Annotated in this window: 191 protein-coding genes, 2 pseudogenes and 1 riboswitch (1 of these 194 running past the window's edge); of the genes and pseudogenes, 118 read left to right on the forward strand and 75 right to left on the reverse strand. The window is 67.3% G+C overall.

The window, feature by feature from the left end; genetic code table 11:
- Positions 1-605, forward strand: the final stretch of a protein-coding gene (locus tag IPI67_08835) for a DUF1565 domain-containing protein (protein MBK7580294.1). The gene continues 901 nt to the left of window position 1, outside the view; 605 of the gene's 1,506 nt are visible here — the last part of the coding sequence; its start codon lies beyond the left edge, outside the window; it ends in the stop codon at positions 603-605.
- A gap of 249 nt (positions 606-854) precedes the next feature.
- A complete protein-coding gene (locus IPI67_08840; protein ID MBK7580295.1) occupies positions 855-2,696 on the forward strand; it encodes a hypothetical protein in 1,842 nt (613 codons plus the stop codon).
- 15 nt (positions 2,697-2,711) lie between these two features.
- Here the strand turns inward: IPI67_08840 and IPI67_08845 are convergent, their stop codons facing one another.
- A complete protein-coding gene (locus IPI67_08845) occupies positions 2,712-4,322 on the reverse strand; it encodes an acyl-CoA carboxylase subunit beta (protein MBK7580296.1) in 1,611 nt (536 codons plus the stop codon).
- Between the two features lie 86 nt (positions 4,323-4,408).
- Positions 4,409-4,840: a response regulator gene (locus IPI67_08850; protein MBK7580297.1), complete on the reverse strand. Its 432-nt coding sequence runs from the start codon at positions 4,838-4,840 to the stop codon at positions 4,409-4,411.
- A 369-nt stretch (positions 4,841-5,209) separates the two neighbouring features.
- Here IPI67_08850 and IPI67_08855 point away from each other — a divergent pair, with 369 nt between their 5' ends.
- A complete protein-coding gene (locus tag IPI67_08855) occupies positions 5,210-5,635 on the forward strand; it encodes a helix-turn-helix transcriptional regulator (protein ID MBK7580298.1) in 426 nt (141 codons plus the stop codon).
- 3 nt (positions 5,636-5,638) lie between these two features.
- Here the strand turns inward: IPI67_08855 and IPI67_08860 are convergent, their stop codons facing one another.
- Genes IPI67_08860 through IPI67_08875 form a run of 4 tightly spaced genes read right to left on the reverse strand, consistent with a single transcriptional unit; the run spans position 5,639 to position 8,598 of the window.
- On the reverse strand, positions 5,639-5,998 hold the full coding sequence (locus tag IPI67_08860) for a GFA family protein (protein ID MBK7580299.1): 360 nt from the start codon (positions 5,996-5,998) through the stop codon (positions 5,639-5,641).
- Positions 5,999-6,009: 11 nt separating this feature from the next.
- Positions 6,010-6,282 (reverse strand): hypothetical protein, encoded by a 273-nt coding sequence (locus tag IPI67_08865; GenBank protein MBK7580300.1) that lies wholly within the window; start codon positions 6,280-6,282, stop codon positions 6,010-6,012.
- A complete protein-coding gene (locus IPI67_08870; GenBank protein ID MBK7580301.1) occupies positions 6,239-7,747 on the reverse strand; it encodes a hypothetical protein in 1,509 nt (502 codons plus the stop codon). The genes IPI67_08865 and IPI67_08870 overlap by 44 nt, the downstream gene beginning before the upstream one ends.
- 47 nt (positions 7,748-7,794) lie before the next feature.
- Positions 7,795-8,598: a hypothetical protein gene (locus IPI67_08875; protein ID MBK7580302.1), complete on the reverse strand. Its 804-nt coding sequence runs from the start codon at positions 8,596-8,598 to the stop codon at positions 7,795-7,797.
- Between the two features lie 161 nt (positions 8,599-8,759).
- On the opposite strand from IPI67_08875, the gene IPI67_08880 reads away from it, so the two are divergent.
- The 3 genes from IPI67_08880 to IPI67_08890 all read left to right on the forward strand — a co-directional run bounded on the left by IPI67_08880 (position 8,760) and on the right by IPI67_08890 (position 12,999).
- A complete protein-coding gene (locus tag IPI67_08880; protein MBK7580303.1) occupies positions 8,760-8,978 on the forward strand; it encodes a hypothetical protein in 219 nt (72 codons plus the stop codon).
- Between the two features lie 113 nt (positions 8,979-9,091).
- The gene (locus tag IPI67_08885; protein ID MBK7580304.1) at positions 9,092-12,127 is read left to right on the forward strand and encodes a phosphoribosylformylglycinamidine synthase subunit PurS; all 3,036 of its coding nucleotides are present in this window, start codon (positions 9,092-9,094) and stop codon (positions 12,125-12,127) included.
- Positions 12,128-12,186: 59 nt separating this feature from the next.
- The gene (locus tag IPI67_08890) at positions 12,187-12,999 is read left to right on the forward strand and encodes a phosphoribosylformylglycinamidine synthase subunit PurQ (GenBank protein ID MBK7580305.1); all 813 of its coding nucleotides are present in this window, start codon (positions 12,187-12,189) and stop codon (positions 12,997-12,999) included.
- Positions 13,000-13,213: 214 nt separating this feature from the next.
- Here IPI67_08890 and IPI67_08895 read toward each other — a convergent pair whose 3' ends face one another.
- From IPI67_08895 to IPI67_08905, 3 genes are all read right to left on the reverse strand, one after another.
- Complete coding sequence (locus tag IPI67_08895) at positions 13,214-17,050, reverse strand: protein kinase (protein MBK7580306.1); 3,837 nt, start codon at positions 17,048-17,050, stop codon at positions 13,214-13,216.
- A 22-nt stretch (positions 17,051-17,072) separates the two neighbouring features.
- Positions 17,073-20,894, reverse strand: coding sequence for a protein kinase (locus tag IPI67_08900; GenBank protein MBK7580307.1), 3,822 nt, complete (start codon positions 20,892-20,894; stop codon positions 17,073-17,075).
- A 106-nt stretch (positions 20,895-21,000) separates the two neighbouring features.
- The gene (locus tag IPI67_08905) at positions 21,001-21,723 is read right to left on the reverse strand and encodes a GAF domain-containing protein (protein ID MBK7580308.1); all 723 of its coding nucleotides are present in this window, start codon (positions 21,721-21,723) and stop codon (positions 21,001-21,003) included.
- Between the two features lie 134 nt (positions 21,724-21,857).
- On the opposite strand from IPI67_08905, the gene IPI67_08910 reads away from it, so the two are divergent.
- Complete coding sequence (locus IPI67_08910) at positions 21,858-22,217, forward strand: RNA-binding S4 domain-containing protein (protein ID MBK7580309.1); 360 nt, start codon at positions 21,858-21,860, stop codon at positions 22,215-22,217.
- Positions 22,218-22,397: 180 nt separating this feature from the next.
- On the opposite strand, the pseudogene IPI67_08915 reads toward IPI67_08910, so the two are convergent.
- From IPI67_08915 to IPI67_08930, 4 genes and pseudogenes are all read right to left on the reverse strand, one after another.
- Positions 22,398-22,475, reverse strand: a pseudogene (locus IPI67_08915) (J domain-containing protein).
- 417 nt (positions 22,476-22,892) lie between these two features.
- Positions 22,893-23,954 carry a tRNA dihydrouridine synthase DusB gene (dusB, locus tag IPI67_08920; GenBank protein MBK7580310.1) on the reverse strand — a complete coding sequence of 354 codons (1,062 nt, stop codon included), beginning with the start codon at positions 23,952-23,954 and terminating at the stop codon, positions 22,893-22,895.
- A gap of 130 nt (positions 23,955-24,084) precedes the next feature.
- Positions 24,085-24,654, reverse strand: a complete 570-nt coding sequence (locus tag IPI67_08925) for an ATP-binding protein (protein ID MBK7580311.1) — start codon at positions 24,652-24,654, stop codon at positions 24,085-24,087.
- A gap of 2 nt (positions 24,655-24,656) precedes the next feature.
- Complete coding sequence (locus IPI67_08930; GenBank protein MBK7580312.1) at positions 24,657-25,478, reverse strand: hypothetical protein; 822 nt, start codon at positions 25,476-25,478, stop codon at positions 24,657-24,659.
- A gap of 143 nt (positions 25,479-25,621) precedes the next feature.
- Here IPI67_08930 and IPI67_08935 point away from each other — a divergent pair, with 143 nt between their 5' ends.
- The gene (locus tag IPI67_08935) at positions 25,622-26,671 is read left to right on the forward strand and encodes a class I SAM-dependent methyltransferase (protein MBK7580313.1); all 1,050 of its coding nucleotides are present in this window, start codon (positions 25,622-25,624) and stop codon (positions 26,669-26,671) included.
- A gap of 12 nt (positions 26,672-26,683) precedes the next feature.
- On the opposite strand, the gene IPI67_08940 is transcribed toward IPI67_08935, so the two are convergent.
- Both IPI67_08940 and IPI67_08945 read right to left on the reverse strand, forming a co-directional pair.
- On the reverse strand, positions 26,684-27,016 hold the full coding sequence (locus IPI67_08940) for a hypothetical protein (GenBank protein ID MBK7580314.1): 333 nt from the start codon (positions 27,014-27,016) through the stop codon (positions 26,684-26,686).
- Positions 27,017-27,233: 217 nt separating this feature from the next.
- A complete protein-coding gene (locus tag IPI67_08945; GenBank protein ID MBK7580315.1) occupies positions 27,234-28,328 on the reverse strand; it encodes a hypothetical protein in 1,095 nt (364 codons plus the stop codon).
- Positions 28,329-28,510: 182 nt separating this feature from the next.
- Between IPI67_08945 and IPI67_08950 the strand changes: the two genes are divergently transcribed.
- The 24 genes from IPI67_08950 to IPI67_09065 all read left to right on the forward strand — a co-directional run bounded on the left by IPI67_08950 (position 28,511) and on the right by IPI67_09065 (position 49,513).
- Positions 28,511-29,410, forward strand: a complete 900-nt coding sequence (locus tag IPI67_08950) for an alpha/beta fold hydrolase (protein ID MBK7580316.1) — start codon at positions 28,511-28,513, stop codon at positions 29,408-29,410.
- Positions 29,410-29,814, forward strand: coding sequence for a response regulator (locus IPI67_08955; protein MBK7580317.1), 405 nt, complete (start codon positions 29,410-29,412; stop codon positions 29,812-29,814). Before IPI67_08950 ends, IPI67_08955 begins: the two co-directional genes overlap by 1 nt.
- A complete protein-coding gene (locus IPI67_08960) occupies positions 29,807-31,918 on the forward strand; it encodes a chemotaxis protein CheA (protein MBK7580318.1) in 2,112 nt (703 codons plus the stop codon). The genes IPI67_08955 and IPI67_08960 overlap by 8 nt, the downstream gene beginning before the upstream one ends.
- 49 nt (positions 31,919-31,967) lie before the next feature.
- Positions 31,968-32,417, forward strand: a complete 450-nt coding sequence (locus tag IPI67_08965) for a purine-binding chemotaxis protein CheW (protein ID MBK7580319.1) — start codon at positions 31,968-31,970, stop codon at positions 32,415-32,417.
- On the forward strand, positions 32,417-32,914 hold the full coding sequence (locus IPI67_08970) for a purine-binding chemotaxis protein CheW (GenBank protein MBK7580320.1): 498 nt from the start codon (positions 32,417-32,419) through the stop codon (positions 32,912-32,914). Before IPI67_08965 ends, IPI67_08970 begins: the two co-directional genes overlap by 1 nt.
- The gene (locus tag IPI67_08975; protein MBK7580321.1) at positions 32,911-35,013 is read left to right on the forward strand and encodes a HEAT repeat domain-containing protein; all 2,103 of its coding nucleotides are present in this window, start codon (positions 32,911-32,913) and stop codon (positions 35,011-35,013) included. The genes IPI67_08970 and IPI67_08975 overlap by 4 nt, the downstream gene beginning before the upstream one ends.
- On the forward strand, positions 35,010-35,885 hold the full coding sequence (locus IPI67_08980) for a protein-glutamate O-methyltransferase CheR (GenBank protein ID MBK7580322.1): 876 nt from the start codon (positions 35,010-35,012) through the stop codon (positions 35,883-35,885). Before IPI67_08975 ends, IPI67_08980 begins: the two co-directional genes overlap by 4 nt.
- Positions 35,886-35,893: 8 nt before the next feature.
- Positions 35,894-36,961 (forward strand): chemotaxis-specific protein-glutamate methyltransferase CheB, encoded by a 1,068-nt coding sequence (gene cheB / locus IPI67_08985; GenBank protein ID MBK7580323.1) that lies wholly within the window; start codon positions 35,894-35,896, stop codon positions 36,959-36,961.
- A 162-nt stretch (positions 36,962-37,123) separates the two neighbouring features.
- Entirely contained in the window at positions 37,124-37,567 is a 444-nt protein-coding gene (locus tag IPI67_08990; GenBank protein ID MBK7580324.1) for an Hsp20/alpha crystallin family protein, read from the forward strand.
- An 11-nt stretch (positions 37,568-37,578) separates the two neighbouring features.
- Positions 37,579-37,941, forward strand: coding sequence for an Hsp20/alpha crystallin family protein (locus tag IPI67_08995; GenBank protein MBK7580325.1), 363 nt, complete (start codon positions 37,579-37,581; stop codon positions 37,939-37,941).
- Between the two features lie 112 nt (positions 37,942-38,053).
- Positions 38,054-38,416, forward strand: coding sequence for a PDZ domain-containing protein (locus tag IPI67_09000; GenBank protein MBK7580326.1), 363 nt, complete (start codon positions 38,054-38,056; stop codon positions 38,414-38,416).
- Between the two features lie 11 nt (positions 38,417-38,427).
- Positions 38,428-40,086, forward strand: a complete 1,659-nt coding sequence (locus tag IPI67_09005; GenBank protein ID MBK7580327.1) for a serine/threonine protein kinase — start codon at positions 38,428-38,430, stop codon at positions 40,084-40,086.
- Position 40,087: 1 nt separating this feature from the next.
- A complete protein-coding gene (locus IPI67_09010) occupies positions 40,088-40,873 on the forward strand; it encodes a DoxX-like family protein (protein ID MBK7580328.1) in 786 nt (261 codons plus the stop codon).
- Positions 40,855-41,325: a DUF2269 domain-containing protein gene (locus IPI67_09015; protein ID MBK7580329.1), complete on the forward strand. Its 471-nt coding sequence runs from the start codon at positions 40,855-40,857 to the stop codon at positions 41,323-41,325. The genes IPI67_09010 and IPI67_09015 overlap by 19 nt, the downstream gene beginning before the upstream one ends.
- 126 nt (positions 41,326-41,451) lie before the next feature.
- Positions 41,452-42,432 (forward strand): hypothetical protein, encoded by a 981-nt coding sequence (locus IPI67_09020; GenBank protein ID MBK7580330.1) that lies wholly within the window; start codon positions 41,452-41,454, stop codon positions 42,430-42,432.
- Between the two features lie 574 nt (positions 42,433-43,006).
- Positions 43,007-43,477: a hypothetical protein gene (locus IPI67_09025; protein MBK7580331.1), complete on the forward strand. Its 471-nt coding sequence runs from the start codon at positions 43,007-43,009 to the stop codon at positions 43,475-43,477.
- On the forward strand, positions 43,474-44,322 hold the full coding sequence (locus tag IPI67_09030; GenBank protein MBK7580332.1) for a TatD family hydrolase: 849 nt from the start codon (positions 43,474-43,476) through the stop codon (positions 44,320-44,322). Before IPI67_09025 ends, IPI67_09030 begins: the two co-directional genes overlap by 4 nt.
- A complete protein-coding gene (locus IPI67_09035; protein ID MBK7580333.1) occupies positions 44,322-44,615 on the forward strand; it encodes a S24/S26 family peptidase in 294 nt (97 codons plus the stop codon). The genes IPI67_09030 and IPI67_09035 overlap by 1 nt, the downstream gene beginning before the upstream one ends.
- A gap of 58 nt (positions 44,616-44,673) precedes the next feature.
- A complete protein-coding gene (locus IPI67_09040; GenBank protein MBK7580334.1) occupies positions 44,674-44,934 on the forward strand; it encodes a hypothetical protein in 261 nt (86 codons plus the stop codon).
- On the forward strand, positions 44,935-45,282 hold the full coding sequence (locus IPI67_09045; protein ID MBK7580335.1) for a hypothetical protein: 348 nt from the start codon (positions 44,935-44,937) through the stop codon (positions 45,280-45,282).
- A 121-nt stretch (positions 45,283-45,403) separates the two neighbouring features.
- A complete protein-coding gene (locus IPI67_09050; protein ID MBK7580336.1) occupies positions 45,404-47,743 on the forward strand; it encodes a transglycosylase SLT domain-containing protein in 2,340 nt (779 codons plus the stop codon).
- Positions 47,744-47,827: 84 nt separating this feature from the next.
- Positions 47,828-48,397, forward strand: a complete 570-nt coding sequence (locus IPI67_09055) for a hypothetical protein (protein MBK7580337.1) — start codon at positions 47,828-47,830, stop codon at positions 48,395-48,397.
- Between the two features lie 151 nt (positions 48,398-48,548).
- Positions 48,549-48,953: a hypothetical protein gene (locus IPI67_09060; protein ID MBK7580338.1), complete on the forward strand. Its 405-nt coding sequence runs from the start codon at positions 48,549-48,551 to the stop codon at positions 48,951-48,953.
- A 71-nt stretch (positions 48,954-49,024) separates the two neighbouring features.
- Positions 49,025-49,513 (forward strand): hypothetical protein, encoded by a 489-nt coding sequence (locus IPI67_09065; protein ID MBK7580339.1) that lies wholly within the window; start codon positions 49,025-49,027, stop codon positions 49,511-49,513.
- A gap of 23 nt (positions 49,514-49,536) precedes the next feature.
- On the opposite strand, the gene IPI67_09070 is transcribed toward IPI67_09065, so the two are convergent.
- Together IPI67_09070 and IPI67_09075 are read right to left on the reverse strand one after the other, a co-directional pair.
- The gene (locus IPI67_09070; protein MBK7580340.1) at positions 49,537-51,222 is read right to left on the reverse strand and encodes an outer membrane protein transport protein; all 1,686 of its coding nucleotides are present in this window, start codon (positions 51,220-51,222) and stop codon (positions 49,537-49,539) included.
- Between the two features lie 67 nt (positions 51,223-51,289).
- The gene (locus IPI67_09075; protein MBK7580341.1) at positions 51,290-55,189 is read right to left on the reverse strand and encodes a hypothetical protein; all 3,900 of its coding nucleotides are present in this window, start codon (positions 55,187-55,189) and stop codon (positions 51,290-51,292) included.
- 115 nt (positions 55,190-55,304) lie between these two features.
- Here IPI67_09075 and glmU point away from each other — a divergent pair, with 115 nt between their 5' ends.
- On the forward strand, positions 55,305-56,705 hold the full coding sequence (glmU, locus tag IPI67_09080; protein MBK7580342.1) for a bifunctional UDP-N-acetylglucosamine diphosphorylase/glucosamine-1-phosphate N-acetyltransferase GlmU: 1,401 nt from the start codon (positions 55,305-55,307) through the stop codon (positions 56,703-56,705).
- A 24-nt stretch (positions 56,706-56,729) separates the two neighbouring features.
- On the opposite strand, the gene ribA is transcribed toward glmU, so the two are convergent.
- Positions 56,730-57,443 carry a GTP cyclohydrolase II gene (gene ribA / locus IPI67_09085; GenBank protein MBK7580343.1) on the reverse strand — a complete coding sequence of 238 codons (714 nt, stop codon included), beginning with the start codon at positions 57,441-57,443 and terminating at the stop codon, positions 56,730-56,732.
- Between the two features lie 85 nt (positions 57,444-57,528).
- A complete protein-coding gene (holA, locus tag IPI67_09090) occupies positions 57,529-58,584 on the reverse strand; it encodes a DNA polymerase III subunit delta (protein ID MBK7580344.1) in 1,056 nt (351 codons plus the stop codon).
- A gap of 197 nt (positions 58,585-58,781) precedes the next feature.
- Here holA and IPI67_09095 point away from each other — a divergent pair, with 197 nt between their 5' ends.
- From IPI67_09095 to IPI67_09120, 6 genes are all read left to right on the forward strand, one after another.
- Positions 58,782-59,705: a bifunctional riboflavin kinase/FAD synthetase gene (locus IPI67_09095; protein MBK7580345.1), complete on the forward strand. Its 924-nt coding sequence runs from the start codon at positions 58,782-58,784 to the stop codon at positions 59,703-59,705.
- A gap of 99 nt (positions 59,706-59,804) precedes the next feature.
- Positions 59,805-61,001: a hypothetical protein gene (locus IPI67_09100; GenBank protein ID MBK7580346.1), complete on the forward strand. Its 1,197-nt coding sequence runs from the start codon at positions 59,805-59,807 to the stop codon at positions 60,999-61,001.
- A 79-nt stretch (positions 61,002-61,080) separates the two neighbouring features.
- Positions 61,081-61,938, forward strand: coding sequence for a hypothetical protein (locus IPI67_09105; protein ID MBK7580347.1), 858 nt, complete (start codon positions 61,081-61,083; stop codon positions 61,936-61,938).
- A gap of 21 nt (positions 61,939-61,959) precedes the next feature.
- Positions 61,960-63,100 (forward strand): peptide chain release factor 2 gene (gene prfB, locus IPI67_09110; protein MBK7580348.1). Its coding sequence is split into 2 segments (ribosomal slippage): positions 61,960-62,028 and positions 62,030-63,100, totalling 1,140 coding nucleotides; the frame shifts between segments, so codons are not numbered across the junction.
- Between the two features lie 90 nt (positions 63,101-63,190).
- Positions 63,191-63,340, forward strand: coding sequence for an Rdx family protein (locus IPI67_09115; protein ID MBK7580349.1), 150 nt, complete (start codon positions 63,191-63,193; stop codon positions 63,338-63,340).
- Between the two features lie 65 nt (positions 63,341-63,405).
- Entirely contained in the window at positions 63,406-64,173 is a 768-nt protein-coding gene (locus IPI67_09120) for an SDR family NAD(P)-dependent oxidoreductase (GenBank protein MBK7580350.1), read from the forward strand.
- Here the strand turns inward: IPI67_09120 and IPI67_09125 are convergent.
- Positions 64,055-64,546 (reverse strand): hypothetical protein, encoded by a 492-nt coding sequence (locus IPI67_09125; GenBank protein MBK7580351.1) that lies wholly within the window; start codon positions 64,544-64,546, stop codon positions 64,055-64,057. The two genes, IPI67_09120 and IPI67_09125, sit on opposite strands and share 119 nt — an antisense overlap.
- Before the next feature lie 55 nt (positions 64,547-64,601).
- Complete coding sequence (locus tag IPI67_09130) at positions 64,602-65,240, reverse strand: hypothetical protein (protein ID MBK7580352.1); 639 nt, start codon at positions 65,238-65,240, stop codon at positions 64,602-64,604.
- 174 nt (positions 65,241-65,414) lie between these two features.
- Between IPI67_09130 and IPI67_09135 the strand changes: the two genes are divergently transcribed.
- Genes IPI67_09135 through IPI67_09145 form a run of 3 tightly spaced genes read left to right on the forward strand, consistent with a single transcriptional unit; the run spans position 65,415 to position 69,214 of the window.
- Entirely contained in the window at positions 65,415-66,206 is a 792-nt protein-coding gene (locus IPI67_09135; protein ID MBK7580353.1) for a hypothetical protein, read from the forward strand.
- A gap of 22 nt (positions 66,207-66,228) precedes the next feature.
- Complete coding sequence (locus IPI67_09140) at positions 66,229-67,860, forward strand: protein kinase (protein ID MBK7580354.1); 1,632 nt, start codon at positions 66,229-66,231, stop codon at positions 67,858-67,860.
- A gap of 34 nt (positions 67,861-67,894) precedes the next feature.
- Positions 67,895-69,214, forward strand: coding sequence for a sigma 54-dependent Fis family transcriptional regulator (locus tag IPI67_09145; GenBank protein MBK7580355.1), 1,320 nt, complete (start codon positions 67,895-67,897; stop codon positions 69,212-69,214).
- 33 nt (positions 69,215-69,247) lie between these two features.
- Here the strand turns inward: IPI67_09145 and IPI67_09150 are convergent, their stop codons facing one another.
- Entirely contained in the window at positions 69,248-70,366 is a 1,119-nt protein-coding gene (locus tag IPI67_09150; GenBank protein ID MBK7580356.1) for a hypothetical protein, read from the reverse strand.
- Between the two features lie 228 nt (positions 70,367-70,594).
- On the opposite strand from IPI67_09150, the gene IPI67_09155 reads away from it, so the two are divergent.
- The 5 genes from IPI67_09155 to IPI67_09175 all read left to right on the forward strand — a co-directional run bounded on the left by IPI67_09155 (position 70,595) and on the right by IPI67_09175 (position 75,573).
- Positions 70,595-71,092 (forward strand): hypothetical protein, encoded by a 498-nt coding sequence (locus IPI67_09155; GenBank protein ID MBK7580357.1) that lies wholly within the window; start codon positions 70,595-70,597, stop codon positions 71,090-71,092.
- 200 nt (positions 71,093-71,292) lie between these two features.
- A complete protein-coding gene (locus tag IPI67_09160) occupies positions 71,293-72,600 on the forward strand; it encodes a lysine--tRNA ligase (GenBank protein MBK7580358.1) in 1,308 nt (435 codons plus the stop codon).
- 45 nt (positions 72,601-72,645) lie between these two features.
- Positions 72,646-73,011, forward strand: coding sequence for a hypothetical protein (locus IPI67_09165; GenBank protein MBK7580359.1), 366 nt, complete (start codon positions 72,646-72,648; stop codon positions 73,009-73,011).
- Positions 73,012-73,027: 16 nt separating this feature from the next.
- Positions 73,028-74,773: an ABC transporter permease gene (locus tag IPI67_09170; protein ID MBK7580360.1), complete on the forward strand. Its 1,746-nt coding sequence runs from the start codon at positions 73,028-73,030 to the stop codon at positions 74,771-74,773.
- An 8-nt stretch (positions 74,774-74,781) separates the two neighbouring features.
- A complete protein-coding gene (locus tag IPI67_09175; protein MBK7580361.1) occupies positions 74,782-75,573 on the forward strand; it encodes an ABC transporter ATP-binding protein in 792 nt (263 codons plus the stop codon).
- A 1-nt stretch (position 75,574) separates the two neighbouring features.
- On the opposite strand, the gene IPI67_09180 is transcribed toward IPI67_09175, so the two are convergent.
- Positions 75,575-76,051, reverse strand: coding sequence for a hypothetical protein (locus IPI67_09180; GenBank protein ID MBK7580362.1), 477 nt, complete (start codon positions 76,049-76,051; stop codon positions 75,575-75,577).
- Between the two features lie 576 nt (positions 76,052-76,627).
- Between IPI67_09180 and IPI67_09185 the strand changes: the two genes are divergently transcribed.
- The 5 genes from IPI67_09185 (at position 76,628) to IPI67_09205 (ending at position 87,074) form a co-directional block, all read left to right on the forward strand.
- Positions 76,628-80,218, forward strand: coding sequence for a hypothetical protein (locus tag IPI67_09185; protein MBK7580363.1), 3,591 nt, complete (start codon positions 76,628-76,630; stop codon positions 80,216-80,218).
- Positions 80,115-81,827, forward strand: coding sequence for a hypothetical protein (locus IPI67_09190; protein ID MBK7580364.1), 1,713 nt, complete (start codon positions 80,115-80,117; stop codon positions 81,825-81,827). Before IPI67_09185 ends, IPI67_09190 begins: the two co-directional genes overlap by 104 nt.
- A 15-nt stretch (positions 81,828-81,842) precedes the next feature.
- Positions 81,843-83,459, forward strand: coding sequence for a protein kinase (locus IPI67_09195; GenBank protein ID MBK7580365.1), 1,617 nt, complete (start codon positions 81,843-81,845; stop codon positions 83,457-83,459).
- Between the two features lie 14 nt (positions 83,460-83,473).
- Positions 83,474-85,312 (forward strand): PEGA domain-containing protein, encoded by a 1,839-nt coding sequence (locus IPI67_09200; protein MBK7580366.1) that lies wholly within the window; start codon positions 83,474-83,476, stop codon positions 85,310-85,312.
- 64 nt (positions 85,313-85,376) lie between these two features.
- Positions 85,377-87,074 carry an IgGFc-binding protein gene (locus IPI67_09205; protein MBK7580367.1) on the forward strand — a complete coding sequence of 566 codons (1,698 nt, stop codon included), beginning with the start codon at positions 85,377-85,379 and terminating at the stop codon, positions 87,072-87,074.
- A gap of 16 nt (positions 87,075-87,090) precedes the next feature.
- Here IPI67_09205 and IPI67_09210 read toward each other — a convergent pair whose 3' ends face one another.
- Positions 87,091-89,001 (reverse strand): serine/threonine protein kinase, encoded by a 1,911-nt coding sequence (locus tag IPI67_09210; GenBank protein ID MBK7580368.1) that lies wholly within the window; start codon positions 88,999-89,001, stop codon positions 87,091-87,093.
- 60 nt (positions 89,002-89,061) lie between these two features.
- Positions 89,062-90,078, reverse strand: a complete 1,017-nt coding sequence (locus IPI67_09215) for an arginine N-succinyltransferase (protein ID MBK7580369.1) — start codon at positions 90,076-90,078, stop codon at positions 89,062-89,064.
- A gap of 83 nt (positions 90,079-90,161) precedes the next feature.
- Between IPI67_09215 and IPI67_09220 the strand changes: the two genes are divergently transcribed.
- Together IPI67_09220 and IPI67_09225 are read left to right on the forward strand one after the other, a co-directional pair.
- Entirely contained in the window at positions 90,162-91,028 is an 867-nt protein-coding gene (locus tag IPI67_09220) for a MoxR family ATPase (protein MBK7580370.1), read from the forward strand.
- Positions 91,029-91,110: 82 nt separating this feature from the next.
- Positions 91,111-92,316, forward strand: a complete 1,206-nt coding sequence (locus IPI67_09225; GenBank protein MBK7580371.1) for an aminotransferase class I/II-fold pyridoxal phosphate-dependent enzyme — start codon at positions 91,111-91,113, stop codon at positions 92,314-92,316.
- 255 nt (positions 92,317-92,571) lie between these two features.
- Here the strand turns inward: IPI67_09225 and IPI67_09230 are convergent, their stop codons facing one another.
- Complete coding sequence (locus IPI67_09230; GenBank protein MBK7580372.1) at positions 92,572-96,453, reverse strand: protein kinase; 3,882 nt, start codon at positions 96,451-96,453, stop codon at positions 92,572-92,574.
- Positions 96,454-96,555: 102 nt separating this feature from the next.
- Here IPI67_09230 and IPI67_09235 point away from each other — a divergent pair, with 102 nt between their 5' ends.
- From IPI67_09235 to IPI67_09245, 3 genes are read left to right on the forward strand one after another with little or no spacing between them, the layout of a single operon-like run.
- The gene (locus tag IPI67_09235; protein ID MBK7580373.1) at positions 96,556-96,897 is read left to right on the forward strand and encodes a hypothetical protein; all 342 of its coding nucleotides are present in this window, start codon (positions 96,556-96,558) and stop codon (positions 96,895-96,897) included.
- Positions 96,897-98,363 carry a hypothetical protein gene (locus IPI67_09240; protein MBK7580374.1) on the forward strand — a complete coding sequence of 489 codons (1,467 nt, stop codon included), beginning with the start codon at positions 96,897-96,899 and terminating at the stop codon, positions 98,361-98,363. Before IPI67_09235 ends, IPI67_09240 begins: the two co-directional genes overlap by 1 nt.
- Positions 98,360-99,265 (forward strand): hypothetical protein, encoded by a 906-nt coding sequence (locus IPI67_09245; protein ID MBK7580375.1) that lies wholly within the window; start codon positions 98,360-98,362, stop codon positions 99,263-99,265. The genes IPI67_09240 and IPI67_09245 overlap by 4 nt, the downstream gene beginning before the upstream one ends.
- A 12-nt stretch (positions 99,266-99,277) precedes the next feature.
- Here the strand turns inward: IPI67_09245 and IPI67_09250 are convergent, their stop codons facing one another.
- Both IPI67_09250 and IPI67_09255 read right to left on the reverse strand, forming a co-directional pair.
- A complete protein-coding gene (locus IPI67_09250) occupies positions 99,278-101,629 on the reverse strand; it encodes a hypothetical protein (GenBank protein ID MBK7580376.1) in 2,352 nt (783 codons plus the stop codon).
- A 120-nt stretch (positions 101,630-101,749) separates the two neighbouring features.
- Positions 101,750-102,775 carry an AraC family ligand binding domain-containing protein gene (locus IPI67_09255; protein ID MBK7580377.1) on the reverse strand — a complete coding sequence of 342 codons (1,026 nt, stop codon included), beginning with the start codon at positions 102,773-102,775 and terminating at the stop codon, positions 101,750-101,752.
- A gap of 187 nt (positions 102,776-102,962) precedes the next feature.
- On the opposite strand from IPI67_09255, the gene IPI67_09260 reads away from it, so the two are divergent.
- Together IPI67_09260 and IPI67_09265 are read left to right on the forward strand one after the other, a co-directional pair.
- Positions 102,963-104,282 (forward strand): PhoH family protein, encoded by a 1,320-nt coding sequence (locus tag IPI67_09260; GenBank protein ID MBK7580378.1) that lies wholly within the window; start codon positions 102,963-102,965, stop codon positions 104,280-104,282.
- Positions 104,279-105,370 carry a DUF1704 domain-containing protein gene (locus IPI67_09265; GenBank protein MBK7580379.1) on the forward strand — a complete coding sequence of 364 codons (1,092 nt, stop codon included), beginning with the start codon at positions 104,279-104,281 and terminating at the stop codon, positions 105,368-105,370. The genes IPI67_09260 and IPI67_09265 overlap by 4 nt, the downstream gene beginning before the upstream one ends.
- Before the next feature lie 40 nt (positions 105,371-105,410).
- Here IPI67_09265 and IPI67_09270 read toward each other — a convergent pair whose 3' ends face one another.
- The 3 genes from IPI67_09270 to IPI67_09280 all read right to left on the reverse strand — a co-directional run bounded on the left by IPI67_09270 (position 105,411) and on the right by IPI67_09280 (position 108,193).
- Entirely contained in the window at positions 105,411-106,013 is a 603-nt protein-coding gene (locus tag IPI67_09270) for a superoxide dismutase family protein (protein ID MBK7580380.1), read from the reverse strand.
- Between the two features lie 77 nt (positions 106,014-106,090).
- Complete coding sequence (gene xth, locus IPI67_09275) at positions 106,091-106,858, reverse strand: exodeoxyribonuclease III (protein MBK7580381.1); 768 nt, start codon at positions 106,856-106,858, stop codon at positions 106,091-106,093.
- 6 nt (positions 106,859-106,864) lie between these two features.
- The gene (locus IPI67_09280; protein MBK7580382.1) at positions 106,865-108,193 is read right to left on the reverse strand and encodes a Glu/Leu/Phe/Val dehydrogenase; all 1,329 of its coding nucleotides are present in this window, start codon (positions 108,191-108,193) and stop codon (positions 106,865-106,867) included.
- 132 nt (positions 108,194-108,325) lie between these two features.
- Between IPI67_09280 and IPI67_09285 the strand changes: the two genes are divergently transcribed.
- The 5 genes from IPI67_09285 to IPI67_09305 all read left to right on the forward strand — a co-directional run bounded on the left by IPI67_09285 (position 108,326) and on the right by IPI67_09305 (position 113,911).
- Complete coding sequence (locus IPI67_09285) at positions 108,326-109,027, forward strand: hypothetical protein (GenBank protein MBK7580383.1); 702 nt, start codon at positions 108,326-108,328, stop codon at positions 109,025-109,027.
- A gap of 225 nt (positions 109,028-109,252) precedes the next feature.
- Entirely contained in the window at positions 109,253-112,021 is a 2,769-nt protein-coding gene (locus IPI67_09290; GenBank protein ID MBK7580384.1) for a TonB-dependent receptor, read from the forward strand.
- Positions 112,018-113,046 (forward strand): hypothetical protein, encoded by a 1,029-nt coding sequence (locus IPI67_09295; GenBank protein MBK7580385.1) that lies wholly within the window; start codon positions 112,018-112,020, stop codon positions 113,044-113,046. The genes IPI67_09290 and IPI67_09295 overlap by 4 nt, the downstream gene beginning before the upstream one ends.
- The gene (locus IPI67_09300; GenBank protein ID MBK7580386.1) at positions 113,043-113,435 is read left to right on the forward strand and encodes a hypothetical protein; all 393 of its coding nucleotides are present in this window, start codon (positions 113,043-113,045) and stop codon (positions 113,433-113,435) included. The genes IPI67_09295 and IPI67_09300 overlap by 4 nt, the downstream gene beginning before the upstream one ends.
- On the forward strand, positions 113,432-113,911 hold the full coding sequence (locus IPI67_09305; GenBank protein ID MBK7580387.1) for a DUF4863 family protein: 480 nt from the start codon (positions 113,432-113,434) through the stop codon (positions 113,909-113,911). Before IPI67_09300 ends, IPI67_09305 begins: the two co-directional genes overlap by 4 nt.
- 36 nt (positions 113,912-113,947) lie before the next feature.
- On the opposite strand, the gene IPI67_09310 is transcribed toward IPI67_09305, so the two are convergent.
- Genes IPI67_09310 through IPI67_09320 form a run of 3 tightly spaced genes read right to left on the reverse strand, consistent with a single transcriptional unit; the run spans position 113,948 to position 118,264 of the window.
- Entirely contained in the window at positions 113,948-115,423 is a 1,476-nt protein-coding gene (locus IPI67_09310) for a hypothetical protein (GenBank protein MBK7580388.1), read from the reverse strand.
- Positions 115,423-116,376, reverse strand: coding sequence for a hypothetical protein (locus IPI67_09315; GenBank protein MBK7580389.1), 954 nt, complete (start codon positions 116,374-116,376; stop codon positions 115,423-115,425). Before IPI67_09315 ends, IPI67_09310 begins: the two co-directional genes overlap by 1 nt.
- A gap of 49 nt (positions 116,377-116,425) precedes the next feature.
- The gene (locus IPI67_09320; protein ID MBK7580390.1) at positions 116,426-118,264 is read right to left on the reverse strand and encodes a serine/threonine protein kinase; all 1,839 of its coding nucleotides are present in this window, start codon (positions 118,262-118,264) and stop codon (positions 116,426-116,428) included.
- A gap of 342 nt (positions 118,265-118,606) precedes the next feature.
- Here IPI67_09320 and sppA point away from each other — a divergent pair, with 342 nt between their 5' ends.
- Complete coding sequence (gene sppA, locus IPI67_09325; GenBank protein ID MBK7580391.1) at positions 118,607-120,304, forward strand: signal peptide peptidase SppA; 1,698 nt, start codon at positions 118,607-118,609, stop codon at positions 120,302-120,304.
- A gap of 37 nt (positions 120,305-120,341) precedes the next feature.
- On the opposite strand, the gene IPI67_09330 is transcribed toward sppA, so the two are convergent.
- Positions 120,342-121,706 carry a hypothetical protein gene (locus IPI67_09330; protein MBK7580392.1) on the reverse strand — a complete coding sequence of 455 codons (1,365 nt, stop codon included), beginning with the start codon at positions 121,704-121,706 and terminating at the stop codon, positions 120,342-120,344.
- A 55-nt stretch (positions 121,707-121,761) separates the two neighbouring features.
- A riboswitch (cobalamin riboswitch) is annotated at positions 121,762-121,943 on the reverse strand.
- Positions 121,944-122,117: 174 nt separating this feature from the next.
- On the opposite strand from IPI67_09330, the gene IPI67_09335 reads away from it, so the two are divergent.
- The 5 genes from IPI67_09335 to IPI67_09355 all read left to right on the forward strand — a co-directional run bounded on the left by IPI67_09335 (position 122,118) and on the right by IPI67_09355 (position 128,196).
- Positions 122,118-123,812 (forward strand): protein kinase, encoded by a 1,695-nt coding sequence (locus IPI67_09335; GenBank protein MBK7580393.1) that lies wholly within the window; start codon positions 122,118-122,120, stop codon positions 123,810-123,812.
- Positions 123,813-123,824: 12 nt separating this feature from the next.
- Positions 123,825-124,541: a hypothetical protein gene (locus IPI67_09340; protein ID MBK7580394.1), complete on the forward strand. Its 717-nt coding sequence runs from the start codon at positions 123,825-123,827 to the stop codon at positions 124,539-124,541.
- A gap of 13 nt (positions 124,542-124,554) precedes the next feature.
- On the forward strand, positions 124,555-125,673 hold the full coding sequence (locus tag IPI67_09345; GenBank protein ID MBK7580395.1) for an alpha/beta fold hydrolase: 1,119 nt from the start codon (positions 124,555-124,557) through the stop codon (positions 125,671-125,673).
- A gap of 164 nt (positions 125,674-125,837) precedes the next feature.
- Positions 125,838-126,827: an acyltransferase gene (locus IPI67_09350; protein ID MBK7580396.1), complete on the forward strand. Its 990-nt coding sequence runs from the start codon at positions 125,838-125,840 to the stop codon at positions 126,825-126,827.
- A gap of 241 nt (positions 126,828-127,068) precedes the next feature.
- On the forward strand, positions 127,069-128,196 hold the full coding sequence (locus tag IPI67_09355) for a hypothetical protein (GenBank protein ID MBK7580397.1): 1,128 nt from the start codon (positions 127,069-127,071) through the stop codon (positions 128,194-128,196).
- A gap of 15 nt (positions 128,197-128,211) precedes the next feature.
- Here IPI67_09355 and IPI67_09360 read toward each other — a convergent pair whose 3' ends face one another.
- The 4 genes from IPI67_09360 to IPI67_09375 form a co-directional block, all read right to left on the reverse strand.
- The gene (locus IPI67_09360) at positions 128,212-130,248 is read right to left on the reverse strand and encodes a fused MFS/spermidine synthase (GenBank protein ID MBK7580398.1); all 2,037 of its coding nucleotides are present in this window, start codon (positions 130,246-130,248) and stop codon (positions 128,212-128,214) included.
- On the reverse strand, positions 130,245-132,905 hold the full coding sequence (locus IPI67_09365) for an aldehyde dehydrogenase family protein (protein ID MBK7580399.1): 2,661 nt from the start codon (positions 132,903-132,905) through the stop codon (positions 130,245-130,247). Before IPI67_09365 ends, IPI67_09360 begins: the two co-directional genes overlap by 4 nt.
- Before the next feature lie 44 nt (positions 132,906-132,949).
- The gene (locus IPI67_09370; protein ID MBK7580400.1) at positions 132,950-135,445 is read right to left on the reverse strand and encodes a glycogen/starch/alpha-glucan phosphorylase; all 2,496 of its coding nucleotides are present in this window, start codon (positions 135,443-135,445) and stop codon (positions 132,950-132,952) included.
- 85 nt (positions 135,446-135,530) lie between these two features.
- The gene (locus IPI67_09375; protein ID MBK7580401.1) at positions 135,531-136,886 is read right to left on the reverse strand and encodes an OmpA family protein; all 1,356 of its coding nucleotides are present in this window, start codon (positions 136,884-136,886) and stop codon (positions 135,531-135,533) included.
- Positions 136,887-137,133: 247 nt separating this feature from the next.
- On the opposite strand from IPI67_09375, the gene IPI67_09380 reads away from it, so the two are divergent.
- Positions 137,134-138,009 carry a DUF481 domain-containing protein gene (locus IPI67_09380; GenBank protein MBK7580402.1) on the forward strand — a complete coding sequence of 292 codons (876 nt, stop codon included), beginning with the start codon at positions 137,134-137,136 and terminating at the stop codon, positions 138,007-138,009.
- Positions 138,010-138,045: 36 nt separating this feature from the next.
- Here the strand turns inward: IPI67_09380 and IPI67_09385 are convergent, their stop codons facing one another.
- The 3 genes from IPI67_09385 to IPI67_09395 are packed head-to-tail and all read right to left on the reverse strand — an operon-like array spanning position 138,046 to position 141,010.
- On the reverse strand, positions 138,046-138,654 hold the full coding sequence (locus tag IPI67_09385) for a hypothetical protein (GenBank protein MBK7580403.1): 609 nt from the start codon (positions 138,652-138,654) through the stop codon (positions 138,046-138,048).
- Positions 138,651-139,358, reverse strand: coding sequence for a hypothetical protein (locus tag IPI67_09390; protein ID MBK7580404.1), 708 nt, complete (start codon positions 139,356-139,358; stop codon positions 138,651-138,653). Before IPI67_09390 ends, IPI67_09385 begins: the two co-directional genes overlap by 4 nt.
- The gene (locus IPI67_09395; GenBank protein ID MBK7580405.1) at positions 139,355-141,010 is read right to left on the reverse strand and encodes a BamA/TamA family outer membrane protein; all 1,656 of its coding nucleotides are present in this window, start codon (positions 141,008-141,010) and stop codon (positions 139,355-139,357) included. Before IPI67_09395 ends, IPI67_09390 begins: the two co-directional genes overlap by 4 nt.
- A gap of 260 nt (positions 141,011-141,270) precedes the next feature.
- On the opposite strand from IPI67_09395, the gene IPI67_09400 reads away from it, so the two are divergent.
- Positions 141,271-142,326 (forward strand): serine/threonine protein kinase, encoded by a 1,056-nt coding sequence (locus IPI67_09400; GenBank protein ID MBK7580406.1) that lies wholly within the window; start codon positions 141,271-141,273, stop codon positions 142,324-142,326.
- A gap of 35 nt (positions 142,327-142,361) precedes the next feature.
- On the opposite strand, the gene IPI67_09405 is transcribed toward IPI67_09400, so the two are convergent.
- The gene (locus IPI67_09405) at positions 142,362-142,748 is read right to left on the reverse strand and encodes a hypothetical protein (GenBank protein ID MBK7580407.1); all 387 of its coding nucleotides are present in this window, start codon (positions 142,746-142,748) and stop codon (positions 142,362-142,364) included.
- A 131-nt stretch (positions 142,749-142,879) separates the two neighbouring features.
- On the opposite strand from IPI67_09405, the gene IPI67_09410 reads away from it, so the two are divergent.
- Positions 142,880-143,299, forward strand: a complete 420-nt coding sequence (locus IPI67_09410; GenBank protein ID MBK7580408.1) for a hemerythrin family protein — start codon at positions 142,880-142,882, stop codon at positions 143,297-143,299.
- Positions 143,300-143,307: 8 nt separating this feature from the next.
- On the opposite strand, the gene malQ is transcribed toward IPI67_09410, so the two are convergent.
- The 5 genes from malQ to pgsB all read right to left on the reverse strand — a co-directional run bounded on the left by malQ (position 143,308) and on the right by pgsB (position 148,799).
- Positions 143,308-144,822, reverse strand: coding sequence for a 4-alpha-glucanotransferase (malQ, locus tag IPI67_09415; GenBank protein ID MBK7580409.1), 1,515 nt, complete (start codon positions 144,820-144,822; stop codon positions 143,308-143,310).
- Between the two features lie 17 nt (positions 144,823-144,839).
- Positions 144,840-145,811 carry a TerC family protein gene (locus tag IPI67_09420; GenBank protein MBK7580410.1) on the reverse strand — a complete coding sequence of 324 codons (972 nt, stop codon included), beginning with the start codon at positions 145,809-145,811 and terminating at the stop codon, positions 144,840-144,842.
- A gap of 77 nt (positions 145,812-145,888) precedes the next feature.
- Positions 145,889-147,037: a poly-gamma-glutamate system protein gene (pgsW, locus tag IPI67_09425; GenBank protein MBK7580411.1), complete on the reverse strand. Its 1,149-nt coding sequence runs from the start codon at positions 147,035-147,037 to the stop codon at positions 145,889-145,891.
- On the reverse strand, positions 147,034-147,486 hold the full coding sequence (gene pgsC / locus IPI67_09430; GenBank protein ID MBK7580412.1) for a poly-gamma-glutamate biosynthesis protein PgsC: 453 nt from the start codon (positions 147,484-147,486) through the stop codon (positions 147,034-147,036). The genes pgsW and pgsC overlap by 4 nt, the downstream gene beginning before the upstream one ends.
- Entirely contained in the window at positions 147,486-148,799 is a 1,314-nt protein-coding gene (gene pgsB, locus IPI67_09435) for a poly-gamma-glutamate synthase PgsB (GenBank protein ID MBK7580413.1), read from the reverse strand. The genes pgsC and pgsB overlap by 1 nt, the downstream gene beginning before the upstream one ends.
- On the opposite strand from pgsB, the gene IPI67_09440 reads away from it, so the two are divergent.
- Entirely contained in the window at positions 148,773-149,591 is an 819-nt protein-coding gene (locus IPI67_09440; GenBank protein ID MBK7580414.1) for a sel1 repeat family protein, read from the forward strand. The two genes, pgsB and IPI67_09440, sit on opposite strands and share 27 nt — an antisense overlap.
- A 54-nt stretch (positions 149,592-149,645) precedes the next feature.
- On the opposite strand, the gene IPI67_09445 is transcribed toward IPI67_09440, so the two are convergent.
- The 3 genes from IPI67_09445 to IPI67_09455 are packed head-to-tail and all read right to left on the reverse strand — an operon-like array spanning position 149,646 to position 156,110.
- On the reverse strand, positions 149,646-151,031 hold the full coding sequence (locus IPI67_09445; GenBank protein MBK7580415.1) for a hypothetical protein: 1,386 nt from the start codon (positions 151,029-151,031) through the stop codon (positions 149,646-149,648).
- Between the two features lie 17 nt (positions 151,032-151,048).
- Complete coding sequence (locus tag IPI67_09450; GenBank protein MBK7580416.1) at positions 151,049-155,524, reverse strand: FecR domain-containing protein; 4,476 nt, start codon at positions 155,522-155,524, stop codon at positions 151,049-151,051.
- 4 nt (positions 155,525-155,528) lie between these two features.
- Positions 155,529-156,110, reverse strand: coding sequence for an RNA polymerase sigma factor (locus tag IPI67_09455; protein MBK7580417.1), 582 nt, complete (start codon positions 156,108-156,110; stop codon positions 155,529-155,531).
- 214 nt (positions 156,111-156,324) lie between these two features.
- Between IPI67_09455 and IPI67_09460 the strand changes: the two genes are divergently transcribed.
- From IPI67_09460 to IPI67_09490, 7 genes are all read left to right on the forward strand, one after another.
- The gene (locus IPI67_09460; GenBank protein MBK7580418.1) at positions 156,325-157,437 is read left to right on the forward strand and encodes an aminoglycoside phosphotransferase family protein; all 1,113 of its coding nucleotides are present in this window, start codon (positions 156,325-156,327) and stop codon (positions 157,435-157,437) included.
- Positions 157,434-157,955, forward strand: a complete 522-nt coding sequence (locus IPI67_09465; protein MBK7580419.1) for an adenylyl-sulfate kinase — start codon at positions 157,434-157,436, stop codon at positions 157,953-157,955. The genes IPI67_09460 and IPI67_09465 overlap by 4 nt, the downstream gene beginning before the upstream one ends.
- Complete coding sequence (locus IPI67_09470) at positions 157,948-158,913, forward strand: DMT family transporter (protein MBK7580420.1); 966 nt, start codon at positions 157,948-157,950, stop codon at positions 158,911-158,913. Before IPI67_09465 ends, IPI67_09470 begins: the two co-directional genes overlap by 8 nt.
- Positions 158,914-158,941: 28 nt before the next feature.
- Complete coding sequence (locus IPI67_09475) at positions 158,942-160,897, forward strand: hypothetical protein (protein ID MBK7580421.1); 1,956 nt, start codon at positions 158,942-158,944, stop codon at positions 160,895-160,897.
- 50 nt (positions 160,898-160,947) lie between these two features.
- Positions 160,948-161,853: an Fpg/Nei family DNA glycosylase gene (locus IPI67_09480; protein MBK7580422.1), complete on the forward strand. Its 906-nt coding sequence runs from the start codon at positions 160,948-160,950 to the stop codon at positions 161,851-161,853.
- 84 nt (positions 161,854-161,937) lie between these two features.
- Positions 161,938-162,408, forward strand: a complete 471-nt coding sequence (locus IPI67_09485; GenBank protein MBK7580423.1) for a universal stress protein — start codon at positions 161,938-161,940, stop codon at positions 162,406-162,408.
- Positions 162,409-162,413: 5 nt separating this feature from the next.
- Positions 162,414-164,180 carry a histone deacetylase gene (locus IPI67_09490; GenBank protein ID MBK7580424.1) on the forward strand — a complete coding sequence of 589 codons (1,767 nt, stop codon included), beginning with the start codon at positions 162,414-162,416 and terminating at the stop codon, positions 164,178-164,180.
- A 13-nt stretch (positions 164,181-164,193) separates the two neighbouring features.
- On the opposite strand, the gene IPI67_09495 is transcribed toward IPI67_09490, so the two are convergent.
- Complete coding sequence (locus IPI67_09495) at positions 164,194-164,676, reverse strand: universal stress protein (protein MBK7580425.1); 483 nt, start codon at positions 164,674-164,676, stop codon at positions 164,194-164,196.
- Between the two features lie 110 nt (positions 164,677-164,786).
- On the opposite strand from IPI67_09495, the gene IPI67_09500 reads away from it, so the two are divergent.
- Positions 164,787-165,245, forward strand: a complete 459-nt coding sequence (locus tag IPI67_09500; protein MBK7580426.1) for an acyl-CoA thioesterase — start codon at positions 164,787-164,789, stop codon at positions 165,243-165,245.
- A gap of 86 nt (positions 165,246-165,331) precedes the next feature.
- Here the strand turns inward: IPI67_09500 and IPI67_09505 are convergent, their stop codons facing one another.
- The 3 genes from IPI67_09505 to IPI67_09515 form a co-directional block, all read right to left on the reverse strand.
- Positions 165,332-165,931 (reverse strand): bifunctional nuclease family protein, encoded by a 600-nt coding sequence (locus tag IPI67_09505; protein ID MBK7580427.1) that lies wholly within the window; start codon positions 165,929-165,931, stop codon positions 165,332-165,334.
- Between the two features lie 110 nt (positions 165,932-166,041).
- A complete protein-coding gene (locus tag IPI67_09510; GenBank protein ID MBK7580428.1) occupies positions 166,042-167,052 on the reverse strand; it encodes a retinol dehydrogenase in 1,011 nt (336 codons plus the stop codon).
- 884 nt (positions 167,053-167,936) lie between these two features.
- Complete coding sequence (locus IPI67_09515; protein ID MBK7580429.1) at positions 167,937-168,227, reverse strand: hypothetical protein; 291 nt, start codon at positions 168,225-168,227, stop codon at positions 167,937-167,939.
- Between the two features lie 101 nt (positions 168,228-168,328).
- Between IPI67_09515 and IPI67_09520 the strand changes: the two genes are divergently transcribed.
- Positions 168,329-168,802, forward strand: a complete 474-nt coding sequence (locus IPI67_09520; GenBank protein MBK7580430.1) for a hypothetical protein — start codon at positions 168,329-168,331, stop codon at positions 168,800-168,802.
- Between the two features lie 60 nt (positions 168,803-168,862).
- Here the strand turns inward: IPI67_09520 and IPI67_09525 are convergent, their stop codons facing one another.
- Positions 168,863-169,309 carry an SRPBCC domain-containing protein gene (locus IPI67_09525; protein MBK7580431.1) on the reverse strand — a complete coding sequence of 149 codons (447 nt, stop codon included), beginning with the start codon at positions 169,307-169,309 and terminating at the stop codon, positions 168,863-168,865.
- A 122-nt stretch (positions 169,310-169,431) separates the two neighbouring features.
- Between IPI67_09525 and IPI67_09530 the strand changes: the two genes are divergently transcribed.
- The gene (locus IPI67_09530; GenBank protein ID MBK7580432.1) at positions 169,432-170,508 is read left to right on the forward strand and encodes a hypothetical protein; all 1,077 of its coding nucleotides are present in this window, start codon (positions 169,432-169,434) and stop codon (positions 170,506-170,508) included.
- Positions 170,509-170,514: 6 nt separating this feature from the next.
- Here the strand turns inward: IPI67_09530 and IPI67_09535 are convergent, their stop codons facing one another.
- Positions 170,515-171,576: a lamin tail domain-containing protein gene (locus tag IPI67_09535; protein ID MBK7580433.1), complete on the reverse strand. Its 1,062-nt coding sequence runs from the start codon at positions 171,574-171,576 to the stop codon at positions 170,515-170,517.
- A gap of 142 nt (positions 171,577-171,718) precedes the next feature.
- Here IPI67_09535 and IPI67_09540 point away from each other — a divergent pair, with 142 nt between their 5' ends.
- Complete coding sequence (locus IPI67_09540; protein ID MBK7580434.1) at positions 171,719-172,660, forward strand: M28 family peptidase; 942 nt, start codon at positions 171,719-171,721, stop codon at positions 172,658-172,660.
- A gap of 9 nt (positions 172,661-172,669) precedes the next feature.
- Here the strand turns inward: IPI67_09540 and IPI67_09545 are convergent, their stop codons facing one another.
- Positions 172,670-173,791, reverse strand: coding sequence for a hypothetical protein (locus IPI67_09545; GenBank protein MBK7580435.1), 1,122 nt, complete (start codon positions 173,789-173,791; stop codon positions 172,670-172,672).
- A gap of 45 nt (positions 173,792-173,836) precedes the next feature.
- On the opposite strand from IPI67_09545, the gene IPI67_09550 reads away from it, so the two are divergent.
- The 4 genes from IPI67_09550 to IPI67_09565 all read left to right on the forward strand — a co-directional run bounded on the left by IPI67_09550 (position 173,837) and on the right by IPI67_09565 (position 178,514).
- Positions 173,837-174,586 carry a hypothetical protein gene (locus IPI67_09550; GenBank protein MBK7580436.1) on the forward strand — a complete coding sequence of 250 codons (750 nt, stop codon included), beginning with the start codon at positions 173,837-173,839 and terminating at the stop codon, positions 174,584-174,586.
- A gap of 198 nt (positions 174,587-174,784) precedes the next feature.
- Positions 174,785-176,503: a hypothetical protein gene (locus IPI67_09555; GenBank protein ID MBK7580437.1), complete on the forward strand. Its 1,719-nt coding sequence runs from the start codon at positions 174,785-174,787 to the stop codon at positions 176,501-176,503.
- Between the two features lie 46 nt (positions 176,504-176,549).
- Positions 176,550-177,314, forward strand: coding sequence for a hypothetical protein (locus IPI67_09560; GenBank protein ID MBK7580438.1), 765 nt, complete (start codon positions 176,550-176,552; stop codon positions 177,312-177,314).
- A gap of 66 nt (positions 177,315-177,380) precedes the next feature.
- Positions 177,381-178,514 (forward strand): hypothetical protein, encoded by a 1,134-nt coding sequence (locus tag IPI67_09565; GenBank protein MBK7580439.1) that lies wholly within the window; start codon positions 177,381-177,383, stop codon positions 178,512-178,514.
- A 117-nt stretch (positions 178,515-178,631) separates the two neighbouring features.
- Here IPI67_09565 and IPI67_09570 read toward each other — a convergent pair whose 3' ends face one another.
- Positions 178,632-180,491 carry a hypothetical protein gene (locus IPI67_09570; GenBank protein MBK7580440.1) on the reverse strand — a complete coding sequence of 620 codons (1,860 nt, stop codon included), beginning with the start codon at positions 180,489-180,491 and terminating at the stop codon, positions 178,632-178,634.
- A 260-nt stretch (positions 180,492-180,751) separates the two neighbouring features.
- Here IPI67_09570 and IPI67_09575 point away from each other — a divergent pair, with 260 nt between their 5' ends.
- Positions 180,752-182,362, forward strand: a complete 1,611-nt coding sequence (locus tag IPI67_09575; GenBank protein MBK7580441.1) for a hypothetical protein — start codon at positions 180,752-180,754, stop codon at positions 182,360-182,362.
- A 37-nt stretch (positions 182,363-182,399) separates the two neighbouring features.
- Here IPI67_09575 and IPI67_09580 read toward each other — a convergent pair whose 3' ends face one another.
- The 4 genes from IPI67_09580 to IPI67_09595 form a co-directional block, all read right to left on the reverse strand.
- Entirely contained in the window at positions 182,400-182,738 is a 339-nt protein-coding gene (locus IPI67_09580; protein MBK7580442.1) for a hypothetical protein, read from the reverse strand.
- A 20-nt stretch (positions 182,739-182,758) separates the two neighbouring features.
- Positions 182,759-183,403: a hypothetical protein gene (locus IPI67_09585; GenBank protein ID MBK7580443.1), complete on the reverse strand. Its 645-nt coding sequence runs from the start codon at positions 183,401-183,403 to the stop codon at positions 182,759-182,761.
- Positions 183,400-184,032 carry a sigma-70 family RNA polymerase sigma factor gene (locus IPI67_09590; protein MBK7580444.1) on the reverse strand — a complete coding sequence of 211 codons (633 nt, stop codon included), beginning with the start codon at positions 184,030-184,032 and terminating at the stop codon, positions 183,400-183,402. Before IPI67_09590 ends, IPI67_09585 begins: the two co-directional genes overlap by 4 nt.
- Before the next feature lie 164 nt (positions 184,033-184,196).
- Entirely contained in the window at positions 184,197-184,808 is a 612-nt protein-coding gene (locus IPI67_09595) for a hypothetical protein (GenBank protein MBK7580445.1), read from the reverse strand.
- A 198-nt stretch (positions 184,809-185,006) separates the two neighbouring features.
- Here IPI67_09595 and IPI67_09600 point away from each other — a divergent pair, with 198 nt between their 5' ends.
- Complete coding sequence (locus IPI67_09600; protein MBK7580446.1) at positions 185,007-186,131, forward strand: hypothetical protein; 1,125 nt, start codon at positions 185,007-185,009, stop codon at positions 186,129-186,131.
- A gap of 2 nt (positions 186,132-186,133) precedes the next feature.
- On the opposite strand, the gene IPI67_09605 is transcribed toward IPI67_09600, so the two are convergent.
- Both IPI67_09605 and IPI67_09610 read right to left on the reverse strand, forming a co-directional pair.
- Complete coding sequence (locus IPI67_09605) at positions 186,134-186,652, reverse strand: CYTH domain-containing protein (protein MBK7580447.1); 519 nt, start codon at positions 186,650-186,652, stop codon at positions 186,134-186,136.
- Positions 186,653-186,657: 5 nt separating this feature from the next.
- Positions 186,658-187,245, reverse strand: a complete 588-nt coding sequence (locus IPI67_09610) for a hypothetical protein (protein ID MBK7580448.1) — start codon at positions 187,243-187,245, stop codon at positions 186,658-186,660.
- A 24-nt stretch (positions 187,246-187,269) separates the two neighbouring features.
- On the opposite strand from IPI67_09610, the gene IPI67_09615 reads away from it, so the two are divergent.
- Positions 187,270-189,141 (forward strand): adenylate/guanylate cyclase domain-containing protein, encoded by a 1,872-nt coding sequence (locus IPI67_09615; protein ID MBK7580449.1) that lies wholly within the window; start codon positions 187,270-187,272, stop codon positions 189,139-189,141.
- A 28-nt stretch (positions 189,142-189,169) separates the two neighbouring features.
- Here IPI67_09615 and IPI67_09620 read toward each other — a convergent pair whose 3' ends face one another.
- Positions 189,170-190,489 (reverse strand): hypothetical protein, encoded by a 1,320-nt coding sequence (locus tag IPI67_09620; GenBank protein MBK7580450.1) that lies wholly within the window; start codon positions 190,487-190,489, stop codon positions 189,170-189,172.
- Positions 190,490-190,678: 189 nt separating this feature from the next.
- On the reverse strand, positions 190,679-191,845 hold the full coding sequence (locus IPI67_09625) for a hypothetical protein (protein MBK7580451.1): 1,167 nt from the start codon (positions 191,843-191,845) through the stop codon (positions 190,679-190,681).
- 150 nt (positions 191,846-191,995) lie between these two features.
- On the opposite strand from IPI67_09625, the gene IPI67_09630 reads away from it, so the two are divergent.
- The 4 genes from IPI67_09630 to IPI67_09645 all read left to right on the forward strand — a co-directional run bounded on the left by IPI67_09630 (position 191,996) and on the right by IPI67_09645 (position 196,154).
- Positions 191,996-193,366, forward strand: a complete 1,371-nt coding sequence (locus IPI67_09630) for an insulinase family protein (GenBank protein ID MBK7580452.1) — start codon at positions 191,996-191,998, stop codon at positions 193,364-193,366.
- Positions 193,363-194,856, forward strand: coding sequence for an insulinase family protein (locus tag IPI67_09635; protein MBK7580453.1), 1,494 nt, complete (start codon positions 193,363-193,365; stop codon positions 194,854-194,856). Before IPI67_09630 ends, IPI67_09635 begins: the two co-directional genes overlap by 4 nt.
- 150 nt (positions 194,857-195,006) lie before the next feature.
- Entirely contained in the window at positions 195,007-195,387 is a 381-nt protein-coding gene (locus IPI67_09640) for a hypothetical protein (protein ID MBK7580454.1), read from the forward strand.
- Positions 195,366-196,154, forward strand: coding sequence for a ferritin-like domain-containing protein (locus IPI67_09645; GenBank protein MBK7580455.1), 789 nt, complete (start codon positions 195,366-195,368; stop codon positions 196,152-196,154). The genes IPI67_09640 and IPI67_09645 overlap by 22 nt, the downstream gene beginning before the upstream one ends.
- Before the next feature lie 11 nt (positions 196,155-196,165).
- Here the strand turns inward: IPI67_09645 and IPI67_09650 are convergent, their stop codons facing one another.
- Complete coding sequence (locus tag IPI67_09650) at positions 196,166-197,983, reverse strand: OPT/YSL family transporter (protein ID MBK7580456.1); 1,818 nt, start codon at positions 197,981-197,983, stop codon at positions 196,166-196,168.
- Between the two features lie 140 nt (positions 197,984-198,123).
- On the opposite strand from IPI67_09650, the gene IPI67_09655 reads away from it, so the two are divergent.
- From IPI67_09655 to IPI67_09670, 4 genes are all read left to right on the forward strand, one after another.
- Positions 198,124-199,041, forward strand: coding sequence for a mechanosensitive ion channel (locus IPI67_09655; protein ID MBK7580457.1), 918 nt, complete (start codon positions 198,124-198,126; stop codon positions 199,039-199,041).
- Between the two features lie 93 nt (positions 199,042-199,134).
- On the forward strand, positions 199,135-200,520 hold the full coding sequence (locus tag IPI67_09660) for a cyclic nucleotide-binding domain-containing protein (protein MBK7580458.1): 1,386 nt from the start codon (positions 199,135-199,137) through the stop codon (positions 200,518-200,520).
- 88 nt (positions 200,521-200,608) lie between these two features.
- Complete coding sequence (locus IPI67_09665; protein MBK7580459.1) at positions 200,609-201,064, forward strand: hypothetical protein; 456 nt, start codon at positions 200,609-200,611, stop codon at positions 201,062-201,064.
- Between the two features lie 66 nt (positions 201,065-201,130).
- Positions 201,131-201,895, forward strand: a complete 765-nt coding sequence (locus IPI67_09670; protein MBK7580460.1) for a hypothetical protein — start codon at positions 201,131-201,133, stop codon at positions 201,893-201,895.
- A gap of 251 nt (positions 201,896-202,146) precedes the next feature.
- Here IPI67_09670 and IPI67_09675 read toward each other — a convergent pair whose 3' ends face one another.
- Positions 202,147-202,800, reverse strand: a complete 654-nt coding sequence (locus IPI67_09675) for an MBL fold metallo-hydrolase (protein MBK7580461.1) — start codon at positions 202,798-202,800, stop codon at positions 202,147-202,149.
- A gap of 11 nt (positions 202,801-202,811) precedes the next feature.
- Here IPI67_09675 and IPI67_09680 point away from each other — a divergent pair, with 11 nt between their 5' ends.
- Together IPI67_09680 and IPI67_09685 are read left to right on the forward strand one after the other, a co-directional pair.
- Complete coding sequence (locus tag IPI67_09680) at positions 202,812-203,315, forward strand: gamma-glutamylcyclotransferase (GenBank protein ID MBK7580462.1); 504 nt, start codon at positions 202,812-202,814, stop codon at positions 203,313-203,315.
- Positions 203,316-203,393: 78 nt separating this feature from the next.
- Positions 203,394-204,680 carry a protein kinase gene (locus tag IPI67_09685; GenBank protein ID MBK7580463.1) on the forward strand — a complete coding sequence of 429 codons (1,287 nt, stop codon included), beginning with the start codon at positions 203,394-203,396 and terminating at the stop codon, positions 204,678-204,680.
- Here the strand turns inward: IPI67_09685 and IPI67_09690 are convergent.
- A pseudogene (locus IPI67_09690) lies at positions 204,635-205,302 on the reverse strand (class I SAM-dependent methyltransferase). The gene IPI67_09685 and the pseudogene IPI67_09690 overlap by 46 nt on opposite strands.
- 137 nt (positions 205,303-205,439) lie before the next feature.
- On the opposite strand from IPI67_09690, the gene IPI67_09695 reads away from it, so the two are divergent.
- From IPI67_09695 to IPI67_09725, 7 genes are all read left to right on the forward strand, one after another.
- Positions 205,440-206,285 carry a fibro-slime domain-containing protein gene (locus IPI67_09695; protein MBK7580464.1) on the forward strand — a complete coding sequence of 282 codons (846 nt, stop codon included), beginning with the start codon at positions 205,440-205,442 and terminating at the stop codon, positions 206,283-206,285.
- Between the two features lie 58 nt (positions 206,286-206,343).
- On the forward strand, positions 206,344-207,429 hold the full coding sequence (locus IPI67_09700; protein ID MBK7580465.1) for a ferritin-like domain-containing protein: 1,086 nt from the start codon (positions 206,344-206,346) through the stop codon (positions 207,427-207,429).
- 23 nt (positions 207,430-207,452) lie between these two features.
- The gene (locus IPI67_09705; GenBank protein ID MBK7580466.1) at positions 207,453-209,303 is read left to right on the forward strand and encodes a VCBS repeat-containing protein; all 1,851 of its coding nucleotides are present in this window, start codon (positions 207,453-207,455) and stop codon (positions 209,301-209,303) included.
- An 18-nt stretch (positions 209,304-209,321) separates the two neighbouring features.
- A complete protein-coding gene (locus tag IPI67_09710; protein MBK7580467.1) occupies positions 209,322-211,676 on the forward strand; it encodes a hypothetical protein in 2,355 nt (784 codons plus the stop codon).
- Positions 211,677-211,749: 73 nt separating this feature from the next.
- Entirely contained in the window at positions 211,750-214,104 is a 2,355-nt protein-coding gene (locus tag IPI67_09715) for a hypothetical protein (GenBank protein MBK7580468.1), read from the forward strand.
- Between the two features lie 40 nt (positions 214,105-214,144).
- A complete protein-coding gene (locus IPI67_09720) occupies positions 214,145-215,935 on the forward strand; it encodes a protein kinase (protein ID MBK7580469.1) in 1,791 nt (596 codons plus the stop codon).
- Between the two features lies 1 nt (position 215,936).
- Positions 215,937-216,821, forward strand: coding sequence for a hypothetical protein (locus IPI67_09725; protein MBK7580470.1), 885 nt, complete (start codon positions 215,937-215,939; stop codon positions 216,819-216,821).
- Positions 216,822-216,827: 6 nt separating this feature from the next.
- On the opposite strand, the gene IPI67_09730 is transcribed toward IPI67_09725, so the two are convergent.
- From IPI67_09730 to IPI67_09740, 3 genes are all read right to left on the reverse strand, one after another.
- Positions 216,828-217,445 carry a hypothetical protein gene (locus IPI67_09730; protein MBK7580471.1) on the reverse strand — a complete coding sequence of 206 codons (618 nt, stop codon included), beginning with the start codon at positions 217,443-217,445 and terminating at the stop codon, positions 216,828-216,830.
- Between the two features lie 92 nt (positions 217,446-217,537).
- Positions 217,538-217,822: an arsenate reductase (glutaredoxin) gene (locus IPI67_09735; protein MBK7580472.1), complete on the reverse strand. Its 285-nt coding sequence runs from the start codon at positions 217,820-217,822 to the stop codon at positions 217,538-217,540.
- A gap of 148 nt (positions 217,823-217,970) precedes the next feature.
- Positions 217,971-218,582, reverse strand: coding sequence for a 1-acyl-sn-glycerol-3-phosphate acyltransferase (locus IPI67_09740; protein MBK7580473.1), 612 nt, complete (start codon positions 218,580-218,582; stop codon positions 217,971-217,973).
- Positions 218,583-218,786: 204 nt separating this feature from the next.
- Between IPI67_09740 and IPI67_09745 the strand changes: the two genes are divergently transcribed.
- Genes IPI67_09745 through IPI67_09760 form a run of 4 tightly spaced genes read left to right on the forward strand, consistent with a single transcriptional unit; the run spans position 218,787 to position 224,338 of the window.
- Entirely contained in the window at positions 218,787-221,483 is a 2,697-nt protein-coding gene (locus IPI67_09745; protein MBK7580474.1) for an Ig-like domain-containing protein, read from the forward strand.
- Positions 221,480-221,812, forward strand: a complete 333-nt coding sequence (locus IPI67_09750) for a Rieske 2Fe-2S domain-containing protein (protein ID MBK7580475.1) — start codon at positions 221,480-221,482, stop codon at positions 221,810-221,812. The genes IPI67_09745 and IPI67_09750 overlap by 4 nt, the downstream gene beginning before the upstream one ends.
- Before the next feature lie 49 nt (positions 221,813-221,861).
- The gene (locus IPI67_09755; protein MBK7580476.1) at positions 221,862-223,799 is read left to right on the forward strand and encodes a hypothetical protein; all 1,938 of its coding nucleotides are present in this window, start codon (positions 221,862-221,864) and stop codon (positions 223,797-223,799) included.
- Positions 223,799-224,338, forward strand: a complete 540-nt coding sequence (locus IPI67_09760; GenBank protein MBK7580477.1) for a hypothetical protein — start codon at positions 223,799-223,801, stop codon at positions 224,336-224,338. The genes IPI67_09755 and IPI67_09760 overlap by 1 nt, the downstream gene beginning before the upstream one ends.
- A 25-nt stretch (positions 224,339-224,363) precedes the next feature.
- Here IPI67_09760 and IPI67_09765 read toward each other — a convergent pair whose 3' ends face one another.
- Positions 224,364-225,953: a hypothetical protein gene (locus IPI67_09765; protein MBK7580478.1), complete on the reverse strand. Its 1,590-nt coding sequence runs from the start codon at positions 225,951-225,953 to the stop codon at positions 224,364-224,366.
- A gap of 245 nt (positions 225,954-226,198) precedes the next feature.
- Between IPI67_09765 and IPI67_09770 the strand changes: the two genes are divergently transcribed.
- A complete protein-coding gene (locus IPI67_09770) occupies positions 226,199-226,900 on the forward strand; it encodes a hypothetical protein (protein ID MBK7580479.1) in 702 nt (233 codons plus the stop codon).
- 12 nt (positions 226,901-226,912) lie between these two features.
- Positions 226,913-227,698 carry a methyltransferase gene (locus IPI67_09775; protein ID MBK7580480.1) on the forward strand — a complete coding sequence of 262 codons (786 nt, stop codon included), beginning with the start codon at positions 226,913-226,915 and terminating at the stop codon, positions 227,696-227,698.
- A gap of 16 nt (positions 227,699-227,714) precedes the next feature.
- Here the strand turns inward: IPI67_09775 and IPI67_09780 are convergent, their stop codons facing one another.
- Positions 227,715-228,302, reverse strand: coding sequence for a TetR/AcrR family transcriptional regulator (locus IPI67_09780; GenBank protein ID MBK7580481.1), 588 nt, complete (start codon positions 228,300-228,302; stop codon positions 227,715-227,717).
- Positions 228,303-228,605: 303 nt separating this feature from the next.
- Between IPI67_09780 and IPI67_09785 the strand changes: the two genes are divergently transcribed.
- The 3 genes from IPI67_09785 to IPI67_09795 are packed head-to-tail and all read left to right on the forward strand — an operon-like array spanning position 228,606 to position 230,467.
- The gene (locus IPI67_09785) at positions 228,606-229,325 is read left to right on the forward strand and encodes an MBL fold metallo-hydrolase (GenBank protein MBK7580482.1); all 720 of its coding nucleotides are present in this window, start codon (positions 228,606-228,608) and stop codon (positions 229,323-229,325) included.
- Between the two features lie 11 nt (positions 229,326-229,336).
- Positions 229,337-229,804, forward strand: a complete 468-nt coding sequence (locus IPI67_09790) for an MAPEG family protein (GenBank protein MBK7580483.1) — start codon at positions 229,337-229,339, stop codon at positions 229,802-229,804.
- A 48-nt stretch (positions 229,805-229,852) separates the two neighbouring features.
- Positions 229,853-230,467 (forward strand): glutathione S-transferase N-terminal domain-containing protein, encoded by a 615-nt coding sequence (locus IPI67_09795; GenBank protein ID MBK7580484.1) that lies wholly within the window; start codon positions 229,853-229,855, stop codon positions 230,465-230,467.
- Positions 230,468-230,686 lie beyond the last annotated feature (219 nt).

Here is a 230,686-nt window from a genome sequence, read left to right on the forward strand (position 1 = left end):
AGCGTGCGGTGAACATGGGCGGCTCGACCGGATTTCAGTTCTTCCGCCCACCGCTCTCCGCGAGCTCTCCGAACTTCGAAGCCAAGAACATTCGAGTCGTCGCCAGTGTCATTTCCGGCTCGACGGCGGCGCTGGCATTCGTGGGTTGCGTCGACTGCCTGGCCGCAAACAACACCATCGTCGATCCGAACAACTGGATCTTGCGCATCTTGCAGGAGACCACGACCAGCGGGGGGTACGGGTTCTTGCCCGCGGCAGACGGGCGCTTCGTGAACAACTTGGTCTACTTTGATCGCAGCGCGCTCTCGACCTACGTGAACGTGGGAGCAAACACCCAGGCGGCGAGCTTCCAGTTCTCGAACAACCTCTGGTTCGCGCACGACAACCCGAGCCAGTCGGCTCCCACGAACTTGCCGGCGGCCGAGGTTGCTGCGGTGACGGGGCAAGACCCCGGGCTCGCGAACCCGGCCAGCGGAGATTTTTCGATCTCGGCCACGAGCCCCGCAGCAGGCAAGGGAAAACCCCTGACTGAGGTCACCGGCGACTTCACCGGCAAGTGTTATGCGTCCACGCCGTCCATCGGCGCGTTCGAGCCTCTGCCCTGAGCCCGAGCGCGCGAGCGGGTTACGGTGTTGCGTTCGCGGTCATGGCGATTGCGTCGCTGTCCGCGCTGCCGCTGCTCCGGCCTCGGCGCCGAGACTCGGACAGCGCTCCTGGGTCGACCTGATAGCGAACGCTGCACGGCGGTCAGGCGCATGTGCGTCAGCACGTGGCGTTCGCGTCTGCGAAGGCTCTTGCCCGCTGTGCGACGAGCTACCGCGCTTGTGCTACACCCCGACGTTCTGGGAGGTCACATGGACGCGGGACGTGTCGTAGCTTTTGCACTGTTGTCGGGATTGGGTCTGGTCGGCTGCGGGGGCGACGACAGCGTTGGCTTCGGCTCCGGCGGAGCGGCGACCGGTGGCGGAAGCGGCGGCGGTGTGACGGGGGGCAGCGGCGGAAGTGTGAGCGGCGGAAGCGGCGGCGCGATCGGAGGAACCGGCGGAGCCAGCGGCGGAGCGTCCGGCAGCGGCGGCGTCAGCGGGTCGGGTGGCGCGACGGGTGGCGCGGCTGGTGCCGGTGGGAGCGGCGGAGCCAGCGGAAGCGGCGGCGCCAGCGGAGCCGGCGGAGCAACGGGCGGTACCGGCGGAGCAACGGGTGGTACCGGCGGAGCGACGGGCGGCACCGGCGGAGCGACGGGCGGCATCGGCGGAGCGACGGGCGGCACTGGTGGAGCGACGGGTGGCAGTGGCGGCGGCTGCACGACGGACCCTCAGTGCAACGACAATGACGCCTGCACCAAGGACACCTGCAGCGCCGGTACCTGCTCGAACACCAAGCTCGATATCGACGACAACAACGCTTGCACCACGGATCTGTGCAACCCCACCACGGGTGTGAGCCATGTCGGCGAGACGACGCTTTTCTCGGAGGATTTCAAGAACAACTCGGCGGGTTGGAAGCTCGGCACCGAGTGGGAGATTGGCGTATCCAAGGCCTCCACGAACGCGGCGTTCGGCGGCAACGACCCCGCAAACGACCACTCCCCGAACGCCGACAATGGTGTTGCCGGTGTCGTGATCGGCGGTTTCCCTGCCAAGACCGTGCACGGGTTCTACTACCTGGAGAGCCCGAACATCGACACGACCCAGGCAACCCCCGGGGCGTTCGTCGAGCTTCGGCTCTGGCGCTACTTGAACGCCGACTACACCCCCTACATGCGCAGCCGCGTCGAGGTCTGGGACGGCACTGGCTGGGTGGTGCTCTGGAACACGTTGGACCAGACACAGCCCAACGTCCTGATCGACGCGCCGCCCCGCGGTGTCGGTTGGTATCCCATGTCGTTCGACGTCACGGCCTACAAAAACCAGCAGTTCCGCGTGCGGTTTGGCTTCGATATCGGCAGCGTCCAGGTCTACAGCCTGGGCGGCTGGACGCTCGACGACGTCAGCGTGGTGTCGAGCCCGGTCAAGACGGACGCCGACCAGTGCACGACTTCGACCTGCAGTCCGGCGAGCGGGGCAGTGTTCACGAAGCAGCCTCTCGACGACGCGGATCCTTGCACCATCGACAATTGCACGACGCCCGGAGGGCTGTCGCACGTCCCGAAGACACGGGTCTTCTCCGAAGACTTCTCGGACAACAATGCCGGCTGGACACTCGGTACCCAATGGGAGATCGCACCCGCGAAGAGCAGCAGCTGTGCGAGCGGCAGTTGTGGTGGTGAAGATCCGAGCTCGGATCACAGCGGGACGAACGACAACGGTGTGGCGGGTGTCGTCGTGGGTGGCTGCACCGGAACCACGGTCCACGGCGACTACTGCCTGACGAGCCCATCAATCAACACGTCGCTCGAGCCGGGCGCGGTGACGTTGGGTTATTTCCGTCACCTCCACTCGGACGAGGTCGGCTACATGGTCAGCCATGTCGACGCCAGCAAGAACGGCGGAAGCAACTGGACTCAGCTCTGGTCGAACGGCAATGCGTGCATCGACGACGCGCAGTGGACCGTCCAGAGCCTGGACGTCACCGCCTACAAGAGCACCAACTTCAGGGTCCGCTTCTGTTACTCGGTCCTGCAGTCGGGTGTGTTCAACAGCGGCGGTTTCAGCGTCGACGACGTAGCGCTCTACGATCCGGCCTGCATCAAGCCCTGAGCACCAATCAACGTGCTAATGGCGGAACACGCCCCAGCTGGTGGTGCCCGCCACCGGCGCGGTGTGCGCCGCGGACAGCGCGATGCCGACGATGCTGCGGGTGTCGCGCGGGTCGATGATGCCGTCGTCCCACAGCCGCGCAGTGGCAAAAAACGGCTCGCTCTCCTGGTCGATCTTCAGCTCGATCATCTGTTTGGCCATCTCGAGTTGCTGCTCGTCCACGGCGACCCCCTGTTTTGCCGCCGCCTCGCGTCGGATGATCTCCAGGACGCCCGCCAGCTGTTTGCCGCCCATCACGGCGATGCGGTGGTTGGGCCAGGTGAACAGCAACCGCGGATCGTAGGAGCGCCCGCACATGGCGTAGTTGCCCGCGCCGTAGCTGGCGCCGATCATGATGGTGATGGCGGGCACGGTGCTGTTCGAGACGGCGTTGATCAGCTTCGCGCCGTTCTTGATGATGCCCTCTTGCTCGTACTTCTTCCCGACCATGAAGCCAGTGATGTTCTGCAAGAACAACAGCGGGACGTTGCTCTGATTGCAAAGCTGGATGAACTGCGCGCCCTTGTTGGCGCTCTCGGAAAACAAGATGCCGTTGTTGGCCAGGATCCCCACCGGGTACCCGTGGATGAAGGCCCAGCCACAGACCAGCGTCGAGCCGTAAAGCGCCTTGAATTCGGAGAACCGAGAACCGTCGACCAGCCGCGCGATGACCTCCCGCGCGTCGAAGGGCACACGCGTGTCGGCGCTGGTGATGCCGAGCAGATCTTCGGCATCGAAGCGGGGCGGCTCGACGTCGCGCCCAGGCTCGGGTCCCTGTTTCTTCCAGTTCAGGTGAGCCATGATCTCCCGCGCGATGCGGATGGCGTCGCGCTCGTCGTCCGCCAGGTAGTCACTCACACCGGAGATCTTGCTGTGCATCTCGGCGCCGCCGAGGGACTCGTGATCGGTCTCCTCTCCCGTGGCCATGCGCACGAGCGGCGGCCCGGCGAGGTAGACCTGCGCCTGCTGCCGAACCATCACGACGTAGTCGCTCATGCCCGGCACGTAGGCGCCGCCGGCGGTTGAGCTGCCGAACACCACACATACGGTCGGGATCCGCTCCTCCGAGCGACGGGTCAGGTCGCGGAAGCTGCGGCCGCCGGGCACGAATATCTTGTGCTGATTGGGCAGATCCGCCCCGGCGCTCTCGATCAGGCTGATCCCCGGCAGACGATTCTGCTCGGCGACCTCCGCCAGCCGCCGGGTCTTGCGCACACCAAGCTCGTTGATGGCGCCGCCTCTGACGGTGGACTCGCTGGCGGTGATCACACACTCGACTCCGCTCACGACCCCGATGCCGCCGACCATGCTCGCGCCCGTGGAGTGGTCGTCGACCTCGTGGCCGGCCAAGGCGCAGAGCTCGAGGAAATGCGCGTCGCGATCGATGAGCAGCTCGATGCGCTCACGCGGCAGCAGCTTGCCCGTGCGTTTGTGCCGCTCGACGTACTTTGCGCCGCCGCCGGCGCGGGATTTCTCGAGCGCCTCGGCGAGCTTGGCCAGGCTCTCCAGGTTTTTCTCGCGGTTTGCGCAGAACTCCGCGCTCTTCTTGTCGACCTTCGTGCGGAGGACGGGATAGGCCTGCTGCATCTTGCGCTGACGCTAGCATCGGCCAGCGGCTCAGGTCATGGGCTTCGACACCGCGCGCAAGTCCCGAGAGTCGGAGTGTTGCCCTCTCAGCGTGTGTCCCGACGATGGCTGCGGCGGCAGGACGGGTGGGTACAGTCTTGTCCCGACACCAGCTGGGCGACCAAGCGCTCGACGGCGCCCAGCTGAAACGGTTTGAACAAGACGGGGCAGGTCACGCGCGTCAGGCGCTGGGCGAGCGCGGGGTCGAGCACTCCCCCCGTCATGAAGGCCCAGTGCGCCTGTGTGTCCGCCGGCATCGTCGTGTAGAGGTCCAGGCCCGACTCTTCGGGCATACACACGTCACACACCACGGCGTCGCAGTTGAGTGAGGCCAGGGTCCGCCGGCCCGCGGCCGCCCCGTCCGCAACCTGGACCTCGTAGGTCAGGGACAGACAGGCCCCGAGCTGGCGTCCGAGCAGGACGTTGTCGTCGATGACCAGCACACGCGGTCGTGGGGACAAAGCCGGGTCCGCTGCCATGGGTTGCTCGAACGACCGTTCGCCTTTTTGGGTTGGTGGCGCCCCCTGCTGCCCCCAGGCCAGCGAAAATGCGCGCCTGCGCTGCGGCTGTCACCTGGCGTTTGGGCCAGGGTGGGGGCCAGGGCCACCTGGCCGGAACGCCAGTTGCGGGGGCGCCGGCGCCGGGCGAACTCCGTAGTAGTGCCGGGCACCCCCACCAGCTCGAAGCCGCCTCGCAAACGCGCTGAGCGCCGCCGACCGACGCGTGGCTCCCGGGACCCCGGCTCCGGTGAGCTGCGCTTGCACGGCGGCCGCTTTCACACCGCGGTCTACGAGATCAAGTTGCACGGGGGTGATCTGGTCGAGTTCGACCCGCTCGTGCTCGGCCCGATGCACCGGTTGTCCACGCGTTGTCACGAGACGCTGTTCAACTCCCCGGCACCGTGTCCAGGTTGTCCGGTCCTCGGGCAGACGCGAGCGACGAAGCAACCCGCGGTGCTCGCCTCTGCTGCCGGCGGTCATCGTGTGGCCATCGCCGAGCCGCTGGGCGACAGCCGCTACCGGATGCTGGTTGTCCAGCTCTCCGACGGGCTCATCAGCGCGCTTCAGCGCGCGCGCCTGGATCAGCGCGCACGGCGGGCAAAGCTGTCGGTTCGAGAGCTCGCCGTGCTCGATCTGTTGTTGCTCGGTCGAAGCGCTGCGGACATGTCCCGTGCGCTCGGCATCACCGAGCGCACGGCGCGCTTCCACGTCGCGAACGTGCTCGGCAAGCTGGGCGCCGAGACGCGCTCGGATCTGTTGCGCCTGCTGCTCTAAACGTCAGAGCTGTTTGCCGTCCACCTCGGTGATGGCGAGCTTCGCGACGTCGACGTCGTCGAGGCAGCGCACGTTCAGGGCGATCATGCTCGAACCATCGCGCCCCTTGCCGCGGCCGAAGGACTGGATGCCGCAGGTCTTGCAGAACAGGTGGGCGACCGCGTGCCGGTTGAACCGGTACTCGGAGAGCGCGTCTTGCCCGGAGCCGAGCGTGAAATCCGACTCGGGCACGAAGCTCAGCAAGAAGCCCTTTTTCGAGCAGATCGAGCAGTTGCACTGCATCACCTGGGCGAGCTCCGTCGTGACTTCGAAGCGGACCTGTCCGCAGTGACAGCCGCCGGAGTACCTGCGTCGTTCGCTCATTCTTGCTCGCCTCAGCTCTCTGGCTCGATGAAGCCGTAATAACGGCCCATCCAGTAGGTAACCAAATAGTCCGCCGGTGACCAGACCTTGCGCGGATCGGCGTCGCAAGCGCCAGTCCCGTAGGGTGACCCCCACCACACGAAGCGCGCGAGGCAGCGCTCCGCGACCGGGCGCGGGTAGTCGGTCATCGGCTCACCGGAGCGGTCCTTGCACACCTCGACGCAACTGGTTGCGGGGCAACTACTCGCGACGGGCAGCTTGTGTGCGGGGAACTGGCGGAGCATGCAGTTGCCGTTCTTCACGGCGCTGCTCTCGCCGCCGTCGCCGCCGGGGCCGAGCTTCTTGGCGGCTGCGTAGATGAAGTCGAAGAACGCGTTGTTCTGCTCCGACAGCGGTCGCTGGTAGTCGGGTGGATCCCACATCTCGCCTTCGAGTACGGCTTGCACCTTGGTGCGCACGATCGGATCGTGTTCGCCCCAGAGCAGCGAGTGGAGCGACAGCATGTGCATGCTGTAGTTGTTCCAGTTGGCCTTGCAGCCGAGGTTCAGGCCAGTCGGCGACAGCACGTCGTCGTAGGGCTTGTTCGTGGCACCCAGGTGCCCAATGCAGCGTCTCCCCGCTGCGCTGCAGCAGGCAATCCTGGTAAAAGGCCTCGTACTTCTGGATGCCGGTGGCGAGCGCGATGGTCTTGATGAAAGACAGGCTCATCGTGGCGTTGTAACCGCCGAAGAACGAGCCAGCCCAGAGCCTGCCGTGCTCCGTCACCCGCCCGTCCCAGTCGACGAGGGTGAGCTGATGTTCGATCAGGTGATCGCCGACCTGCACGAGCAACTGCTTGACGATGGCTTGAATGTCCGCGTCGTCGACCAGCTTCGCAACCGCGCCGAGGCCAAACATGTGACCGGCATATTCGTCCTCGCTGACGTTATCGAGGAAGCAGTAGCCGGCGAGATCTGCGAGCCCGCACACGTTGGACTTCTTCCACGCGAGTGTCGTGGCATCGACGCTCTCGAGACAGCCGTCGTCGCCGACCTTCACCCAGCGGTTGTCGTCCTTCTCGACGTCCGGCACGTAGGCCTGTGGGTCGCTCGGGCAGGCGATGCCCTGGATGCCGGGTGGAATCAGCTGCCGGGTGAAGATGCCCGGAACACCGGTGACACGCATGCGTGTGACTTCCCCTGCGAGCAGCAGCTTCAGCATGTCGAGGGCTGCGGGGTCTTTCGTTGCTGCCCAGCGATAGGCCTCGGCACCGAGGTAGAGCGCGCTCCAGAGCCCGTCGTTCTCGCCGCTCTCCCAGCTCGCGACGTCCTGCCAGGTCGCTGACGTCTCGGCCACTCCCGCCTTCGTGCAGTCGCTGCCAGCACAGGGCAGCTTCACGTCGCTCATCCAGCCGAGCTTCGGGTGTACGTGCAGGCGGCGCGAGACCTCCTCGAAGTATTCGGCTTTCTGGCGGAGCGACTCGGCTGTGGCCTTGGGCTCACCGGTGCACTGATCGAACTTCGGATCCCCAAAGCGCCAGGGGTCCACGCAGCTTCCGGCCTCGCACAGCTTGCCTTGGTCCCGCATGCACTCGGTCGCCTTCCATGCGCCGTCCTCGCAGCGCTGCAGGGTGAAGGCGTCGGGCGAACACTGCACCGCGCCGGCGCTGCATTCGGGTTCGGACGAGGATGGAGTCGTGTCCTCGCCCGAACAGGCGACGGCCGTGACGGCCGCGAGCAGGTACGAGTGCCAGAGCCGCCCCCGAAGCATGCGCGAAGCGTAGCGCGCCACCCATCCGGCGTCGCGTCCGATCACCCTCAGCGTCGGGTGGCGAGCATGCGGCGCGCCGTTTGCGCCAACGGGCCCGGGGGCACCAGGATGAAACCTGCGCCCTCGGCGTCGAACAGCGCGAGCCCATCGCCCTCCGGAAGCGCAGCGAGTTGCTCTCGGCTGGAGACGCCAATCGCGGCGCTGCCGAGCCGCCGTTGGTGCTCCCAGAGTGCCTCTTGCTGGTCCAGCGACCGGACCTTGGGCCAGGCCACGCCGCAGCGGTGCAAGCTGGCTCGGGTCTGCTCCCGCGGCTCACCACAGGCCGCGAAGCTCGCGGCGAGGCTCTCGACGTCGGCCTGGGTCGATGCGCGGATCTGAGCGAGTGTTGGTCGCAGCGTCGCGAGTAGATGAAGCTCCCGCAGGCCGAGCAGGAGCGCCAGGGCCAAGAGAGCCTGATTCACGCGCTCGGGTAGACGCTGGGGGGCACGAGTCATGCGCACGTAGACCAGCCCGACCGTGACGAGCAGGACGACGGGAGAGAGCAAGCGAATGCGCATTGCTTCGTACTGGAAAGTCATGCTGCTCTGGAGCGCGAGCTCGACCGCGAAGGCCGCGCCCACGCCCGCGCTGCGGCGGACCAGTGCGTAGAGCGCGAACAAGGTCGCGCCGTTCAGCATGACGAACGGCACACGCAGCGAGCGCTCCGGATCCGTCGCCTCTTCGAGCTGAACGACCTCACCCGCATCGAAGGGTACGACCGTCGACAGCCAGTAGCGCAGCACGGCGCCGCCAACGAGGGTCGCGACCAGCAGCCCTGCCTCGAGCCAGAACGGATCCCGGGTCTTTGCCAAGCGCTTCAGTACCCGAACATTTTGCGCCGCTCGGCGTGGGGATCTGCGAGCAGAATCTGGTCAATCGGCTCGATCAGCTCGGGATGGGATTGCTTCCAGGACATCGGCGCTCTCGCGTCATCCTACTCCGGCTGTGCTCACCGCTCGCAAGGAGACCTGTCATGCATCAGCCCATCCGGGTCGCGCTCGTCGGGCGCCGGCTCGAGCACAATGAAAACCTGGGGCTTTCTTACCTGGTGGCGGCGCTTCGCCGCGCCCGGATCGATGTCGAGCGCCACTATGTGAACGACGCGGCTGAGCTCAAGCAAGTGCTCATGGGTCTCAGCTTCCCGTGTCTCGCCAGCTTCGAGGTCTGCGCCGAGCACGTCATCATCGAGTGACAAAAGCCGGAGCAGCGGGCTTTTTCCGGGCTTTCTCCCGGGGACTCGCTAGCAGTCGCCGAGCCCGGCTCCCTCGGCTAGGCTGCGCGCCGCGCCGAGCGCCGAGCCATCCGATGTCGCCCGACACCGTCCATCGCATCGAAGTTGCAGTCCGCCACGAGTTGCCGGATCCCCGAGGCTCCGGCGTCGCGGAGACGGTGCGGAGTTTCCTCCAGATCCCCGTGAAGCGCGTGCGGACGCGCGACGTGTACCACGTTGCGGCAGAGCTGACGCTCGCCGAGGCCGAGCGGGTCCGCGCCGAGTTCACCGATCCAGTGTTACAGGTAAGCGCACTCGGCCGTATCGAGGGTGAGCCTTTCGACTGGGCGGTTGCTGTCGCCTACAAGCCGGGAGTGACCGATCCCGTTGGCAAGAGCGCAAAGGTCGCTGTCGAGGACACACTCGGCCGCCGTTTGCCGGAGGGTGCGGCGGTCTTCACCTCGACACTCTTCCTGGTCGATGGTGTGGACCGGTCGCAGGCCGAGCGCATCGCGCTGGAGTTGTTGGCCAACCCCGTGATCCAGACGACTCGCATCGAAGCGCACGCCGAGTTTGAACAGAGTGCGCCCGACGTCTCGGTCCCGCGGGTGCTGGGTGCAGGGCGCACGGACGCCGAGGTGGTGGACCTGTCCGGTAGCGATCGGGAGCTGGAGCAGCTCAGCCGGGAAAAACTTCTGGCGCTGTCGCTGGGCGAAATGCGGGCGATTCGCGAGCATTTCGCGGCCGAGGGCAAGACCTCGCGGCGGCTCGAGCTCGGGCTCACCAGTTCACCCACGGACGTCGAGCTCGAGTGTTTGGCTCAGACCTGGAGTGAGCACTGCAAACACAAGATCTTCAACGCCAGCGTGCGCTATCGCGAGGGTGACGGTGAACCCGAGCCGATCAATTCCATCTTCAAGACGTTCATCCGCGGCACGACCGAAGCGGTGGACCGAGCGGCCATCGAAGCCGAGGGAAAAAGCTGGCTGGTGTCGGTGTTCCACGACAACGCCGGAGTGGTCGAGTTCGATGAGGAGGTCCACCTCGTCTACAAAGTCGAGACCCACAACTCGCCGTCGGCGCTGGACCCGTATGGTGGTGCCATCACCGGCATCGTCGGCGTGAATCGTGATCCCTTCGGCACTGGCTTGGGCGCAGAGCTGCTGTCGAACGTCTGGGGTTACTGCTTTGCGTCGCCCTTCTTCTCGGGCACGTTGCCCAAGGGGCTGCTCCACCCGCGCCGCATTCGCGATGGGGTGCACAAGGGGGTCATCGACGGTGGCAACCAGAGTGGCATTCCCTACGGCCGCGGCTGGGAGATTTTCGACGCGCGCTTCGTGGGCAAGCCGCTGGTCTTTTGCGGCACGGTCGGTGCGCTTCCGGTCACGATCGCCGGACGTCCGGGCCACGAGAAAGCGGCAGAGCCCGGTGACGCCATCGTGATGGTCGGCGGGCGCATCGGAGCCGACGGCATTCACGGCGCGACGTTCTCGTCGGCGGCGCTCGACGAGAGCGCGCCGATTCAGGCCGTACAGATCGGCGACCCCATTACGCAGAAGCGCATGTTCGACTTCCTCGTCGAGGCGCGAGACCGTGGGTTGTACCGTGCGATCACCGACAACGGCGCCGGCGGGCTCTCCTCCAGCGTCGGCGAAATGGCTGAAAAACCTGGTGGTGCCGAGCTCTGGCTCGAGCGCGCGCCGCTCAAGTACGCCGGCCTCGCGCCCTGGGAAATCCTGCTCAGTGAAGCCCAAGAGCGCATGACGCTGGCAGTGGCGGAAGAGCAGCTGCCAGAGTTGCTGGAGCTGGCGCGGCGGCGTGAGGTCGAGGCCAGCGTGATCGGCCGGTTTTCGGGCAGCGGGTACCTGCACGTGAAGTACGGCGCGGCGACCCTGGGGCTGCTCGACATGCGCTTCTTGCATGAGGGGGATCCCGATCTCGATCTCGAGGCCGTGTGGCGCGTGCCGCATTTCGAGGAGCCTGAAGGGCTCGCGACACCCGACCCCGGCAAGGCCCTGGTCGACATGGTGGGGCGCCTCAACCTGTGCTCGAACGAAGACAAGGCGCGCCACTACGATCACGAGGTCAAAGGCCTGACGGTGATCAAACCCTTCGTGGGGGTTGGCGCCGACGTGCCAGCGGAGGCCACGGTCTTCATGGCGCGTCACGGCTCGCTACGTGGGTACGTGCTGTCGGAGGGGGTGAACCCGTTTTATTCCGACATCGATTGTCACGCGATGGCGCAGGCGGTCGTGGACGAGGCCGTGCGGCGTCAGGTTGCGGCGGGCGCCCGCCTCGATCGCATCGCGCTCCTGGACAATTTCTGCTGGCCGGATCCGGTTGCCAGTCCCGACAACCCCGACGGGGCGTACAAGATGGCCCAGCTGGTCCGGGCGTGTCGCGGGTTGTACGAGGCCGCAGTCGGTTACGGCGCGCCGCTGATCTCGGGCAAGGACTCGATGAAGAACGACTCCCGCATGGGGGGCGTCAAGATCAGCGTGCCGCCGACGCTGCTGGTCTCGGCCATCGGGCGCATCGACGACGTGACGACCTCGCTCACCCTCGAGCCGAAGCTGGTTGCGGACGTCGTCTATTTGCTCGGGGCGACGCGGGACGAGGGCGGCGGAAGTGAGTATTTCCGGTACCTGGGCGAGCTGGCCGGTCGCAGTGTGCCGCTGGGGCAGCCGGCGCTGTTCGTCGGCAACAAGGTGCCTTTGCTGCGGCTCTCTGAAACGCTGCCGCTCTACCGTGCGCTCGGCGCTGCAATCGCCGACGGGCTGCTGCACTCCGTGGCAGTACCCGCCAAGGGCGGAGTGGGTGTGGCGCTGGCGAAAATGGCAATGGGGTCACGGCTCGGACTGGAGATCGATCTGGCTGCGGCCGCAGAGCTCGACCACCTTGGCGTAGCGACCGCGCTGTTCAGCGAGTCGCTGGGTCGATTCCTCGTGACGGTGGGCTCGGAGGACACCGCTGCCTTCGAGGCGCGCATGGGCGGGTTGCCCTGCCAGCGCATTGGCAGCGTCGTTGCGGCTCCGCGACTCACGATTCGGCGTGGGGCGACGGCCCTATGTGACATCGAGATTTCGGCGCTCGCTTCGTCGTTCAAGCGCACCTTGGGAGGTGCAGCGTGAGCTCTCAGGCCGAGCGTCTGCGGTTGTTCGATGCGCTGCCCGCCGCCGAGAAAGATCGGCTGCGGCGCGAGGTGCGTGTGCTCGTGTTGACCGGCCTCGGGCTCAACTGTGAAGCCGAGACGCGCGCGGCGTTCAACCTGGTCGGCGCGAAGCCCGAGCTCGTGCACCTGCTCGATCTCCTGGACGGCTCGGCTCAGAGTCGGCTCTCTGACTATCCCGTGCTGGCGTTCATCGGTGGTTTTGCCTTTGGCGACCACCTGGGCGCCGGTTTTGTCTTCGCGAACAAGATCCGTTACCGGCTCTATGACGAGCTCTTGGCGTTCATCGAGCGCGGCGGGCTCGCCCTCGGGGTGTGCAATGGCTTTCAGACCATGACCCGCCTGGGACTCTTGCCGGGGCTCGACGGGGACTACCGGACGCCGCTCGCGACCCTCGCACCCAACGATCGGCCCGGCTATCGCGACGCTTGGGTCAGCTTGGGGTTTGATCCCGCTTCCCCCTGTGTCTGGACGCGGGGCATCGAGCGCATGAGTTTGCCGGCGCGTCACGGCGAGGGAAAATTCCTGACCTCGGAGACGACGCTCATGCGGCTGCGGGCTCAGCACCAGGTCGTCGCGCGTTATCTCGGCGCGGACGGCGCACCGACCCAGGAGTTTCCGGCGAACCCCAACGGCTCCCCGGCTGCGATTGCCGGGATTTGTGATCCGTCGGGGCGCCTGTTCGGTCTGATGCCTCACCCCGACGCGTTTCTCTATCCGTTTCATCATCCGGACTGGTCACGCCGACGATTTCTGGGGCGCGGCGGTGGCGAGGGAGACGGCCTGGCGATCTTCAGAAACGGCGTCGACGCGGCGGCTGCTGCTCGTTGGTAGCCGCGAGACCGAGCGATCTCTCGGTCGCGGTCGAATTCCGCGCAAGCGCAGGTGCGCCGCGGGTACCGTTGGGGGATACACCTCGATCGCACTCGCACCCGACGGCGCAGTGCACCTCGCGTACGGCAAGACCGTCTTCCTCGGCGGAGGAACACTCAGCGATCCGCTGCGCCACGCACGCCTGTGTCCGTGATCGTCCCGCGGTCGCCGCGAGTCACAGCCCGCCGCAGCGGAGTGTTCGGGCGTTCTCGGGAATGTCTTCCAGAAAGTGCGAGCGCGCCGGTTCGTCTTCGATGCAAGCGGCGCGCGCCAGCAGACGTGTGCGCGCTTCGGTCCACGCCAGCTCGGATTCGTGACTCCGACCGCTGGCTGCCAGGGCGTCGGCGAAGGTCGCGAGGATCAGGGTCTCGCCGGTCTCGGCCCCGCCGGCAATGGCGCGATCCCGGGCCGCACTGGCGAGCGTGAGGGCCTCGCCCGCGTGACCCTGAGCCAGGCGGCTCTGCGCCAGAATCGCCTGGGCAAGCGGCACGATCGGCGGCGCAACTTCGCGTACCAGCGTCAGGGCCTGGCGAGCGATTTGCTCCGCTTCCGCCGACGCGCCGGCCAGAAGCTCGATCTCCGCGAGGTAGGTCAGGGCCGCGCCTTCGAGCCGACGATCCAGCTGGTGTCGAAAAATCTCCAGTGAGGCCCGCTCGACCCGGCGCGCTTCCTCGAAGCGGCCGAGCCGGGCGTAGACCAAACCGAGGTTGTGCTGCGCTGCCGCAGACAGATGCTCCAGGCCCAGCTGCTGGGCGCGAGCGAGGGCGTCCACGAGCGTCCGCTCTGCGTCGCGGTAGGCGCTGAGCTCTAGCTCAGCGAACCCGATGCTTCCGGACTCGTTGAGGGCGCGGCGCGCGTCGCCGGCCTCCTCGAAATGCGCTCGCGCGGCCAGCTCTTCTGCCAGATAGGTCGACAAGTCGCCGCGGTAGAGCGCCGAGAGCGCTCGGAACACGTGAGCTTGCCCCAAGGTTGCCGGCTCGAGCTCGACGCCGGTCTTCTCGAAGTGCGCCGCGGTCTCTGCCAGCTCCTCCGCCAGTGCACTGTGGCCCGACAGCCACGCAAACAGCGCAACCCGCACCAGGCCGTAGGCCAAGGCGTCACTCGGTGCATCGCGAACCGAGCGACCGAGCAGGCTGCGGCCGAGGGGTACGAGCAGATCGGCCCGCCCCGAGCGCTGACACAAGAGCGCCTGTTCCGCCACACCGTGGCACCAGCGCGGACTGCCCGGTGGTAGCAGCAGAAGCCCGGCGTCGAGCGAGCTGCGTGCTCGATCGAGCTCACCCGTCCAGCGCATCGCCTCGGCCTCGGTGAGCAAAAGCGCGCCGAGCAGAGCGCCACCGGCTCCGGCATGTTTGCCGCGAGCGACGAACGTCAGCGTTTGGTCGAAGTCATTGGCCTCGAGGGCGAGAGTGGCTGCCCGTTCCCACCACGGCACTGCCGTTTTCGGTGAACCGCCGCGCTCGTGGTGTTCCGCAAGCGAGCGCGGATCGCGTTCGTTGTGGCGCTCGAGCCAGGCGGCGGCCAGGCGATGACCGAGCTGCTTGTCGTCCTCCGTGAGCGCGGTGTAGGCCGCTTCGCGCAAGAGATCGTGGGCAAAGGAATATTCCTGCTGGCCAGCGAAGCGAGTCTCGGCGCGCGGGGTCAATAACTCGAGCGCGCTGAGCTCCGACAACCAGGCGTCGACGCGCCCGACGGGGAGGGTGCCGACCAGGGTCTCGACTCCTCCCTGCCAGAAGTGCAGCCCAAAGACACTGGCCGCCCGCAGCACGCGTCGGGCCGCCGGATCGAGGGCGGCCAGTCGAGCCTGTACGAACGAGAGCACACTCATTGGCGCTGCCGCTCGTCCAGCGGCGTGCGCCCGGATCAGCTCCTCCAGAAACAGAGCGTTTCCCTGGGCTCTCTCCACCAGCGCCGCTCGGTCCGCCTCCGGCGTGCTACCCAGCGCGAGCTCGGTCAACGCCAGGGCCGCCTTGCGTGACAAGGGTCCGACCCTGATCTCTTGAACGGCGCGCTCGGACCAGAGCTGCGGAAACGTTGCATGAAGCTCCGGACGCGCGACGCCCAAGACCATCACCGGCAGCTCAGCCGCGCGGCGCAGGGCGGCGTCGATTGCCTGCACCGAAGGCAGATCGCCGATGTGCAAATCGTCCAGGACGATCAACAGCGGATTTGCCCGGGCGGAATGCTCGAGCAAGTCGCAAAACGCGCGGCGGATCTGGTCACCCATCAGGATGGGATCGACCCGGGCGGCTCGGAGCTCTCGGCTCCTCTCCTCCGGGAAAGAGAGTCCGAGGGGCTCGGCCAGGAACTCGGTCACGCGCGGCGCATCACTCTCGGGGACGCGGCCGCAAACACTGGACGCGAGGGCGTCGCGGCACTCGTCGGCGGAGGGACGGGCGAGCTGGAACGTCCGCTGCAGCAGATCCGAGAGCAGCGCGAACGGAGTTCCGGCACGCACCCGATCCCCGCGTCCGAACCACAGCGCTGGTTGCTCGGCGAGGTGGGCGCTCCGCGCCGTCATCTCCTGGAGAATGCGGCTCTTGCCGATGCCGGCGGGTCCGGTGAGCAACACGACGCGCGCGACCGAATCGCCGAAACACTCCTCGCCGATGGCCGCGAGTGCTTCGAGCTCGCGCTGGCGGCCGACACACTCGGTGCTCTTCCCCAGCAGCCTGCGGGCGAAGCGCAGTGTGGGCTGCGGCCCTTCGAGCACGGCAGTTCCGTCGACCTCGCGCACGACGAAACTCGCCGAGACGAGCCCGGCCATGTTGGCATCGAGCAAGATCTCGGCGGTCCCACGCGCTTGGGCAAGCTGCATGGCTCCCTCCACCGCGCGCGCGATGGGCAGGTGTTCGGCCTCGCTCGAGGTCACGGCCACGAGCGCGAGGCCGATTTCCGGCGTCGCCGCCCTCAGCGCCAGCGCGGCGCGCGCGGCCCGCTCGGCCGTGGCGGTGGGGTCGCGACCGTCGAATACGACCACGTAGCTGCCCGGGCCGAGAGGCTCGAGCCGCCCGGCGAATGCCTCGGCGATCTGCGTGCGCTCCACCCGCGCACCCTCGAGCTCGGCGAGGGCGAGCGTGCGTCCCTGGTGCCCCTCGTTGCCATCGGCGACGACGAGGCACATGAGTCCGCGTTCGTCAGCGGTCAAGGCCGGGGGGCGTCGACTCGGGATCGCCGACGGCGCCCGCGGAGCTCGCTCGAGCTCACGAAGTCGGGCGGCGACCTCACTGGCGTCTTTCGGGCGAGCGCTTCGCTCTCGCGCCAGCATGGCGTTTACGAGTGCGTCCAGCGCCTTCGGTACTCTCAGCTCGAGGTCCCGCGCGCGCGGCGCGTCCTCGAGTGTGATCTTGGCCAGCACCGCCAGCGGGTGGTCCGCAAAAAACGGTGCCTGGCCGGTCAAGGCTTCGAAGAAGACGGCGCCGAGTGCAAACACGTCGGCGCGTGCATCGACGTCCGTCTCCCCCCGGACTTGCTCCGGAGACATGTAACCGATGGTCCCGAGCGGAGTGCCCGTGCGCGTCATGCGTGCGCGTGGGCCGGCGGCGAACGCGACGCCGAAGTCGAGCACCTTCACTTCGTCGCAGCCTCCGCCCACGAGCATGAGGTTTTCGGGTTTGACGTCGCGGTGCACGATACCGACGGCGTGGGCGGACGCCAGCGCAGCGGCCGCCGCGCCGACGACGGCGACACTCTCGCTCACGCTGAGTCGGGTTTCGAGCAGGCGCTCCCGCAGGGAACTACCCTCGACCCAGGCCATGGCCAGGTAGGCGGGCCCGCCCGCGTTCGCGCTGCCATGTGCCAGGTATTGGACGATGCCAGGGTGGTCCAGCCGAGCGAGCGTCTCGGCCTCGACCAGGAAGCGCGCCCGGTGCGGCGAGCCGGGCTTCAACAATTTCAGCGCGACGATCTCCCCGCTGAGCCCATCTCGCGCGCGGTACACGCTTCCCATCCCTCCCTCGCCGGCGAGTCCGAGGATCTCGAAGCGCTCGTTGATGACGCTTCCGACGAGCATGCGGCTCGTAGGCTAGCAGGACTCAGCCGACTCCCCACGCTCCGGCGAGCTCGAGCAGGATTCGGTTATCGACGACGGCCTCCAGGAAACACTGGGCCAAGCGCGGGTCAGCCAACCTTTCTGCTTCGTCGTGCAGTCGTCGCGCTGCGTCAGCAACGAGTGCGGCGGCTTCGGATTGTCGTCCGTTCGCCGCCAGCGCCTCGGCGTGGGCACGGCGGATGGAGTGCGCGCCGAACTCGACGGCGCCCGCCGACTCGAGTCGCTCGTGCGCCCGCGTCGAGAGCTCGAGTGCGGACACGCCCTCACCCTGGGCGAGCTGTAGGCGCGCGAGCGTCGCCAGGGCCATGGGCACGAGCGGCGGGGCAGACCGCTCCAGGACCTCGAGCGCCCGGCCTCCGGCCTCGAGTCCCGCCTTCGAGTTTCCGCTCTGCAGGTGGATCATGGCCAGCGCGAGCTCGGCCCCGCCCAGCATGCGCTGGTCCCGATTTCGGAATGCTTCGAGTGCGGCTTGCTCCAACCTGACGGCCTCGTCGAACTCACCCAGGTAACCGAGCACGAGACCGAGGTTGTGTCTTGCGCCGGCCGCCGCGTGGGCAAGGCCGAGGCGCTCGGCGCTCACGAGTGCCGCTCGTAGATTCGTCTCTGCGTCGGCATAGACGCCGAGCTCCATCTGCACGCTGCCGATGCTGATGGACTGCTCGAGCGCCAGGCGAACGTCGCCGATGGCCAGATATCCTGCGTGAGCGCGCTCGGCTTCGCAGAGGTACCGACTTGGGGCGCCGTCGAGCAGGGCCTCGACGGCCCGATAGGCGTGGACCCACGCGCGGGTCACCGGGCCGAGCAGCGGTGTTGCGTTCTCCGCCAGCTCGACCAGCTCGCTGGCTTCACCCCGGAATCCGAAACGGAGCAGGGCGACCGCCGAGCGGACGCGCGCGAGGGCGAGCGCGTCGCGCCCGTCAGGCTCGGCGCTCGCGCTGGCGAGCTCTACCGAAGCGGACACGAGCTCCGCGCTCTGCCCGAGCCGCTGCAAGATCAGCGAGCGCTCGCCGATCGCGTTACACCAGCCGAGGGTGCCAGGCTCGAACGCCGAGATTGCGCGCTCCACGCTGGGTAGCGACTCCTTGACTCTGCCAGAGAGACGCAGTGCCTCGGCCCGTGTCAGGCAGAGCTCACCCGCTTCGGAACCCGTGACTTCGGCCGCAAGCCCGCGCTCGGCGAGCGCCACCGCGGCCTCGAAGTCCCCCGCGTCCAGGGCCTCGGCCGCAGCCCGTCGCCGCCAGCGCGCTGCTTCGCGCGGGGCCTGGGCGCGCTCGTAGTGTTCGGCCATCGAGGTGCCGTCCGCGGCGCCAATGCGCTCCAAGTGCTCGGCGGCGAGCTGGTGGCCGAGCATGCGATCTCGGTCGGTCAACATCGCGTAAGCCGCATCACGCACCAGCGAGTGGCGAAAAGTGTATTCACTCTCGCTCGCGAGCGCCTCGCCGCTGCGCCGCGTGACGACCTCGCGGAGCTCCAGCGTCTCGAGCCACTCGCGGGTCTCGGCGGCCATGGCCTCACCTCCAACCAGGGTGGTCACTCCGAGCGCCGAGAAACTCTGACCGAAGACGCTGGCCGCCCGCAGCACTCTGCGTGCCTCGGGTTCCATGTTTTCGATGCGCTCCTTGACCATGCCGAGCACGGAGTCTGGCTGCCCATCGCTGCGCCCCTCGACATGCGCACGGATCAACTCCTCCAGGTAGAACGCATTGCCGCCAGCTCTGAGCAGCAGGTCGGCGCAGATCGCGTCGCCCACCGGGCCGGCGGTCTCGCGGATCAGGCTCTCGGCTGCGCGCCGGGTCAGGGCTCCGATCTTCAGCTCCTGAACGTTGCGCTCGAGCCAGAGTCCCGGAAAGGTCTCGTGCACGTCGGGGCGAGCGATCGCGAGCAGCGTCCACGGCAGATTCGGCAAGTTGCGCAGGGCCGCATCGAGCAGCTTGACGGTAGCGGCGTCGCCCCACTGAAAGTCCTCGAGCACGAGCAGAACCGGCTGCATGCGGCACTCGGCGCTCAGAAGATCTTCCACCGCGCGCCTGAGCTGATCACTCATCAACAGCGGGTCTTGGCGGGCGGCCGAGAGCGCCGGAGAATCTGGAAATGGGCAGCCCAAGAGCTCAGCCATGAACTCGGTCACGCGTGCCTGGTCCTCGGGCGGGACCGAGCGCGCCACCGTCACGCTCACGGCTTCGCGCCGTGACTGCGCCGCCTCACCGTCGAGCACGCCGGTCGCCCGCCTCAACGCCTGGGCCAAGACGCCGAACGGGGCCCCTGCGTGCATCGGGTCACCGCGGCCGACCCAGACGGCGAGCTCGGGGTGGCGCTCACGAAGCTGACGGATGAGCTCGTAGCGGACTCGGCTCTTGCCCGAGCCGGCGGGGCCCGTCATCAGCACCGCCTGCGCGACGGGCGCGGCAAGGCTCTCGTCCACGATGGCATGTAGCGTTCTGAGCTCGCGATCCCGTCCAACGCAGGGTGTCTCTCGACCCAGCAGCAAGCGCGCGGGTTGTTCGACGCTCGAGGCGCCGGTCAGGGTGTAGGCGCCGCGCGCACCGGACGCTTGAAAGCGTGGTGGCAACAAGCCTCGCGTGACGTCGTCGATGCCGATGCCACCCGCGACGCTGGCCAAGCTCGCGGCTCGCTCGACGACCTCGCCTTCGCACTGTCCGCGTTCGAGTGTGGCCCATCCGGTAGCGATGCCAACCGCGAGCATTGGGTCGGTGTTCATGATCTCGAGCGCCACCGCCGCCGCGCGCGCCGCCTGATCGGTGGCCACGCCGCTGCCCGCGGTGGTCAGCAAACACGAGCCATCCGCGAGAAACTCCGTGCGAAGCTGGTTGTCTCGAGCGAGCCTTCGCACCTCGTCGGGCCAGCCCGCGAGGGCTCTGTCTGCGGAATCGCTCACGCGTTTGGCCAAGAGCACGCTGACCAACTCGCGCTCGCGCTCGGTGATGGCGACCGCCGCCGACGCCAGCGGAGCACGCAGTGTCGGGCGGGAGCCGCCGATGCCGGCCAGCGCTTCGAGCAGGGCGTCCGCTGACTCGGGCCGATCATCCGGGTTCTTGGCCAAGAGCCGCGCGCACAGCTCGTCGAGCGGCTGCGGCACGTCGGCAATCACCTCCCGCAGGCGCATTGCGCCGGCGACCACGATTTTTGCGAGGACCGCCAGATAACTGTCGGCGCCGAATGCCGGCGTGCCAGTGACACACTCGAACAAGATCGCACCGAGCGCGAAGAGGTCGGCGCGCGCATCGACCTCCTCGGTGCCACGCGCTTGCTCCGGCGCCATGTACCCCAGCGTTCCGGTTGGACCTTGCCAGGCGCGAGCCTCGGTTCGGTCCCCGCGGTGACGTGCGAGCCCGAAGTCCAAGAGCTTCACGCTCTGGGCGTGGCCGTCGGGTAGGAGCAAGTTGCCAGGGGACAGATCGCAGTGGATGACGCCGGCCGAGTGGGCGTGCGCCAGCGCTCCGGCGACGCGTCGGATGAGATCGACGGCCTCTTCCACGGGCAAGCGTCCGCCCTCCAATCGACGGCTGAGGGTCTGACCCTCGAGCCACTCCATTGCGAGGTAGTGCTCGCCGCCGCCCGTGTTGCCGTGAGCGACGTAGCGAACGATAGCCGGATGGCTGAGGAGGGTGAGTGCGCGCGCTTCGCGGAAGAATCGTTGTTCGCCCTCGCGGCCGGCGTGAACGTGTTTCAGGGCCACGGGCTCGCCGGTCTGGCGGTCGATGGCGCGAAAGACCTCGCCCATTCCACCTTCGCCGGCGAAGGTCGTGACCTCGAACCGGCCTGCTATTACATCACCGAGATTCAACCGACCCGTACACGTAGCGCCGCTGGGCGGAGCTGGCTAGCGGGTGGGGCCGGTTGCGCACCCCGGGAACGGGCGCGGCGCTGGGAGAATGGGCCGTTCGGCGGGCTCAGCAGCCGTAGATCACCAGCGTGGCGGCCGAGGCGATGCGCTCGAGGGCGGTGACGTCGGACGCACGGAAGGCGTGGCCCACCCGCCCGAGCTCGATGATTGCCAGCAGATCGCCGCCGATGCACAGCGGAACCATCGCGACGCCCTCGAGATCAGCAGCGGCGCCGAGCCGGTTCGCGATGCAGCGCTCGGCCTCACCCGTTCCGGGCCGTGCCACGACCAACCCACCAAAACGGGCAATTCGAGTCGCTGCGTCGTCCGGCAAGATCGCGCCGAGCCGCCCGGTCATGCCGATGCCACGCACACAGGTGGTCGTGGCGCGCTGGTCGGGATCGAAGGCTCTGTGTACGAGCCCGAAGCTCGCGTTGGTCGTCTCGAAGCACTCGTGCAACGCAAGGGACAACACCTCTGCCGCGTCCATCGCCAGGCCAAAGCGTGAGACGAGGTCCGCGTGGCTCTGGCCCATGAACGGGCGGTTGATCAGGGTGTCGGTGCCCGGAACCCGCTGAACCGCACGGATCTCGCGGATCTGGTCCAGGCGGCGCCACGTGCGCCAGGTCAGCTCCCGCACCAGGCAGTCTTCCGGGATGCGCCCGTGGAACACCCCGCGCTGGAGCAGGTCCGTTCTCACCGGACCGACGGTCAGCTCTCCGTTGGTGACGAACCAGAGAGGTGGGGGACGAACTGGGCGTGGCGAGTGAGTGGCGGCGGAAATCTGCACGGGAAGGCTCCTTCGTCGGCGAATGCGACGTGCGCCGAAATTGTCGCGCACAACAGCCTCGACGGGCCAAGAACGAGGTTCGTCCCAGGCGTTTTTCCGTCCAGCGCTGGAGCTCCCGAGCCTAAGATTGGGCGGTGGAGAGCGTGCGAATCGATCGCTGGCTTGCGGCTGCGCGGTTCTTCAAGTCGCGCACCCAGGCCAGCGATGCGTGTCTCGGCGGTCACGTCCGAGTGAATGAAAACCCGGCGCGCCCGAGCCACCTGGTCCGCGTCGGCGATCGCGTTCGTGCGATTGCGCCGCGTGGCGAGGTGATCTTGGAAGTGCTCGCCTTGGCCGAAAAGCGCCTGGCCCCCGCGCCGGCGCGCGCCTTGTATCAAGACTTCTCCCCGCCGCCGCCACCAAGAGAGGAACGCGTCGCCGTTCGCGATCGTGGCGCCGGGCGCCCCACCAAGGCCGACCGTCGCGCGCTCCAACGCCTGCGGGAAGATCACTGACTGTCGGGCGGACGCGCTCGCTCAGTGCTCTTCATTCGGCGCGGGCGCGGCCGACGCTGCTGCCGCCGCGGAAGCCGCGTTGGCGATCTGCGGGATGAACCGAAGCGGAGTCCCCATGAAGCGCGCGTTCGGATTGCTGAGCGGCGCCGGCGGTGGTGCAGGCGCGGCCTCCTCTTCTTCCGCCGGCTCTGGCGCTGGCGGGGGTGCGGGTGGAGGCGGTGGTGGATCGTTGTGCGGCTCGGGCGGCGGAGGCGGCGCCATGGGTGTGATCTGCAGCACGGGCGGCTGGCTTGGAGCGTTGCCGAGCCGCGGCGCGGGGCCGGGGCCGCGCTGCGCGGCCGGGGTCGGGGTCGGCTGGGTCCTGGCCGGCATCAGTGCGTTCGTTGGTTCGGTGTCTTCGATCACATTGACGATCTTCGAGGTCTGGCCGAACGCCAGGGTCTTCGGCGTCACGAGCAGGACGATCAGCACGTAGAGCAGCGACGACGCGATCAGCGCGATGCAGGGCGTCCAGCGCCAAGTCACAAACCCGAGCAAGGACTTCAGGGCTCGCATGGCAGGTTCCCTCGGCGGCAGTCTACCCGAGGACGCGGCCGGCACCAGGGGGCGAGAGAGCGGCTCGCCAAAAGGCCGCCCGGATGCCAGGGTTTTGCGCGGATCTTCCGCGAGATCCCCTCAGCCCCCGCTGAAAGCGTCCTCGGCGTCCGCCCCGGGAGGCGTCGCGTCGGTGAGGTCGTCCAGGTAACCCTCCGGCAGGCTCACCTCCTGGGTCCCCGAAGCCTTGCCTCGGGGTACCCGCATGGCCGACGGAGGAAAGGGCTGAGTGCGGTCGACGGACGCCACCGTGCTGACGAGGTCGTCGTAGCTCGAGATCTGCATCAATCGCGCTCGCAGCTCCGCGCTACCGCGAAAACCTTTTGTGTACCAGGTCGTGTGTCGGCGAAACGCCCGCATCGCCGGTTGTTCTCCCAGCCACTCCGACAAAAGGCGCGCGTGTTCGAGCATGATGTCGATCACGCTGCCGAGCGCGGGCGGGTCGTCCGGCTCGCGACCCGCGAAGACCGCCGCGAGATCCCGAAACAGCCAGGGCCTGCCGAGGCAACCTCGACCGACGATGACCCCGTCGCACCCCGTCGTGCGCATCATGCGCAGCGCGTCCTCCGCCTCCCAGATGTCGCCGTTGCCGAGCACCGGGATCTTCACGCTCTGTTTCAACAGGGCGATGGCCTCCCAGCGCGCTGCGCCATCGTACAGCTGAGCGGCCGTGCGGGCGTGCAGGCCCACGGCGGCACATCCAGTCTCTTCACCGACGCGGCCGGCATCCAGGTAGGTGAGCAAGCGGTCGTTGACCCCCATGCGGAACTTGATCGTGACCGGTACGCTGCCGGCGTTGTCGACCGCAGCCTTGACGATGCGATGAAGCAGGTTCGGCTTCACCGGGATCGCTGCGCCGCCGCCCTTTCGTGTCACTTTCCGCACAGGACACCCGAAGTTCATGTCGATGTGGTCGACGCGACCCTCACCCACCAGGCGTTTGACGGCCTCGCCGACGTAGTGGGGGTCGACGCCGTAGAGCTGCAAGGACCGCGGACTCTCGTCGGCACCAAAATCGGCGAGCCGGAGCGTCTTGTCGCGGCCTTCGACCAGCGGGCGCGCCGTGATCATTTCACTCACGTAGAGGCCAGCGCCAAAACGCCGGCACAAAGCCCGGAATGGGTAGTTGGTGACCCCGGCCATGGGTGCGAGCACCACTGGCGGCCAGACCTGCAGCGGCCCGATGTGGAGAGGGCGGAACTCGCCCTCACACGCCGGCGGCACGTCGCGGTTCAGCTCACTTCGGTAGCGGGCGTCCACTAAGGTCTCGGCGTCACAAGAGTGACAGCTGTTTCGGCTGCACGCGGCTCATGACCAGCTCCTCGGCTTGATCCAGCCACTCGGCGCGGCATGCGGGGTCGAGCCGAATTGCCGTCAGGCCACGTTCGGTAATTTCGCGCGCCAGCCGCGCGTCCACCGCTCGCTGAAACTCCGGATCGGTGGTGCGAAAGCCGTCGGCGCTGGGCACCTCGACCACCGGCACCGCGACCAACAGATCGTACGACTTCATCCAATAGTTCACCAAGAGGTCGAGCCCCGCCTGCGGCCCGGCCGCCAGGAGCAGGTAGACGTAGTTGTCGAGGGCGCTGCGGTCGCACAACACCACGGGGTAGCGCTGGGCAGCCACGACCTCTTCGGCGATCTGCGTGTGGAGGATCCAGGACTCGCTGGCCACCCCTGTTTCTTCGTTGATCGGCAGTGGACAGCGGCGAGCCACCTCGTGCACGACCTCGAGCACGACGTCGCGGGCTTTGAGTCGCGCGGCCAGTCCGTAACACAGCGTGGTCTTGCCAACGCCATGGCTGCCGACGAACGCCACCTTCAACTTCCCAGGTGCCGGCATACTCATTCCCAGCCTTCGTCCGTGGGGTCGGTCTCCGCTGCCGGTTTTGGTGGGCGCACCGCCGGAATGCGGATCGTCGATTTCCGGTCGGTACGATTCGGCTTGTTGCGGTAGGCCTCGTCCGGAAGGTCGATGCGCGAGAGGCGGGGGGTGTTGCGGCGGTGCACGTCGGCTGGACCTTGGCCGGGCGAGGCCTCCGCCTCCAGATCCGGCGACGTGACGCGCGAGTAGATGTCGGCCGGGGTCGACGGCGGCACGGGTTTTGTCTCCGCGGAGGGGGGCGGCGCTTCCGGGCGGGGGGTGGAGCTGATGGGACGGTCTGGCGGTCGAGCGCTCGCCGGGCCGGAGCGCTTCGACGCGGGTCCGGCGAGTGGGACGCCCGAGCGGGGGATGTGGGTGATCCGCCCCGTGGCTCGGCGCAGCCTCAACTCGTCGTCTCGCCGGGTGTCGAAGACGACGAGTGGCATCAGCGATTCCGGGTTCTCCGCCGCCCAATCAGCGAGCTCGGAGAGCGAGACCGCCACCGAGAAGGTGCGCACACGTTCGAAGTGCCGGCCCGCATCCAGACGGATGTCTATTTCCGTCGCCAGGTCGAAGTCGCGCAAGATGATGTCGAGCGCTCCGTCGAGCCAGACACTCTGGGCAAGCCGGGCCAGGACCTCCAAGATCCGATGCGCGCCTCGCCCTGGCTTGGCCACGCGCGCCATCTTCTCGACGAGCTTGAGCACGTGGTCACGTGGCGAACCGCTCTCCGTGTTGAAGGCCTGCTCGATGAGCGCAGGATCGATCTCGTCGCAGCTCTTGAAATCGAGGGGCAGTGGCATCGGTACTATCGGCTCGGCCGGAGGCGCTACAGGATCGAAGAAAGGTTGGGCTCCGTCAACCGGGTCTCCGCCGCCCGGGAAGTATTTGGCGCATTCAGCGAACGCGCATCGTGTGCGGATCGCGCTACACTGTCGTGGCTCCGATGTCCGCGTTGTTCCCCCTGCCCGCGTACCGCGCTCGTTACCGGGCTCAGCAGACCGCGCTGCTGTTACAATCGCTCGTCACCCACCAGCTGTTGCGGGTCGTCTTGGGCATGCGCATTGTTCCGAACGACGCCGCGCTGGCCGAGGTGCGGCGCCGATACTTCGCGCTGCTCCAGCGAGATTTGGCCAACGTCGAGGTCGGCGTCTACCCGCGCGACCTGCTGTTCCAGATGCCGATCGGTGACTACGCGCGCAAGCTCCCGATGTTGATGCGGGACCTGCCCCGAGTCTTCTCCCGCTCACGCCGCGGTGACTTCAAGGATTTGCCCAGCGAGGTGAGCCTCGAGGACTACCCGCCCTACTTCCGTCGCAACTTTCACTGGCAGACCGACGGCTACCTCAGCCGGCGCTCCGCGGAGCTGTACGACCTGGGAGTCGAGCTGTTGTTCTTGGGAACCGCCGACATCATGCGCCGCCAGGTGATCCCACCCATGGTGCGGTTTGCGGCGGAGCAGGGCCTCACGCGGCCGCGGATCTTGGATGTGGCGTGTGGAACGGGTCGAACCCTGTCCCAGATCGCCCGCGCCCTGCCGAACGCAAAGCTGTACGGGCTCGATCTGTCGCCCTATTACGTGCGGCAGGCCGGGGAGTGCCTGACGTCGCTGGATGACGTGTCGTTGGTGGCCGACAACGCGGAGGCGATGCCGTTCTCCGACGGCTGGTTCGACATCGTCACTTGTACGTACTTGTTTCACGAGCTTCCGCGAAACGCGCGTCGCAACGTGCTCGCAGAGATCCGGCGAGTGCTCAAGCCTGGCGGTCTGGTGGTGCTCGAGGATTCGGCGCAGCAGGAGGACTCCGGCGCGGTGGCTTTTTTCCTCGAGCAGTTCAGCGCCGAATTCCACGAGCCTTTCTATCGGGACTACTTGGAGGACGACCTGGCATCGGTCGCGCGCGAAGTGGGCTTCGACTCCGTCGTCTCCGAGCCCTGTTACGTGGCAAAGCTGGTGACCGCGAACAAGGCCCGCGCTCCGGCGCTTGCCGTGTAGCCTTGGCAGCCCTCACTCCTCGTCGGCCGAGCGCCGCCGTTTGGAGGCGATCAACGCTCTGACCGCTTGGCGCGCCAGCATCGGCGCGGTGAACATGCTCTTGGCGAGCGACCGGGCGAGGGCGAGGGGAGTCGAACCGTGGGCCTCGATTGCCACGCGCTCCCCGGACACGACCTCTTCGATGGCGCCGCGGGCGATCGTGCGGGTTCCATCCGAGCGGATCTCCACGATCATCCGTGCGACCACCGGCGGTTCGCCCGGGCGCTCCGCCAGGCGTGCGTCCTTCGCGGGCTCCGCAAGCGCGTCGTCCGACTCGTCGCCCGAGCTGTCGTCGTGAACCGGCACGATGTCGCCCCATAACACGCGCCGACGTCGGCCGCTTCGAGGGCCTAGAACACCGATCAGCTTGCGCTGCTCGTGTTCTAGGACACTTACGTTGGGGCTGCGCCCCAAACCCCCGGCCTTCGGCCGTGCGCGCTCCGCGCGCGAGCGCCGAACACCTTGCAAGTCGCTGAAAACAAACGACGTTCAACCTGTTCGGCGCTCTAGCCGACTGCCTGCGCTAGGGCGCGTCCGGGTCCGGGTCTTCGCCACCCCGCAGCGAGTAGCTGCCGAGCGGTTCTCGGGTCGGATCCGGTTTGCGCTTGAGGGGCGCCTTCTCTTCCGGTGCCGACTGCGCAGGCGTTCCAGCCGGAGGAGAGGGGCGTGACAGGGCGATCGCCCGCTCCAGGTCGCCCCCGGGCGGCGCGGTCATGCGGTCACCGATGGGCTCACCCAGGGCATCCGAATCGTCCGCCGGAACCGGATCCGTCGTGCGACTCACGACGTGCGGCACGGCCGGCTGAGTGCGTCGTGCGTCCTGGTGCGACACCAGTGGACGAGGAACCGGCACGCGGCTTGGCGCAAAGCGCGTCAGTTCAGAGAGGTAGCGATCGCGCTCCGCCGTCACCCGCGCGAGCGCCGCCTGCGCGTCATCCCGCTGCTGGTGCAGACGCCTGAGGAGCTCGCGGGACCTCTCGCGTTCGACCAAGAGCTTTTCGACGTCGCGATCCGCATCGGTCACCACCACCGGGTTGAGGCTTCCGACCAGGGGAGGGACCTCGCCAAGCCCTGGGTTGGTTCGGCGGACCGGAGAGGGCGCTGGAGGCGCGGTTTCCTGGGTCTGCCGCATGATTCTTTCGAGGCGTTCGAAGGCCTCGTCGCGCTCGCGGACCAGCTCGTCCACCCGCAGCTCGTGCTCCTCGAGCAGGCCGGCCAGGAACTGGTCTTGTTCGTGAATCAGAAACTCGCGGTCGCCGCGCGTCTGCTCGAGCTGCTGCTCCAGGAGGGCAACTTGATTGCCGGACACCAGCCGTTGCTCGTTGCTCGACGCGAGCATCTCGCGCACCCGGTGCAGCTCCGCGCCGAGCTGCTCGTTCGCCTCGCGCGCACCGCTCACGCCCTGAGTGACCTGCTGAATGGCTCGATAGAGCGCGCCCAGCGTCGCCTCGGCGCGGCTGCTCGCGGCGAGCGCCGCCTCCACTGTCGCCTCGTGCTCGGCGCTCGGCGCGGTCGCATGCGGCGTCGGCGCTCCGTCCGGGGAGTTGTCCCACCCTTCGTCGGTGGATTCCGCCGACGGGATCCCGGACGGAGGAGACAGGCCAGGCGATGTGCCCATGCCAGCGAGAATAGCTGATGGGCGCCCGATTCACAGCCCTCGGACCGCCGATCGGCCCTCAGGCCGTTTCAGGCCCACGGCGCTAGGGAACACGCCCTCCGCGGTCAATGCGCAAAGCGCCCGGCACATCGGGCCCTTCGCCCGTGACGTACGGCGTCGCCGAGCTGCTACGATGGGCCGCCATGAAACGGCTCGACGTGGTGCTCTTTGCCGCAGCGCTCTTGGCGCTCGCGTGCGATTCGAGCGAGTCCAAGTCGAGCAGCGCCCCGCCGCCCAACACTGCGGCACCGGCCCCCGTCGGGAGCGGCGGGCCGTCCATCTTGGTCGTCGCCACGCCCGGTCAGCCGGCCACCTTCGCTTCCGCCGACGGCGCCGCACTCTCCGGGGAATTGTTCCTGTCACCCGAGCCCAACGCGCCAGCGTTGATCTTGGTTCACCGCCTCGACGGCGACCGGCAGGAGTTCGCTCCTCTGATCAAGAAGCTGGTGCTGTCACCGAAGCGGTTCAGCATCTTGAGCTTCGACCTGCGCGGCCATGGCGCGTCGAAGGCTCCCGCGAAGGAGAAGCAGGGAGATCACTCCGCGCTCTCGAAGGACGTCGAAGCCGCCATCAAGCACGTGTCCGAGGCCGCGAAACCCCGGGCCATCGTGCTCGTGGGCACTTCTATCGGCTGTGCGCTCGTGAGCGAGGTCGCCTTCGCCGAGCCCAAGGTCACGGCTCTCGGTCTGGTGTCTCCCGGCGAGGCCATCAGTGGGCACCCGTTGTATCGCCCGTACGCCGAGGTTCGGAACCTGGCAACTTTCATCGCGGGCGCGAAGGACGACACGGTCGCAAAAGCGCCTCTCGATGCGCTCGAAAAAATGGCCATGCGCGGGACAGTGAAGCGCTACGAAGGGGCGCGCCACTCCGCGCATTTCTTGGGCGAGGAACATCCCGAGCTCTGGGACGACCTCGAGACCTGGGCCATGAGTGTTTTCGCTCAAGAGCCGACCGAACGTCGCTCCTTGTATCTGGCCCCGGGCAAGGAGCCAAAAAAGATCGGGCCCGGAGCGGTCCCCAAAAAACCGGGGAAAACCCCCTGATGCCGCGGGTGCTCGTGGTGGAAGACTCCGGCGCCACGCGTGCGTACGTGCGCGGAGCGCTGACCGCTGCCGAGGCGGGCGGCAATCTGATCGAGGTGGTGGAAGCCGAGAGTGGCTTCGAAGCGCTGCGGCTCTTGCCGCGCGGGGACTGGGCGCTCGTGATTACCGACGTCAACATGCCCGACATCAACGGTCTGGAGCTCTTGTCGTTCATCCGTTCGAGCGAAAGGCATCGCGCAACGCCGGTGCTGCTGATGTCCACTCAGACCTCGGAGCGGGACCGAGAGCGCGGCATGAAGCTCGGCGCTGCGGGCTACCTCGCCAAGCCGTTCACACCCCAAGAGCTGAGGGACGAGGCGCTCCGTCACATGCGCTCAGCGGAGGTCGAAAGCCAGCATGGCTGACCCGGGGGAGCGGGCGCGCGAAGAGTTCTTCACCGAGGCGCAGGAGATCGTCGAGGCCTTCTCGCGAAACCTGCTCTCCCTCGACGCGACGCTCAAGGCGGGCGGGGACGACCCTTCCCTCGTCAACGAAGCGTTTCGCGCAGTTCACACCCTCAAGGGGCTGGCAGGGCTGTTTGGCGCTTCGAAGATGGGAATGCTGTCCCACCGGCTCGAAGACGTGCTCGACGCGCTGCGCCTGGGGCGCATGCACCTGAGCCCGCAGGTGCTCGATACACTCTTTTCCGCGGTCGACGTCTACGCTCAAATTCTGGTGGCCGAGAAGGAGGGTTCGGAGGCGCCGCTCGCCGCCGTGGACGATCTCTGCGCCGTGCTCGACGCGCTCGGGTCCGGTGGTGTTCCAGCGGGCCAGCTCGGGTCCAGCTACGAGCTGGACCCCGGGCTGCTCGCAGTGCTCACCGAGTACGAAGAGCACAGGCTGCGCGCCAACATCGAGCACGGTCTCGCGCTCTACCGGTTGCGCGTGCAGTTCGATCTAGCAACAATCGATCGTGCCCTGGAAGAGATCAAGGAGCGCGCAAAACGCCACGGTGAGATCATCACCTACCTGCCCACCGGCGAATCGGCTAGCCCCGATACCATCGAGCTCGATCTGCTCATGGCGTCGCGCGACGATCTGGCGACACTGATCGGCACACTGGGCGCCGACCACGTCGTGATCGAAGCGGTCCCACGCCGTCGCCGGCCTTCCCTGGCAGCCGGCACCTTGCACCCACCACCTCCGGGCGGAGGGACGCTCGTCTCGTTGGCGCCTCCGGCGCCTGGAGCCGAGGCCTTGGTCGAGGAAGAGCCGGCGCCGGCGGAGCACGCGGCCTCACTCAAGTCCGTGACTCAGACGGTGCGGGTGGACATCAAGAAGCTCGACCACCTGATGAACATCGTCGGTGAGCTCAGCATCGTGCGGGGGGTCCTCTCGCGGCTGTCGGAGCGGGTGCGAGCGGACGGACAGCGGCAGCTCTCCGCCGAGATCCTGCGCGTGCACCGCAATTTCGACCGGCGCCTGGGTGAGCTCCGAGATGCGATCCTCGAGGTGCGCATGGTCCCCCTCGGTCAAGTGTTCGACCGCCTCGCGCGGGTAGTGCGGCAAATCAGTCGTGACGTCGGCAAGGAAATCCGGCTGGTCATCACCGGCGCCGAAACCGAGATCGACAAACTCATCGTCGAGGAGCTGAGCGACCCGCTGATGCACATGATCCGGAACGCCATCGATCACGGCATCGAGTCGGCAGAGGTTCGTGAAAGAGCCGGCAAGCCGCCCGCCGGCACGATCGCCCTGAATGCCTATCAGAAGGGCAATCACGTCATGATCGAGATCGAAGACGACGGCGGCGGCATCGACGAGGAAGCGCTGCTGGAGAAGGCAGTGGCGTTCGGCCGCATTGCGCGGGCCGAGGCCCACGACCTGAGCCGACAGGAGCTGCTCGGGTTGATCTTCACTCCCGGGGTCAGCACCCGAGACGAGCCGGGGGATTTCAGCGGCCGGGGCGTTGGCATGGATGTGGTCAAGACCAACCTCGGCAAGATTGGCGGGGTCATCGACGTGCACAGCGAGCGCGGCATCGGCACGAAGATGACGATCACGCTGCCGATCACGCTGGCCATCGTCAACGCGCTGCTGGTGCGGGTCGCGGGCCAGGTGTTCGCGATCGCCGTGAGCAGTGTGTCGGAGGCGATCGTGTTCGACCCGCGCAAGCTGAAGCGAATCGATGGACGCGAGGTCATTTCGCTGCGTGGTAAGACGCTGCCGATTTGTCGCCTAGACGCGGTACTCGCCCTGGCCAGCGAGGGGCCCAGCGAAGGACGCCGTTATGTGGTCGTGACGTCGCTCGGCGCGCGACGCCTCGGGCTGGTGGTGGACGCGGTGCTGGGGCAAGAGGACATCGTGATCAAGGCGCTCGGTGCGTCGTTCGACGACATTCGATGTCTCTCGGGGGCGACCGAGCTGGGCGACCAGCGTGTGGGTCTGGTGCTCGACCCCGCGGCGTTGCTCGAGGAGGTACTGGCGTCGGCCGAGACGGCGGCGCTGGGGGCGGCTCTCGGTGGCTGACCTCCAGAAGTTGCCCGCTCGCGGCTCGCACCGACGCAACCTCGCTCACGTGGGCCCGGTCCGCGAGTTCCTCGTGCTCGCCCTCGGAGGCGATGACTACGGCGTGGAATTGACCAGCATCCGCGAGATCCTGAACCCGCCGCCGATCACGCCGGTGCCCCGGGCAAACAAGGCGATCCTCGGCGTGTGTAGCGTCCGCGGGTTGTTGGTCACCGTGCTCGATCTGCGGCGGCGGCTCGACCTCGAGCCGAACTCGGCGCCGAAGCGCCGGCGCTTGCTGCTCACCAACGGTGCGCGGGACGAGGTGTTCGGGATCATCGTCGACGAGGTGCGCCAGGTCGTGCGCCTGACCGAGAGTGAGCTCGAGCTCTCGAGCGCCGTGCTCGGGGACGACGTCGCGGATCACGTGCTTGGCATCGGCCGACCCCAGAGCGCACAAAACGTGATCATCTTGCTCGATCTGTCTCGCGTGGTGGCGCTCTCGCCGGAGGAGAAGTGATGGCTGGCGGAAAGATGAGGCCAGATCCTCAGAAAAGCTTGGTTGGGTTCACGGTGGGCGACGTCAGGTACGCCGTCCCCATCTCGGCAGTCCGAGAGATCGTCAATCCCCTCGACCTCACGCTGCTCCCGCACTCTCCGCTGTCCGTCGCGGGTGTCGCCAATCATCGCGGTGCGGTGATCCCTGTCGTCGATCTACGAGCGCGATTCGGCCTGCCGCGCGCGTCGGATCAGCGGCGCGCCAAATGGATCTTGGTCGACGTCGAGGCTCGAACCGTGGGGTTGATGGTGGATGGGGTCACGGAGGTGTTCGGCACCGGGGGAGCAGACCTCGAGCCGGCGCCGAATCTGGGCGCGGGTGACGACGTACGGGGCATCATTGGTGTCGCCAAACAGCCCGACGGCATGGTGTTCGTGCTCGACGTGTCGCGCTTCGACTCGATCGTCGCGCCGCTCGCCGCCCAGGGGCTGCTCGGCACCGGAGAGCCTGGGTCGTGAGTGACGGCGCGGCGCTCGAGCAGGCGCTCGCCACCGGCGACGTCGAAGAGCGCCGACGGGAGGTCGCGCGCCTGCGCACTCTCCCCACTCTCGCTCGTCCCGAGCTGCTCCTGACTGCGCTCGGTGACGTCGATTGGCGTGTGCGCAAGGAGGCTGTGCTCTCACTGGTGGCCTTTGCGGACAAGGCCGAGGTGCTCGAATTGCTCTTGGGTGCGCTTCGGCCCAACGACAACGTCGGTTTGAGAAACAGCGCAGTCGAGGCGCTGGCGAGCTGCGGGGTGAGCGCACTGCCTTCGCTCGCGCGGGCGCTCGGAGCGCTCGATCCGGACGGGCGGAAGCTGGTGGTCGATGTCCTCTGCAAAGGTGGCCGACCGGAATCGTTGCCGCTGCTTCGCTCCCTGGTGCGCGATCCCGACGTCAACGTACGCGGAGCGGCGGTGGAAGCGGTCGCCACTGTGGGCAATGGTTGCGCCGAGGAGGCCATCGCCATCTTGGACGCCTGTCTCGACGCCCCCGAGCCCTTCGTACGGCTCGCCGCGCTCGACGGCTTGAATCGACTCGGGGCGATCTTGCCCTGGGAGCGGCTGGCGCCGCTGGTCGGTGATCCGGTGCTCGGTTCGCGCGCGCTCATCGCCGCCGCACGCTGCGGCGCCGAGCCCGCTGCCGACGTGCTCTTGCTCGCGCTTGGGTCAGCGCGCGATCTGGGATTTTCCGAGGTGCTTGGCGCAATCATCGAGCTTGCGCGGACCAGCCCCGCGGGTCGTGCGCGGCTCCAGGCCGGCGCTGGAAAAGTCTCCAGGGACGACATGGACCGCGTTCTCCGTCTCGCCGGTGACGAGCTGGCGTTGCCGCAGGCCCGGCGTCATGCGCTGGGCGTCGCAGGACTACTACGCGCGGCCGCTGCGGCTGTCGTTGCGGTGTCCGCGCTCTCGGACGATGCGCTGGCAGAGGAGGCCGAGCTGGCGCTGGCCGAGCTCGGAAGTGTCGCCGTCCCGGCGCTGGTGGCCGGCGCGGACGGTTCGAGCTGGGAGCAGCGCGCCGCCTGCATCGCGCTGCTCGGACCGATGGCCGCCGTCGAGCCTGACGCGGCAGCAGCGGCCAAGCGTGCGCTTCAGGATCCGGTCCCAGAGGTGGTCGCCGCTGCGCTCGACGCACTCTCGGCTGCCGGGGATCGCTCCGCTCTCGGTGACGCTGCCAGACTGCTCTCGGCGGGACCTCGGGTGACGCAGGCGGCGCATCGCGCGCTAGTGGCGTTGGCGCGGCGGCATCCCGCGGACGCCGAGAAGCTAGTGCAGGCGGCGAGCCCAAAGGGAGCGGAGGCGGAGGCAGCTGCGATCGCAATCGAGGTGCTCGGGCCCGGGCGACCGCAGGCGCGAGCTCATTTGGACTTCCTCGCGGCCGCCCTCGACGGACCATTCCCCAGCGCTCGGGCCGCTGCACTCTCCGCGCTCTCGGCGATGGTCGATGCGTCTGCACTCGAGCCCGTGGCATTTGCCTTGAGTGACGAGGAACCCCTCGTGCGGCTTGCCGCAGTGCGTGCGCTCGGCCGCCTGCGGGGCTCGGACGGACGCGCGCTCGGCGTCGAACGCCTCACCGAGGTCGCCCGTTCCACGACCGAAGTCGTCTTGGCGGCCGCAGCGGCCCGTGCGCTGGGCGAAGTCGCCGACTCACGCGCAGCTCCTGTGCTCTCCGGCCTGATCGATCGGCAGCCAATCTTGGCCGTGGCCGCCATCGAGGCCCTGTCTCGGTACGAGCAGGGGCTTGGCCGCGAAGCCTTCACGCAAGCGCTGGGTCACGCCGACACCGAGGTCGTCAAGACGGCGATGCGGGCCCTGTCTACCGGGACCCCGGCGGGGATGGCCGAGCTGCTCGCAGGCTGTCTCGATCATCGGGAGTGGGACGTGCGCCGGCTGGCCGCCGAGTTGATGGGCTCACTCGGGGGCGACACGGCGCTCGCTGCACTCCGCGGCAGGCTGTCGCTGGAAGCTCATGATCTGGTCTGTGAGGCCATCGCGCACGCGATCGCCGAAGCCGAGGGTGCGAGCGGGCGACGGCGCACGGCTCCCCCGCCGAGCCTGCGCGGGGTGCCGCGGCGATGATCCCAGCGTCGCAGCGCCCCCGGCTCGAGCCGGACGTCTTTCATCTGCTGCGAGACTTGATCAACGCGCACGCGGGCCTCGAGTTCCACGACGACTCGCTCTACGCCTTCGAGCGGCGGTTGTCCGAGCGGGTCGCAGCGCTCTCCTTGACGGGCTTCAACGAGTACTACCAGTACCTGCGCCTCGCGAGCGGTGGCATCGCGGAGCTGGATGAGGTCATCGAGCTCTTGACCACGAAGGAGACGTACTTCTTTCGGCAGGAGTATCAGCTCAGAGCGCTGACCGAGGAGGTCTTGCCCGAGCTCGCCCGGGTCAACCAGCGCGTTCGCCGACTGGCCATCTGGAGCGCGGGCTGCGCGACCGGGGAGGAGGCCTACACCCTGGCGATGTGTGTGCTCGAGACCAAACTCTTCGAGGGCTGGGAGGTGCGCGTCATCGGCAGTGACATCTCCAAACGCAGCGTCGCCAGTGCGCGCCGCGGCGTGTATCGGCCCAACGCCTTTCGTTCCACACCCCCCGCCGTCCGGCGGACCTATTTCGAGGAGCGCCCCGACGGCAGCCACATCTCCGAGAGCGTGAAGCGCCTGTGTCACTTCGGCCAGCTGAACCTTCTGGAGGCTTCGCGCTCGTCGATCGTCGGCCGGGTCGACCTGGTCCTGTGCCGCAACGTCCTCATCTATTTCGACGCGCGTTCACGGGCCAAGGTGATCTCGAATCTGTACGATCGCCTGCTTCCCGGGGGTTTCCTGCTGCTCGGCCACTCGGAATCCCTGTGGAACGTTTCCACTGCCTTCGAGCTCGTCCATCTGAGGGACGATCTGGTGTACAGAAAACCCCTGATCACCGGCCGGCTAGACCGACCGCTCGAGTGATGGCGAACATGGACATTCCGGTCATTGCCCCCTCCACGGTCCTGGTCGTCGACGACTCGGCCTTCAATCGGCGCAACATCTCGGAGATGCTCGAGACGAGCTCCGAGGTGCGGGTCGTCGGCAAGGCGGGGGACGGTGAGGAGGCGCTGCGCCTGGCGCTCTCGCTGCGGCCGGACGTCATCACGCTCGACCTCGAGATGCCGCGGATGGATGGCTTCACGTTCCTCAGAATCCTGATGAGCAAGCTGCCGACTCCGGTCATCGTGGTCTCGAGCTACAGCGCGAAAGAGAACGTGTTCCGCGCGCTCGAGCTCGGCGCGCTCGATTTCGTCGCCAAACCCGACCAGAAGAGCGACGGCGACTTTCAAGGTATCGCCGCCGAGCTGCTGGCAAAGGTGCTGCTCGCTCGCACCCTCCGGCGCGGTGTCATCGTGGCACGACCGCAGCTCGACTCCCTGCCCGGCACCGACTCGGTCCCGCCGCGCTCCGCCGAGCGGCTGCCCCCGCGGCACGTGATCGGGATCGCCTCGAGCACGGGCGGTCCAACGGCGCTGATGCAGCTCATGTCACGCATGCCGGCGCGTTATCCCAACGCAGTGGTCGTGGCGCAGCACATGCCGGAGAAGTTCACCCGAACGTTCGCCGAGCGACTAGGCCGGCGCAGTGAGCTGGACATCCGGGAGGCCGTGGAGGCTGACGAATTGGTTGCCGGAGTCGCCCTGGTTTGTCCGGGCGGGCGCTCAGTCGTGCTCGATCCGCGTCCGCCGACGTCGATGCCGAGGGTCCGGGTCCGGCCCCCGGCGGCCGACGACCGCTACGTCCCCAGCGCGGACCGGCTGTTCACGAGCTTGGCGGAGGCCCAGGGGTCTCGCGCCGTGGGGGTGATTCTCACCGGCATGGGGGACGACGGTGTCGTCGGCGCGCAGGCCATTCTGAAGGCCGGCGGCGTGGTGGTGGCGGAGAGTGAGGCCACCGCGATCGTGTACGGCATGCCCGGCGCCGCGATGCGCGCCAAGGTCGTCACACACTCGCTCGCGCTGCCCGAGATCGCCGAATATCTCGCGTCTCTGACCTGAGTTGCCCGGGCTCCGCGCGAGGTTGACACGTCGGAGACGGGTGCACATGGTGCCCTCAGTCCACGTCCTTGGTGCCTCTACAGAGGCCCGTGGGCAATCGGAGTCGACCCGGGGACGGGTGATTCTGTCGGTCGACTCTCACGAGATCGAGGAGGAAGAACCATGTTCGGATATCACAGAGATTTCGATCGCACACTCGCGATCATGGACCAGCTTCGGCGACGCATGGATGGCGTCTTCGACGACTTCGGCAGCGGCGGTGACCCGGAGATCGCAACCGGAAACGTGCCCCGCGTGAACTTCCACGACACCGGCAATACCTATGTTTTCACCGCAGATTTGCCGGGGGTTCGCGAGTCAGACCTGAACCTGACCCTGAATCAGGAGGTGCTGACGCTCAGCGGTGAGCGCAAAGCGGACGCGCCGGAGGGTTACGCCGCGTATCGGCAAGAGCGCGGTGCCTATCGCTTCTCGCGCAGCTTCGCGCTGCCCGCCAAGGTCGACCCCGAGAAGACGGCGGCGGTGTTGAAGGACGGCGTGCTCACGCTGACGTTGGAAAAAGCGCCCGAGGTCAAGCCGCGGCAGATCGCCGTCAAGGTTGCCTGAGAGGAGAAGCCATGGCCAAAGACGAAAAACTCGAGAAACGATCCGACCGACCAACGCTCGCTCCACGCGTCGACGTATTTGAAAACGACCGCGAGATCCTGCTGCTCGCGGATCTACCCGGCGTGTCGAGAGAAGCACTGACGATCCAGGCCGATGGCGACGTGCTGTCGTTGGACGCCCGGCGCACCGGCGCGCCTGCCGGTGCCCTGGTTGCCGCGGAGTACAAACCGGTGGACTTCAAGCGGACCTTTGCCATCCCGCCCGCGGTCGATCGTGAGCGAATCGAGGCAAAGCTCGAAGCCGGTGTGCTGTGGCTGCATCTACCGAAGCGCGCCGCGCTGACGCCGCGCAAGGTCCCGGTGCGGGTGGCGTGACAGGGCGGCGGCTTGCGGGGAATGTCTCCCCCACCGCGCTTGTTCCACCGGCCAATTTCGCGACGGCAAGGCCGTCACGCTGCAGGCTGCCCTCGATGAGCAACCCTCCGACGTGCGGCGTGCCTTTGCGCCGGCCAAGGCCGACGCTCTGGACGGCCTGACCCTCGGGGAAATCACGCCGGGAGCTCGAGGCAAGTTGCGGCTGCCTGACGGCCTGCGAGCGGGCGCGCTGGTGGTCGAAGTGGAGCCTGGCGGCGCCGCGGCGCGCTCGGGGATGCGCGCGTCGGACGTCGTGCTCGAGGTGAACCGGGAAAAGCTCGCGGGAGTCGAGCGTTTCCCTCAGGCCTATCCAAAAGGCCCGAGGGCCGACTCTGCTGCTCATCTTCCGGGAAGGAGCCACGCTTTTCCTGGTGGTTCGCCGCTGAACGAAACACAAGCGAGGATAGCGGCGCCCAAGCGGGCGAGTCGGAGCTAGCATCTGCAGTCATGAGCACGCGCGACGGCCCTGGGCCGCCGGTCGCCCCGAAGTCGGGCGAGGCCGGGCCGTTCGCCGGATCCGCGGGTCCGTTGGGCCCGAGCCCGATTGCCCCCGGGCTCTCGTCGTTGGAGGTGAGTCCGACGCCCCCGGCAGCGGCCACGGGCAACGGCTCTGCGCTGCCGCGCATCTGCCCTGCTTGCTCAGGTCGTTATCCGGCGGACTTCCGCGTCTGTCCGCGTGACGCGACCCCGCTCGCCGATGCACCGGAGGACGAAGATCCGCTGGTGGGCTCGACGCTGGCCGAGTCCTACGAGATCACGAGGGTGCTGGGTGAGGGCGGCATGGGGCGTGTGTACGAAGCACGCCACACACGCCTCACCAACAAACGCTTCGCGATCAAGATGCTGCACCAAGAGCTGGCGCGGCAGCCGGAGGTCGTGGCGCGCTTCCAGCGCGAGGCCGAGGCAGTAGCAGCCATCGAACATCCCAACGTGGTTGGGGTCTACGACGTGAACCGCGCGCCGGACGGACGCCCATACCTGGTGCAAGAGCTGCTCGAGGGCGAGGAGCTCGGACAGCACCTGGACCGAACCGGGCGGCTGCCGACAGCGACGGGTGTGCACATCGTGCGGCAGGTGTGCCGCGCGCTCGCGGCGGCCCACGCCCGTGGCATCGTGCACCGCGACGTCAAACCCGAGAACGTGATCCTGCTCGGCGACCCGAGCATGCCCAGCATCAAGATGGTCGATTTCGGCATTTCGAAGATGGATGAGGGCGCGGGGCTGACCAAGACCGGAGTGGTCATGGGCACGCCGGCGTACATGGCGCCCGAGCAGGCCCGGGGCGACCGGGTGGACGCTCGTGCGGACATCTACGCGGCCGGCGCGATCCTCTACCGGGCGCTCACGGGCCGAAAACCCTTCGAGGGGCTGGACCAGATGGCGACGCTGACGGCGGTGCTGTGTGAGGAGCCGCCGCGGCCCCGCTCGCTCGCACCCGCGATGCCCGAGGCGCTCGAGCTGATGATCCAGCGCGCGATGGCGAAAGATCCGGGCGAGCGGCTGCTGCGCATCGAGGAGCTCGACGCAGGGCTGGCGTCTTTCGATCATCCGGAGGCAACCACGGGTCGCTCGCCGTGGAACGCCGCTGCGAGGGGTGACGACAAGACCCTGCTCGCAGCGGACGCGACGGCGGTGGCCGATGCCTCGAGCAGAGCGCGACGGGCCCGCCCGTTCCTGGTCCTGTCGACCTTTGTCGGCTTCGGCTTGGGTCTGCTGGTGGTGGGCGACGGAGTGCTCGGTGCCGTCCGGTTGATCGGCGACGCGAGCGTGGGCCCAAGCATGGGGCAGCTCGTGCTCAGCGTCGTGCTCGGTGGTGTCCTGCTCGCCGCGCCGGTCACCCTGTGGATCCGCTTCTTGGCGCGCGGGATCTGGACGAGCACACCCCGAGCCATCGAAGTCGGCACACGGATGAAGAGCTCGCTCTATGCCGCGGTCGTGAGCTACGCGCTGCTCGCCCTGTTTGCACGGCTCCTGGCCTTGGTGTTCTGGCGTGCGCCCGACGTCATCGGGCACCCTGGCTGGTCGCTGCTCGCGCTCGTGGTCTGTCCGCTGGCAGGTGTGACAGCTTGGCTCCTGTCGCGCCGCCCGGCGTCACGAAGGGGCTGACGTGGGCGAGCCGTCTCTTGCCGTGCAGGGTCCGACGGCTGATGACATTTCGCGCGACTCGGTCTGGCTGCGAGCCGGATTTGGTGCGGTGTGGTTTCTGACGGGAGTGCTCGTCGTACACCCGCTCTACCGCTCCGTCGGCGCGAGCTATCTTGGCCGACTGGGGCTGCCCGCCTGGCTGATGCCCGTCACGTGTGCGTTCGAAGTGGCATTGGCGGTCTGGGTCGTGCTGCGGCGTCCGTCGCCGCTCTTGACGCTGTTGCAGCTGTCGATGGTGGCCAGCTTCACGCTGATCCTTGCGTTCAGCGAGCCGCGACTCTTGATCAGTCCGTTCGGCATGCTCACCAAGAACCTGCCCATCCTGGCGGCGATCGCCGTGGCCTGGCTGATCGAAAACGAGGGTTGGTCGGCTCGCGCCCGCTGGCTGCTCCGCGCCGGCATGGCGGCGGTCTGGCTGACGGAAGGACTGGTCCCGAAGATCTTGTTCCAGCAGCGCGAAGAGCTGTGGATCGTCGAGCACACCGGGCTTGCGTTCGGTCGTCCGGCGACGGTGCTCGCTGTGATCGGCGCCATCCAGCTCGCATCGGGTGTGCTTGCGCTGGTGCTCGAGGGCAAGGCGCTGCGCTGGGTGCTGGGCGCGCAGATCGCGGGGCTCGTGCTCTTGCCGCTCGTGGTTTCGTGGTTCGTCCCCTGGCTCTGGTTCCACCCGTTCGGGCCGTTCACGAAAAACCTGGCCGTGATCTGCGGAACCGTAGTCGTATACCGCCGATGTTCGTCTTGGTCCTGAAGACGATTCACGTGCTGGGCGCGGTGCTGTTCCTGGGTACCGGAGCTGGCAGCGCGTACTACAAGCTGCGGGCGAACGCCTCGAAGGAGGTTGCGGTCATTGCGTGGTGCGACGCCGAGGTCGTGCGCGCCGACTGGTGGTTCACGGTGCCGTCCGGCGTGTTGATGCCGGTGACGGGGCTGTGGTTGGTGGAGCTGTACCGCCTGCCGCTGGCGACGCCGTGGGTGTGGCAGGCGCTCGCGGGTTACACCATCGCCGGACTCACGTGGTTACCCGCGGCCTTCATGCAGGTGCGCATGAAGCGGCTGTCCGCGGTGGCAAAGCGCGACGCGACCCCGCTGCCTCCCGCCTGGCACCGAATGCAGCGCGCCTGGGCCATGCTCGGTGTGCCGTCCTTCGGGGCTACGATGGCGGTCGTGTGGATGATGGTCTCGAAACAGGCTGTGCTCTGAGGCACGCACCGCGAGGCATGAGCCGTCGGTCCCGCGGTCCCCGGGGAGGGTGCCCGAGGTGGCTGGCTGCCCAAAATTTTCCCTGCGGCGCGCAAGCTCGGCTCGGGTGGGTGTCAGGGGATCACCATGGTCATGTGCAAAGCTGCGCCCGCAGTCCTCGTCTTCGTCGCCCTCGGGAGCGCCGCCTGCGCCAATGAAACGGGGCTCGGGGCGGGCGGCGCGGGCGACGCCGGCGGCAGCGGCGGCGCGGTCGTCACCGGCGGCAGTGGCGGTGGCTCGGGGTCCAGCGTCGGCAGCGGTGGCGAGGCGAGCTGTCCGAAAGGCCCCGGCTACGATCCGGTCGGGGCCCCACAACTGATCACCCAGCTCACCGCCAGGCTCTTTGACCAGTCAGGTGCCCCTGCTCCGAATGTTCCCGTGTTGGTGTGCGGATTCGGCGCCTGCAGCAAACCTGGCAGGACCTCGACGCAAGGCGAGGTCTGCACCTTGGACAAAGACACGGGCGTCTGCAGCCCCGGACTCTTTCCCGGGCTCGAGATCACGCGTCCGGCGTTCAAATACGGGCTTGGCATCGAGTTCGTGAAGTTCGCGCAGCCCCTGCCTTCGACCAGCACCACCTACGCCGTTGGTGACGTGACCACGGTTCGGTTGCCGGACATGTCTCAGGGCGTCGAGTTGATCCCTGGCGCATCCGCCACGAGCAGCGGAGTGACCCTCACGCTGGCGGCGGGCACAACGATGGAGTTCGATCTGCTCGCTTTCGAGACGCCGGAGCAGCTGAGATTCCGAGCCGCCGAGGTGCCGTTGGCCAAGGCACCTCCCGCCGTAGACGAGAGCATCGGGTTCGAGATCGTCGTGGGTACGACGCCCGTCGATACCCGGTTCTGCCCACACGCCGCGCTCAGCGTGCCGAACACCGCGGGCTGGCCTCCCGGCACCGAGGTGGAGTTCTGGGTGCACGGTGTCTCCCTCGACGAGGAGTGGGCGCCGTACGGTGGCTGGGGCAAGGTCAGCGACGGAACGGTGAGCGCCGACGGCGGTCGTGTGGTGACGGGCGACGCTGCGGGTGTGCCGATCCTTGGTGTGTTCGGGATCAAGAAGCACTAGCGAGCTTGCGGTGCGATGACCGCCGTCGCAGGCCGAGGGAGACACGTCGAGCTTGACGTCGTCGTCGATGCGGTTATCCTCACCCGAAGTACTGACCAGGTGGTGACAGGCTCCCAAACCTAGATTTTCGCTAGAAAACCTCGAAAAGAACTGGTGCGCCGCGAGTCGTTTCGCGATGAGCCCCGGTCAGCCATCTGCGGCGAAAGTCGCGCGTGGCGGGAGTATCCTGAAGCCGCCGGCTCGCGCGCGAGCCACAGAGCGGGGTAGTAGGAGTGGCCCCTACGCCGGGATAGCCTCCCGGAGAGGTTCGTTCGATTCGAGCCCCCGCAACCGTGTCGTGAGCCCCGTATGGGATCACGAACCCCGTCGCGCGCCCAAGCGAGTCGCGCGCCCGCGAGCCCGGCCGCCGCCGATGCACGACGGCACGCTTGCATGTGCAGTCCTTCGTCGTGCGTCGGCTTCTCCGATGCAGCGAGGAACGCTGCCGAGGCGTTGTTGCGCCTTGGTTGGAGAAACCATCTTGAAGAAACAAAAGGAAATGAAAAAAATGGAAACAGAATCTGAAACTTTGAACATGACGTTGGCGATACCCGCGGGCGTCACTGCGCGACCCCCGCAGCCCGAACCGGGGTCGAGCGCAGAGGAAGAAGCGCGGTCGAGCCTGGACACGTCGCGGTTGGCCGAGGAGCTGCGGACACTTCGCGCTCGCTCGCTGGCCCTGAAAGGCCGCCTCCGCCAGCGCTGGACGGAGCCCATGGGAGACGTGCAACGAGAGCTCCTGGCCGTGCAGCTCGAAACCACGGAGCGCTTGGTGCTCTTGACCTGGACCCGCGGCCGCCTGCACGTTCGCACGATGCCCCAGCGAGACGCCGTGCAGGGTACGGACACGTTCTACTTTCGTTGCCCCGGCACACGCGCCCTGCAGCTGATCCGTTGGGACCCCAGCGACTACCGCGACCGAATCGTGCGTGCGCTCCGGCCAGTCTATGCCGCAGCGCCCAGTCATGCGGGGCGTGGCGCCGCGAGCGCCCAGGGGTCGAGATGAGCACCACGCACGTCTCACCGTTGATCGACATCGGCGTGAACCTCGGTCACCGGAGCTTCGCTCGCGATCGGTCGGCCGTCCTGGCTCGAGCCCGCGCTGCGGGCGTCGTGCAACAGGTCGTGACGGGAACGAGCACGGAGGGCAGCCGCTCCGCCGTCGGGCTCGCACGGGAGCATCCGGGTTTGCTGTTCGCGACGGCTGGTATCCACCCCCACTCTGCGAGTGAGCTGAATGCGTCGTCCATCGCGACGCTGCGGGAGCTCCGAGAGCGCGAGGCCTCCCCGGTGGTCGCGATTGGAGAGTGCGGGCTCGACTATGACCGCGACTTCTCCCCGCGCCCCGTGCAGCGAAGGTGTTTTGCGGCGCAGCTGGCCCTGGCCGCGGAGCTCGCGCTGCCGGTGTTCCTGCACGAGCGGGAGGCCCACGAGGACTTTGCTGCGATCTTGCGCGAGCACCGCGCCTCACTGACCGGCGCGGTGCTGCATTGTTTCACCGGTGGCCGCGCTCAGCTCGGTGCGTACCTGGAGCTCGGCTGCCACATTGGCATCACCGGTTGGATTGCCGACGAACGTCGCGGAGCTGCGCTGAGAGAAACGGTCCCGGCGATCCCGGCGGGGCGTTTGATGCTGGAGACCGACGCCCCCTTCCTCTTGCCGCGGAGCGCACCGAAGAGTGTGGGACGTCGCAATGAGCCAGCCTTCTTGCCGCTGGTCCTCGCAGCGGTGGCAGCGGTCACCGGGCGCGACGCGCGCGAGCTCGCGCTGGACACCACGCGAACAGCGCAGCGGTTTTTCGGACTGCCCGCTGCCACTCTCGAGATGGCGACGGCGGCGGGGGAACTCTGATGGGGTGGGCAGCGGGTCATATTTCCCGCCTCGCCGCCGGCGAGAGCGTGAGCTTTCGTCCGCGTGGTAGCAGCATGCGGGGTCGCGTCGAGGATGGCGAGCTGGTCACGGTGTGCCCGCTCGCGGCGCACGAGCTCGGAGCGGGGGACGTCGTGTTGTGTCGCGTTCGTGGCGCGGAGTACCTGCACCTGATCAAGGCGGTGCAAGGGAAGCGCTACCTGATCGGCAACAACCGCGGTGGGGTGAACGGGTGGATTGGGCGGCAGGGAATATTTGGGCTGCTGGTCCGGTAGCCGGGCGACGACGGGGGCACGGCTGGGAGCCAGGGCGCCGTCGTCCTATATGTCGGGGATGAGTTTGGTCGAAGGCGTTTCGCGCTCGCGGGCGGGCTGGTTCTTGCGGTTCGTGTACTGGGTCGCCTCGATCAAAGTTCGGGCGCGCACCGGACAGGCCAAGGTCGTCGGTCCACTGAAGGTCTTCGCACACCACACGCCGCTCCTGCTCGGCTACGGCGCCTTCGAGTCGGGCCTCGAGCGCTCCAATCGATTGCCCGCCCGATTGAAGACCTTGGCCAGCATTCGTGCCGCGACGCTGGTCGGGTGTGCATTCTGAATGGACATCGGCTCTGCCGTGGGCAGGGCACAGGGTGTCAGCGAGACCCAGCTGCTCGAGCTGGCGAACTACCGAGACAGCGATGCCTTCGATGAAACCGAACGCATGGTGCTGGAACTCGCGACCCACATGAGCGGCGCGCCCGTCAGCGTCCCGACAGCGCTTCGAGAATCCCTGCGTAAGCGCTTCGATGACGCCGAGCTCGTGGAGCTTGCGGGCTCGATTGCCTGGGAGAACTTCCGCGCACGCTTCAATCGAGCGCTGGGCATCGCCGCGGATGGATTCTGCGAGGGTGCGTTCTGCGCACTCCCCGCCAAGGCAGCCGCGCTGAACGACGAAGCAGGTTGACCGTGTACGCATCGGGCGCGCGCGCTGCGACCCCCCGCACACCTCGGCGCTCGCGCACAAGAGTTCCGCCGAATCCCCGCGTGATTTGACCCGAGTTCACTTCATCGCTACCACTCGTTCAATGCCCGGCTCCCGTCGCGCCGCCGGTTCGGTCGCCATCACTCTCCTGTTGTCGTTCGCCGCGACGGTGCACGCACAAGATGTGGTCCCGAATCCAGCCGGGGCGGGCGCACGTGCGCCTGCGAGCGCAGGCAAGGCGGACCCCGCGAAGCCGAGCGCGCCGAAGGTCGTGCAGCCGAAGCCGGCAGCACCCGCGCCGGGCGCCAAACCCGTGGCACCGAGCGCAAACCCTCCGCCCACGGCGAGCGCGCCGCCGCCTTCCGCCGCCTCACCTCCCGCGGCGCCGCCCACGACCCCGCAACTGCCGCCTCCACCAAAGGCCGCCCCGCTTGCGGCGCCGGCGAAGGGTGCCAGCGCCAAACCGCGCAAACCGAGCCCGACACCGAGCAAGAAGAAGGGGCGTGCACCGCGACGTCCGGCCGCTAGTTTGCCCACGGGCGCCACTCGCCCGCCGCCGCCGAACGAGAGTGCGCGGCGGCGTATCGCGGCGTCGAACACTCCGGCGGCGAGCAAGAAAGATCCCGAGCTCGAGGCGCTGCGTGCCGCCGACCGGGTGCTATTTCCCAAACCGCTGCCGGGATCCACCCCAGGCTTCAGCTGGGATCTTCCGAAACCCTCCGCCAAGTCCGGGCCCGAGGTTGTTGCTTCGGGCATGCCGCCGGGGCGCGCTGGGGATCCCGGGCTGGACGACAGCGGGGATGGTTCGAGTGACGCGGAGTGGATCCGCTCGCTGACCATGCCCGATCTGCCCGTGCGGCTCGAATCGCGCGTCGTGCGTTACCTCAAGTTCTATCGCGACAACCCCCAGGGCAAGGCGATCGCCCGGGTGTGGGCGAGAAAGAGCGGTCGCTACGTTGGCGCGCTCAAGTCCGAGCTCACCCGTGCGGGGCTGCCGTCGGATCTCGTCTGGCTCAGCCTGATCGAGAGCGGTCACAACCCGACCATCGTGTCGCCCGCTGGCGCCGGGGGTCTCTGGCAGTTCATGCCGGATGCTGGGCGTCTCTACGGCTTGACCGTCGATCGCTGGGTTGACGAGCGTTACGATCCCAAACGCGCGACCGACGCCGCCGTCATGTACCTGGGTGATCTGTACCGGCGCTTCGGCAACTGGGAGCTGGCGATGGCCGCGTACAACATGGGCTACGCGGGGCTGTCGCGGGCGATTCGAAAGTTCAACACCAACGACTACTGGGAGCTCTGCCGCTACGAGGCGGGGATCCCCTGGGAGACCACGCTCTACGTGCCGAAGATCTTCGCCGTTGCGCTGGTGATGGCGAACAAGAAGGCGTTTGGTCTCGCCGACATCACGCCGGATGTGGCCGAGAATTTCGACGGTGTGATCGCCCAGGCGGGTACTCCGCTCGACCGCGTTGCCGCTGCGGCGGGTGTCCCCGTCGCGACGATCGAAGGGCTGAATCCTCAATTTTTGCTGGGACGGGTGCCGCCGTCGCGGTCCAAGTCCGCGGCCGTGTTCCGGGTACGGGTGCCGAGCGACAGAGCGCAGCAGGCCAACGCAGCCCTGGCAAAACTCGGTGATCCAGAGCCCGAGCTCGAGCCCTACGTCGTGCGAATGGGGGACGACTCGAAGGCCGTCATCGACGCTCGCAGTGCAGACCGCACTCAGGTGCTGCGAGTGAACAAACTTCGCGACGACGAGGCGCTGGCGCCGGGGACGGTGCTCCTCTTGCCGAAGAGGGCCGCTCGCACCGTGGCGGCTGCGGCAGCGAGCGCCGACGAAGTCGTGGTCGTCTCACCGCGCGAGTTCCGCTACTCGGACCGGACCCGGGTCTTCTACCGCGTGCAGGGCGGCGACAACCTCGCGCGGATCGCCAAGGGATTCGCCGTCGCTGAGGGCGAGGTGCTCGCGTGGAACGCCATCGATCCCGGCGCGCGATTGGTCTCAGGCATGACACTGGCCATCTGGGTGAAGCCCGGAGTCAATCTGACCGAAGTGCGCGCCCTCGGTGAGCGCGACGTTCGGGTCTTGGTCGCAGGAACACCCGAGTTCTTCGACTACTTCGAGGGACAGAACGGCAGGAAGCGCATCACCGTCGAGGCTCGGACCGGCGATACGCTGGCGGCGCTCGGTCGGCGCTACGGAATGAGCGTCGGCTGGATGGAGCGCATCAACCGCCGCTCCCGGCGCAAGGCCCTGGAGTCCGGAGACAAACTCGTCGTCTACGTGCCCATCGGCAGCGCTCACGGCAAGGCGCCGGCTGCCGCCCCGGCGGAGCCGGAGCCGTTGCCCGAGCTCGAGCCCAAAGACTCGGACTCTGCTCCGGCGACTGAGCCCGCCGCCGACGCAGCGCCCGCCGAAGCTGAGCCGGCCGCAGGCGGCTGAGCCAAAATTGCCGCGCCTGGAGAGCGCCGCGCCCTGCGCTCGTTCGAGCGAGCTTCTGCCGACGGTTTTCCGTAAGCTGGCGCGGTGAGACGCTGGGCGGCGGCGATGACCATTGCGGTCGCGGTTGGGTTCCGCCCCACCACCGCGGCTGCCATCAGCGGCAGCACCGACATGGGGGGGATCGCGCTGATCTTGCTGACCGTGTACGCCATCGTCTGGGTGGGCGCGGTCGGATTTCAGATCGGGCTCGGCCTATCGCTGCTCGATACTCGCGGCCAGCGCTGGCTCTGGGTGTGCCTCGCGCTCAGTCCGCTCGCCGTCTGGCTCGTCGGAATGTTGCCGTGGGTCGATCGATATTCGGGGTTCGTGACACTGGCTCCGCTCCCCCTCGCGTTATGGCTGGTGAAGCGCCCACGGGCTGCACTGGTGATGCTGCTCGTGTTGGTCGCGGTAAGTGCCGCAGTGTTCTTCTCGCTGCGCTTTGCGGTCGAACACCAGGTGATCTGGCCGGTGGCTACAGGGCAGGCGGTGCTGAGTCTGCCGCTCGCGTTTGCGCTGCTGCGCCGGGCGCGGCAGCGCACAGCCTTGCTGTTGCCCCCGGCGTGGTTTGCTCTCGCCTTCGCGCTGGTCAAGCTTGCCATCTGGCTGGCTTGAGTGAGCGGCTCGCGGCGGCCCCGCTTGCGGCGGGGGATCCCCCGCACGTGGCCGGGTGATCCCTGCCATCCACCGCTTCCATCCTAGAAAAACTCCGCACTTATACGCTGGCACGCAGCGTGAAGAGGGGACGCGTCGGAGGTATCGAAACATGGCTCTCATCAGGAATATCGTCGTGGCAATTGCTGGGGTGGCGGCTTCCGCAGGCGCCGGAGGCGCTTACTTCGTCAGCACCAGCCGAGCGACGGCGCCAAGCGCGGAACCGGCTCACGCGAGTGTCGTCTTGGAGACCCAGGAGGCTCCGCCCGCTGCCGGCGCAAGCGTGCAGGTCGACAACGCCGGCAAGGCGAAGCGGGTGGAGGTCCGGCGCTCCGGGAACGGAACGCGGGTGCAGGTCGACAACGGGGACAAGTCCGAGCGCGTCGAGGTCGAGCGCTCCCCTGCGAAAGGCGAGCAGGTCCGCACCGGCAACGTGCGGGTCGAGCGCAAGGGAGGCGGGCTGAACGTGAAGGTCGGGGATCTCAGCGTGGACACGCAGGGAGTGGGCGCGGACTGACTCGCCCGGCGATCTCGTGCCCCGGGGAAGCCCGCCCTGGGGACGGGCGTAGGAGGGCAGCGGGAGCCCTCATGCAAACCGCTCGCCGACGCTCGTTTCCACTGCTGCTCGTGCTGCTGTTCGCGCTCCTGGCCTGCAAGGGCAAGCCGGAGACCCTCGCGAAACCCGGCGACCTCGTGACCTTCGACGACAGCCAGTGGGTGGTGGTCGGAGCGAGCGTGATCGGGAAACAAGTCCAAGGGCTGACTGGAGACAAGAAGACCAGCGGGAAATTCTTGAAGGTGGATTTCAAGGTCACCAACACCTCGAAAGAGTCCGAGACCATCCTCGATCATCCGAAGGTCTTCGACGACCAGGCGCGGGAGTTCAAACCCCTCGACGATCAGGCGATGTTCATTCACGAACCGGAGCAGTCACTCACGCTCGAGAGCCTGCCGCCGTCCATGTTGAAACGCTTCACTGCGCTGTACGAGCTGCCCGCCGACGCCAAGGGGCTGTCCTTCGAGGCTCGTGCGCTCAGCGCGTTCGGGGCGCGGCGCCGTGTCAGCTTGGGGCTCTGAGCGGACCGAGCGCGCGGAGCCGGCTATTTCTTCTTGCCGCCCTTGCCGGGCTTCTTGCCGCCCTTCTTGTTCTCTTTTTCGAAGGCCTTCTCGAACTCGTCGTCCGCCTGCTTGTCGGCTTCGGGGTCGGGCTTTTTCTTCGGCTCGGCCGTCTCGGCAGGTTCCGCTTCGGCCTTGGGGGTGAGCTTCGGTTTCGCCTTCGGTTCGTCCGGCTCGTCGTCGGGGTTGGCCCGCGCTTTGGTTGGAGGCTCAGCGGGCGAATCGAACTGATACACCAGCCCGACGCCGAACACGTTGGCGCTCGCGGTGTACTTGCCGGCGTTCACGTAGTTGGGGTTCGCCGCGGGATTGGCCAGCACCGGGTTCAGCTGCTTGATGCGCTGCTCGTTCACACCCACCTCGACCGGGGTGCCGACGACCCGAGCGTACACCCCGTCGAAGCGCCACTTGCCGAGGTACAGGCTGCCGCCGAACGAGAACGTGACCTTGTCCAGATCGATGGTCGACGCCGACAGGTACTCCCGCGGGATGGCGCTCTTCTCGTACATCGCGCCGCTGCGCAGGCCGAGCGCGTAGCTCGACACCGGGAACTTGTACTCGGCGCCGACCCGCACCGAGTACGTGTCCTGAAATCCGCGCTCGATGCTCAGCGGTGGGATCTTGTAGACCGGCGGGAAACCGGCAACGTTCTCCAGCGCGATGCCTTCGGATCTGACGTCGATCGTGTCGTGCATCGACCAGGCCTCGTAGGCCACGCCGCCCTCGATGCGGAGCGCGTCCACGGGGCGATACTCGATGCCGAAGCGTGCGACCCAGGGCAGGTTGAACTTCACGTTCACCTCGTCCCCGGCGACGCTCGCGCCGTCGAACACGGCCGCGCTCGGCAGCCGCACACTCTGGGTGCCCGGAGAGTTGATCCAGATCGGCAAGTGGAACGAGGCACCGATGCGCAGCGAGTCGCTGGGCAGGAAGATCGCGCCCAAGATCCCGGTCGGCGCCACGATGGGGCCGACGCGCAGCTGACCGTAGGCGTCGTACTCCGGCTGCTCCGGCGCACAGATGAAACGCTCGGGCACACACGCGCTGAAGAAGACGGAGGTCTGGAAATATCCGGCCAACACCTCGACGCCCGCGCCGAGCGCGAGCTGTTTCGACGGCCGATAGGAGGCGTAGCCCCCGATGACCGCCAGGGCCGAACCGTCGAGGGAGATCAGCGAATAACGCTGCGGTGCCGCCTGGCCCTTCACCTTCTCCGGAAAGCTCGTGATCGCCGAGTACGGGGCGTGGACCCCGATGGCGAAGTTCATCTTCTGCTGGCCGAACGGGTTCGAGTAGACCGCGGTCGGGATCGGCAAGATGGGCGTGCGGCCTTCGACCTTCGGATAGGTGAACTGCCAGGTCTGGCCTGTGGGCAGTCCCGTGTTGGGATCGACCTGACGCACCAGCTGTTTGCGCTGGTACGTGCTCGTGTAGTTCATCCAGGCGAAGTCGCCGAGGTAGGCGTGCCCTGCGAAGGCCAGCCCTGCGGGGTTGTAGGCGATGGCGCCGCCGTCGTCCGCGCCGGCCACGAAGGCCCCGGCGCGACCGAGGGGGCGCACGCCGCGATCCCCGAAGTAGAGCCCTGCTGCGCGCGCGTCCCGGGCCAGGCACGCCAGGCCGAGCGCGAGCACGACTCCCCCGATCTTCCCGCTTCGTCGCACTCTGGTCACCGGCAGCTCACGAGCCCGCCATTCTTGCACCTTCACTCCAGAAAATCCGCTGCTTTTCCTGGGCCGCTCAATCCCCATTGCGGTGCCGCATGATCTCGTACAGCTGCTCCATGCCGCGGGTCTTGTCGGTCATGAAGTCGCGCATCGTGGCGAAGACCATCTGCAGGTCGTCGGGCGACAGTGGCTCCTCGCGCGGGGCCCGCGCGTCGATGCGGTTCACCTCCGCAAAGGTGTCGAGGAAGATCTCGAGCGGTGTCGGGCTGTCCGGGTTCGCCCCGTCGATGGGCGCGACCAGGTTGGCGAGGATGCGATCCTGGTAACGGTAGGGGTCGTAGGGGTTTGGCTGCCCGCCCGGTTCGGAGGTGAGGGCGTCGAGCAGCTCGACCACGCGGTCCGCGGTGCCAGGTGTGGGTTTGCCGTCGGCGCTCGCCTCTTCCGGCGCCGCAGCGGTGGCGACGGCGTTGTAGATGGCGGGCATGTTCATGTCGTCACTCATGATCTGCATCATGTCCGCGGAGCTCGCGAGCATGCTGATCATGGCGTCGTTGCCGCTGGCGGACTGCACCAAGTAACGCAGGTGTTTCTCCAGGGCGCGCCGCGCCTCTTCGTCCTCGTTGATCAGGTCCAGCAAGAACATGCTGGTCCCGAACAGCGGCCCGCTCATGCTCTCGTTGGCCTTCTGGGCGAGCTCCGCCGTCGCCCACTGGCAGGCCACCGGGCTGGTCTCGCGATCGGGGCAGTTGGCGTTGATCTGCTCGCGCAAAACGTCGAGCAAGATGGGCACACTCTTCACGAAACCCTGGTTCCGGAACTGCGCGCTCGCGCCGTCACCGTCCACGGTCAGGAACTGATCCACGAGCTTGCTGCGGGCGCGCTTCCAGCGAGTGAAACGCGAGCTGCCCGGCACCAAGCGCGCGTCGATCTTCGCCATGGCGTCGGCGAACAGATCGAACAGCGTCAGCTGCGGCTTGACGATCTGGCCGTTGGCCCATTTCCCGACCTTGTTGTTGAAACGGTCGACCATGCCGACGCTGGTCGCGTAGTCCGGGTCCATCATCGCGACGGTCATCTCGTGCAGGATGTCGAGGCCGCTCTTCTTGACCCCGCCGTTACGGTCGTCGGTGACGAAGTTCGGGTCGTCCAGCACCTTGACCAGCTCACCCAAGGCAGGGAGCAGATCGCCCGCAAAGGCCTCGGCCATGATCGGCTCGTAGCTCAGGGCTCCGCTGCCGTTGCAGTACTTGGCGTTGTACGCCGCGTTCACCTTGTGAGAGCTGGCGTCGGAGTCGGACAGGTACTTCTGCCAGGGACGGTCGGCAAAGTTGCCGGTGCTGTTGCACTCCGGCCCATGCGCGGCGGACGGCCAGTGGCGGTACAGGGTCTCGACGCTGTCGAGGAACACCTGGCCCGCGCCGTGATCGTCGAAGGCCTTCAAGAGCGGCCGCATGCTCTTGTAGAACTCGTACTTCTCCCACAGGAAGATCGTGCCCTTGCCGCGCAGTCGCAGGAGGTCGTTCACGTCACCGCCGGACTGCGAGCAGTCGGAGAGCCAGAGCTGACTGGGCTCACTGGCGGTCGCGCCGGGCACGTTGACCAATCGCTCCGGGCAGACCGAGGTGCTGACGGCGTCGATCAGCAGCGAGACGAACTCGTTGGTCTTGCCGTTCTTGCCGTTCCAGTTCTTGTCTCGGTCCGGCATGGTGCCGGCGAACATCGGGTCGAACTTGGTGGACTGCGAGCCGAAGAAGACCAGGCGATTCAGGGCATACGGCGAAGGTTTGCGCGTCATGCCGGTGATGCCGCTGCCGTCTTCGAACACCCCGTCGGGGTCGAGGCCGATGACGCCGCCGATCTGCAGGAGCAGGTTCAAGAAGCCGGATCGCACCTTGAGGTTGGCCTTGCCCAGGATCGAGTCCAGGTAAAAGAGCCCCATGTTCTGGAAGTAGAAGAGCTCACACTCCTTGAAGCTGCCCGGAATGGTGATGCCCAGCGCCTTGACTTTTGCGCCCTCCTTGTTGCAGGCGTTCACGCCGTTCACGTCGTGGATGATCTGCAGGATGCGGTGGAAGTCGCTGCGGTCGTCGCCGACGTCGGGCACCGAGTAGTTCACGGGCACGTGGGGATCGGGGTTCGATGCATCCGTCAGATTGACGGGGGCTGCGTTCAGGTTGTTGGTGTCGTAGTAGAGCGAGTCCTTGAACTTGGAGAAGTTGCTGTAGGCGGGCCCGAAGTAGGCCTGGGTATCGGGGTGTGCGAACGAGCGCAGCACGTCCTTGAACAGCGCCGGATCCTTCGAGGTTTTGACGATGATCTCCTGCAGCTCGTCCCAGATGGTGACGGTTGGATCGAGCTTTGCGTCCGGCATCGAGTTGCTGATCTCGCGGATCTTGAGCGCAGCGCCGATGAGGCGCGCCATCAGCTGCTCGTGGTCGGTAAACAGTTTCTTCATCATCTTCAGGTGAACGTCGCTGTCCTTGTGAGCGAACATCCAGCCGCTGGCCTGGACCAGATCGATGAGGGGTGATTGGGCGGTGTCGAAGCTCGGGTAGACCCCGCCGACGCCCCAGTCGGCCTTGTTCTGGATGGGGTCGCCATACAGCGCGTAGGCGCCGCTCAACAGATCCGCGAGGGCCTCGCTCTCGGCGACGGGATCCGGATTGAGCAGCGGATCGAGGTCACGCGTCGTGGACCCGACGAAGGTCTGGCTCGTGTCCAGGTAGGCGAACAGCGGCGCGCCCGTCGGATCGACGGCGCGACCAAACGGGTCCGGCGGAAGCACCCGCGGGAGCCCGGGCACCACGAACGGCGTGTCGATCTGAGCCAGGCCGGCGGGGCCCAGGAAACGCCCGGTGGAGTCGACGTCGGCAAAACCGTCCCCATTGCCGTCTACGAATGCGCCGCCGACGCTGCCCGGTACCCCTGGCGTATTGCCCGCGGGAACCGCGTAGCCGCGGGGATCGCGCACGACCAGATACCGGGGCTGAGAACCCGGAGCGGCAAACGCGGGATCGGTGGCGAGCATGATCGCGCGGGAGACCTCCGCGTTGGTCCGCGGGCGGTTCGGTTGCAGCTTGGCAGCGTCCGTCAGCACGTAGGGCGCGGGGATCGGCTGCTCCACGCTCGTCGCGAGCTCGTTCTGGCTCATGCCGAGCACGTTCTGGAACGCATCGCGCATCACTCCTGCCCCGGGTGGCGCGTTCTTGCCTGGCGCGCGCAGGCGCACCGAGAAGATCTGAGCGAGCTGGCGCAGTTCCGGGTAGGCCATCGAGGGTCGGATGGCACCGAGCGCCACGCGCAGCGGTCGATACCCCAGGCGACCCGACATGCGGGAGAGCGCGAGCTGCGCCTTCTGCGCCTTGGCGGGATCACCGAACTTGGCGTAGGTGCTCTTCCCGGGACCGGCGAGACCTGCGAACAGGCGTCCGGTTGCGCGCGTGACGCTGGGCATCAGCCCCTCACGAGAGCCCGAGCCGGTCTTGTCGACCGGGTTCGTCTCGTAGAGCGGGACGATGCGCTGCATGAAACGCTTGAGCGCCAGGTGGCCGCCGATGGTCTTGCCGGGGTGGAACGGATCCGCCACCGGATCGTCGCTGAACGTGAGGTTGAAGGCCTGAATCAAATCAGTGCGCCGCCTGGCCATGGCTTCGACCTTCGCAATGGCCAGCGCGCGGGCGATGCCAGAGCCGCTCAGCGGATCTTTCACCGGCGGCAGCTTGGTCAAGTCGACCAGGTCCGAATACTGGCCCACGGAGTTGCGATGACAGACCGGGTGGTAGGAGAGGCCGTAGATGTCTTCGGTCAGCACCGAGGCGCCGACGCGATCACACATCGCCGAGTACATGTCGTCACCGAGGGTGCCGATGGGCTCGGTGCGCTTGCGTTTGTCGTCGAAGTCTCCGGAGCAAGCGGCGGACAGGGTGAGCGCGGCTCCAAAGAGCAGCGAAGTCTTCAAAGTCGCGCGTCGCATGGTCCGCTAGTTTACGCCGGCGAGCCTTCGGCGGGTTCCTCGCATCACAACGCGTCGCGTCATGGTGTTCGGCGTCCGTGACGCGGTCGCCGGACCGTGCGAAATCAGCTGCACCATGAGCCTCACCGCCATCGTGCTCGCTGCGGGTCTGGGTAAACGCATGCAGAGCGAGCTGCCCAAGGTGCTGCACCCCGCGGCGGGTCGCCCCCTGATGCTGTACCCGCTCCGGGCGGCCATCGAAGCCGGTGCGACCGCCATCGTGTGTGTGGTGAGCGCGGAGGTACGGGACCGCGCCATCGGTCTTTGCCGCACGGCGATGCCCGCGGCCGACGTCGACGTTCGTGTTCAGGAGCTCCCGCAGGGCACGGGTGATGCCGTGAAGGTCGGCCTCGACGGAGTCGAGAGCGAGCGTGTGCTCATCCTGTGCGGCGACACGCCGCTGCTTCGGGCTGACGATCTCCGCACCCTCATTCGCCAGCTCGATGCGGCGCCTGGCACTGAGCTCGCACTGATGAGCGCCCGGGTCGAAGAGCCGAGCGGCTACGGACGCGTCTTGCGGGACGCGAACGGTCGGGTGACCGAGGTGCGGGAGCATCGCGATCTGCGAAGTGATGCCGAGCGGGCGGTACAAGAGGTCAACGCCGGCGTGTACGTCGCGAACACCGCGGCGCTCCGTTCGGCTCTCGAGCGCGTCAAGGCGGACAACGCTGCTGGTGAGTTCTATTTGACCGACGTGGTCGCGCTCGCGGCTGCGGGCGGCGGTGCGCTGGCGGTGCTCGGCCACGCCGATAATCTGCTGGGCGTCAACGACAGGGCGCAGCTCGCCGATGCAGAGCGCCTGTTGTTCCAGCGCATCGTACGCCGTCACCAGGTCGCCGGTGTGACCGTGCGCGGAGATGCGCACATCGACGACAGCGTGGAGATCGGTGCGGACGCGCGCATCGAAGCAGGGGTGCAGCTGCGCGGCCGCTGCCGCATCGGCGCGGGGACGGTGATCGACGCGGGGAGTGTGATCACCGACTCGGAGATCGGTGAGCGAGCGACGGTCAAACCGTACTCGGTCATCAGCGAGAGTCGGGTGGCGGCCGGGGCGCAAATTGGGCCTTTTGCTCACGTGCGGCCAGGCAGCGAGATCGACGAGGACGCCCACATTGGCAACTTCGTGGAGACGAAGAAGACCCGCGTGCGCAAGGGTGCAAAGGCAAATCACCTCGCGTACCTGGGTGATGGGGACATCGGCGAGGGGGCGAACGTCGGCGCGGGCACCATCTTCTGCAACTACGACGGCTTCCGAAAACACAAGACCGTGATCGGGCCGGGTGCGTTCATCGGTAGCGACAGCCAGCTCGTCGCGCCGGTTCAAATCGGACAGAACGCCTACGTGGCGACCGGCACTACCGTCACGCGAGACGTGCCCGACGATGCGCTCGCCATCGGCCGCACGGCTCAGGAGAACAAAGCCGGCTACGCTCCGCGACTCAAGGCGCGCCTGGCGGCTCAGGCAAAAAAGCAGTGACCCTCGGCGCGTGCGTCGCGGGGCTCACTGGGCCGCGGCGGGGTCTGGTTTTTCCGAGCCATCGCTCGGCTCCGGCTCGGGCTTTGGATTGAACATCCCGCTCGGCAGCTCGTGCCGCATCTTCTTCTTCTTCACCTCCAGGTAGGAGGCGCTGAAGGGGGTCGCGGCGACCAGCATCGGAATTCGTTCATCGACCCGGATCCCCAGGCGCGATAGAGCATCGACTTTCTCTGGGTTGTTGGTCATGAGCACGACCGACTGCACACCCAGATCGCGCAAGATGGCGGCGGCCACGTCGTACTGGCGCGCATCCACCGGTAGGTGAAGGCGCTGATTGGCCTCGATGGTGTCGGCGCCTTCGGCCTGCAGCGCGTACGCCCGGATCTTGTTGGCCAGGCCGATGCCGCGGCCTTCTTGACGCAGATACAAGATCACACCGCGGCCGCGGCGCGCGATTTCGGCCTGCGCACGCTCGAGCTGGCCTTTGCAGTCGCACTTCAGCGACGAAAACACCTCTCCCGTCAGGCACTCGGAGTGAACCCGGACGGCGATGGAGGACTGTCCACGCACGTCGCCGAGAACCAGCGCAAGGTGCTCGTCCGAGAGGCTGGGATCGGCGTTTTCGTCTCGCCAACGATAGACGACCAGATCGAACGTGCCGAAGCGGGTTGGCAGCGGGGCGCTGGCGAGCTGGGTGAGCGGGCAGCCCTCCGTTTCGGGGTCTCTCGGCGTCGTCATGATCTCTGGTGGTGCCCGGGAAGCGTAGACAGTTCGCTAGGGCGTTGCCGACCGATCCGGAGCATGGGGCCAGGGCCGAGGTCGGTCAAGCGCGTCGGCCTCGCGCGGCCCCGCTCTCGCCACTGCGAGCCGAGCACAGCGCGAGGATTGCGTGCTCGAGCAGCGCCTGCGGGGGACGTTTCGACCCACCCTTGAGGGCGAGATCCAGCCCCGCCAAGGTCTCGAGCCAGGCCTCGAGCTCGGCGCGCGAGAGCCGCTCGACCTGTCGCGCCAGGTCGCGCGCCTTGAACGGCGGCGCGCCGGCGCGTTTCGCGGCTTCCTCCGGGCTCGCGCCGTTGCGCCGCGCCGACTCGAACTTCAAGAGCTGGCGGGCGGACCAGGCCAGGAGACCCACCAAGCGCGGGCCCTCGTTCGGCTCGAACACACTGGCAAGAGTCGACAGCGCGGCGCCGGGATCGCGTCGCCCGACGGCGTCGACCAGCTCCCACACCGTGGCCGGGCGCAGTCGCACGACACACTCGGCGACGTGGTCCTCCGTGACCTCCGTGCCGGCGCCGGCAAACAGGCACACACGCTCGACCGCGTCGATGACACCACCGAGATCCGGTCCCGCGAGCTCGGCGATCAAGTCTGCGACACCCGCTGCGAGTTTGTTGCCACGCTCGCTGGCGGCCCGCGCGACGAAAGCCGGCAGTGCGTTTCGCGACAGCGAGTCGCAGTTGACGAGGATGCCCTTCTTCTGCGCGCTGACGTAGAGGCGACGGCGTTTGTCCAGCTTGCTGGCGATGAGCAAGAGCACGCTGCTCGGTGACGGCTTTTCGAGATAGTCGGCCAGCTGATCGAGCGCCTCGGCGTTGGCCTTCTTTTCACCGTGGGCATCCCAGCGTTCGACGGAGCGCAGGGTCAACAGGCGGCGTTTGGCGAACATCGGCAGGGTGCGCGCGGCGGCCAGCACAGCATCGACCTTGCTCTCGCCGGCCACCATCTGTTCGTCGTTCAGCCCCGGAGTCGCGCCGGCGAGCGCCGCCTCTCGGAGCGCGCGCACGACCTCCGTCGCGAGGTACTGCTCCTCGCCGACGATCAGGTAGACGGGCCCCAGATCTCCGGTGCGGGCCAGGGCGAGGGCTTGATCCGGGGTCACTCACCGAGCCTTGGCATGGCCGGACTCGGAGGGGAAGTCCGGCAAATGTGCGGGTCACCCGCGCGCACTCCGCTCGCCGGCTGCAGGCGCGCGCGGCGCGCCGGTAGTGCGGAGCGTGGGCCTGTAGTAAAGCCCGCGCCGTGTCGCGCCGTCGCATCGATGGAACCCGCGCGTTCGGTGGCTCACCCCGGTCGACGCTGGTCGTGATCGGGAATTTCGACGGGGTGCACCGCGGCCACCGTGCAGTGCTCAGCTCGGCCATCACCCGGGCGGAGGCCTCGTCCCTGGCGCCGGTCCTGCTCACCTTCGACCCGCATCCGAGCGTCGTGTTGGGTAAGGCTACCGGCAGTGCGCTCACTACGTTGGACCGGCGCGTCGAGCTCTTGCATCGTGTGGCGCCCACTCTGACGGTGGTGGTTCAGCCGTTCACGCTGGCGCTGTCCGAGCTCTCCGCGCGAGAGTTCGTCGAACAGCTGCTGCTCGACCAGCTTGGTGCCGCGAGTGTGGTCGTGGGTCAGAACTTCTGTTTCGGGCGTGGTCGCAGCGGGGACATCGCGGTGCTCTCGGCGCTCGGCGCCGAGCTCGGTTTCGATGCTGCCCCCCATGCCCTCGAAGGCGATGCCGACGGAGTGTTCTCGAGCAGTCGGGTCCGCGCTCTGTTGCTCGCTGGCGACGTCGCGGCGGCGGCGCAGGTCTTGGGTCGCCCGCACTCGATTTCGGGGACCGTGGTCGCCGGGGATGCTCGGGGCCGGAGCATCGGTTTTCCCACCGCCAACTTCGGGGGGGTCGAGGAGCTGTTGCCGGGCCACGGGGTCTACGCCTGTGTCGTCGATCGACTGGACGCACACGGTCGCGCGGCGGCCCTGGGCTTGGCCGTTGCGAACCTCGGCGTGCGCCCGACGCTCGGCGCCGGGGCGAGCATCGAGGCTCACCTGTTGGACTTCAGCGGCGATCTCTACGGAACGCGGTTGCGGTTGCACTTCGTGGCTCGCATCCGCGACGAACAGCGGTTCGCGGGGGTCGACGACTTGATCGCGCAAATTGCCCGGGATGTCGCCACCGCGCGCCAGCTCTTGTCGACCAAGACCCCGGACGCCGGGGCGGATGGCGCTTGGGCGTGAGGGTCGACGAGTCGAGAGGTGTTGGGGGGGCGCGGTTTGTTCGAGGGGGCAAGCATGAGTCTTTCACGCCGCACGCGCGCTGACCTAGAGTAACGAGCGGTGACCACGCGAAGCGAGCTCGAGTCCCTGAACCGTGATGGCCTGATCGAACGGGCTCGCCGGCTCGGGGTGCCGCGACCGGAGGTCATGACCCGCGTCGAGATGACCGACGAGATCATCCGGCGGCAGGAGACGGACGTAGTTGCGCGCCGCCGCGCTCGGGGTTGGCTAGGGGTGGCGCGCGACCTGGTTGCGAGTCTGATCGAACAAGGGCTGAACTTCCCGGATGCTGCGGAGCTGGTGCGGCACGGCGGCCTCTCGCCGACGCGTGCCGCTCACCACGCGCCGGTTGCCACCGTGACCTTGGCGGAGATCTATGCGGCGCAGGGCCACGTGAAGCGCGCGCTCGGCATGCTCGACGAGGTGTTGACCAAGGAGCCCGATCACCGCGCGGCGCGCGCGCTCTTCGATCGGTTGAGCAAAGACGCAAAACGCCCCGCCCCCGTCGTCGAGGTGCCACCCGAGCGCCCGCTCGACGAGAGTGAGCCCGAGCTCGACGAGCTCGACGAGCTCGACGAGCCCACAACGAGCGAGCCCGACTCCGACGAGTCGTCTCCCGTTGCCGCGCCTGCGCCGACTTCCGCTCCGGTTTCCGCACCCGCCGCATCCCCGCCCGCGCCCGCTCTCGCCCGCGTGCCCCCGCCCGCGCCCACGCCTGCTCCCGCACCCGCCGCCGCGCCCGCGCCGGCGCCCGCTCTCGCCCGCGTGCCCACGCCCGCGCCAGCGCCGACTCCCGCGCCTGCTCCCGCGCCCGCCCCGGCCCTCGCCTCCGCACCCCGCACGCCCACCGACGCGCTGCTCCTCTATCCCAGCTCCCGCGGCCTGTTCGTATTCTGGCAGCTCTCGGAAAAAACCCGAGCCGCGCAGGCGGCCGGCGATCCCCTCCGGCTCAAGCTGGTCGCGATGGCCCCGAGCTTCGACGGAGCACGCCGTGTCGAGCGCGAGCTCGTCATCGACGCCGAGCGGGGCGCGTTGCTCACCGAGGGCTTCGACCGCGTGGCAGTCGTGCGCGGCGTGCTGGCCCGAAGCGCCGACGCCGAGTCGCGGCCGATCGCCGTTGCGAGTGTGGTCGACGACGACGAGAACTCACAGCGACCACGCCTGAGCTTTTCGCCGCTGGGGCAGGCGTCCTTCGACGACGCAACCCTCGCGCGGGCGCTGTCCGAATACACCCGTGTGACTTCGAGCGCCGCCTGAAGACATCGAAGACTGCGCTCGCAACCGCATCGGCCGCTTCCCACGCAACCGCGCGGTACCGCGGTCCGAGCAGCCCGTCATGTCGTCTGCGATCAAGGTCTACTGCGCGTTCGTCTGTGGTTGTTTGTGTCTGTCCCCCGAGGACGCACTTGCGGCCAGCGAGTCCAATGCCCTCGAGCTCTCGCTCTCGGCCGGGTGGGTCTCCCGCGCCGATGGTCGGCGCGAGCTGACGGCACTGTTCTCGGTTGGAGTGCCGCTGGACCGCAGCGCGAGGCTGCGGCTCCCCGACACGGGTCGGGCGCGCTTCGCTGAAGGCGCGGCGCCGACGCCGACAGACCCGCGTGCGAGCGAGACTGCGCCGACCGAATCCGCAGCGCGACGGACCGTGCTCCTGGTCGTCACTCCCCAGCTGGCGCAGGCGGCGCTCCGCGCGGCGTTTCGTGCGGCCGGACGACCTGGCGCGCGCGCGCGTTTTTCCAGTCTGAGCAGCCGCGCGCGGGCGTCGGCGGCGCTGCCGATCTTGCGCCTGCGCGCGGCTCGCACCACCGACGAGTCCCTGCGGCTCACGCCGACCAGCAGCGATCCTTACCGGTACACCCAGGCCGGCGGGGTGAGCATCGCCCTCGAAGCCCAGGCAACGTGGAAGCTCGACCGCGCCGTGTTCGCCGACGAAGAAATCCAGGTCGAGCACCTGCGCCGGCTGCGCGCGCGGGAAGACGCACGTCTCACCCAGGAGGTGCTGCAAGCGCTGTTCAGCTGGCAGCGGGCGTTGTCCGGGAGCGCGGAGCCGGACGCACCACCGGAGGAGCGTGAGCTCGCGGAGCTGCGGGTCTTCGAGGCGGAGGTGCGTCTGGATCTGCTCACCGGCGGCTGGTTTCACACGCGGGCGGCGGCGCTGCGGAAAAACGCCCTTTCCCGGGCGCGCCGGTCGGAGTAGATCACGCCTGCCATGGCCATCGTGGTTGCAGATATTCGCAACGTAATGTCGGACCTCCAAAGGCGTGTCACTGCGCTAAGGGGGTCTCTTTGACGTCGCGGCACTGAAACGCGAAATTGACGAGCTCGATGCGCTGTCCACGGCGCCGGAGTTCTGGACGGACCAGGCCAAGGCGCAGGCGCTCATGCGCAAGCGCGCGCTGGCCACCGAGAAAATCACTCACATCGAAGCGCTGTCGAGGGACGTGAGCGACGGTGTGGAGTTCCTGGAGCTGTGCGCGGCGGAGGACGACGAGAGCGCTCTCGCCGACGCCGACGCGCAAGCCAAGGTCCTGGCGGAGCGCGTTCGCAAGGCGGAGCTACAGCGCATGCTGAGCGGCCCGGCGGATCACGCCGACGCCATCGTCAGCATTCACCCCGGAACCGGCGGCACGGACGCCAAGGACTGGGCGGAGATGCTCTTGCGCCTTTACACCCGCTGGTGTGAGCGGCGCGGTTTCAAGACCGAGATCATCGACTACCAGGTGAGCGACGACGCAGGCATCGACGGCGCTTCGTTCACGGTCAGTGGCCCCAACGCATACGGGTACCTGCGCGCCGAGGTCGGCGTGCACCGGCTGGTGCGCATCAGCCCGTTCGACGCCAACGCACGAAGGCAGACCAGCTTCGCGGCGGTCGAGGTCACGCCGGACATCGAGGACGAGATCAACATCGAGGTGAAGGACACCGACGTCGAGATCACGACCATGCGCGCGGGCGGTAAGGGCGGGCAGAACGTCAACAAGGTCGAGACGGCCGTGCGCATGAAGCATTTTCCCAGCGGCATCGTCATCGTCTGCCGGGCCGAGCGCAGCCAGCATCAGAACCGCGCCATGGCGCTCAAGATGTTGAAGGCCAAGCTCTACGAGCGGGAGCTTGCCCGGCGCGAGAAGGTTCAGGCCGACTACGAGGCAGCCAAGACCGACATCGCCTGGGGCAACCAGATCCGCAGCTACGTGTTGCAGCCCTACCAGCTGGTGAAGGACCTCCGGACGGAGCACGAGACCGGCGACGTGCAGCGGGTTCTGGACGGAGAGATCGACGACTTCATCGAGGCGTACCTCTTGCAGAACGCCGACAAGAGCACCAAACACCCCGGGTCGATGCCACCCCAGGCGTCTTGAGCGAAAATCGGGTCAACTCTCATGCAGGTCTTCATCCACTTCTGCCACGCTTGAAACTACAAACCTCGGGCGGCGAGTCTCGCGGCCGAGATTGAAAAGAAGAGCGACGCGAGCGTGACCCTGGTGGTGGGCAAGGTGGGTCAGTTCGACGTGATCGCGGACGGTCGCCTGGTGTTCTCGAAACAAGCCGCCGGGCGGTTTCCCGAGCACGCCGAGGTCATCGCCGCGCTAGCCGGCTGAGCGGCACAGCGCCCGATCGGGCTGGCGGTTCGCGTGGACGTTCGGCCGCGCTAGGCTGCCCGCTCGTGAAAGCTGAGCAGAACTCGAAGCTCGCGCTCGTCACCGGGGCGAGCCGCGGCGTCGGACGCGGTGTGGCGCTCGCGCTGGGCGATGCGGGCATGACCGTCGTGGTTACGGGTCGAACCCTCGAGGGCTCGCGCTCCGTTCGCGACACTGCTGACGAAGTGACACGGCGCGGAGGTCGCGGCATCGCCCTGCGCTGCGATCACGCCAACGATGACGACGTGCGGCAGGTATTTCGGCGCATCGAGGCCGAGCTCGGTCGGCTCGATGTGCTGGTCAACGACATGTTTCAGATCCCGAGCGAGCCGATGTTCGGCGTTCCGTTCTGGGAACAATCTCTATCGCTCTGGGATCAAATGCACAGGGTGGGATTGCGGTCGCACTACGTCGCGAGCGTACTGGCAGCGCCGCTGATGATCCCGCAAAAGCGTGGGCTAATCGCCAACATTTCGTCCTTCGGTGGCGCGGGGTTTCAGCTCAACGTGGCCTACGGTGTGGGCAAGGCGGGTGTCGATCGGCTGGCGCGGGACATGGCGCATGATCTGCAAACCGCATGGCGTGACGGTCGTGAGCCTGTGGCCCGGCGTCCAGCACCAGCGAGCTGTGAGTGGGAGCCGCGAGCGCGGGCGTTCGGCCGATGCCGGGCCTCCGTCACTCGTCTTCAAACTCGATCACGTGGCTCAGGAAGAGCTCGGAGAGGATGCGGAGAGCTTCCAGACGTGGGATTGACGCGGCGTCCGCGATGGACCCGAGCGGCCTCAGGCCGTTGACCAGCTGCAGGACCTGCAGCGCGCGTTCGTCCGTGACCCGAGCGCTCATCTGCTCGGGTTCGATTGAGAGTTGCGGAACGCGGTCGAGCTCGCCGATGCGCGAGAGGTACAGCTTCTGGAGCGCCGTGTGGCACATGTCCAGGCACTGCAGCGCGTCATGGTGGTCCGGCTCACGGTCGAGCAGGCTCTCGGCGACCAGCCTGGCTCCCGCGTAGTCGTCGTGCGCGAGGCGATCGTACATCACGTGCAGCCGGCCGCCGACGATGTCGTCTTCTGGGACCAGGCTGACCCGGTCGTCGTCATCGACCTGTTCGGTGATGACCGTCGTGGGCAGCGGGGGCGGCGTCGAGCGCGGGCGGTGACCCGGATCCATGGCAGCAGTTCTCTGACAATCGCGCGACGTAGGCAAGAGCCTTTCGCTCACGGGGTCAGTTCAGGGTCGTGCACAGCTGCGACCACCACTTGGTGTTGTTCGCCGGCTTGCCACACTGTGCGGCAGCCTGTTCCATGCACTTCGCGGGTTCGGCCAGGACCCCGTCCCACTTCCCGCCCGGGTTGCACTGGTAGCAGCAGCTCTTGCAGGTTCCAGTGCCCGGCGCGCCCTGTCCGCCGCACTGATCACTACCGGGGGGCAAGCTGCAGCAAACGTCTTTTCCGCTGGTGCCCGGGCAGCCAAGGCTCAGTGTGAACTCGCAGCACTTGGCGCCGAGAGTGCCGCACGGTTGACACTTGCCGTCGAGACAGACGTTCGTGTCGAGGCATGCCTGACCACAACAGCTTTTGCCCGTTCTGCCGCAGTCCGTGGTCGACCCGCCGCTCCCCCCGCTCGCGGTCGTTCCTCCGGTCGCGCCGGTCGCCGACGTGCCGCCCGCGCCGCCCGTGTTCGCGCCACCCGTGCCGCTCGCGCCGCCCGTGGGCTGTGTCCCGCCGCCGCTCGGCCCGCTCCCCCCGCTCCCCGCGCCGCCACCGCTCGCGCCCGTGCCGTCGCCGCTGGAGAAGCGATCCGCGTCGTGAGTGAGGCTGCAGCCCACCGCGCCGAGCACCAGGGCGAAGGCAACGCGACGCATCGAGCCGCAGCATAACCCGAGCGGGCGTTTGCCGCTCGCTTCGGGAGCTGGCCTCTCGAATTGCGCGGCCGTGCCCGCTGAGTGCCTCGCGGCTCGAGACACTGCCGCAGCGTCCATGACACATCGGTCAGCCCCGGCTAGACTAAAGGCCGTGTCGAGGCGGCCCTGACCCGGATGTCGATCGCCTGCTCCGCGCTGCTCGGGGCCGGTGGAGTCGTCGGCGCAGCGCCCGAAGCCCGCGCGCAGACGCCCGACTGCGTCGAGTTCCACGAGCAGGCAGTGGCGCAGCGCAAGGCTGGCGCGCTCGTGCACGCCCAAGCCAGCTTTGCTGCCTGCACCGCGCCTGCTTGTCCGGGACCGGTGCGCGAAGAGTGCGCCGCCGAAACCCGCCGCTTGAACGGGCTCATCCCGACGCTGGTGCTCGCAGCCAGGACCGCCGACGGTCGGGAGCTCAGTCGAGTGCAGGTGCTGGCGGACGGTCGACCGTTCGTCGATACACTCGATGGGCGTGCCGTCCGGCTCGATCCAGGAGCTCACACCCTGAGGTTCGAGGCTTCGGGGCTCCCGCCCGTCGAGGCGCGGGTATTGCTCGCGGAAGGGGACCGATTGCGCAAGGTGGCTGTCGTGCTCGGCTCCGGTTCCAACCCGAGCGAATCAAAGGCAATCCCCACGCTCAGCTGGGTCTTCGCCGGTGTGGGTGTGGTAGGCCTCGTGGGCTTTGGTTACTTCGGGCTATCGGGTCTGAGCCAGGAGAGTGATCTGAAAAGAGAGGGTTGCGAGCCGAACTGTTCGCGAGACAAGACCGATCGGCTGAAGCGAAGCTTCTTGCTCGCCGACATTTCCCTAGCTATCGGAGCCGTGGGTCTGGGCGCCGCAACCTGGGTGTTCGTGAGTAGCCGGCGCGCAGAGCCGTCCGCGAGAGCGTCGAACCGCGTGACCACTCTCGGCCTGGGCGCCACGTTTTGACGCGAGTCGAGTCGGGACGCGCATGAAGAGCACGCAGCCCGAGCGCATCATCGGTCGCTACGCGCTGTTTCGGGAGATCGCCTCCGGTGGCATGGCTTCGGTGCACCTCGGGCGTCTGCTCGGTCCAGTCGGATTTTCTCGCGTGGTCGCCATCAAACGCCTGCATCCGCACCTGGCGCGCGATCCGGAATTCGTGGCGATGTTCATCGACGAGGCTCGGCTGGCGGCGCGGGTGCAGCACCCCAACGTCGTTCCGACCCTGGATGTCGTGGCGCTCGATGGGGAGCTGTTCATCGTCATGGAGTACATCGAGGGGGAGTCGCTCGCGCGGCTCGTTCGACTCGCAAAGACCAAGGGTCAGCGCATTCCGCTCGACGTGATCAACGCCGTCATGATCGGCACCCTTCACGGTCTGCACGCTGCACATGGGGCGCGCGGGGAGGGTGGCCGAGCTCTGGGCCTGGTACACCGAGACGTCTCACCTCAAAACATCCTGATCGGTGCGGATGGCTTGGTAAGGGTCGTCGATTTTGGCATCGCCATCGCCGCGGGCCGCAGCCACCGCACGGCCAGCGGCGTGTTGAAGGGCAAACTCCGCTACATGGCGCCGGAGCAGGTCATGCTCGAGGCCGTCGACCGGCGCACTGACGTCTATGCCGCGTCGGTCGTGCTGTGGGAGCTGTTGGCCGGTCGCGGTCTGTTCGCCGGTGAGAGTGAGTGGCAGGTCGCAGAACAGATCCGCAACGGCAACACACCGCCGCCGTCGAGCTTCAACTCGGAGGTCAGCCCCGCGCTCGATCAGATCGTGCAGAAGGGCTGCGCAACCAAGCGCGAAGACCGCTTTCCAACGGCCGGTGACATGGCGGAAGCGCTGATTGCGGCTGCCCCGTGCGCGATCGGGCGGACCGTCGGCAAGTTCGTCGAGTCCCTCGCTCGGGAGTCCCTCTCGGAGCGACGTCGGTGGGTAGAGAAGGCCGAAGCCAGCACGAGCGACGTACAGAGCCTGGAAGCACTGAGCCACGAAGACGCCGAAAGGACCGGGGAGCCCGAGACGCTCGCGCGAGAGCTGGCCGCCGAGGACGACGAGCTGCCGACCACCGTCGAGGCCGAAGGGGATGATGGCAAAGGGGGCGAGGAAGAGCCTTCCAAGACCCGCGCGGGCGGCGCGTTTGCCGGCACGCGGCCCGTCCAACCCGCGGAGGCTGCAAGCGTGGCGCCTGCGCAGGCCGTGGCGGACCAGCCCGCGCAGGCACCGGCGGAGCGTGTTCGTCGCCGCCTCCCCCCCGCAGCCGGGGGGGTCGTCGCGGGGGTCTTTCTGGCGGCCGTGCTCGGCCTCGTAGCGCTCGCTTCGCGGTCGTCGACGCCGACCCAAGACGAAGCCGTCAGCAACAGCGTGTCGCACTCGAACGCGCCGCCCACTCCGGTTGTTGCGTCTTCGGGGTTACCCAGTCGGAGCAGCGCGGCTCCGCCCGAAGCCGCGCCCAGTGCCGAGCACGGCACGTCGGCGAGCGGAACGGCTCGTCAGACCAAACTGCGGCCGGCCGCGACACTCCCCGCCGCTGCCCCACAAAAACCGCCGCTGGACTGCACCCCGCCGTATTACGTGGATGGCAATGGCGACAAACACTTCCGGCGTGAGTGCCTGAAGCAGTGACGGTGGTAGCGAGCATGCTATCTTCGTGCGCTGCGTGAGCGAGCCGCAAACCCGGGTTCGAAACCCCACCCGCGTGAATCGGTACTCCAAACTGCGAGTCTCGGTCGTGCGGGGACCGGATGCGGGAGCTTCGGCCGAGATCGCGGGCGGCTCGTTCCGTATCGGGACTTCCGCCGAGAACGATCTGGTGATCAGCGACGGGACGGTCTCCCGGCGCCACTGTGAGCTCGAGCCCACGCCCAGCGGGGTGCGGGTGCGCGACGCGGGGTCGACGAATGGCATCGAGCTTGCCGGCAACCGAGTCTACGACGCCATCGTGTGCGGTGACTTCCGCATCGGGCTCGGCGACACCATCCTCGCTGTCGCTCAGCTCACCGAGTTCGAGGAGCGGGAGCAACTCGAGGTCGACGGGTTTGGTGACATCGTGGGCCGCTCCGCGTGCATGCGCGAGCTGTTTGCCGCGCTCGCGCGGGTCGCACCCACCGACCACACGCTGCTCATTTACGGTGAGACGGGCACGGGTAAGGATCTGATCGCCGAGGCCGTTCACGCTCGGAGCCGCCGGGCGGGACAACCGCTGATCGTGCTCGATTGTGGAGCGATCGCGCGAACGCTGGTCGAGAGTGAGCTGTTCGGTCACGAGCGCGGCGCCTTCACCGGCGCGGCAAATGCGCACGAGGGAGTGTTCGAGCAGGCGGACACCGGCACGCTGTTTCTGGACGAGATCGGCGAGCTGCCGCTGGAGCTCCAGCCAAAGCTGCTGCGGGTTCTGGAACGGCGAGAGCTCCGGCGGGTCGGCGGCACTCGCAGCTTCGCCGTCGACGTGCGCATCATCGCCGCCACGAATCGCAACCTGCGGGCGGAGGTGGACCGCGGCACGTTCCGCGAGGATCTCTACTACCGCCTGGCCCAGGCGCAGGTCGTGTCGCCACCGCTGCGGGATCGGGCCGGCGACCTCGAGCTCTTGGTTCGGCACTTCTTGTCGATGGTCGATCCCCCGACGAACATCGACGAGGTGCCGGAGGCCGTGTGGGAGATGTTTCGCCGGCACCGCTGGCCGGGCAACGTGCGTGAGCTCAAGAATGCGGTGCAACGGCTGGCCGTGACTCCGGGGCGCGTGCTCCCGACCTCGATCACTCGCGTTCCGAGCGCAGGCGACGCATCAGCCTTCGATCCGGGCCAACCGCTGCCGCCGCTCGCGCTCGCGCGCCGCGACGCGAGCGACGCCTTCGAGCTGGCCTATGTGCGTCGAGCCCTCGAGCTCAGCGCAGAGAACGTCCCTCGCGCCGCCGAGCTCGCGGGTATCTCGCGCCAGATGATGCTGCGCCTCGCGCGGAAACACGATCTGAAGTGAGGTGTGTCCCCGGGCCGAGCCCGCTGGCTCGCGCTAGCGCAGCCGGTTGAGCTCCAGCTTACTTCCGGCGCCCAGGCGCCACTCGTCGTTGGGCGCCGAGCACGAGCGCCCACCCGATGACACCACGCTCACGTAGACCGTGCTCGGCGTGTCCTTGGGCAGACGCAGAGCCGCGGACTTGCGATAGCTACAGGCGTCACCGATGCGACAGTTCGTGCCGTTCTTCGCGGTCACCGTGGCAAGCTTGCTTCCCGCCGGATCGTTGGCGTGTTTCGAGACGAAGACCTGGTGGGTGATCAGCGGATCGCGGGCGCCGGAGCAGCCGGGCGGTTTGCCTCCCCCGCCGTGGGTCTGCGCCTCGATCAGCGCATCGACGCCGACCACGTCGCCGGGCTTCGCGTGCTTCAGCGTGGCCTGCAACGTCACGTGGGGTTTTCTCGGCCCGCTGTTCTCCATATCGAGCTTCATCCAGCCCCCGGACACGTCGTGGCCTTCGCTAGTCTTGCCCTTTTCGTTCGCGCCCTTGCCGATGCGCGTCACGTAGAGCCCACCGTGGTGATCATCGACGATCATCACGTCGTGGCCGTTGGTCGCCACATCCACCGCCGCCACGACGAGGTTCGCGAAATGGTTCCCGTGCATGCCATGGCTGATGGCCTCGGCCACCGACAGCGCGCAGTGGTGTTTCAAGTGGGTGCACGTCATGTCGCGGGTGTCCGACAGGTCCGGCCCACTCGCGTCGTCCTTCGAGTCCCCCAAGATCACCTTGACCTCGTACTTCGGGTCGAATGGGGTGACCCGCGTACAAGGCGAGCCGCCGCCCATGTTCGATTGCTGACACACCGTCAGCTGGACCTCGCCGCGCACCGCGACCCGCTCGTCGGGTCCGAGGTCTCGCAGGGGAACCGAGTACACGACCTTCCACTTCGCGTTCTTTTCGATCGGAACGGCGTGCCTCCGCTCCTCGGTGTCCTTCCCGAACTCGTACCCCCCGGCGGGAGCCGCGGCGGCGGCCAGCTCGGAGTCGTCCACGAGCTCGACCTCTCCGTCGGTCGCGACGACGCACCCGGTGGCGATTGGTGCGAGCACTGCGCAGGCGAGTCCGAGCGAGGCGATGCGAAGCTTGGGCTGCGGCGGTCGGCGGCGTTTCATCTTGGGGAACCTCCTGCCCCGGACCACTTCAAGTTGTGTGCCCGACCACGAATCAGACCCGCCCGGGCACTCTGAGCCCAAAGACGGGTGCCCAGCCGCTCCGGGGCCGGCCTCCGGGTAACTGCGAGTTTCCCGCGCTGACAACCTGAAGTTTCCCCAGAGGGTGGTTGCGCTCGCAGAGCTGCTGGCGGTTTCCCAGTCGCGGGCCATCGGGTATCGTGCGAGTGAATGGGATGGCCCAGAGCAACGCTCGCTGCGGCCGCCGTCCTCACGGGTCTCGTTGGTGCCGGCAGTTGCAGCTCGACCACCACCAACCACTCGTCCGGCGGCGCCGCCGGCGGGGGTACGGGTGGAGCAGATGGGTCCGCGGTCGATGCTGACGCGGGGCTGGCGTCGGAGTGTCGCGGTTCTTGGGTACAGCCAATCTGCACCGATCCACCAGCCATCGTCCCGGCCTGTCCGTCCATGGGTCAGACGCTCAAGTACGCATGCATCGATCCGAAGTCCGGTGACGTCGAATTGGAGAACCTGTCCGACGACCGAACCTATTGGTGCTCGCTGAATTCGACCCAACCCGGCGGAGACTACTCGTGCACATCGGAGCCGACGCCCGACGACGAGGTCAATATTTCCAGTCTTGGAACGGCGCCGAGTCCTTGCGCGTGCGGGACACTGTTCACGATTGGCACCCCGCACTGCACGTACGATTGTGTCGCGGCCGACTGAGGTCTGTGCCTTCACGGCGGGCGCCGACGCGAGTCCCCGCCCCTCGTGCCAGCGTTTGGTGACCGTGACGCCGCAGCGAAGCCACGCGGCTCAGCGTCACTGCGGCCAGGGCGCGCGTTCGCCCGATTCGCGCCGAGGGCTGCCCGGATGCCCGAGGGCGGTGGACGCCCAACCGGCCCCGCGCTAGACGCCGCCCCCTCATGTCAGCCGAGAGAGAAGCCGGGGAAACCCCCTCCGCCGAAGGCGGGGAAGAAGGCTTGATCCAAGCTCGACGCGACAAAGCCGCGCGTGTGCGGGAGCGCGGGCAGAACCCCTTCGCCAACGATTTCGCCGCGGCGGACCGAGAGCTGGCTGCGGCGCTGCGCACACGCTTCGAGTCGGCGCTGCTCGAGCCGCGACACGAGCTGCGTTACGACCCCGAGCAGGTGAGTGCGCTCGCCCGCGACAGCGCGATTCACGTCGCCGGTCGCCTGATGGCCCGCCGTGGTTTTGGCAAGGCGTCGTTCCTGCGCCTGCGGGATGGCTCCGGAGAAATTCAGCTGTTCGCGAAACAAGACGTGATGGGGGATGCGTTCGCCGCCCTCGAAGACATCGACGTCGCGGACCACGTCGAAGCAACCGGCCGCCCGATGGTCACCAAGACCGGCGAGCTCACCCTCGAGCTCTCGGCCATCCGGCTCTTGACCAAGGCGCTTCGTCCGCTGCCGGACAAGTGGCACGGGCTGTCCGACGTGGATCTTCGCTACCGCCGCCGCTACGTCGACACCGTTGCCAACCCCGATGCTGCCGCCGCTCTGTTCGCGCGCTCAGCCGTCGTCCAGGGTCTGCGTACGTTCCTCGACGGCGCCGGGTTCCTCGAGGTCGAGACTCCCACGCTGCACACGGTAATCGGCGGCGCCGCCGCGCGCCCCTTCACGACGCACCACAACACCCTGGATCTGGATCTGTTCCTGCGCATCGCACCGGAGCTGTACCTCAAGCGCATGCTCGTTGGCGGCTTCGAGCGGGTCTACGAGATCGGCCGCTGTTACCGCAACGAAGGCATCAGCACTCGGCACAACCCCGAGTTCACCATGCTCGAGTTCTACATGTCGTACGCCACGTACGACACGCTCATGGATCTCACGGAGCAGATGCTGCGCCAGGTCGACGAGGCGCTCTCGGCACGCTTGGCGAGCGCCGGGCAGACCGCGCGCTACGACGCCTGGAAACAGGCTCGCAGCTTCACCCTCGACGAACCGTTCGCCCGGGTTCCGATGAAGCAGTCGGTGCTCGCCGCGCTCGAGCGTGCACAGATCCCCCTCGAGTTGGTCGATCGCATGGCCGAGATCGCGCTGGCCAAGGACACGCCGACCGGTCCTGCCAGCCCCGGCGCGGCGCTGGTCGGTGAGTGGGCAAAAAAGAGCCCGCGCGCCAAGAAGATCGACTGGGCGAATTTCCGAAAGGGCCTCGGGGTCTGCGAGAACGCGGGGGAGCGGCTGTTCTCTGCCTACGAGTACCTGGCCTAGCCATTCCTCGCGGAAGATTATCGGAGCCGCGACGGTTCGAGGGGCGTGCCGGTCTTCATCACCGACTACCCCGCCGAGGTCTCCCCGTTGGCGCGGCGCAAAGACGCCGATCCAACCCTCGTCGATCGCTTCGAGCTGTTCGTCGACGGTCGCGAGCTGTGCAACGCCTTCAGCGAGCTGAACGACCCGGAAGACCAGGCGGCGCGCTTCCTGGAGCAGGTCGAGAAGAAGGGCCGTGGCGCCGAAGAGACCATGGACTACGACGCCGACTACATCCGTGCGCTCGAGCACGGCATGCCGCCGGCGGCGGGCTTCGGCCTCGGCGTCGACCGGCTGGTCATGATGCTCGCTTGCCAGCCGTCGATCCGAGACGTCATCGCCTTCCCGCTGCTTCGCCCCGAATCCACCTGAGAGCCGCCGACCTTCGATGTTTGCACCCCCGCAGCTCAAACCCGAGCAGCTCTCGCTGATGGCGAAGGTGTGGCTGATGCTCGGTTTTCCCGGGCGGGTGGCCGTCGTCGCGTTGGTGGCGGTCGCCTTCGGGTACCTGATCTTCCGGGCCGTGCGGCGTCTGGGTCAGAAGGGGCGACGCAGCCTCTTGTCCATCCTCACCGGCCTGTGCTTGGTGGGTGTGGTGGTGCTCGGCGGCTGGGCTGCGAGCTTGCCGGAGCACCGCGGCAGCTTCTTCGTGTTCTGGCATCAGGTCGTGCGGGTCGGCGCAGCCCTCTCGGGTACCGGCTTCGTGGTTGGGTTCTTGACCCTCGCGTTGCCCCGCATGCTCGACCGGGTCGAGGGACAAGGTTTCATTCCCTTCGTTGCCGTGCGCCACGTCCGCGCGAGCAAGAGCGGATTTTTGACCGTCATCTCGGGGCTCAGCATCTCGGGCGTTGCGGTCAGCGCGTTCGCGCTGTGTGCGGTCGTCAGCATCATGGGCGGATTCGGCGCCGATCTGAAGCGCAAGATCTTGGGCAACAACGCCCACATGAAGATCGAGTCCGGCACCCACGGCGGCTTCGCAGGGGTCGATGAGCTGCTCACCGACGTGCGGCTGATCAAGGGCGTGAAGGCCGCCACGCCGGTCACCGCCGGCGAAGCCATGGCGTCGTCCAGCTCGAACACCGCCGGCACCATCGTGCGCGGCGTCGAGACCTCCAGCATCGGGTCGGTGATCGACCTGGTGCAGAACATCGAGGTGGGAAAGTTCTCGTACCTGGACGAGCCGGCGAAGCTCGCCGATCTTCCGCCCGAGGAGGTGATCGGCATCTCCACCGGCGGTGAGGTCTTCCTCAAGGGGCCCCGGGTCAAGTCGTGGCTCAAGCGAGATCTGGACGACGACGTCGAGGCCGCGACCGAGCCGGTCTACCCGGGGGTGATCCTCGGGCGCGAGCTGGCCAAGACCCTGCACGTCTACGTTGGGGACGAGGTCACCTTGGTGGCGCCCCTCGGCGATCTCGGGCCGATGGGAGTCCTACCCCGCAGTCGCAAGTTCCGCGTGGCCGCCATCTTCTACAGCGGCATGTACGAGTACGACGCCAGTCACGTCTACATGAAGCGCGACGACGCCCAGGAGTTCCTGGATCTGAAGGGGCGCACGACGGCAGTAGAGGTGAAGCTCGACGATGCCGAGCTGGTCGAGCCAGTCCGCCCGGAGCTCGAGGCCCTGATTGCCAAACACGGCGTGGGGCTCGGGCGCGAGGATATGAAGGTGCGCGACTGGAAGGAGCTGAACAAGAACCTGTTCAGCGCCCTGAAGCTCGAGAAGATCGCGACCTTCATCATCCTCAGCATCGCCATCGCCGTCGCGAGCTTCTGCATCATCTGCACCCTGCTCTTGATGGTGACCGAGAAGAGCAAAGAGATTGCGATCTTGAAGGCCATTGGCGCGAGCGATACCGCGATCTTGCGCGTCTTCATGAGTGAAGGCGTGATCATCGGTGGCATCGGCACGGTGTTCGGCGTGGTGACGGGGCTCTGCACCGTGCTCGGCCTGTTGTGGTTCGGCGTGCGGCTCGATCCGGACGTTTATTACGTCGATCGCCTGCCAATTTCCGTCGATCCGCTCGACTACACGCTGGTCGCCGTCAGCGCCATGGTCATCACCACCATCGCCACGATATACCCCGCCATCGCCGCCAGCCGACTCCGGCCCGTCGACGGCATTCGCTACGAGTGATCAGGACCATGGCAGAGCCCCTCGTCATCATCGAAGACCTGCACAAGAGCTTCGAGCACATGGGTAGGACGCTCCAGGTGCTGAAGGGCATCGATCTCACCATCCGGGCGGGAGAGCTGTTGGCGATCGTGGGCCCGTCGGGGGCCGGCAAGAGCACGCTGCTTCACTGCATGGGGACGCTCGACCTACCGACCACCGGTCGCATCCGTCTCTCGGGTGAGGAGCTGACGACCATGAGCGGCTCGCGCCTGGCGGCGGTGCGCAATCGCGAGATCGGCTTCGTGTTCCAGTTTCACCACCTGCTCCCGGAGTTCAACGCGCTCGAGAACCTGATGTTGCCCGGCTTGATCCAGGGGCGCAGCAAGCGGGAGATGGAGAAGCCGGCGGCGCGGCTCCTCGACGAGGTCGGGCTGTCGCATCGCGCGACCCACCGTCCAGGCGAGCTATCTGGCGGCGAGCAGCAGCGTGTGGCCATCGCCCGTGCGCTCGTGCTCGGCCCAAAATTGCTGCTGGCGGACGAACCGACCGGCAACCTGGACAGCGCGACCAGCGAGGCGATTCACGATCTGTTCTTCCAGATCAACAAGGACCACGGCACGACCATCGTCGTCGTCACCCACAACTCGGGCTTTGCCGAGAGCATGCCCCGTGTCGTGCGCATGGTGGACGGCCGGGTGTTCAAGGACGATACCGGACGCGGGCGACCCGGTGTCATGCCCGCGAGAGAAGAAGCGGCCGGGGCGGAGTCCGCGCCCGCGGCGGAACCCGCGCCCACGGCCGAAGCCGAACCCGAAGCGTGAATCAGCCGACCAGCGCGTTCTTCGCCTGTTTCACCAGGTTCCCCACCTGACTCTTGGTGATCCCGGCGCCCGCGCCGATCTTCTCGAGCATCACGGCCTCTTGTTTGTCGAGTCCGGCGGTCGCGAGCGCGGCGTAGGCGCCCAGCAGCAAGCCCGTCTCGGCTTGCCCCAGCTCCTTGAGCTGTTTGCCGACGGCCTCACAGCGGGCGGCGTGACCTTCCTTGGTGATGGCCGCGTCGCACTCCTCCATCATCGCATCCACCTCCCACTCGACCACCAGGCCGCTCGAGAGGTCGTGCATCGCCTTCACGATCGCAGCCTTCTCGTCCGCGTCCGCCTCGCCGTCGGCTAGCGCACACAGATACCCGGCCTCCATCGCGTGCCGGTAGACCTGGTTCAGCGTCGGCCCGGTCATCACCTTGCGCATTTCGGCGGCGATCTTCTTCAGGTCAACTTCGGTGCGTTTGCCTCGACTCATGTTCCCTCCGGGGCGGCGAGCATGCGTCGCTCTCCGGTCGCGGCTCAAGTGCTTCCAACGCCGCGGATAATTGCGGGCGATTTTCTCGGGAAAACCACCGGCGCGCGGAATTTTCACCAGCGCGCGGGAGCGGGCGAGGCGATGGCCTCCGCACGAACCCGGACGGCGTGACTCGTGGGATACCGATGTGGGGCAATGTGCCGCGTTCGGGCCTGACATCTAACAGTTCCAAGGCGGAGGTCCGACTGATACCTTTGTAAGTTGGCGGTTGAGCAACTTGCGCTCCAGTTCCGCCGGCGAGGCCTCATGCACCGACGCAGTAGAGCTTTTGGCACACTGACTGTTTTTGGGCTTGGATTCATCTGGGTCGCCGCTTGCTCCGACGAGAGCAGCACCCCGACGCCGTCCGTGTCCGGCGGATCGCAGCAGCCCTCCTCGGCACCCGCGTCGGTGTCGGAGGCGGCCCGCACGCGGCTCGCCGAAATCAGACAAACGTTCCGGCTTCGCTCCGAGCGCCCGTCGCTTCACCTGCCTCCGGGCCGTACGTCCCGCTCCCCCGCTCCCGCCGAGCTGCCGTTGATCGGCGGCGCACGGGTTGGCCTTGCGAGCTCCGGCACGCGCCTGCAGGCGCTGCTGACGGACGACCCGTCGAGAGGCACGTCGCAGACCGCGCGGGTCACGCTGCCGGAAAACGCGTCGGGGCCCGTCGTCATCAGCGACGAGGGCTCGAACGTCGAGCTGTCGTTCACAATCGACGGCGCCACCACCGCGCCCGCGGCCACTGCCGAGGGGGTCGCGGTCTACTTCGGTGGGCTTGGTCCGGGCCGCGACGTCGTGCATCGCCCCACCGAGGCGGGCAGCGAGGACTTCGTCGTGTTCAACGCGAGGCCCGAGCACGAGCGAGTGGGGTACACGCTCGACGTCTCCAAGGTCGCGGGCCTGCGGTTCGTGTCCGGTGTGATCGAGCTGATGGATGCCGGCGGCGCGCCGCGGTTGCGCATGGCTCCGCCGTTCGTCGTCGACCGGACGGGGCAGCGCCGCGAGGCGACGGTCGCGCTCGATGGTTGCGCGTACGACAAGAGCCCGGTCGCACCTTGGGGTCGCAGCGTCACGCCGCCCGGCGCCGCGACTTGTCAGGTTCACGTGAGCTGGGACGGCGCGGGCCTCGAATACCCACTCGCGCTCGACCCCGCGTGGACGTCGACGGGTTCGACGGCGTACCAGCACGCCTATCACCCGGCGGTCATGCTGCTCAGCACGGGCAAGGTGCTCTTGGTTGCCGGTTACTCCTGTGTGCCTTCCTGCAACTATGGGGGCTGGGCGGAGCTGTACGACCGGACCTCGGGCACCTGGGCGACCACGGGGTCACTCACGAACCCTCGCTACTACACGTCGGGTGAAGCGCTGGCGAGCGGAGGTGCCGTGGTCGCCGGCGGGTACGGCGGGGCGGGATATCTGACCTCGTCGGAGCGTTACAGCTCGGGTACCGGGACCTGGTCGGCGACGGGCTCGCTCCTGGCCGGACGCTACATCCACTCATCCTCGAGGCTCGCCAGCGGCAAGGTGCTGCTCTCCGGCGGCTACGGAAATAGCGGATACCAGCAGTCGGCGGAGATCTTCGATCCGTCGACGAACAACTGGACCTCGGCCGGCAGCATGACGGGCGGCCGCTACATGCACAGCATGACGCTGCTCTCGAACGGCAAGGTCCTGGCTGCGGGCGGGTATCCCTCGACGGGAACCGCCGATCTCTACGACCCCGGCACCAACTCCTGGAACGCTGCGGCGGCCATGATCGGTAGCCGCTACGAGCACATGGGGACCGCCCTCGCGTCCGGCACGAAGGTCCTGGTCGCGGGTGGCTACGGCAACAACTACCTGAACACCGCCGAGGTCTACGACGTTGCCACCAACTCCTGGTCGGCCACCGGAAACATGGCGTTCTCGCGCGAGTCGCCCTTCGGCGCCACGCTCGCCAACGGCAAGGCGCTGATCGCCGGCGGTTACACCTGCTCGGGGTTCTGCGACTACGCCATCAGCAGCGAGGTCTACGACCCGGCGACCAACTCCTGGTCCGCGACCGGCAACATGAAGGACGCCCACTACTACACCGACCCGGAGGCCATCTTGCTCAGCACGGGGGAGGTGCTGGCCTGTGGCGGCGAGGGGCCGAGTGGGTACACGAACGTGGCCGAGCTGTTCAAGCTGGTGCCTCAGGGTGGCGCGTGCACCGGCGCGGGTGAGTGTGCGGCCGGGTTCTGCGTCGACGGCGTGTGCTGCGACTCGGCCTGCACCGGCGTCTGCACGGCCTGCACCAGTGCCAAGAAGGGCACCGGCGCGAACGGCGTGTGTGGCGCGATCATCAACGCGACCGATCCGGACGACGAGTGCTCGGACCAAGGCGCGCTCTCTTGCGGCACGACCGGCGTCTGCAACGGTGCCGGCGCCTGCGCGAAGTACTCGACGGGCACCCAGTGCGGCACGCCATCGTGCAGCAACGCCAACCTGTCCTCGTTCGCCTGCAACGGCGGCGGCGCGTGCTTGACGACCCAGACTTCGTGCGCCCCCTACATCTGCGGCAGCGCGAGCGCGTGTCGGACGAACTGCACCACCGACGCGCACTGCACCGCCAGCGGGTACTGCCGCACCTCGGACGGGACCTGTCAGCTCGACCAGCCCAACGGCGGGTCGTGCACCAGCGCGTCGCAGTGCGCCAGCGGGGCCTGCGTGGACGGCGTGTGCTGCGCCACGGCGTGTACGGGTTTGTGCCAGGCCTGCAGCGTCGCCAAGAAAGGCAGCGGGGTCGACGGCGAGTGCGGCGCGATCAAGGACGGCATCGACCCGGACAACGAGTGCGCCGACCAGGGCGCGCCCAGCTGCCAGGGCGACGGCCAGTGCAACGGCGCCGGTGCGTGCCGCAAGTACGCCAAGGGCACGAGCTGCGGCGCGACGACCTGCGTCGGCAACAACTCGACGGGACAGGTCTGTGACGGCTTTGGCAGCTGTGTGGTGGACACGACCGGCACGAGCTGCGCGCCTTACCTGTGCAAGGGCTCTTCCTGCGCCAACCCCTGCGCCAACGATCTGGACTGCATCAGCGGCAACTTCTGCGAGTCCGGCACGTGCAAACCCAAACAGGCCAACGGCGCGACCTGCGGCGGGGCCAACGGCTGCGCGAGCGGGTACTGCGTCGACGGCGTGTGCTGCGCCACCGCTTGCACCGGTCTGTGCCAGGCCTGCAGCGTGACCAAGAAGGGCGGTGGGCTCGGCGGTGAGTGCGGCCCGATCAACACCGGCCTGGATCCCGACAGCGAATGCGCCCAGACGGCCACCAGCGGGTGTGGGACCGATGGGCAGTGCAACGGGGCCGGCGCCTGCCGCCTGTGGGCCAAGAGTACGGTGTGCGGCGCCAACGTGTGCGTGGGCAACACCAAGACGGGCAAGAGCTGCGACGGCTTCGGCACCTGTGCCAACAACGCTTCGGGCACCGACTGCAGCCCGTACGTTTGCGGGTCTGGTGCCTGCCAGCAGCCCTGCGCGACCGATGCCAACTGCACGTCCGGCAACTTCTGCAAGGCCGGCGTGTGCACCCCCAAACAAGCGAACGGCGCGAGCTGCGCCGGCGCCAATCAATGCCAGTCCGCGTACTGCGTGGACAGCGTGTGTTGTGCGACGGCGTGCACCGGCGCGTGCCAGGCTTGCAGCGCGGCGACCAAGGGCAGCGGCGTGAACGGCGAGTGCGGACCCGTCGCGACCGACACGGACCCGGACAACGACTGCCCGGACGACGGTGCGAACACCTGCAAGCGTGACGGCATGTGCAACGGGTTCGGCGCTTGTCGGCAGTACGCCAAGGCCACCGCCTGCGGCCCGTCGGCGTGTATCGGCAACAAGGTCTCCGGCCAGTTCTGCGACGGCTTCGGCTCGTGCCAGTACGACCCGGTCGGGACCGACTGCGCTCCCCTACACCTGCGCGTCGAACAAGTGCTCGAACCCCTGCGCTGGGGACACCGACTGCGCGACCGGCAACTACTGCGCCAGCGGCGTCTGCAAGGGCAAACAGGTGAGCGGAGCGAGCTGCTCGACCAGCAACCAGTGCGCATCGAACTACTGCGTGGACGGCGTGTGCTGCGCGACCTCGTGCACCGGACTGTGTCAGGCGTGTAGCGCCGACAAGAAGGGGTCCGGAGTGAACGGGGAGTGTGGGCCCATCGCCGACAACACCGATCCCGACACGGAGTGCCCGGACGACGGCTCCGCGACCTGTGATCGGGACGGCATGTGCAACGGCTTCGGCATCTGTCGGCTGTACAAGAAGGGTGAGGCCTGCGGCTCGACCCAGTGTGTCGGCAACACGGTCAAGGGCCAGATCTGTGACGGGTTCGGCACCTGCACGTTCAACTCCGCCGGGGTCGACTGCACCCCGTTCGCTTGCGCCGCCAATGCCTGCACCGACCCGTGTGTCACCAACGCCGACTGTGTCGCGGGCAATTTCTGCGACCAGGGCGTGTGCAAGGGCAAACAGACGAACGGTGCCCAGTGCACGGCGAACTCGGGCTGTGCCTCCAACTACTGCGTGGATGGCGTGTGCTGCGCCACCCCTTGTACCGGAAGCTGTCAGGCCTGTAGTGCGGCAAAGAAGGGCACAGGCTCGGATGGTGAGTGCGAGCCGATCAAGGACGGAACCGATCCCGACGCCGAGTGTCCGGACGACGGCTCCGACACCTGCAAACGGGACGGCACCTGCAACGGCACCGGTCTCTGCCGCTTCTACACCAAAGGCACCAGCTGCAAGGCCAACTCCACGACCTGCATTGGCAACTTCGTGAAGGGCTACATCTGTGATGGCCTCGGGACCTGTGAGTACGAGTCGGCGGGGTCGGACTGCTCCCCGTTCTTGTGCACTTCTGACAAGTGCGCCAACCCCTGCACGACGAACGCGGACTGCGTGACGGGGAACTTCTGCGAGCTCGGGACCTGCAAGCCGAAGCTCCAGAACGGCGGCGTTTGCTCCGCCGGCACGTCCTGTCAGTCCGGGTTCTGCGTAGACGGCTTCTGCTGCGATAGCGCCTGCAATGGGCAGTGCTCCGCCTGCGACGTCTCGCCGAACGAGGGCACCTGTTCGCCCGCGGTCGGCAGTCCCCACGGCAACCGGCCGGCTTGCAAGGGCGAAGGCACCGCTTGTGAGGGCTCCTGTGATGGCGTGAACCCCGCCGCCTGTGAGTATCCAGGCAACGGCACCGCCTGCGGCACGAGCTGCGCCTCGGGCTCCGAGACCCAGAGCTTCTGCGCTGGCAACGGGACCTGCGAGCCGGGTGAGGCCAAGTCGTGTGCACCCTACGTGTGTGACGGCACCGACAAGTGTCAGAAGGCCTGCACGACCACCAAGGACTGCGCGTCGGGTTACGTCTGTGCCCCGGACAAAACCTGCACCCCAGCCGGCAATCTCTGCAGTGACGACCACACGGTGCTCTCGCCGGACGGCGCGAAGAAGGACTGCTCGCCGTTCAAGTGTGATCTCGGTGCGTGCAAAACGGCTTGTGAGTCCGTCGATGACTGTGTGCTGCCGGCCGTGTGTCGGGCCTCGGACAAGACCTGCGCGGCGCCCTCGAAGGCCGCCGGCGACGAGGCCGGGGCCTGCGGCTGTCGGGTGGCGGGTGAGGATTCACCCAGAGGAAACGCGGCCCTCGGCGCCTTGCTTGCCGGGCTCGCGGCCTTGGCGGGCCGGCGCCGGCGGCGTGGATCGCGCGTTGAGAAAGGGGGAACTGGTAGCTAGACTGCTGGGCCACCCGTGACCAATTCGGCATTCCAGACCATCGCTGGTGACATCGGAGCCGGCCACACGCTGGGCCGCTACGAGCTGCTCATGCCGATCGCGTCGGGCGGAATGGCCATGGTCTGGGCGGCCCGTCTGCGAGGCTCGCGGGGCTTCCAGAAGATCGTCGCGGTCAAGACCATGCTGCCCAAGCTGTCGGAAGATCCGCAGTTCGAGCGCATGTTCCTGGACGAAGCGTCCTTGGCCTCGCAGGTGAGGCACCCGCACGTCGTCGAGATCATGGATCTCGGCGAGCAGGACGGCGTGTTGTTCCTCGTCATGGAGTGGATCGAGGGCGTGCCCCTCAGCTCGCTGATCAAGGCTGCTCGGGCGACGGGCGGGATCCCGTTGCCCGTCGCCGTGCGTATCGCCATGCACGCCTGCGCCGGTCTGCACGCCGCCCACGAGCTCCGGGACGCCGCGGGTGATCTGGTCGGCCTCGTGCACCGCGACGTGTCCCCCCAGAACCTGTTGGTCACCTACGATGGCGTCACCAAGGTCGTGGACTTTGGCGTTGCCAAGGCCATGGGCAGCGGTGGCTTCAACACCCAGGGCGGTCAGATCAAAGGCAAGCTTGCCTACATGGCGCCCGAGCAGATCCAGGGCGAGAGCATCGACCGGCGGGCTGACGTGTTTGCGCTGGGCATCGTGCTCTACGCGATGACGACCGGGAAACACCCGTTCCGCAAGGAGTCCGACGCGGCAACGCTCTACCGGATCTGTTCGCCGGATCCCGCAGTCTCGCCACGCAAGGTCTCGCCCAGCTACCCGCTTCCCCTCGAGCGAGTGGTCATGCAGGCCCTCGCCAAGAATCCAGCGCGCCGCTACAAATCCGCGAACGAGCTGCTCGTTGCACTCGATCAGGCGTTGCCGGCGAGCATGCGGGTCAGCTCAGACGAACCGGTCGCGGAGTGGGTGCGCAACCTGATGGGCAAGGTGCGCGACGAGCAGAAGACACGCCTCTCCGACGCCCTCGAGCGAGCTGACTCGAAACCTCAGCCGCCGCCCCCGCTGCGCCAGGTCCTCGAGTCTCAACCGCCGCCGGGTCGCAACAGCGTCAGCGGAGTCAGCGACGTCTCGTCCGTGAGCGAGGTGTCGGGCGGCCGCATGAGCGGCGAGACCTCTGGTTTCGTGGGTGTGATGGCGCCGCAGGTCTCCGAGACTCCCGGCATCGGCATTCTGCCGGCGCCGCCACCAGCCAAGAGCCACCGGGCGCTCTACGTGGTTGGTGGGATTGCGTTGCTCGGCATTGGAGCCGCTGTCGCACTCTGGCTCTCGGGAACCCGCTCGGTCGAGGCTGCGAGCGCACCGACGACGCCAGCCCAGGCGACGACAGCGCCCGCGACGCCTGCAGAGCCCGAGGCCACGGTTCGGCCGGAGGCGTCTGCCGAACCGGAGTCTTCGGCAGCCGCCGACACGAGCGCAGCCCCCGAGGCGTCCTCCGCTCCAGAGGCTCAGGCCGCGGCCAAACCCGTTGCCGGCAAGCGCTGGGCCCCGAGCGCGCCGCCCGCCAAGAGCGCGACCAAACCCAGCGCACCGAGTTCCAAGCCCACCGGCAAACCGAGCTTGGGCGTCGACAAAGATTTCCAGTAGAAGCCCGAGCATCAATGGCGCGAAAGCTCTTCACGTTCCTCCTCGTGGTTGCTTTGTCCTGTGTGGTCGCCGTCGCCGGGGCGCAAAAGAAGAAGGGCGGAAAGAAGCCCAAGCCCGCAGCCAGCGCCCAGCCGGCGGAAGAAGCACCCAAAGCGCCGGCAGCACCCGAGCCCGATCCCGCCGAACAGAAGAAGGCCGAAGCGCGCACGCATTTCGAGCGGGCCTTGTCGCTGTTCGACGAAGAGGCTTGGGACGCGGCGCTGGTCGAGTTCGCTCGGTCGCGCGAGCTGTATCCGACGCGCGCCGCCACCAAGAACTCGGCCATCTGCCTGCGCCGCCTGCATCGCTTCGACGAGGCGCTCGACATGTTCGATGTGCTCTTGCGCGAGTTCCCCGACTTGCCCGCTCAGGACAAGAGCCTGGTGGAGCGCGAGGTGTCGGAGCTCCGTTCTCGCGTGGGCACCGTCGACATTCATCTGACCGAACCCGGAGCCAGCATCGTCATCGACGGCCGAAATCGCGGAAAGAGCCCGACGGCGGGCCCCCTGCGTGTCTCCGTCGGCTCGCACGTCGTCCGCGTCTTCAAGCGTGGCTACTCCCCGTTCGAGCAGCGCGTCGACGTCAGCAGCGGGCAGAACGTGCCACTCGAGGTCAAACTCTCCGCGCTGACCCAGTCCGGCACGCTGAAGGTCTCCGAGAAGAGCGGGAAGAACGCCGAGGTGTTGGTCGACAACGTGGTCGTCGGGCGAACGCCTTGGGAGGGCCCGTTGCCACGTGGAGACCACACGGTCCAGTTGAAGGGCGAGGACAAGCTGGGCACCGAGCCGAGCTTGGCCGTGGTCAAGCTGGGCCGAGACACCGTGCTCACCCTGGAGCTCGAGAACCTGGAGAGCGAGCTCCGCGTCGAGCCGAAGCCCGCCGGGGCAACGGTCTCGGTCAATGGTGTCTCAGTCGGCCGCGGCATCTGGGACGGGAGGCTGCGGTCAGGCAGCCACAAGGTGGAGCTCAGTGGCGAGGGTTTCCTGAGCGCCGAGCGGCAGGTGTCGCTCAAAGCGGGGCAGCGTGCGGTGGTCGCCGTCACCCTCGAGCGCGATCCGGAGTCACCACTCTGGCGGGTCGACAGTCCACCGGCCATTGCTCTCGAGTTGGACGTGGGCGCGCTGGTCAGCCCGACGCTCGGCGGCGACCTCGACGACAGCTGCAGCGGTGATTGCAAGAAGTCGCTCAGCCAGGGCTTCGTCGGCTTCGCACACCTCGGCTACGACGTGAGCTCGAAGGTCACGCTCTCCCTCGATGTCGGCTACCTGGCCATCCGCCAAAAAATCTCCGGACGCGACGCGGAGATCACACCGCTCGGTCGGCCGGCGAACCCGGGCACGGCGTTCGACACGCTGTGGCTCAGAGGCGTTGCGCTGGGGGCTTCATTCGGATTTCGCACGGGTCCCCGCTGGCCCGTCACCGTCCGGGTCGGCGCCGGCGCGCTCGTCGCAGGGCTGACGGACACTCGAGACGGTCGCTTCGATACGAATCCCAACGCCAGTGGGCAGTCTGCGCGTTACACCATCGACAGCGTCGAAGAGTCGATCCCCGCGCGCTACTTCTATGCGGCGCCGGAGCTGCGGGTCGGGCGGCGCATGGGGAACTCCGAGCTGTCCTTTGGCGTCCAGGGCTTGCTGCTCTTTGCCCTGACCCAGCCCAAGTGGAAGGACAAGAGCCCAGTGCTCACCGGCAACTGCTCCAGCGTCGGCTCGGGCTGTGTCACGGATGGCGAGGGCACCTTCGGCGAGCAGGCAGTGGCCGGAAAGATGCTGCTCCTGATCGCGCCGCAGCTCGGATTCCGCCACGATTTCTGAGGGCCGCCTTCCCCGACGACTGCCGACTTGGACCGGGCGGCCCGCCTCGTCCATAATCCAGCCCATGCGGAAGCTCTTGGGCGTCGCGGTCTTCTGGACGTTTGTCGTGGTGGGGTCTCTCTTCGGCTGCTCCAGCGCCGGCGGGGGAGGTGGCGGCAATGGCGCTACCGGCAACGCCGGCGGAGTCGGCGGCAACGGTGGCAGCGGCAACACGGGAGCCATCACCTTCGGCGGCAACGGCGGCAGCATCAACGTGGGCGGCGGCGGCACCGCTGGCAGCGGCGGGCAGTTCGTCGGTGACCCGAAGACGTGCGCGCAGGCCGGGCAAGCCAAGACCTACATTGGTTGTGACTTCTGGCCGACCGTGGTGGCGAACAACGTCTGGTCCATCTTCGACTTTGCGGTCGTCGTGGCCAACGCGGGGGACACACCCGCGGACGTCGTGGTGGAGCGCAACGGGCAGCAAATCGTGACGGGCAGCGTTGCCCCGAACGGTCTCGAGAAGTTCTATCTGCCGTGGGTGCCGGAGCTGAAGGGGCCGGACGCGAACTCGACCGGCTCGGCGACACCGCTCAGCCAATCGGTGCGCTCGCCCGGCGGCGCCTACCACCTGACGAGCTCGGTCCCCGTGACCGTCTATCAGTTCAATGCCCTCGAGTACAAAGGTCAGGGCGGGCCCACCGGCAAGAGCTGGGCGTCGTGTCCCGGAAGCTCCAGCGGCATCGGTTGTTTCTCGTTCTCGAACGACGCTTCGCTGCTCTTGCCGACCACAGCGCTCACCGGCAACTACCGCATCACGGGCCAGAAGGGCTGGGTCGCGCCAGGCCTGAACATGGGGCCGTACTTCGCCGTGACCGGCACCGCCGACAACACGACGGTGACCGTGCTCACGGGTCTCGGTTCGACCATCATGGGCGGCGGTGGCATCGCCCAGACGGGGCCCGGCCAGGTCATGAGCTTCAGCGTCAATCGCGGCGAGGTCGTGGAATTGCTGGGCGCGGCTACGGGCGATCTGAGCGGCACCCTCGTGCAGGCGACCTCTCCGATCCAGGTCATCGCCGGCATCCCCTGCATCCAGTCGCCCATCGGCACGCAGGCCTGTGATCACATCGAGGAGAGCGTGTTCCCCGCAGAGACGCTGGGCCGGCACTACTTCGTAGCTCCGCCGACCGGGCCTCTGGGCAACGCCCCGGGTCACGTCGTGCGCATCTACGGCAACGTCGACAACACGAACCTTCAGTACCCGAGCGGCGCGCCGGCCGGCGCACCGACCGTGATCGGCGCAGGTCAGGTGGTGGATCTCGGAGTCGTCAAACAACCCTTCGAGGTGCTCAGCTCGGATCACGAGTTCGCCGTCGGCATGTTCCAGCTCGGAGCCGCGATGGTCGATCCCGTGACGAAAGCTCCGAATCAGAAGGGTGATCCGGCCCAGAGCCTGGCCACCGCCGTCGAGCAGTTCCGCACGAAGTACGTATTCCTGGCCCCGGACGACTACGACGTGAGCTACGTCGACGTCGTGATGCCCGATGGCGCCAACGTGGTCATCGACGGCTCGGCGCCGGCCGCGTCGCCGACCGCGCTCGGCAGCGGATTCTCGATCTTGCGCGCTCAGCTGAGCGGTGGTGTCGGTGGCGCTCACCTCCTGACCAGCGACAAACCCGTCGGCATCCAGGTCGTGGGTTACGGCAGCTACACCAGCTACCAGTACCCAGGTGGGCTCAACCTGACGCTGATCGCGCCGCCGCCTCCGCCCATCAAGTAAGGCTGGTTCGTCGGATTCACACGATGCATTTCGCGGGCGGCGGCAGGCTCGGCTGAGTGGGGACCTGCGGCAGCAGTTGCCGCAGGCGCCAGGCCTGAGCGAAGTTTTGGCGCTCGGCCTTGGTCAGCGCCTCGACGGAGCGCCCGAGGATGAGCGCGGGTAGCACGAGCTGACCAAAGGTCAGCGTGACCAGCATGATCTCGGCAGGCATCGGTGTGTAGGACAGCATGACCGGCAGGATCTTCAGGACGCCGTCCTCGAACAGGTAGGACGGTGGCAAGATGCCGAGCCAGCCCAGGATCGCGGGCACGAAGACCGAGCAAAACGCCAGGCCGAACACCAGCCAGCGCGTCTGCCGATTGGCGCGGATGCTCACCACGTACGCGGCGGAGGTGGCCATGGCGATCCCCGGCGTCAGCACGAACGGGCCGAGCAGGGTGCTCAGGATGCCCACCACCACGAAGTTCAAGATCAGGTTCCGCCGCATGTGGGTCGGTCCAGCGTTGCCGGTCCGGGCAATCCAGAAGGTCTGAAGCGTGAGGAGCGACAGCGCACCGGTCATGAGCCCGGCCGCTAGCCAGCTCTTCACTCCCATCCAAAGCGCGAGCGGGAAGCCGATGAACCAGCTGGCGTAGCCGAAGACCGAGCGCTGGGAGGACGACCGGCGGTCGGCCAGCTCGACTGCTTTGAGCTCCGCTTCGGCCTCTGGAGAGAGCTCATCGGTTGCGCCGAGCACCCAGTCGCTGATCATGGCGACGGCGGCGGAGTCGGTGGGGTCGAGGGCGATGGCACGAGTGAGCTCCCTCAGTCCCTCCACCCGCTTCTGCTTGTCGGCGCCGTCGGCCAGCGCCTCCCGGGCGTTGGCCAGGTGCTGTTCGATCAGCTCCCGGCGTCGCTCGGCGTCTCGCTCACCGTCCAGGTAGGCCTCGATCGCGTCGAAGAGCGCGCGCGCGGAGTCAAAACGGTCCTCTGGCTCGATGGCTGTGGAGCGCATACAAATGTCGTCGAGCTCCGGCGGAATGCCTCGGTCGGGCGCCCAACGGCTCGGCGCAATCGGCGCCTGAGTCAGCGTCGAGCCGATCACGGCGTTCAGCGACTTGCCGCGATGCAGCGCCTCGAGTGAGAGCAGCTCGAAGAGAATCGCGCCGAGGGCGTACACATCGGAAGCAGGGGTCAGCGCGTTCGTCTCGCCCCGAGCCTGCTCCGGCGACATGTATCCGGGGGTTCCGACCACAGAACCGACCTGGGTCTCCGGCACGGCCTCGGTGTCGGCGACCACCGCCGCTTCCGCGTCAATGTCCGCGGCGCCGCGGATGCGCGCGATGCCCCAGTCGAGCACGTACACCTCGCCGAAATCTCCCAGCATGATGTTGGCAGGTTTCAGATCGCGGTGGATGACCCCGCGGTTGTGGGCATAAGCGACCGCGTTGCAGACCTGACTCATCGCCGACAGCAGCTTGCGGCGGCCGTACTTCGCCTGGCCTTCCGGGTCGCCGCGTCGCAGCGCGCTGATGATCTCCTCGAGGGTGTCGCCCTTCACGCGTTTCATCGTGAAGAACTCCTGCCCGCCTTCGTCCCGACCGATGTCGTAGACGGGCACCACGCTCGGATGCTCGAGCTGCCCTTGCACCCGCGCCTCCCGGAGAAATCGCGCGCGAGCCCCTTGCTGCGAGCCGGTTCCGGCGCGCATCACCTTCATCGCAACTTCGCGGCCGACCCAAGCGTCCCCGCACAGGCGCACTTCCCCCATGCCGCCGGCGCCGAGCACTCGGCGAGCGCTGTAGCGGCCCCCGGGGTCGAACGAGACGGGGCTCGGGTCCACCGTGCGGGGCTCGGAGTCGCCGCTGTCCTTGGCGACCATCGTCGTCGCCATGTCGAAGCCGTCCGTGTCGAGCTTCAGCGTCCCGCCGCGCGCCTCATCGGTCATGGGGGCACGATAGCGCAGGCGCGCGCGTCTTTCAGGGCCAGGGAGGCCGAGTCTTGTGCTTCAGGACGCCGTACGGATGGGCAAACACCAGACGGAGTCGCCCTCCGTGAGGCCCAGATGTTCAATCACACTCTGAGGTAGGCGAACTGCGTCCTTGCCTTGGTAGACCAGTCCGGCCGCTACGGCCCGGAAGTACGGGGGGGCCGCCTGGTCCAGCGCGCATAACCCGGCAACGGGTCTTTCGCTCGGCGATGCGACCCCGACGAGACGCCGCTTTTCGGTCTCTTGAACCAAGCTAATCTCGTCGGTCGGTGCCGTGAAGTGAGGTCCGCCGTCGAACGGGTCCACCCGGTGCGCGTAGCGGAACCCGATGCGCTTGAGCATCTTCTCGACGCCCTTGGTCTGCGCGCCGACCTTTCCGATGACGTCCTGCGCTTCTTTCGACAGCAGCGAAGCGTAGATCAGCCCGCTGGGGAAGAGATCCTTGATGAACTCCTTGTTCTCGCTCGACAGGAGATCCGCCTCTGCGTAGCTCAGGTTGCAGAAGCGCCGGCCGAGGGCCTCCCACAAGTGGCTCGTGCCGTCGGACTCGAGCGGCGGAAGGAGCTCCGCGAGTACTTCGTTCTGAAACAGCTCACGGTGGGCCGCGATGTAGAGGAAGCGCACGTACGAGATCAAGATCCCGAGTCGGTCTTTGGCGGCGCGATACTTGGGCAAGACCACCAGGCCGCCGATCTCGGTCGGGCCCTTGTAAGAGAACCCGATGCGCAGCACGGTATGCAAGAAATGCTCGTCTCGAGTGTTGCTGTATTTCTCCTCGTCTATCACGTCGAGGTAGATGTACGGCGCGTCGCGGCGTCCCAGCTGGGTGACGACCATGCTCGTGCCCACGGCGCGGTTCTCTTCCAGATCCCAGAGCACAAACACGAATTTGCGATGGGAAACGCTGCGGATTTCCCCGGCAAAGCTCTTCTTGCTGTGCTCGACCAGGCGGTTCACGTGCCCGCGGTCATGCGGGAGGTTGACGGTGTTCAAGTGGCGCGCAAGCGCCAGGATCGGCTCCTCGTCCTCGGGCAACGCCGCTCGAATTTCGTAGCGCACGGGCATCGAACAACGGGTTTAACACGGGTCCCCGACCCCCGAGCAAAGTCCCGGCCAGCGTGCTAAAACGCGGCTCAGTGACCGAGTCATTTCGCCAATTTCAGGGCACCAAGAGCTACATCACCGATCCGGCGCTGGAGGCGGCGGTCAACGCGGCGGTCGCGCTCGAACGTCCATTGCTCGTCAAGGGTGAGCCGGGGACGGGCAAGACGCTGCTGGCTACCGCGATTGCCGATGCCATGGGGCACCCGATGATCCACTGGCCGGTCAAGTCGACCACCCGCGCTCAAGACGGGCTCTACGTCTACGACACGGTGCAGCGGCTGTACGAAGCGCGGTTCGGGGACGCGGGTCCCGAGGCGGTCAAGGACATCCGGCGTTACATCAAGCTGGGTGCGCTCGGACGGGCGCTCTCGTCGTCGGAGCGGGTCGTGCTCCTGATTGACGAGGTAGACAAGGCCGATCTGGAGTTTCCCAACGACTTGCTGCACGAGCTCGATCGAATGCGGTACTTCGTGTCCGAGACGAACGAAGAGATCGTGGCTCGGCATCGCCCCGTCGTGGTGATCACCAGCAACAACGAAAAGGAGCTGCCCGACGCCTTCCTGCGTCGCTGCGTGTTCCATTTCATCGACTTTCCCGAGCCGGACCTGATGAAGCGCATCGTGCGGGTGCACCATCCAGAGGTGGACGAGGCGCTGGTCGACCAGGCGCTCGGCGCGTTCTACGATCTGCGGGCGGTGCCGCGACTGCGCAAGCGCCCGAGCACGAGCGAGCTCATCGATTGGATCGCGGTCCTGGCGAAGAGCGACGTCGGGGCCGACCGCATCAAGAGCGAGCTGCCGTTTGCCGGAGTCCTGATCAAGAAAGAGCAAGATCAGGTGACGCTGGCCGAACAACGCTCGGGCCGCGCCCGGCGCTGGTGAATCGCTCCCGTCGCAGAGATTTCGCCTGGCAGGCGGCACATGTCCCTCGCCGCCGCCGGCGAGATTTGCTAGCTGTCACCCCGTGAAAGACTGGTCATTTCCCCGAGCCGACGCCCTGCCCGTGTACGCCTTCGTTGCGACCGACGCCATGAAGGCCAAGGTCCTCGGGACCGGAGCAGACTTGATCGACCTCGGGCTCGGTAACCCCGACAGCCCGACGCCGCAGCCCATCGTCGATCAGCTGCACGCTGCGGCCGACGTGGGCAAGAACCACCGCTATCACCCGGGGCGTGGGCTGCCGGCGCTGCGAAAGGCAATCGCCGCCTGGTACGAACGGCGATATCACGTCAGCTTCGACCTCGACAAAGAGACCCTGGTCACGATGGGTGCCAAAGAGGGGATCAGCCACCTGTGTCTGGCGATCCTCGACCGAGGAGACACCGCGGTCGTCCCCGACCCGTGTTATCCGATCCACGAGGGCGCCCCGGCCATCGCGGGCGCGGCGGTCAAGGGCTACCTGGTCAGCGAGGGGCTCGAGCCGGCGAAGGCCGTAGCCGACTCGATTCAAGCGCTCGAGAAGGCGGGCGGCAGCGTGAAGCTCGTGATCGCCAACTACCCGCACAACCCCACCGGCGTCGTCATCTCGAAGCCGGCGCTCGCGGAGCTCTTGCGGGTCGTCCAGCGGTCGGGCGCCATGCTGCTGCACGACGCGGCCTACGCCGACTTCGATTTTTCAGTGCGGCACGCCCCGAGCATCTTCGACTGCGGCATCGACTCGGCGGAGGTGAAGAAATTTGCGGTCGAGGTCTTCTCGATGTCGAAGAGCTACAACATGCCGGGTTGGCGCATCGCCTACATGGTCGGCAACGCGCGCATGCTCGCGGCGCTCTCGCACCTCAAGACGTACATGGACTACGGCACGTTCATCCCGCTGCAGTTCGCGGCGGCCTGGGCGCTCGAGCACGGTGATCACCTGGTGGACGAGATCCGCGAGCTGTATCGCTCGCGGGCAACGGCGCTTGCTCAGGGGCTCGTCAAGGCCGGCTGGGGCGACGTGCCCGAGCCGAGTGGAACGATGTTCGTGTGGGCCAAGCTGCCACGGCAGCTCGCCGAAAAAACCGCGCTCGAGACCACCAGCTGGTTGATCGAAAACGCACACGTCGCCGTCTCGCCGGGCACCGGTTTTGGTCCTGGTGGCACCGGCTTCGTGCGCTTTGCGTTGATCGAAGATCCGCCGCGTGTCGACGAAGCCTGTCGACGCATCGGCGCTGCGCTCGCCAAGCTGTGACGCGCGGGCGTCTCGAGCGAACGCGCTATCGAAGAATGAGAATGATCACAGGAAGGCGGAAGGGGAGCGGATTTGGAGCGGGCGGGATCGAAGAATGAGAATGATCACAGGAAGGCGGAAGGGGAGCGGGTTTGAATTGAGCAGAGCAGAGCGCCCTGCTGTGCGTCGTTCTGACCCTCGGTGCTTCGGTCTTCCTGTGAATTTCTTCGACTGAGACCGTCTTGCGAGGATCGCGTTGGCGTTGTGAGCGCGCCGCTAGTTGCTCGACTCGAGCAGGCGGTGGATGCGATCGGGGACGAGTCCGTAACCCTCGGCGGCGGCGAGGAGCGCGGCGTTGTTGGGGAGCTCGGTCAGAAATAGCCGCGCGTAGGTGGTGCCAAGTAGCCCTTCGAGCCGGCGCTGCAGCGGTTTCAATCCTTGAGTGACGGCGCTCTTGGCGAGGTCGTCGTTTCCGAGGGCGAGCCAGGCGTCGTGCAGCGGCAAGTAGACACTCGACTCGTTGAGCAGACACGGCGCGCCACTCTCCAGGAGCTCCGCCGCCTCCCTCGCCAGCTCCGCGGCCCGCTCGGAGTTCCCGCATCTCCGCTCGGCCTCCGCCCAGAGGCCGAGGGCCGCGGGCAAGATGTCGCGGTTGCCAGTGGTGCGGTAACCCTCGGCGGACATGCGCAGGAGCGCTGCGGCTCGTTTCCACGCTGCCTCGTTGTTGCCCCGGAGCAGCTCCATGCCGCGATAAAAGAGGACACCAAGGTTTGCGCGATCGGGCGCGGCCCAGCTGCCGCTCGCCGTCGAGTCCGCTTCCGCCCGCACTTCGGCCAGGTGGCCCTCGAGCGATTTGTCGTTGCCGAAGGTTGCCGCCCAACCCAGCAGGTTCATCTGCGCATGGCGCACCGCGCCCGAGCTGCCAATGGCGTCGGCCAAGGCCAGTCCCGTCTCCAGCGCGCCGCGCGCCTCTTGGCGTGCGCCGATGCTGGTGAGGGCGAAGCCCAGGTTGGTCATCAGCATCGCCTCGCGCTCCTTGAGACCAGCCGAGCGCGCGGCTTTTACCGCGTTGCGGCGAGCCTCGAGGGCGGAGGTCACCGCGCCCTGGGTCTGGCGCACGATGGCCAGGGTTTGCCAGGCGTCCACGGCGGCCGCGGAAATCGCCCCTCGCTCCGCCAGCTCGAGCAAGCGTGCAGCCTCGGCCTCCGCTTCGGCGAAGCGCCCGGCGAACGCCAAGCGAGTGGCCAGGGCGGCCGAGCAGCGAGCCTCTTCGTCGTGCAGCCCGAGCGCCTCGGCTTTGTCGCGCGTCTCGGCGAGGCGTGCGGTGATCTCGTGGCCGACGCCGCGCGCATCGTCGTACCGTGCGCGCGCGCCGGTCGCACGCACCGTGCTCGGCTCGTCGTACACGTTGTCCTCCATCGCACTGACGGCGGTCTCGCGTTCGCCCGAGCGCGGGTCGAGCCGGCTCATCGCCTCGTCCAGGTACGAGGCGCGCAAGAAGGCTGGCTGTTTTTCCTCGGCGAAGGCCAGCGCCCGCTCGGCCATGCGCAAGGCGTCGGCGAGTGCGTTCGTCGCGAGCGCACGCTGGGCGGCGCGCGCCCAGTGTTCCGCCGCCGCGACCTCCTGCCCGCCGAGGTCGTAGTGACCCGCGACTGTCGCTGCGTCCTCTCCCATCCGGGCCAACCAGCCCGCCGCGAGCCCGTGCAGCTCTTTGCACTCGCGTTCACCCAGCCGCGAGTAGGCAACCTCGCGCACCAGCGCATGTTTGAACACCCACTCGCGCGTGCCGGGAAAGCGCGATTGGTTTTGCTCCATGAGGACTTCGGCAGCGGCGAGCGCCTTCATCACACTCTCGGCGTTGGCCAGTCCCAGCGCTTCGAGCCCAGCATCCCAGCAGGTCTGTCCGAACACACTCAAGCGACCGACCGCATCGCGACACTCGTCGTCGAGGGAGTCCAAGCTGACCTGAATCGCGGCCTCGATGGTGGGTGCGTTGACGGGTGTCTCCCGGGCCGCCGTGATGCGCGCGAGCTCTTCGGCAAAGAGCGGCAGCCCGGCGCTCTGATCCGCAATGCGGTCGAGCACGTCGTCGGGGGTGCCTTCCCCCATGAGCGCCCGAGCGATGGTGCGAGTCGCACGCTTGGAGATCGGGCGAAGCTCGAGACGAACGTGATCACGACCGGCGAACCGGCTGGGGTTATCCTGCCAGAAAGCGGGTCGGACCAGCGCGATCACCAGCAGCGGTCGGTGCGCCGCACGCCCCAGCATGTGATCGAGCCAACCAATGCTCTCCGGGTCGCACCACTGCAGATCTTCGGTCACGACGACGGTGGGCTGTTGGGCCGCCACCTGCAGCACGAGGTCGGTCATCGCAAGCCACAGCACGTCACGCGCGCCGCGCGGGTCGAGCCCCTCAGGCAACGCGGCGTTCGCCAGCAAGCGCGCCAGAATTTCGCGATTCTTGCTGGTGAGCTCGCTGCGCGTCGCGGGTCCGAGCCGACCGACGATCGCCGCTTCGGCCTCCTGGCTCGTGGCACCCTTTGACAAGCCGACGATGGCGCGCAGCACATCGGCTGCGCCACCGAGTGCGTGCCCCGTGCCGTAGGCGTCGCTGCGTTGGATCACGACCACTGGGGCATCCGCACTGGCCGAGATGCGAGCGAGCACTTCGCGCCGCAGGCGGCTCTTGCCGATCCCGGGCGGGCCCGTCACGGTGACCAGGATCGGCGTGGCATCTCCGCGCGCGCGTTCGTAGGCACTCACGACCTGTGCCATCTCGGGCTCACGCCCCACGAAGGGAGCGCCGCCCGCGCGCTCGGCACGTGGTCCGCGAATTTGTTCGCCGACGATGCTCGAGGACCCGTCATCTCGCGCGCGGAACTCGAAGCGTCCTCGGCCGAGCTCGCTGGTCGTGGCGTCGGCGAGGACCGAAGACGGCTCCGCGTCGCGAGCCAGAGACGACGCCCGGTCGACGACCTCGCCGACGGGCTGGATCTCACCCGTCAGGCTGGTCATGTTCATGCGAGCGCGTCCGCTCGCGATGCCGACACGGGCGCCGGCGTGGGCCAGCTTTCGCCCGAGCTCCAGCGCCGTCGCCGCCTCGGTGCCGACCGAGTGGCGCGCGCCCAGGTGGGCGACGATGGAGTCGGCGCCCAGCGGAACCGCGTCGGCGCCGCGGGATTTGAGGTGTTCGAGGGCCCGCTCGCGGGCCGAGCCCTGGGCGAATTTCAGCGCGACGATCGAGGTCACGAGGCGCGACGCGCTCGAGCCGAGGCGGGTGGACAGCGCCGGCTCCCCCATGCCGGGCATGGGCCAGCTCGTGCGTTCGGCCTCGAGCTTTGCGTCCTCGAGCGCCGTGATGACCTCGCTCATGGTGCACGGACGGTGCTCGGGCTCCGTTGCGAGCATGCGATGCACGAGCGATTCCAGCATCGGTGGGGTGTCGCGGCGCAGCTCCGAGAGCCGAGGTGGTGGGGTGGTGACCAGGCGCGCCAGGGTTGCGATGGCGGTCGGCCCAACGTGGGGCGGTCGGCCCGCGATCAGCTCGAACAAGGTCGCACCGAGTGAGTAGATGTCCGAGCGAACGTCGATGGGGCCGTCCCCGCGGGCTTGCTCCGGTGCCATGTAGGCAGGAGTCCCGACGACGTCCCCGTTGCGCGTGATGCGAATGTCGCTGCCAGCGGCGACGCCGAAGTCGACCAGCTTGGGCAGGGCGTCGAGCTCTCCCGGCGGGGCGGGGCGCGAGCTGAGCACGATGTTGCCTGGCTTGATGTCGCGGTGGATCACGCCAGCCTCGTGCGCGGTCTGGAGGGCGGTCGCCACCAAGATGGTCAACTCCACGGCGTGTCGGATGGAGAGCGGGTTCTTCCGCTGACGGTTGGTCAGATCTTCGCCGTCCAGCCACTCCATCGCGATGAACGGTTGGCCCGAGTCCTCCAGCACCCCATACGCAATGATCTTCACGATGCCCGGGTGGTCGAGGTGGGTGAGGAGCTCACCCTCGCGCATCAGCCGCGTCTCTTCTTCCGGGGAGACCCCCGCTTCCGCTGCGATCACCTTGAGCGCGATGTATTGCTCGGTGACCTTGTCCCACGCCCGGTAGACGACCCCCGCGCCGCCTCGCCCAACCTCGCGCTCGGCGACGAAGCGGCCGCCCATCAAGCGGCCATCGGGGGGAGAAGAGGACACCACGGAAGCGGGAGCGTATCGGCTCCGCGACAGGGAGTCGATATCGCGCGTGGATTCGCTATCATCGCCCGCATGAGCAAGCTCTACATGCTCGCCGGAGGCATCGTCGAAGCGGCGGGTGGCGGCGGGGGAGGCCGCGTCAGTGCCTTCGTGGCTTTCAATCCCAAGCCAGCGGTCAGCCGTTTGTTCAAGGTGCACGGCTTGGCGAGCGAGCCCACGGTGACGGAGTTGCCGTCGGCGACGACCGTGGACCTGCACGCGTTCCGTCGGGAACTCGAGGAAGAGCTCGCGCCCGCGCTCGCCGAGATCGCTGCCCGCGGGGGCAGTGGTGCCATCGCTGCCCCCAGGGCCGAGTGGATCGCGGATGTCGTTCGCGCGCACCTCGAGTCGACCGAGGGCGGACAGGTAAAGTGATGCTCGAACGCATCGCAGTTCATCAGACGCGGCTCAGGGTACCGGGCCTTGGTCTCGACTCGCGGGGTGTGGCGCTCGGAGCGCGTGGGCTCGTGCTCTTGCCGTCGCTCGATCGACTGATCGCGTTCTTGGCCGTGTACACCGAAGAGCAGTCCCTGGGAGCGCTGGGTGAATCCCTTCGGGTCGAGATTCTGAAGAGCAAGCTCGGTACTCGGGAGGTCGCGCTGTCGTTCGACGCCGGCGCCAGCGATCGCATGGATCGCGTCGCCGAGGTCGCGCGCCTGACCGGTGGTTTCACCTTCACCGGCACGAGTCGCCACTTCGTCCAGTACCGCGACGCGGCGGCGCCCTTCGGTTACGACGCCCAGGAGATCAGCAGCACGGACGCCGCGCTCGCGCTCTATCACACGACCTTCTCCCAGACCTACGCGGTCGAGCGTCAGGTGGCGCTCGCGGATCTGCTCCTCAAGCTCATGCCACACGCCGATCCGAAGGCGATTCTGCCGCATCAAGAGCTGTGGATCCTGGCTGAGCCCGGCCTGGGCCCGTCGCTGCTCGGCTACTTCACGCGCTCGAACGTGGGTGCGCGCGCGGGCGTGGCGGAGTGGCCACCGGAGTCGAGTCTCGACGCCGAGCCGCGACTCCGCTGGCTGTTCCACGTCACCGATCTGCCGCGCCGAATGTTGCCGCTCCTGTTGCGGACCCCAGGGCTCTCCGCGTTCGCGCCGGTTGCGCCGGGAGCGGCGGTGGAGCTCGCTTGGCGGCACCCCATTCAGCTCGAGGCGTGTCCGGTCTTCCACGAGCAGGGACTGGTGCTGTTCCGTGGCCAGGGTCTGCCGGCGCTCCAGCTGCCAACGCTGCCGGCGTTGGCCCAGGTGAGCTCGTTGTCCAGAACTCGCGTGAACGATCTGGTTGCGGAGACGGGCCGCGCGCTCAGCCAGGCGCCGAACGTCGGCGTTGCGCTCAAGCTCGCGACGGACTTCGCGCCGCCGACGACGGTGCGGGCCATCTTGGTGCCGACCGAAGAACTGCCGCTCTTGCGCCACCTCTCGTATGCACTCGGTGCCGAGATCATCCGGACCACCCGCATCGCCATCACGCAGTTCGGGGCGTTCGTGATGCGCGACGAGGGCGTGGAGGCGCTTCCGCTTGGGACGTTCTTTCGCCGCATTCACCCCAACATCTACGTGCCGTCGGGCTACGCCGTGGTGCCCCGAGTGCCGCCAGAGGTCGTGTTCCAGTCTCTCGGCGCGCCCGGCGATCGAGCGGTCTTCTTCTGGCCAGACGGCAGCGCCGCGGCGCTGCTCCTCACGGCCTTCGTCCCGCTCGAAACCGCGCTGGTCGAAGGGCATTCCTGGGCTCCGGTCGCGGTCACCGAGCTCGAAAACGTGTTCGCGGAGGAGGTCCCGACCGTCTGGCTCGACGCGCTCGGAATCAGTCCGCTGAGAGGGGTGGGTTCCGGGTGACGGGTCAACTCGTCGCCGAGCTGGCAGAGCGTGTCGTGCTCCCGCTGCTCGCCGGAGGAGCGCTACGGCCGCTTGCACCCATCGGCCACGAGCGTGCGCTGGAGGTGGCTCAGCACGCGGCGTTCGCCTCCAGCGTCCTCGATGAGGCGCGCGCGCGTCGAGTCAGATTACTCCGCCGTTTGTGTGCGCTCGACGTGTTCGCGGATCCCACACCCGGCGAGTGGTTGATGGTGTGTGCCTTGAACGATCTGCTGCAGGCCACGAACCCGACCTTGCTGGGGCCCTTCGGTGGTGATCGCCCGCACAAACTGCTCGAGATGGCCGGTGCCACGCTTTCCGTGGCGGGAGCGCCCGCGCACATCGGTGAGGCGCTCAGCCGGCACGCCACCTTCTCTCGCCTCCTCGAGGTCGTTCGCATCGACACCCACGTCAGCTTCTGGGTCGGGCGGCGGGTCTACAAGGGAATGAAACCGCCGCGGCGCATCACCCGCTGGCGCAACGTGCGGCGTGTCAGCGAGCGCGAAGAGCCGGTGCGGCTTCCGGAAATGGCCCCGGCGAACCCGGCGGCGACTCCCGAGTTCGAGGGCGTGTTCGGGAGCCTCCTGGCTCTGTCTCCGCTCACGGATCTGGCCAATGCCGGCCGTGACCTGCCGGAGTTCTCCTGGAGCGGCGCCGCGCTCTCGTTGGTCAAGACACGAGCGGGGCGGACTCTCGCGTTGCGCGTGATCGAGCGCGGGTCGTCCCCGAAGCGAGCGCTGACGGCGCTCGGAAGGATCCCGGAGCCGATTCGTCGCGGGGTGACACCGGACGCCGCCGAGGCTGCCACCAGCATCGCCGATCTGATCTCGGAGCTCGGTCGACGCAAACAGGCGGGACGGCCGTCGGACCGAGCGCCAGGCTGACCAAAGCCCGAGTCAGCGGCTGCGCGGAGGGCGTCGTGCGCGCATGCGCCGACGGGTGATCACCGGCAGCGGGGTGACACTCGGGGCGTGCGTCGTGACGGGTGAGAAGCCCGCAGCGGCGAGATCGTGCGCCGTCAGCACGGAGCCAGTCGCCGCCTGCACGGCGCGACCGAGCACGTCATCGAGCTCACTCTCGTTGTTCGGCCACTCGTGCTCCGAAAGCAGACGAAGCGCGGAAACATCGAGTCCCATCGGGCGGCCGTCCTTCTCGAGCCCGAACCGCGCGAGTGCCTCCAGGGCGAGGGCGCGCAGATCTTCCGCGCGGTCGGCGAGCGGAGGCAACACGACCTCGGCTCCCCCGAGGGCTCGGGCGAGGTTCTTGGTCAGGCGCTCGGCAGCCAGCTGCTCCGCCAGAGCTCCGCGTACGCTCGCGACCAGAGACCACGGAACGACTCCCGATGGCGGGGGCGCCTCTCGCTGTTTTGCCTTCGCGCGCGCGACGTGCTCCTGGATCTCCGGCGGCAGCGCCGGGGCGTCGAGCAACACGAGTGTGCCTCCGTCCGCCAGAGCGAGCGGTGACCGAGCTTCGTCCTGCCAGTGGGCAAGGTCGTGCTCTTTGCCGGATGTGCCGTCCACGATCACGAACGGTCCTCCGCGACGCGGGCTTGCCAGGTGGACGATGGCCGCCCAGCCGCTCGCATCCACTCCCGGCGGCGTGCGGAGCACGACCGGGGCGTTCAGTCGCGCGAGCCGTTCGAGCTCGTCGACCGTCATACGCGCGGACGCGCTGTAGAGCGCGCGCCTCGGGCGGCGGGCGGCGCGCTCCGCCAGGGCGACGTTGCGACCGGACTCGAGCCCGATGATCTGGCTCAAGCGCGCGGTCTCGCCATCCGCCCGGTCCGCGCGCGAAATCGCCATCAGCTCGCGCTCTCGTGAGCGCGCGAGCGCGGACGAGACCGCAATCAACGCGCTCAGTCTGTCGGTGAGTGAACGAATGGCGCGGGCCTCTTCCAAGCTCATGCTCGCTGTCCGAGCGCCGCGAGGCAGCAGCAGAAACCCCAAGGGACCGTCTTCGTCCAGCACGACCGTGGCGCTGAAAGCGCGGCGGCTGTTGAACCACGCGAGCAACGGTCGCACCTCCGGGCGACGCACTTCGAGCGCCGCGAGCACCTCGGGGCGCAGAGTGCGCTCCGGCTCCGCCAGCGCCAGCTCGTAGAGCCGGTCGGGGGCTCGGGTCTTTTCCACGTGCAAGTAGCCCGCCAGATCCACGCTCAGCACCTCTTCGGGATCACTGCGCCACAGCTCCGGCCGCGCGCCGGGGACCGCGGTCGCCTTCGAGAGGGCCATCAGTGCTGCGCGGACCGCCGCGTCCGGCTCCGGCTGCAGGGCGCCGCGGCTTGCAGCATCGATGGCGTCGAGCCAGCGCGACTGCTCCGGCGCGAGCGAGGACGCCACGCGGCGGGCGATCAAACCAATCAAGATCGAGAGCAACGACGCCGAGAGCACGACCAGCCCGGCGTGTGCCGGGGCGTTGCGCGCGACGAAGCCGGCGACCAAGAGCGTCGGGGCGCCCAAGATCGAGGTCGCCAGGATGCCGCGCAGTGTCCGGCTCACGCTGGTTGGTTCGCGCGTCGCTGCCGCCCAGGTGGCACCGAGCGCCGCAACCAGCACCGCCACTGGCAGCACGCGATCGGGGGCGGCGACGTCGAGCAGCGCTGCTGGCACCGCCACGAAGAGCGCGGTCAGTGCCAGGGCGAGGGCGCCGCTCGCGCGATCCACTGCGCCAAGCTCCAGGCGCCGCAGAATTCGTAGCCGCACGCTGGCCACGACGAACAAGAGCAAGCTTCCGGCAGAAGCACTGGTGGTTGCGTAGTCGATCGCCAGCGGATCGAGCCGGACCATTTGCTCTGGCAAGATCGCGCGGGTCGCCGGCGCGGCGACCGCGATGGCCCAGAGGAAGGCCGCGAACAATGCGGCATCCAGCGAGCGGGTCGCGCGCGGCGCAGTCATCAGGCCGCCGAGCGACGCAATCCGGCTGAGGCCCACGAGCGCCGCGACCGTCGCCGTGCCCACACCCACGTTCGCGACCGCGTCCAGACCCGCGCGACCTGCGCTGCCCGTGCGCGCAGCGATCCAGAGCGCCGCGCCCCAGGCCACGGCTCGCACCACCCGGCGTGCGGCGAGCTCGGTGTGGTCCTCGCCGCTGCGCGGTGTCTCGGTGCGGCGCCACACGACCGCGAGGGTTGCAACCAGAACCAGGAGTGCCACCCAAGGCGTGGCGCCACCTCGGGTCGACATTGCCCCGAAGCACACGTACGCCACGGCGGCGGCGGGCAGAACGAAGCTCTTCAACGAGAGTCCCAAGGCATTGTCCGGTGCGACGAACCCGGAGAGGTTCTGCCGGGTAAAGGGCGAGAAAATCGGTCTCGAGGGGGGTCACCCGGCCGACCCGGGGACAGGATCCCTCCGAAACCGCGGCTCCGGCTACTTTTTAGGCTCCGCCGGCGGTGCGGCCTCGGCCTCGGCGAGCTTCACGAAGCGCTGCTCGGGGCCCGACGGTGTGTACATCTGGATCACCAGCAGCCCGCTGCTTCCACTGGGGACGAAGCCGTGCTTTTCGCCAGGCGCGATGTCGAAGACGACCCCGGGCTCGACCGCGTGGTCCTTGCCCGCGAGCTGCATCGTGCCCGCACCAGCGAGCACCGCGAGGTGCTCCCAGGTCGGGTGGTCGTGCAGCTTGATCTCGGCGGTCTTGGAGCTCGAGAGCACTGCCCAGCTCCCCGGGATCGGGGGCTCTCCACCAAAGGCGATGCGCGCGTGGATCGAGCCGTGGGCAAAACTCAGGTCCTTCGCCGCGCCGAGGGCGACCTGTGCCAGCGGTGCCGGCCGCTTGCGCCAGCGAACCTCGAAGGCCTTCTTCTCCAGCCGCTCGAGGGCGGTGGCCAGGGTGCCGTTTTTTGCCGCCACTCCCAAGACGAGCTTGGCGCCCTCCTTGCCGGCCTTGATACTGATGCCGAGACCCGGAGCACGCAGCGCTCCCCAGGTCTCGAGCTTGACCGCTCCGCCGTCGTCCCCGCTGCCCAGCGCATCTCCGGCGAGTGCAACCGCAAACAGCTCGAGCTCGTGGTCCCGCGGAAGGGTCACGATGCTGCCCGGTCCGAGCTCTTCCAGCCACATCGTTCCCGGAGAGTCCTGCCCGCCCGTCGCCGTCTTGGCGAACGCGGGGTCCGGCAACACCTTCGTGAGCTTGCACTGTTTGTCCTTGCACGCGTGTGTTCGCGCGAGCGCCGCCGGAGGCGCGGCAGGCAACGAGCCGTCGATGACAACAGCGGGGGCTGGCTCCGCCTGTGTCGGCGTGGATTGCTCGGCCGGTTCGTCGCTCTCTTCGGGTAGCGGGATGAACGGCAGCCCGTCCCGCGGTCCGGGTGGCGGCCAGACCGACACCGGAGCGGTCGGTGAGCAGGCAATCAGGGTGAGGCCAGCGGAAATCAGCAACAGAGCGCGCAACATCGCGCCAGCGTGGCGCGCTTGGCCCGGGCGGGCAAGAGCCGGCTCCGCCGCCATCCGTCGTCGTTCCGTCGACGGCGGACACGCCGGAGCCCACGATTGAGCGTTGCAGGCGCGTCCGCCAAAGGGGACACTGCTCAGACGATTCGTACCGCGCTCGGCTCGCCCGGAGGGGGAGCCCAGGTAGCTCATGAAAAAAAACTACGTCCTCGACACGAACGTCCTTCTGCACGACCCGTACGCAATCTTCAAGTTCGAGGACAACGACCTGATTCTCCCGATTTACGTGCTGGAGGAGATCGATCAGTTCAAGCGCGACAACGCCGAGCGCGGCCGCAACGCGCGCACCGTTTCCCGGCTGCTCGACGCGCAGCGTGAGAAATACGGAAGCCTCTCGGAAGGGGTGAAGACCGGCGAGGGCGGTACCCTCCGCGTGTACGTTCCGAGTTCGCGTCCCGAGGTGAAGATCGCACTTCGACCCTCGTCTGGCGACCACGCGATCTTGCAGTGTGCGGTCGAGCTCAGGGAGCAATACCCCGACCGTCCGACCATCTTCGTGACCATGGACGTGAACCTGCGGATCCGCGCCGACGCGTTCGGTTTGCGCACCGAGGCCTACGAGAACCAATCCGTCGACGTCGAGCACCTGGACGACGGCGTAGTCGAGCTGCCGATCACGGCGGCGGAGATGGACCGCTTCTTCGAGTCGGGCGTGCTCGCGGCGAACGGCCAGGCAAACCTGTACGCGAACGTTTGTATCTTGCTGCGCGACGACAGCCCGCGGCAACGCACGGGGCTCGCCCGCTACCAGGCCGAAAAGGGTGAAATTCGGGCGCTCCGCACGCCGCGCGAGGGGCTGATGGGGATCCGCCCGCGCAACAAGGAGCAGAGCTTCGCCCTCGACCTGTTGCTCGATGACTCCATCCGCTTGGTCACCATGGTGGGCAAGGCCGGCACGGGAAAGACGCTGCTGGCCCTCGCGGCGGGACTTCGGCGCTGCGTCGACGATGGGGCCTACGCACGGCTGTTGGTCAGCCGCCCCGTGATGCCCATGGGGCGTGATCTCGGATTTCTGCCCGGCGACATCGAAGAGAAGCTGAACCCCTGGATGCAGCCCATCTTCGACAACCTCGAGTTTCTGCTGGTCGCAGGGGGCGGCAAACGTCGCGGCATGCGCGGGTTCGAAGAGTTGATGGACTCGGGGCAGCTGCAGGTCGAACCGCTGACCTACATTCGCGGGCGCAGCCTACCGCAGCAGTACGTGATCGTGGACGAGGCCCAGAACCTGACGCCTCACGAGGTCAAGACGGTGATCACGCGCTGCGGCGAGGGCACCAAGATTGTGCTGACGGGCGACCCGTATCAGATCGACAATCCCTACGTCGACAGCGCCACCAATGGCCTGAGTGTCGCCGTCGATCGTCTGCGTGGTGAGAACATCACCGGGCACATGCTGCTCTCGAAGGGCGAACGGAGCGAGCTGGCAAACATCGCAGCGAACAAGCTATGAACGTCCGCCGCCGGGATCTCGAGCGGGGGCTCTTCATGGCCGAGCGCAGTATTGCGCTCGTCGAGCGCTGCCGCCCGCTCAACGCGGTCAGAGAGCAGCGGCGGGTCGTCGACGCGCTGCTCAGCGGCCGCGAAGAAATGCCCCGCTTCGACTACGCACCCTCCGGGGGTTTGAACATGGTGCGCGCGGCGCTCGATCAGGTCGCGCTGCGCGCGGAGACCGCCTGCGGCTGGGGGCAGCTGTACGCAGACCGAGCCCGGGAGCTGGCACTCGAGGCAGAGCTCGCCGAGCAGGTCGGATTGCCCGGATTTGCGGCCGCCGCGGCGGTGCGCTTTCCGGTGGCTCAGGGTGCTGACGGTCGGGTCGCGCTTGGTTGGGCGCACGCCTGGGTGCACGAGCCGGATGGTCCCGAGGATCCAGACTCCGCCGTCGAGAGCAGCGACACGGCGCACCCCAATAGCCTGATCTCGGCGCTCACCCGCGCGGTCGGCGAGCAGCGTTTGCCGTTCCGAGTCGTGGTCCACGCCGATCTGATCTCGGCCGCAGCGACCGGGGATGGCGTCATCGTGGTGCGGTCCGGAGCCCGTCTCCGGCGGGCCGAGGTGGAGCGCATCGTACGTCACGAAATCGAGGGGCACGCGCTGCCCCGCGCTCGGGCCAAGCTGGAGAGCTCCGGGCTCTTTGCGCTCGGGACCGCCGGCGGGACGGACGACGAAGAGGGAAGGGCGCTGCTCATCGAGCAGCGCGCCGGGGTCTCGAGCGCGGCACGACGGGCAGAGCTCGCGCGCCGGCACCTGGGGGCGCTAGCGGTTCGCAGGGGCGCCGACTGGATGGAGACACTGCGCCTCTTGCGCGGGCTCGGCGCGAGCGTCGAGCAGGCCGTTGCCATCGCGACGCGAGTTCAGCGTGGCGGCGGCCTGGCTCGGGAGATCGTCTACCTGACCGCGCTCGCCCGGGTGACACGCGTGTTCGCGGCCGACCGCCACGCCGAGCGGTGGCTGGAGCGAGGGCGTGTTGCCGTCGACGCGATCCCGACTCTGCGGCTTCTGGGTGAGCCTCCGGATCTGGTCAACGCGCGCGCGGCGTAGTGCCGACCGGCCGAGCGGCGTCGAACCAATCCGCGCGCCCTCAGCGCTTGATCACGCCGCAGCCGATTCTGCCGCCGGCGTTGCCCGTGGGTTGCCCGCCATCGTCCTTCTTCTCGTGGATGATGATGGCCCGATCCAGGAACGAGTTCGGGTCGCCTGCCTTCAGGTTTGCGCCGGCGATGGTGATCTCGTGTTTGCCCTCGCCGCTCGCCGCGATCTCGAGGTTGCCCAGATCTCCGAGATGACGCTCGGCGCCCGGCGGCATTCCGTGTTTGTGCCCGGCGGGGTTGAAGTGGTCGCCCGCGCTCTTGCCGTCCTTGGAGCTACAGTCGCCCTTCTCGTGGACGTGCGCGCCGTGTGACCCCGGCTTGATTCCGCTGACCGTGAGGCTGACCTTCACACCCTCGGCTGTCTCTGCGAGAGTTGCCTTGCCAACCAGCTTGCTGCCGCTCTTCGCCTCGAGCGTGACCTCGACGGGTTCGGCTGCTGGCTCCTTCTTTACCTCTGGTTCCGGGCTCGGCTCGGGTTTTGCGGCCGGCTCTTCAGCGACCGGGGCGGGCGTCGGGGCCTCGGGCTTCGGTGTTTCGCCGCCGCAGGCGGTGATCGAGAGCGAGAGGGTGAGCGCCGAGATGATGCGTTTCATTCAGGTTGTCTCCGTGGCTGGCAGTCGACGGTATCTAGGTGCTCCGGCCCTCGAGAGCAATCCCCGCCCTGCCAGCGTCACTCCAGGTCGACGACCACAGGGACGTGATCCGACGGTTTGTCCTTGAGCCGCTCGTCGGCGTCGATCTCGGCGTTGCGGCAACGATCCGCCAGATCCTGGCTCAAGAGCACCAGATCGATGCGCAGCCCTTCGTTCTTCTGCAGGCCGCCGCCCCGGTAGTCCCACCAGGAATAGCGCCCACCCTCGCTGTGGTGCAGGCGATAGGCGTCGACCAGCCCCATGTCCTTCAAGCGCCCGAGCGCGCGATGCTCGTCCGGGTGAAAATGGAGTTGCCCGCGCATCTTGTCGGGGGAGTGGACGTCGCGTTCGTCCGGCGCGACGTTGAAGTCCCCGCACAAAGCCACGGATTTTCCGTCCGGAGCCTGGGCCCTCAGGGTCTCTTCGAGTTGCACAAAGAAGCGGAGTTTCTCGGCGAAGCTGGGGTTGTCCACCGACTTCCCATTGGGAATGTAGGCGGAGAGCACCCGCACCCCGCCGATGGTCGCGGCAATCAGGCGCTTGTCGGCGTTTGGCTTCGCGTCTTTCAGGCCGATGGTCACGTCCCGGACCGGGAGGCGCGAGACGATCGCCACGCCGTTGTAGGTCTTCTGACCCGCCATCAACACGGCGTACCCGAGCCGTTGCAGCTCTTCCGTCGGGAAGTCGTCGTCGACGACCTTCGTCTCCTGCATGCACAGGACGTCCGGCTCCCTCCGCGTGACCCAATCCACGACGCGCTCGACGCGTGCGCGGATCGAGTTCACGTTCCAAGTGGCAATGCGCATGTCGGCTCAGGCGTAGAGCCCGCGCAGCTCGGAGGCCCTGGCGACGCGCTGGATCGACACGATGAACGCGGCGGTCCGCATCGGCACGTCGTGCTCGAGCGAGGTCTTGAGCACCGCTTCGAAGGCCGTGTTCATCATGTGCTCCAGATCCTCGAGCACGCGCTGGTAGCGCCAGTAGTAGCCCATGCGATTTTGCACCCACTCCAGGTACGAAACGCCCACACCTCCGGCGTTGCACAGAATGTCCGGGATCACGAACACTCTCTTCTTCTCCAGGATGTCGTCGGCTTCCGGCGTGCAAGGTCCGTTGGCGCACTCGGCGACGAGCTTGGCCTTGATGCGCCCGGCGTTCTTGGCGGTGATCTGGTTCTCGAGCGCCGCGGGGATCAGGATGTCCACGGGGAGCTCGATGAGTTTCATGGGGTCGGCCAGCTTCGTGATGCCCTTGAGTTTGTCGAAGCCGGCGAGTGTCCTGTGTTTCTCGACGTGTTTGATGGCGACGTCGGGGTCGAGGCCGTCCTTGCAGACGAAGGCGCCGGCCACGTCGGAGATGGCGACGATCTTGCAGCCCTGATCCCGAAGCAGCTTCGCCGCGAAGGAGCCGGCGTTGCCGTAACCCTGAATGGCGACGCTCGCGCCGCTCAGGCTGAAGCCCAGGTGGGTTGCCGCGCGCCGCACACAGAACACCATGCCCTGCGCGGTGGCGGAGTTACGCCCGAGCGAGCCACCGAGCTCGATGGGTTTGCCGGTGACCACCGCGGGCAGGTAGTCGCCCCCGTGGTGCATCGAGTAGGTGTCCATGAACCAGGCCATGATCTGCGGGTTGGTGTTGACGTCGGGGGCGGGCACGTCGCGATCCGGGCCGAACATCTCGATCATTTCGGCGAAGTAGCGGCGCGACAGCCGCTCCAGCTCGCCCACGCTGAGCTTCGTCGGGTCGACGATGACGCCGCCCTTGCCGCCACCCATCGGGATGCCGATGACGGCGCACTTGAAGGTCATCCAGAAAGCCAGCGCCTTGACCTCGTCGAGCGAGACGTCGGGATGGAAGCGCACGCCGCCCTTGGCCGGACCGCGCGCGATGTTGTGCTGCACGCGGTAGCCCTTGAACGCGGTGATCGAGCCGTCGTCCATGCGGACCGGCAACTTGACCTCGACGATGCGTCGCGGCTCGCGGATGACGGCGACTTGGTCCGCGGTCAGCTTGATGATCTTCGCCGCTCGATTGAACTGAACGAGGGCGTTGTCGAAGGCTGATGCAGGACCGGTGATGAACGTCGCCTTCGGCGCTGCTGGCGCCGGGCGTTTTTTGCTCGAGACCCGTTTGGTGGCCACTTTGATGAGCTCCTCGGAAGGTCGCGTGTTGAGCGACGCCCGCACGTAGCACGGCTGCTGACAGTTCGGAATTTTCCTATGATCCGCAAGGCGTGGGGGGGCACGCTCTTCATCCGAGTTCGTGTTACGCAGATGGTGGGACGGTGTAGGCTCGACTGGCTCTGGGTACTGGCGGCGCTCGTGTTTCTGGCCTGCGGTGGGGAGGGCAGCGGGGAGCCCGGCTCTTCCGGCGACGCTGGCGTCGATGGCGGAGGCAAGAAATGCGTGGTCAGCTCCGACTGTGATGACGGCAACGCTTGCACCCTCGAGTCCTGCGACTCCGGCAAGTGCACTGTGGCCATTGCGCCGGACGGGGACGCCAAGGAGCAGGAGGCGGGCGATTGCGCCAAGACCGTCTGCAAGAGCGGGGTCCCCGGCAAAGTCGTCGACAACGGCGACGTGCCGGACGACGACGAGCAATGCACCCTGGACTCCTGCGAAGCCGGCGTCCCGTTCAACAAGCCAAAGCTGGAAAACACACCCTGCAAAATCGGCAGCGGGATAGGCCAGTGCAAGTCTGGAAAGTGTCTGATTCTCTGCACTGCGGCCACTGCGTCCAAGCAGTGCGACGACCAGAATGGATGCACGGATGACGCCTGCGTGCCGTGTAACCTTCCAGAGTGCAGCGGGCAGGGTGTTTGCAAGAACCAGGGCCTGAGCGGCATCCCCACACCCGGTGCCTCCCAGAAGACCGGCGACTGCCGCGAGCGACAGTGTGTCGAGGGCAAGGACACGGACGCCATCGACAACTTCGACATCCCGGTCGACGGTCTCGAGTGCCGTTGGAACCTGTAGCCCCATCGCCAACGGAACCGATCCGGCGGACGAGTGCCCCGGACAGAAGACCTGCAACGGCGCGGGCGGCTGCACCTGAAGGATTCGACTTGCTGACCGCGCGCCGGCGCGCGGGCCCGGTGGGGCGAGGTAGTGACGTCAACCCCGTTGTCAGACGGAGCGCTGCGCGCTACGAGTGAGTGCCGCGCCCAAGTTGGCCCTGGCGCGCTCGATTTCCCGGTGCCCGTGCTCCCTCCCGCTTTCTGCCCGCGTTGGTCCTTCGTGGCGGCGCTCGTGCTCTTTGCGTCGCCGGCCGTCGCGCGCATCCAGGACGAGGGCCAAGGCGGTAGCGGCGCCGTTCCGCGCGGCGGCTCGGGCGCCGTCGTGAAGCCGCCGCCGCCGGACGAGCAGCCGAAGAAACCCGTCATCGTTCTGCCCAAGTTGGTCCACTTCGAGAGCGCGCCCTATCCCGAGGAAGCTCAGAAGGCAGGACTCCAGGGAGACGTCGTGCTGAAGCTGAGCATCGATGCCGAGGGCACCGTCACCCAAGCCGACGTCGAGACGCCCGCCGGCCATGGTTTCGACGAGGCGGCGCAGGCCGCGGCGCTGAAGTTCAAGTTCGAGCCGGCGACCCGCGACGGCAAGCCCCTCCCGTCGAAGATCCTCTACAAGTATTCCTTCACCCTGAAAGAGGTCGCGCCGCCTCCCGGCGAGAGACCCGTCGACCGGACCCCAAAGACCGGGAACCTGGGTGGCAGTCTGCGCATCGCGGGCACCAACGTGCCGCTGGCCGGCGCCCAGGTGCGGGTCACGTTTCCGGACGGCCAGACGCGGAACTTCACCACCAGCGCCGACGGCAAGTGGGGCATCGAGAACCTGCCGCCCGGAAAATACAAAGTTGCGCTGAACGCCGATGGGTTTCGCGGGCAAGAGAGCGACGAAGACGTCGTCGCCGGCGAGGCCGCCGAGATCGTCTATCGATTGGCCCCGGAGAGCGAAGGTTTCGAGGTCACGGTCCAGGGTGAACGCCCGCCGCGTGAGGTCACGCGCCGTACCCTCGAGCGACGGGAGATTTCTCGCATCCCGGGCACCAGCGGTGACGCGCTCCGCTCGATCCAGAACCTGCCGGGTGTCGCCCGACCGCCGGGCCTGGCCGGGCTTTTGATCGTGCGCGGCTCCGCGCCGCAGGACACCAACACCTTCGTCGACGGCACGATCGTCCCGCTCATCTACCACTTCGGCGGACTCTCGAGCGTGATCCCCACGGAGCTGCTCGACCGAATCGATTTCTATCCGGGTAACTTCAGCGCGCGGTACGGCCGCGTGATGGGTGGCATCGTCGATGTGGGGTTGCGCTCCCCGGACACCCGATGTGACGGCCCGTATGGGAAAAAAACCGAGAAGACCGGCTGTTATCACGGACTCGCGCAGGTCGATCTGATCGACGCGCGCGTCCTGGTGCAGGGTCCTCTCGGCCCCGTCAAGGGCTGGACCTTCGCGGCTGGCGCGCGCCGCAGCTGGGTCGACGTCTGGATCAAGCCCGTGCTCGAAGAGTCCGGTGCTGGTGTGACGACGGCGCCGGTGTACTGGGACTACCAGGTCATCGCCGAAACCAAGCCGTCCAAGAACGACAAACTCAGCCTGCGGGCCTTCGGCTCCGACGACCGGCTGGAGATCCTGATCCGCGACCCACTCGCCGCCGATCCCATCGTTGGCGGCAACATCACGCTTCAGACTGGCTCACACCGGGCCCAGATGCTCTACACCGGTGAGCTATCGCGTGATGTGGACGTCACCAGCATGCTGTCCGCGGGGCGCAACCTGATCCGGTTTGCGCTCGGCAACATCAAGTTCGACCTCGACACCTATCCGATTGCCGCGCGCACCGAGTTCGGTTTCAAGGCGGCGCGGGGTTTCAAGCTGTACGCCGGCTACGACTTCCTGATCGTTCCCTACGACGTCAGGGTGCGGGCGCCTCAGCCGCCGCGGGAGGGGGAGCCGGATCCGGGGCCGTTCGCCACCCGTCCCATCGTCGAGACCGCGCAGTCCGAGACTGCCTTCCGCCCGGCTTGGTACCTGGAGGGTGAGTGGACTCCAGCACGCCGCCTTCGCGTCGTGCCCGGCCTGCGTGTCGACTACGCGCGCGACTCGGGCCACGCCGATTTCGACCCGCGGATCAACGCCCGCTACGATCTGGTGCCGTCGGTGGACTCGACGGAGGACGAGGCCATCGGCCGCAAGAACCTGCGCACGACCCTCAAGGGCGGCGTCGGTGTGTACTCCCAGGCTCCACAATTTCAGGAGACGGATCCGGTCTTCGGCACACCGAACCTGCGCTCCAATCGCTCCATCCACTACTCATTGGGTGTCGAGCAGGAGCTGTCGCGGCACATCGAGCTCTCGGTCGAAGGGTTCTACAAGGACCTGACCGATCTCGTCAGCCGCTCTGCCAACACGACCGGTGCGTTCAGTTATGGCAATGAAGGCGAAGGCTCGGTGGTCGGCCTCGAGACGTTGCTCAAGTACAAACCCGACTCGCGGTTCTTCGGCTGGATCGCCTACACACTCTCACGCTCCGTGCGCAAGAACAGCCCCGACGACAACGAATACCTGTACGAGTTCGACCAGACTCACAACCTGATCGCCCTCGGCAGCTACCGGCTCGGCAGAGGCTGGGAGTTCGGTGCGCGGTTCCGGCTGGTCTCCGGTCCGCTGACGACGCCGGTCAGGCAGCCGCCGTCGTTGCCGGCGCTCTACGCCGCCGACTCCGGTTCCTACGCACAGCTCAGCGGCGAGCCGAGCAGCCGGCGTTTGCCGCTGTTTCACCAGCTCGACCTACGGGTCGACAAGGCCTGGCAGTTCCAGGTCTGGCGCCTGAGCGCCTACCTGGACATTCTGAACGTCTACAACAATCAGGCGGTCGAGGGCCTCGGCTACAACTACAATTACACCCAAGAGAGCTACCAGACCGGACTGCCCATCATTCCCAGCCTGGGCTTGAGAGGTGAGTTTTGAACGCGCGCAAGCTATCGTTTGCGATCTCGGTGGGCGTGCTCAGCCTGGGCTGCACGGCCGACTTCGATCCCCCCCACGAGCTCAAGACTCTGCGTGTGCTGGCTGTGCAGAAGAGTGCGCCCTACGCCAAGCCGGGCGAGACGGTCGACCTGTCGATGCTCTGGTACGACGGTTCCAAGAAGGCGCCGAGGCCCGTCCAGGTGGGGTGGTTCGCGGGCTGCTTCAATCCGCTCGGGGATCTGTACGCGGGGTGTTTCGCCGACCTCGCGAAGGGAGGACCCACCGGCCCGGGCGGTTTGCCGCCGGGGATCCAGTTCGGCACCGGAGACACCTTCAGCTTCGACATGCCCAGCGACGTGATCTCGAGCCGGCCCCCGCCGGTGGATCCCAAACAACCGGCGTACGGGCTCGCGGTGGTGTTCTTCGCGGCGTGCGCGGGCAAGCTCGGGCCGCCGCCCGAAGGCGAGGCGGCGGGCTTCCCCGTTGCGTGTTACGGACCCGGCGACGAGCGACTGGGTGCGGACGATTTCGTCGCCGGGTACTCCACGATCTACTCCTTCGAGAACTACCGCAACCAGAACGCCATCATCACGGGGTTCCAGGTCGCGGGCGTCGATGCGAGCGCGAACTGCGTCGATGCGGCCTGCCTCGGCGCGCCGCCGCCGGCCACGCTGGACTGCAACACCGCGCCGTGTGTGCAAGCGTGCGCTGATGACGGTGACAAGGAGTGTCCCGAGATTTCAGTCAAACCTTTGATCGATCCCGCGAGCGCCGAGCTGGACCAGGTGTCTGCGGATGCCTACGGCAAAAAATACGAAGAGCAGATGTGGATCCGCTACTACGTCTCGCGGGGCGGCGTGAAGAGCGACGTGCGGCTCTTGAACGATGCACAAAAGGGCTGGAGCTCGGATCACGGCACCAAGCTGTTTGCCCCGAAAAAGCCGGGCCCGATGAGTCTCTGGGCGGTGGTGCACGACAACCGGGGTGGCTCGGCGTGGGTGCGCCAGGACATATTGGTGCAATGAGAAGGACGCCAGCCCTGCTCCTCGCGCTCTCGCTCCTGGCCTGCGAAACCACCAAGGCGCCGCCCGCCGATTCAGTCCCTGCTGCGTCGGAAAAGCCTCGAGTCCCGAGCGTCAGCCAGGCCGACCAGCGCAAGCTGAAGCGCGACAAGTCGGAGCAGGTCTTGCCGAACGTCGGCTCACCGACGGACGGGCGAGAGACCGAAGCCGGGCTGGGTTTTCGCGCGGAGGCCGCCAAGGGCTGCAGTGATCGAAAATGCGTCGGCGACAACTGCTCGAAGCTGTGCGCGAAGTGGATGAAGGACGGCGCGCCGCCTTCCACCGCCGCCGACATGCTCAACAAACTCTACCTCAGCTGCCTGGGTTCCTGTTTGCGGGAGGACGACGAGTGAGTGACATGACCCTCGACACCCTGAACGAGGCCCTGACGCCGGTCCTCGAGCTCGTGACGCAGATCGATCCGGCCGACCCGGAGGCTCGCGCTCGGCTCGAACGCGAGCTGCCCCTCGACGGGCCCACCCTCACGCGGCTGCGCGAGGTCGTCCGCACGGGTGTGCGTGAGCGCTGGCTTGCCGAGCGCGAGGGCGGTGGCATCCGCTATAGCCGAGTCAAGAAGGCGACGGGTCCGAGCGAGTGGTCGATCGATTGTGTGAACATGGATCGACCAGGTCCGGGGCACAGCCACCCGAACGGCGAGATCGACCTGTGTTTCGCCGTCAGCGGTGAGCCCCAGTTCGATTCACACCCCGCAGGCTGGACGGTCTATCCGCCGGGCAGCTGGCATGTGCCCAGCGTGAGCGGTGGCGAGATGGACATCCTGTACTTCTTGCCGGGCGGCGCGATCCGTTTCGAGCCGAAACCAGGCTGAGCGCCTGCGCTGCTCGCCGGTGCCGCCTCGTGCGGTTCAGCCGCAGGCCGGGGCGAACACGTGCAAGGTCGCCGCGAGCGTCGGCGAAGTGCTGCTGGGCGTGAGCACGAAGCCGACCTTGCGATTGGCGGCTACGCCGATCTGGCCCACGCTGAAGGGGAGCACTGCCGTCGCGCTGCCCAGCGTGAGGGAGCTGCCGCTCTTCTTGACCGAACGGACCAGGGTCTGCTGTGGGTCCACCGGATACGCGACGGTCGTCAGCACTGTGTCCCCGTCGACCAGGGCGACGGGCCCGCGCCGGACCGTCGACCAGTCCGAGTCGGAGTAGCTTGCCAGGTCGACCTCGAGGCTGGTGTCGACCGAGGTTGCGCCGGGAGCGAGCAACCAGCGCAGCGTGACCGCATTGGTCTCGGGGTTTCCAGCGTCGGTGCGGAAGACTCGATTGGTGCTCCACACCACCGAACCGTCGAAGCCCGTGCTGAAATGATTGGCGGAGAGATCACTCGGTGCCTCGAAGGCGACCGTCTGCTCGGCGCCGTTCTGGGCGTTGGTCGTGCCGGCGTTCGGGATCAAAGTGAAGGTCGGCACGACGGGCGTGCTCGTCCCGTCGACTCGGTAGCTGACGAGCCGTGTTCCGCTCGCCGCCACTACCGCTGCGCCGGGCACCAGTCCCGTCGACGGGTAGCCGGTGATGGTCGCGTTGTTCTGCACGGGCGGTGCGATCAACGCGCCGGGGTAGAAGCTCGCGCTGCTGTTCTCGACGACCAAGAACGAGGTCGGTCCCGAGGGGTAGACGGCGCTGGTGGCCCCCGCGAAGTTCACGCCCGCGGAGCTGATGCTGAGCGATGTCGCCTTGGGATCTCCCGGCGGGTCCAACCAGGCAAGCTGAAGTTTGCCCGCGCTGACCGCCGATAGCATCAACAACCGACCCTCCGCCGCCACCATGCGGGCCACGCTGAAGGTGGGCGATTCGACGGTGAGCTGCTCGGGCTTCGCCGGGTTCGTCGTGCGCCAGCCGTGCAGCACGCCATCGGCGGTCATCACGAAGACGAGATCCGCCAACGCTGCGACGCAGCGCGAGGCGCTCCCGCTGCAACCGATGTTGCCGGTGAGCTCGATGCTGCCGGCCTTGAAGCCGAAGTTCTCGGCCGCGCCGCAGGTCCCGCTTTGAGTATCGCAGCTTCGGCCCTCGCAGGCCGACGTCGAGGGGCACAGTTCGAACAGACACTGACCCCCCGCGCACAGCCCCTCGAGGCAGGCGGCGTCGGTCGTGCACTGCGCAGCAGCGTCGCACGGGCCGCCGTCGCCCTTGCCGCCGGTGCCCGATGTACCGCCGCTGCCCGACGTACCGCCCGTACCACCACCTCCGCTGCCCGCGGCGCCGCCGGCGCCATCGATGCTGGCGTCGGAAGGGTTGATGAGGCTCTCGTCCAGATCGAGCTTGCACGCGGCGAACGCGGCCGCGCCGCCGAGGCTGAGGCCGAGACCCCCGAACAGGAGTGACTTGCGCATCAGAACTGGCCTCCGGCGAGCACCGAAGCCGGGCCGACACGCAGCGTCAGCGCTGCCTGGTCGGGGGCCTTCTCCTGCTTCTTGCTCGGCCAAACCACCAGCGTGACGCCGACGGCGGTGAGCACTCCTCCCGCGATCAGCATGATGTTGGTCTTGCTCTCCAGGCCCTCCGCATGATCGAGCGTCTCGCGCGAAGGCCTCGATTTGTAGGTGTCCTCCGCGTCCTTCGCCGAAAGCCCCAGCAGCACTGCGCCGCCGAGCGCCGCCACGCCCGCGCCGATCCCCACGAAGCCAAGGGTCTTGAGTGGGCTCGGCCCGGTCGATTTTTTCTCCTCGACGGGAGCCTTCCGCGTCTCCGCTAGCTCGACGCGCTTCACCTTGGGTTTGTCTGGCTTGGTCTCTGGGCGTTCGTCGGCGTCTACCTCGACGGTCTTGCCCGCCTCGAGCTTTAGTTTCCGCGAATCGCTGGTTCCGTCGCTGCGCACGATGGCTAAGGTGTGCTCACCCGGAATGCCGTGGAGCTTGGTCGGTACCGCGAGCTCCATGTGATCATCGAGGCGGACGCGGGTGCCATCATCGCCACTGACCGAGGCGGTCCCCAGATCTTTGCGCAGCTCGGCCAGGCGCTCTTCGGATTTCTGTTTCTGCGCTTCGTTGAGCTTCGGCGTGACGAGGGCAAGCGCGTAGGCGTCCGCCGCCCGGCCCGGCTCGCGCGCGAGCTCCCACGCTTGGGCCGCCGTGTACAGCGCGACCGCGTTGGTCTTCAGTCGCCCGGCTGCCTCGAAAGACAGGGCCGCTTCGCTGTATTTCTTGTCGCCCATCAGCTTCTTGGCTTCGGCGTAGAGCCGGCGCGCCTCGGCGGTTTGGGCGTCATCGTCAGCGAACGCGCCGCTCGCCGAACACAGCACGACGCATGCGGCCAGCGCGGCAACCAGCCGAGGAAAAAGCGACATGGGACGGATTGTACACGACGGCTCCGCGACCGCCCAAGTCAGCGCACGCTCAGAAGGGGTTGTCCGGAATGTCGACCTTCGTCGGGCCCTTCGGCTTGGCGGGCTTCTGGTCGCTCGCCACGCCTGGTTTTTGTTCGGGCAGAGTGCTCGGCTTCGAGTCGGATGGAGCTTCGGTCTGCGAAGTCACGCTCGGTTTTCCTGCGCTCGGCTCTTTCTCGACAGGTTCCGGTTCGGCAGTCTCTATTTCGAGCCGGACCTCGAGTTTCTCGGTCTTGTCGTCGAAGCTCAGCTCCGCTTCTTTGTAGCCGTCGGCGCGGGCGGTCAGCTTGCGCGGGGCGCCCGGTGCCGGTCGCGCGAAGGTCAGTTGCCCGACCGGCTGCACCACGCCGTCGACGAGCAAGGTCACCCCGGAGCTGGGAGTGACGAGCTGGATCTGGACCTCTGCTGCTGCGCTCACGACAGGGGCAACCGTGTCGCCCGGCGTGGCACCCGGTTGGGCGGCAGTTGCGCGCGTGCGCATCACGTACAGGCCGCCGCCACCGATCGCGATCAACACGAACACCCCGACACCGACGGCGACGCCGAGCAGGGCTGTCTTTGCGGCTCCCCCCCCGGCGTTGGGGCGCGCTGCGCTCGACGGGGGATAGGCGGTCTGTACGACGGGTGAGAACTGGCTGACCGTGCTCGGCGCCGATGCGTGGCTGACCGTGCTGGGCGTCGATGCGTGGCTGACCGTGCTGGGCGTCGATGCATGGCTCAGCGTGCTGACGTGGCTCGGTGCCTGCGCGAAAGAGCTCGACTGCTCACTCGGAGGGGGCGCCCACGGTACGGGGGGACGCGCCTCGGGCACCGACGACGCCTCCGGAGCCGCGACCCGGGTGCGCTCGCGGATCCTCGCAAAGCGCTCCTCGACGTGGCTACCGACACGCTCGCGCACGGTCTCCGCGATGTGGGTCTCGTTGACGACGGCGCCAGAGCGGGCCAGCCACTCTTCGAGTTCGAGGCCCATGGCTTCGGCGCTGGGGAACCGCTGGTCCGGGTCCATGCTCATCGCCCTGAGCACGATGCCCTCTAGATCCCTGGGGTAGCCGGCGACGAGGGTGCTCGGCGGATCGAAGCGCCCAGAGGCGAGGGATTTCATCACCTCGATCTCGTTCTCTCCGCGGAAAGGCCGGAGCGCGGTCGTGATTTCGTAGAGGACGATCCCGAGGGCAAAGACGTCGCTGCGCCGATCGATGGTGGCTCCGCGGGCCTGTTCGGGCGCCATGTACGCGACCTTGCCCTTCACCTGACCTGCGAGCGTTGCCTCCGAGTTCGAGCGCAGCGCCTTGGCGACACCGAAGTCGGTTACCTTCACCACGCCGTCGAGCGATACGAGGATGTTCTGCGGCGAGACGTCCCGGTGGACCAGGCCCACGAGCTCTCCGCTGTCGTCGCGGAGCTCGTGCGCAGCGTGTAGACCTTTGGCGGCGTCGGCCACGATGCGCGCCGCGATGCGGCCGTTGAGGCGCTGCGCGACGCCCTTCGAGCCCCTGGGGACGGGAGGTTTGACGATGCGATTGAGCGCCTCGCCGTTCACCCACTCCATCGCGATGTAGAGCGTGCCGTGCTCTTCACCGAGATCGAAGATTTCGCAGACGTTCGGATGGTGGACACCCGCCGAGAGGTGGGCTTCGTCCAGGAACATCGACTCGAACGCAGGATCGGTCGCCAGCTGCGGCAAAATGGTCTTGATCGCGACCACTTTGCTGAAGCCCCGCTGGCCATGCTGCTTGGCGGCCCAGACTCGGGCCATTCCACCCTGCGCTACTGCAACGAGAATTTCGTAGCGGCCCAGACGCGTCCCCGCTCGCACCTCGTGAGGGGGAGCGTCCACGAGCGCTGGCATGGCTCCTCGAGTATATCAGGACCGGCGCTGTGCGCTCGACCCGGTTCTTCGGGCGGGAGGCGCAGGGGTTGACGCCGGTCCGGGCGTCGAGTGCGGCCAAGACCACCTTGTTTCCATAGGCTGGGGGCGGAGCGATGAGCTCGGGCGGCTCGTCCGGCACCGGCCGGTCGACCTCGGTACGAGGTTCCGCGGGGGGGGGTGGCTTCGGGGTCGGCGGGGGTGCTGCGGCGCAGCCCGACGCGACGGCGCTCATCAGCGCGAGGATGGCGAAGCTCCGGACCATGAAAGAAACATAGGTCCGCGGTGTGCGAAACGCACGCCGCGTCGCGTAACATCCGGGAGGTGCGCATCGTCCTCGCTCTGATCTGGAATGCTTTCCTGCTGCTCCTGCTCCCGCTCACCTGGGTGAGGAAGCACTTTGCATCGCCTGCGCAAGCGTTCCTGGAGGTGAAGCTGGACGGTGGGCTCGCAGAGGTTGCGCGTCGGGTACCGTTCTGGCAGCGAAGACATCAGCCGGTCGCTCTAGACGCGTTGCGCCGTCTCATCTCCCTCGCCGCCGCAGATCCCAGGGTGCACGGGGTGCTCTTCACGCTCGAATCCCTGCAGGTGGGCAGTGCGCGGGCGACCTCTCTGCGCGACGTCGTGCTCTCCTGCAAGAAGGCGGGAAAACGCGTGGTCGTCTACCTGCCGCACGGGGGAGGGACCCTCGCAGCCTACGTGGCCAGCGCGGCGGACCGGATTCTGATCGGGCCCGAGACGCAGCTCGAAGCGACGGGTTTTGCCGTGGAGGCGACCTACCTCCGGGGCGCACTCGACCAGCTCGGGCTCGAACCGGAGGTGTTTGCCAAGGGCCGCTTCAAGACAGCCGGCGAGTTCTTGGAGAAAAAGTCGATGTCCGAGCCGCAACGCGAACAGCTCGGGGCGTTGCTGGACGTTGCGCACGAGACCCTGATCGAAGCCCTGTCGGCGGGGCGCGGTGTGGATGCGGACACGGCGCGGGGTTGGGTCGACTCCGGGCCGTGGTCTGCCCGGGGGGCCCACGAAGCCGGAATCGTCGACGGGATCGTGTACCCGGACGAGCTGAAACAGCACCTCGATCCCGCCCGCCCGGACGGAGCGCCGGTGGCTCCGGCCGGCCGCTACTTTCGCCGGCGCACACCCCATTTCCGACCCGTATTTCGGCGGCCGCACATCGCCGTGGTCGAGGTCGTCGGACCGATCGTGTCCAGCGCACCCTATTCGCTGGTGCCGGTGGCGGCCGAGGAGCCGGTGTGTCGCACGTTGGAACGCGCCCTCGAGGATCCGTTCGCTCGGGGCGTCGTGGTGCACGTCTCTTCCCGGGGTGGCAGCGCGCTGGCTTCGGATCGGATGCTGCGGGCACTCACGCGGGTGGCGAAGGAGAAGCCGGTCGCGGTCTACATGGGGGATGTCGCCGCCAGCGGTGGCTACATGATCGCCGTCGGCGCCCCAACCATCGTGGCCCAGCCGACCACCATCACGGGCAGCATTGGCGTGGTCGCCGCTCGGTTCGTGGCCGAGGGACTACTGCGTCGCTTGGGGGTCCGCGTCGAGGTCGTGAAACGCGGCGCCCACGCCGACATGACGAACCCGGCGCGGCGGCTGTCGGAGGAGGAGAATCTGGTTCTCACGCGCCAGCTCGACGAGGTCTACAAGAGCTTCCTCGAGGTGGTCGCGCGCGGCCGGGGTCGGACCGTCGACGAGATCGAACCACTAGCCGGGGGGCGAGTCTGGAGCGGCCGCGACGCGCTCAGTCACGGTCTCGTTGATCAGCTCGGGGGCTTCGACGTCGCGCTGGACGACGTGCGAAAACGCATTGGGCCAGGCGGCGCGCGTCTGGAGCCGGTGGTGATCGGTCCGGATCACCTGCGCCCGCCCGGGCCGCTCGCACGGCTGCTGCTCGGCGCAGCCGCCGTGCTCCGACTCGACGGAGCGGTCGAACTCTACGCGGTCGCCTTGGGTGAACCCCGGGCGCGAGCCTGGCTCTATTGCGAGGTCGCGTGTGTCGCGGACGAGGCTTGAGCCCGCCCCCGGGATGCACGCTCCGCCCTCACGGAGCTCAGCGCACCAGCGCGGTGCCTGCTGCCGAGGCGAAGCTGCCGGTCCAAGGTGACGCCGCCACCAGGGTCTTTTGCGCCGAGCTGGTGTCGTAGCGCACGACCTCCACACTCGAGCCTGCGTCGCCGGTCGTGATGTCGACGCCGAGCAGGTGGGTTGGGTCTTCCAGGCTGGGGGCGCCGGGCACTCCGCTCAGCTCCATGCTCAGGTTTTGGCCGCCAGACCAGCTGTACCAGTGCTCGGCAAAACCCGGGTCGAAGGTGTTCACGAGGGCAGAGCTCCCACTCTGCACCAGGATGCGCGATAGGAAGTCCTGATTCGGGGCGGCGTACTCGGTGCTCACGGCCCCGGACGAGAGATCGATCGCCTGGATGCCGTGACCGGTGCGGGTCGCCCCGCCGTCCCCGGCGGCATAACAACCCGCGGAGAGCACCAAGATGCGATTGCCGGCCAGCGCGGCGTCGACCGGATTGACCAGGCTGAGCTCGATGCCCTCTCCCGCGGCACTGCCGTTCAGGTCGACCAGCGTGTTGTTCGTCAGATCAATGGCCATCAGCAGCGCCTTCGCACTCGGGCAGGCCAGCTGGTAGTTGGGTGCTGCGACGGTAGTGCGGTCGATCCGACCCAGAAGGAAGAACGCCCGACCCGTCGCTGCGTGCAGCACCGGGCTGGTCACGTCCGTCGAGCCATCCGCGTCTCCCGTCACCTGGTAGGCCGAGAGATCGACGGTCTTGTCCACCGAGCCCGCGTCGATGTTCACGACGGCCAGACGATTGACGTCCTGAAAGAAGACGACGCCGGGCAGGCCGGCGCCGGCTTCTGCGTTCGACTGGCTCACCACCACGCCGACGGGATTCGTGGAACCCGTTCCGGTCAACCCGAGCGCCGTCTTTCCGACGTCGACCGTGTGGGCGATTTGTCCCTGCGCGTTCAAGTGGTGGAGTTTTGCGTTGCCGCGCTCGATGGCAAACGCTTGCGCTCGTGATTGGGCAGGCACGGCGTCCCCGTCGTTCAGAGTGACCGTACCGACGACGGTGTTGGTCTCGAGGTCGAGCGTGGCGATCTCAGTCTGCGAGAAGAAATCAGTGCCGGCCACCAGCAGACGGCCCTTGGGCGTGCCGGCGTCGCCCGCCACGCCTCCCGTCCCCGCCGCCCCTCCGGCGCCGGCCGAGCCGCCGGTCGCGCCGCCCTTACCGGCTCCTCCGCCGGTCCCGGCCGCTGCGCTTCCCCCGGTCCCGCCGGCCCCACCGCTTTCCGAGGTTCCGCCGAGGCCGCCGCTCCCGGAGCCCAGCTTCTCGTCCTCACCACATGCCACTGACACTGCGATCACCAGGGTGATCGCCACACAACTCACCGTCTTGTTCATCACTGCCTCCGTGCGCGACCCCCACCGGGTCGCATGGGCTTCCTTGCGGAAGCCGGTTTTGCGGGCACATCGGGGCAGGTTTCCTGACTTCCGGTTCATCCTCCGGCGAGCCCTTCCCGGGCTCTTCGCCCAGTGGGTCTGCTCGCCTTCGTTCCCGGTCACAGTGGCGGGGGCCGCGCCGGTCTCTCACCGGCTTCCCTTGGCCATCGACGTGGAGCCGGGATTTTGGTCCGGCCCGCCCGGGCAGTAACACGCCCGAACCGCCTGGGTCCACCTCCACCTGCGGGGCGCGGGTCTTCGGCCAGGCCATTCCCCGAGCTTTCGTCATGGAGCGCGATCGACAATTGAATCGTCGGGGCAAATCGAGGACGCTACCGGCGGTACTCGCGGGGGCGAGACCAAAGTCGTCGGATGTCCCAGACCCCTCGAAACGTACCGCCGCTAGGCCAAGGATCAGTGGTCAACGACCGCTATGAGATCCGACAGAGCCTCGGCAAGGGAGGGATGGGTGAGGTGTTCCTCGCGTACGACCGCAGCACACAGCAGCCGGTGGCGCTGAAGGTCGTCCGCGAAGAGTCGCGCATGCCGGGTGATGACGAGGCGCTGCGACAAGAACTGCTGCTCGCCCGCTCGGTGAGCCACCCGAACGTCTGCCGTGTGCACGACCTGGCACCGAGCCCCTGGGGGCCAATCCTCGTGATGGAACACATCGCGGGCCAGACACTGCACACCCACATCCGTCGTCGCAAAGCGCAGGGCGGCTACACCTCCGACGAGTTCCGCAAGATCGCGAGCGAGGCGTCGGCGGGCCTCGCGGCCATCCACGCTCAGGGCCTGGTCCACGGTGACCTCAAGCCGGGCAACGTCATGGTCACGAATGATCGCGCCATCATTCTGGATTTTGGTTTCGCGCAGGAGCGTGCCCGCCTGAGCGCGCGCCGCCCGGGCGCGCCTCCGGATGGCGGGACGCCAAACTACATGGCCCCGGAGCGATTGCGCTCCGGTGGCGCAAGCCCAGAGGACGATATGTACGCCCTCGGGCTGACGCTCTGGGAGATGTGGACATGCCGGGTCCCGGAGCCGGGCTATCGCCCGCGTGCGAAGCCCATGCGCTCGCAGATCATGTTCGACGTTCCAGCAGGCCTGTCCGTCGACGAGGTCAAGCAGGTGTTTCGTTGTCTGGCCGAAGACCCGAACATGCGCCCGCAGGCCAGGCACCTGCGCTTTTTCAATCCGACGGCGCTGACGACCAGCCAGGTGGCCATTCCCCGCGAGCGCCTGAACCCGGGGGCACCCCTCGGTCGTCAGTCCGCGGAGTCCTTCATGCCCGGTGCGCAAGCGCTGATGCTCACCTTCGCGACCAACGCGCAAGACTCGGCGGGAATCCTGTTTTCTCTCGACAAGCCGCTGATGACCATCGGTCGGCGCAACAACCAGGATCTGCTCCTGCCCGAGGCGACCGTCTCCGGTGCCCACGCTTTGATCCGGTGGCAGGCCGGTTCGTGGGTCGTCGAAGACGCCGGAAGTACCAACGGGTCCTACGCAGACCACAGCTACGATCGCAAGAAGACGGTGGCGCTGTTGCACGGTGCCGAGGTCCAACTGGGTGAGTGTCGGCTCAAGCTGGTCAGCTTTCAGGAAGGCTCTCCGCCACATCAGCGAGCCAAGACCTACCTGGCTCGCCGTGACGGTCTGACCGGCATGTTGCGCCAAGAGCACTTGATCCGCGCGCTCAAGGACGACGCTGCGTTCGCCGAATGGGACGGAGTGCCGCTGGCAGTGGCGCGTTATCACGTGCGCGGACCGAACCGACACGTCAGCGAGCGCCCGACTATCCTGGAGATGCTGGCGCTCCGGCGCGCGGCCCAGCGCGTGCTCGAGCTGACCGAGATGTTGCTGCTCAGCGTGGTTCCGGTGACCGCGGGGCTCAACGGTCCGCTGCGGTTCGCGGTCGCGATGACCGGCCCGAGCGTCGACGAGGCGCGTCACGTCGTGGAGCAGGTCGTCTCCCAGGTCCAAGGGTTGATGCCGGAATCGCTCGACCTGGCCGCGACGTTGGTGAAGTGTGAGCCAGGGCAGCCCATCGAGTCGCTGCTCGAGTCCTAGGTGTAGCGGGACATGAGCGTCCCCGGTCGTCCATCGCTTCCCAGCGAACCCGGCCTGCGGCGGTTGGGTGTCGGCGGCGGCGGTGGAGGTGATCGCCCCTTCCGCGCTCAGCTGGTGGTCGCGCTGGTAGTCGGGCTCGTGCTCCTGGCGGTGCCGCTCTATTTGTGGCGGCGACCGAGCGGCACCGAGAACGCTCCCGTCGACGGCGGTGTCGCGACCGACGCCGGAGCGCAAGCGGTGGGCTCTGCTCTGCCGACCGTACCGGGTGCGGACGCGGGTGAGGTCGAGCGTGTGAAAGTCGGCAGCGTGCAACGGATCAAGTGCGGCGCCTCGTCACGCGGGCGTCAGGACGGAAATCTGTGCGACCGGCTGCCTTTCTTCGAAGAGCAGCTGGTGCGGGGCATCAAGGACAACGTCGACTGCGCGCCGAAGACGGGCAAGGAGGGCAACATCAACTTCGTGCTCTCGGTGGACTTCACCGCGCGCAAGGTGCACGTGTTTCCCGGGGCCAGCGGCGGCTGGAAGGGACCGAGCGCACGCAAGGCGGCCGCCTGCGTGAAGCGTGCGCTCTCTGCGCCGGACTGGGCCGGTATCCAGCATCAGCACAAGTACTATTCCATCGCGGTGCTCGCGACCTATCCCGCTCCAGCCCCGCCCAGTGCGCCGCCGACCGCCGGCAGCGCGGCGCCGGCGGCGAGCGACGGGGGGCCGCCTCCACTCTTCGAGTGAGAGGAGACAACCGATGGCATCTCGTCCGAAGAGCCTCGCCCGTCGAGCACGCAAGCTGGCCGACCGCTTGGTGCTCTCCGCGGTCAACGGTTTCGTGTACGCGACCGAAGGCGCTGCCCGCCCAGGGCGCAACGCCGCCGAGAGCGAGGTGGTGTTGTCGCGTGGCAAGCTGGAGCTCCGGCGTGTACGACCGATCCGGGACGTCGAGTTCGAGCTCGGCCCGGACGTACACCGGGTCTCCTTCGAACGACACGCGACTCCGATCCTGCTGATCCCGCCGCTGATGGTCCGGCCGTACGTGTACGATCTGCGCCCCGAGCACAGCATGGTGCGGACCCTGCGCAACGCGGGCTTCGACGTGTTCGTCGTCGACTTCGGCGTCCCGGATCGAGACGACGAGCAGGTGCGACTCGACGACTACGTGCTCGACTACGTGCCCGCGTGTGTCGAAGCCGCGCTGGCCGCATCGGGTGCAAAACAGGTCAGCCTCGCCGGCTACTGCATGGGCGGGATTTTTTGTCTGATTCACGCCGCCACACACCAGGACGCACGGGTCGCCAACCTCGTGACCATTGGCGCCCCCGTCAATTTCACGAAGATGCGCGCGGCCTACGTCGCCTCCCGCGTGGGTGCGCTCGGGATCGGACCGTTGATGGATCTCGTGGGGAACGTGCCCGGCAAGGCATCCTCGCTCGGCTTCAAGCTGATGAGTGGCTCCCGCGCCGTGACCAAGTGGGGCGACTTCGTGGCGAACCTGGACGACGAAGACTTCGTGCGCTCGTTCGATTCGGTCAACACCTGGGTCAACGATCTCATCCCGTACCCCAAAGAGGCGTTCAAGCAGATGGTGCGGGAGGTGGTGAGCGGCAATCGCTTGATCCGTGGAGGACTGTCCTTCGGTGGCAGGCCTTGTGACCTGAGCGCCGTCTCGGAGCCGCTGCTGGCCTTTGCGGGCCGGAGCGACAACATTGCCACGCCTCAGGCCACCGCCGCGATCGTCGATCTCGTTTCTTCGACCGACAAACGCCTCGTGTCGGTTTCCGGGGGCCACGTCGGCGTCGTGGGCGGTTCGACGGCTCCACGCGAGGTTTGGCGTCCGATGATCGACTGGCTCTTGCCGCGCTCGGCTTGAGCGGCGTGGGGAGCAACATGCCCGCTGCCACTTCTGCCGCCGCCCCCGAACGGGAGGGCACAAAAGCCGCGGCTCGCGGCTCGGCCGAAGGGCGTTACGCGGCTTTCTCCGCGACGCGACGCTTCACTTCGCTGGATGGACTGCGCTGTCTCAGCATTTTGCCCGTGATCTGGCACCACAGCACACCCCGGCAGCTCGACGGCTTGCTAGGCAAGGGGCCGCTGGGTGTGCACCTGTTCTTCGCGATCAGTGGCTTCTTGATCACCACGCTTCTCCTGCGCGAACGCGAGCGACACGACGCCATCTCGCTCCGTGGTTTTTATGCGCGCCGAAGCCTGCGCATCTTTCCCCTCTACTACCTGGTGTTGGGCCTGTATGCGCTCCGCGGCTGGCTGTTCATGGCCCCTTCACCGCTGCGCGAGCACTTCTTCAGGAGTCTGCCGTTCTACGCGACGTACACCGGCAACTGGTGCGTGGACTACGCCGTATCGCACCCGGTCGTATTCGGCTTCTCGTGGTCGCTCGCGACAGAAGAGCAGTTCTATTTGCTCTGGCCGCCGGTGCTTGCACTCAGCAAGAGCTGGAGGCTGCCGGCGCTGTTCATGGCGGTGCTCTTTGGTCTGGACTTCCTGGCGGAGCGCGGCAGCTTCGTGGGGCTCTTGGGGACCGAGGGTCTGGCGCTCAACGTGCTGACGAGCATCTCCGCGCCCATCTGCCTCGGCTCGCTGCTGGCGATTGCCCTGGCCGAGCCTCGAAGCTTTCGCTGGCTGAGAGGCCTGCTCGGCTCCAGCCTCAGCGCCCCGGCAGCGCTCGGAGCGCTGGCGCTCCTCATCTACGTCGACGGACCGCTGCTTGCCATTCACCTTGCCATGACTGCGCTCGTCGGAGCGGTCTGTATCCGTCCTGACCACGGCCTGGCGTTCGGGCTCGACGCGCGTGTGCCTCGCTTCATTGGCGAGGTCAGCTACGGCATTTACCTGTGGCACGTGTCGCTGATCAGCGCGGTCCGCTTGCTCTGGCCGGGCTCGTCGCCGCTGTTCGTGTTCGTGCTGGCCGCACTCGGTAGCATTGCCGTGGCGACTCTGTCGTATCGGCTGTTCGAGCGGCGTTTCCTGCGCTTCTCCGAGCGTTTTCGTCGGCAGCCGGCGCTCTAGAACACCGATCAGCTTGCGCTGCTCGTGTTCTAGGACCTTTACGTTGGGGCTGCGCCCCAAACCCCCGGCCTTCGGCCGTGCGCGCTCCGCGCGCGAGCGCCGAACACCTTGCAAGTCCCGGAAAACAAACGACGTTCAACCTGTTCGGCGCTCTAGCCTTCGTTCCAGGGGTGTTCTTTGCACCGCCGGCAGTGTTACGAAGAGCACCTTGCACGCTCCTCCTGCCCAAGGAAATTCCACCATGCTCCACTCCACGACCCGCACCCTCAGCTTTGGCCTTGGTCTCGTCCTCACGGCGCTCCTGGCTTGCAAGAAGGAAAGCGCGCCGAGCGCTGCCTCCTCCTCCGCCTCGGCAGCCGCGGCGCCCGGCGCGAAGCCCGCGAGCGTACCCTTCGCTGACAAGGTCAAGAGCTCGAAGCCGCTCGCAGTGAGCCCCGTGGCGCAGACCCTCGGTTCCAAGAAGGTCGAGGCCAGCCCGTGCAAGGTGCCCGGCGACGGACTCCTCGCGCCGAGTGCCTCTTCGGTCATCCAGGCGCTCGAGATCGTGGGCGATCAGCTCTTGGTCGCCGATCACGAGGGTGTCATCCACGGTTACAAGGTCAGCACAGCCGGTGGTTGTCAGCTCAGCGTGGACACCAGCTTCGGAGTTGGCGGCGTCCTGCAGCTGCCCCGCAAGATCGAGCACTTCTCGAAGACCAGCGCCGGGGTCGTGCTGGCCTCGTCGGGGATCTTCGAGACCTACGTGCTCGAGAACGGGAAGAATCGCTTTGGCTGCAAGGCGACGGGTCACTTCGAGGTGGATCCCGGCGGCAAGTGGGGCATCGCGCCTTGGGTCAACTCGACCGTAGAAATCGTCGAGCTCGGCGCTGACTCGTGCAAACCCTCGGACTGGGTGCTCAAGAATCTGAGCGACGACGCCAAGCGCCAGGGCTCGTTCAAGAACGTGAATACGTCCGCCATCATCGGCGGGAAGATCTTCATCGGCGGCATTCCAGTCGAAAAAGTCGACGGTCGGGAGCCGCGCATCGTCGCCATCTTCGACAAGGCCGGCAAAGAGCTGGGACGGTTTGGCTCCACCGACAAGTCGTTCGGAGACGACTCCTTCGGATGGATTCACGGCCTCTCGGCTTGTGGTCCGAACGTGTGCGCGGTCGATGGCAATTTCCGCCGGCTCAGCGTCTGGAGCTCGGACGGGAAGAAGTTCCTCGGGGCGGTGAAGCTCACCACGCTGTTCGGTCTTCCGGGATCGGTGGCGTGGGTCAACGACATTGCCCTCGCCAAGGACGGCGCACTCTTCATCCCCGCGGGCGTCGACCGCGCCGGGGGCGGCGTGGCCGAGGGACTCATCTTCCGCGTGACCGGCCTCTGAGCGCCGCGGCCGCGCTCAGCGCAGGACCGACAACCAACTCGCGTGGTCGTCGGTCCAGGCGGTCTCCGCGCCGGGTTTGGTGGGCAGCTCTCGCGTGAGCTCGCTGAGGGTCCGTGCGTCGCGCACAGCGACGGCCCACTCGGCGTGGGTCACGTGTTCCGTCGTCCGGCTGCCCGTCTCGATCACGACGACGGCAAGTCCCGCAGCGCGCGCGCTCGCGCGCACGACCTGGTCGATGGCCAGGTAGCGATTCGAGATGTGTGCGAGAAGCACCCCATCCGGGGCAAGCTGCCGGGCGTAGAGCTGGAACGCCTCCGTCGTCAGCAGGTGCACCGGCACCGCGTCACTGGTGAAGGCGTCGAGCACCAGGATGTCGAACTCTCGGCCCTTCTCTCCAGCAAGCAGCAGCCGGCCGTCTCCCAGCGCCACCTCGATGTGCGCCGGTGAATCGGCGAGAAAAGAGAAGTCTCGTCGGGCAATGGCTAGCACTGACGGGTCGAGCTCGTAGAAGCGAAAGTCGTCACCCGACCGCCCGTAGCTCGCGATGGTGCCGGCTCCGAGTCCGATGATCCCGACCCGCCGCGGGCGCTCCGGATGGTGTAGGTCGAAGACGCGTGCGAGGGCGGTACCGCGCCCGAAATAGAGGGTGGGAACATCGCGCGAGGCGGCGCCTCTCAGCTGAAGCCCGTGCTGAATGCGCCCGTTGGTGAGCAGGCGTCCAGCCGCCACGTCGACCACCCGGAGGGGTCCGTAGAACGACCGGCCGCGCCAAACGACCGAGCCCTGCGCGGAATGCGTGCGCAGCCGCAGCCAGAGATTGGCGACCGAGAGCGGCACCGCGGTGGCCGCGCCGAGCCAGAACAGAAGGCGCGCTCCGCGCTGCCAGCTCGAGGGCGGGCGGGAGATCCAGAACAGGAGCCCGAACGTTGCAATTGAGCCGAGCTCGAGCTCGTGGACGTCGTCGAACAAGAGCGGCGCGCCCAGACTCACGAAGGCGCCGCCCAGCACTCCACCAAGCGCGATCAAGATGTAGTACCGCGTGAGCCGACTCAGCGCCGGGCGGCGGTGAGCGAGCTCGCCGTGGCAGAGGGTGCAGGCGGCGAACAGCGCGAGCAGTGTGCCGCCGAGCTGGCGCCAGAGCGGAGACTTCGCCTCCGCGAACGCGTTCACCCCGACGAGAACGGCGCCGACGAGCCAGAGGGCGCAGAGCGGCGCGCGCCAGGTCTCACGCCAGGCGGAGAAGGCGAGGATGAACGAGAGCAAGTAGAGCGCGAGCGGTACGACCCACAAGAGCGGCGTCGGTGCAATGTCGACCGTGAGGTGATTGGTCGCAGCGACCAACATCAGGCTGGGAACGAACGAGAGCCCGACCCAGCGCAGGGACTGAACGCTTTCGGTCGGCGCGTCCACGACCTCGGAGCCGTGGGGGCGGGGGTGGCCGGGAGCGCTTCGCACCCGCAGCGCGACGCCCAGCACGGTCAGCGCGAAACCAACAAAACCCCAAGCGAAGAGCTGACGCTGCAACCCGAGTGGCAGCAGCGGCTCGAGCAGCAGCGGGTACGCGAGCAGGCCCGCGAGTGAGCCGGCGTTGGAGACCGCGTACAGCGAGAACGGTGAGCGTTCGCTCGTCGTCGCGGCCCAGCTCTGCCCGAGGGGTGCGCTGCTGGCGAGCAGGAAGAAAGGCAGGCCAAGCTCCCGGAGCAGCGCCCAGGCGACGGAGAGTGCGGGCACAGCGACACTCAGGCGAGGCGGGCTCGACTTGGAGAGCAGCTGGAGGCTGATCAGCGCGGCGACCACGAGTCCACCGTGCACCAACAGCTGCGCGGCCCGCGGTACTCGCCGCGTGAGGAGATCGGCGTAGACGTACCCCGCGAGCAGGAGCAGCTGATAGGTGACCAGACACGCGGCCCACGTGCCTGCGCTGCCGCCGGCTTGGGGCAAGAGCCACTTGGCCAGCATCGGTTCGGCGACGAACATCAAACCCGCCGCCAGGAAGGCGTTGGCGCGGAAGAGCGCCTGGCCGGGCGATGCACTGAGCGGCGAGTCCGTCACATTGCCGTCTCGTAGATCTCCAAGATTTCGCCGGGGTGAGCCGGACGCCGGGCCGCGGACAGGTTGGCGATGTCCACGAATGCGACCTGTGCGCACTCTCCGAGATCGCTTTCCGGCACGCCGACCTCGCTGAGCCGTGTTGGGTGTGCACACGCGACGAGCAACGCGACGACCGCATCCGCAGCGTGGGCGCCGCCGTCCGCCGCTGCCATGCCAGCCGTGTCGACCCCGAGGGCGCGGGCCACTTCGAGCAGACGTTCGTGGGTTGCGCGCGAGCCGGCATGGTAACGCAGCACGTGAGGCAACAGGATGCCGTTGCCCGTGCCATGGGGCACACCGTGGCGAGCACCCAAGGTGTGGCTCAACCCGTGCACGAGTCCGACCTGGGCGCTCGAAATGGCCCACCCGGCGAGCGTGGCAGCGCTCTGCATTTCCCCGCGAGCCGCGAGATCGTCCCCGTGGCTCACGACGCGCGCGAGGTTCTTGGCGATCAGCCGGATGGCATGCAGCGCCTGGGCATCCGCCATCGGGTTCTGCTGTTTGCTGGTGTAGGCCTCGATGGCGTGGGTCAGCGCGTCCATGCCAGTCGACGCCGTGAGTCGAGGCGGCAGCCCCACGGTCAGAGTCGGGTCCAGGATGGCCAGATTGGGTGTGATGAACCGATCGACGATGTAGCTCTTGATGCGCAGGTCGTGGTTCTTGATCACCGCGGCGCTCGTGACCTCGCTGCCGGTTCCCGCGGTGGTGGGTACGGCGATGTGAAACAGCTGCGGCCCGGTCAGGTGATGAATGCCGAGGGTCTCGATGGCGCGGAGCCCAGATGCGAGCGCAACCGCGACGCCCTTGGCAGTATCGATCACACTGCCTCCACCGAGTGACAGCACCGCATCGACGCGGTGCTCGCGGCCGAGCGCGGCGGCGGCGTCGATCACCGTGAGCCCAGAGTCCTGGGGTATTTCGCTGAAAACGGCGGCGATTCGCTCACCGAGCACCGCCTGCAGGCGCTCGAGCAGGCCGGCCTGGACCACCCCCGCGTCGGTCAAGACGAGCACCCGAGATTTGTCCTCCTGGGTCAGCTCCGCGTGCAGCCGTGCGAGGCTGCCGGGGCCCGAGACGATCCGCGTCGTGGGTTCGTAGTCGAACGACACGGAGCGCGGGCGCTTCACCAGGAGCCGGTGGCCCAGCTTGGCGTTCGGGTCGGCCTGCGCGCCCACGTGGATGTGTTTGAGCTCGGTATACTCCGCGAGGCCGTGATGGCCGGTCTCGCGACCGATCCCGCTCTGTTTGAAGCCGCCGAACGGCGCGTGATCGTGGAACACGTGCCAGTCGTTGATCCACACAGTGCCGGTGCGGAGCTCTCGGGCCATGCGCTCGGCGCGGCCCAGATCACGACTCCAGATGCCGCCGCCCAGGCCATAACTCGAGTCGTTGGCGATGCGGACGGCCTCGGCCTCGTCCCGGTAGCGGAGCACGGTCAGCACCGGGCCGAAGATCTCTTCGCGGGCGACCGCCATCTGGTTGTCCACGTCGGCGAAGATAGTCGGCTGGAAGTAGTGCCCGTCGAAGCCGGCGACCTTGGCACGTTCCCCTCCCACCACCAGGCGCGCGCCGCTCTGTTTCCCGAGCTCCACGTAGCGCTCGATGGTCTCGAGCTGACGGGTGTTCACGACCGGACCGATGCGTGTGCGCGGATCGAGCTGGTAGCCCACCTGCATGGCCTTCGCCCGCCGCTCCAGCTCTTCCAGGAAGCGGTCGTGCAGTTTCTCCGGCAACAACAGGCGTGTCCCCGACTCACAGACCTGACCCGAGTGGAGGAAGGTCGCGAACAGCGCGCCGTCCACCGCGAGATCCAGATCGGCGTCGTCGAGCACGATGTTGGCGCTCTTGCCGCCGAGCTCGAGGGATACCCGCTTGAGGCTGTCGGCGCAGGACTTGAGCACTTCCTTGCCGACGGCGGTACTGCCCGTGAACGCCACGCGATCGACGTCGGCATGGCGGCAGAGCAGCTGGCCAGCTTCGCGCCCGGGAGCCGTGATGATGTTGACGACGCCCGCCGGGATCCGCGTCTTCAGGATCAGCTTTCCCAAGTGCAGCGCCGAGAGCGGCGTCTCGGGCGACGGCTTGAGGACCACGGTGTTGCCCGTGCAGAGGGCCATGCCGATCTTCCACACCGCCATCAGGAACGGGAAGTTCCAGGGAATGATGGCCGCGCACACACCGATGGGCTCGCGCCGCACGCTGTTGCTCGCGGGGAAGAATGGGTTCTTGCCGGGTACCTTTTCGCTGAAAGGGAAATGGTGCGCGGCGTAGCGGGCGGTCTCCCGAAGGAAACGTGCGCCCTGAAACACGTCGCTGCCCGTGCGGGCAACCAACCCACCCGAGTCCATGGCCTCGAGCAACGCGAGCTCGGAGATGCTCGCCTGGATCAAATCCGCCAGCTCCATCACCCGCGCGGAGCGCTCGACCGGATCGAGCTGGCTCCAGACTCCGGAGTCGAAGGCCTTGCGCGCCGCCGCTACGGCGTCGTCAATGTCGCGCTCTCCCGCGGAGGCCACGCTGGCGAGCGGCTGAGCAGTGCCGGGGTCGAACGTCTCGAATGTCGCGCCGCCGTGTGCGTTGACGAGCTCTCCGCCGATGAACAAGCGGTGGGGTTCCATGTCCGGCCGCTAACACGACGGCCGAACCCTGACCAGACGCGCCGTCAGGGCACGTACGGGTCGAGCTCGATGTGAACCGGCCCGACCCCCCAGATTTCCCCTGCGTACTCCCGGATCGTTCGGTCGCTAGAGAAGGTGCCGGAGTGGGCGATGTTGAGCACGACCTTGTGCATCCAGGTTGCGCGGTCGGCGTAGTCCTCTTCGACGCGGGCTTGGCACGCGAGGTAGTCGGAGAAATCGGCGGCGATGAGGTAGGGGTCGCGGCGCCGCACGTAGTCCGCGACGTCTCGGTACAGGTCGGGCTCGTCGGGTGAGAAGAAGCCATTCTCGAGCAGCTCGAGCGCGCCTTGCAGCTCGTCGCAGGCGGCGATGAAAGGCCGCGGGTCGTGGCCTCGGGCGTAGACCGTCGCGACCTGTTCCGCCGTCAATCCGAACAGGAAGAAGTTGTCCGCCCCGACCTGCTCGCGGATCTCGACGTTGGCCCCGTCGAGGGTTCCGATGGTGAGCGCGCCGTTCATCTGGAACTTCATGTTCCCGGTACCGGACGCCTCCTTGCCGGCCGTGCTGATCTGCTCCGACAGGTTCGCGGCCGGAATGATGCGCTCGGCGCGGGAGACGTTGTAGTTCGGGACGAACACACAGGCGAGGCGGCCCGCGACCGCGGGGTCGTTGTTGACCACCGAGGCCACGTCGTTGATCAGCCGGATGTGCTTCTTGGCGGTGGCGTAGCCGGGCGCCGCCTTGCCTCCGATGATCACCGCGCGGGGGAAGATATCGCGCTTCTCGAAGCGCAGGCGCCGATACAGCACGATCACGTGCAGCGCGCACATCAGCTGCCGCTTGTACTCGTGGATGCGCTTGACCTGCACGTCGAACAGGGCGTCGGTGTTCAGGCTGACGCCGGTCTCGTTGGCGATCATCTCCGCCAGCGTCTTCTTGTGCTGCTGTTTGATGCGGTAGAGCTCGTTCTGAAAGTCCTCGTCACTCGCCAACGGGGCAAGCTTCGTGAGCTCGTCGAGGTGGGTCTTGAAACCAGGGCCGATGCGCCGCTCGATGGCGGCGGCGAGGTGTCGGTTGCAACCCAAGAGCCAGCGGCGGGGGGTCACTCCGTTTGTTTTGTTGTTGAAGCGCTCCGGCCACAGCTCGACAAACTCGGGGAACAGGTCGCGGCGCACGAGCTCGCTGTGGAGCTTTGCGACGCCGTTGACGCTGTGACAGCCCACGACCGCAAGGTTCGCCATGCGGATCTGTCGCGGCGGCCCTTCTTCGATCAACGAGAGAGCGCGCTTCTTCTGGTCGTCCCCGGGCCAGCGCACGTGAACTTGTCGCAGGAACCGGTGGTTGATTTCGTAGATGACCTGCAGGTGCCGCGGTAACACCCGCTCGAACAGCTCGACCGGCCATTTCTCCAGCGCTTCGGGCAAGAGGGTGTGGTTGGTGTACGCGAGCGTGCGCTGGGTGATGTCCCACGCGCGCTCCCACGGCAATCGCTCGAGATCGACCAAGACCCGCATCAGCTCTGCGACGGCGATCGCGGGATGGGTGTCGTTCAGCTGAATGGCGGCCTTGTTCGGGAGCTCGTCCAGGGTGTCGTGCGACTTCTTGTAGCGACGCAAGATGTCCCGAATCGAGCAAGCGACGAAGAAGTATTGTTGTTTCAGCCGCAGCTCCTTGCCGGCCGGCGTCTCGTCCTTGGGATAGAGCACCTTCGAGATGCTCTCGGAGATGGCCTTTTCCTCCACCGCGCGCCGGTAGTCGCCGTCGTTGAAGACCTCGAGATCGAGCTCCTGCGAGGCCCGTGCCGCCCACAACCGCAGGGTGTTCACGGTGTCGTTTGCGTGGCCTGCGATCGGATAGTCGAACGGCATGCCCAGCACGCGGTTGTCGTCGACCCAGCGCGCCAGGTGACCGTGGTCGTCCTCGGAGGTCTCGACGTGGCCACCGAACTGCACCTCGACGGCATACTCGGGCCGCGCGAACTCCCAGGGGTTGCCGAACTTGAGCCAGTCGTCCGGGTGTTCGATCTGGATCCCGTCCGCGATCTCCTGGCGGAAGATCCCGAACTCGTAGCGGATCCCGTAGCCGTAGCCGGGGAGCTCCAGGGTCGCCATGGAGTCGAGAAAACACGCAGCCAGTCGTCCGAGGCCGCCGTTGCCGAGACCCGGGTCCGGCTCTTGATCGAGCACGGCGCCGAGATCGATGCCGTATTCCCCGAGACCGCGCTGCGCCAGTTCGTACAGGCCGAGATTGATCAGGCTGTTGCGGAGGAAGCGCCCGAGCAGGAACTCCGCCGAGAGGTAGTAGACGCGCTTTGGATCTTGTTCCTGGTAGGTGCGCTGGGTCTTCATCCAGCGCTGAACCAGCCGATCTCGCACGGTGTGAGCCAGCGCGAAATTGACATCGAGCAGCGTGGCGGCGCGGAGATCCTTCGACTGGGTGTAGGTCAGGTGGTCGACCACCGCGCGCTTCAACGTGGTCTCGCTCATCCCGGTTCGATCGTCCTCGACCTGAATGACGACTTCGGGTGCTCTGTCGGCCATGACTCCTCCGATTGGCCGGCACGATAGTGCCGCGGCGGGCGGGGCGTAAACCGGAGTCTCCGCCCGCCCGAAGTCAGCCCTAATCTCACTTGGTCAGGAGCTTGAACTCGATTCGGCGATTCTTCTGTTTGCCGGCCGGGGTCTTGTTGTCGGCAATGGGCTCGGCCGAGCCGGCTCCGCGCGTCGTGACGCGAGCGCCATCGATGCCTTGGGCAACCAGGTACGCCTTGACCGCGTCGGCCCGCCCCTGAGACAGCGTGGCGTTCTTGGTGGCGTCCCCGACGTCATCGGTGTGGCCGCTGATCTCGATGCGAAGGTCGCTGTTCTTTTTCATGACCTCGACCGCGCCGTCGAGCACCGGCTTGGACTTGCCGCGGATCTTCGCCAGCCCGGTGTCGAACTCGATGCCCTGGATCACTCCGGTGAACTTTTTGACGTCCTCCGGGACCTCGTCGGGACAACCATCGGCGTCCTGGTACCCATTCGTGGTCTCCGGTTCCGTCGGGCACTTGTCGGCCTCGCCGAGCACACCGTCCTTGTCCGGATCGGGATCCGGGCAACCGTCCGGCGCGATCCCGGCCTGCGCAGGGCACTTGTCGTCGATGTCGAAGATGCCGTCGTTGTCCGAATCTTTCGGGACGGGGCAGCCGTTCTTCAGTTTGTCGTCACTGGCCGGGCCGGCCTCGCTCGGACACGCGTCGTCCGGGTCCGGAACGCCGTCGCCGTCTGCGTCGGCCGGCGGCGGGCAACCGGTCGGTGCCGGTCCCGCCTCTTTCGGGCATTGGTCCTTGCTGTCCTCGAGGCCGTCCTTGTCGGAGTCGGGGGGCTTCGGGGTGGCCTTCTTTTTCGTGTCGAAGGTGAACGTCAGACCGACGAGCGCCTCGGGGTGGTGAGTCTGTGCACCTTTGGAGGACTCGTTCTTCTGGGTGAGGTTGTCGCGCAGATCGAAGCGCAGGCCGACGAACGGGTCGAGCGGCACCTTCACGCCGGCGCCGAAGTGAACGGTCGGGTCGCTGTCGCTCCCCATCGAGTTAGAGCCCTCGCCCATGCGGCTCATGCCGATGAGAGCGAACGGAGTGAATCCGCTCATGGGGAGCTGACCGATGGCGTGGAGCCTCAGCGCCCACAGTCCGTCAGCCTCTCCGTCAGCGGTCTTGGTCGGTGCGACCATGCCCTCGACCTCGGCACCCAGCATGTCGATCGGGAAAAACGCGAGACGTCCCCCGATCTCCGGCGCCACGGACTTGAAGCGCTGATGCGGCAGGTTCTCGTCCTGTAGGTTGTGGCTCTTCGAGGGCATCAGCACACCGCCGAACAGACCCACCTCGAAGTAGTTCGTGAGCGGTTTGTTCGGTGCCGCCTCCTCGGCGTGGGCGCTCGAAGCGAAGCTGGTGAACACGGCAATGAGAGTGAAGGGCAGAGCGGTCAGCGAGCGATGCATGGGCAGATCTCCGATTTGATTGCGCAGCCTCGCATCGCAAGCGTCATGCCAGGCGACCGGGCGGTGAATTTCAGTAAATCCGCCCCAGCAAGTGGGTTCCAGGCTGCAGTTCGTAGTCAACAGGCGACATCGATCGCGCCGCTACCGCAGGCTCGGGATTGTCATTCGCTCCGCTGCTCAGTAGGTCCGGCAGTTCATCGGCGCGTGGCACAGCCCTTGCTGGGGTACATCGCGCAAAGGAACCATGATGAAACTCCAGACCCTGATCCCCTCGAGCCTGTTCCTCCTCACGTCGACCGCGATCGCGAGTGCACAACCCGAAGGTCTCTTGAAAACGGAGGCGGCCACGAGCGGGAAGACCGACGTCGCGGCTGAAGGATTTCAGGCCGCCGCCAAGGACGCACCCGATGCGAAGGACACGACGGAGGGCAAGGTGTCGGCGGGTGGCTTGATGAGCACCGGCAACTCGCGCTCGCTCGCTGCCACCGCTGCGACTCAGTTTCGCCTGCGGCGCAGCCTGAATCAGCTGAGCCTGGCGGCAGCAGTCAACTACTCCCGCTCCGCTGCGGACCCTGGCGCGGACATGGAGACCACGGTGGAGAACTACCAAGGCAAGGTGCGCTACGACCGCTTCATCTCGAAGCAGGTCGCGCTGTTCCTTTCGACCTCGGCACGTCGTGATCGCTTTCAAGGGCTCGACGTCCGCCTGAACCTGGACCCCGGCGTCGCCTATTATTTCATCGACGAGAAGACGCATCAGCTCTGGACCGAGGTGGGCTACGACCTTCAGTACGACGTGCGCCGGGACGAGAACGTCGCCGCCGCCAGCGCCGCCGGAGAGCCGGTCGACAAGACCGATGTTCAACACAGCGGGCGCGTTTTTGCCGGCTACAGCAACAGCCTGAATGAACATGTGAAGTTCAATACCGGCCTCGAATACCTGCAAGGCCTGCCAGAGACCGAGCGCTGGCGCCTGAACTGGGACGTCGGCCTGAGCTCGGCCATTGGTGGAGACTTCTCACTCGCGACGACTTTCAGCCTGAAGTACGACCACGCCCCGCTGCCCGGGGTGAAGGAGCTCGACACGGTCACCGCGGTGAGCCTGGTCTACACGTTGCTCTGAGCCGCGAGCGAGCTCCGGTCGCTTCGCGCCCGGCTCTCACCCGTCGGGTTCATCGGGCGGCCGCCCCGCTATCTGCATGTTCGTGATCGAGAGACGAGCCGCCGCCTCGGTCAGGACTGCCTTGCGCTGCTCCCGCGGCGTGCTCTCCCGCAGCTTGGCCAGCGTGTCGGCGAACTCCGCGAGCCCTGCTGCGCTTGCCACGCGCGAGAGCTCGTCGCGCAGGCGTTTTGCCAGCGCGGGTGCGGTGCCCGATGAGCTGACCGCCAGCGTGATCGAGCCCGCCCGGGCGACTGCGACGTGGTCGTAGGAGTTCTGCCCGGGCTGGTCGATGGCGCAGAACAAGATGCGGCGCCGGGCGCAGACGGCACCGAGACTGCCCGCGAGCTCGGCGTCCCGGTCAGCGAGCACGACGAGCCAAACCGAGTCGAGGTCGGCGTCGCTGAACGCCCGCCGCTCGAGCGTGATCCCCGGGCTCTTTGCCATGAGCTCGAGCGCCGCGCAGGGTTCGGAAGCAATCGCCACAACCACCGCGCCCGAGAGCGCCAGGTTCTCCGCTCGGCGTGCCGCTTCGTCGCTCGAGCCGAGCACCAGGCAGCGTTTGCCGCTCAGGTCCAGGGCCAGCAGAAAACCCGGCGGTTTGCTCACTTCTTGTCCTTGGGAGGTGGCGGTTTGTCGACCGTGGGCACGCTCGACTTGGTCGTGAATTTCAGCTCGCGCTCGGCGTCACCAATGCGTTGCAGAAAAAGACCCGTGAAGGTGCTGAAGAGCGCATCACCCGGTGCCGCAGTGCCGGTGCCCGTCGGACGGCTGACCCAGCGTTTGATCTTGTTCAAGACCTCGGGGCTGACCGGGTTGACCTGGATCTTCGCTGTCACGTAGACCGCCCTGCCAACGTCGACCTGGTCGCTCGTGCCGATGGGCAGGCGACGCGCCTCGGCGCAGCGGCGAATCACACCGTCGACGGTCAGCGCGGCGCTCTGTCCGCTGCCGCCCGGCCGCGTGGTCTCGACCAGATACACCTCGTCCCAGACGTGCCAGGTGATCTTGCAGGTCTGCGCGGTGGTCGAGACGAGCTCCTTTTTGCCCACTTGGTACACGGTCCCCGTGAGCACGATGGTGGTTGGCAAGCCTCGGCTCAGTTTTTTTCGGATCTCGGCGTCGACGACGTCGCGAAACGAAACGTCGATGTAGAGCTGGGTCTTCTGATAGTTCCAGTTGAGGCGCGCGTCGCGCAGTGGGTCCTTCTTCTCCTGGGCTGCCGCCCGGTTTGCCATCGAGAGGGTCGAGCCGGCAAGGAGCGCCGCAAACGCCAGTCGGTGCCGGAGGGGTCGCCGGCCGAGCGGGGTCACCGATTCCCCTCGTTGCGGACCGGCACGAAGCCGAGCACGTTGGAGAAGGCGAACGCAAAACCACCCGCGGAGGTGTCCATCCGGAAGCCGAGGTTGGCCGTCAGGTCGATGGGGATCAGCTGCCAGCGCGAGTAGCCGCGGGGCGGGTCGGAGAAGTCGCGATCATGCGCGACACCGTAGACGCCGGCGCTGCCGAAGAAGTCGATGCCGTAGACGGCTCGCTGGCCGCGATAGAGCGGGATCCGATACTCACCACCGATCTTGGCGGCGTAGGTGCCGTAGCGGACCTCGAGGATCGAAGTGTCCAGGAAGTTGGGGGGCGGGCGGCGGTCGACGTTCATGCCCAAGACACGCCCGGGCAGAAAATCGCTGTAGTCGCCCACGTAGTACTGCTCGAAGAAGGGGGCTTCGCCGGAGATCGCACCGCCGAAAAGCTCCAGGCGAAGCACGTGTTTTTTCCACGGCAGCTCCCACCAGCGGGAGGCAGCGACTGCGAGCTTCTGATAGGCGTAGTCGCTGCCGAGCGGGGTCAGGCCGACTTCGCCGGTCACGTTGGCCAGCCAGCCACGGGTGGGCAAGAACGGGTGGTCGCGCGTGTCGTGCTGCAGGGTGGCTCGCGCGGTGGACAGCACACTGCGTCCCGGCAGGATGTCGAACAGGATCGGCTCGCGGTCGAGACCGCGAATGTGGGAGGCGGCGCGCGGCAAAGTCGCGTCGACGGACTCCAGCCGATAGTTGAGCCAGAGCTGTGTGGACACCGACAGGTCGCGCCCGACCCCCAGCATGCCGCCGAAGCGTTTGTAGCGGACCACCGCGTAGTCCGGCACCTGATTCAGCTGCAACGGATCGTCCCAGAGCACGTCGGCGTTGCCGAAATAGTCCTTGGCGTCATTGAAAAGCAGCATGCCGCTGGTCATCCACCGGCCGCCCAGGAATGCCGGGTCGAGGAAGCGCACCCGCAGGGCGAGTTGTTCCTGCGCCAGCCCCACAGCGGCGCCGAGCGTGATGCCCGTGCCTGCGAGGTTCGTCTCTGCGACGTCGAGCCCGGCGTACGCGGTGAGCGGGCGCGCGTTGCCGCGTTTGTCCGCATCTGCGCTCAGCCCCATCCACAGATCGTTGACGATGATGGTGTTACGCTCTTGCACGTCGATGACCAGGACGACTTGACCGCGCGCTGAACCTTTCCGCAGGGAGAACTGCACGTCGCGGAAAAAACCCGTGCCAAGCAGGCGGTAGCGCGTGAGCTCGACCTCGCTGTCGTCGACGTCGATCACGTCGCCGGGTTTGAACGGCACATAGCGCATTACGACGCGCGAACGCGTGCGGCGGTTGCCGCGCACTTCGATGGCTTCGAGCGTGTAGCGTACGCGCGCCTCTGCTGCCCCGCCGCCCTCCACCTCGAGACCGCCGCGCGGCTCGGCTGCTCGGGCCTGACCGCGAGGCTCAGGAGGTGGAAGTTCGATCGGCGCTGGCGGCGACGGAGTGGCCGTTGTTCCCCAGGTGTCCGGCGCGTCACCCTCGCGGACCGCGCCGGGCGGTTGCTCCTCCGCAGGTTCGGGCAGCGCCGGTGCGGGTGCTGCTGCCTGCGCACGGGCGGGGAGCGGTGATACCGCTGCGATGAGCGCCAAGAGAAGCGCGGCACGACGCCGCATCGGGAGTTCGACGAGGGCGGGGGCGCGTCGATTCAAGTTGGACTCCCCACGACGTTGGGCGCTCGACGCCTCACGTCGGAGAGCGTAGTCCAGGTCGGGCTCGCCGTCAGCGACTGCACGGGTCGCGAGCCGCCGGATCCGCGCGCCGTTCGCCGGCAAACCGGGCATGTGTGGGACTCGGGCGACCACGGCGCGGGACATCTGCCGGTCGTTCCGCATGATTCGTACACGGACCACGCTCCGTGATTTAGACTCCGGTCGTGCCGTTTCGAGGAGGCGACGTCGTGGGTGGGCGTTACACGCTCCGCCGCGCCCTGGGGGAGGGCGGCGTCGGCATCGTATGGGCTGCGGACAGCGCGCTCTTCGGTCGGGTGGCGGTGAAGCTGCTCCGGACCGAGCTGGCGAGCGATTCCGAAGCGGTCGAACGATTTGCCGTGGAGGCCCGCTCGGCCGCGGCCATTGCCCACCACCACGTCGTCGCCATCTACGACATCGGGGCCACTCAGGAGGCCGTTCCGTTCTTCGTCATGGAGCTGTGCGATGGCGAGACACTCGAGAGCACGGTGGCGTCGCGTGGAGCGGTGGGTTTCGAGTACGCCTGCGAGCTCGTGTGCCAGGTTCTGGCCGCGCTCGAGGCGGCTCATGGACACGGCATCGTGCACCGCGACCTGAAACCCGCCAACATCATGGTCGTGCATCCGGAGCCGGACAAACCGGTCGTGAAGGTCCTCGACTTCGGCATTGCCTGCCGGGTGTCGTCGGCGAACACGGAGAGCGGCGGGAGGGTCTTTGGTACGCCGAGCTACATGGCGCCCGAGCAGATCCTCGGTCGGCCCATCGACGAGCGGACTGATGTGTATGCCGTTGGGGCAATCCTGTACGAGCTCTTGACGGGGCGCCGGCCGTTTCAAGGCAGAACCGACGCGGAAATCATGACCAACGTCTTGCAGCGGCCCCCCATGCCGCTCAAGGCCTACGATCGCACGCTTCCCGCGGCCATCGAAGCCCTGATCCGCCGCTGCTTGTCGAAGGAACCAACCCAGCGGCCGCCCAGCGCCTTCGAGCTGCGTCGCGAGCTCGTGCGCTTTCTGCCGCCGCCGGCCCGTCACGCGACCGCGATCGGCACTGCACGCGAGCGCAAGAAGAGCCTGCCGCTGCCGCTGGTCAAGCGTGCGCCCGTGGAAAGAGAAGCGATCAGCGAGACGGCGCTCCCGCTGGTTCGACGCGGCTCATCCGAGTCTCCCCCGTCGAAGCGGCGTGCCGTGCTCGAGCTGGTCGGGGAGTCGAATCCGCCGTTCGACCGCGAAGAGGACTGAGCTCGCGCAGAGTCAGACCCACGCCATTGTCTCCGTCAGCGCTTGCCGCGGAAATATTTGGTCGCTCGCTTCTGGCCCTTCGTCGTCAAGACCCCGGTCTCGACCAACTTCTTCATCGGGAGCACGAGGTCTTTCGACGTCAGCTCGAGCGCTGCGGCGATCTCGCGTGCGCCCTCACCCGGATGTTCTGCGACCCGGCGAGCGATCGCCGCGCTGAGGGTCTCGAGCTCGGAGGCCGAGCGTTTGGCTCCGCGTCCGCGGCGCTTTCCGCCCGCCTTCGGGCGAGTCGTTGCGGGCTGTCGGGTCCGGGCGCCGCCCAGGGCCTCGCTGACCGCATCGAGCGCGGCCCGCCGGACCAGCTCGCCGATGTCGGCGACAAAGGCGTCGATGCGGGCCCGCAGCTGCCGGTCGAGGTCGTTCATGGGAGCCACGGTTTCAGCAGGGTTTTGTCGTGTCAAGCGGGGTTTTTCCGAGCGGGCTCGGGAGCTGCAAGGTTTGCAGACTGCGGCGACCGGGACTCCGCCGGCTTTGTCTCGGGGAAGTTGACGTTACGTTGCGTTTCTCCAAGTATCTGCGGGTGGACCAGCCGCGTCAGCGCATCCCGACCCTGCCGGACGGGGTCTCAGCCCAGCACGGCCACCTCTCGGCCAGCATTCACCGACTCCGGCACGCGCACGCCGCGGGCGAGCAGTGGGAAGAGCTCGCGCGGCTCCTGGACCGGCTGGTTCAAGACGTGGCCGAGCATTTCGAACACGAAGAGCTCTTGATGGAGCGCGGGAAGTACCCCGCGTTCGAGCAACATCGCAACCAGCACGGTTCGTTTCTGCGGCGCCTCACGGCGCTCCGGGCCGAGTGTGAACGGCGCGAGACCGAGTTGATGGGAGTCTTGTGCGAGCTGCTCGAGGCCTGGTTCAAGTCCCACGAAGAGACGGCCGACCGGTTGGCGCTCGAGTTCTTGAAGCTCGACGAATGAGCTGACGCTCAAGCTTTGACGAACGCGGCGGGGTTGCCTTCGTGCCAGCGGGGTGTGCGCTCATACAATCCGCACAGGCTGCGGAGGCGAGCCGCCAGTGCGGGGGTGAGCAGAGCAGCGGAGACTCGGAAGCCCCAGTTGCCGTCGACCGTGCCGGGTGTGTTCATGCGCGCCTCGCTGCCGAGTCCCAGGGCATCTTGCAGTGGAAAGATCGCGAGGTTGGCCACCGAAGCGAGGGCAGCTCGGATCAGCTCCCAGTGAATGTCACCGTCGGGTGAGCCCAGGTACGCCCGGGTGCGATCGCGTTCGGCGGCGGGAGCCGCGGAGAACCACCCGACGCTCGTGTCGTTGTCGTGGGTCCCGGTGTAGACGACGGTGTTTCGGTCGTAACGGTGAGGCCGAAAGTCGTTCGCTTCGTCGGAGCCGAAGGCGAACTGCAAAACGCGCATTCCGGGCAGTCCGAAACGCTCGCGGAGCGCGTGGACCTCCGGGGTCACGATGCCGAGATCTTCCGCGACGAACGGCAGTCCGCCGAAGGCTTGGCGCGCCGCCTCGAACAGGGCTTCACCGGGCACCTGTACGAAACGACCGACTCGGGCGTCCGCGGCTCCCGCCTGGATCTCCCAGTAGCGTCGGAACGCGATGAAGTGATCGAGCCGAACGGCATCGAAGCGCTCGAGGCTGAGGCCGAGGCGGGCCAGCCACCAGTCGAAGCCGCGGGCTTGCAGGTAGTCCCAGCGGTAGAGCGGGTTGCCCCAGAGCTGCCCCGTCGCACTGAATGCGTCCGGCGGCACACCGGCGACGACTGTCGAGCGGCCGCTCTCGTCCAGAAAGAGCGCGGCCTGTTGACTCCACACGTCAGCGCTGTCGTGGGCGACGAACATGGGCACGTCGCCGAGCAGTGCGATGTTGCGACTCTGGGCGTAGGTCTTGAGTCGCTGCCACTGCCGACGGAACCACAGCTGCACGTGCTCGTGGAACGAGATCTCGTCGCTGAGCTCGTGACGGGCGCGCCCGAGGGCGGATGGGTCACGGCGCCTGAGCGCGTCCGGCCAGTCGACGAAGGAGCCAGAGTGTCGGGATTTGAGCGCCGAGAACAGCGTCCAGTCGGCGAGCCAGCTGCTGGTCCGTCTCAGCTCGTCGAGCTCGTCACGATCGCCAGCGGGCGGGTGAGCCCGAGCGCGGGCGTGAGCTCGACGCAAGCGCGCTTCGCGAAACTCGCGGGAGGTTCGTGGAGAAGAACCGGCCTCGGAATCGAACGCGAGCTCCGCCGCGTCGAGCAGTCCGTCGGCCGCGAGATCCACCAGGCTGACGAGCCAGGGGCTGCCTGCAAAGGCCGATGGACTGTCGTAGGGTGAGCCGGAGAAACCGGGCGGCACCACCGGCAGCATTTGCCACCAGGACTGGCCCGCCGCTGCCAGATAGTCGACGAACGCCCGCGCTTGGGGCCCCAGATCGCCGGCGCCGTGCGGCCCCGGCAGCGACGTCGGGTGTAGCAGCACGCCGCTCGCGCGCGTGTCCAGCCGGGCGCGGGGTGCGCTCACGTCGCCCCGCTGGGTGGGCCCTGGCTGGGCCTTGCCGACTCCGGCGGCGTCTTGGGTGGTTTCAAGATCGACAATACGATCGACGCCGTGAGCACACCGGCGATGACGCCGAGGCTCGCGAGATTGGGGATCTTGATCACGTGCGAGGCGAGCATCTTGGCGCCGATGAACGTCAGGATGATCGCGAGGCCGAGGTCCAGGTAATGGAACCGGCTCATCATGCCGGCAAGCATGAAATACAGGGAGCGCAGGCCGAGAATCGCGAAAATGTTGGAGGTGTAGACGATGAACACGTCATTGGACACGGCGAGCACCGCGGGCACGGAATCGACGGCGAACAGCACGTCAGTGAACTCGATCACCAGCAGCACCAAGAACAGCGGGGTGGCGTAGCGGAGTCCACCTTTGACGATGAAGAACTTGTCGCCATCGAGCTGGTCCGTGGTCCGGAGGTACTTGCGCGCGAAGCGGAGCGCGAGGTTCGACTCCGGATCGACGCTCTCGCCCTCCTTCTTGAACGCCAGTCGGATCCCAGTGAGGACCAGGAAGCCGCCGAATACGTACATCATCCACTCGAAACGGTGGAGCAGCACGCTGCCCGCCAGGATGAACACGGCGCGCATGACGACGGCACCGACGATGCCCCAAAACAGGATGCGCTGCTGATGTCGTTCGCGAACTCCGAAATAGGAGAAGATGACCAGGAACACGAACAGGTTATCGACGGAGAGTGACTCCTCGACCAGGTAGGCGACCAGGTAGGTCACCGACTTGTCCAGGCCCATGCGAAAGTGGATGACGCCGGCGAACAACAAGGCGGCGCTGATGGTCACGACGCTGCGCACACTCGCTTCGCGAAACGAGATGGCGTTCGAAGACTTCCCGACCAGCATGCGGTCGAGCAGCATCGTCGCGACCACTGCGGCGGCGAAGATTGCCCAGTCGAGCCAGGTCGCGGATCCGAGCATGAGCCGCGTTTGCTAACACGCCCTGCCGAGGGCGCGCCAGCCGGGAAACTCGGGTCATTTCGCCGGCTCGCTGCCGGCTAGACCATCTGTTGGGGTTGCCGGGCGCGATCCTTGCGCCGGATGGCACCCTGCAAGATGCGGGCCCCTACGTCCAAACGGATGAAGGCCAGCATCGCGGCGAGGATCGCGACCAGGCCGACGCCGGCAATCCAGCGGTTGTACTCCTCGCGGACGAACACCTTGCCTTCGCCGACGCGTGGCAGGCCGCGGGCCTCGGTCGGGAACCCGTACTGTTTCGCGAGCGCCTCCAGACTCGTCAGATGGACGACGGGAACACCTCGTTCTGCAAACCGTAGCATCACCGAGTCCGCCAGCTGGGCGCCCCCCGGCGGCTCCATGTTCAAACCCGGCTTGAACTGCTTCTTGCCGACATGAGTGCCGACAGAGGCCGTTCCACCTCCGACGTTCACGTACGCCTTGATCGGCTTGCCGCCAGCCTTGGCGTCGAAGAGCTGCATACGTTGATCGATCCCGTCCGCCAGATTCTTGGCGTCGATCTTGTCTATCTCCGCGCGTTTGATGGCTTCGTCGAGCAGGTTCCGGCCCTCCTGCGACATGCCGAACCCGTAGTCTTCGATGCCACCGCGGGAGGCCGCCAGCGAGCGGAAGGAAAATACACGCCGGTCGTACAGCGCCTTTTCCATGTCGAGCCACATGAAGTTCGGGTCGTTTGCGCCCCACTCCGAAGCCGACGCGCTCGAGATCACGATCGGGGTGAGCTCGAGGGTCTGCACCGCCGCGAACGCTGCGATGCAGAGCGCAGGAAAGGAGCCCGATCCGCCCACCGCCACGACGTCGTTCTTCTCCACGCCGGCGCGGATCAACCAGTGCACCACCAGTGCGGCGAAGTTGGGGTTGACGCTCATGCGTTTGGCGGACAGATACCCGGTGTTCGAGGTGACCGGCGTGACGGAGCGCCCGATGAGCCCCGTCTGGAATGGGTCGGCCTCGGGATCCATGCCGATGCCGCGGTTGATCTTCTCGGACTTGATGGCGTTGAACGCCTCCAGAGCCAGGCGGGAAGCGGCCAATTTCTCGCTGTAGTTGCGCTGCCGGCGGGACACCGGGAATTTTTCCACGGCGACCAGCGTGGCCGCGGCCAACATCGCGATCAGCAGCATGGCGGAGCGCGAGATCCGCTGGGGACGCCAGTAGACGCGCTTCATCCGTGAAGCTCCGCACCGACGGCCAAGATCAGGATCAGTCGCACGACGACCGAGGCGGTGAGCATGGCCGCGACGGTCTCGATCACACCCTGCCGATCGAGCCAGATGGCGATCAGCCCCGGGATGATGAAGCCGATCACCGAGAGCTCGACGCCAGAGTTGCCGAAGGCCGCGCTGGACCAGCGGAGCAACATGCCGACCAGGTAGCCGATCAGGATCATCAGGACCGTCCGCCGCCGACCGTAGATGATGGTGAAGGACGAGAGGGTGTGCACGATGGCCCAGGTCACGAAGCCCGCTCCAACCGTGAGCAGGACGTCCACGGGCTGGGTCAGGTGCAGGGCGATGTAGCCTGGGACGATCATGCCACCGGCGGCGATTCCGAACATCTCGGTGAACAGCAGGCTGATGGCCAAGCCGATGCCGACGGATATGGGGAGCAGCTCCATCATGCGGCGCGGGTCCCTTTTCGGCTGCGCTTCGGGTGGGCGCGATTGGAGAAGTAGCGTGTCAGCGGCAGCCCCTGCCCGCCGATGTTGCCCATGCCGAACACCAGCGCCGATTCATCGACGAGCCCCACAACGCGCTCGAAGATCTCCTCTTCCCCCGCCTCTTCGATGATCTCCAGCTTGGCAGGGTCGAGGCCGTGCTTCACGACGGCCCGGGCGAACAGGTAGGTGCCAGTGCCCATGGCAACGACGGCGTCCGGTGGGGACCACCCGGGCAGCGCCGCCCCGAGCTGAAGTGAGCGGTCGGGCCGGTCCTCGCGGCAGTTGAAGATCGCGATCTTCGAGCGGAGCTCGGGGTGCCTCTCGATGGCCTGGCGCCAGAGTTGTTCGGTCGAGACCGGGTCGTTGGCGGCGAACCCGTTCACGAACACGATGCGCCGCCCGAAGAAATCCAGGCTGAACTCCCGTAGCGCGCCGGGGTCGGGCTCGGCGCTCTGCATCCCGGACAGGGCGACACCACGCTCGACACCGAGGTCTTCGCAGACGGCCAGCGCGAGGGCGACGTTCTCTCGGTGCTCGGTGTAGCTGAACCCCGCGAGCTCGTCGTCGGTGACGCGATTCGTCTCGTCGGGGCCCACGGTGACGAGCTCCGTGCCGCGGTCTTCGCAAGCGTCGGACAGAACTTCGAGCTGGAGCTGCTCGGCGGTGAAGAGCTTGCCCTTCACCGGGATCATGGAGGCGAGCGCGCGGGCGACGTCGGCGTCGGTCGGGCCCATCACGTCGAGGTGATCGGGTCGGGCGTTGGTGATGACACCGTGTGTGGCCCGCACCAGCTCGAGCTCGGACAGCGACTGCAACTCCGGCTGCAGCGCCATACACTCGATGACCAGGGCTCGAGCCTCGTGGGCTGCTGCGACCGAGACGATTCGTCGTTGCTCGATCACGTTGGCCCCGGAAGGGCGAAAGATCGGCAGCTCACGCCCGTCGGGCAGGATGAACCGGGCCAGCGTTCCGGTGGTCTTGGCGCAGGTCACGGTGCCGTGCGCGCGCAGTGCGCCGGCGATCAGGCGGGTGACACTCGATTTCCCACGCGTTCCATTCACGTGGATGCGCACCGGGATCTTCGCCAGATTACGCCGGTGAACGATGCGCTCCACTGCGCCGGCGGCGACGAGCACTCCGGTGATGACGCCGAGCGAGATGGCCGCGCTGCTGAGGGACAAGGGGAGGGGGAGATTAGAGCGTCTTTCGAGCCGATAGAACGAAATTCGGCTAGCCTGACCGACGTGCGTCGTGCCTTTCTGGCCACTCATCTCGGGGCGCTGGTCTGCCTGGCGGCGTGTAACGCCGCCGGACCGGTGATGGGGGGTGCTTGTGAGTACGAGAGCTACGACGGCGAGTGCTCGTTCGCAGGGCTCGACGCCAAGCCGAACGACGGGGATCCCGACCTGCTCTGGGTCACGGTTCGCCACCACACGCTCGGGAAGCCATTCCTCACGCCGAGCGAGCAGACTGCCTTGCCCCGCTGGGAGCTCGAGGAGCTGCGCGCGCATTACGACGACAGCGCCCGCGTCCGGTGCAAGGTCAGTCAGATCAGGAAGGGGACTTGTGTGCCGGAGACGGCGAGCTACGAGCGAAACGAGTTTCGCGTGCCGGGCTCGACGGGGCGCGAGCCACCGCCGTGTTCCCCGCTGGCTCAGTGTGTGGCCAAGTGCACGGAGGCGCCGGCTGGCCTCGCCTGTGATCGTGCGGGCTACCTGCTGCGGTACGGCGTCGGTGTGCCCGTGGACCGCGAAGCGTCCAACGCTCACTACCGCGCCGCGCTGAAGCCAGTGCTCGGCGATTGCAAGGCTGGGATCGGCCGCGCTTGCATGGATGTCGCAAACCGAGCCGAGCACGGCTTCGGCACCGACCCCGACCCCCAGCTGGCCGTGCAGATCTACGGCATGGCCTGCAAGCTCGGTGAGCCAGCGGGCTGCCTGGCGTTCTCGCGCGCCCGAAAGTCGCGGCCGGGCCCCGACGCCGCGGCGCCCGCAGTCCAGGCGGCCGACGCGGCTGGGGTGCCGAGTGAGTCGGCCGACGCCGCTGCGGGGCCGGTCCCGTAGAAGTGTGCGAGGCAAACGTGCTGCGCGACCCGTGCTCGCGGCGCCGGCGTCAGCTCACCAGGGGAACCACTCTCGCGGGATCTTCTGCCACGATGTGGGGCGGCGGCGGTCGCCTTCGGGCAGCACCAACGAGCCGACGAACTCGGCGTGTTCGTACACACTGCCAATGCTCTTGGCGATGGCGTCGAGGTCGTGCTCGTCGACCACGCCGTTGCTGGTCGCCTTGTAGAACTGAACCGTGATGCGGATCGGGAACTTGGGATCCCGCTCGATCAGGAGGTTGCCGCCCTCTTCGTAGGGACCACGGGCCTTGCCGTGACCGAGCACCGCCTGCTCGACGTCGCTCTTCTCCTTCTTGTCCGCGGCCACGGGGGAAGGGGCTTTTGCCGGGGCGGCCATGCCGCCCGCGGCCATGGGAGCCATCTCGGCGTCGCCCTCCTCCTGCATGACGCCACCCAGGCGGCCACGATTTGCGTGTTTGAGCGGCACCTGGATCAGGAACAACACGTCGGCGCCGCGTTGCAGGGCGGTGCGATCGTCTTGAGTCTTCGGCCCGCCTTGGTCCTTGATGCGCCTGGCGACGTCGCTCTTGCGCTCGGCGGTGAAGGCGGAGCGCATGCCTTCGTTGTTGAAGTAGAGCTCTTGCCCCATGCCCTGGGAGGCGGACTCTTCGGGGCGATTTTCGATCACCTTCATGCTCGTGCCCTGGCGAGTTACCAACAGCGTGAGCACGGCCGGGGAGCCAGGTGCCGATTGGTAGTTGAAGAGCGCGGGGTTGAACTCGGCCTTTCCCTGCTTCGGGATCGGTAGGAACACCGCCTGCGCACTGACCAGGAAGTGGCTGTCCTTGGGCGCCAGCAGGTTGCCGCTGCCGCGGATGGTCCAGGGTTTCGCCGAGAATTTCTTGATGTCTCGGAGCACGTCGGTGAGCGGAACCGTGTCGAGCTTCTTCTTGTTCCGGTGGTTACCGACCCGCACGAAGAACTTGTCGGCGGGCACGTCCCCCGTACGATCGCTGAAGTTCGGGAAGCGGATCACCGGCATGAGCGCGGACTGCTCCCCGGAGTCTCGGGACTCCTTGTAGCGGACCTGCAGCGTGAGATCGGAGATGTTGGGCCCGAGGGAGGAACCCTCCGCGCGGCCGGTGTCCTCCCACATCACGTTGAGCAGATCCAGGCCGCGACGCGTGACCATCGCACGCACGTCCTGGTCGTTCACCACGCCGACGACCTTCTGCACCACCGCGGGGTAGCCGGGATCGGCGCCGCCCAGAATGCCCCACTCGGGTTCGTCGCCGCCTTCCTCCGGTTCACCGGTGGCGATGACGTTGCCACCGGCTTTGTTGCCGCGCGGACCCTCCGCCACCGCGGCGTCTCTGCGCCCACTGGCGCAGGCGACCAAAAAGAGACCCAAACAACCCAGGAGGTGCCGTGCTCGCATACTGTTCCTCTTCTTTGTCATTCCCAGCCGCCGCCCCAGCCGGTGTTTGCCGGGACCAGGCGACTCTCCATCGCGATCTTGGCGATGCCTACGGTCTCACGTGTGCCGGTCAAGAAGAAGGGCACGGTCCGCTTGGCACCAGCGACGGTCACGATGATCTCTCCGCGCACCGGGGCCGAGCCGGAGCCGCGCACGACCTCGATCACATACTCGCCAGGCTTCGCGCCGCGCAGCGCCAGGCCTTCGCGTTGGCTGCTCGCCACGTCGGATGCAGTAATCAAGGCCTTGGTGGGCGCGCCCAGCCACGAGATGCGATTGCCGTCTGGATCGATCAGCGCGATGTCGACGTCGGAGTCGCCGCCGGGCCAGCTCGCCTCCAGGCGGAGGTCGCCCAACAGGTCGTCTTTCTGGTTGTCGAACTTGCTGATCAGCGCCTCGGCGGCCTTGCGGATGCGGTCCTCCGCAGCGCCCAGCATCTCGTCCGTCAGTCGAGCTTCGCCGGTTCGGCGTCCACAGCTGGCAGCCTCGGCGAGCAGGCTGGCGTCGCTGGAGCGAAGCTGAGCCAGGGCGAGGGAGTGGCGACAGCCGACTGCCGGACGACCTGCCCAGCGGTGCAGTCGCGCCAGTCGTTTCTGCGAGGCGATGTCGTCCGGCCGCACGTCGACCACACTGCCCAGGATGCGGATCGCGTTCTCACGATCCCCGGCGCGGGCCGCCACATCGGCGCGCGCGGTCAGCGCCTCGGGGTCCAGCGGTTCTTTCTCGCTCCAGCGTTCCGAGAGCGAACGCGCTTGCTCCATGTCCCCCGCGATGGCGTAGAGCGTGAACAGCTTGCGGAGCGCACCGCGGTGGTTGGTGTTGGCTTGCACGTCACGTTCGGCCAGACCAATCGCGCTGGGGGTCGCGGCCTTGGCCGTGACGCGGCCTTCGAGCACGCTGCCCTTGCGCTCCCAGATGCGGCGCATGGGGATCATGCGGCGACCGCGGTTCCAGGGCGGCGAGGGCGGCCGGCGCATGGAGCGCGGGTCCGCGCGGGTCGTGTCCTTCTTCGCTTTCTCTTCGGCGAACGGATTGGGCTCCGCCGCGATGGCGGGGGGTGCCGACGATGGCATGGGCGATTTGGCCATGGGTTTGGCGGGCGAGGCGGTTGCGCCGCTCGAGCCCATGCCGAATCCGCCGCCGGCGGGCGCCTCGTCAGCGCCGAAGTCCATCGACTTCTGGCGCATTGAGCCGCTGAGCGGACCAGAGCCTTCTTTGTCACTCAGACCATCGGCGTCGTCCTCTGCGAGAGCCACGGCGCCCTTGGCCGTGGTGGCGTCGGCTGCATCTTCCCCCGTCCACTGGTGCAGAGTCCGGGTGTTGTCGAGGCCGAAGGCCTTGAACATGGCTTCGCTCTCCAAGACCAGGAGTGAAGTGAAGCGGCTGGCCACGTCGAAGGCACTCGACAGTCGAATCGCCTCCTTCTTGGCCTCCGCGCCGGTCTCACGCTCCAGATCGGTGATGCGCGTCGCGGCGAACAGGCGCGGCACGAAGGCGTTGCCCTTGGCCTCGCTGGCGACGATGCGGATCGGGTAGCGCTGCTCGAAGCCCTCTTTGCCGAGCTTGCCGCGGACCACGACCGTGCCTTCGACGTTGGACTTGTCCATGCGCGCCACCAGCAGCTGTTCCCCGCCGGCCACGATGGTGTCGACCTTGCGCGGCGCGACCTCCGTGAGCCCGCTCGGGAGCTCCACCGTCACGTCTCTGAGGGTGGAGCCGTAGGTGGCTCCGAGCGCGGCGAACACCGCCTCGGCGGTGGTCTCGCCGGGGACGAACGGCAACATCACGCCGCCTCCGCCACGGGCCATGGCGGCGAGCGTGTCCGAGTCCGAGTCGGCGCCAATGGCGATGGCCGTCACCGTGCCGCTGCCGGCGGGCATCGCATCTTCGATGGCGCGGGTCACGTAGGCCGGGCGGATGGCGCCGGAGGTCGGCGCGCCGTCGCCGATGTAGACGACGCGGAGATCCTTGCCGCTGCTCGAGCTGGCGGCGGAGCGAGCTGCTCGCACCGCCACGGTGGGATCGCTGGCGCCCTCGGGCACGATGCCCTCGAGGAAATGCCGCGCTTCGAGCGCCGCCTGACCGCTCGGGATCTGCATGCCGCCCGGCATCACACGGCAGTCGGTATCGCAAGCCAGGAGCGTGAAGCTGTCCTGCCGATCGAGCTCACGCACGAACTTCGTTGCCACGTTGACCGCGCGTTTGTAGTTCTCGCCGAACATCGAGCGGCTCGAGTCGATCACGATGGCAAAGCTGCGTTGCACGTCCTCACGAGTGCGCGGCAGCTTCGGGCGCAGCGCGACGGCCACGTACGGGGCGTCTTCGCCGAGCTTGGCCGCCACGGGGGGCGCCTCGTCTTTGTTCGCGTCGCCAGCCGTCTTGCCCGCGGCTGTGGGCAGCGGTTTTACCTCGGCCTTCGCCCGCAGCTTGGCGGCCTCGTCGCCGCTTGGTTTGTAGGCCCACGCAGTCAGCTCCGCGTCGCGATCCGGCAACGCGTACTCCACCGTCAGGTCGCCGCTCGGAGAGAAGCTCGACGCGTTCATCGTGAGCTGGTCCGCCCCGTTCGCCTTGCTCTTGGTCAGCTCGTAGCCCTGTGAGCGAACACCGAAGGCCTCGTCGTTGCCTCGCACCTGCACGTCCACGTCGAAGCGCCCGACCTTGGTCGAGCCGCTCGGATCGTGGGCCATCGGATAGCTGTACCGGCGCACCCCACCGGTCGGCTTGATGGTCTGGGTATAGGCCAAGATCACCCGCCGCGAGCCCCGCTTCGGGATAGGATAGACCCGCAGCTCGAAGCGCCCGCCGCGCTGCCACTCGAGCAGCGCCGGGTCGCGCCAGGGTCCGAAAACCCAGACGATCTCTTCCCGCACCTGCTGGCGGAGCTGGGGCGCTGCGTTGACGATGGCTCCGCGCCAGATCGCGGCGGCGCGGTCGCGATCGACGAACGCGCCCTCCTCGAGCTTGCCGTCCACCTCGAGCGCGAGCCGCTCGATCTTCGCGTCCGGCGGCACCGGGAAGCGGTAAATCCCCTCGAGCACCTCGTCCGTGTTGTTGGTGAACGTCTCGTCGACCTCGGTCCGAGCCATGGCGCCCGCAATGCGGACCTTGACCCCGTGCGCAGTCAGCTGAACCGCGTTGTCGCGCTCGGTCTTGTCGCCCGGTTTCTTGGCCTTGAGCTCGCCCAAGCCTCGCGCCGCGACCTCCTCGCGGTCGTCCTCGGCGATGTTCGCTTCACTCCACGCGATGCTCTCACCGAGTGAGTTCGACGCGCCGACGAAGGGTGGCATGCCCGCATACGAACGCCCCTGCTCGCCGGCCCGGACCGTGACCTCGCGGCCCTCGGCATCGGCGAGCTTCACGCTTCCGCGGCTGACGTTCACGCTGGCGCTGTCGTCTGCGGCGGTGAGCGAGAACTTGGTGCCGAGCACCTCCACGTGACCCTTGGGCAGGTCGATGCGTGCGGTCTTGCCCTCGATGTGTGCGACGTCGAGCACGACCGTGCCGCTCTCGAGCTTGGCCCGGCGTCCTTGCTCGCTACCGAGCGAGAGCCGCGTGCCACGGTCCAGTGAGAGCTCGGTGCCGTCACCCAGGGCGACTCGTGCACGAGTGTGTGCGTCCGTCACCAGCACCGAGCCGGCCGGGACCGCACCTTGATCTGTTGCCGTTGCGCAGCTCTTGCCGTCCGGCGCGCATACGGAGAGCCCGGTGCCCGCGAGCTTGGCCACGTTGCCGTGCCAGGCCTCGGCAGCCACTTCGGTGCCGCCCTTGCCTTTGGCGCGGATCACGATGGCCGCAGCAGCGGCCGCTGCCAGCGCCGCGCCGACACCGCCGAGCATCAGCCAGCGCACGCCGTTCGACTTCTTCAGCGAAGTGACGGCCGGCCGGCGATCCAGCGGTTCGGGTCGCCCGGCCTCGCGAGGTGGCGCCGCGCTCTCCGGTTTTGCCGGCGCCGCGGCGGCGGGCGAGGCTTCCGTCTTGATTGGTCCGGGCTCGGTGTTGGCCGCGGCTGGGGCGGACTCGCTCGCGCGTGCCGGCGCGCTGGGCAAGGTTGCCGTCGTGGTCATCGGAGCAGGCTCGGCCTGCGTGCTCGGAACGGGCTCGGCCTTCTCTTCGCCGGTCGCGGCGCCGGCGAGCGGGGCCGTGAAGCTTGCCGGTTTCGGTGCCAGGTCGGGTGTCTCGAGGGCCGGGGCCGGTGTGCCCGCCGGCTGAGTGTTGCCGGTCTGCTTGTCGAGTGCCGCGAGCACCCGGGCCTCGAGATCCGCAGGGGCAACGTAATCCGCGCCCGAGCCGCTCACGAGGGTCTGGTGTTTCTCGGCGTCGTAGCGCGCGTCGCGGCAGCGATCACATTCGGCCACGTGCTCGAGCAGGTAGTCGGCTGCCGACCCGTCCAGGAGGTCGGCCATGTGCTCCTCGATCTCGGTGCACGAGGCTTGGCGATTGGTTTCGTCGGTCATGGCATCACTCCTTAACGACTTCACGCAGCCGGGCGAGCGCCCGGGAAACACGTTTGCGGGCGGCGGCTTCGTCGATGCCGCACGCCTGTCCCACTTCGCGATAACTGAGCTCGCCGGAGTAACGCAGCACGACGGCCTCGCGTTCACTCGGGCGGATGTTCGAGAGCGCAGTTCGGGCGGCCTCGGCGCGCTGCCTCAACAACATCAGGTCTTCGGCGCTACCGTCGCGCTCGGCGTCATGCACCAGGCGCAGGCGCGACGTGCGCCGCGTCGTGCGTTCGATGTGCCGCGCACACTTTCTACGCGCTATGCCGAAGAGCCACGCGCGGAGTGACCCGTCACCCCGCCAATCAGCGAAGCCGGCGTGCGCATCCAGCAAGGTCTCCTGCACGAGGTCGTCGGCTTCGGCGTTCGAGCCCACCAGGGCCATGCACAGCCGGCCCACCGCCGTACCGTGGTGCCGCGTGCAGAGTGACAGGGCTTGCCGCAGATCCCCCGCCCGAATTGCCGCCTCGATGGCCCGGTCCTCCGCCGTCCGCGGCTCCGCACCGCTTCCGTCCAGGTCCGCCGCTGTCTGTCCGCCCATCAAAAGCTCCTTGTCCAAACCCATGTGGCCCTCGGCTGGCGGTTCGTGACCGCTTTTGTGAGAACGCGGCTGCCCGCCCTGGCTTGCAGGGTCCGGCAACGAACCCGGTCAGGGCAAGCCAGCCCTCGCCAAAATCGCCGAAAATCGCGGTTTCCGCAGGTGTCGGGCCAGGGTTCGGCCGGCCGGCTCGGGCTTCGCTAGACTCAGCGCCGTCATGACAGAGGACTTCGTCGGTCGGGTGACCCCCGCCCTCGAGGCAGTCGTCGCCCGGGTGCTACCGGGCGCGAAGCTGCTCTCGGTGCACCCGTTCGGGATCGATGACGCCGAGGCGCAGGATCGCGGGACCGCCAAGGGGTCCGGCTACGGCGTCCCGCTCCGGCTCGACGTGAGCCAGCCAGACGGGGGACAGCTGGCGCTGGTCTTCCACACGGCCTCGAGTGATCAGTTCGGACACGATCGCCGCGCAGACCGGGCTGCCGGGTTGCTGCTCGCCTTCGATCGCTTCAATCAAATCCCCGCCCACGTTCGGGCGCTCGACGTGGGCGCCATCCGCAAGAGTGACGACGGACTGATTTCTCTCGCCGACGCCGGGGAGTTCTACCTGGTGACGTCGTTCGCCGAGGGGCAGGTCTACGCCGATGAGCTCCGTCGTATGGCCCATGCGGGCTGTGCGACGGCGGACCAGGTTGAACACGTGGAAGCGCTCGCGCGCCTGCTCTCGGAGCTGCACGCGGAGAAATACCAGGATGCACTCCGGTACCAGCGAGCGCTGCGGGATCTGGTCGGAAGTGGGGAGGGGATCTTCGGCCTGATCGACTCGTACGCGTCGGACGTGCCCGGGGCTTCCCCGGAGAGACTGCGGGCGATCGAAGCGCGTGTTGGCGACTGGCGCTGGAAGCTGCGCGGGCGGTCTCAGCGGCTGTCCCGCATCCACGGGGACTATCATCCGTTCAACGTGCTTTTGTCCGAGGCCGGCGAGATCTCGCTGCTCGATGCGAGCCGCGGCTGCCAGGGAGATCCCGCGGACGACGTGACGTGCATGGCGATCAACTACGTATTTTTCGCGCTCGAGCACCCGGGCAGCTGGCAGAAGGTGTTCCGCGAGCTGTGGCAGCGTTTCTGGACGGTCTATCTGGAGCAGAGCGGGGATCTGGAACTGCTCGAGGTGTGTGCGCCGTTCTTGGCGTGGCGCGGTCTCGTGGTGGCAAACCCGGTCTGGTATCCCCACGTCGAGGTCCAGGCGCGCGAGCGGATGTTCGCCCTCATCGAGCGCAGCTTGGCCGCCGAGCGCTTCGACCCCGCCTTCGCTGACGAGGTGTTGGCATGAGCGGAGTGGTCGTTTGGTTGACGGGCAAGCCGTCGAGCGGAAAGTCGACGTTGGCTGGGTTGCTCCGCGAACGACTGGTCAGCGAGCACACGCCGACCTGCGTATTGGACGGAGATGAGGTGCGGGCGGCGTTCGTGCCGCGCCACGGCTACGATCCGAAATCCCGAGACGAGTACTACGCCACGCTGGCCGGGCTCGCGGCGATCCTGGCGCGACAGGGCCTGGTGGTGGTGGTCCCCGCGACGGCTCACCTGGAGGCGTTCCGCGAGCGCGCTCGGAGGCTGGCGCCCCGCTACGTCGAGGTGTACGTCGAGGTCAGCGAGGCGGAGGCGGAGGCGCGCGACTCGAAGGGGCTGTATCGCGCGGTGCGGGAAGGCCGCTCGGGCGGGGTGCCGGGAGCGGATGTGCGCTACGAGGTCCCGAGATCTCCCGACATCGTTGCGTCGGGCGGACATGACACGCGGGCGCTGGCTCGGCTGCTCGAACTGATCGCGGAGCGCTCCGAGTCGCGTGCCTGAGCTTCCCGAAGCAAAACCGGCGCAGCGCACGGACGGTGCGCTGATGATCGCCCTTGCCGCGGGCGCGTGGGGGACCTGGAGTTTATTCTTCAGGCCCGCAGAGGCCATGGGCGGCGTCAGCCCGGCGCTCGAGGCGTTCGTGATCTATGCGACGATCCTCGGTGCGACGGCGCCCCTCGCGCTCCGGGACCGCCCCCGTCGCCGCCGCCCGCTCCGAGCCTGGCTCCTCCTGGGCATACAGGGTGTGTTCGACGCGCTGAACGGCCTGTTGTTCTTCTGGGCGATGCAAAAGACGACGCTCGCGGTGGCCGTGCTCACACACTACCTGGCACCGGTGTTGGTCTCGCTCGGGGCGCCGTTCATGGTCGGCGAGCGTGTGACGCCGAGAACCTGGGGCTCGCTCGGGCTCGCTCTAACGGGACTCGTGGTCTTGTGTGAACCGTGGCGCGGACACGAACGCGCGGCCTGGACGGGCGCTGCTCTGGGCGCCGGCAGCGCGGTCTTCTTTGCGGCGAGCTTGCTCGCGGCGAAACGCCTGGGCAGACATTTTGCGCCCACCGAGATCCTGGCGTGGCACCTGCCGACGGCCCTGCTCACGATCGCCTGTTTTTTGCCTGCAAGCGTGCTGAGTGCGCCGCCTCCCGGTTTGGGCCTGCTGGTGCTCGCCGGGCTCGGTCCCGGTGCTCTCGCCGGCGTGCTCTTCATCCGCGGGCTCGCGCACACCGACGCCAGCCGGGCTTCGGTCTTGATGCTGCTCGAACCGGTCGTTGCGGTGGTGGTGGGTATTCTGGCTTTCCGCGAGTGGCCGGGCGGAGCAGCGTTCGGCGGTGCCGCGCTGGTGCTGATCGCCGCGTACCGGGTGCTCAGCTCGGCGCCGCGACCGCCGGCGGCCACGCAGAGTGTCCGCGTAGTCGCGTCAGAAGCTGCCGATCGCTCGGAGAGCCCAACCGGTCCATAATGCGCCCGCGCGTTGTCAGCGAGGACCCTTGTTTCGGCGTCTCATCAATCTGTTCAAGTTCCGGATCGAGCGGCTGTTCTTGCGCGGAGCGCACTACCGGCTGCTCGTCATCGCGCTGTCGATCGGGCTCATCTCGGTCGTAGCCGGCTTCGTCGTTTATCGCACGGGGCACGACTTTGCTCGGCCTGGCCAGGCGGTGTGGTGGGCATTCTTGCGCCTCACGGATCCCGGCTACCTCGGCGACGACGAGGGCACACTCAAGCGCACGGTCTCCACGATCGTGACGATCCTCGGTTACGTCGTATTTTTGGGTGCGCTGATCGCCATCATGACCCAGTGGCTCAACAAGACCATCGAGACCCTCGAGAGTGGTCAGACACCGGTCGCGCACAACGGGCACGTGCTGATCCTGGGCTGGACCAATCGCACGGCCACCATCGTGCGCGAGCTGATGGAGTCCAGCGAACGCCTGCGACGATTCCTCCAGCAGCACGGCCAGCGGCGCCTGCACCTGGTGGTGCTCGCCGAAGGCAAGGCGAGCGTCGTGACCCAAGAGCTCCGCGAGCAAGTCGGGAGCGCCTGGGACGAACGGCGCATCACCGTGCGGACGGGCTCGTCGCTGCGTATGGCCCACCTCGAACGTGGTGACTTCAGCAATGCCTCGGTGATCGTGATTCCGGGCTCCGACTTCGCCGAGGACGGTGCGTTGCAGAGCGACGCCCGGGTGATCAAGGTTCTGCTGGCCGTCAGCGGTTTCCTGAAGCGGGTGGGCAAACGGCCGCCGCTGATGATTGCCGAGATCTTCGACGCGCGAAAGGAGACCCTCGCTCGAAGGGCGTACCACGGTGACGTCGAGATCGTGGCGAGCCGCGCGATGATCGCGCGGCTGATCGCCCAGTGCATCCTCAACCCGGGCATGAGCCGGGTACACCAAGAAATCCTCACTCGCAGCGGGACCGCCCGGGTGTTCGTGCGGGAGCGCCCCGAGGTGGCCGGCGCGTGGTTCGAAGACGTTGCCCAATCGTACGAGCAAGCCGTGGTGCTCGGGGTGGTTCGTTCGGTCGATGGGAGCTGGGTGTCGAAGCTGCATCCGCGAAGGGACATGCGGCTCGAGGCGCACGACCGACTGATCTTGCTGGCTGCGGATCGGCAGGCCACGGATCCCGACCAGGCGCCCCGCCAGCGACCCGAGGGAGAGACCTCCGTCGAGGCGCCACGGCCGAGTCGCGCACCGCCCAGCCAGCGACTCCGTCGAGTCTTGGTGCTCGGTTACAGCCGCAAGCTGACCGCGATGATCCACGAGCTCGAGCGCTACGAGGACGAACGCTTCGAGGTCGTCGTGGTCTCGCGCATGAGTAAGAAGAAGCGGCGAGCGCGGCTCGAGCGCGGGCTGACGACGGGTCGGGTGACCGTGCGCCAGGTCGAGGCCGACTTCACGCTCACCTCCGAGATCGCCGCGCTCGAACCCGAGAAGTTCGACTCCGTGGTCGTCGTCGCGAGTGACTGGTGGGGCACGCCGGATGGCGCTGACGCCCGGAGCATCGTGGGTTGTATGGTGCTATTCGAGGTGCTCGCCGAGGTGAGCTCGAAACCGAAGGTGGTGGTCGAGCTGCTCGATCCCGAGAACGCCTCGCTGGTGCGGGAGCTGTGTGACGACCTGATCGTGAGCCCGCTGCTGCTCAGCTACCAGCTCGCGCAAATCGCGCTGCGGCGCGAGCTCGGGCTGGTCTTCGACGAGCTCTTTGGTCCGGGCGGCGCCGAGGTCACGAGTCGTGAGCCCGCTGACTACGACCTCGCCGGCCAAGTGACCTTCGGCGAGATCGAAGCCGCCGCGCGGCGCCACGGCGAGCTGGCCATCGGGTACCGAGTGCCCGCCAGCGCGGATGCCGATGGCATTTCGCTCGTGCCTGCTCAGGACGCGAACGTCGACGTATCGGGTGACACGCAGCTGCTGGTGATCATCCGCCGCGCCAACGGCGACTGAGGCCCGCGCGGATTGGCGCGCTCGGTGGAGGCAACTACAGTTGGCCGGCGATGCCCGAGCTCCCGGACGTGATGATCTACGTCGAGCGCCTGCGCGCTCTCACCGAGGGTCGGACTCTGGAGCGCGTGCGGGTCGTGAGCCCGTTCGTCGTTCGGACCTTCGACCCGCCGATCGGTGAGCTCGCTGGCCGGCGTGTGGTCGGTGTGGAGCGCTTGGGCAAGCGCATCGTGCTCGCCTTCGAGCAAGAGCTGTTCCTGGTCATCCACCTGATGATCTCTGGGCGCTTGCGCTGGCGGCCGCCGGGTACGCTGGTGCCAAAAAAAGTCGGGCTCGCCGCCTTCGACTTCGACTCTGGCGCGGTGGTCTTCACCGAAGCGAGCAGCAAGAAGCGCGCGAGCCTGCACGTCGTGCGGGGGCGGCCGGCGCTCGAGCCGTTCGACCGAGGGGGCATCGAACCCCTCGACGCGAGCGTCGGCGAGTTCTCGGCGGCGCTCTTGCGGGAGAATCGCACGCTGAAGCGCGGGCTCACGGACCCGCGCCTGGTGAGCGGTGTTGGCAACGCGTACTCCGATGAGATCCTCTTTCGTGCCGGGCTCTCCCCGGTGCGCCTGACCCGGCAGCTCGACGACGAGGAGCTCGCTCGTTTGCACCAGGCGACGCAGAGCACGCTGACCGAGTGGATCGAGCGTACGCGGGCCGAGGTCGGCGATGGGTTTCCCGAGAAGGTCACGGCGTTCCGCGACGGCATGGCGGTCCATGGGCGGTTTGGGCAGCCGTGCCCGAAATGTGCCACGAAGGTTCAGCGCATCCGCTACGCCGAGAACGAGGTCAACTACTGCCCGCGATGTCAGACTGGGGGCAAGCTGCTGGCCGACCGCGGGTTGTCCCGCCTGCTCAAGGGGGACTGGCCGAAGAGCATCGACGAGCTCGAGGAGCGGCTGGGGCGCACGGAATGACGCAGTGATTGCGCGCCGCAGCCAGCGCAGATTCGTCCCACGACGTTGCCGCAATTCTGCGCTACAAATGCCGACGAGCTTGCCATGCGCATCTCCCGCATCCTGGTCCCTGTCGAATATTCGGAATCCTGCCTGGGCGCGCTCCGCCTCGCGGCAGATTGGGCAACCGCACTCGGCGCCGGGCTCGAGATCATCCACGTTTGGGATCACCCCCCGCACGTCCCCGCCGAAGCAACCGTCGAGCACCCACCCGGGGTGAAACAATCACTCTTGACGTTGATCGCGGAGAACGCCGCGCGCGAGATGCGTGAGTTCGTCGCCAAGGCAAACTTGCCGCCAAGCCTCGCCGTGTCGGAGCACCTCGAGAGCGGCGATCCCGCGGCGGCCATTCTGGTCGCGGTGGAGCGACATCACGCCGATCTGGTGGTGATCTCGACCCACGCCCGGCGCGGTTTTCGCCACTTCTTGCTCGGCAGCGTCGCGGAGCGAGTGGTTCGCTTGTCGCCGGTGCCCGTGCTCACCGTGCCCGCGACAGTTCCGGTCTCGGGCACCTGACGAAGATGCCCGGTTTCCTCGCCGAGTGGACCACCCGCGCGCGCCGCTGGGTTCGCGGTCGCCCGTTCACGCTCTGGTACGATCCGGCGTACCGCCTGCCCTTCGCCTCGCTCGAGGCGAGCACCGGCATCGATCCGCGGCGGGCCGACATGGTCGTGTCCTACCTCTTGGGAGCGGGTTTCCTGCTCGCGCCCGACGTGCGCGCGCCGAGTCGTATCCGCTACGAAGATCTCGCGCGGGTTCACTCCGCGGAGTTGCTCGAGTCACTCCAAGATCCGGTGGTGCTCGGCAACGTGTTCGCCGTGGATCCGTCCGACGTGGTCGTCGAAGAGGTCCTGCACACGATTCGTCTGGCCTGTGGCGGCACCCTCGATGCGACGCGCGAGGCGCTTCTGTCGCGCAGCCCGACTCTGAATCTGCTCGGTGGTTTTCACCACGCGGGGCCCAACAAGGGTGGCGGGTTTTGCATCGTCAACGACATCGCGGTCGCCGTGGCGGCGGTGCGCGCCGAGGGATACACGAAACGCGTGGCTGTCCTCGATCTGGACGCACACCCACCCGACGGCACGGCGGCGTGTTTTGCGGGGGACCCGGCCGTGTGGATCGGCTCGCTGTCGGGGGCCGACTGGGGCAAGCTCGAGGGGGTCGACGAGACCGTGTTGCCCAAGGACTGCGACGACGGCAGTTACCTGTCCGCGCTCGCTGCGCTTCTGTCTCGCATGCCCCCCGCGGGCCTGGCCTTCGTGCTCGCCGGCGGGGACGTGCTGGCTCACGACCGGTTTGGTGCGCTGGCCCTGAGCCTCGACGGAGTCCGGCGGCGTGATCTTGCCGTGCACCACGCGCTGGCAGGTGTGCCCGCCGTGTGGCTTCCCGGGGGTGGGTACACCGTGGACGCTTGGCGCGCCCTGGCGGGCACGGGCATGGTGCTCGCACGAGCCTCGAGGACTCCCATCCCGGCTGCCGCGGATCCGCTCGGTGCGATGTTCTCCAAGGTTGCCCGAGAGCTCACCCGCGACCAGCTCGAGGGACCCTTCTGGATCACCGAGGCCGACCTGTTCGGTGATCTCGATCGGCGCTCCCGGGGCTCACCGCGTTTTCTCGGCTACTACACCACCGAGGGCATCGAATACGCGTTCTCGCGCTACGGGTTGCTCCAGCAACTGCGGCGCCTGGGCTACGGCGCTTTTCGCGTGGCGGTCGATCGCGACGAGCGAGGTGACCGCTTTCGATTGTTCGCCGAGGCCGACGGCGTAGAGCATCTGCTGATCGAGTGTGTGCTCGAGCGGCGCAAGGTCGCGGACGAAGACGTGCTCTACGTACACTGGCTCACGCTGCGGCATCCCCGGGGGCGATTCAGCGAAAAACGCCCGCGTCTGCCCGGGCAGGAGGAGCCTGGGCTCGGACTGTCGCGCGAGGCGGGACAGCTGTTTCTGCGCGTCGCCGAGCGTTTGGGTCTGGCGGGTGTCGCGTTCCGGCCTGCCTGGCTGCACACGGCCTACGCCGCGCGCTTTGCCATGGTTTTCGTCGACGCGATTCATCAGGCGCACTTCGAAGCGCTGCTCGAGCAACTCGCTCAGGTCCGCCTCGCCGAGCTGAGCCAGGCCATCGCCGATGGGCGCGTGACGCTCGATGGTGAGCGATACACCTGGGAGGCCGGCGAGATGGTCTACTGGCTGGACCAACGCTCCCCGGCGCGTGAGCTGGTCGAGCGCGAAAAACAGCGCGCGCGCTTCGCGCTAACGCCGACGCCGGCTCGGGCCGCGGCGACCTGAGCCGCTCGAGTGCTCAGCGAGTGACGAGCACGGGACAGTGGGCGCGTCGCAGCAGATCCATCGCGACGGAGCCAAGCAGGAGACGTTCCAGTCCGGTTCGCCCATGTGTGCCGACGACCACCAGGTCGGCGTGCACGTCCTCGGCCATTGCCAGCACGCCGTCGGCGGGCTTCCCAAAGTCGATCGCGGCGGCCACGCGCTTGCGATTCAACTTGAGCCCCGACTTTTCTAGCTCGTCGATCTCCTTGGCGATGAAACGCTCGAGTGTGCGCTGGGCCGCGTCGTGAAAAGTCTCGTGCATCTCTGCGCTCTCGACGACCGGGCGACCCGGGCCGTGACCTTCGGCCACCGCCACGCAGTAGATCTGAACGTCGCGGTAGAGAGCCATGTCGAGCGCTGCGCGGAGGGCTCGTTCACTCTGCTCCGAGTAGTCGACGCCGACTACGATCTTGTAGGTCTGCGGCACGGGCGGGGGAGGCGGAGGAACGCTGGGCATGCCCCGTCTATCTGCCGCTTTCGCCCCGGCGGCAAGCGGCTCTCGGGTCGAGCCCGGAGGGCCGCGCGCGAGTCGCGCGGAGTTCGCCGCTCGTGTAGGCTCCGCGCCCGGTGAAAGCCCAGCCGCCCGCGCACTGCCTGACCCGCTACGTCATCCGTGTGCGGTTCTGCGAGACGGATCTGATGGGGATCGTGCACCACGGCTCGTACCTCAATTATTTCGAGGCCGGTCGCGTGGAGTACATGCACCGGCGTGGGGTCGACTATCTGGAATGGGCGAAGCAGGGTCTACACCTGCCGGTCGTGGATGCCGGGCTTCGGTATCGAAAGACCGCCCGCTTCGACGAGCGACTCGTCATCGAGACACGCTTGGTCGAGCACACTCGGGTCACCGTGCGTTTCGGCTACCAGCTGTTTCGCGAGAGCGCGGCGTCCGACGAACTCGTGACGGAGGGACACACCTTGCTCGCGTGTGTGGACGACCGGCACGCACCTCGGCGGATCCCGGCGGAAATGCTGGCGCTGTTCACCGCGCCCGAGACTCACCCGCGCCCGATCGATGCGGCGTAGGGGCTCGGCGCTGCAACGTCGGGCCGCGTCGAGAGCAGGCTCGGCGGAGGTGAAGCGTGAGAAGCGCCGAGTGTGCGAGTCTGGTGTCAGAGCGTCACAGGCGGCGGTCGCTCGCCGCTCGGCGAGGGGACGTCGACGTCGGCTTGGCTCAGGTCGAGTCCAGCGTGAGCGAGAACCTTGCGCGACACGTGGATGGGCACCCCGCTGCCGATGGCGATCGCGATTGCATCCGACGGGCGCGCGTCGAGCTCAATCAGCTTGCCGTCTCTCGAGAGCACGACCGTCCCGTAAAATACGCTCTTCTCCAGCTTGTCGACGCGCACACTCTCGACCTTGCCCCCGAGCTTCTGGATGGACGCGTCGAGCAGGTCGTGGGTCAGCGGTCGGTCGAACGACTGCTTCTTCAGGCGCAGCTGGATCGACAGCGCTTCGGTGCCAGCGATGAAAATCGGGACGGCCAGCAGCTTGCCATCCTCCACCAGGAGTACGGCGTCGCCCCCGTGCGGCAGTCGGGTCACTCCGCCCACGTGTACCCGCGCGTAACCATCGGGAATGGCGACCGGCGACGGGCTGGTGGTCGCGGCGGCGGGGGTCGCCGGCGGGGGCTTGCGAAAATGCGCCTTGATCCTCGCGCAGCCTCCGACAGAGAAGGCGAGGAGAACGACGAGAGCTCCGCTCCGCAGCATGTTGTGCGACCTCGAGAAGCTTAGCGCGGATTGTCCGAACGGCGAGGGCTACCGGCTTTTCTCCCGAGTCCGGCGCGTGTGCTCCGGCGCGTGTGCTCCGGCGCGTGCGCTCAGCCGCGAACGCGCGGCACCCGGATGCGAGGTCCGAGACGGACGGACAGCTCCGTCAAACCCTCGAACGCCTCGCCATCGATGATCGGCGCGAGCGCCTCGTCGCCGGTGGCCTCGATGCACATCTCGCGACCCTTTCGCTCGAGCAGTCGGTCGCTGGGAATGGCGCCGCCTCGCGCAAGCGCCGGCAGCGCCATGATCATTTCTCGTGGCACGATCTCCCCTGCTTGAAAGTGCAGGTCTCCGTCGTGCCGCGCCAGCGGAAAGACCCGGAACACACCGCCCAGGTGGAGGTCGATCGCTCCGGCGTGGATCGCGCCGTGGTGCTCGCCTGGGACCAATTCCCCGTCGATGGTGACGCGGGCCGGGGTCGGGCGAAACACGTCCTGGCCGTAGCGCAGGAATCTGGGTGGCAGCGGCACCCTGAGTGTGCCGGCGGCGCGAGATGCGACCGCCTTCAAGACCACCCGCACGATGGCGCCGGCTCCCAGGCTTCTCTCTTGGTAGTACTTCGAGAAAAACCGCTGGCCGATCCCGCCCGCGGCGAGTGCGAACCCCAGTCGGTCGAAAGGCTCACCGTTCTCGAGTTTTCCGGTCAACCAGAGCGAGTCGATCTCGACGACTGGCGGCATGCGACCGTCATCCAGCTCCTTCACCAGGCTGAGGACGATGCTCTCGGCGTGGCCTCGAATGCCTACCTTCTTGGCGACGAAGTCGATCGTGCCGCCATTGGTCGGCAGCAGGGGCGGGAGCATGCTCACGTCGGGCACGAGTTTCCGCGCCTCGTTCAGCACCCAGTGCAACGTCCCGTCGCCGCCGTCCGTCACCAGGACGTCCGGGGGATTGTCCAGGATGGACTTCACCGCGTCGCCGAGCTCGTCCAGGGTCTGGGTGGCGTGCACGGCGCCCCGTCGCCCGACGATGTGCTCGAGTCGAGCTGCCCGCCCTCGGAGACTTCGCCGTCCACCTCGGGCGTTGGGATTGAGGACGATGGCAATCGCTTGCTTCAAGCTGGGCTCCGCTCGGCGGAGCTTCCGAGCGCGCGGAGTCTACGAAATTCGCGCTGACAGCGCTGCCCTTCCCCGGAAGAAACCCGAAAACGGGCGTGGTTCGCGCGATCCGGGCTACGCTCCTGGTCAGGGATGAGCGATCGGCACAAGCGCCCCGAGCGACCTCGGACGTCGATGGTGGATCGCGCGTGGGACGAGGTTCCGAGCGCGATCCCCGACGACACGATGATCGATCCCACGGTCGACTCGAAGGAGCTCACTTCACCCGACCCGTCGCGCCGACCTAACGAATTGATGGGTTCGCAGCCCCAAGGAGGAGCGAGCGCGCTTGGTCTGCCTCCCGCCAGCCGGACGCCGGTGCCAGCGACGGCCGAGGCCGGACCGTCGCATGCGTCGCCCGTGAGCTCCCGCGCGGGACATCATTCCGCGCCCCCTCCACCCCCGTCGGGGCGCGCCTCGGTGCCGCCCGCACAGCCGTCGCGTCCTTCTGCGCCCCCGCCACCGTCGCGGCGTGCCTCGGTACGACCGGCGCGGCCCTCGGCGCCGCCACCCGCACCACGACGCGTCTCGCATCCGCCGCCGCCGCCGATCGATACCGTGACCGCGTCGCTGGGGCAGCTCGTGGCTGCGCCCGACGCGCCGCCGCCGCCGTCCGCGGCGGCTCCGCCACCCCCTTCTGCCGATGCGCCGCCACCGCCGTCCGCGGCGGCTCCGCCACCCCCAACCGCTTTTGCGCCGCCTCCGTCTGCGGTCGCGCCGGTGCTACCGGTCGCCGCGCCGATCGGTCCGTCGAGTCTGGCCCCGACTCAGCCTAGCCCCGCGGCCGGCGTTGGCTTTTTTGCCGACGCAGCACCACCGAGCGGAGCCGACGTTCGCTCGGTAGATCAGCTGCCGACCTTGCCCGATGCGCTGAGGCAGCGGGTGCGCGTCGGCCAGGGTGCGGGACCGCTGTGGGGTTTTGCTCTGATCGCAGTCGCGCTGTCACTCGGTGCCATGGCGGTGTTCTCGGGAAGTTGCTCCGCCCTGCTCGCGCGGAGCTCGAACTCCGCTCCGGTCACGACGTCGTCTGCAGCCACCTCCGCGCCGGCGCCGTCCCTGCCGGAGCCCGCACCGCCCGCGCCGGCGCCGACCCCGTCGGTCAACCCCGCGAACGACAAGGCCGCGCTCGCTGCCATCGCGGCGCGGTCGCCGCGCGAACGAAGTGTGGCCGATGTGCTCACCGCGAGTGCGGCGCGAGGCAGCGACAAGCGGAGTGGCATTCGAGATGACGCGGCCCGTGCCAGTCAAAACCCGCTCTTTGCCGGCAGCCCCGGAGCTGAGCGCGAAGCTGCGAGCGGCGGCAGCGGATCCCGATACGATGCACGATGCGCTGGGCGCAATGGCCACCCTACCGTCGCCAGCTGGTCCCGACCTGCTTTACTATTTCTGGTCCACCCGCAAAAAACAGGATCCGTCAGCCGAGCTCGCCGATGCGTTGCTGCAGACGAAGGAGGTGCGCGACCGCGCCTCACCGGAGCTCTCGGCGCTGCTCGACCTGCGCGCGGCGGAGAGCTGCGACGACGTGAAGGCGGCGCTCGCGAGCGTCGAAGCCCGGGCTGATCGTCGGGTGATCTCGCTTTTGAGTCGATTCGGTCAGAAGCGGGGTTGTGGGGACCGCAAACGCGCCGACTGTTTCCCGTGTCTGCGCGAGGGCGACGAGCTCAAGAACGCCACCAAGAGCGCGATCAAACGCGCGCCGCCCAAGCTCTGACTCGTGCTTCGCCCTTTCGGGCGAAAGCCGGGACTGCGCGCCCGCCCAATCAGCCAGAGCTCACGCGACGCGGGGCTTGGCGTTGTGCGCGAGCCGCTTCGCGAGCGCCTCGTTCATGCCCACGAACCCTCGGGCCATCGCCGTCAAACGCGGCCCCATGTACTGCACTAGCGCCCCGGTCAGCTCTTCGCCATGAACCAGGCGCGTGCGGTCGCCCGCCAGCGGTAAGAGCTCGAAGTAGTGCTCGCCATCGAACAGGCCGCGCACGAGGAACTTGCTGGTCCACCGCAGAGTCGCGGGCGGCTCGATGCGTGTCAGCGTCGTCACGAGCTTGCGATCGTTGCCGCCCGCCGATGAGAGCACCAGTGTCAGCCGTTCACCCAGCTCCAGGCGGCCGCTCACCGAGCTGATGAACGGATTCCACTCTGGGTAGCGGGCGAAGGCGATCAGCTCGTCCCAGACCGCCTGGGGCGGGGCTGCGATCTCGATCTCGGTTCGAAGTTGCATCGCCGGGACTCAGGCCTTCGGTCTCGACGCAGCATGTTAGCCCGGGTCCGCCGGGGATCCAGGCTCGAACGTCGCTTCGACGTCGATCTGGCTGGACTCCAGCGCTAGGCTAGGGCGCACGCATGCAACTCGCATCTGTCCGATTGATTGGTGTGGGTCCGTTCGAAGACTTGCTGGTGCCGTTTGCGGACGACGACGGGCGTCCGCGCAGAGTCACCGTGGTGTTCGGCGGCGGCGGCGTAGGGAAGACCACGTTGCTCTCGGCCATCGCAGCGACCCGACCCGGTCATGCGGTTGCGCTGTCGGCTGCGGTGCTCGGCGCCGCTCCGCCCGGGCTCCATCGAGCTCGTTCCACGCCGCCGCAGGCCATCTGTGAGTACTTCCTCGGTCAAGACGATTCCGAGCGGCCCCACACCCTCCCGGTCGGCTCACCCGGCGCCAGGCTCGGCGAGAGCGACGAGGAGGAGACGTTCCGACGTCGCGAACAGGCGCTGTTCGACAAACGCGCCGCCGCCGGTGGATTTGCTTTTCTTTCGTTGCCCGCCCACCGATTTTTTTCGCGCCAACCGCTGGCCTTCAGCGCGCCAGGTCGGACTGTGGCGCGCTACGACGTGCGGGGTCAAACGACTCTCGACGAAGCGACGCGTGCCGACATGACCCGGGAGACCAAACAGGCGCTGGCATACGCGGGCATTGGGGCAGCTCTCTCACAAAAGGGAAACGACCGCGGGCGGAGACTCGATCTGCTCGGGAGTGCGATGCACTCGGCGGTGGATCACCTGGTGGCGCTGGCTGGGTTCGAATACGCGGGCCTCGACCCGGCGACCTTCGAGCCGTTGTTCGTCGACGCTGAAGGTAGGGAGCGGTTCTTCGATGCGCTGCCGACTCGAGCCCGCCACCTCGTTGCATTCGCGGCACTCGGCACCCGGCTGTTGTTTGCGGCCCATCCCGGCGCGGATCCCCGGACGGCAGAGGGCATCGTGGCCATCGACGAGGTCGATTTGTACCAGGACGCTGCCGCCGCTGCGGGGTTGGTGGGCGCCCTGACCCGAGCGCTGCCCGGCGTGCAGTGGCTGCTCACGACCAGCTCGCCGGTCGTCGTTGCGTCGGTGGACGCCCGCGACGTGGTCGCGCTCCGCCGCGCGACCACCGACGATCGTGTCGAGCTCTACGTCGGCGACGAAGCGCGGACGCACTGAGCGCGCTCAGAGGCAGCTGTTCTTGGTTCCGGGGCTCGGGGCCGACTGGGACTTGAAGCTCGCGCCCATGTCTTCGCTGGTCTCGTCGTGGCCCGAGATGCCGTTGCCGCCCGAGGTCTTCTCGCCGCTCTCGATCTTGCAGCGCTCGATGGCCAAGCTGGCGCCGCCGTCGCCGGCTACGCCTTGGTTCGCGGGCTTCTGGGACGCGGCAGCCGTGTCGGCCTGGTAACCGCTGACTCCGGTCTTGTCGACGCGGGTATTGGCGTCGAACTGCGTGCCCCACGTGACGTAGTCGACGTCCTTCACGGTGGAAGCGCTGCCGTCCCAGCTGAAGAGCACGATCATCTCGCGGTCGTTGCTGATGAGCGCGCCGACCTGGCTACCCACGCTGCCGTTCGTGGGGATCAACATCGCCGGCACGCTCTTGGACGCACAGCTCAGCGCGGCAGCGGTGGAGTTGAGCGTGAAGTCGGGGCACTTGCCGAAGGTCGCCTCGAAGGTCGGTTTGCCGCTGACGTTTTCTGGCGCGACCACCAGCACGGCGCCAGCCGCGAGCTTCGTGCCCGCCGGGAAGCGCGCGAGGAAGTCCGTGTTCGGAGTGCCCTGGGGGTTCCACGGACCGCTCGTCACCTTGTAGTATGCAGAGTTGTCCGCGACGTAATAGTTGCTGAGATCGACCTCGGCATTGGTCGGGTTCCAGATCTCGATGAACTCCGCGCCGCCCGGCTCGATCCCCACTTCGCTGATCAGCAGATGATCGCCGACCGTGCCGCCGCCGTCCGTGCTTGCGTCCGAAGTGCCTCCGCCGCTGCCCGAGGCGCCGCCGCCGCCCGCAGCACCCCCGGTGTTCTGACCTGCCACACCGCCGGTGTTGCCGCCGCCGGTTCCGCCCGTCGCGCCACCGGTGCCGGTTCCGCCCGTCGCGCCCGTCGCGCCCGTGCCGCCGAAGTTGCCCGCGCCGCCGGCACCTCCGCCTCCGCCTCCGCTGCCGTCGGAACCACACGCGGCTCCCAGCACTGCGAACACACCAACGACACCGAGACCCAAGACGAAGTGAAAGGTACGCATGACGGCTACTTTCCCGCGCATAGCCCTGCTGTCAATGACGGCCGGAATCTCGTGATATCGTCGGCACCTGGCGACCTCGAAGCACAAGACCCTCGCAAAGGCGGCGCTCGGCTTGGTCGTCGCCTGTGGTCTGGGAGCAGTGATGGCCTGGGGTTCATGGCTGAAAATGCCGGGCAAGAGCCACGCAGGCCCCCTCGCGCCTCTCGACGCCGACGGGCTCGTGTTGCGGCGCGCGCTCGAGTCCGAAGTGCAGGTCCTCGCCAGCGAGATTGGGGAGCGAAACGTCGGCACCCCCGCCGGACTGGCCAAAGCCGCGCGCCACGTCGAGGCCGCGCTCGCTCGTTCGGGACGCGCCGTCGGAGTGCAGAGTTATCTCGTCGGCGGCGTCGAGTGCACGAACTTCGAGGTCGAGCTGCGAGGAAGCAAGACTCCCGACGAGATCGTGCTCGTGGGTGCGCACTACGATTCGGCGCCCGGCACTCCCGGCGCCGACGATAACGCGAGCGGCAGCGCGGCGCTGCTTCAGCTCGCTCTGCGTCTATCGGCCCTGCCGCGCCCGCCCGCGCGCACGCTGCGCTTCGTGGCGTTCGTCAACGAAGAGCCGCCCTACTTCCAGACGGCGGACATGGGGAGCTTGCGTTACGCCAGGCGCTGCCGTGAGCGCGGCGAAAAGATCGTGGCCATGCTCAGCCTCGAGACCATCGGTTATTTCTCAGACGCCGAAGGCAGCCAGCAGTATCCACCCCCTCTGGGTCTTTTCTATCCGACCCGAGGAGACTTCATCGGCTTCGTCGGCAACCCCGGTTCGAAGGAGCTGGTGCGGCAAGCCGTCGGAGTATTTCGAGACAAGGCACGGTTTCCGTCCCAGGGTGCTGCGGTGCCGGGAGCATTGCCCGGTGTCGGCTGGTCCGATCACTGGGCGTTCTGGCAAGAGGGTTACCCAGCCATCATGGTCACCGACACCGCCCCCTTCCGAAACCCGAACTACCACCGCGCGGGCGACACACCCGACCGCATGGACTTCGAACGGATGACGCGCGTCGTGCTCGGAGTCGAGCAGGTGCTCTTGGCGCTGGCTGGGTGAGCGTTCGGATCAGGGCGGGGTGCAGACCGCGGTCGTACCCCCGAAGAACGGCTCGACGTCGAAGTTGGTCCAGGCCTGGTTCAGCTTCCAGATGCTGTTGTCATCCTCGAAGAGCACGACGTCGTCGTTGTCGCCGCTGGCGTACGCGCCCCAGTGCCACTGGCAGATGTCCGTGTCGGAGCGTGAGAACTTCGCGTCGAACACCTTGGCTCCGTCCTGCCAAGTGACCATCACACCGTCGTGGTAGTTGATGTAGATGGTGGTGCGCACCCATTTGCCCTTGGGGAAGCTCGAAACGTTCGCGGCGAAGGTCACGCTGCCGCCGGTGTTCTTGATGTGCGCGGGGGTCAGACGATTCGAGGTGTCTTCGAGCCCGAGGGTGACCACCGTGTCGTTCCAGCCGCAGTCGTTGTTGACGGTCCAGAAGCTGAACCACTTGCCGTTCTGGAACGCATAGGGTGTCTCCAACCAGCTCGAATAGATGTTCACGACGCCGTACGGCGCCTCGATGCCGGCGCCCTTGTTGGTGTAAGCGGGCACGACGGCGTCACCCGTGAACTGCACTCCGCCGTAGCCGCGATGGGACTGGTTGATGCTGCAGGTGATCTCCGAGCGGTGTGAGTGGGTCGGACTGACGGCGTGCGCGGTCGAGAACCCATTCTGGTGGCAGAGACCATTGTTCCAGTCGTTGCCGTAGGTCTGGCTCGTCCAGCGGGAGTAGTCACCGGTCTCGAAGTCATCGAACCAGAGGCGTTTGGCGTCGAAACAAGCACCGGTCCCTCCCACGCCGCCCGTCCCGGCGCCGCCACCGTTCGGGGCGCCGCCGGTGGTGGACCCGGCGCTGCCGCCGCTGGCACCGCCCGAGCTCATGCCGCCGCTCGCGCCACTCGCGCCGCCCGCGCTCACGCCGCCCGAGCTCACACCACCGCCGCCGCTGGCACCGCCCGAGCTCGCACCGCCGCTCGAGTCCTCACCGCACGCCACCGCTGCGAGCGCCAACGTGAGCGCAATTCCCCTTACCAAGCCAGCGCCGGAGTCCATGCCGTCCAGAGTGGCGGGGTTTTCGGGAAATGAAAAGTCGCCCACCGGCGCTCGCTGATGCGTCCCACCCGGCGCAACGTTTCGTGTCATTCGTTCTAATGGCCGACTGGACTCGGTGGTGCGAGGCTCTGCCTCATGACGCCCAAACTCGGCAGGCTCCTGCTCGTGGCCGCAGTCCTTTCCCACGCCACCGGGTGCGGTAGCTCGTCCGACGGCGGTCCGACCGCGACGGGGGGCAGCGCGGGCGCAGGCGGCGGAGCGGGCGCCTCGGGTGGCGCCGCCGGGGCGGCGTCGGGTGGTGCGGCGGGCGGTGGCGGCTCGGCAGGTACGCTGGCGGGGGGTACGGGTGGAGGTTCGGCCGTCCTCTTTCGCGATGACTTCGACGCACCGAATCCGGCCTGGCAGTTCGACGCCGGCGACCCCGAGGCGACCTACTCGGTGAAAGGCGGAGTGCTCGAAGTGAAGGGTGGGTTCCTTCAAGCGTTCGCCTTCTTGCCCATCGACCCGAGCTGGGGCGACGACGTCGAAGTGCGGACGAGCTTTCGACTCGTCACCGGCATGGTGGGCGGCGCCGTCGTGCGCGCCGACACCGCCTCGCTGAACGCGGTCAACTGCAACTTGAGGGAAGACCTCGATCAGCTGCGGGGTGCCCAACATGTGGACCGAACGTACATGACCCTCGGGGACAAGAGCACGCCGGTCGCCAACGGAACGAGCTACGAGATCTCCGCACGCATCATCGGCAGCACGCTCACCTGCACGGAGGTCGGCGGTCCGACCTTGGACATTCCGAACGTGTCCTTTGCGAGCGGCGCCGTCGGCCTGTTCGTCTACCAGGGAACCGTGGAGTTCGACTGGTACGAGGTCCGCAAGCCGACGCCGTGACACCCCAGACAGGGCTCGACGCATCGGGCGACTCCGCATAGCTTCCCCCACGGTGGCGCGGTTGTGACGATCTCTGGGCGAAGGGTTTGGGCGCGGGCGTCGTTGCTGGTAGCGGCAAGCCTGGCTCCGCTGTTGCTCGCTCGCTGTTCTCCGTCGCCTCCGGTTTCGCCCGGCGGGGCATCTTCCGGCAAGGTCGACGTGAGCAGTAACGTGCGCCGCGAGGACTACGCGGGCTCGCGCATCTGCGGCAAATGCCACGGCGACATTGCACGGAAGTGGACCAATTCCCCGATGCACCGCATGACCCGAGCCGTCGCTGGCGCGCGCGTGGACGCACCCTTCGACGGTCGGCCATTCCGCTTCATGGGTGACACCGCCACGCCGGAGATGCTGCGTGGAGCGCGCTTCGTTCGCCTCGATTCGGCTCGCGAGGGCAAGACCTTGTACCGGGTCACCAAGGTGATCGGGGGTCGGTACCGAGAAGACTACGCGGGGGTTCGCGTGGATGAGAAGGACCCTGGCGCTGCCGCTGGCGGCGACGATCGCATCTTGCCAATCACCTGGCTCCGGTTCTCGAACGAGTGGCGATACAAGGGTTACTCGGTGATGAACCCCGAGCGGAATGGACTCGTCACCGGGCCGGTCTGGCGCACGACCTGTATCTTCTGCCACAACACCGTGCCGTCGCTGGTGACGATGTACGACGAGCTCCACGGCCCGGGAGGGCCGAAGTACCAAGGCTCGGCGTCGTTCGTCTTGCCGAGCACCCTCATGCCGCGCTTCCGGATCACGGATCCACACCGGCTGGGCACGGCCATCCGCGGCGAGGTCGAGTTGCTCGGTGGCGAGATCTCGGCCTCGGAGCCGCAAGCGCTGCTCGCGGAGGCGATGCAGGCGACCCGCCGCTCGTTCGGCGAGGCGCAACTCGTCGAGACGGGGATCGGCTGCGAGGCCTGTCACGGTGGCTCGCGCGAACACGCCGAGTCGCCCACACATGTGCGCACCAGTTTTGCGGTACGAAGCGACTTCATGCAGGTCACGGCTCCCGACGGTCGCAGACCGTCGCGCGCGTCCGACATGAACCGCGCCTGCGCCAAGTGCCACACAGTCTTGTTCAGCGGTTACCGCTACACCTGGGAGGGCGGCGAGCGTTTCGAGCACCCCGGCGGCAGCAACGTGAACTCCGGCGAAGCCCGCGATTTCATGCTCGGTCACTGCTCGAACGAGCTGTCGTGCGCGTCGTGTCACGATCCCCACGCGGAAGATCCCCGCGCGCGGTTGGAAGAGCTGACGGGGCCCAAGGGGCAGGCGCTGTGCACGAGTTGCCACCGCAAATATTCTTCGCCTCTGGAGCTCGAGCGTCACACCCACCACCTGGCATCCGGGCCTGGCAGCGCCTGCGTCGCCTGCCACATGCCGCGCAAGAACATGGGACTGGCTTATGCGCTCACGCGTTATCACCGGATCGGATCACCAACGGACCCAGAGCGAGTACTCCGCGATCGGCCCATGGAGTGTGCGCTGTGTCACCCGACGAAGACGACCGAATTCCTCGTGAGCACCGCCGAGACTTGGTACAAAAAGCGTTTCGATCGGCGGCGGCTTCGCGGGCTGTATGGAGCCGACTTCACCGGGCCCGCCTGGCTTGCGACGTTGCGACACGGCAAACCGCACGAGCAGGCCACGGCCATCGGCATGCTCGGGGAACAACGCGTCGCGGCGGCGTTGCCCGACCTGGTCGAGCAGCTCGACAACTCGATCGTGCTCGTGCGGTTCTTCGCCCGGGGTGCCATCGAGCAGATCAGCGGCGAAAAACTCGAGCTGGACATGGGCCGTCCGGGACCGGAACTGGTCGCGGCAGGCCGCGCTTGGTTGGAACGGCGCAGCGGGCCCCCGAGCAAAGCCGTCTCCGAGTAGACACCCGGGCGCAGGAGTGCCTGGTGTCGGTGTAAGCTGGCTGAACATGTCCCGCGCCTGGCTCCTCGGTATTGGGCTCGCTTTCGCAGCCTGCCTGAACATCGAGGAGGCGGAGCCCAGAACCGAAGCCGGCGGCGGGACCGGAGGCGGGGGAGCAGCGCAGAGCGACGCAGGCCCGGACGTCGTGAGCGGTGGGAGCTGGAACGCCGACTCGTCCCTCGAGGCAGCCGTCGAGGCAGCCAGCGACGCCGCAGTTGACACCTCCGGCGGCGGTGGCTGCTCTCCGGACAATCCGCTCTTGCTCGACGACTTCGGCTCGCCCGATGGGCCGCTCGGCTCGGCGTGGACCGGGGACGTCGGCTCGTTTGCGGTCCAGGGCGGCCAGCTCCGGCATACGAAGGCCGGGCTCGATGATCGCATCCTGAACAGCAAGAAGCTGTGTGCCAAGCAGACTGCGAGCGTGCGGCTCATGAAGGTCGACCCGAGCTCGGGGCTGGTGGGCGTGATGTTTGCTGCGACCAGCAACAAGGACTGCAACCTGATCCAGGTCGGTCACTCCGGTGCCCAGAACGGCATCTCGGTGGCCAAGTGCTGGAACGGGAAATGGAGCACACACATGAGCACACCGTGGCCAGTGTTCGACGGCGACCGCATCGAAGCGCGGCTCACCGAGGCCGGGCTGCTCACCGTTCTGGTCAACGCCGAGGTGGTCGGCAGCGTGAACGTCGGCACCTTCCCCCCGAGCCAGCCGGGCATCGCACTGTTCGCGGCGGGGACCGGCGTCGTGCTCGACGACTTCAAGGGTGGATGAGAGCGGCCACGCATCGGCGTGGGCCAGCTTCCGTCCGGCTGCCGCCCATGCGAGACTCGTTGTTGGATGAGAAAGCTCGTCTTCTGTCTGCTCATGGCGTCCGCCTGCGGCGAGAGTGACGGCGGCTCGTCGTCGTCCGGGGGCTCGGGCGGCATGGGTGCGGGCACAGCGAGCGGCGGCAGTGCCGGAGCGGGACTCGCCGGCGGCACGGGCGCGACCGCCAGCGGGGGTGTACCGAGCGACGCGGGCGACGACGCGAGTGGCGGCACCGCCGGGTCTGGCGCAAACGCGGGCAGCGGTGGCGTGGACGCCGGACCCGATGCGGCGAGTGATGCGAGCGACGGCGCTGCGGGTACCGCGGGGGCAACCGGCAACGCCATGTGGGTCTGGCAGGGCGACAAGTTCGTCGATGCGACCGCGCGCAGCGCGCTCCTCTCGTACGCAAAGAGCCACGGCGTGAGCCGGCTGTTCGTCAGTGCGTACCCCACGCTCCTGGCAAGCTCACCGAAGTACGCGCCCGCGGCGTGGCGCAAGGGGCTCGAGGACGCGGCGACTCAGGCCATCGTCGTGGAGGTGCTGTTCGGCGACCCGACCTGGACCTCCCCCGGCGCCGACCAGACCTGGGCCATCAACAACCTGATCGTGCCGCTGGCTCAGTTCGTCAGCGACCCGAGCACGAAGGTGAAACCCGCGGCGTTGCACTTCGACGTCGAACCGCACGGCCTCGCCGGGTGGGGCAGCATGTCGGACGCCGAGCATCAGAAGTTGATCGCGGATCTGTGTGACTTCTTCGTGCTCACCCGCCAGAAGCTGGACGCCGGCGGCGCCCAATCCCTGGCCGTGCATGCGGATCTGCCGTCGTGGTGGGACTCGAGCGCACTGAGCTTCTCGTACGCGGGGAAACAGGCCACGGGATACGAGCATGCCCTCGGCCGTCTCGACGCGGTCGCGCTCATGGCCTACTCGAACAGCCAGGCCTCGGTGCTGGCGAACTCGGCCAAGGAGGTCGGCTTCACCGACGCGGCGGGCAAGCGGCTCTGGATCGGCGTCGAGACCGATCCCGCCCATGCGAGCGACGCGTTCGTGACGAAGTCCGCCCTCGACAGCGCGCTCGGCGCCATTGGCTCCAGCTACTCAGGTCACGCGAGCTACGCCGGCTGGGCGGTGCACGAATACGCGTACTGGAGTGTCATGCCCTGAGCTCCGGGCGCCGAGGGGCCGCATCGGCCCCACAAACGCGAAACACGCGCCGGAACCGAGCCCGGCGCGTGCCTCGTTTTGCTCGGCCTCCGCGGAAGCGGGGCGAGCTCTCTCTTCTTACTTCAGCTTCTTGGCCACGATGGTGACCGCGGTGCCGGGCGTCTTGCTGCGGGCGCGCACGAAGTACGTGTTGCCCGAGAACGAGACGTTGACCGTGCAGGTCTGCGCCGACGTGCCCGCCGTCGTGGACTTGCAGTCGTTGGCGTAGACCGTCGGGTTGCGTCCAACGCGGACGTACAGCTCAGCGGCGCCGGTTCCGGTCATGGTGACTTCCAGCTTCTTGTAGCCGGGCTCCACCACGACTGAGCCGTACTTCGAGGACCAGCTGGTGCCGGTGCCCTTGACCGTGACGTTGTCCAGGATGGTGACGGTCTCTTCGGCCGGCGCGGTCGCGGCGGCCTCGTCATTCAGCGCCTTCACCTCGGCGTAGGTGATGAGTCCGCCGGCCTGGCTGGCAGTCGGCTTGGCCGTGGGCCACCAGGCAAAGTCCGGGTGGTTGGTGCGGCTCTCACCGACCCACTCACCGCCCATGATCTTGCCGCCGTCGTCCGCCTCCAAGATGTACTTGTAGTGTTTGGTCGTGGCGTAGCTGGTGAGGGCCTGCTCGACGTGCGACTGCTTCGCGGGTGACGACTCCGTGATGTAGGTGAAGTCCATCTCCACGTAGAAGAAGCGCTTCGCCAGGGTGTTGTAGATGTAGTCGCCGCTCTCACCGGGAACTGCGGCGGAGAGCTGCACGTTGCTCTCGGCCCCGTAGCCCTCGACCATGTAGAAGACCTTGTCGCCCGCAGCCAACGTGACCAGGCACTCCTCGTTCGAGGTTCCACCGTAGGGGCGGCAGTCGTAGTCGGACTTGGTCGGCGCAGCGCCCTTCTTGATGTAGAGGTCCGCGTCGCCGCTGCCGCTCATCTTGATGGTGTAGTCACCGGCGACCGTCGCGACGTACTCGCCCGCCTTCGTTTCGTCCTTCTTCAAGAGGGCGGTCGGGAAGATCGGCGTCAACGTCAGGTTGATCCCGAGCATGGCGACGGCCTCGTCCTTGGTGATCTCCTTGAGCTTGTCGCCGTCGGGGTTGGTGACCTTGTAGCCGTAGCTCGGCTGGTTCCAGACCTGTGCGGAGAAGGTGGCGTCGATGACGAAGCCCTGACGGCGCAGGCCCATCAAGTTCGTGGTGACGATGTGCCAGGTGCCGGGGTTCATGTCGCGGCACTCGGTCGCCTCCAGGCGGCCCGTCGGGTCCGTGATCGGCTCCGCCTTGTTGCAGCGGCGCGAGATGAACTTGTTGCTGACGTTCGTGTAGAGCAGCGACATCAGACCTTCGAGGTCCCCGGGGTAGAACGTGACGCCGTTCTTGACCACCGGATTGACCGCCGCCGGCTCTGTCAGCGCGTAGGGTGCCCAGCCGTGGCAGATGCCCCACCAGCCTGGGATGCAGCGGCCCGCGGTCGCGCCCTTTGGGATGGCGCAGCTTCCGCCGTCCTCGGAGCCCGCACACTCGTTGCCACCTTGGGTGCACGCCTTCTGCTGCGTCGCAGACCCGATGCCGTGATACTTGGTGATGTTGGCCGGAACGGCGTCCTTGCCGAACGCCTTGGCGTACTTCTCGGCAGGCGAGGAGCCCGCGCCGTCCCACTCGTGGTTCAGGTTGTCGCTCTGCGTCGCCCAGTAGTCGCCGGGGACCGGCACCTGACCGTGGCCCTCGAGCGGCAGCTGATGCGTGAAGTACGAGAAGTTGCTGTCCACGTAGGCCGGGTTGTTGGCCGAGTCCCAGGCGTCGAACTTTCCTTCGCCGTCGAGACCAACTTGATCTTCCGGTTCCAGTTGCTCGCCCGGTGTCGACCCGCCGTCGTCACCGCTGCCGGAGCAGGCACCCAAAAACAAAACCGCAGCCACCCAAGAGATATTTCGTACGCGCATGCTCGGGAGCCTACGACGCGAGTGTCCTCGAGCCAATGCGAAATCGACGGGATCCGGCCGCAAAGCTTACATGGGCGCATGTGGTGCGCCGCGCGCCCGATCCGCGCTACGTACAAGAAATCTAAGCGGACTTCGCTCACGTGCTCCGCGCGAGCACACGCAGCTCGGACGCACGTGCATCGTGTGCACGCCGGAACCGGATTGGCGTCTGACGGTTCGCGCTGATACCGAAGCGTCAGCGACGTCGAAAGCACGGGTGAATGGAACCACGGATCAAAAAGCGTCTCGCCCTCGCGCTGGGCGCCGTTGCAGTGGGTGTGAGCGCGCTGTGGTTGTGGCCGTCGTCACGCAGTCAAGCTGGGTATCCCTTCGCACGCCGCGTCGCCGGTGCCAGTGTGAGCCCACTGTGGAAGCTCTCCCCCGAGGCGCTCGACCAGCTCACCGCGGATGACGCGGAACGCCTCGAGCATTTCGCGACGCAGCTCGATCGGGCGCTGACGGAAGCACGTGCGATCGAGCCGCTGCTCGCGATGGAGAGCGCGGATCAACTCAAGGCCGAGGACCGCAAGAAGGTGCGGGAGCTGTGGTGGAGCTTCTTCGAACCGATGCTGGCCCTCGACGGGTTGAAACACCGCTACGAGGGCTGGTTTGGCGTCGACTACGTCGTGCACCCGGAGCTCCACGCGCGGAGCTTCGCCCTCACCTACGCGGCGCTCTGCGTCCAGGTCGATGGCGGCCAGGCGCTCCTGGATCGGATCGGCAAGAAGAGCATCGCGCTGAAGCTGTTCGACGAGGCCATGCCGGCGCTGGGACTCCCGAGTGGGACCTTCAGCGCAATGCGCGCGCGTCTGGGCAGGGCGCGGGACTACTCGTTCGTGCCGTTCGGTGCAGAGTGGTACGCCCAGTGGATCGACAAACACCTGGCAGGCAAGGCAGGGGAACGCTTGCGGGGGTTGGTCGGCGCGCGCAGCAAGCTGGCACTCGCTCGGATCGTCGACGCCAAGGCTGCGGCTCGAACGGCGGAGAACAAGGCCGAGGTGCTGAAGAGCACGGCGTTCCAGGCATGGTTCCCCTTGCAGAAGGAGTTCGCGGAGTGGGCCGGCGACACCCGCTTCGCACCGGAGAGCCGGCGGCTGATCAACGACGCGCAGCTCGCCGCCATGAAAGCCAAGCTCGCGCCCGGAGACATCTTGCTCGAACGGCGCAACTGGTACCTGTCCAACGTCGGTCTGCCTGGCTTCTGGCCGCACGCCGCCATCTTCAGCGGTTCACAGGCCGAGATCAGCGCGGGCTTCGACTCCGATCCCGAGGTGCAGAAACGCTACGGCGGAGCCTTCAGTCAGCACCTGGCCAAGAAATACCCGGCGGCCTGGGCGGCGCTCGGCGAAAAGGACGATGCTGGGCACCTACACACCGTGGTCGAAGCCGTGAGCGAGGGTGTGGTCGCCCAGAGCTTCGAGCACTCGTGCGGCGCAGACTACGTCGCGGCGCTCAGGCCGAAGCTGCCTCGCGTCGAGATCGCGGCGGCCATCGAACGCACCCTGGGCTACTTCGGTCGGCCCTACGATTTCGACTTCAACTTTGCGACGGACGATCGGGTGGTCTGCTCGGAGCTGGTGCTCAAAGCCTACGAGGCTCCCGCTGGTGGCGTCGGGCTCGCCGCGCCCTGGGTGACGATCGTCGGACAGCGCGCGGTCACCCCCACCGAGTTCGTTCGCCTGTTCGTGAGTGAGCGCGGCAAGCCCGATGCACAGCTCGAGTTCGTCTATTTCCTCGAGGGTCGCGAGAAGGACAAAGCTGCGGTAAGCGCCGACGCGGACGCGCTCGCCCGCACCCCCGAGCGTCCCAAGTGGGACGTCGCGCAGCCTTGATTTGCGGCTGCTCGCGCCGCTTTGGTTGCGTGCGCGCTCACCAACGCTCGTGCGCCTCGGCTGGCAGAAACCGGCGATCCGGGGCCGAGTAGCGGGCGGTGCCGACGGGAAAGCGGAAGGGCTGCGCGGCGGTCTCGAGCACGCTGAGTGGCCGTTGGGGTCGGCCAACGACGATGACCTCGGTCATGACGTGCACGCGACTGCCTCGGACGGCTTCGGAGCGGAGCTTGTCGTGTTTGGCGGCGCGGCGCAGCGGGCGGGTGACCTTGGCGGGTGGTTGAGCGGCGTCGGCTCGACTTGGCGTCTCTGCAAACGCGTAGCCTTGGATGCACAGGACCGCGACCGAGAGCGAAATCGAGAGCGTATGAATATTCATGTCGTGGAAAGACCTCCGCTTCATTGATGCTGCGGAGCGCCGGTCTTGATCTCGGTTTTTGCAGCGTCGTCGCCGCGTTGGTCCTCGGTGGGCGAGCTTCCCGGTCTCGGTGCCGCGCCCGGGCGGACCACGGTGGACGGCGGACCAATCTTGACGTCGCCCCGCGCGGCCCTGGAGTCAGCAGAAGTCCGCGCGGCGCCGGAGTCCGCAGACTCTGGCGGGCCGTTGGTTTTGGTTACCTGGGGCAGCGCGGGTGGCGGCGGGATCAGCGGCGCTCCGCTCTCGCGGGCGGCCGCGACCTCGGCGCTTCCCGTGCTCGTTGCGAGAGCGCTGTCCGCTTCCCGCTCCGTCGGCGTGTCCCAGCTCGCAACGAGCCCCGCGCCGCCCAGTCCCGCGACACTGCCGACCAAAGCGCCGACGCTGAGCCACTTGACCACGACGAGCGCCAAGCTGGTCCCGCCATTGGCGAGGCTCGCGCCGCTGGTCGAGGCTCCGATTGCCGTCGTCGTCGCGGCGGTTGCTGCGGTGGCCGCAAGCGCTGCGAGCACCCGCGCTTCGACCCGCGCCTGCGCGCCCTCGGGCGCCCGCTCGTCTTGGGCCAGAACCAGCAGCTCCCGCGCGAGGCCGGGCTGGAAGCGATCGGTCAAACGCTTGGGGTCGTTCATGGAAGCCTCGGTGGAGCGTTGCGGGCAGTGTGCGCGCGAAGTGCGTGGATGTAACGACTGCGCCCGCGTCGGAGCCGTGACGCCACGGTGCCGCGGGGAGCGCCGGAGAGCTCGGCGATTTCGGCGAGGGTCAGCCCCTCGAGCTCGAACAGGACGAAGACACTGCGCTCTTCGTCCGGCAGGCTCTCGAGAAGTTGGTCCAAAAGCTCGATGCGCTGACGCTGATCGAGGATTTGTTCCGGGGTTCGATGCTCCACCGCGTGGTTGTCCTGGATCTCCAGATCCCGGGCTAGCTCACGCTGCCGACGCCGGCGAAAGCCGTGCGCCACTCGGAGCGCGGTGCCGAACAAGAAACTCTTCTCCGACCCGGGTGTGATCTGAGCGATGCGTCGCGTGGCGACTACGAACACCTCCTGGGCCGCGTCTTCCGCGGCGTCGGCGGGCACACCGAGCCGACGCAACAGGCGCCAGACGGAGTCGAAACCGTCGCTGAGCACCTCGGCCAGCCGCGTTTGCGCCTCGGGGCTGGCGGCCGAGGCGCCCGGGCGGGAGCTGGCGCGCTCACCCATGGCGGACTCGTCGCTCTCGCGGGGCTCTGGCTCAGTCATCGCCGGGCCCAGGGGTCGCATGACCAAAAGAATGCTCTCCAATCCTGCTTGATGCTCGGGCTTCCCGCATCGGATCCCGAAAAGTGACGAGGCAGCGATCTTTTGCTGCCCGGGAGTCAGCGCCACCGTGACGGCTCGCGGTGCGGGCGCCACGAGCAGCCGTCGGGTTGGGCCGCGACCGGACCCTATTTGGTGGTCGCACACTTGCCGAGCACGTAACCCGGCCCGCACTCACACTGACACAGCGCGAGCTGGGTCGGGTCGGTCTGTGCGCAGGCCGGCTTGACCACGACCGATGCGCTGCCGAGGCCCGGGCCGTCGATCTCGTCGATTATCACCTCGAGCTTCCAGGGGGCATCGACGATCACATCGGCGTCGTAGTTCGGACATGCGGGGATGTGCGTGACCTGGCTCACACTGCGGAGATCCGGCTCCATCCAGCCGGGCTGACCCGGTACTGGTTTCATCACCACGTCTCGCGCCTCCTCCATCTGGATGGCGTTCGACGCCGGGTCGCGCAGCCGCGAGCGCAGGTTCACCGTGTCGGAGGTGAGGCCCAGCACCCGCGCCCCGACGTGAATCACGTGTCCGCCTTGCGGGGCCGGCACCAACGCGATCGGATCACCCTCGGACAGCAGCTTCAGCGGCTGATTTTCCGCCACGAAGTCCGCCGGCAGAATTTCCAAGTCGACCACGACGTCGGGTTTGGGCTTCGGCTTCGGCTCGCCGTCACCCTTGCCACATCCAGCGACGACGAGCGCGGCCAGGAAGAGCGGCAACAAGTTCTTCGAGCACACGGTTGTCCAGACTTTGGCGAAAGCAGACGCTCCGTGCAAGCACGCCCGGTGCCTGCGGCGCCCCCTTGCTATTTCTCGACGCGCAGCGCCACCGAAGCGAGGATGCTGCGGCGCCTGCCGTGCCGCAACGCCGCCGAGCGACTGCTGCCGTAACGCGCACGCTCGACAGCCTCGCCCGGTGCAGGTAAGCCTCGGGGCATGCGCAAAGAGCTGGGTTGGGCGTTGATCGGTCTACTCACTGTCGCGGCATGCGCCGCGGGGGAGGCGTCGAGCGCGGGCGGCGGCGGTCAGAGCTCCGGAGGATTTGGCAACGTCGTCAACACGGGCGGTTCGGTGTGGGGCGACGGTAGCGCCGGCACCGGCTCGGTGGGCGCAACCGGTGGCATCGGCGCAAGCGGCGGGTTCGGCGGCGTGGCCGGCGGCGGCGGCGCCAGCGGCGCGGGCGCGAGCGGAGGAACGAGCGGCAGCGGCGGCGCGAGCGGCAGCGGTGGTGTCGGCGCGAGCGGTGGCGCGTCGGGCGGCGGCAGCGGTGGCACCTCGACTGGGGGTGGGGGAACCGGCGGCGACGCGGGAGCGACCTGGCCTACCTGCGACACTCAGCCGAGCGCGGCGCCCAGCAAGACCATCGTCCAGATCTGGGCGGACAACGCGGCGACCGAGACACAGGTCTGGGTGCCTGGCGTTTTCATCACGGCCATCAGTGGCGGAGCGTGTGTCAGCGGCACGACCTGCCAGATCTTCGTGCAGCAGGCCGAGACCTACGCGAGCTTGGCCGCGGGCGCCAAGCAGGGCATCAAGCTCCGCATCGCCAGCACGGTCGCGAACTACTTCGCCAGCCTGAAGGTCGGTGACAAGGTGGACGTGCTCGGTTACGCCTGGCGTTACAACCTGGGCGGCGCCAACGAGATGGCCATCCAGATCAACTCGCAGCTGCCGGGCTGCGCCAAGAAGGTTGGCGCCGGCAACCCCGTTGCCATCACTGGCGTCCAGCTGACCGATCTCACGGTCGCCGCGTACGAACAAACGCACGGGCCCCTCTTGGTGCAACTGACTACGGTCACCGGAAAACCAGCGCTACCGACCGAGATCTTCGGCCTGTGGAAGACCGGCGTCGGCATCGGGGACGCCGGCCCCGAGAGCTTGGTCAATGCCAGTCCGTTCTTCCTCGCGAACGGCGCGTTCACTGGTTTCACGAGTGGTCAGCCGGTGGACTTCAAGACCTTGACCGGGGTCTTCGCGGTCTTCAGCCCGTTCGTGGAGGCGGGCACACCACCGAAATACACCGTGGTCTACCCGCGGGTGATGACCGAGATGGTGCAGTAGCGTCAGCGCTGCGACACCGGTTTCGAGACTGCCGCGCGCTCGGCCTCGGTCCACTGGTCGAACGGGCGCTCCGAGAGCGCCGAGTTCGTCAGGCGCATGTCGTCCGTCACGTCTTGCCCGAGCCAGCCCGGGGGGGACGCCAGGGCGCGTTCGAACGCGCGTTCGTCCGCCACCTCGAGCTCGGCGACGACCAGGCCCGCGTTGGCACCGAGAAACTCGTCCACCTCGAAGGTGAACGCTCCGTGCGCGACCCGGTGCCGGTGTTTCTCGATCAGGGTGCCCTTGCACAGCGCGAGGGCCGCGCGCGCCTCTTCTAGCGGCAGCTCGACCTCGATCTCCACCCGCCGCGCTCCAGCGGCTCGGCCCTTCACGGTCAGGAACCCACGCTCGGCGGCGACGCGCGCCCGCACCACGCGCTCGGGATCCGTCGACAGGTAACCCTGGCGAAGCAGCGTCGGCACGGCGCCGCCCCGCCAAGCGTCGCTCGTCACCAGGAACTTTCGCTCGATCTCGATGCCCATGTTGTCTAGCGCAGCACGGCTGCACCGAGCACAGCCTGCGCGAGCAGGGCAGCGAACGCAATCACTGCCGAGCGCGCACCGGAAAGCCGATGCGCGGCGGTGACCGCACGAGCCACCAGCAGCCACTCACTCACGAAGAGGACTGCTCCCGTGATGCGCACCACCGATTTGAGCGCCGGGAATCCCCAGAGCCCATACACGACCAGATCCGGGACCACCAGGCAGAAGAGCAGCGGCAGCGCGTAAGCAAAACCGAGACACGCGAACGTCGTGCGCCGCGCGCCGCTGCCCCCAAGCCGAACGGCGAGCGTGTGCCCGACCACGGCAAGCACGCAGTAACAGGTGAGCAAGATCGGGATCACGAACGCCGCCTGCGCCAGGTAGTAAATCTCGCGCGGGACTGGCAGGAGCACACGCGACGGCGCATGCCCGCCTGCCCAGAGCAGCGCCGAGAGCATGGACCACGCGGCTCCAGTGCCGGCGACCGCGATGAGCGCAGCCCGCGGGGACGGATAGGCCGCGATTTGGTCCAGGGTCGCCCCCGGCGCGCGGACGAGCCGTCGCGTGATCGACCAAGCTTCCGCCACACTCACGGGGGCATGATAGCTTCGGCGCCGATGCTTGAGACCACTGCTCTCGCGACGGCGCCGCCGAGCGCGGAAGAGTTCGTCTCGCGTCACCCGTGGGCACCCGAACTTTTGGCTCAGGGGCGCCCCTTGGAGTTTCTCTGGCACTTCGAGCTGGCAGCGACAGCGTCGGAGCTGTGGCCGTACATCAGCGACACCTCCCGACTCAATCGGGCCATGGGTGTGACTCGCATGTACTTCGAGGAGCGGGAGGGAGCCCTCCACGGGCGAGCGGTCAACGGCGGCTTCCTGCAAGAGTGGGTCGAGGTCCCGTGGACGTGGGTGGCGGAACGCCAGATGACGTCGGTGCGCCTGTACAGCCGAGGCTTCGGCCACTCGGTCCGCGGCATCTTCGAGCTCCAGCCGCTCGGCGATCGCACTCGCGTCAGTGTGTACTTCGGCTGGGTCCCGCGCGGATTCTGGCAGCGTTGGTTACTCTCGCTGGGCATGCGGCCCCTCGAGCGTGAGTTTCAGCGGGTGCTCAGCGAGGTGGAGCAGGCCGTCTCGGACGTGCGTCGAAAGTCGAACCCCTTGATGAAGACCGCGCCCGAGCTCGCCCCCGAGGCGGCCGAGCGGCTCGGCGTGCTCGCAAAGCGCCTGCTGAACGAGGACGTGGATGCGGGTCTGGTCGAGCAACTCGTTGCCCACTTGAAGAGCGCGGACGAGATGGACCTCTTCCGCATCCAGGTGTTGCCGCTCGCGAGGCGCTTCGGGGTGCCCGAAGACGCGATGTTGGAAGCCTGCTTGAAAGCAACGCGCGTCGGCATTCTGGCGCTCTCTTGGGACGTCATCTGCCCGCACTGCAGGGGAGTGCGCTCGGAGATCCACACGCTCGGAGAGATCCCGCGCAAGCAGGACTGCGGCGCTTGTGGCATCGACTTCGAGACCGATGACGACAATGCCATCGAGGTCACTTTTCACGTCCACCCTTCCATTCGCGCGGTGGAGCGCCAGTTCTTTTGCAGCGCCGAGCCGGCCTTCAAGGCTCACATCAAGCTGCAACAGCGCCTGCCCCCCGGGCAACGCGCGCGCTGTGATACGGCGCTCGGTCCCGGTTCGTACCGTCTGCGGGTGAGCGGCATCGAGGCGCCGACCCCCTTCGAGGTCCGAGCCGAGGCGACCGCGGCCGAGCTGAGCGTCAAGCCCGGCAGTCGCGAGCTGCCGCCTGCCGCGCCGTCTCCCACCCTGGTGCTCGAGAACGACTCGGCCGAAGCTCGCACGTTCGTGGTCGAGACCCCCACCTGGGCGGACGATGCGCTGCGCCCCTCGCGCCTGCTCAGCTTCCAGCAGTTTCGTGACCTCTTCACCGAGGAGTACGTGGGCTCCGACGTGCAACTGTCGGTAGGGCGCCAGACCATCTTGTTCACGGACGTGGTGGGCTCGACCAAGCTCTACGCCACCCGTGGAGATCCAGGAGCCTTCGTCGACGTCAAACGTCACTTCACCGAGATCCTCGAGGTCGTGAAGCAACACCATGGGGCCGTGGTCAAGACCATCGGTGACGCCGCGATGGCGGCGTTCTCGAGCCCGGTCGACGCGATCGCCGCGGCGGAGCGGATCTTGCTCGGCCTGCCGCCGGGCCGGGAAGACCTGAAGATCCGCGTGCGCGCCAGCCTGAACACCGGGCCGTGCATTGCCGTCAGTCTCAACACGAACATCGACTACTTCGGCAACACCGTGAACCTCGCGGCCAAGTTGCAGGCCTTCGCGGAGGCCGGACAACTGGCTTTCCCGAAAGCCCTCGTCGAGCAGCCCGGGGTTCAGGCGCTGCTCGACGAGCGACAGGCCAAGCTCGTCGAGCTCGCGTACGACCCCCCCGGCGGCAGCGCGATGCCGGTCCTGCGCTGGGACGTCAACCCATGATGCAGACAGCGCGAGCGTAGGCTGGCGCTCAGGCTGACTTCGCCAGGTTGACCACGCTCTGGACCGCCTGCGCGATGCTGCCGAAGGCGTTCTCGGCTCCGCCGAACTGCGTGATCTTGACCTCACCGAACTTCTGTCCGACGGCCGCGGCGAGCTTGGGCAGGTTCTCCGCGGTGATGATGCGCGCTTTGGCCTCCGCGCTCTCGCGCTCCGCTCGGGCCTGGGCCAGGGCACCCTCGGCACGGGTACGGGTCTCGACCAGACCAACGTCGGCGAGCGCCTGGCGCCGTTCGACATCGAACGCGACCTCGATCCGACCGAGCTCGCGGCGTTTGTCGAGGGCCTGCGCGCGCACCTCGTGAGCAGAGAGCTCCGCGCGGGCTTCCTGCATCGTGCGTTCGTGGGCGAGCACCGCGTCCTGGGTTTCGGCTTCCGCTTCACGCCGGCCGATTTCCGCTGCTTTCTGGCGGATCTGCGCCGCGCCCAGCAGCTTGGCTTCCTCGATTTCTCGCGCCGCCGCCGCCTCGCGCAGGGCCTGGGCTTTTTTTGCCTCGGCCGCCGCGCGTTCGAGCTCTTCCTGGTGCTCCCGCACGCTGTACGCGCTCTGAATGCGGGCCTCCTCGATCTGACGCGAGAGATCCGCTTCGCGCGTGGCAATCTCCTTTTCCGCCTGCGCCTTGGCCTGGCGCGCGCTCTGTTCGAGCTGTGCACGATACGGCGCCTGCATTGCGGCAAACACCGTCTCCGACAGCACCCGCACCTCCTGGATCTCGATGGTGTCGATGACGATGCCCCAGCCCTGAGCCGTGAAGTCGTCGAGCTTGCCTTCACCACCGACGACCGGCGCCACTTCCTTCATGAGCTCACCCGCCAGCGCGCTCTTGCGCTTCTGCAGGCAGTCTTCGACGCTGAGGTTGGCGACCAGCCGCCGCGTGGCGCCCACACACATGCCGGTCAGCGCCTCCTCGAGCTTCACCTGAGCGCGTTCGGGGAAGCTGAAGTTCAGCACGCGATACGCGATCAGCGGCTCCGCAATGCGATACACTGCCAAACCCACGATCTCGACGCCGACCTTCTCGAGCGTCACCTGATCGGCTCGAAACATCAGGCGCTGCAGCGAGGTGGGTACGATGGAGACCGCGTCCCACGGCCACTTGAAACACGAGGCGCCCTGTCCCGAGCTCTGGCGCCGCACCTTGCCCCTGCGGACATGCACCAGATACTCACTCGGCTTGGCGGTGACGAAGCCCCAGCGCTTTGTCTTCTCTGGATCTTCGACGGGTCTTCCCTGACGCCAGCCTTGGGCTTCGGCGGAGAGCTGACTGACCTGAATTTCGGCACGACGCATGGTGTCCTCCTGACGAGAGGTGCCTTCGCACGATGCATGCCATGCAGCTGAGGCGAGCGATAATGTGCAGTGCAGCGTCTCGCGGCTCACGTGGACGCGTGCCAGCGCGTCGATCTGGTGCGCCGCTCGAAATTGAACCCGGCCGGTGGTGCGGGGAGGGCACCACCGGCCGGTCCAAAGCCTTGGTTTTCAGCCGCAGTAGGTGACCTTGTCCGGGCAGCAGTCGCCGGCGCCGGCGCAGGCCGAGTCGCAGTAGCAGGTGCCGTTGGACTTGGTCCCGCAGTAGCCGTTACAGCTCCCGGTCGTGGTCGTCGTCTTGCAGGTACCACCCGAGCAGGTGAGCCCGGAGCAGCAGTCGCTCGTGGAGACGCAGCTGAGACCGCTGGTCTTGCAGGTCGGCGGGGTCTTGCACACGCCGGTCTGACAGGTGAGGCCGGTGCAGCAGTCGGTGCTGGTGGAGCAGCTGAGGCCGCTGGTCTTGCAGGTCGGCGGAGCCTTGCACACGCCGGTCTGACAGGTGAGGCCGGTGCAGCAGTCGGTGCTGGTGGAGCAGGTGAGGCCGCTCGCCTTGCACGTGCCGCACTTGCCGCTGATGCAGGTGGTTCCAGTGCAGCACTCGGAGCTCGACGTGCAGCTCACGCCGGTGGCGGAACACGGCTTCTTGCACGTGCCGCCGTTGCACTCGAGGCCGCTGCAGCACTCGCTGCTGTACTTGCAGGCCTTGGTCTCGGTGTTGCAGCAGGCGCCATTGCTGCAGGCCAGCCCGGAGCAGCACTGGCTCGCGCCGCTGCAGCTGTCCCCTGCAGTGTTACAGGGGTTGCAGGTCCCTTGGTTGCAGATCCCCGAGCAGCAGTCCGACGCGTAGGTGCACGAAGCGTAGTCCTGCTTACAGCTCAGACACTTGTCCTGGTAACACTCGAGCCCGCCGCAGCAGCCGTCCTTGCAGCTCTGGCCGTTTCCGCCACACGACGTGCAGATGTTGTTGGCGCAGGTGCCGCTGCAGCAGTCGGAGTAGGTCTGGCAGGCCGAGCCGCCCATCTTGCAGGTGCTCGTGCCGCCGGTGCCGCCGGTGCTGCCGCCCTCGCCGCCCACGCCCGCCGCACCGCCGAAGCTGCTGCCTGCGGCGCCTCCGAAGCCGCTACCGGCTGCCCCGCCGAACCCGGCGCCTCCCCCGGTATTGGTGCCCGCGGTGTTTCCAGTGTTGCCGGAACCGCCGACGTTGGCCCCGCCCGTCCCCGGCGTGTTGCCGAACCCGGCGCCGCCGTCGAAATCTCCGCCACCCCCCGCGCCGGAGCCGCCGCAGGCGGCGATCGTGGCGACTAGGCCCAAAACTGCGCTGATCAAAAGCTTCTGCATGCCGAAAACTCCCCGGAATGTCCGTGCGCGAGCCGATGCCGATGGCTCGACGCGGCCCCTCCTACGACCCCTGTCGCAGCTGTCTTCCCTCGGGCCTCGCTCCATTCCCTTGACGTCGCCCTCGTCAACTTCGAAAACCCCGGGCCACCCATGCGAATCCCGTCCCTGCTGCTCGCCGGCGCGCTCGTTTCGTTCGCGAGCGCTGCCCAGGCCAGTCCGCCCCCCAAGGCTCCGACCACCATCAACCTCCCGGTCGAGCAGTACCAGCTCGAGAACGGCATGACCGTGCTCTTGAGTGAGGATCACCGGCTGCCGGTCGCGGCGGTCGAGATCCGCTACCTGGTTGGGTCGGCGCATGAGCGGGTCGGGAGGAGCGGTTTCGCCCATCTCTTCGAGCACCTGATGTTTCAGGGCAGCGAGCACTTCGACGACGAGTACTTCAAACCGTTCGAGCCCATCGGGGGCAGCGTCAATGGGACGACGACCCAAGACCGGACGAACTTCTTCGAACGCGTGCCGTCGAACTACCTGGATCTGGCGCTGTGGATGGAGTCCGACCGGATGTTCCACCTGCTGCCGTCGCTGACCCAGGATCGCCTCGACAACCAGCGCGACGTCGTCAAGAACGAGCGGCGTCAGCGCTACGAAAATCCGCCCTACGGCATGGCGTGGATCTACCTGACCGAAGCGCTGTACCCGTCCAGCCACCCCTACGGTCACTCGGTCATCGGCTCCCACGCGGATTTGACCGCGGCGTCCTTGAACGACGTGAAGGGATTTTTTCGCGAGTACTACGTGCCCGCCAACGCGGTCGTGACGATCACGGGAGACTTCAAGTCGGCGGACGCAAAGGCCATGGTGAAGAGGTACTTCGGCGGTGCCGAGGGCAGCGCCGGCAAGCGTGCTCCGGCGCCGACGGCCAGCATTCCCAAGTTCGAATCCATCGTTCACGTCGTGAAGACCGACGACGTGAAGTTGCCGCGAATTTACCTGGCGTGGCACACGCCCGCGATCTTCAAGCCCGGCGACGCGGAGCTGGATTTGCTCTCCAGCATCCTGACCGCGGGCAAGACGAGCCGACTGTACAAACCGCTGGTCTACGACAAGAAGGTCGCCAAAGACGTGGTGGCCTTCCAGGCGTCCATGCAGCTATCGAGCTTCTACGTGGTGCAAGCCACGGCGGCGCCCGGAAAGAGCATCAAGGAGCTGGAGACGGCGCTGATGGAGGCGCTGGAGAAGGCCTTCGCGACGCCTCCGAGCGAGGATGAGATGAAACGCGCGGTCAACGGCTACAAGAAGGACTTCTACGGACGCGTCGAGAGTGTGGTGTCCCGCGCCAGCACGCTGAGTCAGTACTATCACGCGACCGGCAAGGGGGATTACCTGAAGCAGGACCTGGGGCGCTACACCGGTGCCACCGCCAAGGGGGTACATGACACCGCAGTGAAGTGGCTCGACCTCGCGCGCCATGCCCGCATCGACATCGTGCCGGGTGCGAAGGCGGGGGGAGCACAGCAATGAGCCCGCGCGCGCTAGCTGTTGCTGCGCTGCTCTCGTTCGGGTGTGCGGGTGCGCCGCCCGAACCTGCGAAGCCGCTGCCCCCGCTGCCTGCTCCGACACCGACTCCGGCGCCGGCCTCGGTCGCGGCGCCCGATCGGGCGAGACTGCCGGCCCCGGCGGCGACGCCGGCGTGGGCGCTGACGAAGCCGGAGATCTTCACGCTCACCAACGGCATGAAGGTGTTCTTCGTCGAGCAAGGCCCCACACCGCTGGTCAGTGTGCTGCTCGTCCTGCCGCGCGGTGGTGCGACAGATCCCAAGGGCAAGGCTGGCCTCACGGCGTTGACGGCGGATCTGCTCGACGAAGGGGCTGGCGGCAAAGACGCCCTGGAGCTCTCCGAAGAGCTGCAGCGCCTCGGGACCGACTACGCCGCGAGCGCAGACGTGGACAACGTGATGCTGGCGATGAACACCATCGCCGAGAGCTTCGAGCCCAGCGTCAAGCTGCTGGCCGACATCGCTATCCGCCCGAAGCTCGACGCCAAAGAGTTTGCCCGGCGCAAGGACCAGCGCATCGCCGATGCACTCTCGGCCGAGAGCGAGCCAGCGAGTGCACGAGCGGTCGTGCTCAGAAAGGCGCTGTTCGCCAGCGGGTACGCCAGCGAGCTGGCGAGCGGCACCCGGACCACCCTCGGGCGCATTTCGCTCGGCGACGTCAAGGCGCAGTACCAAGCGGTGTTCGCGGCGGAAGGTGCGTCGCTGATCGTCGTGGGTGGCATCGACCGCGAACCCGTGAAGCGGGCGCTCGAGCAGAGCTTCGGCGCCTGGAAGGGCAGCGCCAAGGCCAAGGACGGCGCGGTGTCCGCCCACAAACCCGAGAAGGCGATCTTCTTCGTGGACTTCCCCGGCGCGACGCAGACGAGCATGACGATTGCGACGCGCGCGCAGGGAGAGGGCGCGTCGGATTATTTTCAGGCGCTGGTGATGAGTCGGGTGCTCGGTGAAGCCTTCACCAGTCGCCTCAACCTCAACCTCCGCGAGGCCAAGGGTTACACCTACGGTGCGGGCTCGAGCTTCCGCCGCTTCAAGGCGCTCGGCCTGTTCGGGCTCTCCGCCAACGTGAAGCGTGAGACCACGCTTCCGAGCATCGAGGAGTCGTTCAAGGAGCTCCGCGACCTGTGCGCGTCGCGGCCGATCTCGGAGACCGAGCGGAACGAGGCGGTCAACGGTCTGTTGCTCGGGTTCCCGGGGCGCTTCGAGCACGGCGGCGACGTCGCCGGGCAGCTCGCGAACATCCCGCTCTACGGTCGCGCCGAGGACTGGCTCGAGACCTGGTCGTCGAAGGTCAAGGCCATCAGCGTCGGGCAGGCCAACGAGGCGGCCAAGAGCTACTGCAACCCGGATGACTACGTGGTGGTGCTGGCAGGGGATCGCAAAGTCGTGGCGCCCACCTTGACCGGGCTCGAGCGCAAGGTCTTGTACTTCGACGCCCAGGGCAAAGCCGTGAAGTGAACGCCGGGGATTGGGGCCCGTAGCCAGAGGCGCGCGGCCCAATCGTTGCGGAATACGGAACGATGCGTTCCGATCCTTCTAATGGCTCGAATCAAGCCGATCCGTAAAGCTGAGGTCCGTAACCGCCCGCTTTGGGCCGAGGAGGATCGCATGCGCTTGGACGGACTTTTCAAGGTGTTGGTTCTGAGTGGACTCGCTGCTGGCGGTGGCGCCGTGGCTTGCTCCGACGACGGCGGCGGCAAGGCGAGCACCGCAACCGGGGGTGCGGCTGGCGCAAGCAGCGGCGGTGCGAGCGGAAGTGGCGGCAGTCAGGTCGCGGCGGCAGGTGCTTCGTCCGGGGGCTCGAGCGCGGGCGGTGCGGCTTCGGGTGGCGTTGCCGGGCAGAACAGCGCCGGCGCGGCCGGGCAGAACCAGGCGGGCGCGGGTGGAAGCACAGTGGCCGAGGCCGGCGCCGACACCGGCACTGAAGTCGACGCGGGCGCGGACGCAGCTCAAGACGGAGTCGACTCGTGGCTGTCCTGGTTCTCGTGAACGGCCCCGACGCGGAGCGCCTGCCGCTTCCGGAGTTGACGGGTCTGGCGCCGGCGGCGCTGCGTGTGCTTGCCGGCGTGTGGTTGTTCCGCGCCCGGGCCGAGAGTGAAGCCGAGCAACGCTTCGCTCGCCTGGCCTGGGAGCTCACCGAGGTTGGTGGTCCGCCGGAGGCCATCAAGCTCGCGCAGCGGGCGGTGGGTGAGGAGCAGCGCCATGGTGTGCTCTGCCGCGCCATGGCGGAGTGTTACGGCGCTGCCTGGGTGGAGCCACGCGCCGTCGCGGTGCCGCTCGGGGGCAGTCGCCTCGAACACCGAGATCGCGTGCTGTACGAGGTGGTTGCGTTCTGTTGCATCACCGAGACGCTCAACTCGGCGCTGATGCGGGTGGCCCACGCGACGGCCCAGGAACCCGGGGTGCGCGCTGCGCTGCGGACCATCCTCAAGGACGAGGTGCATCACGCTCGCATCGGCTGGGCGCACCTGGCTCACGAACGCCGCCAGGGCCGCGGCGATTTCCTGGCCCGGGAGATCCCCCGGATGCTGGGTGGAGCGATCCGGGAGGAGCTCTTCAGTCCGGAGCCCGCCGGGGAGCACGCGCAGGCGCTCGCGGCTCATGGGGAGTTGTCCGAGGCGGTGCGGCTCGAGATCTTCGAAGCCGCAGCCCGCGACGTGATTGCCCCTGGGCTCAGCGCGTGCGGCATCGACACCGAGCCGATGTGGCGTTTCATCGAGGCGGCGCGCAAGAGCGGATTTCGCGCGGCGAGCTGAGGCCCGACGACTCAGGGCGACATCAACCCGAAGTAGAACAGCGCCGGCAAGAGCAGGCCGGCGATCAGCGCCTCCCCGCCGATGAACCCCGAGGCGAGTGTCACCGCGCTCCGCTCGTGCGACTCGGGTGAGACTCGATGCCAGATGTAGCCGGCGACGGCGCCGATGGCGATGGGGATGTTCAGCGTGCCGGGCAGGATCAGGGCAAAGCCGAACCCCGCGACGCTGGGCATCCACTTGATGCCCTTCACGTCCTTCAAGAGCGTGACGACCACGCCGACCACGGCGGCGATCTCCGTCCACAAGAGCGCACCCTTGGGGAATGCACCCAGGCCCTTTGTCATGAGCACCGCCATGTTGGCGAGCTTCAGGCCCGTCGGCGCCGCAAGTCCGTCGCCGCCCAGGCCATAACGGGCGATCAGGATCGGATACATGATGGCCACCGAAGCCGCGCCGATGGGGATCGAAAGAAACTGCACCCAGGTCAGGACCTTGGGGACCGAACCCACGATCTTGCCGGTGCGATAGACCTGCATCGTGCCCTCGCCCTGGGCGTTGATGTTGCCCGCCGTGCCGGCGCTGATCAGGTTGTGGGCGATGTTGGGCGAGAACAGCCGGAAGATGGCTTGCAGGGTGTTGGCCATCAAGGACACCGGTCCCTGGTTCGTCTCACCGAGCACGCGCACTCCGACCAAGATCAGCGGTAGGCCGCACAGGACCGAGATGACCGTCTGGTAGAACGGCATGTTGAACGGCTCGCGCTGCTGAATGAAACCGAGGGCCAGCGTGATCACGCTGGCGAGGATCACGATCGTCCTGAGCGACATGTCCTCGCTCTTGCCGGCCGCCCGCTCGGCGTTGAGTGTGCGGAACATGGCTGCAATCGAGCGCCACTGCAGCGCCACGGCGGTCATGGCCGAGGTGATCATCATGGCCGTGGCGGGCCACATGAACCAGAGCATCACGATGGGAAACTGCTTGCCACCGAGGTACGCACCCAGCATGCCGCAGTGATCGTGGACGAACGTGAGCTGCTCGGCGCTTGGTGACCCGACACCCACCAATGCGTCGCAAGCCGCCACGTGCTGGGGGGCGATGGAGCCGTGCACGATCTGCATGCCGGCCGCCTCGATCACCATGGGACCGAAGATCCAGGTGACGAGTGAGCCCGCGAGCATACTCAGGCCCACGTTGAGGCTGATCAGGAGCCCCGTGCCCACCGAGAGCACGCTGAGCTCGATGCCCACGCCGAAACGCATGGCGATTGCGATGATCTGCAGCTTGCCGAGTCCGTCGCGCACGAACGACAGCAGCATGCCGATGAGCGTTCCCACGCCGAGCGCCCGAAGTTTGTGCCGGGACTCTTTGTTGCCGGCGTCGAGCACTTGGATCGTCTCTGCCGCCGCCACGCCGTCCGCGAAGATCATCTCCGGGTCGTCGATGAAGTAGCGGCGGAAGAGCGCGGCCACGAGCACACCCACCGCGCCGGAGCACGACAGCCACAGGAACATGCTCCACGGGTCGACGTGAACCTTCACGCTCACCGACTCGTTCATGTTCAGGTAGCCGAAGGCTGCCGCGACGACACACATGAACGCGGTGGACGTGGCCGAGGTGGCTGCGGTCTGGATGATGTTGTTCTGGATCGCGTTCTGGCCGCGGGTCTTCGCCGCCGTGACGTACAAGAACAGCGCGCCGATGAAGGCGGCGAGCACGCTCACGTTCGGCCCCATGCCGAGCTTCAGCACGATGTAGGGATACGCCAGCGAGATGAGGGCGGAGACGAGCACCGCCCCCGTCACCGACTGCCACGTGAGTTCCTTGTTCAACTTTGTTCTTCGCCCCTCTTGCCGCGGCGCTTTACGGCAGATTCGTCCACATGTGAAGTCCCGTCCCCGGTCTGGAAGCGCCGAGCCTTTACCCCAAGTCCCGACTGGACGATCGTCCGCCCGCCATTCAGCGAGGTCTCATGCCCCAGGGTTTGATCGACAAGTGGTTCTACGACCCGACCGTCGGGAAGGTCGTCGCGGCGGTCATCGCCGTCATCGTCGTGCGCACGATCGCGAGCCTGCTCGGGCGCGGCATGCTCCACCGCGTCAAGGACACCACCAGCCGCTACCGGCTGCGGAAGCTGCTGGCGTTCGGCAGCTACTTCGTCGCAGGTGTCGCCATCACCGTCATCTTCAGCGACCGCCTCGGGAGTCTGACCGTTGCGTTTGGGGTGGCGGGCGCTGGTATCGCCTTTGCTCTGCAGGAGGTCATTGCGAGCGTCGCCGGGTGGGTGGCGGTGATGTTTGGCGGTTTCTACCGGATCGGCGATCGAATTCAGCTCGGCGGTATCAAGGGCGACGTGATCGACATCGGGGTCATTCGCACCACCGTGATGGAGATCGGTGAGTGGGTGAAGGGGGATCTCTACACCGGCCGGATCGTGCGCATCGCCAACAGCTTCGTGTTCAAGGAGCCCGTCTTCAACTACTCGGCGGATTTCCCCTTCCTTTGGGACGAGATCGTCGTGCCGATCAAGTTTGGTAGCGACTACGCCGAGGCAAGGCGGATTCTAGAGGGGATCGCCGAAGAGGAGCTCACGGCGACGGCAGCGGGTGCAAAGAAGACCTGGTCGACCATGGTCAACAAGTTCGCGATCGAGGACGCGCGCATCGATCCAATGGTCACGCTCGTCGCCAACGACAACTGGGTCGAGTTCACGCTGCGGTACGTGGTGGACCACAAGCGGAGGCGCGCGACCAAAGACACGCTGTGGACCAAGGTCCTGGCGCAGGTCGAGGGCTCGAGTGGCCGGGTCGGCATGGCGTCGATGACCGTGCACCTGGTGGAGACGCCCACATTTGACGTTCGCCTGCTGGACCGTGTGAAGACCAATTGACGAAAAGTGCGGCGCCGACGCTGGAGCGCGGCTGGCGCTCGAGCGGGTGGTTTCGGGACGGGGCGCTCGGCTGGTATACCGAAAGCACACGCCATGTCGAAGGACGATCAGGTTAGAGAGCTGCGCCAGCGCGCGGCGGCGGCCCGAGAGAAGGGCCGCCTGGCCAAGGCTCTGGAGGCGTACCTCGAGCTCGAGCGGCTGGAACCGCGCGACCCGAGCTGGGCGCAGCGCGCGGCGGAGTGCCATCGCCAGCTCGGTCAGGCCGCCGCGCAACAGGCGGCGCTCGAACGCGCAGCGGCGGGCTTCGCCGAGCGCGGCTTCACGCTCAAGGCGGTCGCCGTGTGCAAGATGATTCTGGCACTGGATCCGAACCACACGCGCACGCAGGAAAAGCTCGCAGAGCTCCAAGGCCAGCGGGTGCGGGGGCTCGACCGGTTGCAGCGGAGCGCGCCGATGCCGCTCGGTACCGACGGCCCGGTTTCGTCTCCGAGGAGCATCCGCTCCGGTGCACCGCTGGATGCCATGTCGTTGCGCGACGCGGTGCCAGGCTCGATGCGCTCGCCGGTCGCGAAGGACTCGGGCGCCTACGAGATCCACATCGAAGAGATCGAGTACTTCGTCGACTCCCCGCTCGATCCGGGCGCGGTGCTCGAGTCGCTGCCGTTGTTTCGCAGCCTGAGCGCCGAAAGTCTGAAGCTCCTGATCGAACACATCGAGCTCGTCGACTGCGCGCGCGGCCAGGTCGTGTTCGAGAAGGGGGATGCCCCCGATGCCCTCTACATCATTGCCGACGGCCGGGTCGTTTTGTGGGCAGATGCCGAGCGAAGTGTCGAGCTTGGGCGGCTCGAGTCGGGCGCCGTGCTCGGGGTGGTGGGTGTGCTCTCCGACGACGTGCGCCCGCACACGGCGGTGGCGCTCGACGAGTGCAAACTCCTCAAGCTGTCACGCATCACCGTCACCGCCCTGGTCGAGCGCGAGCCGGAGGTGCTCAACGCCCTCTTGCAACAGGTGCGTGAACGCCTGGTCAGCACGCTGACGTCGACCCATCCGTTGTTCACTCAGCTGGCTCCCGATGAACGGCAGGACGTCGTGAGTCGCTTCCGCTTGCTGGAGGTGCCCAGAGGCGCCGTCCTGGTCACCGAGGCCTGGATCTCCCCAGGACTGTTCCTGCTCTTGACCGGAAAGGCGGCCGTGGTGCGGGGCTCGGGCTCTGATCGCCGCAAGCTGGGAACGCTGACCAGCGGCGCGATTTTCGGGGAAGCGTCGCTGCTCAGCAGCTGGCCGGCGCCCACCTCCGTCGAGTGCGAAACCAAATGCTTCGTGCTGGTCCTGGGCAACGACGAGTTCAAGAAGCTGGCGATGACCGACCCGCGCTTCCTCGACTTTCTCTCGGAGTACGCTGAGCGTCGTCGGCGTGAGCTGGAGGCTGTCCTGGACGGCGGCGCAGATTTCAGCGAAGGACGGGTTTCGCTGGTCTGAAGCCGCTGGGTTCGGGGCAGCGGTGAGCTCGGTTGCGCGCAAGAAGCGGGCGGTGCCTTCTTCGCAAAACGGTGATAGCGTGCACGCCATGTCGCTAGCGCTTCCGAGGGAGTCGTTCGTTGCCATTGCTGCCGTCGCTTGGGCCGATGGTTGGATGAAAAAAACCGAGACCGAGGGTCTGAAACGCGCGGCCACGGCCTGCGGGCTCAGCGATGAAGATTTCGTGAGCGTGGAGCAGGCTGCCAAGGGTGGTGTAGATCTGGACGGGCTCGACCTTTCGGGCATGAGCGGCTGGCAGCGCGCGGTCACCTACGCGGTCGCGAACTGGCTCGCGCGCATCGACGGTGTCGTCAACACCGAAGAGCTGAAGAACCTGAAACACATGGGTCGGTTGCTGGACCTGCCCCAAACGAAGCTCGACGCCGCGGCGTCGGCGGCCTTCGACATTGCCTGCCTGCCGGGTGGACACCGGCCGGACAAGTACGACTTCGACGCGCTCGCCACACGTTTGCGCGAGAAGGTCCCGTCGCTCGTCGAAGGCTGAAGCGGGCCGCGTCCCGATTCTCGCCAGTCGACCGAAACCGGAGACCCGCGCGCGCGTATGCCTCGCATGCGATGGACGCTTCTCAGCCTGCTGGGCTGTGGTTTTGCCCTGGCTTGTAGCTCCGCTCCGGGGCGTGACGGTCCGTCCGGGGCAGCCGGGGGCGGGGGGAGCGCTGCGGGTGCTGGCGCTGCAAGCGGCGGATCGGCCGGCGCCGGTGCCGCGGGCAGCGGCGGCGTCAGCGGCGCTGCCGGCGGCGGCCTCGGGGGTGACGGGACCGGAGCGACCGGCGGTAGCCTCGGTTCTGGGGGCGGCGCAGGCGGTGGCGGTGGCGGGGGCGGGGGCTCGGCGTGGGGTCCCGCTCAGTGTCCCGCCGCGCCTTCGAACATCGGCTTCGACGTGGGTGACACCCTCGGTGAGCTGGTGGTGAAGGACTGCGACACCGGCGCGGTTGCGACGCTCGACGAGCTGTGTGGGGCCGCCGCGACCTGGGTGTTCGTCGCGCACACCCATTGCCCGACCTGCAAGGCCACGGCCGGATTCACGGACTCGGTCGCCGCCGCGGTCGCCGACCAAGACGTTGCCATCGCTCACATCGTCTACGACGACAACGGCACGAGCTGCGCGACCTGGAAAGCCAGCTTCGAGCTCAGCGGGATCAAGAACGTCAAGCTCTTCGAAGACCCGACTGGCGCGGCCTGGTCGAAGCTGAAGACCTCGAACTACACCGCGCCGAGCGCCTTCCTCGACAAGAACCGGGTGATCACCTTCAAGGCCCATGGTTTGACGGAGTCCTCGGTGCTCGGGCAGATCACCCAAGCGCTGGCGAACTGAGCTTCAGGCTGCTGCAGGCGCCGCCTTGCCGAGCCTGCTCGCCCTGGCCGCGCGGGGCCTCGCAACCGCAGTGGTGGTCAACGAAGCGCTGCCTGAGCAGCTCCCCGCTCGGGTTCACGCCGCGCGCATCGTCGAACGCGGGCGGCCCCTCGGAGGGCGGCTCTCGCTGATATGGCGCGACGAGACCACGCTCGGGCCCGCCGCCCGCGCGCTCAGAGACGAGATGCTCGAGCTGGCCAGCGAGCGGCGAGTCAGCGCAGCCGTGCGGCCAAAGCCCGCAGCCTCGCGCCGGCGTTCACAATCGGCGCGCCGTGGCCGCTGAAGGCCCGCTCCGGCGAGTGTTCGGCCAGCTCGCGGATGGTGTCGCGCGAACGTGCCGGGTCGGCGGTCATGACGCGCGGCACCTCCTGACAGTGCGGTCCGCTGGAGAAGGCGTCGCCGGCGATCAGCGCGTCGCCGACCAGGAGAGAGATGTGTCCGGGAGTGTGCACCACCTGAGCGCCGTCCAGCTGCTCGCCGTGCCTGACCCAGCGCAGCGCTTCCGGTCGGCGCGCGCGGCCGGACAACGCCACCACCGCGCGCTTGACCCAGCCAAACCCCGCCGGCAGCACTCCGTCGAAGTACGCAGCCTCGTCCTGGTGGGCGACCACCTCCGCCCCGCTGCGCTGCTGAAGCTTCCAAGCTCCACCCGCGTGGTCCCCGTCTGCGTGAGTCAGGATGATGCGCTGGAGCTCCGTTGGCCCGAGGCCCGCACCTGCGAGCGCACGCAGGATGCGCGGCACGTCCGCCGCCGTGCCGGTGTCCACCAGCGTCGGGACGTCACCCAAGATCAGCTGGCAGCGGGCGAAGCGAAGCGGGATGTCCACGATCTTCGCGCCCCCGGCCATGCGGGAAGGGTACTGCATGTTCTCGGCTCGTGCGCGACAGGCATGGCTCCCAATTGCCGCCCGCACAGGCCTACACTCCGGGCGAAGTGGCCCGCTATTTTGCCTACGGCTCGAATCTGTCCACGGCTCGCCTGAACAGACGTGTGCAGGGGGCGACGCCCATCGGCAGCGGCGCGCTCGCGGAGCATCGGCTGGTCTTCAACAAGCGAGGCAAGGACGGCTCCGCCAAGGCGAACATCGAGGTCGCTCCCGGTGAGCAGGTGTGGGGCGTCGTCTACGAGCTGCCGGCTGGTGGTCTCTCGACGCTCGACGAATACGAGGGTGGCTACCGACGCATTGCGGTGACGGTCGCGATGTCGGATGGCGGCTCCTGCGCGTGCCAAACTTACCTCTCCGACCAGGTCCGGGAAGAGCTGAGCGTTCGCGACTCGTACGCGGAGCTCGTGGTCTCGGGCGCGGCGGAGCACGCCCTGCCCGAGGCATACCGGGCCGAGATCGAGCGCGCGGCGCGCCGCAGACGCACGCCGGACTGAGGAAGTAGCAACGGTCAGTCGTCGGCGGTCTTGGCTCTTCACTCTCACTTGGTCGCGGCCAGGCGTTATGCTCGCTCGGTGACAGAACCCGCACGGAACGAACTCTCCGCCATCGAGAGCACGATCTTCAAGCTCGGCACCGCGGACACCGTCGTCGACGCCGGTCAAGGCGGCGCGGTCGTGGATCCGGCGCTCGATGCGACGCAGCTGGCTCCGCGGCCGAGCGCAGGTGCGAGCTCGCCTCCCGCCGCGCCTGCGCCGCGGTCCGAGCGCTACGAACGCGGCGCGCTACTCGGCGAAGGGGGCATGGGCCGTGTCGAGCGGGCGAAGGATCGCGACCTCTTGCGCGACGTTGCCGTGAAGATGCTGCGACCCGACCGGGGCCGCGACACGAGCTTGCTGGAACAATTTCTGTGGGAAGCGCGGGTCACGGCCCACCTCGACCACCCGAACATCGTGCCGGTTCACGATCTCGGCGTGACGCCAGACGGTCTGCTGTTTTTCACCATGAAGCTCGTGCGCGGACGCACACTGTCCGACCAGCTGGCGAGCGCGAGGGACGAGCCGCAACACGATTCGGCGCAGAGCCTGCGGCGCCGGCTGCGTGTGTTCATCGCGCTGTGTAACGCGGTCTCGTTCGCCCACGCCCAGGGTGTGTTGCACCGGGACCTCAAGCCGGACAACGTCATGCTCGCGGAGCACGGCGAGGTGCTCGTCACCGATTGGGGGCTCGCGCTGCCGCTGCCGGGGCCCGCCGGAGCCGCGCTGCGGCAAATGATGCCAGCCGATCTCGCCACGCGCAGCGCCGGCACTCCGCGCTACATGTCGCCGGAGCAGGTGAAAGGAGCTGCGCCGGACGCCCGCTCCGACGTCTACACGCTCGGCGTCATCCTCTACGAGCTCGTCGCGCTGCGACCGGCCTTCGACGGCCCGACCGTGCCTGCCATCTTGCTCGAGGTGACCGCGGGCAACTACCCGAAGCTCGCGACAGTCGCTCCGCAGGTCTCCGCCGGGTTGGCCGCGGTGACCGAGAAGGCCATGGCCCTCGACCCAGAAGCTCGTTACCCCGATGTGCGCAGGCTCCTGGAAGACGTCGAGACGCTGCTGGATGGACGCACTCCGACGGTCGAGCACGCCTCACTGGTCAGGCAGGCGGCGCGTTACTACATGGCGCACGATCCTGCGCTGGCTGAGCTGCGTGTGGTCGACATCGACCTGTGGGTTGCGGCGGGGTGGCTCGTGGGCATCGGCATGGGTGTGTTCTTCGCGGCCCACCTCGTGTGGTGGGCCCCCATCGTGCTCGGCGGCCTAGTGTCGATCTACCCAACCCGGCGCTGGCTCGCCAATCGCCGTCGCCGCGGGTAGACGTCGGGCCGAGTGCTGCGGGCGCCGGCGTTCACGCCGGTTTGTCGGCCACGAACCAGGCAAAGTCGCCCAGGAGCTCCTCGCTCACGCGCACCTCGAAGCCGGCCGTCGAGAGCGCCTCGGCGAACTGCTTCCGGTCGAAGCGATCGTGTTCTGGGTGATCGAGCAGACGGCGCCAGACCGGGTGCAGGATGAATTTCGCCAGCACCTCCTCCGCGAAGAAGCGTCCTCCGGGCTTGAGCACTCGGAAGATCTCGCTCAGCGCGTCCCGCCAGGCCGGCACGTGATGGATGATCCCGAAGTCGAACACGGCGTCGTAGCTGGCGTCGTCTGCGCGAATTTGCGTGACGCTCCCCTGCCACAGTTGGACCCGACTACCCCGTTGCGAAAGCCGCGTGCGCGCGAGCTCGACCATGCGCTCGTCGAGGTCGAAGGCGTCGACCTTCGCTGCGCCGAAATCGTCGAGCAAGATCTCGACCCCGAAGCCGCGCCCGCAGCCGACCTCCAGCACCTGAGCCCCGCGCACACCGCCGCCCATGCGCTCGAGCTTCCGGGCCTCGTAGTGCCGCTGCAAGAGCGCGCGCACCGAGTTGTTCATCATCGCCTTCTCGAAGGCGTTCAGCAGCATGCGGCCGAGTCTACGACGGATCCCCGAGCAGGGCAGGTGTGTGCGGCTGTGTGCCGCGGCGCTCGGCAGGTTTGCCGCCCAGAGGGGGGCGTGGTTCAATCCCCTTGCTGTCTCTTCACGCCGAGGTACCGATGCCGTCGTCAGTCAGAGTCTGCAGTTTGTGCGCCGTGCTCCTGTTGACGGGCTGTGGCGGGAGCGATGACGGCGGTACCGTCGGCGGCACGGGTGGCGTCGGCAACGGAGGCAGCGGCGGGGGTGGAGCAGGCGGCGCGGGGGGCAGCCTGAATCTCGGCGGCGGCACCAGCGGCGGGGCCGGTGGCGCGGCCGGTGGAGGTGTGGGCGGCAGCGCCGCGGGCTGCGGCCTCAAGCTCACTGGCACGGTTCGCGACTTTCAAGAGAGCCACCCGGACTTCGAGTCGTTCACCGGTAACGGCGAGAAGGGCATCGTCCAGAACGCGCTCGGCTCGGACGACAAACCCGTCTACGTCGACGGACCGCATCAGTTCACGACCACCAAAGCCAACTTCGACCAGTGGTACCGAGACGTGCCGGGGACGAACCAGACTTTTCCGTTTGCGTTCAGCCTGATCAAGAACGGCAACGTCTACACCTACGACAACGGGCAGTTCTTCCCGATCGACGGCCAGGGTTTCGGCGACGAAGGCAACTCGCACAATTACCACTTCACCTTCGAGCTCCACACCGAGTTCCTCTACAAGGGCGGCGAGGTCTTCACGTTCACGGGCGATGACGACCTGTGGACGTTCATCAACGGGCAGCTCGCCATCGACCTCGGCGGTCTGCATCCATCGCAGAACGGCAGTGTGGATCTGGACGCGAGCGCCGGGACCCTCGGGCTGGAGAAAGGCAAGGCGTACGCCCTCGACGTGTTCCAGGCCGAGCGCCACACCGACGAGTCGCACTTCCGCATCGACACCAGCCTCGAGTTCACCAACTGCGGCCAGCCGCCGAAGTGACGACGATGGTCGACTGCAGCGCGAAGTTCACCGGGCTGGGAGGCCCCTGAGAGCAGCCATGCAATACACCCAGCGAAATCCCGTTCCGATGCCCGAGTCCGGCGCGTACTCCAGCGTGAAGGCCACCATCGACACGGTCTTCGATTGGCAATACGCGCTCGAAGACCAGAAGCTGATGGCGCTCTACGAGAAGGGCAAGACCGCGACCTGGAACGCCTCGGACATCGACTGGACCCAAGAGGTCGACATTGCCAAGCTCGCCACCGAGACGCGCGCCGACCTGTTCATGAACAGCCTGATGGCGCCGCCCAAGCCGTTCACGCTCGAGACCGCCATCGAGTTCCGGCTGCACATGAACGCCTTCATGCTGTCGCAGTTTCTCCACGGCGAGCAGGGGGCGCTGATCGCCACGGCCAAGATTGTGCAGACCGTGCCCTGGGAAGAAGCCAAGTTCTACGCCGCCAATCAGGTCGCCGACGAAGCCCGACACGTCGAGGTCTACCACCGCTACCTGACCGAAAAGCTCGGCCTGTCGTACCCCGTGCATCCGAGCCTCGGGGAGCTGCTCGACTCCGTCGTCAGTGACTCGCGCTGGGACGTCACCTATCTCGGCATGCAGATCTTGGTCGAGGGGCTGGCGCTCGCTGCGTTCGGCACCATGCGCCTGGTCAACCAGAACGAGCCGCTGATCCAGGACATCACCGATCGCATCATGCAAGACGAAGCTCGCCACGTGGCGTTCGGCGTGATCTCGCTCCAGAAGCTGTATCACGGTGGGTTGACCTCCCAGGAGCTGCGCGAACGCGAAGACTTCGTGATCGAGGCGACCTACCTGCTCCGGGATCGGCTGCTCGGGACGCCGGTGTTCGACCGCCTCGGTTGGGACAAGAGCATCTGGGTGCCCTGGATGATGGAAACCCCATTCCAGCAGGGCTTCCGTCAGATGATGTTCAGCAAGATCGTGCCGAACCTGAACCGTCTCGGATTGCTCACGCCGCGGGTGCGCGAGGCCTTCGACAAACTCGGCATCTTGCGCTTCGAGCACGACAAAGACTCGGTGGAGGAGCCAGGCGTCGCGCCGCCCGAGGAGCTGGTGCAGATGATGATGCAGTACATGGCGGAGCGGGTGCCGACGGCGGAATAACTCGAAATGAGCGGGAGGCGAACATGAGCCAAGAACGACGGCGCGGATTGCAGGGCGTTGCGGCGGTCGCACTGATCGCGGGCGGAGCGCTGATGAACGCCTGTGGCGGCGGCGACTCGAACGACAAACCGGGGACGGGCGGCAGCTCGGGCGGTGGCAGTGGTGGCTCCGGCAACGGCAGCAGCGGCGGCAACGGCGGCAGCGGCAACGGCGGCTCCGGGGGTGGCGGCGGCTCCGGCAATACGGGCGGCGCGACCAACCCGACCTGCGAGAAAGGCACGAGCGCCGGACCCGTACAGGCGCCGACGTTCTGGAAGAACCTGAAGGGTGAGACCAGCTGGTTTGCTTCGCCCATCGTGATGGACCTGGACAAAGACGGGAAGAACGAGCTGATCTCTGCCTACTACTCGCTGTTCGTCTTCGACAGTCAGGGGAACCTGCTGTCGAGTGCGAAGGACGGCGGCGGGCGCGTCTATGCCCCGCACGTGGTGGCCGACCTCGATGGCGACGGCGTCATGGAGATCGTCGCCGGCAACGACAACGAGGTGCTCGCTTACGAGTGGAAGGGGGGCAAGCTCGTGATGAAGGCAGGGTGGCCCGTGGACACCACGACCGCGGGCAACGCGCCGGAGGTGCGTGGTTTGGCGGCCGGCGACCTGAACGGTGACGGCAAGATCGAGATCGTAGCGACGACCACCCAGACCGCGAGCACGGAGAAGGGCGGAGCGCAGGTGTTCGTCTTCTCGGCTGACGGAAAGCTCTACCAACCGAGCGGAATTTCGTATCAGGCCTGGCCCCGCTACAACAACAAGGCTGGCGCGGGGAACGACGCCGATCGCAACGGGGAAGGCCACCACGGCTACGGCTGCTATGGGTTGAACGTCGGCATCGGCAACATCGACGACGATCCCGAGCTCGAGATCCTGGCGACCTACGACAACCACCACATCCAGGCCTTCGATCACGACGGCGTGGCGATCGATTCGGCGCCCTGGTTCACGAATCGCCAGACCCAGTACGCTGGAAAGCGCCTGACCTGGGGGCAGTTCATCCGCTGGGCCGATCCCAAGGTCGAGTCGGACCACTATCACGATCACACCGGCGAGTGGCCGAACCCCAGCTGGACGGAGTGGCTGCAGTGGACGGCGTCGCCGCCCAACGTCGTGGACCTCGACCAGGACGGCAAGAACGAGGTGCTCGGCGTGCCGAACGTCGAGCTGCACGATCCGTACGTGACTCAGGCCTACGCCATCACCGTGCTCGAGGGCAGCCACGGCGACGGCTCGCGTTCGGCGATGCGCAAGGCGGGTTGGGAGACCCTGCCGCGGGGTGGCGCGCCGATCGAGGTCAGCGGCTACTACCCGCCCGGCGGCATCCCGGCGGCGGCGACCGTGAACCTGCAGGGCGACGCCAAACCCGAGGTGATCGTGTCGCTGAACGACGGCAACATGTACGCCTTCGACGCCGGCGGCACTCAGCTCTGGAAGTTCAACTACCTGTTCGGCAAGAAGATCATGTTCGCGTCGGAGCCGATCATCGCCGACTTGAACCAGGATGGCTCGCCAGAAGTGCTCTTCTCGACCTTCGGTGATCCGGACACGACGGACTCCGGACACCTGGTAATCCTGGCTCAGGACGGCTCACTCCTGCACGACGTGCCGCTGCCGAACCCCGGACACAACGGCAACGGAAACGGCGCACCCGCCGCTCCGGCGGTCGGAGATCTGGATGGCGACGGCGTGCTCGAGGTCTTCGTTCAGACCTTCGAACACGGCATGGATGTGTTCAAGGTGCCGGGTTCGGCCAATAACTGCCTGCTCTGGCCCTCGGCCCGCGGCGGGCCGCTGCGCATGGGGCAGCCCAACGGTTCCTGAATCACGCCATCTCGCACCATGACATCGAGCAAATACATCCTCCGCGTCTGCCTCATTTTCGGCCTGCTCGCCGTGCTCTCCTGCTCGCTCATCGGCTCGGATGTCGAACACTTCAGCGAGGGCGGCGGAAAGAACAAATGCCCGAACGGGCTGCTGAGCTGCGGCGGTCAGTGTGTCGATTCACTGAGCAGTCCCGCCAACTGCGGAGCATGCGGCAAGGTGTGCGCGACCGGACAGGTCTGTGACAACGGTGCGTGCTCCGGCAGTTGTTCGTCCGCCAAGACCAACTGCGACTCAGCCTGTGTCGATCTCACCAAAGATCCCCTGCACTGCGGCGACTGCGCGCTCGCCTGCAACGCCGGAGAGACCTGCGCCAGCGGCACCTGCAGTCTGGAGTGTTTCCCCGGTCAGACGGCCTGCAGCTCGTCCTGCGTCGACCTCGAGACCGACGACCAGCACTGCGGCAAGTGCGGCAACAACTGCGCGACGGGTCAGGCCTGCAAGGCGGGCAGCTGCGCTACGAGCTGCTCCGGCAGCCAGACCGAGTGCGCGGGTGTGTGTGTCGACCCCGCCACGAACCAGAACCACTGCGGAGGCTGTGGCAAGGCCTGCAAGGTGGGCGAGGCCTGCAGCGACAGCCAGTGCAAGATTGCGTGTCCCGGCGGGCAGAGTGAGTGCAACGGTTTGTGCGAAGACCTGCAGACCGACGACAAGAACTGCGGCGCTTGCGCCAACGCTTGCGGGGCGGGGGACGCCTGCGCGAACGGGCAGTGCACCTCGACCTGTCCCACGGGGCTGACGAACTGCAGCGGTTCATGCGCCGATCTGAGCACCGACAGTGCGCACTGCGGGGCCTGTGGCACGGTGTGTTCGGCGACCGAGGAGTGCGTCGCCGCGAAATGCGTCACGGCCTGCAAGACCCAGCTCAATCAGGCGATCACCGACCCTTGGGGGTACTCGTGGGACGGGCTCGAGCGCGCTTCGGCGAATTTCACTGCGGCGAATCAGACGTGCACCGGCCTTGGCGCGCGGCTGCCCACCGCCAGTGAGCTGTACCGTGTCAGCGCGACGCAGTCGGCCACGGTCGGCCAGACCATCCACAACAACTACCTCTGGTCCGTCTCGCCGGACGGCGGCACGAGCCAGGTGAGGGTACGCCTGAGCGACGCCAGCACGTCGACCACGAGCAAGACGGGCAGCCTGAACTACCGTTGTGTGTGCCCGCCGCCGTTGCCCGCGGCGTTTGCCGGCAAGAGTTGTTACGGCCCGGCCGCCCAGGGTTGTTTCGGCCTGGACGCCGAGAACAAGAAGCTGAACGTCGATCTGTCGGATCGGCCGCCGCTGCCCAAGGGCACGGCCATCTGGGAGTGCGGTTTCTACGGCGGACATCTGGCGCCGCCGCTCAAGCTCGTCGAGGCGGTGCTGCAGGGTATTGGCACCGGCAGCAACAACTACCTCCACACCGCCGACGACGTGCGCAACGACTCGGATCTGATCCTGCGCTGGACGGATCCGAAGACCTTCTCTCTCGCCGCCGCCGTCAACACCGGCAGCACGGCCAACCTGCGCCCGTTCCGCTGCATGGGGTCGAGCGAAGGCGGCACCCATCCGACCACCATCCCGAGTGAGTGGGTCCCAGCGACCGGTGGTGCAAAGGGTGAGACGAAGGACAACACGGCTAGCACGTGGGCGCTGGCGGTGAGCACGTGTTACGGGCGCGGCGGACACATTCCGACCACCGCGGAGCTCGCCGAGCAAGTTGGCAAGGGGCTGCCCGGAGGCTCCAATCAGTATCTCTGGGGAGCCGACACCAGCAGCATCGTGCTCAGCATCTCGTCGTTGTCGGTCCTGCGCTGGACGGGGACGACGACGCCGACCTACACCAGCGGACCCGATCTATCCGCATTATCGAAGACCACGAGTCAGCTCTTCCGGTGTTTGTACTACCCGGTCGATACGACCTATTCGGGCCCGCCATCCTCCGCGTGCGCTGGAGGCTGCAAGGAGATCGCGCTACCGGGCGGGTCCGGCGCCAAGCTGTGGTTCGATAGCTTCGACCGCGCGCCCTCTGCCAACCTGCAGACGGCCATCGACACCTGTCGCAAACAGGGAGGTCACCTGGGCTCGACGCGTGACTTCGTAGAAGCCATCCGGGCAGGCCTACCCAACGGGTCCGCGGCCTTCGTCTGGACCGGGGACTTCTCCATGTTCCTGGCGAGCCCCTTCGGCGGTACCTACGTGCTCCGGTCCGGAACCGTGAAATGGACGGGCACCGATCCGGCGTTCGCGGATACCTTTGGCAGCTCGTCGTCGACGGCAGACCCATCGGCGTCGTTGCCCTACCGCTGCATGTGGACGAACGAGGGCCGCTGAGCACTCTCTGGCCCGAGACCGGTGCTATCCTCGTTGTGTCCCGATGAGTGCGTCTTCCAGGACTGCGGCGGCTGTGTTTTGGCGAGGCTTCAAGCTCGCCGCACTGGTGTGGGTCGCCGCTTGCTCGGTGGTCGGTTCCTCCCTCGACCACTTCTCGGAAGGCGGCAGCGGCGGCAAGACCGGATGCGCCGCCGGTCAGACCGCCTGTGGAGACACCTGTGTCGTCACCGCAACCAATCCCGATCACTGTGGCGCTTGTGACAGCGTCTGCTCGACCGCAGAAGTGTGTGACAACGGCGCTTGTGCGGCCTCTTGCTCGGGGGGCCGCACGGCCTGTGACCGCGCGTGCGTCGACACGGCCTCGGACCCCGCACACTGCGGCGATTGCAAGACCTTCTGCTCCCAGGCCGAGTCCTGCTCCGCAGGCAAGTGTACCTCTGCCTGCGCCGCCGGTCAGACGCAGTGTGGCGCGTCTTGCGTTGATGTGAAGGCCAGCGACCAGCACTGCGGAGCCTGCGGACAGAACTGCGGTTCCGGCAAGAAGTGTCAGGCAGGAACCTGTGTCGCCTCGTGCGCCGCCAGCGAGACGTTGTGTGATGGCGCCTGCGTCGACACTCAGGCGAACCAGAACCACTGCGGCAAATGCGGCGTCGCGTGTGAGGTCGGCATGGCGTGCAGCCAGGGGCAGTGCAAGATCGCCTGTCCCGGTGGCCAGACCGAGTGCAGCGGACTGTGCGAAGACCTGCAGAACGACGACAAGAACTGCGGCGCTTGCGCCAACGCCTGCAAGAGCGGGGAGGCCTGCGGCAACGGTCAGTGCGCGCTCAATTGTCCGACCGGACAGACGAACTGCAGCGGCTCGTGTGCCGATCTCACCAGCGACTCCAACAACTGCGGAGCCTGCGGCACTCTGTGCGGGGCGAACGAGGAGTGCAGTGCGGGCAAATGTGTGATCGCGTGCAAGACGCTGCTCAACCAGGCGGTCACGGATCCCTGGGGTTTTTCCTGGGATGGGCTCGAGCGTGCAGCGGCCAGCTTCGCCAGCGCCAAACAGACCTGTGAGGGCAACGGCGGTCGCCTGCCCACCGCCAGCGAACTGTACCGGGTTGCCGCGACCCAGACGGCGACGGTCGGGCAGACCATCCACACGAACTATCTGTGGTCCCTGGTGCCTTACAACGCCACCAATCACGTGCGGGTGCGGCTGAGCGACGCAAACACGACCACTGCGACCGACACCGGCAGCCTGAACTATCGCTGCGTCTGCCCGCCTCCGCTCCCCAAGGCCTATGTCGGGGGCAACTGCAACGGCCCCGTAGGCAAGGCCTGTTACGCCCTCGACAGCGACGGCAAGCGCTACAACGTGGACCTCGCGGACCGCGCGCCGCTGTCCAAAGCTGGCGCGCTCTGGGAGTGCGCGTTCTACCGTGGGCATCTCGCGCGCCCTCTGCAGCTAGCCGAGGCAATTCAGCAGGGCATCGGGCAGGGCAGCAACTCCTGGCTCCACACCTCGGACGAGGTTCACTACAGCAACACGGCGCTGGTGAGCTGGAAAGACTTCACGACCTGGACGTTTCAGTACATCGGGAGCGCAAACGCACTGAGCTGGGGGGCAACCACGGATTATCGCCCGTTCCGTTGTGCGGGTGTCAACTACGACGCAGGCACCCATCCGGCGACCATCGCCGACGAGTTCGTGCCGCCGCTCGGCGGCTACAAGAGTGAGACCAAGGACTACCCGACGCTCGCCACCTGGGTCGACGCGCACGACACGTGTTTTTCTCGCGGCGGCCACCTGCCCACCTCGGGGGAGCTCGCGGAGCTGATCCAGCAGGGGTTGCCCGGCGGCAGCGGCGCCTGGCTCTGGACCTCGGATCAGGAGGGCTGGAACGGGAGCGGCTTCCTGGTCGCGACCAAGCGCTGGACCGCCACCGAGCCAACCCACGCTCACACCTATCCCACGGATCTATCGTGGGACTACCGACACCTCACGCACCTCTTCCGTTGTGTGTACTACCCGGTGGACACGACCTACACGGGACCCGCGGCCACCACCTGCGCCGGGGGGTGTTTCAGCGTCTCACCCGGGAGCAGCGGCGCGAAGATGTGGTTCGACAGCTTCGATCGCGCGCCGCCGTCGAAGGTGGTCGACGCCATCAACACCTGCCGCAACGCCGGGGGTCGCTTGCCCACGGAGAGGGATCTGACCGAGGCCATTCGCCAAGGGCTGCCCAACGGTTCGATCGGCTCAATCCTGACCAGTGACACGGAAATTGGTGACGGCGCGCAGAGCGGCCTGCTGGTCGGTGTCGTCAAGTGGTCGGGGACCGATAAGGCTTTCACCGACCAGTACGCCACCTACAGCAGCTGGGGTTGGCCCTACAACGCGCTGCCTTATCGCTGTATGTGGACGAACGAGCTGCGCTGACCACCCGCCGGAAGCTATCATCATGCAGCATGGACCGCCGATGACAGAGGGACCCGGACCTGGCGCCGGAGCCGGAACCGAGCGGCGGCTCGGTCGCTACGCGATCTTCGACGAGATCGCGTCGGGCGGAATGGCCACAGTGCACCTGGGCCGCATGCTCGGCCCCGTCGGATTCTCGAAGACCGTCGCCATCAAGTGCCTGCACCCACACCTGGCGCGCGATCCGGATTTCGTCAGCATGTTCCTCGATGAGGCGCGCCTGGCGGCCCGCATCCAACACCCCAACGTCGTTGCCACCCTCGACGTGGTCACGGCAGAGGGTGAGGTCTTCCTGGTGCTGGACTACCTGCAAGGGGAGAGTTTTTCGCACTTGCTCAAGGCCACTCGCATCAAGGGTGTTCCGGTTGCCCCGCGGGTTCTCGCCAGCGTGCTCGTCAACACCCTGCATGGACTTCACGCCGCCCACGAGGCCACCGACGAGCACGGACGGCCTCTCGGGATCGTGCACCGCGACGTCTCCCCGCAGAACATCCTGGTCGGTGTGGACGGCGTCGCCCGTGTGCTCGACTTCGGTGTTGCGAAGGCCGCGGGCCGCCTGCAGAACACCCGGGACGGTCAGCTCAAAGGCAAGCTGGCGTACATGGCGCCGGAGCAGATCCGAGGGGACCCGGTCGATCGACGCACCGACATCTACGCCGCCGCCGCGGTCTTCTGGGAGGGCCTGGCCGGGCGGCGTCTGATCCACGGGTTGAACGAGGGGCAGGTCTTGGCGGCGGTGCTGGCCGGCAACTTCCCACCGCCCTCGTCGATTCACCCTGGCACACCGCCGGAGGTGGATGCGCTCGTCATGCGCGGGCTGGCCATGGATCCGAACCAGCGCTGGCCCACCGCTCGCGAGCTCGCGATCAGCATCGAGCAGGCGGTGGGTGTGGCGTCGCCCTACGAGGTCGCCGAGTGGGTGCAGTCCGTCAGCGCGGAGACGCTGGCGATCCGCGCGGCGCGCGTGCGCGAGATGGAGAGCACGAGCGCCGTGCGCGTCTCGCTGCACGAGGCGTCCGGACCGCAGATCTTCCACGATCCACCCCGCTTCGACGCCTCCCGCTCGGGTGTCACCCAGTCCAGCGTCTCCTCACCCGGTCCGCCCGTGCCCCCGCCGGTTGGTATCGGCGAGAGCTCGGTGTCGTTCGCATTGCACCCCGATCTCATCCCCTCGGCCCCGGGTCACCCCCAGCCGTCGACCACCCGAGCTCCGCTCGAGGCGCCGCCCCTGTACTCGGGTCAGGCTGGTCTGCCACCCATGCAGGGCTACACAGCGCCCGCGGCGGCGGCCCCGCCATCCAAGCTGAAGGTGATCCTCGCATCGGTGTTGGTCTCGTTGGTGTTCGGGCTGTCGGTGATCATGCTGCTGTTCTGGGTGCGAGCGCGCACGCGCCCCGTCGAGTCGGGCATCGAGGGTGATCCAGTGAACCCGACGACGGGGACGAATGCGACTGCGACACCGAGCCCGGAGCCGCCCAGGCCCGCGCCGGCCGCCGTAGAGTCCGCCGCTACTCCCGACGGCGTGCCCATCGTCGACATCCCGACGGCCAAGGCCGACGAACCTGGCCACAAGCAGCCCGCGGCGCCGCCCAATAAATCCGACGACAAACCCGTGGCTGACAAACCCCGCACCGACAAACCTTCCGCGGACAAACCCGTGGCCGACTCGCCGAAACCGAACGTGACGACCAAACCGCCCACGACCCCCACGGCCAAGCCCCCGAAGGGCTGTGATTCACCGTTCTACGTCGATTCGGCCGGAATCAAGCACATCAAACCGGAGTGCATGTGAGATGACGACTGCTTGGGATCTTCGACTGGTCGGGCTGGCGACGCTGGCCGCGCTAGCCGGCGTTTGTGTCGCGCCCGCGGCCGCGGCGGGCAAGAAGGAGTGTGCAGTGGCCTACGTCGAGGCCCAAAAACTCAAAGCGGAGAGCTCCTTCGTCAAGTCCCGCGAACAGCTGATCTTGTGCGCGAAGGACGAGTGTCTGGCGGCGGTCAAGAAAGACTGCGTGGCGTGGCTCGACGAGGTGAACGCCTCGATTCCTTCGTTCGTGATCGAAGCCAAGGGTCCGGATGGCAAAGAGACCTTCGACGTGAAGGTCAGCGTCGACGGTGAGGTGGTCGCCGAGAAGCTCGACGTGAAGGCGATCGAGGTCGACCCCGGCACCCACAAGCTGGTGCTCGAGTACGCCGGCGAGGCGCCGGTCGAGCAGGAGTTGATTCTGCGGCAGGGTCAGAAGAACAAGGTCATCGAGGTCAGCTTCGCCAAGAAGACCGCGGCGAAACCCGATGCCGTTGCCGAGCCCGACCCAACGCCCGAGCCGGACCCCAAGCTCGACACGTCGAAGAAACCACCGACCCTGAGCTACGTGCTCGGCGGTGTCGGTCTGGTCGCGCTGGTGGGCACGACCTACTTCTGGCTCGGGGCAAGCAGCGCCGAGAAGGATCTCGAAGACAAGAAGTGTGAGCCGAACTGCGATCAGGCTGACGTCGACTCGATCAAGAGCAAGCGTTTGATCGGGGACATCGCCCTGGGCGTGGGCGCCGCCTGCATCGGCGCCGCTGCGTATCTGTGGCTGGCCCCGAAGAAGAGCAGCGCACCGAAAGAGGCTGCGGCGCTCGACGTGCGCGTCGGTCCGGGCGGGGCCTGGGCCGGCTATTCCGGGAGCTTCTAGGCTCGATCAGTCGTCCGACAGCTCGAAGCCGTCGACGCGCACGAGCTCCACACCGAGCTCTCGGAGCGCGGGGCCGACCTTGCCTGGCAGGTTTCCCTCGACGTCATCCGCGTCGCCGTCGTTCAGACACTCACAGGCGGCATCCAGGATGGCGGCCGCGATGAAATCCGTCAGCGTCGGAGGGTCGTCGTCGTCGTCGTCGTCGTCGTCGTCGCCCTCTTCGATCTCGACCGCTTTGGCCACGAAGAGCCCGGGATCTACCACGCGCAGCGTCACCTCGATGCTTGCACTCGGTTCCTCTCCAGCGTCGTCATCGTCGTCGTCGTCATCGTCATCCGGCGAGATGGAGCCCTCCACTTCGAAGCCGGAGACCGCCGAGGTCGTGACGAAACAGATGTGGATCGGTGAATCGTCCTCGAAGAAGGGCGCGAGCGCGGCGGAGGACTCGGCCGTGAGTTGGTGACGCCCGGGCCCAAGCGTGGTGACCACCTGCTCGCCGTCCCAGAACACCGCCACCTCGCTGGTGTCGCAGCTCACTTGGTCCCCGGCCTCGATGGTTTCGCCGTCCCACCACCCGTAGAGCTCGTCGGAGTCGTCGTTGCTGCGTGTGATCAGGTTGGCCATGGCGGGAGGCTCGCAGGGCAGCGGCACGGGGCGCAACGGATTTCGCCGTCACGCCCAGGGCCAGCACACGCCGCCGCGCCGCCCGGCGGGGGTCAGAGCTCGAGCAGCGCTTCCGGCGGTCGGCCGACGACGGCCTTCTTGCCCTTCACGCCGATGGGTCGCTGCAGGAGCGTCGGGTGCTTGGCCATCAGTGCGATCAGCTGCGCCTCTGACTCCTTTCCAGTCAGGCCCGCAGTCTTGTACGCAGCGTCGTTCTTGCGCACGAGGTCAGCGGCTTTCATTCCGAGCAAACCGAGCACGCGCTCGAGCTCTGCCTTGCTCAACGGCTCCTCCGTGTACTCGCGGTACCGGAAGGCAATCTTCTTCTGCGTGAGCAAGGCGACCGCCTTGCGACAGGTGCTTCAAGTCTTCTTGCAGATGAGCTCCAGCATGGTCGCGCCCTCCTACCATGGAGGTCCGGCGCCGCGAAGACACGACGCTTCAGCTCCAGGCGAGGGTGGTGTCCTCCACCGCGCACGCCCTGCCTCACTCCCCCTCCTTCGTCTCCTCCCTCAACCGAATCGGCCCGAACTTCTCCGGGTGCCGCGCCGTCGGTTTCTTCTGCTCGTAAAACGCGCGAATCGCGTCCATGTCGGCGCGCACGTCGCCGGTCATCGTCAGCGCGGGACCGAAGCCGCCCTCCTTCTTGCCGTAGTCCAAGAAACCCGGGACGACCGGAACGCCCGCTTCCAGCGCGATCCGGTAGAAACCAGACTTCCAGTACTCGGTGCGGCCGCGAGTTCCCTCCGGTGGGATCGCCAGATAGAAGTCGTCGAGGCGCGCGAACTCCTCCGCCATCTGTCCCACCATGCCGTTCGCACGGGTGCGATCGACGGGCACCCCACCGACGCCTCGAATCAAGTAACCGATCGGTGGCTTGACCCAGGCGTCCTTGACCATCCACTTGATGGTCATGCCCACCGATTTCGCCAGCAGCACCAGGAGCAGGCCATCCATGTTGTCGGTGTGCGGTGTTGCCAGGCACACGGCGCGGCGCGGCTCGGGGATCTCGCCGACGAACCGCCAGCCGCCGAGCGCCCGGAGAGCGGCGCGGGCGCCGCGAGCCGAAAGGGAACTATGATCACCTCGGGTCGTCATGACGTCGATGCGGCTTACTCGATCGGCGCGCGGGCTTCACGCCTGTCCGTCAGCCGGCGGACCATGTGCGCCCATGGGCACGGCATAGCGACTCGTTGCTCGCCTCGCTCCAGAGTGCTAAGTGGGCGCCACTTTTCCGCCCGGGGCCGGGCAGAACGAGCGGACGGGCTCCCCCGCGGAGCGGTCGCTCTTGGAGAACGACCCGTGACCAGAGCCTACGCATTTTCGTTGGTGTTCATTTCGGCGAGCCTCGCCTTCTCCTGTGCCGAGAGCGACGGCGGTTCGGGTGGAGCGGGCGTGTGTGGTGACGGCAAGCTCACCGGCACCGAGCTTTGCGACGGGACCGACTTTGGCGGCCGAACCTGCGCCAGCGAAGGGTTCAAGTCCGGCTTGCTCATCTGCACGCCGACCTGCACCGTGGAGAAGGCGGGTTGCTGCAACGATCAGTGCGTCAACGTCGACGACACCTCGTGCGAGGGCAGCAAGCTGATGAAGTGTGCGCAGTCGGCGGGCGGCTGCCGGCTCTTGGTCGAGGCCGAGGACTGCGGGAAGGCAGGCAAGACCTGTGAGAGCTCCGGCGGCAGTGCGGTGTGCAAGAGCAGCAGCTGCCAGGATGCGTGTCCCACCATCAACAAGACGCAGTGCAACGGCACTGCCATCGAGTTCTGCGCGCAGGGCCCCGATGGGTGCAAACTCTGGGCACAGTCCAGCGATTGCGCCGACAAGAGCCAGGCGTGTGACGACTCGAGCGGCACGGCTGCTTGTTCGGGTACCTGTGTCGACCCGTGCAAGGTGGGTCAGGTGCAGTGCAGCGGAAACGTACTGCAAGAGTGCGGCACGATTGCTGGTGGCTGCCTGGGCTGGGTGACCAAGACCGATTGTGCGTCGTCGGGCGGCATCTGCGCGACCACCACGGGCACCGCAGCGTGTGAGTCCGGTTGTCCGGCCAAGTGCCAGAAGGACGGACTTCAGATCTGCATGAACAACTCGGTGCAGACCTGCAGCAAGGGCACCAACGGCTGCCTGGACTGGGTGAAGACCCAGGACTGCGGCAGTCTCTTGTGCAAGCTGGCCGCAGGCGGTACCGCCAAGTGCGAGGGGGTCTGCTCGACTCCCTGTCCGACCCTGTCAGCCAAACAGTGCAACGCCAACGTCGTCGAGGAGTGCCAGGCGGCGGCGGGCGGCTGCCAGGAGTGGAAGGTCACCCAAACCTGTCCGATCGGCCAGGCGTGTGATCCAACCGGCGGCGCGTTCACCTGCAAGACCGCTCCCCCGACCGGCGAAGACTGCGGTCACGTGATCGTCGTGCAGAAGGGCGCCAACACCATCAACTGGACGGCCAGCAAGAACGACTACCTGAGCACCACCCCGTCGTGCTCGTGGGCGGACGCCGACGGTCCCGACATCGTGCTCGTCTACCAGCCGACCTTCACGGGTACCGTCGACTTCACCTTCGAGAAACCGATCGACACTCGCTGGATGGCCGTCGTTGCCAGCGGGTCGTGCGGGAACCTGTCGTCGCAGCTTTCGTGCGTCTCGGAGTACAGCGACCCCTCCATGGGCGACAGCTTCTCCGTCACCGCCGGCACCACGTACTTCTTTTACGTCGCCGACACCAACAGCGGAACGGCGCCGCTGTCGAACCCGCTGAAGCTGCAGCTCACGGAGATCAACTGCAGCACCTTCAGCGCGGGTGCCGTGACCATGGTTCCGGCGAACGGCGCCACCACGAGCTCGCTCAAACAGAAGCTCCAGGTGACGTTCGAGACCGCCGTGAACACGACGGCCGGCAGCGTGAAGCTCACCGGCAACAAGGGCACGAACCTCACGTACAACGTCGCGACGGCGACCGAGGTCAGCTTCTCGACGGACGACAAGACCATGACCATCGAGGCCGCGGCACCATTCCCCGCGGGTGAGGTCATCAGCGTCAGCTGGACGGGCCTGAACGACGCCAAGTGCAGCAAGCCACTCAAGGCGGCAGCCTGGACGTTCACCGTGGTCACGCCGCCCTGCGCGCCCGGAACCGCCGGCATGGTCGGTTCCACGCTGACCAAGCTCCCGAGCGGCACCGGCTCGAGTTACCCGTCGGTGTACTACGTCGTCCCGGACAAGAACCCGACCGGCTTCGTGTACTTCGGCGGCTCCTCGGAGCTCTGGCGCATGCCAAAGGCGGGCGGCGCGGGCGTGGAAATCACCGCAACGGCCGGGCTCTCGTCGCCACATCTCGGCTACGACATGGTGGTCAACGGCAACGACATCTTCACCGTCGAGTCCAAGTCGACCGGCACCACCGGCTTCGTCTGGCGCATCTCCAAGGACGCGGGCCAGAGCTTCGGCATCACCGACTTCGCGACCTTCCCTTCGACCCCCCTCGACACGTTCGACTCGGCCAACCTGTACAAGGGCCGCATCTACATGGTGACGAACGAGTCCTCGTCGTCGAGTGATCCGACGCAGATCTGGTCGGTCGACGCCGCGGCGACCGCGCCAGCGACGGCCAAGCTCGAGGCGAGCGTCCCGGGTGAGGCGTACTGCATGGGCATCGCCGTCGACGATCAGAACTACTACCTGACCTGCGGCGACAACGACCGCCTGATCCGCGTGAACCGCACGACCTCGGCGGTCACCCTGCTCACCAATTCGCTCGATCTGTCGGCGACCCAGAACTACCTGCACGCCAAGGACACCACCGGCGACGGCATCGCGGACTACCTCTACTTCAAGGCCGCCGACGACATCGTGTACTTCACCTGCAACCCGGCCGGTGCGACTCCCTACAGCGACGTGCTCGCGTCGTATGGCAGTGGCTACGGCAGCTACGGGCTCGGTCTGGACGCCGCCGCCAACACGCTCTACGCCTGGGACGACGCGACTTACGATCTGGTCGTCATCAAGTGACCCGCGCCGTCGCACGGCTTCCCCTGGTCGAGCTCCGAGCCAAGGGGCTGTGTCGTGTCGAGTATCCGCCCTACGACGTATGTGTAGCTTTGGTGGAGGGCCAACCCTTTGCCATCGAGGACGGCTGCAACCACGCCGGCGCGAGCCTGTCCGAGGGGCATCAAGACGGGGAGACCATCACCTGCCCGATGCACGGCTACGTGTTCTCCTTGAAGACCGGCGAGCTCCTGGCGCCCCTGGGTTTGTGCGGAGATCAGCGGCGTTTTGCCTGCCGCGTCGAGGGGGACGAGGTGGTGATCGAGGACACCTTCGAGCTCGAGGTGCGCTGACGGGGCTTGCACCCCGGCGGCTGCCTGGCTCACGCTTCTCGCGTTCGACATGCGAAGACCTTGGCTCCCGGTGCTCGCCGCGCTGCTCTCGACGGTCGCAGGTTCGGCTGGGGCGACGCCCATCCCGCCCTACGCCGAGCTGCTCGCACAGCGTCGGGTCGAGCCGTCCGCCTGGGCGCCGGGGCTTTCGTTCCCGAAGCCGCTCTCGTCGCCGCTCTACGTGAGCACTCGTGTGCTCTCGATCGACACGAAGCTCGACTTGGTTCCGAGCACAGGTGTGCTCCAGGGCCACGTGGACGTGAAGGTCGAGGCGCTGTCATCGGTGGGACAGCTGTCCCTCTTGCTGGACGTCGGGCTGACGGCAACGGCCGCCTCGGCCAGCGGAAAATCCATCGGGATCACCAACCAGGCCTACCAGGGTTACACTCTGGCTACATTCGACCTGAGCCCGGCGCTGGCTCAAGGCGAAGTGGCCAGCATCAGTGTCGACTACTCCGGCACCTTGGCCTGCGGGGGCGGAACTTGTCATGCCGGCTCACCCCTGGCGTACCTGGCCGAGAACGGTCCGATCCCCGGCGTCTACGATCAGGACAACCTAGGCGGCTACAACGCCTGGGGCGCCAGTCGTTCGGTGGAGATCTCGGTCGCGGACGGTGTCGACGTGGTGGCCAGCGGGGATCTGAAGTCGAAACAGAGCGCCGGGGGCAAGACCACCTCGCGCTGGGAGATCCCGGGCTTTCAGAGCTACGGCGGCAACATCGTCATGCTCGGCGCGCTGGCCGAGACCCCCGTGTCGGGCGTGAGTCTGCCGACCCGAGTCGTCACCACCGCGGCGGGGCCGAAGTACACCGCCGAGTGGACCGGCTGGATGAAGAACATCCTGCCGTTCATCGACGCGCAGTCCGGGCAAAAGCTGCCCTACGCCGAGCTCAAGGTGTTCAAGCTGCCGACGGGCTGGCTGAACATCTTCCGCGGCACCGCGGGTTTCGGGCTGACCCTGCTCAGCGAAGACTACGCCAGCGGCAATCCGCAGTATTTCGAGGAGACCCTGGCCCACGAGAACTCCCACCAGTGGTGGGGGGTGTTGGTCTCGCCAACGGACGTGCTCACCACCCGCTGGCTGGTCGAGGGTCTCGCCACGTTGAGTCAGATCGACTACTCGGCGAAGTTCCACCACGCCGACGTGCCGCGCGACGAGTACCTGGCCCGGCGGTATCGCGAGCACTGGATGCTGGTGAAGTACCTCGGCGATCCCAGCTTGCCGCTCGTGGTGGGCTCGCAGCAGGAGATCCCCCAGGACTCCATCGGCAATACGCTGTGGGCCTACATTCGCTCGTCGGCGTTTCTCGAGTACCTGCGCGTCGTGGTCGGAGACGACGTCTTTGCTTCCGTGCTGCGCTCGTGGGCCAAGGACTGCGCCAAGCAGCTGTGTGACACCGCCGACTTCTTGGCACTGATCGAGAAGGAGAGCGGTCAAGATTTCGACCCCGTGTTTGCCCAGTGGGTCTACGCCGGCACCGCGGCCGAGCCGCGCATCGCGTTCAGTCAGGCGGGCGGCGCGCTCGCGGTCACCGCGGCGAACATCGATGCTCTGGTCGTTCCCCTCGAGCTCATCATCGAGCTCGAAGACGGGACGCTGAAGAAGCAGAGTGTGCGCTTCGAGGGTGGTAAGGCGCTGACGCTGCCGGTCACCGGCACGGTGCGCCGGGTCCGGCCGAATCCGCGGCAAGACGGCGTTATATGGAGCCGCTCGGCGGTGGACGGCGACGTAGATTTCGACGGCGAGGTCGACGGGTTGGACGTCATCCACTGCGCCTGGCGCCTCGGGCGGGTCGCCGATCCGAGTCAGCCGGGCGGGGAGGGGATCTGGTCGTCGGATCTGGACTTCGATCCCCGCTGCGACGCCGACGGAAATGGCAGCATCGGCGACTCGGATATCACGTTCGTCACCCAAGCCTTCTCGGGTCCAGTGAAAGGCGGTGGCTGATGAAGAACCGCTGGCTCATCGCGTTTGCGATTGCGCTCGTTGCCTGTTCCTCCGACGACGGCGGCGGCGGTAGCGCGAAGCCCAAGCCCAAGGAGACTTTCGTCTTCGAACCCGCCGCGACGCCTGCCGGTACCTCGGTGACGCTGCGCCAGAAGGAGCTGACCTCCGAGCGTCTGGTGCTCGAGCTCGTTGGACACTCCGTCAGTGAGCTCTACGGCGTCGCGTTTCGGCTGAGCTACGACTCGAGCGTGCTCGGCTTCGACAAGCTCGAGGCTTCGTCGGTTTGGTCCGGCTCGCCGCCGGTCACGTTGGGCGTGGTCAAGACCCCCGGTGTGCTCGTTGCGACCGTGACCGAGAAGGGAAAGGCGGCCGGCGTTGCTGGGAGTGAGGTGGTCCTCGGCCAGCTCAGCTTCAACTTCGTCGCGGGTCAAAAACCGGCCAGCCTCGAGTTCCGCGCAAATCGCAGCGCCGTCGTCGGCACCGACGGGCGCGAGCTGGCGAAGGTCGGCTGGGCCGGCGGGGCGCTGGTTCAGAAGTGACGTCGCGCGCTGAGTGAGCACGAGCTCAGTGCGGCGCGATTGCGGAGGCAGTCTCCTCGGCGGCCTTCGCCCGGTCGAGGGCGTCCTTTTTCGTTGCTGCATCAGCGAGCTCGGCGGCCGCGCGTTGGTAGCGCTCCGCGATGCCCTTGAAGTACGCCGCGTCCGCGCCCACGGGGCGAGCGATCTCCAGCAGGCGCGCTGCATCGAAGAGCGCCATTCCCGCACGCTCCCCTTTGCCCTTGCCCAGCGCGTCGAGTTTTGCCACGTCGCCGACACCCTTCGGGAGCTCCGGCCCGCGCGACATCATCGCGGCGGCGTCCTTCGGACCGCCCGCCAGCGCGGTCGTGAGCGCCAAGAGCAGCTCGGCTTCGTTCTTGGCAGCTCCCGTTGGTTTGCTCGCCGCGAACGCGGCTTCGGCCGCCGTGAAGTCCGCCGCGCGCCAGTAGCGCTGGCCAAGGCTGAAGAGCGCGCGCGCCAGCAGTCGGCGGCTCTCGGCGCTCGGGGCCTTCTCGGCCTCCAGCTTGGTGCGGGCGGTTCTTGGCAGGCCCCGCTCGATGAGGGCCCTCAGTAGCGGCGCTTCGCTCGTCTTTTCGTTGCCGAGTGCGAGTCCCGCATAGGCGGTTGGCAAGAGTGTGGCGAGCCTCTCCGCGTCCGTCTTTGGTGCGGCTGCCGCGAGCGCGGGGACGAGCAGGGTGTCGAGGGCATCGATGCGCCGTCCCGAGTACACCTCGGACAAGAGCTTGCGCGCCCGGGCAACGCGCGGGTCGTTGATCACGCCGACCTCGGCGAGTTTTTTCAGGCCCACCAGCGCCGCGTCGCGCCCGCGGTTCTTGCGCGATTCGAGCGCTTGCTCGAGGGCGCCGTAGTAAGCGTCCTTGAGCTCCGTATCCTTGGCGATGTCCTCGGGCACCGGCGCCGTGCGAGCGACATCCACGAAGCGCAGATCCGCCAAGCCTGCTTCGACCGCGACCACCGCCTTGCCATAACCCTCCAGGTTCGAGCCGTGCAGGGACACCGAGTAGATGGCCTTGGCCTGCCCCTCGATCCAGGTCTTGAGGGGGCCACTCACGAACTGGTTCACGCGCTCCTTGGAGAACGGCGCCGTGAGCTTGGGCGGTTCGCGTACGAGACGCGCCGCGCGCGCGGCAAAGCCGAGCCCCATCAGCGCATCGCGAAGCTCCGGAGCGAGTCCGGTTGGCGGTTTTGCGAGGTAGGGTTCGACCAGCACATCCCCACACTCGGTGGGTGCAAGCTCCGCTCTGAGCGCTCGCGGCAGCCCCGCGGGAAGCGCAGCACAGGCCTCGAGCGCAGCGAGCTCGGCGTCCCGCGCTCGTGCGTCGGTCTTGGCGAGTGCGTTCGCCAAGAGGCCGAGGGCGTTCTTGGCATCGCAGGCTGCGGGGGTCGGCTTCTGCTCCACGAACGCGCTGCACTCTGCGGGTGGCGGTGGGACCTTCTCGGCGTCGCCGGGCAGCAGGGCACCGGCTTGCTCGGCCTTGGTTTCTGGCTGCGGTTGCGGCGTGGGTGTCGGCGGAGTTTCGGGAGTCGGGGTCGCGGACGCGCAGCCCGTGGACGCGGCAAACAGAAGGACTGCGAACAGCTTGGTGGGAGGTGACATGACAGTTGGTGCGCAGCCTATCGCAGCAGCGGCGTGGTGGAAGCGCCGAACGGAGCCCGAACTGATTCAAAGCTGCGAAGCGCCATCGACGAGGCGCACGTGGTTCCCATCCGCGAGCTCCACGGCACCTTGCTGGGCGCACCGGTCACCTTGGAACACGTGCGCCCGCAGGACTCATGCTGCATCGAGAATTTCTGCAAGCGTGGGCTCGTCGAACGCGATTTTGCGCGCTAGGTTCCGCGCCCATGAAGACCATCGCCATCTGTTGTCTCGCGCTGTTCGGCGTCGGCTGCGCGATGAACGAGCCGGTTGAGAGCGACAAGAGCGCATTCGCCAACGAGGGTGAGTCTGCCGGAAGCGGCGGCTCCGACTCGACGCTCGGCGCGGCAGGCGCGAACGTCGGCGGCGCTGCTGGCCTCGGTGCTGCGGGCGCTAGTGGTGAAGCCACCGGTGGGGCCTCAGCGAGTGAGAGTGGTGGCGCGCCGAACGCGGGCGCCGGTGGCGAGGCCGGAGCAGAGGAAGCGCCGCCCGTGTGTGCGAGCGGAGAGAAGATCTGCGACAGCGTCTGCGTCGCAAAGACCGCCGCAGTCGGCTGCGGCTCGATGGGCTGCTCGCCGTGCAACAAACCCCCGGCGAACTCCGTGGGGACCTGCGACGGTGCGCTCTGTGACTTCGAGTGTCTGCCGGGGTTCACGCGAGATGGTTTTGCTTGCGTCGGCCCCAGCGGTGGAACAGGCGGTAACGGCGGTGGTGTGGGTGGCAGCGGGGCTGGCGGCAGCGGAGCCGGTGGCAGCGGAGCCGGTGGCTCGGGTGGAGGCACGAACCTGTGTGTCGCGGCCTGCACCCCGAGTGATCCGACGTCGCAGTTCCTGTGCGCTGCCGCATGTATCACCAAGGGCGGCTTCGGTCTGTGCGCGCCCGCGCTCAACTGCTGCGTCTGCGGCTGAGCAGGCCGAGGCATGAACGCGGAGGCGCCGCACGGCTGGCCGGCGGACGCGGTGCGCGACCGGCTGGTCGGCGACTGGCACATCTACCAGCGCAAGGGCGGACACCGCACCAGCACCGACGATCTGATCACCGCGTGGTATGCGGTGCATCGCGCCGCCGGGCGGCCGAGTCGTTATCTCGATCTCGGCTGTGGAGTGGGTTCAGTGCTGTTGATGGTGTGCCACAAGCTCAGGCCGCAGCTCGCGTACGGGGTCGAGGCACAGGCCGAGTCCGTGATGATGGCGCGGCGGGCCGTCGGCGAGCTGCCCTCGCAGCCGTGCGAGATCCTGATCGAGCATGCAGACTTTCGCGCTGCTGACCGGAACGACGAGGGCTGTGATCTCGTGACGGGATCACCACCCTACTTCCCGCTGCACACCGGTGTCCTGCCTGCGGATGCCCAGCGGCGGGCCTGCCGCTTCGAGGAGCGTGGCGGGGTAGAGGACTACCTGTCCGCCGCGGCGCGGGCGCTGTCTCCGGATGGGCGGTTTTACCTGGTGTTTCAGACGGCAGGCGGAGCGCGTGTCCTTGCCGCCGCAGCGGAGCAGGCGCTCCACGTGACCGGGCAAGCCGACTTTTTCATGCGCAGTGATCGCCTAGAGGCGTTTCTGTCGGTGTTCGAGCTCAGCCGGCGAGACGTGCCGTCCCCGCACCAGTTTCAGTGCGCGGTTCGTGACGCGGACGGCGAGGTGAGCGCGGAGTACCAGGCGATCCGGCGCGAGCTGCTGGGCCCGGATTTGGAGCCGAGCAGGGGCTGAGAGCGCTGAGCCGGCGTCACGGGGCCGCCGCGGCCTCGAAGATCCGCGCCAGGCCGTCGATCAACTGCTCGTCCGAGTAGAGCAGTGGATCGCCGTGGCTCTCGACCATGCCTTTCATCGTGAGCAGGCCGACGGCCGCGATGTTTGCGAGGAACGCCATCAGTCGGGGTTCCACGCGCGCGCGACCTCGTCCGCGCTTCCGGTCCTCCGACAGTATCGCCGCTGCTCCCGCGTAGGCGAGATCGTTCAGCGGGCGGATCCTCGCCAGCTGTTCGGGGGTGATTCGAACCGCGCCCGGTCCCGCGGTCTGCCCGTAGTGATAGGTGAGGCGGAAGTCGTCCATGCGAGACGCGAACGTGCTCACGGTCTCGCGTACGATGGCACGCAAGGCTTCGCCGCCGTTCTTTGCCTCCGCCACCGCAGCGTGCACCGCCAAGGCCTGCGCTTCGATCGCGCCAAAGACGATCTCGAAGAGGAGCGCGTCCTTCGATGGGTAGTAATAATAGAGCGCCGCTTTTGTCAGTCCGACCTCCTTGGCGACGGCTTCGAGGGTGGTGGCAGCGATGCCATTTCGTTGGAGAACACGGTGGGTCGCCTCGACGATCTCCTCCCGCGAGCGTTCGCGCCGCCGCTCGCGCCGGGCGACCCGAGGCGGGACCTCGGTGGGCTCGGCAGGGGTCCCGCGGGGTCTTGCGGAGGTTCTCGCCGCCTGCGACGTGCGGGTGCGCTGCGGGGCCTTCGGCGACACCGCGGGTTTCTTGGCTGACTTCACCCCTGAATTCTACCCACGGAACTTAATTTTGACCAGCGGTTAATTTTTGTTACCGTGGGTAAAGTTTGGTGGTATGGATGCGGAGTGGGGCTCGACCCAAAGCCGAATGCCCCACGACGCCCGAGGAGAACACCCATGGAAACCCGCACCGACGAAATCGCAGATGGCATCTTCCGCTTCTCGACCTGTGTCCCCGACGCCGCACCCGGCGGGTTCACGTTCAATCAGTTCCTGATCAAGGCTGACCAGCCGCTGCTCTTCCATACCGGCCCGCGGCGCATGTTTCCGCTCGTCTCGGAGGCCATCAGTCGCGTCGTTCCGCTCTCGAGCCTCCGGTTCATCAGCTTCGGCCACGTCGAATCCGACGAGTGCGGTTCGATGAACGAGCTGCTCGCGGCCGCCCCCCGGGCCGAGGTCGCGCACGGGGCGATCGGCTGCATGGTCTCACTCGACGATCTCTGCGATCGCGCTCCGCGCAAGCTCGCGGACGGGGAGGTGATCGACCTGGGTGGCAAGCGGGTGCGCCACATCGACACCCCCCACGTCCCGCACAACTGGGAGGCCCGTGTCCTGTTCGAAGAGACGACGAGGACGCTGCTCTGTGGCGATCTCTTCACCCACGCCGGCGACGGACCTGCGCTCACGACCGACGACATCGTTGCGCCGGCGCTCGCCGCGGAGGAGATCTTCGGCGCGACGGCGCTCTCGGTCGTGACCGCGCCGACGATTCGCCGTCTGGCCGCGCTCGAGCCGCGCACACTGGCGCTGATGCACGGTTCATCGACCCAGACCGGCTGCAGCGACGCGCTGCTGCGGCTGGCGGATGCGTACGAGGCCAAGCTCGGACTTCGCTGAAAGAGGACAGGATGGACAAGCTGAGCCTTCAAAACCCACTCTTCGTCACCTACGTGATCGCGGCGGCGATCATGATCCTCAAAGCGGCGAGCATGTCGTGGCTGACCGTCGTGCGCATGATGCAGGTCAAGGGAGGCTACCGAGCGCCCGAAGACCTGGCCAAGACGCCCCTCAACCCCGAGCCGGATCCGAAACAGTTGGAGCCGAACGAAGCGGTCGAGCGGATCCGACGCATCCATCTGAACGACCTGGAGAACATCCCGTTCTTCCTGGTCGCCGGCTTGCTCTTCATCCTGACCGATCCGTCCCTGCTCCTCGCGCGCGTGCTGCTGTATGGCTACGTCGCGACACGCCTGCTGCACTTCGTTGCGTACTTCACCGGTCGCACCCACGATCTTCGCGCCACGCTGTGGACGCCCGGGTCGCTCATCATCCTCTTCATGGCCGGCCGAACGCTCTTCGTCGCGCTCGGCCACTGAGCGCCCCGGGTCCGCCTCATGTCCACGCCCAGCTCCGCTCCGCGCCCCATGCTCTTCATGGATCGTGGCTGTCCGTTCGCGCACCGGGTGCTCGCACTCCTCGAACATCTCGGTGTGGGATACGACTCGCACGAAGCTCCGCTGGGCGCGCTGCCAGAGGGTCTCTCCCGCTGGTCACCGAGCGGACGCATCCCCTTGCTCATTCACGGAGGGGTGACGATCGGAGAGTCCAGGGTGATGCTCGAGCACCTCGCAGAGGCCTACGGCTTCGACTCGGCCTACTCGGACGTGCTGAACGAGCGCACGCTCGAGCGACACGCCATGGCGCTGATGGATGGCTCCGTGGCGCCGTGGCTCACCCGCGATGACGCGGAGCCTGAGCCAACACGCCTCGCCGAGTGCCTCGATGTGTTCGAGGGCGTGACTCACTCTCCGCCCGGACCAGGTCTGCTGAGCTTTCATTTCGCGCCCGTGTGGTTGCGCTTTCAATGGTGGTGGCCGGATGGCTTGATCACGAGGGCCATCCGCGACCGCAGGACGCTCGCGGCCTGGCTCGACCAGGCTGCGCAGCTGCCTGCCGTGGTGCGCTCGGCCCCGAGCCAAGCCGAAAATGTGGCCGATTTCCGGGCCGCTTGCGCGATGCGGAGCCCCGTGACCCCGTGACCTGGCGCGCTGTACATCGCACCACGTGACAGCTCCGCCCGACCTTTGAGGCGGTCCCGGCCGAACCCGAACCCTTTCCCACTCGTCGGGCTCCCATCATCGAAGCGGTGCCGTTGTCACCGAGGGAGTCGAAGCATGTGTCAAAGAGTCGAGTGCGCGAAATGCCGGAAGCCCAGCTACTCGGGGTGTGGCATGCATGTGGAGCAAGTTCTGGGGAAT

The sequence above is a fragment of the Myxococcales bacterium genome (genome assembly GCA_016706225.1).
GTDB lineage: Bacteria > Myxococcota_A > Polyangia > Polyangiales > Polyangiaceae > JADJKB01.

What these genes read in the sequence shown, in the direction of transcription:
- IPI67_08840 (MBK7580295.1), top strand. Translation starts at nt 855, where the DNA reads ATGGACGCGGGACGTGTCGTAGCTTTTGCACTGTTGTCGGGATTGGGT.
- IPI67_08845 (MBK7580296.1), bottom strand. Translation starts at nt 4,322, where the DNA reads ATGCAGCAGGCCTATCCCGTCCTCCGCACGAAGGTCGACAAGAAGAGC.
- IPI67_08850 (MBK7580297.1), bottom strand. Translation starts at nt 4,840, where the DNA reads ATGGCAGCGGACCCGGCTTTGTCCCCACGACCGCGTGTGCTGGTCATC.
- IPI67_08855 (MBK7580298.1), top strand. Translation starts at nt 5,210, where the DNA reads ATGCACCGGTTGTCCACGCGTTGTCACGAGACGCTGTTCAACTCCCCG.
- IPI67_08860 (MBK7580299.1), bottom strand. Translation starts at nt 5,998, where the DNA reads ATGAGCGAACGACGCAGGTACTCCGGCGGCTGTCACTGCGGACAGGTC.
- IPI67_08865 (MBK7580300.1), bottom strand. Translation starts at nt 6,282, where the DNA reads ATGCTCCGCCAGTTCCCCGCACACAAGCTGCCCGTCGCGAGTAGTTGC.
- IPI67_08870 (MBK7580301.1), bottom strand. Translation starts at nt 7,747, where the DNA reads ATGCTTCGGGGGCGGCTCTGGCACTCGTACCTGCTCGCGGCCGTCACG.
- IPI67_08880 (MBK7580303.1), top strand. Translation starts at nt 8,760, where the DNA reads ATGCATCAGCCCATCCGGGTCGCGCTCGTCGGGCGCCGGCTCGAGCAC.
- IPI67_08885 (MBK7580304.1), top strand. Translation starts at nt 9,092, where the DNA reads ATGTCGCCCGACACCGTCCATCGCATCGAAGTTGCAGTCCGCCACGAG.
- IPI67_08895 (MBK7580306.1), bottom strand. Translation starts at nt 17,050, where the DNA reads ATGCTCGTCGGAAGCGTCATCAACGAGCGCTTCGAGATCCTCGGACTC.
- dusB (MBK7580310.1), bottom strand. Translation starts at nt 23,954, where the DNA reads ATGGCCGGGGTCACCAACTACCCATTCCGGGCTTTGTGCCGGCGTTTT.
- IPI67_08925 (MBK7580311.1), bottom strand. Translation starts at nt 24,654, where the DNA reads ATGCCGGCACCTGGGAAGTTGAAGGTGGCGTTCGTCGGCAGCCATGGC.
- IPI67_08930 (MBK7580312.1), bottom strand. Translation starts at nt 25,478, where the DNA reads ATGCCACTGCCCCTCGATTTCAAGAGCTGCGACGAGATCGATCCTGCG.
- IPI67_08935 (MBK7580313.1), top strand. Translation starts at nt 25,622, where the DNA reads ATGTCCGCGTTGTTCCCCCTGCCCGCGTACCGCGCTCGTTACCGGGCT.
- IPI67_08945 (MBK7580315.1), bottom strand. Translation starts at nt 28,328, where the DNA reads ATGGGCACATCGCCTGGCCTGTCTCCTCCGTCCGGGATCCCGTCGGCG.
- IPI67_08950 (MBK7580316.1), top strand. Translation starts at nt 28,511, where the DNA reads ATGAAACGGCTCGACGTGGTGCTCTTTGCCGCAGCGCTCTTGGCGCTC.
- IPI67_08955 (MBK7580317.1), top strand. Translation starts at nt 29,410, where the DNA reads ATGCCGCGGGTGCTCGTGGTGGAAGACTCCGGCGCCACGCGTGCGTAC.
- IPI67_08960 (MBK7580318.1), top strand. Translation starts at nt 29,807, where the DNA reads ATGGCTGACCCGGGGGAGCGGGCGCGCGAAGAGTTCTTCACCGAGGCG.
- IPI67_08970 (MBK7580320.1), top strand. Translation starts at nt 32,417, where the DNA reads ATGGCTGGCGGAAAGATGAGGCCAGATCCTCAGAAAAGCTTGGTTGGG.
- IPI67_08980 (MBK7580322.1), top strand. Translation starts at nt 35,010, where the DNA reads ATGATCCCAGCGTCGCAGCGCCCCCGGCTCGAGCCGGACGTCTTTCAT.
- cheB (MBK7580323.1), top strand. Translation starts at nt 35,894, where the DNA reads ATGGACATTCCGGTCATTGCCCCCTCCACGGTCCTGGTCGTCGACGAC.
- IPI67_08990 (MBK7580324.1), top strand. Translation starts at nt 37,124, where the DNA reads ATGTTCGGATATCACAGAGATTTCGATCGCACACTCGCGATCATGGAC.
- IPI67_08995 (MBK7580325.1), top strand. Translation starts at nt 37,579, where the DNA reads ATGGCCAAAGACGAAAAACTCGAGAAACGATCCGACCGACCAACGCTC.
- IPI67_09005 (MBK7580327.1), top strand. Translation starts at nt 38,428, where the DNA reads ATGAGCACGCGCGACGGCCCTGGGCCGCCGGTCGCCCCGAAGTCGGGC.
- IPI67_09015 (MBK7580329.1), top strand. Translation starts at nt 40,855, where the DNA reads ATGTTCGTCTTGGTCCTGAAGACGATTCACGTGCTGGGCGCGGTGCTG.
- IPI67_09020 (MBK7580330.1), top strand. Translation starts at nt 41,452, where the DNA reads ATGGTCATGTGCAAAGCTGCGCCCGCAGTCCTCGTCTTCGTCGCCCTC.
- IPI67_09025 (MBK7580331.1), top strand. Translation starts at nt 43,007, where the DNA reads ATGACGTTGGCGATACCCGCGGGCGTCACTGCGCGACCCCCGCAGCCC.
- IPI67_09030 (MBK7580332.1), top strand. Translation starts at nt 43,474, where the DNA reads ATGAGCACCACGCACGTCTCACCGTTGATCGACATCGGCGTGAACCTC.
- IPI67_09035 (MBK7580333.1), top strand. Translation starts at nt 44,322, where the DNA reads ATGGGGTGGGCAGCGGGTCATATTTCCCGCCTCGCCGCCGGCGAGAGC.
- IPI67_09040 (MBK7580334.1), top strand. Translation starts at nt 44,674, where the DNA reads ATGAGTTTGGTCGAAGGCGTTTCGCGCTCGCGGGCGGGCTGGTTCTTG.
- IPI67_09045 (MBK7580335.1), top strand. Translation starts at nt 44,935, where the DNA reads ATGGACATCGGCTCTGCCGTGGGCAGGGCACAGGGTGTCAGCGAGACC.
- IPI67_09050 (MBK7580336.1), top strand. Translation starts at nt 45,404, where the DNA reads ATGCCCGGCTCCCGTCGCGCCGCCGGTTCGGTCGCCATCACTCTCCTG.
- IPI67_09060 (MBK7580338.1), top strand. Translation starts at nt 48,549, where the DNA reads ATGGCTCTCATCAGGAATATCGTCGTGGCAATTGCTGGGGTGGCGGCT.
- IPI67_09065 (MBK7580339.1), top strand. Translation starts at nt 49,025, where the DNA reads ATGCAAACCGCTCGCCGACGCTCGTTTCCACTGCTGCTCGTGCTGCTG.
- IPI67_09075 (MBK7580341.1), bottom strand. Translation starts at nt 55,189, where the DNA reads ATGCGACGCGCGACTTTGAAGACTTCGCTGCTCTTTGGAGCCGCGCTC.
- glmU (MBK7580342.1), top strand. Translation starts at nt 55,305, where the DNA reads ATGAGCCTCACCGCCATCGTGCTCGCTGCGGGTCTGGGTAAACGCATG.
- ribA (MBK7580343.1), bottom strand. Translation starts at nt 57,443, where the DNA reads ATGACGACGCCGAGAGACCCCGAAACGGAGGGCTGCCCGCTCACCCAG.
- IPI67_09105 (MBK7580347.1), top strand. Translation starts at nt 61,081, where the DNA reads ATGTCGTCTGCGATCAAGGTCTACTGCGCGTTCGTCTGTGGTTGTTTG.
- IPI67_09125 (MBK7580351.1), bottom strand. Translation starts at nt 64,546, where the DNA reads ATGGATCCGGGTCACCGCCCGCGCTCGACGCCGCCCCCGCTGCCCACG.
- IPI67_09130 (MBK7580352.1), bottom strand. Translation starts at nt 65,240, where the DNA reads ATGCGTCGCGTTGCCTTCGCCCTGGTGCTCGGCGCGGTGGGCTGCAGC.
- IPI67_09135 (MBK7580353.1), top strand. Translation starts at nt 65,415, where the DNA reads ATGTCGATCGCCTGCTCCGCGCTGCTCGGGGCCGGTGGAGTCGTCGGC.
- IPI67_09140 (MBK7580354.1), top strand. Translation starts at nt 66,229, where the DNA reads ATGAAGAGCACGCAGCCCGAGCGCATCATCGGTCGCTACGCGCTGTTT.
- IPI67_09150 (MBK7580356.1), bottom strand. Translation starts at nt 70,366, where the DNA reads ATGAAACGCCGCCGACCGCCGCAGCCCAAGCTTCGCATCGCCTCGCTC.
- IPI67_09155 (MBK7580357.1), top strand. Translation starts at nt 70,595, where the DNA reads ATGGGATGGCCCAGAGCAACGCTCGCTGCGGCCGCCGTCCTCACGGGT.
- IPI67_09160 (MBK7580358.1), top strand. Translation starts at nt 71,293, where the DNA reads ATGTCAGCCGAGAGAGAAGCCGGGGAAACCCCCTCCGCCGAAGGCGGG.
- IPI67_09170 (MBK7580360.1), top strand. Translation starts at nt 73,028, where the DNA reads ATGTTTGCACCCCCGCAGCTCAAACCCGAGCAGCTCTCGCTGATGGCG.
- IPI67_09175 (MBK7580361.1), top strand. Translation starts at nt 74,782, where the DNA reads ATGGCAGAGCCCCTCGTCATCATCGAAGACCTGCACAAGAGCTTCGAG.
- IPI67_09180 (MBK7580362.1), bottom strand. Translation starts at nt 76,051, where the DNA reads ATGAGTCGAGGCAAACGCACCGAAGTTGACCTGAAGAAGATCGCCGCC.
- IPI67_09200 (MBK7580366.1), top strand. Translation starts at nt 83,474, where the DNA reads ATGGCGCGAAAGCTCTTCACGTTCCTCCTCGTGGTTGCTTTGTCCTGT.
- IPI67_09205 (MBK7580367.1), top strand. Translation starts at nt 85,377, where the DNA reads ATGCGGAAGCTCTTGGGCGTCGCGGTCTTCTGGACGTTTGTCGTGGTG.
- IPI67_09210 (MBK7580368.1), bottom strand. Translation starts at nt 89,001, where the DNA reads ATGACCGATGAGGCGCGCGGCGGGACGCTGAAGCTCGACACGGACGGC.
- IPI67_09230 (MBK7580372.1), bottom strand. Translation starts at nt 96,453, where the DNA reads ATGGGCGGCCGCTTCGTCGCCGAGCGCGAGGTTGGGCGAGGCGGCGCG.
- IPI67_09235 (MBK7580373.1), top strand. Translation starts at nt 96,556, where the DNA reads ATGAGCAAGCTCTACATGCTCGCCGGAGGCATCGTCGAAGCGGCGGGT.
- IPI67_09240 (MBK7580374.1), top strand. Translation starts at nt 96,897, where the DNA reads ATGCTCGAACGCATCGCAGTTCATCAGACGCGGCTCAGGGTACCGGGC.
- IPI67_09255 (MBK7580377.1), bottom strand. Translation starts at nt 102,775, where the DNA reads ATGTTGCGCGCTCTGTTGCTGATTTCCGCTGGCCTCACCCTGATTGCC.
- IPI67_09260 (MBK7580378.1), top strand. Translation starts at nt 102,963, where the DNA reads ATGAAAAAAAACTACGTCCTCGACACGAACGTCCTTCTGCACGACCCG.
- IPI67_09265 (MBK7580379.1), top strand. Translation starts at nt 104,279, where the DNA reads ATGAACGTCCGCCGCCGGGATCTCGAGCGGGGGCTCTTCATGGCCGAG.
- IPI67_09270 (MBK7580380.1), bottom strand. Translation starts at nt 106,013, where the DNA reads ATGAAACGCATCATCTCGGCGCTCACCCTCTCGCTCTCGATCACCGCC.
- xth (MBK7580381.1), bottom strand. Translation starts at nt 106,858, where the DNA reads ATGCGCATTGCCACTTGGAACGTGAACTCGATCCGCGCACGCGTCGAG.
- IPI67_09285 (MBK7580383.1), top strand. Translation starts at nt 108,326, where the DNA reads ATGGTGGGACGGTGTAGGCTCGACTGGCTCTGGGTACTGGCGGCGCTC.
- IPI67_09300 (MBK7580386.1), top strand. Translation starts at nt 113,043, where the DNA reads ATGAGAAGGACGCCAGCCCTGCTCCTCGCGCTCTCGCTCCTGGCCTGC.
- IPI67_09310 (MBK7580388.1), bottom strand. Translation starts at nt 115,423, where the DNA reads ATGCGCAAGTCACTCCTGTTCGGGGGTCTCGGCCTCAGCCTCGGCGGC.
- IPI67_09315 (MBK7580389.1), bottom strand. Translation starts at nt 116,376, where the DNA reads ATGTCGCTTTTTCCTCGGCTGGTTGCCGCGCTGGCCGCATGCGTCGTG.
- IPI67_09320 (MBK7580390.1), bottom strand. Translation starts at nt 118,264, where the DNA reads ATGCCAGCGCTCGTGGACGCTCCCCCTCACGAGGTGCGAGCGGGGACG.
- IPI67_09330 (MBK7580392.1), bottom strand. Translation starts at nt 121,706, where the DNA reads ATGAACAAGACGGTGAGTTGTGTGGCGATCACCCTGGTGATCGCAGTG.
- IPI67_09335 (MBK7580393.1), top strand. Translation starts at nt 122,118, where the DNA reads ATGTCCCAGACCCCTCGAAACGTACCGCCGCTAGGCCAAGGATCAGTG.
- IPI67_09340 (MBK7580394.1), top strand. Translation starts at nt 123,825, where the DNA reads ATGAGCGTCCCCGGTCGTCCATCGCTTCCCAGCGAACCCGGCCTGCGG.
- IPI67_09345 (MBK7580395.1), top strand. Translation starts at nt 124,555, where the DNA reads ATGGCATCTCGTCCGAAGAGCCTCGCCCGTCGAGCACGCAAGCTGGCC.
- IPI67_09355 (MBK7580397.1), top strand. Translation starts at nt 127,069, where the DNA reads ATGCTCCACTCCACGACCCGCACCCTCAGCTTTGGCCTTGGTCTCGTC.
- IPI67_09365 (MBK7580399.1), bottom strand. Translation starts at nt 132,905, where the DNA reads ATGGAACCCCACCGCTTGTTCATCGGCGGAGAGCTCGTCAACGCACAC.
- IPI67_09370 (MBK7580400.1), bottom strand. Translation starts at nt 135,445, where the DNA reads ATGGCCGACAGAGCACCCGAAGTCGTCATTCAGGTCGAGGACGATCGA.
- IPI67_09375 (MBK7580401.1), bottom strand. Translation starts at nt 136,886, where the DNA reads ATGCATCGCTCGCTGACCGCTCTGCCCTTCACTCTCATTGCCGTGTTC.
- IPI67_09380 (MBK7580402.1), top strand. Translation starts at nt 137,134, where the DNA reads ATGAAACTCCAGACCCTGATCCCCTCGAGCCTGTTCCTCCTCACGTCG.
- IPI67_09395 (MBK7580405.1), bottom strand. Translation starts at nt 141,010, where the DNA reads ATGCGGCGTCGTGCCGCGCTTCTCTTGGCGCTCATCGCAGCGGTATCA.
- IPI67_09405 (MBK7580407.1), bottom strand. Translation starts at nt 142,748, where the DNA reads ATGAACGACCTCGACCGGCAGCTGCGGGCCCGCATCGACGCCTTTGTC.
- IPI67_09420 (MBK7580410.1), bottom strand. Translation starts at nt 145,811, where the DNA reads ATGCTCGGATCCGCGACCTGGCTCGACTGGGCAATCTTCGCCGCCGCA.
- pgsW (MBK7580411.1), bottom strand. Translation starts at nt 147,037, where the DNA reads ATGAAGCGCGTCTACTGGCGTCCCCAGCGGATCTCGCGCTCCGCCATG.
- pgsC (MBK7580412.1), bottom strand. Translation starts at nt 147,486, where the DNA reads ATGGAGCTGCTCCCCATATCCGTCGGCATCGGCTTGGCCATCAGCCTG.
- pgsB (MBK7580413.1), bottom strand. Translation starts at nt 148,799, where the DNA reads ATGAGTGGCCAGAAAGGCACGACGCACGTCGGTCAGGCTAGCCGAATT.
- IPI67_09445 (MBK7580415.1), bottom strand. Translation starts at nt 151,031, where the DNA reads ATGCGAGCACGGCACCTCCTGGGTTGTTTGGGTCTCTTTTTGGTCGCC.
- IPI67_09450 (MBK7580416.1), bottom strand. Translation starts at nt 155,524, where the DNA reads ATGACCGACGAAACCAATCGCCAAGCCTCGTGCACCGAGATCGAGGAG.
- IPI67_09455 (MBK7580417.1), bottom strand. Translation starts at nt 156,110, where the DNA reads ATGGGCGGACAGACAGCGGCGGACCTGGACGGAAGCGGTGCGGAGCCG.
- IPI67_09460 (MBK7580418.1), top strand. Translation starts at nt 156,325, where the DNA reads ATGACAGAGGACTTCGTCGGTCGGGTGACCCCCGCCCTCGAGGCAGTC.
- IPI67_09465 (MBK7580419.1), top strand. Translation starts at nt 157,434, where the DNA reads ATGAGCGGAGTGGTCGTTTGGTTGACGGGCAAGCCGTCGAGCGGAAAG.
- IPI67_09480 (MBK7580422.1), top strand. Translation starts at nt 160,948, where the DNA reads ATGCCCGAGCTCCCGGACGTGATGATCTACGTCGAGCGCCTGCGCGCT.
- IPI67_09485 (MBK7580423.1), top strand. Translation starts at nt 161,938, where the DNA reads ATGCGCATCTCCCGCATCCTGGTCCCTGTCGAATATTCGGAATCCTGC.
- IPI67_09490 (MBK7580424.1), top strand. Translation starts at nt 162,414, where the DNA reads ATGCCCGGTTTCCTCGCCGAGTGGACCACCCGCGCGCGCCGCTGGGTT.
- IPI67_09495 (MBK7580425.1), bottom strand. Translation starts at nt 164,676, where the DNA reads ATGCCCAGCGTTCCTCCGCCTCCCCCGCCCGTGCCGCAGACCTACAAG.
- IPI67_09505 (MBK7580427.1), bottom strand. Translation starts at nt 165,931, where the DNA reads ATGCTGCGGAGCGGAGCTCTCGTCGTTCTCCTCGCCTTCTCTGTCGGA.
- IPI67_09515 (MBK7580429.1), bottom strand. Translation starts at nt 168,227, where the DNA reads ATGGCAGCGAGCGCGGCCTTGTCGTTCGCGGGGTTGACCGACGGGGTC.
- IPI67_09525 (MBK7580431.1), bottom strand. Translation starts at nt 169,309, where the DNA reads ATGCAACTTCGAACCGAGATCGAGATCGCAGCCCCGCCCCAGGCGGTC.
- IPI67_09530 (MBK7580432.1), top strand. Translation starts at nt 169,432, where the DNA reads ATGCAACTCGCATCTGTCCGATTGATTGGTGTGGGTCCGTTCGAAGAC.
- IPI67_09535 (MBK7580433.1), bottom strand. Translation starts at nt 171,576, where the DNA reads ATGCGTACCTTTCACTTCGTCTTGGGTCTCGGTGTCGTTGGTGTGTTC.
- IPI67_09540 (MBK7580434.1), top strand. Translation starts at nt 171,719, where the DNA reads ATGGCCTGGGGTTCATGGCTGAAAATGCCGGGCAAGAGCCACGCAGGC.
- IPI67_09545 (MBK7580435.1), bottom strand. Translation starts at nt 173,791, where the DNA reads ATGACACGAAACGTTGCGCCGGGTGGGACGCATCAGCGAGCGCCGGTG.
- IPI67_09550 (MBK7580436.1), top strand. Translation starts at nt 173,837, where the DNA reads ATGACGCCCAAACTCGGCAGGCTCCTGCTCGTGGCCGCAGTCCTTTCC.
- IPI67_09560 (MBK7580438.1), top strand. Translation starts at nt 176,550, where the DNA reads ATGTCCCGCGCCTGGCTCCTCGGTATTGGGCTCGCTTTCGCAGCCTGC.
- IPI67_09565 (MBK7580439.1), top strand. Translation starts at nt 177,381, where the DNA reads ATGAGAAAGCTCGTCTTCTGTCTGCTCATGGCGTCCGCCTGCGGCGAG.
- IPI67_09570 (MBK7580440.1), bottom strand. Translation starts at nt 180,491, where the DNA reads ATGCGCGTACGAAATATCTCTTGGGTGGCTGCGGTTTTGTTTTTGGGT.
- IPI67_09575 (MBK7580441.1), top strand. Translation starts at nt 180,752, where the DNA reads ATGGAACCACGGATCAAAAAGCGTCTCGCCCTCGCGCTGGGCGCCGTT.
- IPI67_09580 (MBK7580442.1), bottom strand. Translation starts at nt 182,738, where the DNA reads ATGAATATTCATACGCTCTCGATTTCGCTCTCGGTCGCGGTCCTGTGC.
- IPI67_09585 (MBK7580443.1), bottom strand. Translation starts at nt 183,403, where the DNA reads ATGAACGACCCCAAGCGTTTGACCGATCGCTTCCAGCCCGGCCTCGCG.
- IPI67_09590 (MBK7580444.1), bottom strand. Translation starts at nt 184,032, where the DNA reads ATGCGACCCCTGGGCCCGGCGATGACTGAGCCAGAGCCCCGCGAGAGC.
- IPI67_09600 (MBK7580446.1), top strand. Translation starts at nt 185,007, where the DNA reads ATGCGCAAAGAGCTGGGTTGGGCGTTGATCGGTCTACTCACTGTCGCG.
- IPI67_09605 (MBK7580447.1), bottom strand. Translation starts at nt 186,652, where the DNA reads ATGGGCATCGAGATCGAGCGAAAGTTCCTGGTGACGAGCGACGCTTGG.
- IPI67_09615 (MBK7580449.1), top strand. Translation starts at nt 187,270, where the DNA reads ATGCTTGAGACCACTGCTCTCGCGACGGCGCCGCCGAGCGCGGAAGAG.
- IPI67_09620 (MBK7580450.1), bottom strand. Translation starts at nt 190,489, where the DNA reads ATGCGTCGTGCCGAAATTCAGGTCAGTCAGCTCTCCGCCGAAGCCCAA.
- IPI67_09625 (MBK7580451.1), bottom strand. Translation starts at nt 191,845, where the DNA reads ATGCAGAAGCTTTTGATCAGCGCAGTTTTGGGCCTAGTCGCCACGATC.
- IPI67_09630 (MBK7580452.1), top strand. Translation starts at nt 191,996, where the DNA reads ATGCGAATCCCGTCCCTGCTGCTCGCCGGCGCGCTCGTTTCGTTCGCG.
- IPI67_09635 (MBK7580453.1), top strand. Translation starts at nt 193,363, where the DNA reads ATGAGCCCGCGCGCGCTAGCTGTTGCTGCGCTGCTCTCGTTCGGGTGT.
- IPI67_09640 (MBK7580454.1), top strand. Translation starts at nt 195,007, where the DNA reads ATGCGCTTGGACGGACTTTTCAAGGTGTTGGTTCTGAGTGGACTCGCT.
- IPI67_09655 (MBK7580457.1), top strand. Translation starts at nt 198,124, where the DNA reads ATGCCCCAGGGTTTGATCGACAAGTGGTTCTACGACCCGACCGTCGGG.
- IPI67_09660 (MBK7580458.1), top strand. Translation starts at nt 199,135, where the DNA reads ATGTCGAAGGACGATCAGGTTAGAGAGCTGCGCCAGCGCGCGGCGGCG.
- IPI67_09665 (MBK7580459.1), top strand. Translation starts at nt 200,609, where the DNA reads ATGTCGCTAGCGCTTCCGAGGGAGTCGTTCGTTGCCATTGCTGCCGTC.
- IPI67_09670 (MBK7580460.1), top strand. Translation starts at nt 201,131, where the DNA reads ATGCGATGGACGCTTCTCAGCCTGCTGGGCTGTGGTTTTGCCCTGGCT.
- IPI67_09675 (MBK7580461.1), bottom strand. Translation starts at nt 202,800, where the DNA reads ATGCAGTACCCTTCCCGCATGGCCGGGGGCGCGAAGATCGTGGACATC.
- IPI67_09695 (MBK7580464.1), top strand. Translation starts at nt 205,440, where the DNA reads ATGCCGTCGTCAGTCAGAGTCTGCAGTTTGTGCGCCGTGCTCCTGTTG.
- IPI67_09700 (MBK7580465.1), top strand. Translation starts at nt 206,344, where the DNA reads ATGCAATACACCCAGCGAAATCCCGTTCCGATGCCCGAGTCCGGCGCG.
- IPI67_09705 (MBK7580466.1), top strand. Translation starts at nt 207,453, where the DNA reads ATGAGCCAAGAACGACGGCGCGGATTGCAGGGCGTTGCGGCGGTCGCA.
- IPI67_09710 (MBK7580467.1), top strand. Translation starts at nt 209,322, where the DNA reads ATGACATCGAGCAAATACATCCTCCGCGTCTGCCTCATTTTCGGCCTG.
- IPI67_09720 (MBK7580469.1), top strand. Translation starts at nt 214,145, where the DNA reads ATGACAGAGGGACCCGGACCTGGCGCCGGAGCCGGAACCGAGCGGCGG.
- IPI67_09725 (MBK7580470.1), top strand. Translation starts at nt 215,937, where the DNA reads ATGACGACTGCTTGGGATCTTCGACTGGTCGGGCTGGCGACGCTGGCC.
- IPI67_09730 (MBK7580471.1), bottom strand. Translation starts at nt 217,445, where the DNA reads ATGGCCAACCTGATCACACGCAGCAACGACGACTCCGACGAGCTCTAC.
- IPI67_09740 (MBK7580473.1), bottom strand. Translation starts at nt 218,582, where the DNA reads ATGACGACCCGAGGTGATCATAGTTCCCTTTCGGCTCGCGGCGCCCGC.
- IPI67_09755 (MBK7580476.1), top strand. Translation starts at nt 221,862, where the DNA reads ATGCGAAGACCTTGGCTCCCGGTGCTCGCCGCGCTGCTCTCGACGGTC.
- IPI67_09760 (MBK7580477.1), top strand. Translation starts at nt 223,799, where the DNA reads ATGAAGAACCGCTGGCTCATCGCGTTTGCGATTGCGCTCGTTGCCTGT.
- IPI67_09765 (MBK7580478.1), bottom strand. Translation starts at nt 225,953, where the DNA reads ATGTCACCTCCCACCAAGCTGTTCGCAGTCCTTCTGTTTGCCGCGTCC.
- IPI67_09770 (MBK7580479.1), top strand. Translation starts at nt 226,199, where the DNA reads ATGAAGACCATCGCCATCTGTTGTCTCGCGCTGTTCGGCGTCGGCTGC.
- IPI67_09775 (MBK7580480.1), top strand. Translation starts at nt 226,913, where the DNA reads ATGAACGCGGAGGCGCCGCACGGCTGGCCGGCGGACGCGGTGCGCGAC.
- IPI67_09785 (MBK7580482.1), top strand. Translation starts at nt 228,606, where the DNA reads ATGGAAACCCGCACCGACGAAATCGCAGATGGCATCTTCCGCTTCTCG.
- IPI67_09790 (MBK7580483.1), top strand. Translation starts at nt 229,337, where the DNA reads ATGGACAAGCTGAGCCTTCAAAACCCACTCTTCGTCACCTACGTGATC.
- IPI67_09795 (MBK7580484.1), top strand. Translation starts at nt 229,853, where the DNA reads ATGCTCTTCATGGATCGTGGCTGTCCGTTCGCGCACCGGGTGCTCGCA.